The following is a 230,686-nucleotide window of genomic DNA, read 5'->3' as shown; positions in this document are numbered from 1 at the left end:
CAGAAAAATTTGTTTTAAAAGCACAAATTCATGCTGGTGGACGAGGTAAAGCTGGAGGTGTAAAAATTTTAAACACAATTGATGAATTAAGTGTTGCTGCAAAAGAATTGCTTGGAAAAACACTCGTAACACATCAAACTAGCCCAGCAGGAAGAGAAGTAAAAAGATTATATGTAGAAGAGTCCTCTAATATTGATAAAGAATTTTATTTATCTTGTTTAGTAGATAGAGCAAGTTCAAAAATAGTATTTATATCCAGCGATCAAGGTGGAATGGACATTGAAGAAGTTGCAGAAAAAACTCCAGAAAAAATTATAACAACTAAAATAGATATTACTGATGAAATTTCTGATGCTGACTGTGAAAAAATAATTGCAATTTATGCTTTAGCAGATGATGCAAAAAAACAAGCAATAGCACTGATAAAATCAGTATATAAAATGTTTTTAGGTACAGACGCCAACATGGTTGAAGTTAACCCACTAATATTAACTAAAGAAAAAAAAATAATTTGTTTAGATGCAAAAGTTAATTTTGACTCTAATGCTTTATTTAGACATCCTGAAATAATCGAGCTTAGGGATTTAAATGAAGAAGATCCCACAGAAATAGATGCGAGTAAACACGATCTTGCTTACATAAAGCTAGATGGAAGCATTGGCTGCATGGTCAATGGAGCAGGTCTTGCAATGGCAACAATGGATATAATTAAATTATATGGTGAAGAGCCAGCAAATTTTTTAGATGTTGGAGGAGGAGCTTCAAAAGAAAAAGTTTCAGCTGCTCTTAAGATTATTCTTTCGGACAAAAATGTTAAAGGCATATTAATAAACATTTTTGGGGGAATTATGAGATGTGATGTCCTTGCTCAAGGTGTTGTTGATGCTGCCAAAGAAATAAATATAAGTGTTCCATTAGTAGTTAGACTTGCAGGAACAAACTTTAAAGAAGGAAAAGAAATTTTAGATAATTCAGGATTAAAATTAATTTCAGCAGAAAATTTAGATGATGCTGCAAAAAAAATAGTTAAGGCTATAAAATAGAATGTCAGTTTTAATTGATAAAAATACAAAAGTTATATGCCAAGGTTTTACAGGTACACATGGAACTTTTCATTCAGAACAAGCATTAAAATATGGAACTAATCTTGTGGGTGGAGTTACTCCTAAAAAAGGAGGACAAAAACATCTTGACCGTCCAGTATTTAATACTGTAGCTGAAGCAAAACAAGAAGTTGGCGCTGATGCAACTATGATTTATGTGCCAGCAAAATTTGCAGCAGCAGCTATTATAGAAGCAATTGATGCATCCATTGAGCTTATAGTTTGTATTACCGAAGGTGTACCAATTCAAGATATGCTTCGTGTAAAACAAAAGTTAAATAATTCAAAAAGCAGATTGATAGGACCTAATTGTCCAGGAATAATTACGCCTGATGAATGTAAGATTGGAATTATGCCTGGAAACATTCACAAGAAAGGTTCTGTGGGAATTGTTTCAAGATCAGGAACTTTAACTTATGAGGCAGTTGCACAAACAACTGAAAATGGATTAGGACAATCTACTTGTATAGGAATTGGTGGAGATCCGATAAATGGAACAAACTTTATTGATTGTTTAGATTTATTTTTAAATGATGCTGAGACGGAATCTATTCTTATGATTGGTGAAATTGGCGGTTCTGCTGAAGAAGAAGCAGCTGAATTTGTTAAAAATCATAAAATAAAAAAACCTATGGTTGGATTTGTTGCTGGAATAACAGCACCTCCAGGAAGAACAATGGGTCATGCAGGAGCTATTATTTCAGGTGGTAAGGGCGGAGCAGAAGATAAGATAAAAAAAATGGAAGAATGTGGAATTACAATTGCAAAATCACCATCAGAACTTGGCAAAACATTATTTAATAAATTATCTAATTGAAAATTATTTATCTGATATTATATCAATAGAATAGATGTCATCATCAAAAAATCTCGAATTCGAAAAAACTTCATTTCTTAGCAAGTCTAACAGTGCATTTATAGAGCAAATGTATTTAAAGTTTATAAATAAAGACAAAGATCTTCCTGAAAGCTGGAAAAATTATTTTGAGGGTATGAGTGAAGATTTAAGTATGATTGCCAAAGAAATTAATGGTCCATCATGGAATATAAAAAAAAAAATTGATATCGATGAAGTTGAAAAAAGGATTGAAGAAGATGAAAAAAAACTTTCTAATGAAGGCAACATTGCAAAAGTTAATTCAAAAGATTTAGTCAAAAGTAATATTAACTCAATTAGAGCTGTTGCATTAATTAGAGCATATAGACAAAGAGGACATTTATTAGCTAAGCTTGATCCTCTAGGGATGATGGAAACAGAATATCTAGACGAACTTCATCCTGAGCATTATGGATTTAAAAAAGAAAATTATGATGAGAAAATTTACTTAGATGGTGTAATTAATAAAGAACACTCTACTATAAAAGAAATATTAAATTTCCTAAATAAAACTTACTGTGGTCCAATTGGTTATGAATATATGCATATATCAAACCCAACAGAAAGAAAATGGCTTAGAGATAGAATTGAGCAAGATGAGAACTCTCTTCAATTTACGAAAAATGGTAAAGAAGCTATTTTAATGAAACTAATTCAAGCAGAAGGTTTTGAAAAATTTTTACATAAAAAATATGTGGGAACAAAAAGATTTGGTTTAGATGGGGGAGAAGGTTTAATACCTGCACTAGAACAAATAATTAAAATTGGTGGGCAAGCTGAAGTTAAAGAAGTCAAAATTGGTATGTCTCATCGAGGAAGACTCAATGTATTAGCAAATGTATTACAAAAATCTTACAAAAGAATATTTAATGAATTTGCAGGAGATATTCAAACATCAGGGGAAGAAGGTGCAGGAGATGTAAAATACCATCTAGGGGCATCATCAAATAGAGAGTTTGATGGCAATTCTGTGCATGTTAGTCTTACAGATAACCCTTCACATTTAGAGGCAGTCAATCCTGTGGTACTTGGACAAACTCGAGCAAAACAATTTTTTCACAAAGATAAAGAAAGAAATAAAGTTATACCAATTCTGATACATGGAGATGCAGCCTTTGCTGGACAAGGAGTTGTGGCTGAATGTTTTGCTATGTCTGGTTTACCAGGCCATAATACAGGCGGTACAATTCATATTATTGTTAATAATCAAATAGGCTTTACTACAAGCCCAAGATTCGCAAGATCATCACCATATCCATCTGATGTTGCAAAAATGGTAGACGCTCCAATACTTCATGTGAATGGAGATGATCCAGAAGCAGTTGTTTATGCAACAAGGATTGCAACAGAATTTAGATTAAAATTTAATAGAGACGTAGTGGTTGATTTGATCTGTTATAGAAGATTCGGACATAATGAAGGAGACGAACCTTCTTTTACACAGCCATTGATGTATAAAAAGATTAGGTCTCACCCCACACCAGTTGAGCTGTATGGGAAAAAATTAGTAAATGAAAATACACTTTCAGAAAGTGAGTTAAGTAAATTTAAAACAGATTTTAAAAATTTGCTTGATGATCAATATAAAAATGCAAAAGACTATAAACCAAAAATAGAATGGTATGAGGGAACATGGTCAAGATATAAACCAGAAAGAGGAAAAGATAAAAGAGGTGTAAGTGGCTATGATCAACAAAAACTTTTAGAAATTTCTGAAAAAATTAATGCAACTCCAGAAAAATTAAAATTACATAAAACTATTGTTAAAATTTTAGATGCTAGGAAAGCATCGGTATCTAATGGAAAAGGTATTGACTGGTCAACCGCTGAAGCACTAGCATTTGGATCATTGTTAGAAGAAGGTTATCCAGTAAGATTAGTTGGACAAGATTCTGGTAGAGGAACATTTAGTCAAAGACATTCAGTTTTGAGGAATCAAGAAGACAACTCTAGATATATACCTTTAAATAATATTAAAAAAAATCAAATGAGATACGAAATAGTTGATAGTTTTTTATCAGAATTAGCAGTTTTAGGTTTTGAGTATGGATATAGTTTAGTTGAACCTAATACTTTAACTATTTGGGAAGCACAATTTGGAGATTTTGCAAATGGAGCACAAGTAGTTATTGATCAGTTTATTGCATCAGGAGAAAGAAAATGGACTAGAGCATCTGGGCTAGTAATGCTTTTACCTCATGGATATGAAGGCCAAGGACCAGAACACTCTTCAGCAAGACTAGAAAGATTTTTACAACTATGCGCAAATGATAACTTACAAGTATTGAATTGCACAACTCCTGCAAATTATTATCATGCTTTAAGACGCCAAATGCATAGAGAATTTAGAAAGCCATTAATAATAATGACTCCAAAATCTTTGTTAAGAAATAAATATTGTGTTTCCAATATAGAAGACTTTAATAAAGATACTTTTTTTCACAGAATCTTATGGGATCACGCACTAGATGAAGAAAATGGATTTATAAAATTAAAAGAAAGCTCAAAAATAAAAAAAGTAATTTTATGTTCAGGAAAAGTTTATTTTGATCTACTAGAAGCGAGAGAAAAACTTAAGAAAGACGATGTAGTGTTGTACAGAGTTGAACAACTTTATCCTTTTCCAGTTAAAAGTTTAGTTAGAGAAATCAAAAAGTATGCAAAAAATGCTAAATTTTATTGGTGCCAGGAAGAACCAAAAAATATGGGAGCATGGTTTTCTGTAAGAGATTATATACAATGGACATTAGAAACTATTAACGCTAATAATAAGGAAATTTCTTATATAGGAAGAAGTCCAGACGCGTCTCCAGCTACAGGGTTTGCAAAAAGACATATTTCACAACAGCAAGAAATTATTAACAAGGTTTTTGAATAAAAATGAGTGAAAAAATTTTAGTACCAGTTCTTGGAGAAAGCATTACTGAAGCGACAGTTGCTAAGTGGCTTAAGAAAGAAGGCGATACAGTGGTAGCTGATGAGGCAATTGTAGAATTAGAAACTGATAAAGTTAATTTAGAAGTACCATCTCCAATTGATGGGGTTTTGTCCGAAATAAATTCTAAAGATGGAGAAACAGTCGAAGTAGGTGCTCTTCTTGGTATGATAAGTCAAAATGGAGCTCAACCATCTGAAAAAAAGATAATTACAAAAATTGAACCTAAGAAAACAGAAAATAATGTAGTTAATTTAGAAATTAAAAAAGAAGCTCCTAAAGTTTTTAAAGAACCTGAAGAGGAAGAGCCATTGGTATTAACCAATGAGGTTAAAGAGGAGAAAACTAATTCTTCAAATAATAATAATGAAATACTTTCACCAGCAGTAAGAAAAATTGTAGTTGAAAATAAAATTGATTTAAAAAAAGTTAGTGGCTCTGGTAAAGAGGGTAGAGTTCTTAAAGGTGACCTAATTAGTATGATGGGAGAGAACCCTCAACCATCAGAAAGAAAAATTAAATATGGTCAAGAAGAGAGAATTAAAATGTCTAGGCTTAGACAAACAATTGCAAAAAGATTAAAACAAGCACAAGAAAATGCAGCATTATTAACAACTTTCAATGAAGTTGATATGACTGGCATAATGGAAATGAGAAAAGAGAACCAGGAAGACTTCCAAAGCAGGTACGGAATTAAATTAGGGTTCATGTCATTTTTTGTAAAAGCATGTGTTGCTGCACTAAAAATGTATCCATCAGTTAATGCTGAAATTGATGGAGATGAAATTATTTATAAAAATTATTATAATATGAGTTTTGCAGTAGGAACTGAAAAAGGATTAGTAGTACCAGTATTAAGGGATGCAGATCAATTGTCATTTGCTGATATTGAAAAAAATATTAAAACTATTTCTGAAAAAGCGAGAGATGGAAAAATAACCATAGAAGACCTTCAGGGTGGAACTTTTACAATTAGTAATGGTGGAGTGTATGGTTCAATGTTATCTACTCCAATATTAAACTTACCTCAATCTGGTGTATTAGGTATGCATAATATAGTCGAAAGACCAATGGTAGTTGATGGTGAGATTAAAATTAGACCTATTATGTATCTTGCCTTATCTTATGATCACAGAATTATAGATGGAAAAGAGTCAGTATCATTCTTAAAAATGGTTAAAGAAAATTTAGAGGATCCAAGAAGGTTATTTTTAAATATTTAAATGTCAGATAAATTTCAAGCAGTAGTAATAGGTGGTGGTCCAGGAGGTTATGTGTGTGCGATAAGATTAGCACAATTAGGACTTAAAACTGCATGTATAGAATCAAGAGGCTCATTAGGTGGAACCTGTTTAAATGTTGGGTGCATACCTTCAAAAAACTTGTTAAATATTTCTGAAAATTATCATAAGGCGCAAAATTTTTCTAAACTTGGCATAGAGGTGGGTGAGGTAAAGCTTAATCTTCAAAAAATGATGCAAAACAAGGACAAAGCAGTAACAATTTTAACTAAGGGTGTTGAATTTTTATTTAAGAAAAACAAAGTCACTTACTTTAAGGGTACCGGAAGCTTTAAATCTGCAAATAAAATTTCAATATTAGATGATCAAAAAAAAGAAACTATAATTGAAACAGATAAAACAGTTATTAGCACCGGGTCAGTTCCAGTTGCATTACCAGGTATTGAATTTGATGAAAAAATAATTGTATCTTCAACAGGAGCATTAACTTTAGAAACTGTGCCAAAAAAAATGGTTGTAGTTGGTGGTGGTTATATAGGGTTAGAGATGGGATCTGTTTGGTCTAGATTAGGTGCTGAGGTTCATGTGGTTGAATTTTTAGAGCATATTACTCCTGGTATGGATAGAGAAATATCTACAGAGTTTATGAAAATATTAAAGAAACAAGGAATTAATTTTCATATGCAGACAAAAGTAGAAGGAATTAAAAAAAATACTAATGGTGCTATAGTTTCAACATCAGATAAAGATGGAAAAAAAGCAGATTTTGATTGTGATGTAGTTCTTATATCTGTTGGTAGAAAACCTAATACAACTAACTTAAATTTAGAAGCAATTGGTGTTGAATTAGATGAAAAGAAAAGAATTAAAACTGACAAAACATTTCAAACAAATATTGAGAATGTATATGCTATTGGAGATGTAATTGATGGACCGATGCTTGCTCACAAAGCTGAGGACGAAGGTATTGCAGTTGCAGAAAATATTGCAGGACAATCAGGACATGTTAATTATGATATTATTCCTGGAGTTGTTTATACAACACCAGAGGTTGCTTCAATTGGGAAAACAGAAGAACAATTAAAAGAAGCAAATACTAAATATAAAATTGGTAAATTTTCATTTATGGCAAATTCAAGAGCTAAAGCAATTGATGAAGCAGAAGGTTTTGTGAAAATCTTAGCTGATGAAAAAACAGATAGAGTTTTAGGAGCACATATTATTGGACCTCATGCAGGTGAATTAATTGGAGAAATTGGAGTAGCAATGGAGTTTGGTGCTAGCGCTGAAGATATTGCAAGAACGTGTCATGCGCATCCAACATTCTCAGAAGCTGTAAAAGAAGCAGCTTTATCAGTAGATAAAAGAGCAATACACTCTTAAAGTATTTTCATATTATAAAAATATGAAAGTACCGATTCTTATACCAAATATTTTTAATCATCCATTTACCTATAATTCAGATTTAAATTTAAAGGTTGGAGACTACGTGGTAGTGCCTTTTGGAAAGTCAGAGGTGACTGGAGTTGTATGGGATGACTTTGAAAAAAAAACCAACAAAAATTTTGCTATTAAAAAAGTTTTAAGAAAATTAGATGTTCCACCATTAAAGAAAAATACAATTAAATTCTTAAATTGGTTTTCTGAATACAATATGACCCCTAAAGGTATGGCATTAAAATTGTTATTATTAAGTAGTGGCGCCATAGAAAAGTTACCAATTGAAGCTTATGAGCCATTTAAAATTGATATCAAAGAAAATGAAATAAAACTTTCTAAAGAGCAAAAAAATTCATTAAAAAAAATGAATGTATTAAATCAAAAATTTAGAGTTCATGTTTTACAAGGCACTACCGGCTCAGGTAAAACAATGGTCTATTTTGAAGCTTTAAAAGAGATAATTAATAAGGGTTTTCAGGGGTTAATTCTATTACCAGAAATCGGATTAACAGGACAATTTCAAAATAAATTTATAGAATTTTTTGGTTTCAAGCCTGCTGTGTGGCACTCAGGTGTTACAAAAAAAAATAAAGAAATTATTTGGAGTGGAATAGCAAATGATAAAATTAAAGTTGTAATTGGTGCTCGATCTTCATTATTTTTACCTTTTAAAAAACTAGGATTAATCATTGTTGATGAAGAACATGATCAATCTTATAAGCAAGATGAGGGAGTAACTTATAATGCAAGAGATATGGCAATTTCTAGGGCATCCTTTGAAAATATTCCAATTAATTTAATAACAGCCGTACCCTCTATTGAAACTTATGACAATATTAAAAAAGGCAAATATAGTTTATCAAAACTTGATCAAAGATATTTAAATGCATCTTTGCCAAAATATGAAATAATTAATCTAAATAATTCCAAACTTGAATCTCAATCCTGGATATCTAAAGAAACAATTGAGAAAGTAAAAGTTCATCTTGAAAAAAAAGATCAAGTATTATTTTTTTTAAATAGAAGAGGATTTTCACCCCATGTATTATGTAAAAAATGTTTTACTAGTTATTCATGTCCAAATTGTTCAATAAATTTGGTTTATCACAAAAACAAACAAAATTTATTGTGTCACTACTGCGGATACAAAGCTTTACTAAATAGGGACTGCTCGAAAGAAGGAAAATGTGATTTTATTTTTAGTGGGCCTGGAGTTGAAAGGATATCAGAAGAAGTAAAAAAAATTTTTCCCAACAAGGAAACATCAATATTTTCTAGCGATACAATGAATAAAAAAAGTTCAGCAGATATTTTGGAAAAAATTATAGATAATAAAATTCAAATTTTAATTGGAACTCAATTAATTTCTAAAGGATTTCACTTTCCAAGTTTAAATTGTATTGTTGTTGTTGATATCGATTTATCATCACAAGGTCATGACTTAAGAGGTGCAGAAAAGAATTTACAATTATATCATCAACTTTCAGGTAGAGCAGGAAGAACAGGAAAGTCAGCAACTGTTTATTTTCAAACTTACAATCTAAATACCAAAATGATAACAGACATTACCAATAAAGATCCTGATATTTTTTTAGATAAAGAACTTGATATTAGAAGGGAAAATAACCTTCCACCGTTTCAAAGATTCATTGCCTTAATAATTACTGGTAACAATGAAAGAGAACTTGAAAAAGAGGCTTATAAATTTAAAAGTTTTATAGAAAGTGCTGTTGATGGTAGAGTGCTAGGTCCTGTAAATGCACCTATATTTAGATTAAAAAGAAGGTTTAGAGTAAGACTTTTGATCAGGGGTCGAAAATCTCTAAAGGTTCAAAATTCCCTCTCAAAAGTCATTGAAAAATTCAAATTTCCAGCTGGAATGAAACTAACGGTTGATGTTGACCCAATAAACTTCAATTAACAAAGAAAAAACAAGACTTTTAGACAATGTGTGACTTGAAGAGCTAGGAGTCATATGTTAATTAAAACAAAATTTTAATAAATCTTCTAATATTTATAAGGAACAATAAATTGAGCAAAAATAAAGGTTTTTCTGAAACATCGGCAGGTAGATATTCACTGGCACTTTATGAATTAGCTATAGAAGCTAATAATTTAAGTGAGATTGAGGTTCATTCTGCTTCAATTATTAATTTAATTGCTTTAAGTGAGGATTTTAAATCTTTAATCAAGGATCCAACGAATAACAAAGAAGACCAATTAAATGCTCTAAGTAAAATTTCAGAACAATATAAATTAAATGAATTATTAACTAAATTTTTAAGCTTTCTAATATCTAAAAGAAGATTCTTTTATGTGGATAAAATTCTAAAAAGCTTTGTTGAGACATGTTCAGTCAAAAGAGGTGAATTAAAAGCAGAATTAACTTCTGCAAAAGATCTTACTGAAAATGAAATTAACAATATAAAAGAAGAATTGACTAAAAACTTTAGTTCAAAAATAAAATTAAACTACAAACACGATGCAAGTTTAATTGGGGGTTTGATTGTGCAAGTCGGAAGCACAATGGTGGACACTTCCATTAAAAATAAATTACAACAAATCGAAAATAGGATGATAGAGGCATAAATGGATATAAACCCATCAGAAGTAACAAAGATATTAAAAGAGCAAATTAAAAAATTTGGCGATAAAGCAGAAGTGACTGAGGTTGGCCAAGTTTTGTCAGTAGGAGATGGTATTGCCAGAGTGTACGGATTAGATAATGTTCAAGCTGGAGAGATGGTAGAATTTTCTGATGGATCAAAAGGAATGGCTCTAAACTTAGAAAGTGAAAATGTTGGAGTTGTAATTTTCGGAGACGATAGAAAAATTAAAGAAGGTGACGTTGTTAAAAGAACAGGAAGTATTGTTGATACACCTGTTGGAAAAGAATTATTAGGAAGAGTTGTTGATGGATTAGGAAATCCAATTGATGGCAAAAGTGCTTTAGATAAAGCAACTAAAAGAAGTAGAGTTGAAGTAAAAGCTCCTGGAATTATTCCAAGACAATCTGTTAGTGAACCAATGCAAACAGGCTTAAAATCAATTGACAGTCTAGTTCCAGTTGGAAGAGGACAGCGAGAATTAATTATTGGAGATAGACAAACTGGAAAAACTGCAGTTGCTATTGATGCGATCATTAACCAGAAAAAAATAAACGAGTCTGGTGATGAGAAGCAAAAACTTTACTGTATCTATGTTGCTATAGGTCAAAAAAGATCTACCGTTAGACAAATTCAAAAAACTTTAGAAGAAGCTGGTGCAATGGAATATACAACAATTGTTGCTGCTACTGCTTCAGATGCAGCGCCGCTTCAGTTTTTAGCACCATATACAGGCTGTACTATGGGTGAATACTATAGAGATAATGGTATGCATGCATTAATCATTTATGATGATTTATCTAAACAGGCTGTAGCTTATAGACAAATGTCACTTTTATTAAGAAGACCTCCAGGAAGAGAAGCTTATCCGGGAGATGTATTTTATTTACACAGCAGATTACTTGAGAGAGCAGCCAAGCTTAGTGATGAGCATGGTGGAGGTTCGTTAACCGCTCTTCCTATAATTGAAACGCAAGGTGGAGACGTATCTGCTTTTATTCCAACTAACGTTATTTCAATTACGGATGGTCAAATATTTCTTGAAACAGAATTATTTAACCAAGGAATTAGACCAGCGATTAACGTAGGTCTATCAGTTTCTAGAGTTGGATCTGCAGCACAAACAAAAGCAATGAAAAAAGTTTCTGGTTCAATGAAGTTAGAGCTTGCTCAATATAGAGAGATGGCTGCCTTTGCACAATTTGGATCTGATTTAGATGCATCTACACAAAAACTTTTAAATAGAGGTTCAAAACTAACTGAACTTTTAAAACAAAAACAATATTCCCCTATGACAGTTGCTGAACAAGTAATTTCAGTTTTCTGTGGAGTTAAAGGTTATTTGGATGATGTGGAACTTAAAGATATTGCTGAGTTCGAATCTAAGATTATTGAAAAATGTAAATCTGAAAAACCAGAAATTTTAGAATCTGTTTTAAGTTCAGGTAAGCTTGAAGAAGATACTGAAAAATCATTAGTTGATACTATCATGGAACTTAAGAAGAACTTTAATTCTTAAAATATGGCAACACTAGACGACTTAAAAAAAAGAATAGCGAGTGTAAAGTCTACACAAAAAATTACCAAAGCCATGAAAATGGTTGCGGCCGCTAAACTTAGAAGAGCACAAGAAAATGCTGAAAAGGGAAGACCTTATTCTGAAAAAATGAATAACATTATTCTTAATTTATCTAGTGGCATTTCTGATAAGGAAAATGCTCCTAAGCTTCTTTCAGGAACAGGAGAAGATAAAGTGCATTTATGTATTGTGTTAACATCTGATCGTGGTCTATGTGGTGGTTTTAATACAAATATTATTAAAAAAGCCAAAACATATTTTCAAAAAATATCTGATGAGGGAAAAACTTTAAAAATTATAACTGTTGGATCTAAAGGTTATGATCAATTAAAAAGAGTTTATAAAGATGCTATCGTAGAGAGAATATCTTTTAAAGATTCAAAAACTATCAATTATCTAGATGCTGAAAAAGTGGGAAAAATGATAATTGAAAACTTTGAAAAAGAAGAATTTGATGTGTGTACAATTTTTTATAATAAATTTAAAAATGTAATCACTCAGATACCTCAAGAACAACAAATAATTCCTTTAAAAACATCTGAAGCAGAAGAAAATTCTTCTGAGGATAATTATGAATTTGAACCAGACGAAGATGAAATTTTAAGCAATTTATTGCCTAAAAATATATCTACTCAGATTTTTAAAGCAATGTTAGAAAATTCAGCTAGCGAACAGGGCTCAAGAATGAGTGCAATGGACAATGCAACCCGTAACGCAGGTGAAATGGTTGACAAGCTAACTATTGAGTATAATAGAAGTCGTCAAGCAGCTATTACAAAAGAACTAATTGAAATCATATCAGGAGCGGAAAGTTTATAATTATGAGCAAAGGAAAAATCACACAGATTATTGGAGCAGTAGTAGACGTAAAATTTGATGGAGAATTACCAGAAATTTTATCAGCATTAGAATGTAAAAATGGAGACAACAGATTAGTTTTAGAAGTTGCCCAGCACCTTGGTGAGTCAAGTGTTAGAACAATTGCAATGGATGCTACTGAAGGATTAAAAAGAGGAGACGAAGTAACCGCAACAGGTGCTCCTATCCAAGTTCCAGTTGGTCCAGAAACTTTAGGAAGAATTATAAATGTAATAGGTGAACCTATTGATGAAAAAGGTGAAGTTAAAACAAAAGAAAAATGGCCAATTCATAGAGCTGCACCTGAATTTAGTGATCAGTCAACAGAGACAGAAATTCTAGTTACAGGAATTAAAGTAGTTGATCTATTAGCACCATACGCCAAAGGAGGAAAAATTGGTTTATTTGGAGGCGCAGGTGTTGGTAAGACAGTACTTATTATGGAATTAATTAACAACGTAGCAAAAGCTCATGGTGGATTTTCTGTGTTTGCTGGTGTTGGAGAAAGAACTAGAGAAGGAAATGACCTTTATCATGAAATGATAGATTCAGGCGTTATTAAGCCAGAAGGTCCAGGATCAAAAGCTGCACTAGTGTATGGTCAAATGAATGAACCCCCAGGAGCTAGAGCAAGAGTTGCCTTAACAGGTTTAACTGTGGCTGAATATTTTAGAGATCAAGAAGGACAAGACGTATTATTCTTCGTTGATAATATCTTTAGATTTACTCAAGCAGGTTCAGAAGTTTCTGCACTATTAGGAAGAATTCCATCAGCAGTGGGATATCAGCCTACACTTGCAACAGACATGGGTAATCTTCAAGAAAGAATTACGACTACTAACAAGGGTTCTATTACATCTGTACAGGCGATTTATGTACCAGCAGATGACTTAACTGACCCGGCACCTGCTACATCTTTTGCTCACTTAGATGCAACAACTGTATTATCGAGACAGATAGCTGAAATTGGAATTTATCCAGCAGTTGATCCTCTAGATTCCACTTCTAGAATTTTAGATCCTAGAATAGTTGGTGATGAGCATTACAGAGTTGCAAGAGAAGTGCAAAAAATTCTTCAAACTTACAAATCTCTTCAAGATATTATTGCGATTTTAGGAATGGATGAATTATCTGAAGAAGATAAATTAACAGTAGCTAGAGCGCGTAAAATACAAAGATTTTTATCACAACCTTTCTTTGTTGCTGAAGTCTTTACTGGTTCTCCAGGAAAATTAGTAGATTTAGAATCTACAATTAAAGGTTTTGCTGCAATATGTAATGGTGAGTATGATCATTTACCAGAAGCTGCATTTTATATGGTGGGCACAATTGAAGAAGCTGTAGAAAAAGCAGAAAAAATGGCGAAAGATGCTGCTGCATAATGAGTGAAGAGTTCAAAATAGAAATTGTAAACCCAGAAAAATCTTTTCTTTCAAAAGAAGATGTAACAGAAGTTGTTGTACCTGCTTTTGAGGGAGAAATGGGGATTTTAAAGGACCATATCTCAATTATTTCATTTCTAAAGCCGGGGATTATTAAAATCTTTTCTAAATCAGGCGAGGATAATTACTATGTTGAGGATGGAATTGTTGAATTTAAGAATAATAATTTATCAGTTCTAACAAGTTCTATTTTTAATATTAAAGATATTGATAAAGATAAAATTAGTGAACTACTTGCTCAAGCAGAAGAAAATTCAAAAAATAGCGACATTACAGATCAAAATAAATACCTAGTTGATCAAAAAATTGATGTGCTAAAAACTCTTAATTAAGAATTTCTTTTACTTTTTCTTTAACATCTTTGTACACATGTAGCTTAAAGTCTACAACTAGGTCAGTTATATTTTCTAGATCAATCCATTTCCATTCACAAAATTCAGGGTGTTTAGTTTTAATATCAATCTCATTATCTTGTCCTAAAAATCTCATTATAAACCACTTTTGTTCCTGACCTCTATATTTACCTTTCCAAATTATACCTAGTAAGTTTTTTGGTAATTCATAAGAGATTAATCCATCACATTCTTTGATTAGTTCAACATTTTTTATACTAGTTTCTTCTTCTAGCTCTCTGTAAGCAGCAGTTAAATAGTCCTCACCCTTATCAACACCACCTTGGGGCATCTGCCAAAAATTTTTTTGATTATCAATCCTTTTTGCAACAAAAACTTTATTATCTTTGTTCAGGACAACAATTCCAACCCCACTTCTAAGAGGTAAATTCACTTTACTATCTGGCATTTATCCGTTGAATAGTTTTATTGCAAAATTCAATTGATTATCAGTTTCAGAGTTAAATTTAAAATCATCCGAACCTTCTGCAACTTCTATATCAGGTGTTACACCTACTTCAGAAATAGATTTTCCTGAAGGGAGATAATATTTTGCAATTGTTAATCTAATAGCACCTCTATTTTTCAAAGGGATTATTGATTGCACAGAACCTTTTCCATAACTATTTTCTCCAAGTATAATAGCTCTTTTATGATCTTTTAATGCACCAGCTACTATTTCCGATGCTGAAGCTGATCCATAGTTAATAAGTATAATTAGTGTTTTACCATTTGTTAGATCACCTTTTTTAGCAAACCATTTTCTATTCTCTGAAGCTTGTCGACTTCTTGTTGATACAATCTCACCATTTTCTAAAAAAAAGTCTGAAATTTTAATTGCCTGAGAAAGCAAGCCACCTGGGTTGTTTCTTAAATCTAAGATATAACCTTTTAGATCTTTGTTTTTATTTAATTTATTAATTTTATCTTTAATTTGTTCACTGCTATTTTCGTTAAAGGAAGTTAATCTTATATAGCCTATGTTATTATCTATAAGTTCTGATTTTACAGACTGAACCTGAATAACTTCTCTCGTTATATCAAAAATTAATGCTTTTTTTACACCTCTTCTTCTAACTGTTATTTCAATACTTGATCCAACAGGTCCCCTCATTAAGTCTACTGCTTGCATTAATGTTTTGCCTTGGACCTGAGTATTATTAATTTTTACAATATAATCACCAGCTTTTAATCCTGCTTTTGATGCTGGAGTATTATCTATTGGTGATATTACTTTTACAACACCTGCTTCCATGCCAACTTCAATACCAAGCCCACCAAACTCTCCACTAGTTTCAGTTTGCATACCCTCAAAACTTTCAGGTGTCATATATGCAGAATAGGGATCAAGAGATTGCAATAAACCATTTATGGCTGAGTCCATGCTTTTTGATTGATCAACTTCATCAACGTATTCTTTGCTAATTTTCTCAAGAACCTCACCAAACAAATCAATTTTTTTATATAAGTCGGTGTTTTCAGAAAAACTTTTTTGAAAAGTAAATAATAGTATTATAAAAAAAAGAAAAAATCTTTTAGTCAAAATCATATCATCACTTTTTCTTTAGGAATGATTTCTGACCATATTTTTTCTAATTCATAAAATTTTCTTTTATCAGGATGAAATATATGAATAATCAAATCTATACCATCAACTAATTTCCAATCACCACTTTCTTTTCCTTCAATCTTAGAATTTTTTATTCCATTGGTCTTTAATTTTTCTAGCACCATTTCAGATAAAGCTTGAATATGTCTAGAAGAAGTTCCGCTTGCTATAATCATATAGTCAGCCATTGAACTTTTATTTTTAAGATCTATTGAAATAATATCTAGGGCTTTATTAGAATCTAGGGTTTTTAGGATTAAATCTTTAAGGTCTATGTTTTTTTCCATTAATTTATTTAACCTTATCAAATTTTTCTTAATTGAGAAGATGAAATATTAACCTTTTTAAAATTAATAAAAGATAATCTATTTTTATTTACACCGTTATAGGTCACAGACTTTAGCGATTTAGCTTTATATCCCTGTCGATCAAATACAAGTAGATTGCATTTTTTTATAATGGATTTCCATTTATACCATTTATGAAAATTGATTAGATTGTCAGCACCCATAATAAAATAGATCTCAAATTTTTTATCTTTATTTAAGTAATTGATGAGGTCAATTGTTTTATTGGTGAGAACTTTTTCCTCATAAAATTTTACTTTAATAAAATTATTTTTACCAATAATTTTTTTTGCAAATTTTATTCTATTTTTTAGATCTGTTTTACTTGTATTTTTAAATGGGTTTTGTTTAGTAATTGCCCATATAATATTTTTTAATTCTAATATTTTTTTAGCCTGTTTAGAAATTTCTAAATGACCTTTGTGAGCAGGATCAAAAGTTCCTCCCAAGATTCCAATTTTTGTCTTTTTTTGTTTTAAGTTATTTTCTGGTTTTACCATTACTAATAATTTCGTATTTGTATGAAACGAGCTGCCCTAATCCAACAGGTCCTCTTGGAGGCAAAGTATTTGTTGAAATGCCAACCTCACCACCAAAACCGAATTCACCACCATCAGCAAATTGAGTAGATGTGTTATGCATTGCTATTGAACTTTTAACATTTTTTAAGAATTTATTTGCAGTTTTTTTATTTTTAGTAATGATAGAGTCAGTATGCATAGTCCCATATTTGTTAATATGGCTAATAGCATCGTCACAATCTTTAACTGTTTTTACAGACACTGTTGATGATAAATATTCAGTAGACCAATCCTTTTCTTTTGCTGGATAAATCTTTCCCTTGTAATATTTTTTCAAAAAACGATCTCCATAAATTTTGCAGTTATTTTCTTCTAACTTTTTTAAAATTGGGTTACAGAATTTCTTAACAATTTTTTCATGCATCAAAATTGTTTCAGTAGCGCCACAAATACTAGTGTTTCTTAGCTTTGCATTATAGGTAACGTTTGTAGCCATCTTTAGATTGGCATCCTTATCAATAAAAGTATGACAAAGACCTTCCAAGTGACCGATAATAGGGACGTTAGAAAATTGTTGAACTCTTTTTACTAAATTTTTTCCACCACGAGGTATTATTACATCAATATAATCTTTCATTTTTGAAAGCATAAAGTCGACCATTTTTCTGTCTTTAGAGTCTATAAATTGAATAAAGTTTTCATTCACTCTAGTTTCCTTAAGTGACTTTCGAAATAGTTTTGCTAAAATTTTATTAGTATTTATAGCTTCAGAGCCACCCTTTAAAATTACAGCATTTCCAGATTTAAAGCATAAACTTGCAACATCAGCTGTAACGTTGGGTCTGCTTTCATAAACAACACCTATAACACCAATAGGTATAGACACTCTGCTAATTGTTAAACCATTTGGTCTGCTCCATTTTTCTAAAGTAGCATCAACAGGATCTTTCAATTTAGCAATTTTATTTATAGAATTTTTTATGCCTATTAGCTTTTTTTCATCAATAGTTAATCTTTCTATCAGATTGCTTTTTAGGCCCTTGTTTAGAGCAAATTGAATATCTTTTTGATTAGCTTTAAATATAGATTTTTTTTCTTTGCCTAATAAGAAAGCATATTTTTTTAAAACTTTATTTTTAGTTTTTGAATTAACTTTATCAAGTGATGCCTTTCTTGCATTTTGACCTATTAATCTCATATATCTGCTCATTCTATACCTCTACTATATCATCTTTATGAATTACTTCTGATTTTGAAATATATCCTAGTAATTTTTCTATTTCTTTTGAGTGGTGACCCATTATTTTTTCTATTTCATTAGATGAAAAAGAGCTAAGTCCTCTTGCACATTCGTAATTATTTTTATCTAAAACTTTAATATGATCTCCTTTACTAAATCGCCCAGATACTTTTTTTATTCCTGCTGCTAATAAACTTTTACCATTTGAAAGTGCTTGTTTCGCACCATCATCAATAATCAGCGCACCTTTTGGTGAAACAGAGCTGATAATCCATTTTTTTCTAGCATCTAATTTTGAAACCTTAGGTAAAAACCATGTACAATTATTTTCTTCAGTTATTTTTTTAATAGGTCGGTTTATTAAGCCATTTGCTATTACCATTTGGCATCCTGATAATTGACAGATCTTAGCAGCATCTATTTTAGTTTTCATGCCACCCGTTCCATGCTCACTAATACTTTTGGTCGCTATTTTTTCTATATCTTTATCTATATTTCTTATTTCTTTTATTAATTTTGCATTTTTATATATTTTTGGATTATGTGTATAAAGACCATCTACATCAGAAAGCAATATAAGGGAGTCTGCACCTGATATTTGTGCAACACGAGATGCTAATCTGTCATTATCACCATACTTAATCTCTGAAGTAGCGATAGTATCATTTTCATTTACTATTGGTACAAAACCTAGTTTAAATAAATTGTCAAAAGTTCTTTTTGCGTTAAGGGCTCTTCTTCTTTGTTCAGTATCTTCTAGAGTGAGAAGAATTTGGGAAATATTAATTTTTAATTTAATAAATGTTTCTGAAAATAAATTCATTAGTTCAATTTGCCCAATAGAAGCAACAGCCTGACTTTTATCAATCTTAAGGTTTTTTTTGCTAATATTTAGTTTTTTGCAACCCATTGCTATTGCTCCGGAGCTTACAATAATAACTTTTTTATTCTGTTTTATTAATTCCTGAATATCTTTAGCAAATTCAGTGAGCCATTTTCTTCTTACTTTTTTTTTGTCATCTATTAATAAGGATGAACCAATCTTAATTACAATTATTTTAGAATCTTTAAGATACATAGGAGAGCAATTTAGCTTTAATTTTAGATATTGAGTCTTTTTCTAATGTTGAGAGTGTAACTACCTCAGAATCTTTATTTTTAGAAAAATTTTTTAAAATTTCTTTCACTTCTTCTTCTTCTAATAAGTCTGTCTTATTTAATACAATTATTTCTTTTTTTTCTAGTAAATCTTTACTGTAACTCCCTAACTCATTTCGAACTTGTTTATACGTATTTTCAAGGTCCTCATCAGTAATATCTATTAAATGCATTAAAGTTTTGCATCTTTCTATGTGTTTTAAAAATTGAATACCCAGACCTACACCCTCGTGCGCACCTTCAACCAATCCAGGAATATCAGCTAGAGTTATTTCTTTATCATCATAACTTGCAACACCAAGATTTGGATTTAATGTTGTAAATTTATAGTTAGCAATTTTAGGCATCGCATTTGTAATGGAAGCTAGTAAGCTTGATTTACCCGCATTAGGTAGTCCAACAATACCAACATCAGCAATAGTTTTTAGCTGAAGCCAGATTACATACTCTTCACCAGGCGCACCTTTAGTAAATTTTTTGGGAGCTCTATTAGTGGAACTTTTAAATCGAGTATTTCCTAGACCACCTTTACCACCATTAGCTACAATAAATTCTTCACCTTCTTTTTTAAAATCATAAATTAAGGTTTTATTGTCTTCTTCAAAAACTTGCGTACCTATTGGAACTTTTAAAATTAAATCTTCTCCACTGTGACCTGTACGATTTTGTCCAGAACCATTTACTCCTCTTCCTGCTTTATGGTGTTGTTGAAATCTATAATCGATAAGAGTATTTAAATTTCTTTCTGACCTAAGATATATGGTGCCGCCTTTACCTCCATCACCACCATCTGGTCCACCGTATTCAATAAATTTTTCTCTACGGAAGCTAGGAGATCCATGTCCTCCATTGCCTGCTTTTACATAAATTTTAACTTGATCTAGAAACTTCATAATACAACTCTTAGTTTTTTAGTTGTACTACTAATTGGGCTTTACTGAAACGAATGTTCTATCTGATTTACCCTTTTTGAAAACAACTTTTCCTTCAACAACAGAAAAAATTGAATGATCTTTACCCATCCCCACGTTTTCACCAGGAAAAATTTTTGTGCCTCTTTGTCTTACAATTATGTTTCCAGGAATTACTACTTCACCACCATACTTTTTAACGCCAAGTCTACGACCGGCACTATCTCGTCCGTTTCTCGATGATCCACCTGCTTTTTTTGTTGCCATAATTTACCTAATTTATTTGCTTGCTACTTCAGTCTCAACTTTTTTAACTTTTTTAGTTGGTTTTACCATTTTCTCAGCTTCTGATAAAACTTTACCATCTTTTGAAAAAATTTTGCTAATTCTAATTAATGAATACTGTTGTCTATGACCATTTTTTCTTCTTGAATTCTGTCTTCTTCTTTTTTTAAATATTAAAATAGTTCTATTTTTACCATTTTCTACAAGGTTGGCTTCAACTTTTGCACCTTCAACTACTGGAGAACCAACTTCAATAGTTTTATCATCTCCATAAGCTAGGATTTCTTTAAATTCGATTTTAGTCTCAGGTTTAGAGTCCTCTAATCTTTCAATTTTAAGGATTTCACCAGCTTTAACTTTGTACTGTTTTCCACCTGTTTGTATTATTGCGTATGACATTGTATAATCTGTTTTTTATAATCAGCAATATAGTCTTGAGCAAATTATAGTCAAGCTCGAATAAGCTAAAAATTGTCCTTTAAATCTCTCAATTTTGAAAAGTTTTCCTCTGTACCCGATCTAAGAAAAATATTGCACTCTAATTCCTCTTTAATCGTAGATGGAATAGTAGGTAGGTTTTTTTTTAATTTTTCATCTATAAGTTTAATCTTAACTTTAAGGCTTTCATTGTCTTGGTCATGAGCAATACAAAATTTAGAGTTTTGTTTGGTATATTCATGCCCACAATAGATCTTAGTTTTTTCTGGTAGAGCTTTTATTTTCATTAATGAATTATACATCTGTGAGTATGTTCCTTCAAAAATCTTACCACAACCAAGTGAAAAGAGGGTGTCTCCAGTAAAAACAGACTCTTCATTGTAAAAATAAAAACATATATGGCCAAGGGTATGACCAGGTATATGAAATATTTTAGCCTGGAAATTTTCTTCGTGCCAAATGTCCTGATCACCAACAAGTATATCTATTTCTGGAATTCTATCTTTGTCTCCTTTGTATCCAATAACATTAGCTCCATATTTTTCTTTTAATTCTTTATTTCCCCCAACATGATCATAATGATGATGTGTATTTAATATATATTTTAAATGAATATTTTTATCTTCCAAATATTTGATAACAGGTTTTGCTTCACTAGGGTCAATCACACATGCAATATTTTTAGCTTTATCAATAATTAGATAAGAATAATTATCCTGTAGACAGCGTATTATTTGAATTTCCATTTAACTTTCAATTAAAAAAATACCCAATTCTGCAGATAAATTTTTAGTATTTAAATTAAGTTTATTAATAGAGGATATCTTTTCGTTATGTAGAGCTAATGATTTATCTAATTTAATTTTTCTATTTTCACAAAAATTATAAAAATCTTTTATAGTGCACATATGAAGGTTGGGAGTATTGTACCACTCATCAGGTAGATTTTTTGTAATTGGCATTGTTCCTTTAATTAATAGATGAAGTCTAACCTTCCAAAAACCAAAATTAGGTATTGTAACAATAGCTTTTTTGCCAACTCTTAATAGTTCTTTGATAACTATTTCAGGATTTAAAAATGCTTGTAATGTTTGACTTAAAATAACGAAATCAAAGGAACTGTCAGGAAATTGTAATAGATCTTTTTCTGCATCACCTTCGATAACAGTTAGTCCTTTTGATAAACATTTTTGAACATTATCTTTTGAGATTTCTATTCCTCTTATGTCTATTTCTTTATTATATTTAAGATATTCCATTAATATGCCATCTCCACACCCCACATCTAAAACTCTAGTATTTTTTTCAATTAAATCGGAGATTATTTTAAATTCTTGTTTCATGTTTAGTTTTTAGAATAAGCTGTTTTAATATAGTCACCTAGAGTATTTAAAAATTTAGGAACTTTTAAAAGGAATGAATCGTGCCCTTTGTCAGATTCAATTTCAACAAATCCTACCTCAGCACCTATAGCATTTAAGGCTATAACAATTTCTTTATTTTCAGAGGTTGGATAAAGCCAATCAGAAGTAAAAGATATAATAAGAAACTTAGTTTTAGTTTTTTCAAATGCTTTAGATAAATTACCATGATGTTCTTTGACTAGATCAAAATAGTCCATTGCTCTTGTTATGTATAGGTAGCTATTGGCGTCAAATCTATCAACAAATACAGATCCTTGATACCTTAAGTAGCTTTCAATTTGAAAGTCAGCATCAAAACCAAATTTCAAATCATCTCTTTCTTGCAACTTCCTTCCAAATTTTTCCTGAAGACCGTTTTTAGACAAATAAGTTATATGAGCAGCCATTCTTGCAACAGATAATCCTTTATTAGGATTTTTATTTTGATTGGAATAATCACCATTCTCCCAATTAGCATCAGCCATAATTGATTGCCTACCAAGTTCATTAAAAGCAATGTTCTGTGCCGAATGACTAGCTGTACAGGCTATTGGAATAGCAACTTTTGCTTTATCAGGGAAGTTATTAACAAACTGAAGTGTCTGCATACCACCCATTGATCCACCCATAACAGCAAATAATTTTTCAATATTAAAAAAATTTAAGAGATTAAATTGAGCATTAACCATATCATTAATAGTTATGACTGGAAAAGTAGTACCATATTTTTTATTGGTATCAGGGTTAGTATCACTAGGACCAAATGAACCCATGCACCCACCAATAACATTTGCACAAATTACAAAGTATTTATCAGTATCAATAGCTTTACCAGACCCAACAGCATAAGACCACCAACCTTCTTTTTTAGTAATTGGATTTATTCCAGATACAAATTGATCACCAGTCAAGGCATGAAAAATAAGAATAGCATTATCTTTATTCTCATTTAGAGAGCCATAAGTTTCGTAAGCTAGAGAATAATTATTGATAATTTGACCACAATCTAATTTTAATGGCTTATCAATTATAATATTTTTTATGTTCACATTTTTATTCATAAATATTAGCCAAATTTGAATTGTGAGACAAAAAAACTTATTTAGCGGTTTTTTTTAAGCGCTCGCAATTCAGTTAAATCAGCGCATATTTTTTGTACTAGATAGTATTTCTTATGTCAATTTTTTTTAAATATGACTTATTCTATATGAAAGGATAATATTTTATTTATAAGGTAAAATAAATTAATAAAATGACAGTTCCAAAATTTAAAAAATTCAAAATAGAGGCTTATAAACCAGGTAAGTCAAATATAGCAAAAATACGAAATGTTATAAAATTATCAGCAAATGAGTCAGCCCTTGGTGTAAGCCCGAGAGTAAAGGAAATTTTACAGAATAAAGAATTGTTAATATCGAAGTATCCAGACGGTAAAGCAAAAAACTTAAGAAAAGAAATTTCAAAGAAATTTAAGTGTGATTTTGAGAGAATAATTTGTGGTGCAGGGTCAGATGAAATTATTCAAATGATTTGTCAGTTATACTTAAAACCCTCTGATGAAGTGATTGTTCCTCAATATAGCTTTTTAATGTACAGGATATATGCACAAATAGTGGGGGCAAAAGTTGTTTTTTCTAAGGAAAAAAATTTTAAAGTTTCGATAAATGAAATTATTAAGAAAGTAACAAGAAAAACCAAGCTGGTTTTTATTGCTAATCCAAATAACCCAACGGGAACATACTTAACTAGAGCAGAATTAATAGACTTAAGAAAGAAATTAAATAAAAACATTTTACTAGTTTTAGATGATGCGTATTTTGAATATATGAAAAATAAAGATTATAAATCTGGTTTAGATTTATTTAAAAATAAAGATAATGTTGTTGTGATAAGAACTTTTTCAAAAATATATGGACTAGCCTCCTTAAGAGTTGGCTGGGGTCATGGGCCAAAAAAAATTATATCTGCAATGAACTTAATTAGACCACCATTTAATGTAAATCAAGTTGCACAGATGGCAGCAATAGAAGCTTTAAAAGATAGAAAATTTATTAATAATTCTGTGAAACACAATATTAGAGAAGCAAATAAAGTTAGAAATGTTTTACAAAAACTAAAAATTTTCTCAAATGAAGTAACGGCTAATTTTTTACTATTAAATTTTGATAGATGTAAATTTTCAGCTAACTATATTTTTAACAAACTGCAGTCAAAAGGAATTATATTAAGATCTACAGAGGATGGGTATAATATTAAAAACAAATTAAGATTAACAATTGGATCAACAAAAGAGAACATGAGATTCATAACAACAATTAAGGCTATCTTTAATTGATTATGAAAAATATTTTAATTATAGGCTGTGGTTTAATTGGTTCTTCATTATTAAGAGCAATTTCTGAAAAAAAAATAGCTAAAAAAATATTTGTCTATGAAAAATCAAAATCAAATATTTTAAAAATAAAAAAATTAAAATTACCATGTGAAATTACAAATGATTTAAAGCAAATTATCCCAAACTTAGATTTGATAATATTTTGTACTCCACTAGGAGAATATGAAAAAATAATTTTAAAGATAAACAGATATTTATTACCCAAAACTATTATTACAGATGTTGGATCATCTAAAGAAAAGTCTATGGACTTAATTAAAAGAAAATTAAAAAAAGGAATTTTTTGGACATCAAGTCACCCTATTGCAGGCTCAGAAGTTAGTGGCCCAGAAAATGGAGTAAAAAATTTATTCTTTAATAAATGGTGCATATTAATAAAAGAAAAAAATACTAACAAAAAACATCTTCTGATACTTACCAAGTTTTGGAAAAAAATTGGTTCAAAAGTTGCAATTATGGACTCTAAAAAACATGATACAGTTTTTTCTATGACTAGTCATTTGCCTCATTTAATTGCATATAATTTGGTTAAAACAGCTACAGACTTTGAAAAACAACAAAGATATGAATTAATAAAATTTAGTGCTGGTGGTTTGAGAGATTTTTCAAGAATTGCTGCATCTAATGAAATTATGTGGAGAGATATTTTTTTTAATAATCAAAAAAATATTTCAAAAGTTATTGATCTGTTTATTAAAAATTTACGTTCATTTAAAAGAGATATTCAATTTAAAAATAATAAATCTATTATTAAAAAATTAGTTAATACTAAGAAGGTTAGGAAAAAAATAATTAAGTTAAAACAAGATATTAATAAGCCAGATTTTGGAAGAAATTAGTATTTTATAGGGGATATTTTTTTTACTGTTAATTTTGCTGTTCTTTCAATTCTATTTATTGTCTCTTTTATATTCATAATCAAAACTTTCTTTTCAGGACCATATGCATGAATTAACTTTTGAGCGTTAATACAAACAGCAACATGACCTTTCCAAAAAATAATATCACCTTTTTTAAAAACTTTACTTCTATTTTTTTTTGCTGAATATTTTATTTGGTCTTTTGTGTCTCGTGGATAAAATTTATTATTATAGTAAAAAAATAATTGTAAAATAGCAGAGCAGTCTATACCTCTATAAGTTTTACCACCCCATAGATATTTAATTTTTAAAAACATTTTTAATACTTTTAAATAATCTTTTTCAATATGATTAATTTTTTTTATATTATCTTTTTTAATCCATTTATTTTTTTCAAACTCTATGAATTTTTTATTTTCATGAATCATTGAAATTCTTGATGCAAAGGGCAAAAAATTTTTTGTTTTATTTTTTTGTTTATTATAAATATTTGCTTTTAGAGTAAATATTTTATGGGTTGGTTGGTGATCTTTTGTGTAATCTTTATTTTTTATGTATCCAGTATAATTATCGAATAAAGCCTTTATTTTTATCCAACTTTTATTCTTAGATATAATTTTAAATTTTTCTCCGTACAAAATTTGAGAGGTAACCTCAGAAAATGCATTGGGTTTTTTATGGATATTTGATAATGGTTTTTTATAAAAATAACTATCTTTCATGAAGTTTTAATTTATCTTTTATAAACCATAAACAAATCAAAGAAGGTATTACCATGATGGCTGTAATGATAAAAAATACTCCCCAATCTCCATTAAGCCAATCTACTAATGCTCCAGATGATGATGCAAGTGTAGTTCTGCCTGCAGTTCCAATTGATGCAAGTAACGCGTATTGGGTTGCAGTATATGTTCGGTCTACTAGTAATGAAATAAATGCTACAAATGCAACTGTTGCAAATGCTGCTGCTATATCATCAAATATGACAGCTACTGCGAATAACAACTCGGATTTATCACTCCACGCTAAGACTGTGAATAATAAGTTAGTTGCAGCCATTAATATTCCTGCAACAAACATTGCTTTTAAAACACCAGATCTAATTACAAAAAGTCCACCCAGCAATGTAAACATAACTGTAGTAATCCAACCTAAAGTTTTAGAATAAATTGCAATATCACCTTTAGAGAAGCCTATTTCTTTATAAAAAACTATCGACATACGTCCAAGAAAGGCCTCACCAATCTTAAATAAAAAAATAAAACTTAAAATTCCAACAGCAATTGTAAAACCATTTTTCCTAAAAAAGCTTATTATAGGGCCACCTAATGTGCTGCTTATCCATGTTATAAAATTAGTTATAATATTTTTTGATCCAAGTTTACTTTCTATAAGTTTATCAGTTTCTTTTTGTTTTTTTTGTCTGTCAGTATAAAGAGGCTCATGAACAAACATCAAACCTATGTTCATTAAAATTACTAGAATTCCTAAAATTAAAAATGTAATTTGCCAGTAATTTGTAACACCCATATTCTCTAAATATTCTGCTGTAAATAAAGCTATTACACCACCTAATTTGTATCCACTCCACCAGCCAACAACAGCCATAGCAGCACCAGCAGCCATTGATTTACTTTCGTGTTCGCCTATTTGTTCAATTCTTAAAGCATCAACTGTAATATCTTGTGTGGCTGATGCTATAGCAATAATTAAACCAACTGTAATTAGTAGCGCAAGGTTTTCGGTAGGATTAATGAAACTCCAAGTAACAAGACAAGCTAAAATTGCAATTTGCATTAAAACTATCCAACCTCTTCTATGACCAAGTTTTTTTGTTAGGTAGGGTATTTGAAATCTATCAATAAGGGGGGCCCATAAATAATTAAAAGCATAAACAGCAAATATTAGTCCTGCCCAACCAATTGTTGATCTACTTAAGCCCTCTTCTTTGAGCCATAGACTTAAACTGCTCCCAATTAAAACCCAAGGAAAACCAGAAATTGCACCTAATAATAATATTCTAAGCATTCTCTTATCAAAGTAGACAGCAAAAGTTTCTGATAAGGATTTTTTTTTAATTTGAATCATAGTTAATTTCTCCAAAATGATGGGAGAAACAATACAAGTATAGCAAATAATTCTAATCTACCCAATATCATTCCAAGACTTAAAATCCATTTAGATATTTCCGGTAAGCTTGAAAAATTGCCATTAGGGCCAATTGTAGAGCCCAATCCTGGACCAACATTTGAGATAGAAGTTGCGGCACCAGAAATTGAAGTAACAAAATCTAGACCACTTAAGGACAAAAATGCAGTTATTAAAAAAAATATAACCAAATAAAGAAAGATAAAAGAAATGATGGAAGCCATAAATTTATCATCAACATTATTTTTATCATATTTTATTATAAATATGCCTTTTGGATAAATAATCTTTTTTAATTGATTAATAATAAAAAGGTATAAAATTTGAATTCTAAAAATTTTAATTCCACATGTGGTAGAACCAGCACAACCACCAATGAACATTAAAGTTAGAAAGAAAATGAGTGGAAAATTACCCCATCCATCAAATTCTCCAGTAACATATCCCGTTCCACTTAATATAGAGATAACATTAAAACAAATAGTCCTAATATTTATTTGAGAAAAATCTTTGTTGTGAAAAAGTAAATATATAAAAAGTATAATAATTGAAAAAATAATAATTTTTAAAAACGACTTTATTTGAACATCAGAGATAAGAATTTTTCTATCTCCATTTAAAAATTTTATATAAGCAATAAAAGGTAAACTCCCTAATATGATGAAAACCATGGATGATATTTCGATAGGTAGACTATTAAAATATCCAATAGATTCGTTATAATTTGAAAAGCCACCAGTTGCTATCGTGGTCATTGAATGAGTTAAGCTATCAAAAATATTCATACCAAAAATTTTATATGTAGAAGCACAAAGCACGGTTAGACCTAAATAAACGTAAATTAGTCTAAGTGAAATTTCTTTTGATTTTGGTAATAGTTTTTCAGAAGAATCATTACTTGAAATTTTAAACAATTGCATTCCACCAACATTCATTATTGGCATTAAGGTTATTGCCATTACAATAATACCAATTCCACCTAACCATTGAAGCATTGCTCGCCACAAAAGTATCGATCTTGGAGCACTCTCTAAGTTGGAGATAATTGTCGACCCTGTCGTGGTGATTCCAGACATACTTTCAAAGAAAGAGTCAGTAATTGAAAGTTCAAGAGTAGAAAAAATAAAAGGTAAAGAACCAAATATTGCAATACTTAACCAAGAAAGAGCAGTTAATAAGAACGCTTGTTGTAGATTTAATTTTTTATCATGATTTAAATTTGTTAAAAAAAATAAAACTCCAAATATTATAGAAATTATAGAGCCTCCAATAAAAGAGGAGTCAATTTCTGAATATATAAACTGAGCTATAATTGGAATCATCATGGAAATTCCAAGAATAATTTGCAAAACACCCAAGGTAAAAAAAACAGTTTTATAATTAGACATTTTAAAAGAACATTATTTTATGGTAAATAAATTTCAACTCTATAAGAATTAATAAAAACACCAAATATAAGATATTTGTTATTAAACAAAGTGATTGAAAAAGATAATTTAGATAAAACTAACGCATGGCCCTTTGTTGAGGCTAAAAAATTACTGCGTGAAAGAAAGTCCTTTATTGATAAAAAAGGTAAAATAATTTTACAAACTGGTTATGGTCCAAGTGGGCTGCCCCATATAGGTACATTTGGTGAAGTTGCAAGAACATCGATGATGGTTAATGCTTTAAAACAACTCACAGATATACCAACGGAAATCATAACTTTCTCTGATGACATGGATGGCTTTAGAAAAGTTCCAGAAAACGTTCCAAATCAAGAGCTCTTAAATAACAATCTTCATAAGCCTTTAACTCAAGTGCCAGATCCATTTGAAAAATTTTCAAGTTTTGGCGAACACAATAATGAAATGTTAAAAGATTTTTTAAATAAATTTAATTTTGAATATAATTTTCAAAGCTCTTCAGTTCTTTATAAGAGTGGTTTTTTTAATCCCACATTACAGATAATCCTAGAAAATTATCAAGGTATTATGGATATAATTCTTCCAACACTAGGGAAAGAAAGACAAAAAACTTACAGTCCATTTTTACCAATTTGTCCAGACACCGGTAAGGTTTTAGAAATTCCAGTTTTAGAAATACTAAAAGAAAAATCCAAAATTATATTTGATAATAATGGAAAAAAACTTGAGGTAAGTATCTTCGATGGGAATTGCAAATTACAATGGAAAGTAGATTGGGCAATGAGATGGTACGCTCTTGATATAGATTTTGAAATGTATGGAAAAGATCTAATTGAAAGTGCAATATTATCATCAAAAATAATCAAGTTAATTGGAAAAACAAACCCATCTGGGTTTGCTTATGAGCTTTTTTTAGATGAAAAAGGAGAAAAAATATCCAAATCAAAAGGAAATGGAATTACAATTGATCAGTGGCTGGAGTATGCATCACCCGAAAGTCTTTCATTGTATATGTATCAAAATCCCAAAAGAGCAAAAAAACTATATAAAGAAATAGTTCCTAAAACAGTCGATGAGTACTTGGACTTTATAGAAAAAGCTAAAACACAAAATGAGTTACAGCTATTAATGAATCCTGTTTGGCATGTGCATAATGGATTAATTCCTAAAGAAGATACTATTATGAGCTTTTCAATGCTTTTAAATTTAGTAGAAACGAGCAATGCAGACTCTAAGGAGTTACTTTGGAAGTTTGTAAAAAAATATAAACAAAACCTTTTAGAAAAAGAACACCCAATTTTTGATAATCTTATAGGTTATGCGATTAAGTATTTTAATGACGTAATAAAATTACAAAAAAAATACAAAACTCCTGACGCAAATGAAAAAGTCGCATTAGAAGCACTGGTTAAGTCTCTTGATAGTTGCAATGATAAGATGTTGCCTGAGGATATTCAGACATTAATTTATTCAACGGGAAAAGAAAATGGTTATGCAGAAAACTTGCGTGATTGGTTTAAATTAATTTATGAGGTTGTTTTTGGAGATGAAAATGGACCAAGAATGGGTTTTTTTATAAGTTTTTTTGGAGTAAACGAAACTAAAGAGTTAATTAAAGAAAAAATAAAATAATGTTTTCAAAATTCAGATCACTAATTTTCAAAATTGATCCTGAAACTGCTCATAATTTAGCAATTAAGTCTTTAAAACTAAACATATTACCAAACATAGCTGATCAAAATAAAGGAGATCCAATATTTAAGACTAATTTATTTGGTAAGAATATAGATAATCCAATAGGAATGGCTGCCGGGTTTGATAAAAATGCTGAAGTTTATAACCCACTGTTTAAACTTGGGTTTGGTTTTGTTGAAGTAGGAACGGTTACCCCACTTGAGCAATATGGAAATCCAAAGCCAAGAGTTTTTAGGTTGGTTGAAGATCAGGCTCTTATAAATAGGTTAGGTTTTAATAATTTAGGAGCAGAAAATATTAGCCATAGAATTAGATCTAATTCACATAAAGGTTTATTAGGAATCAACATAGGTCCCAATAAAGATAGTGAAGATAGATTAAATGATTATTTGATTGGACTTAGAAACTTTTATGATATAGCTGACTATATTACAGTTAATATTTCTTCGCCTAACACAGAAAATCTAAGAGCTTTTCATGATGAGACTAAATTTGATGAATTGTTGAATGCAATAGAAAAAGAAAAAATTAAACTTAAATCAAAAATTCCAATTGTAGTAAAAATCTCTCCAGATATTTCAGACGAACAAATTGAACTAATAAGTAAAATTTTAATTAAACATAAGATTAGTGCAATAATTGTTTCAAATACAACAGCTAAAAATAGAGAAAAATTGAATAATATTTTAAAGCATCAAAAAGGTGGGCTATCAGGCAAGCCACTAGAGGAAGAGGCCAATAAACTAATAAGTAAGTTTTATAAACTGCTTAAGGGCAAGATTGAAATTATAGGTGTAGGGGGTGTAGACTCAGGAGAAAGTGCTTATAAAAAGTTTCAGGCAGGAGCTAGCTATGTTCAGTTATATACAGGAATGGTTTTTCAAGGACCAAACATTGTAGGAAAGATAAAAAAAGAGCTTAAAGAAATATTAATTGACGAAGGTATTAAGAATTTTAAAGAAATAATAGGAAAGAAGCTGACTAATTGATCCTAATAAACTTGACGAGATCATGAACACATCTTATATAGTCACTAAATATTATGTCTAAAAAATGTGAATTAACTGGTAAAATTCCTATGAAAGGTCACAATGTTAGTCACGCTAACAATAAGACTAAAAGAAGATTTTTACCTAATTTAAAAAAAGCTAAATTTACAAGTGAACTTTTGAAAAGAAGCCTAACTTTAACTGTTAGTAATGCCGGTGTTAGATGTGTTGATAAAAAAGGTACTTTTGATCAGTTTTTAAAGACAGTAAAAAATAAAAATATTTCGCCTAGACTAAAAAAATTAAAAAAAAGTATATTAATTAAATCACCTTTTATTAAAAAGGCACCAAAAGCATCTCCTAGTAAATCAGCTTAATGAAAAAGTTTTTTATACTACTCTCATTTATAATGGGAGTTGTTGTCTTAACTTCAAATTATTTAGTACAATTTCCAATCAATTATTATGGTTTAGAAGAAATATTAACTTATGGAGCTTTTAGCTATCCAGTTGCTTTTTTAATTACGGATCTCGCAAATAGATCTTATGGCAAGGTTGTAGCTAGAAAAATTGTTTATGTTGGTTTTATTATAGGGATTGTATTTACTCTTTTCTTTTCAACAAATTTTGCAGACTTAATTTCAGTTAGAATTGCTATAGGTTCAGGTATAGCATTTATGGTTGCACAGTTGTTAGATGTTCAAATTTTTGACTATTTAAGAAAAAAGAAATGGTTTGTTGCTCCATTAACTTCGTCGTTAATCGGGTCTACTGTTGACACATTTTTATTCTTTTCCATCTCGTTTTATGCAACGGGAATACCATGGGTCACTTTATCTCTAGGTGATTTAGCTGTTAAAATATTTGTTGCTTTAGCAATGTTAATTCCATTTAGATTATTATTAGGAACTTTTAAAGCTTCAAAAGCTTAGTATAAAAATTTGTACGACAAGATTTTATAAGCAAGTTTAGCTACAAGAAAATTGTAAGAATTAAAACCTTTAATAGGTGAAAGCTCATTTATATCTGCACCAACAATATTAGAGTTTTTAGCAGCTATCCGTATGATATTTAAAGTTTCATCCCATAATAATCCACCTGGTTCAGGTGTACCTGTTGCAGGCATTATGCTTGAATCTAAACCATCAACATCAAATGTTAAATAAACTGTTTTATTCTTTATCATTTTTTTAAATTTTTTTAGGTCCCATTTATTTTTGTCTTTTGCCCAAAAGATATCAATCCTAGATGAGTTTTTTTTTAAGAATGGTATTTCACTTTGAGATATATTTCTGATCCCAAATGAAATTATGGAAACATTTTTATGATCAAGACATCTCTTAATAGCTGAAGCATGTGAAAATTTTTCACCATTATAACTCTCTCTTAAATCTGCATGCGCATCAAAATGTAGTAAACATATATCTTTGTATTTTTTTACAAATGGAGCAATACATCCAGGTGTTATTGAGTGCTCCCCACCAAAAGTGATTGGAAATAATTTTTTATCTAATATTTCTTGATTTATATCAGACATCTTTTTAAGAGCTTTTTTAATGTCTTTATCAATTTTAAATGGTTTTAAAGTTTTAATCCCAATTTTTTTATAGGGTTCACAATGTAACTCTTCATCATATAGCTCAACTTGATGAGATGCTTTGATGATTTCTTTAGGGCCATTACGAGTGCCACCACCATAACTTACAGTTTTTTCTAAACCAAATGGAACAACTACTACTTTCTCTTTAAAATTAACATCATTGTCAATTCCTAGAAAACCATTTTTATTAGAAAGATATTTCAATTTTATTTAAATATTTTTGAGAAGTTTTTTCTTGTTCTATTTTTCCAGTCACCTTTATGATAAGCATCGCTTGCAATCAAAGGAAGGACACTAGTTGCTTCTGCAAAAACCATTTGTTCTTTAGCAATATCTACTTTACCCCATGAGCTTGCCTCTTTTAAGGTAGAGCTGCTGCAAGCACCATCCCTAGAATCTGCTACTGTAATTTGAACTGCATACTTATGCATCTCAACCTCTTTTCCTAAAAGTTCAGCACAGATAACAGTATCTTGAGCAAAGTTTTTAGGTACTCCTCCACCAATCATAAATAAGCCAGATCCTTTTGATCGAATCTTTATTTCAGTTAATTCACGAAGCTCTCTAATAGAATCTATCGTAATATGGTTTTTAGGATTATTTTCTTGATGAGTGACCAATCCAAAACCAGCACTTGAGTCTGTAAATGCAGGACAAAAAATGGGAACATTATTGTCATATGCAGTTTCAATTAAAGAATCTTTTTTTTTAGAATTTTTCTTTAAATATTTTCCCATTTCATAAATAAATTCTCTTGATGTGTAACTTCTAGGATCAAGTGTATCTGCTATTTCACATATTTTTTGATCACATTCCTGTAATTCATCTTCATCAATATATGTATCGTAAATTCTATCTATATAGTTTTTTCTTAATTCAGTGTCATCTTGAAATTGTGAACCTTGATAATGTTTAAAGCCTAAAGCTTCAAAAAAATCCATATCAACTATTGAAGCTCCTGTAGCAATAATTGCATCAACCATATTGTATTTAACTAAATCTTTATAAATATTCATACATCCCGCAGCAGAAGTGGAGCCAGCAAGTGTTAAAAAAATTGTACAATCCTTATCTTGAATCATTTCATTAAAAATGTTGGCTGCATTTGCTGTTTCTCTTGAAACAAAAGACATTTTTTCCATTGAGGAAATTATCTTTCTTGCATCAAACGATGTAATATCTATGTGTTCAACTGGATTTTGTAAGAAGCTTTTTTTGCTATTATGAGTTAAATTTTTGTTTTCTGACATTAGGCAACTAGTATAGCCTTATTGCTGTCTTTACCATACATGGTCATTATTGGCTCATCCTCTACTTCATAAATCTCATTAGAATAAAAACCATTAAATTGAGTTCTAAAAGTTAGACCGTAAGCTCCAAGCTGACCTAGTTCAATATAATCATTTTCTTTAATATTATTTGGAAGTAAAAATGGCCCTTTCATGTAATCCATGCTATCGCAGGTGGGGCCATAAAAATCAAAAGCAGTTAATTTTTTTGATATTATCTTGCTAGATTTAATTAAACGAGATGGGTAAACCATATTTGGTGTACCAGCATCAAAAAGAGTTCCGTATGTTCCATCATTTATATAAAGTTTTTGTTTTTTTCTAAGATTTACTCTGACAATTGTAGAGCCACTTTCTGCAACTATTGCTCTTCCAGGCTCACATAATAATTCTGGAAGTTTTTCTAGTTCTAAATTAGTTAAACTTTTTTTTATTTCTTCAAAATAATTTTCTAAAGGTTGAGGTACTAAATCAGGATAGATTGCAGGAAATCCACCACCAATATTAATGTAATCAGGAATAATTTTTGTTTTTTTTATTATGTTTCCAATCTCTCCAATTCCTTTTGCATAAGAAATTGGGTGCATACATTGAGAGCCAACGTGAAAACTTAAGCCAATTTTTTTTGCATATTGTTTTGTTAGTCTTAATAAACCAGTAGCTTCAGAGGTTAATATACCAAATTTTTTAGATAGATCTATTTCAGCATGTTCATTTGAAACAGCAACCCTTACAAATAGTTCAAGATCTTTTGCTTGATTGGTTGCTTCAATAATTTTTATTAATTCATCTTTAGTATCTAAAGAAAAAGCCTTAATATTGTAGTTAAAGTAAGCTTCCTTAATACTTTCTCTACTCTTAACTGTATGCATATATGAGCATTTTGCATCAGGGGAGATAGCTCTTATGTCTTTAATTTCTTGAATAGAAGCTACATCAAAGTTTTCAATTCCACTTTCTACTATTGTTTTTAAAACCTCAGGATGTGAGTTAGTTTTAACAGCATATAGAACTTTACCAGGAAATTTATTCCTAAAATAAGTAGAAGCAGACTGTATAGATTTTTTTCTAATACAATAAATAGGCTTTTCTGGTTTTAGTTGATTTATAAGCTCATCAACTGTTTTAAATTTTTGCATTTCATATGTCTCCAAAAAAAATTTAATAAAAAAAAGTTCTTAAATACTTAAAAACTTTCATATAAATCATGCAATTAAGGCAATACTTAATTAATGTAAAGCAAATAATAGGTGTTGAAATTATCAGATAAGGCACCATATTAATAATATGGTTGAAGCAGCTAATCTAAAAAAATTAAGCGATTTTGATAATAAATCCTTATTAATTGTTGATGATGACAATCCCTTTAGAGATAGGCTTGCAAGAGCAATGGAAAAAAAGGGATTTGAGGTTTTTCAAGCTGAGGGTGTACAAAAAGGAATACTGTCTGTTAAAGAGAAAAAACCGGCTTTTGCAGTTGTCGACCTAAGACTAGCTGATGGAAATGGACTTGAAGTAGTAAAGCAAATTCAAATTTCTAATCCAAGCAGTAGAATTATAATGTTAACAGGATATGGAAATATTCCAACGGCTGTTGCTGCGATTAAAGAAGGTGCAATTGATTACTTAGCAAAGCCAGCAGACGCAGATGATGTTGAAAAAGCATTACTAGCCGATCCAGAGAAAAAAGCTGAACCACCAGAAAACCCTATGTCAGCTGATAGAGTTAAGTGGGAACATATTCATAGAGTTTTTGAATTATGCAATAGAAATGTATCTGAGACTGCTAGAAGACTTAAAATGCACAGAAGAACGTTACAAAGAATTTTATCTAAAAGATCTCCTAGATAAATTTTCTAAATTTGATAATTTTTTTAGCCAATATAGCCAATAAGCAAATTTTAAATAATTCAGCTAATAAAAATGGTGTTACTCCTAATTGAAGAATTGGTTTATCCCATCCAATTAAAGTTCCCAACCAAATAGCTCCAAATACATAGATTACAGAAACAGAAAATATTAATTTTCCAAAAATTATAAAAATATTTTTATTAAGATTTAAATAGCCTGCAAAAAAAGAAGCAAATAAAAATCCAATTAAATATCCCATTGTTGGACCAGTAAAATAAACTATTCCAATACCTTTTTCTGGTGAGTTGGAAAATACAGGCATACCTAAAATACCCTCTAGAAGATAAACAGCTACAGATGCCAGGCCAATTTTATACCCAAAAGCAATTCCTAAAAAAAGAACTACAAAAGTTTGCATTGTCATAGGCACAGGATAAAATGGTATTTTTAATTTAGCTGAAATAGTTAAAGCCATTGTTCCTATAAAAATTAGAATAAATGTTTTTAATACTTTTTGAATTGTATTTGTTTTTAATAGATCCATATCCACAAATTACTATTTATTAATGTGATAATCTAGTTTTTTATTAATCTTAAAAAAATATCCTCTAAATCACCGTCGTCAGTTGAAATATCTATAATTTTGACGTTATTTTTCTTAATCAAATTAATTAATTCTTCCATATTAATTTTACTTTTTTCATAAGAAACACAAACTTCATTATCTAAGTGTGAAACTATTTTTAAAGATTCTAGATCATCATCGTTAATATTTATCTTTATATCAGTTTTAAAGGTTACTTTTTTGGTTTGAATTCTATCTAATAAATTCTTAGTGCTGTCTAGGGCAACAATATTTCCTTTATTTAATATAGATATTCTTCCACACATTTCCTCAGCCTCCTCAAGGTAATGAGTTGTTAAAATGATTGTTACACCAAGTTCATTTAATAATTTTACATTTTTCCATAAATTTTGTCTTAACTCCACATCAACACCAGCAGTAGGTTCATCTAGAATAACTATTGGTGGCTGATGAACTAAAGCTTTAGCCATTAACAATCTTCTTTTCATTCCACCAGATAAACTTCTAGCATAGCTGTTAGCTTGTTTTTCTAAGGACACTAATTTTAGAATTGTATCTGTAATTCTATCTTTTTCTTTAATTCCATAAAGACCAGCCTGTAATTCTAATAATTTTCTTGGGCTAAAAAATGGATCAAGATTTACTTCTTGAGGAACTATTCCAACCGAAGCTCTAACTTGTCTTGGGTTTTTATCTAAGTCAAAACCCCAGACACTTACTTGTCCTGCTGTTTTTACTACTGTTCCAGCTAAAATATTTATAAATGTTGTTTTCCCAGCACCATTAGGACCAAGAAGGCCAAAAATTTCTCCTTCTTTCACGTCTAAGTTTAAATCGTTTAAAGCAAGGTTGTCCCCAGCTTGTTTGTTTGAATAAATTTTTTTTAAATTTTTAACAGAAAGTATATTTTTTTGCTCCATGCGTGGTAATACATTTATAGTATTTAAAATATTTAAGATAATATTATTTAATGGATAAAATAAAAAAAACAGATCATTTTTATTTAATAGATGGTTCAGGTTACATTTTTAGAGCTTATTATGCATTACCACCCCTAACTAGAAAAAGTGACGGTCTTCCAGTAGGTGCAGTTAGTGGATTTTGCAGTATGCTATTTAAATTATTAGAGGATTCAAAATCAAATGAAAATCTTCAAAAACCAACACACTTTGCTGTAATATTTGATGCTGCTAGAAAAACTTTTAGAAATGAAATTTATTCAGACTATAAAGCTAATAGATCAGAAGCCCCAGATGATTTAGCACCACAGTTTGAATACATAAGAAAGTCTGTAGTTGCTTTTAATTTACCATCTGTAGATCTTCCAAATTATGAAGCAGATGATTTAATAGCCACTTATGTAGAGCAAATTTTAGCAAAGGGTGCAAAGGTGACAATAGTCTCTTCAGATAAAGACTTAATGCAATTGTATAGAAAAGACGTTCGTATATTCGATCCTATGAAAAATAAATTTATAACACCTGAAGATATAGTAACTAAATTTGGAGTGGGCCCAGAAAAAGTTATTGATGTTCAATCCTTAGCTGGAGACAGTAGCGATAATGTTCCGGGAGTACCTGGGATAGGTGTAAAAACTGCAGCAGAACTGATTAATAAGTATGGAACACTAGAAAAATTATTAGATAACGCTCAAGAAATAAAACAAAATAAACGAAGAGAAACACTTATAGAGAACAAAGATAAAGCGATAATTAGCAAAAAATTAGTGACACTAATGAAGGATGCTCCAATTGAAAGAAAGTTAGAGGAATTTCATCTAAAGAAGATTGATAAAGATAAACTATATAAATTTTTAAGAGAAATGGAGTTTAATAGACTTCTAAGTTCTGTCATTTCTGCATACGGAGAACCGCTGTTAGAAGAGACAGCAAAAAAGACAAAACCTGAAAAAAAACATCAAAATATAAGTAAAAAAAATTATCATCTAATTACTAATGAAAAAGAAATAGATGAGTGGATTAACGAAGCAGAAGAAGCTGGAGAGCTAGCAATTGATACAGAAACTAGTTCTTTAGATGCACATCAGACTGATTTAGTGGGAATTTCATTAAGCACTAAAATTGGCAAGGCTTGTTATATTCCAATTGGTCATAAGTTTAAAGGATGTTTAAAAAAAGAAACTGTAATTAAAAAACTCAAACCACTTTTAGAAGACAAGAGTATAAAAAAAATTGGTCAAAATATTAAGTTTGATTTTATTGTCTTATATAAACAGGGAATAAATATGAATTCAATGGAAGATACAATGCTGATGTCTTATGTATTAGATGCTGGAAAAAATAGACATAATATGGATACCTTGTCTGAGATTCATCTACAGCATAAAACAATTTCATTTAAAGAAATTGTTGGTACAGGCAAGAAAGAAATAAACTTTAGTGATGTAGAGCTAGATAAGGCAATGGAGTATGCTGCTGAAGATGCTGATATTACTTACAGATTATACAAAATATTTAGTAAAAATTTAAAATTAGAGAAATTAACTAATATTTATGAAATCTTTGAAAAACCTTTAATTAAGATACTAGCATTTATGGAAATTGAAGGAATTAAAATTGATAATAAATTTTTAAAGGTTTTGTCTGAAAAATTTCAAAAAAAAATAAGTAAACTAGAAAAAGAAGTTTTTAAAATTTCAAAAAAAGAATTTAATATTGCATCTCCAAAACAATTAGGTGAAATTATTTATAATGATTTAAAAATTGCTGTACTTAAAAAAACTAGAAAAGGTAGTTTTGCCACAAATGCAAGTGTGTTAGAAGACTTAGCATTCAAAGGACATGAATTTCCAAAATTAATTCTAGATTGGAGACAAGTGTCCAAGCTTAAAAACACATACTCAGATGCTTTACCTGAACACATTAATCCAAATACTAAACGAGTTCACACATCATTTTTATTGGCAGCAACAACAACAGGAAGATTAGCATCCAGTGATCCAAACCTACAAAATATTCCTATTAAATCAGAGGATGGTAAAGATATAAGAAAAGCTTTTATAGCAGAAAAGGGCTTCACATTAATATCAGCAGATTATAATCAGATTGAAATGAGAATTTTAGCTGACTTGGCAGAAGTTAAAGAGCTGAAAAAAGCGTTTAATAACAATGAGGATATTCATTCTCTTACAGCAAGCCAGGTATTTAATGTTGATATTAAAAAAGTAGACCAAGACATGAGAAGGAAGGCTAAGGCTATTAATTTTGGAATAATTTATGGTATTTCACAATATGGACTTGCAAAACAAATCAACGTTTCAAATCATGAAGCAGATGAATTTTTAAACGCTTATTTTTTAAAATTTCCTGAAATAAAAATTTATATGGATAATACAATTAAGTTTTGCAGAAAAAGTGGATATGTATCCAATATTTTTGGTCGAAGATCTCACTTTAATGGAATTAATGATAAAAATTTCAATGTGAGAAATTTTCAAGAGAGAGCAGCAATTAATGCTCCTATTCAAGGATCAGCATCAGAAATCATGCGACTTGCAATGATTAGACTCAATAAAAAATTTGAAAGTATTAAAAATAATAAATCAAAAATATTATTACAAATTCATGATGAGTTAATTTTTGAGGTTCCAGTAAAAGAAGTCAAAAATATAACTGAAATAATCAAGGATGAAATGACGAGCGTTACAGAAAGTGATTTACACACTTTTTCAACACCATTGACGGTAGACGTGAATACAGGGGACAACTGGGGAATACTTCATTAATTTATCTCCATTGCCTAAATTAGAACAATTTAGTATTTTTAAAGTAGAATATGCAAACTCAAACAATAGCTCTTATTGATGACGATAGAAATATACTCACAAGTATAAGTATAGCTCTTGAAAAAGAAGGCTTTAAAGTTCAAACTTATATTGATGGAGAAAGTGCTCTAATTGGGTTAACTAGAAATCCACCAGACCTTGCTGTTATAGATATAAAAATGCCAAAAATGGATGGTGAAGAGCTTTTAAAAAAGTTAAGAAAAAAAACTTCCTTGCCTGTAATTTTTTTAACTTCAAAAGATGATGAGATAGATGAATTATTAGGCTTAAAATTGGGTGCAGATGATTTTATAAAAAAGTCAGGAGGTTTTTCCATTAAAGTTTTAATAGAAAGAATAAGAGTTCAACTTAGAAAAAAAGATATAAACAATAATCTTGAAGACACAAAAAATATTATTTCACATGGGAAGCTAAAACTTGACCCTTCACAACTTGAATGTGAATGGGATAACAAGCAACTACCAGATAAACTAACTACTACAGAATTTTTAATAGTTAAAGAATTAGCAAAGAGACCGGGTATAATAAAAGAAAGAGCTCAGCTTATGGACATTGCCTATCGAGAAGATACTGATATTGAAGATAGAACTATTGATAGTCATGTTAAAAGAATTAGAAAAAAATTTAAAAAAGTTGATCCTGATTTTACAGCTATAGAAACAAGATATGGTAGTGGATACAGATGGAACGTTAGTTAATGTTCAGTAATTTTCTAAAAAATTTATCTATATTAAAGAAATTTTTATTCATTAATTTGGTTATTTTTTTAATTATAGGAATTTTAACAGCACTTTACATTAGCAATGCAAAACCTAATTTAATAAAAAATAAAACCTCCAAACATATTCAAATAATTAACAATACAATTGAGCATATTTTAAGGTTAAATATAAAATTTGAGGAAGAAGATATTAGAAAATTTTTATTTTCAACAAGATTTTTATTTCAAAACTTAGATAGAGTTATCTTATTTGATAATCAATTTAATTTAGTAGGTGATACTGATACGCTAGATTTAGACCCAAGATCCTTTTCTAGTAGACTAGATATAGTCGAGCTAGAAATATTAGACGAAGAAAAAAGCAAAAAAATTGTTGAAACAAAAAATATAAATAAAGAAAAAACCGTTTCATTCAAAGATGTTCTTACTAATTATTCGTGGTCAAAAGATTATGGAAAGCCCTTTACTTTTATACAGGAAGGCTATGATCAATTTTTACTAACAACAGTTAAAAACATAACACTTAATGGAGTTAATATTGGATACCTAGCAATTTCAGAAAATGCTAATGATGTAAAATCTGCTATTGATGAAAGAAAAACATTTATTCTAAGAACAGCAATATTTATAATTATAGTAATATTTATATTCTCTTTTGTTTTAAATAGATATTTTCTAAAACCTATAAAGAACTTAGTAGCATATACAAAAATTATAAAAGAAAAGAGCAAAAAAAAAACAAATATTAATGAACTTAAAAGTAGAAATGACGAACTAGGAACTTTGTCAAATTCGTTAGATGATATGACAAGTGAACTTCAAAAAAGAATTTCACATGCAGAAAATTTTTCAACTGATCTTGTTCATGAGATAAGAAACCCCTTAACATCATTAAAAAGTGCTTCAGAAATATTGAACGAGACTAATGATCAATCTCAAAGAAGCAAATTAATTAGTATTCTCAATCATGATGTTCAAAGAATTGAAAGATTGATCACTGATTATTCTCAAATACTAAAAGATGAGGTTGCATTAAGTAAAGAAAAAATGAAAAAAATTAATCTCAAATTAATTGCAAGATCTGTAGTAGATGATTTTAATAATATTTATGAAGCAAAAAGAGGAATTAAAATAATGTTAAATGATCAAGATGATCAAGAAGAATATTTTATTAATGGAATAGAAAATAGAATTGAACAAATTATTGCAAATTTATTAGATAATTCAATTTCATTTAGTGATGATAACAAAAAAATCTTAGTTGAAATTTACAAAGGAGATAAAGATAAAATTATTTTTAAAGTTATTGATGAAGGTAAAGGATTTAAGGAAACAGATACAAAAAAAATATTTAATAGATTTTATAGTAATAGACCGGACACCTTTGGCGAGCATTCTGGTTTAGGCTTAAATATAGTAAAAAACCTTGTTGAACTCCATAGTGCTACCATTAATGCCTCAAACAATGTAACGCAAGAAGGTGCAAATGTTGAGATTGTCTTCCCTAAAGTTTAATCATAAGTTGATTAATTAAGTTTTTATTATATAAAACTGAGCAATGGATGATTTTAAAGTTAAAGATATATCGTTAGCAGACTTTGGAAGAAAAGAAATTTCGATAGCTGAAAGTGAAATGCCTGGTCTAATGGCATTAAGAGAAGAATACTCAGGAAAAGCACCCTTAAAAGGAGCAAGAATATTGGGATGTCTTCATATGACAATTCAAACAGCAGTTTTAATTGAAACTTTAGTAGAGCTTGGAGCAGAAGTTAGATGGTCTTCTTGTAATATTTTTTCAACACAAGATCATGCTGCTGCAGCAATAGCTAAAGCAGGAATACCAGTTTTTGCTTGGAAAGGTGAAACTGAAGAGGAAGCTGTATGGTGCATCAGACAAACAATAGAAGGTAAAAAAGACTGGAAAGCAAATATGCTATTAGATGATGGTGGTGATTTAACTGCAATGATGCACAGCGATTACAAAGATTTGTTAAAGGAAGTAAAAGGTGTTTCAGAAGAAACAACGACTGGAATTAAAGCATTAAACAAAATGGAAAAAGATGGAACATTAATGATTCCAGCAATTAATGTTAATGACTCAGTTACAAAATCCAAATTTGATAACCTATATGGTTGTAGAGAAAGTTTAGTAGATGGAATTAGAAGAGCCACAGATGTAATGATGTCTGGTAAAGTTGCAATTGTAGCAGGCTTTGGGGATGTTGGAAAAGGTAGTGCTGCATCTTTAAGACAAAGTGGTGCTCGAGTGATGGTTACAGAAGCGGATCCAATTTGTGCACTCCAAGCAGCAATGGAAGGTTATGAAGTAGTTTTAATGGATGAAGCTATAAGCAAGGCAGATATTGTTGTTACTGCTACAGGTAATATAGATATTGTTACTGCAGATCATATGAGAAATATGAAAGATAGAGCAATCCTTTGTAATATTGGACACTTCGATAATGAGATTCAAGTAGAAGCCTTAAAAAATTATAAATGGACAGAAGTAAAACCAGAAGTTGATGAAATAGAATTAGTTGATGGAAAGAGAATTATTCTTTTAGCCAAAGGTAGATTGGTAAATTTAGGTTGTGCAACAGGGCATCCAAGTTTTGTAATGAGTGCATCATTTACAAATCAAGTAATGGCACAAATTGAACTTTGGCATAATCATAAAAATTATGAAAATAAAGTTTATGTATTACCAAAATCATTAGATGAAAAAGTGGCAATGCTTCACTTAAAAAAAGTAGGTGCTAAACTTACGAAACTATCAAAAGACCAAGCTGACTATATAAGTGTTGAAACTGAAGGACCATTCAAACCAGATGCTTATCGCTACTAATAGCGAAAAAATAGATATCTCCCTAGAAGATAAAACATCTGAGCTAGCTAAAAGTTTTTCAAGAGCATTACAAAAAGGAGATGTAGCTTATTTTCATGGAGAAATAGGCGTTGGCAAAACCACATTTATAAGACACCTTATTAATAATCTTCAACAATTAAATAAAATCAATTTAACCGAAGTTACTAGTCCTACCTTTAATTTGGTAAATGAATATGATGTTGGAAATTTTATAATACAGCATTATGATTTGTACAGGTTGACTGACTATAGTGAAATAAAAAACATTGGTTTATTTGAAAATAGAGAAGAAGTTGTGACATTAATTGAATGGCCTGAGAAAATAAAAGAAACTATTGACTCCAAAATTGATTTACATTTTGAATACAATGATGATTTGAATAAAAGATATTTAACAATTAAGGGAGTTAAAAATAAATAATAGATGTTACAAACTAATGATAAATTAAAAAAAATTAAAGGTGACGCATCATTTAGATCTTTTTATAGAAAGTCATCATCAAAAAAAAAATCAATCGTAGTTTTTGCTTCTAAGGAAAAAGAGAAAAATTTGCTAATATATGATGCAATAAATAATCTTCTAATTAAAAATAAAGTTTTAGCACCCAAACTTTATAGCGAAAATTATAAAAAAAATTATATAGAAATTGAAGATTTTGGAGACGACTCAGTTTTTAGTTTATTAAAAAAAAATAAAAACCAAAAAGAAACTCTCTATAAAAAATCTATTGATTTACTTGGAGTGATTCAAAAAATTAAACAAAATCGATCTAAAAACTTTAAAGGTAAAACCTATAAAATTCCTATTTATGATAATGTTAAATTATTCAATGAGGCAAATTTATTTTGTGAATGGTATGCAAAAAAATATGTAAAAAAAAATAAACTAACTAAATTTAAAATCGATATAAAAAAACAAATTAGGTTTTTATTAACAAACCTTCAATCAAAAGAAAAAGTTTTAGTTCATAGAGATTTTCATGTATCGAATTTAATGAAGTATAAAAATAAAATAGGAGTTATCGACTCGCAAGATGCTTTAATTGGAAACAGGGCTTATGATTTAGCTTCCCTAATTGATGATGTTAGATTTAGAACAGATAAAATATTTAAAAATAAAATTTATCGTTATTATTTAAAACTAAATAAAAAAAGAGTTAACAAGGCTACGTTATTAAGTGATTTTGAAATATTATCCATTTTAAGAAATATGAAAATCATTGGAATATTTACAAGATTGGCCATGAGAGATAAGAAAAAGCAATATTTGAAATTAATTCCCTATGCTTGGAAGTTAATTGAATTAAGAATTTCCAACAATAAAAAATTTTCTGAGCTCAAAAGCTTATTAGAGCTTAATTTTTCCAAAAAAATAAGAAATCAGAAATGAAGATTAAAACTGCATTAATTTTATGTGCTGGATATGGCAAACGCTTAAACCCAATAACACTGACAACCCCAAAACCTCTACTAAAGATAAACGAAATAACTTTATTAGAAAATTGTATTAATTTAATACATTCTTTGGGAATTGATAAGATTTTAATTAACACATTTTACCTAAGTGAAAAAATTGAACAATTTCTTAAAAATAAGAAATTTAATTTAGAAATTAAATTAATAAATGATGGCTCAAATATTTTAGATACGGGAGGTGGAATTTTAAATTTAATAAATTCATCTGATGAAACAGATTTTATGATATTTAATCCAGACACCGTATGGAATGAGAATTATAAAAAATATATTAAAGATATGGAGAAATTTTATTTTTTAAATAAAGTTAAAAATATACTTTTATTAGCTAATGAAAACTTGAGTTTTGACAAAAATTTGAAGGGTGATTTTAATCTTAAAAAAAATATTATAAAAAAGGATGAACTTAATCACTTAATTTATACAGGGTGCCAAATTTTAAATAAGAGTTTATTTGATTCTTATGAGGTAGGTAATTTTTCCATTTCAAATATTTGGAATAAATTAATTGATAAAGACGATTTATATGGTTTTGAGAGTTTTGAAGACTTTAGACATTTAACAGATCTCAATATTTACAAAAAATTATTAAAAAACTAACAAGTCCTTAGCTCTATCTTGATCTAGGTAAGAGCATTCTTTAATATTTTGCTTTGAATCTAAATCTATCAAAAGTGGATTGCCTGTTGGTATTTCGAGTAATGTTATCCTTTGATTATCTAATTTAAATAAAAATTTGCATAACGCCCTTATAGAATTTCCATGAGCTGAAATTAAAATATTTTTATCATTTTTTAGTTTCATTTGAATTTCATCAATATAAAATTTTATTACTCTTTCGTAGGTATCTTTAAGGGACTCGGTGTCAGGAATATTTTCTTTTGGAATGCTTTTATAAACCTCTATATTTAACGGGTGATATGGATTGTTTCTACTTAATGGATCTGGTTTAATATCCCAAGATCTTCTAAAAGCATGTATTTTATCTTCACCGAGCTTTTCTTTCATTTCATCTTTATTTAGCCCTGTTAAAGCTCCATAATGTCGTTCATTTAATTGCCAGGCTTTAACTGGTTCTCTTTTATCTCTTAATGTGTCCTGAATAAATTTTAGTGTGCTGATAGCCCTTAACTGAAATGATGAATAAAAATAATCAATATCAATTTTAGTTTCCTTAATATACTCTCCAGCCTTGCAGGCCTCTAATTTACCTTGCCCTGTAAGGTCTACATCAACCCAGCCTGTAAATCTTTTCTCAAGATTCCATTCACTTTGACCATGTCTTACTAAAATTAAATGAGCCATTTGATATATTCTGATAACTGATAAAAGAAATAAAATAAATAAGATTATTATGAATAAGTTAAAAAACTTTTTTAGAATTGGGTTTTATTCCTCAAATATCATATTGATAATATTTTATTTATACCCAGGCAGTATTCTTGGATGGTTTTTGTATAATGATCGTTATACACAACCTCAAATTACCAGAGATTTTATAATTTCATCAAACCATTTCTATGCTTTTATTTTACTTACAAGCTTAGGAGTACTTTCTTTTCATAATACTAAAAAGATTAATTTTTTAAGTGTTTATTTATTTCTATTATCAATTTTTTTAGAACTATTTCATATTATTATTCCAAATCGTGGATTTGAGATGAGTGATTTATTTGGAAATATTGTGGGTGTAATATTAGTAATACTTATCTATAAGATTATAATTAGGAATGTCAAAACTTAGAAATCATTTTTCAATACTATTAATTATTTTTATTGCTGGCTGTTCCTCAATACCTCAAAACACTTCAAATAGTTGTTCAATTTTTAATGAAAGATACCTTTGGTATAAACATGCCAAAAAAACTGAACAAAAATGGGGAACCCCAATTTATATTCAGCTAGCTATAATTAAGATGGAATCAGACTTTGATTGGCTAGCTAAACCCCCAAGGCAAAAATTATTTAAGATTATACCATTTAAGAGACCCTCTAGCTCATTTGGATATTCACAAGCAGTAAAGGGAACTTGGGAGCAGTATAAAAATGAAACTGGAAATAAATTAGCAACAAGAACAAGATTTAAAGACAGTGTAGATTTTATTGGTTGGTATACCGATAAAACAGAATCTCTTTTAAAAATTTCTAAGAAAGATGCTTTTAGACAGTATCTAGCGTATCATGAAGGGTGGGGTGGTTATAAAGATTATAAGAATAATCAGAAAGTTATAGGTTTAGCTAAAAAAGTAGAAAAACAATCTAATAAATACAAATCACAATTACAAGATTGCCAGAAAAGATTAAATAAAAATAAATATATTATATTTTAACGAAGTTGTTTTTTTAGCTCAATATCAACAGCATCAATTCGTTTCGTATTCTTTGCTAATACCAAATACATGGTTGGCGTTACATATAATGTAAAGAATGTTGATATAATCATTCCTCCCAGAATAGTTGCACCCACAGCTAATCTTGAAGCTTCACCTGCGCCTGGTCCAATATTTCCTATGACCAAAGGCATCATTGCTATCATTGTGCTTATTGACGTCATCATTATGGGTCTAAATCTTAATTGACAAGCTTCCTTAACAGATGTTTCTATATTTTTTCCAGCTGTTCTTAACTGATTGGCATAATCAACAATTAGAATACTATTTTTAGTTGATATTCCAATTAGTATGACAAGCGCTATTTGTGAGAAGATATTAATAGAACTGTTCAAGAATAATATAAAGACCAAGCCTCCAAACAAAGCAAGTGGAACAGTTAACATAATAATAAATGGATGAATAAATGAATTAAAGGTTGCAGCCATTACTAGGTACGCAGTTAGAAATGCTAATCCAAAAATAATAAATAGTTCATTACTAGTTTCTTTTATTTCTTCTGATTTACCTTTCCATGCAATTTGATTAGAGGAGCCAATTTCTTCCATTGTTTCTTCTAAATATGCAATTGCTTCTGTAAGTGTATAAGATTCTGATATATTTGCTGATATTGTTACAGCTCTCTGCCTGTTATATCTTGCTAATTTTTTTGCAGATCCAATTTCACTGAACTCTACTAAATTTGATAAAGAAATAAGTTTACCAGAACTTTCAGATCTAACAAATATTTTAGAAAGGCCTTCTTGCGATCGTCTATCTGCCAAGTATTGTTGAAGTATAATTGGGTATTCTTTACCAAGTCTATTAAATTTTGTTACAGTTTTTCCACCATAAAGAGTTTCTAAGGTTTTGCCAATTGAGTCTGTAGACACACTTAAATCTTTAGCCTTATTTTTGTTAATTACTAATTTAACTTCTGGTTTATCTCTAGAATAGTCAGATTCTATTCTAGATAAATTTTTATTTTGTCTTAATTTATTGATAACTTTAGACTGTATTTCCTCTAACTCCTCATAAGTACTGCCCAATATAACCATTTGAACAGGTTTATTGTAACTAGAAACTCTAATAGATTGAGGTGATATTGGAAAAGCTACTGTTTCAGGAACAGTCACAATTTTTCCAATTGCTTCTCTCATTATTGTTTGTGAACTTTTATCTCGTTCAGCCCATTCATCTAATAATGCAATTATTATAAAGCTATTAAAAGAATTTTTATTACTACCAAAGCCTGGCACTCTCATTATAAATCTTTTGTATGAACTATCCTCAGCTTGAAGAAGAGGAATTAACCTTTTTTCAACATCTTCTGCTCTTTTTTCAGTATATTCAAAAGAGCTTCCTTCATCTGTAAATCCTAGAACAAGATAAACCCCTCTATCTTCTAAGGGTAATAATTCTTTTTTTGTAATATTAAACAAAACACCAGAAATAATAATAGTGAAGACTATAAATGAAATTATGATTTTTTTCTTATTAAGCCAATACCCCAATGTTTCTTCATAAAATTTTAAGAATGATTTAAAAAATTTATCAAATTTAGTGACTATAAAATTTTGTTTTGGCTCTTTCTTTAAAAACTTACTTGCTAACATAGGTGATAGTGTAAGAGCAACAAAAGAAGACACCACAACAGAAACAGATAATGCTATGGCTGTTTCTCTAAATAATGTTCCTGCAATTCCATCAATGAAAATTAAAGGAATAAAAACTGCAACTAGAATTAAAGTTGTTGCAATGATTGCAAAGCTGATTTGTTTTGATCCTTTATAAGCTGCAACTAATGGGTTCTCTCCATTTTCAATTCTTCTATAAATTGCATCTGTCATTATGACTGAGTCGTCAGTAATTATTCCAATTGCTAAAATAAAACTTAATAAGACAAATATGTTTATTGATAAACCAAACAAATAAAGACCCAAAAACGATGCTATTAAGCTTACAGGTAGTGCAACTGCTGGTACAATTACAGCTTTTATATTACCTAAGAATAAATAAATAATTATAACCACAAGAATAAAAGCGATGATTAAAGTTTTGTATACTTCATCGATAGCAGTGCCCACATATGTTGCCCTGTTAAAAGCTACTTCTATATTTAAATCATCTGGTAATGTTTTTTTAACCTCATCTATTTTTTTATTTATTTCTTTAGAAAGCTCTACAGTTGAAGCGCCACTTTTTGCGTAAATACCAATTCCAACTGTCTTTAAATTCAAGGCATCTTTACTTTGGGCCTTAAAAAGATTTTTTTCTGAAACTGGGCCAAACTCGATATTGGCAATATCCGAAAGTCTTACGACATTATTTATGTTTTTTTTAATAGGTAATGTTTTTAATTTTTCTATATCGTTATATGACTTATCTAAATTTAGTATCAAATCTATGTTGGTAGCTTCTAATGTTCCTGCTGGCAGACTTACATTTTCTTTTCTTAAAGCTCCCTCAACTTCTTGAATAGTTAAATTGTTTGCAGCAAGTTTAATAGGATCAATCCAAACTCTTACACTTAGATCTCTTAAACCACCGGTTCTAATAGTTCCTACGTTCTTAACACTTGAGAACTGATCTACCAAATATCTCTCGACATAATCTCCAAGCTCTAAATCACTCCAGGTTGCAGAAGATACAGCCAGCCACATAGTGGTTGAAAATCCTGCTGATTGTTTGAGAATTTGAGGTGCTGCTGCTTCACTTGGCAATCTATCGACAACTCTTGCAACTCTTTCTCTTATATCATTAGCAGCATTATCTAGGTCTATATCAGGATTAAATTCAACATTAATTGAACTGCTCCCATTTTCTGATGTTGAGTTAATATTTTTTATTCCTTCTACTCCACCTATTACATCTTCTATTACTTGTGTTACTTCCTGATCAATTATAGGAGCTGATGCAGATTTGTAGTCTACTTTAACTTGAACTACAGGTGGTTGTAAGCCCTCAGGCAGTTCTCTTACTGGCAATTGTGAAAAAACAAATATTCCAAAAACAATTAATATAAGAGACATTACCCAAGCAACAACTGGTCTTCTTATACTTACGTCAGTTATAAACATTATTTTTTAATTGGTTTAATTTTGCCTCTTGGTCTAACTTTTTTTAAACCCTCAGCTACAATATTATCTCCATTAGCTAAACCTGAAACTACTTCAATAAAACCAGAGTCTCTTATTCCAATAACAATTTCAGCTTTATTAGTCACATTATCTTCTGCAACTTTATAAACATAAGTTTTGTTACCTTCCATGATTAAACTTGTATCTGGAATACTCATGGAATTTCTCTCATTATATTTAACAATAATCTCCAAAAGAGAACCTGGTAAAATTTCAAAATTATCATTTTCTAATTTTATTCTTATAGCTAATGATCTTGTATCCACATCAATCCTGCCAGCTGTTGAGTCAACAACACCTGAATAAATTTTTTTACTATTACCTGAAAATTTAACATCAACATTTAAATTTTCTCTAATAAAACTTGCGTAAAGCTCAGGAATATCTACATCTACATAAATTATCGAAGTATCTTCTAGTTGTATTAAAAGTGAACTTTCAGAAACTTTAATATCATTTGAAAAATCCCTTTTAGTCACCACTCCATCAAAAGATGCTATTAAATTTCTAGTTTTTAATTTTGTTATTAAATCACCTTTTTTCAATTTTCTATTGAATTCTATTGGGTTAACTATTTCATATTTTTCAATTTTGTATGATTTAGTTCTAAAAGGAATTGCTGTTCCATAAGTTGAAACTTTTTGAGAGAAATTTTTTGCTACAACTTCAGTTACTATTATTCCTGGAGGAGGTCTTTTGCTAAATTTTTTTTTAAAATGATTTCCTATCATTGTTCTTCCAACAATTACTATTGTAATAATTAAAAAGAAGACAAGGATTGCAGTTCCGATTTTTGTAGATCTTTTCATATTTTAATTTTTTCCATATTCACTCCATGATCCGTCGTAAATAGTAGGCATATATTTATTATCTATTAAGGAATAAGCAAGAGCCAAAACTGAAGCGGTAACACCAGAACCACATGTAAATACAATGTTTTTGCCCATCTCATATCCTGTTGATTTAAACTTTTCATGAATCTTTTTTTTACTAATAAATGTATGATCTTGATTTATAAGTTCAGAGAAGGGTAGACAAAAAGATTTTTTGATAGAGCCACTTCGCAATCCTTTTCTTGGCTCAGGAATTTTACCCTCAAATCTTTCTAAACTTCTTGCATCAATAATATTAAAATTGTTTTCTAAAATATTTTTGTTAATTTGGTTTATATCTTTTACTAACTCTTTTTTTTCATTTGCAATATAGTTAGAGGGAATAATCTTAATTATATCACTAGTGGTTACTTTATCTTCCTTAATCCATTTTTTTAATCCACCATCTAATACATGGACTAATTCTGGATTGTGACCAAAATAGATAAAATTATACCAACATCTACACGAACTAATTATATCTGAATTATCATAGATAACTATTTGATCATCATTTTCAATTCCCATGCTTGACACAATATTTTCCCATGACTTAGCATCTGTTAACATATGAGGTAGATCAGTATCTTTTTTAGAGTTTTTATCTAAATCAAAAAAAATTGCATTTTTAATATGATTGTTTTTATATTCATCAAAACCATTACGTTCTGTCTGAGGCATGTGCCATGAGCAATCAATAATTTTTACTTTATCTAAATTTTCTTCTAACCAATTTGTGTCAACTAAAGACATATTATCTTTTTTCCAAATATCTCTGATGGTATTCTTCTGCTGGGCAATAATTTTTTAATAAAGAAGTTTTTGTAACAACATTTCCTGATAATTTTAAATTTACTTTTTTTATAACACTCTCAGCAATTTCTTTTTGTCTGTCACTTAGGTAAAATATTTCACTTCTATATTGCGTCCCAAAATCAGGTCCTTGTGAATTTAAGGTTGTAGGGTCATGAATTTCAAAGAAGAAATCTAAAATCTTTTCATAAGAGATAATTTTAGGATCAAAATCTAACTTAACAACTTCTGCATGATTTGTATTACCAGTACATATCTCTTTGTAAGTGACTGTTTTGCTGTCACCTCCACAATAGCCAACTTCAGTTTTAATAACTCCCTCAAGTTTACTAAACTTAATTTCTGGTCCCCAAAAACATCCCAATCCTAATACTGCTATTTCCATTGATTATACTTTAATTTGATCTACAAATTATTGCTATGCTAACTAAAAATCAATTAGGTTTTTTGTACATGTTTCTATCTGTATGCACCTTTTCCGTTATGGATTTGCTGGTAAAATGGTCAAGCGACTATCCAACTGGGGAAGTTTTATTTTTTAGAGGCTTTTTTGGTCTATTGCCCACATATTTTTTAATTCCAAAAGGCAAATTAAAAACTTTTTATACAACTGAAAGATCAAAAGAACATTTATTCAGATGTCTTATGGGTTTAATGGCCTTGATTGCAATAGTTGTTGCGTTAAGAGAACTTCCTTTGGCAGTCGTTGTTAGCCTGTCATATGCGGCACCATTATTTATTACCGTATTATCAATTTTTCTATTAAGTGAAAAAGTGGGTATTTTTAGATGGCTAGCTGTCTTAATTGGATTTGTAGGTGTTATTATAATTGCTGAGCCTGGCTTTAAGGGTATGAATTATCTTTATTTCCTTCCTCTAATATTTTGTATTGGAATGGCTTTTGTAACCATTACAATTAGAAAGCTATCAATAACAGAACCTATTTGGCTTATCTCAATTTTTTTTACGATTACTATTTCAATTGCTGGCTTGGCCACAATTCCAATGGGATGGAAAATGCCAAATTTTCAAGACTTTATTCTTTTAGCTTTAATTGGAGTAACAGGAGGTTCTGCAAATTTATTTTTAACTCAATCATATAAACTTTCAGAAGTATCTTTGGTGGCACCTTTAAAATACTTAGCTTTGGTATTTGCTATATTTTTTGGTTATTTTATTTGGAATGAGATACCAACTATAAAAACACTAATTGGTGCATCGCTTGTAGTTCTTGCCTCTCTTATAATTTTTAGAAGAGAAATTTATCATAAACAAAAAATACCATCAACAACTAGACATGAATAAAAAACCAAAATATTGGAATACTGCAAAAAAATATTTATCCAATAAAGATAAAGTAATGTCATCATTGATAAATAAATATAAATCTCCTTCAGAGGCTGTGCTTACTTCTAGAAAAGATATATTTTTTTCATTATGTAAGAGTATCATTGGACAGCAAATCAGTGTTGCAGCAGCTAACTCAGTTTTTTTGAAATTTAAAAAGAAATGTAAAAATAAGATTAATGCAAAAACAGTCTCTAAACTTTCTTCTGTTCAACTTAAAAGCTGTGGATTGAGTGGACAAAAGGTTAGGGGAATAAAAAGTTTAGCTAAACAAATATTAGATAAATCATTTAACCCTAGATTAATTCCTAAGATGTCAGATGAAGAGGCTATTATTTATTTATCTCAGTTAAGACAAATTGGAAGATGGTCAGCTGAAATGATTTTATTGTTTACTTATAATCGGTCAAATATTTGGCCTATACAAGACATTGGTCTTTTAAGAGGAATTTCAAAAAATTATAAAAAAAAATATCTACCACCTGAATCTTATGTAAAATTATTAAACAAAAGATTTAGTCCATACTGTTCAGTTGCAACTTGGTATCTTTGGAGAAGTATAGATCCAGAACCTATTCAGTACTAAAACCTTCTACTATTTGCAGGTTTCGCTCAGTAGTATCTTTAGCTATAGCCCAACCATCCTGATACTCTTTAGAATCGTGGCATTTCATAGCTTGCTCATGATTTGGAAATTCCCAAATTACAGTTCTAGGGTAAGTTTCACCCTCTAAAGTTTCAAATTTTCCACCTCTCACAAGAGGCTTTCCTCCATAACTTTTTATTATTCCAGTAACTTTTGCCCCATAATTTTTTAAATTTTCTTGGCTATCTATTCTTTTGTATAAAGCGATCCAGTAGGCTTTCATTAATCTATCCAATCTAAAAATTTATTTTTATTTGTCACAATATATTCTGGTAGCTTGTTTAAATCAAAATTTTCAAGAATACTTCCATTACCAATTTTATTAACAGTTTTATCAACCTTTAAATCGTAGATTGCTTGTTTATTCCTTATAATTTCATCTATCTGCGTAACTGAAAGAGGGTTTAGATCAAACTCTCTATGATGCAAATAAGATCGTAATTTAAATTCTATTTCTTTTGGTGTTTTGATATTTGAAAAATGCCAACCACCATCATTTATAACTTTTGTACTAGTATATTTGGTTTTTGAAAAAAAAGTATCTATTCTAAAAAAGGAATATTTTCGATCTTTTATATTTCTTAGCCATTGAGGGTTAACTAAATTTTTTTTCTTACATGCTTTTGTTCCTGTCCAAATTAAATTAGGTAACCACAAATTAAATTTGTAGTAAAACATGTCTTGTTTAAACAAAATTATTTTTTCATTTATATTTTTAAAATTTAATTCTGAAAGCTTGGGTATTTCATCAACATCAGAAACCATTATTATATCCTCATCATTTGCTTTCTTAAGCCCTCTAGTTATAAGATTTCTTTGTCCATTTTCTCTATAAGCCGCATTAAAAATTGCTTTTCTAGATTTTTCGTCTTCACTATCTTCAGTATTTATCTCATCTGTTTGTGGATAAGTTTCTTCATCAACTATATAAATTATTTTATCCTTAAATTTTTCAAATTTTTTATGATTAAATTTTAGTTCTCTAGGGTCTCCTTTATGAGTGTAAATACTTTCAACAATTACAAAATAATCAACAAATTCATTTAAAGTGTTAAGCCTTACGTCTAGAACTACTTCTTCGTCAAAGTACATAAAGCAATCATAAATTTTCATAGTTTTTATTCTTTTTTATCTATATTTATATGATAAAAAATTTTATGGCAGATAAATTAATTATCACTTTTGATCAGTATACAAAAATTGTAGAAAAACTAGCAATAGAAATTTACAATAATTATAAGCCAACAGTACTAGTTGGTATTATGAGAGGGGCAGCCCCCATATTGGATATCCTCTCTAGAATTTTAAAATTACCTATAGCTTATATAGTTATCCAAAGTTATTCAGGAAAAGGAATGGAAGATAAACAGGGTCAATTAATGTTTGCAAGAGAAATTAGTTCTTTAGCTGAGAATAAAGATTTTAATAAAGTTTTATTAGTAGATGATTTATCTGATACAGGATTAACTTTAAACAAAAGTATTGAGTGGTTAAAAAATTATGAACCAACCAAAGATTATATAAATGAAGTTAAAACAGCTTGTTTATGGAAAAAAAAATCATCCACATTTGAACCAGATTTTTGTCCAGTTAAACTAGATTCAGATCCATGGATTGTTCAGCCTACTGAACATTATGAAGAGATGTCTATGGAAGAAATAATTAAGAAAAATAAATAGGGCTGGAATAATTCCAGCCCTAAAAATTATATTTTAAGCAACTGCAAAACTAACGACACTCAAGATTGCAATAATCCATATCGCTGGTGAAGTTGAAGAAAACTTACCAGTAAATAATCTGATTAATGCGTATGATACAAATGCTAAAGCAATACCATTACTAATACTATATGTTAACGGCATAGCAATCATAGCAAGAATAGCAGGAGCTGCTTCACCAATATCATCCCATTCAATATCAGTTATGTTTCTAACAAAAAGAACAGAAACAAATACTAAAGCTGCACCATCAATTTGCTTAGGTAAACTTGTTGCTAAAGGAGCAAAGAATATACAAGCCAAAAACAGAAGACCAATTACTAAAGAGGTCATTCCTGTTTTCCCACCAGCTTTTACACCAGCACCAGACTCAACATAACTTGTTACAGTTGTTGTTCCCATCATTGCACCCGCTACAGTTCCAACACTGTCAGCCATCATCGCTTTTTCAATATCTTTAACTTTACCATTTTTATCAACCTTACCAGCAACGTTTGCTACTGAAGTTAATGTTCCTGCAGTATCAAAGAAATCAACAAATAATAAAGTAAACACTACAGTTGTCATACCAGCTGTTAATGCTGCTGATAAATCAAAATCAAATAGATAAGTCATTGGAGGTGGTGAGCTTGCAATTCCATTAAATTTAGCAAGTCCAGTAGCCCATGCAATAATACTGAATAGTAAAATACCAATAATGATATTTCCCTTAATTTTCATTTTTTCAAGAACAACCATCAAAATAAATGCTGCACAACCCAATAGAACAAGGGGATCACTCAAGTCACCTAATTGAACTAATGTTACTGGGTTATCAACAACAACTTCCATGATCTGAAGTCCAATTATTGCTAAGAATAATCCTATACCAGCGCCAATTCCTAATTTTAAACTTCTTGGAATTGAATTAATTAACCAGGCTCTGATAGGTGTTAATGAAATGATTAAGAATAAAACCCCAGCAACTAGTACAGCCCCTAGAGCTTCTTGAGGCGTATAGCCCATTCCAGCACAAACACCAAATGCAACGAATGCATTAATTCCCATGCCTGGTGCCAAACCTATCGGCCATGTTTTTCCATAAAATGCCATTATGAAACAAGCAAGCGCTGTTGCAACAATTGTTGCCGTGTATACTGCTCCAAATTCAAAGAACCCTTTTTCTGGTCCAGCAAATTCACCTGATAGTATAAATGGATTTAAAAACATAATGTAAGCCATTGTCAAAAATGTTGTTACACCAGCTATTACTTCTGTTTTAAAATCAGTCTTGTGTTTTTTATAGTCGAAATATTTTTCTAACATTGATCCTCCTAAGATTAAGATGGACTAATATTAGATTAATTAAGAAAATACTCTTAAAAATCCAAGTTTATCAACATATTTCAACTTATAAGTTTATATTTATGCCATATTATGAGTGTTATCATTGAACCATGCATAAATTAAAATTTATTTTAATAAGCTTATTTCTTTTAACTTTTGTTGCGGGCTGTCAAACAATCAAAAATAAAACAGACGCAATTGTTGAAAAAGAAAATGCTAAGCTAAGTGAATACATTGGAAAAACTTCAAGCAATTTGCAAATGGAATTAGGTAAGCCAGATGAAGATTTTAAAAATGATAAAGGTAACTTAGAGCTTGTTTACAACACCAAAAAATATGGAATACTTTGCGAAAGAAGATTTGAAGTAGATTCTAATTCTATAGTGATTGGTTTTGTTTCAAACGGTTGTTTCTAAAAAACTTAATACTTGTGGGGAATGTACCCCACAAGTAAGGTTTTTACTTATTTTATTTCAATAAGTTTTTTCTTTTTATATTCAGGTACAATTCTTTCACAGGCAATTGTTAAAAGACCATCTTTTAATTCAGCACCATTAACTTTCACATCCTCAGCGATTGTAAATGATCTTGCAAATTGTCTTTGTGAGATACCTTTATGAATAATTTCACCATCATCAGATTTGTCCTCAGATTTATCAACTTGTTTTGTTCTTACAGTTAATAAATTGTCTTCAAACTCCACCTCTACATCATTTTTATTAAAACCAGCTAAAGCAACTTCAATAGCGTAGTTGTCTTTTCCAGTTTTTCTAATGTTGTACGGTGGATAATTGGACTGCATGGTTAACCCTCCATTTCCCAGCATATTTTCAAATTGGTCAAACATATCGTCAAATCCAATTGAAAAAGGTCTTAGAGTGTTAAATATAGATAGATCCCTACTTGTCATAGTTTCCTCCTTTGTTAGCAAGGTTAATTTAGTAAGCCCCATTAGGCGACTTACATATGATATTTAGGAATTAAGCTAAAAATTTCAAGATAGTACGACTAAATTTTTTTAGAAATTTTTAATGCAAATGCATAATCAAGTGCAATTTCTTCTATAGCCCCATCTCTACCTGATTTACCACCATGACCTGCGTTCATTTCAGTTTTTAAAAGTAATAAATTATTATCAGTTTTATATTCTCTTAGTTTGGCGGTAAATTTTGCTGGTTCATCAAACAATACTCTGTTGTCACTTAAACTTGTTGTGATCAACATATGAGGATAATCCATTTTCTTAATATTATTATAGGGAGCATAAGAATAAATATAATCAAAATGATCTTTTTTATCTTTTGCATTTCCAAACTCATCAAATTCTCCGACTGTTAAAGGTAAAGAGTGATCTAGATTAGTTGTCAAAGAGTCTACAAATGGTACTGCCATTATAATTCCTAGAAATAATTCAGGGGCTTGATTAACTACGGCACCCATAAGAAGACCACCTGCAGAACCACCCATACCTATTATTTGATTTTTTGAAGTATATTTATTTTCAATTAAGTATTTTGCAGAAGCAATATAATCTTCAAAAGTATTTTTTTTATTTAGCAGCTTTCCTTCTTTCCACCACTTCATGCCTCTTTCCATACCCCCTCTAATATGGGCCGTAACCCAGATGATATCTCTATTAATCAAACTTAATCTAGTAGCAGAAAAACTAGGGCTCATAGAGCTTCCGTAAGAGCCATAACCATAAAGCAGCAATTGAGCACTTCCATCCATTTTAGTATTTTTATGTCTGGTAATTGTAAGAGGAACTAGTCTTCCATCGTGTGATTTACAATCTACTCTTTCTACAATGTAGTCATCAGGATTATGACCAGATGGGATCTCTTGTTCTTTAACTAATTTTTTTTCTTTTGTGCTTAAGTTATAAGAATAAACTCTAGACTGCGTCTTAGGTGAAGAATAACTTATATATATCTCATCTGTATTCTTATCTCTTTGCATTAAAGAGGCACCAGGAACATATACAGTTTCATCAGAAAAAATTAATTCTTCTTCTATTCCAGTTGTAATATTTTTTACAAATAATTTATCTAAAGCATCTGAAGTTTCAGATCTAATGATCCAATTTTTTAAAAATGTTAAACCTCCAATTAGAACCTCATCTTTTGCAGCAATAAAGGTTTTCCAGTCTGGTTTTTCTAAACTATTACTAATGTCTACTTTAAAATCTTCAGCATTTTCATTAGTATGATTGTAAAATTTACCATCCCAAGAATTAACAGAATAAAGAATTCCTCTTTGTCTTTTTTTTATTAATTTAGGTTTGGGATCTTTTTCATTAACATCAAAGTAATATTGTTCAGATGTATTATGGTCTGAAGAGCTGATAAAGAAATATTTATCATCTGCACTTAAACCAATTCCAACCGTAAAAGCTTCACTTTTTTCCTCAAAAATTAATTGATCCTCACTAACTTTAGTTCCTAATTTGTGTCTATAAATTTTTCTTGGTCTATGATTTTCATCGAGTTTTGAATAAAAAACATACTGATCATCTAAACTGAAAGTTATACTACCTGATGTTTCCTCAATCTTTTCAGTAACTAATTTTTTTGTACTTATATCTCTAATATATATTGTGTAATATTCAGAACCCTTTGTATCTAAAGAATATCCCAAATATTTATCATTAAAACTAACCTCCAAATCACCAACACCAAAGTATTCTACTTTTAGTTTTTCTTTTTCTTCATCTCCATTCCAAATTTCTTCAATATTATTAGTTCCAATTTTTTTCCTTAATTTTATGGAATAATTTCCTTTGGTAGTTGTTTTTGACCAATACTCATAGTCAAAATCTTTAAAAGGTAAAGACTCATCATCTAATTTTATTCTTCCTTTGATTTCATCAAATAATTTTTTTTGAATGGTCTTGGTATCTGATAAGTGAAAATCAGTATAAGAGTTTTCTTCTTCAAGATATTTTCTAACTTCAGGGTTTAATTTTTTGCTATCTTTTAAAACTTCCAGGATGTCATCTTGATGTATCCAACTATAATCATCTTCCCAACTAATATTATGACACGTTTTTATTTCTGATTTTTTTTTAAGATGTGGTATTTTCATGGATAGAAATTAAATATATGAATATTATTATTTATACACTAGTTTTTTTGGGAATTGCTTACTTTTTACTTAAATTAGTAGCCAACACTTCATCAAAAAAAATATCAAAACATTTAAGAAAATTAATTTTCTTAGGTTTGATAATGTTAGCAGTATTATTTGTAGTTGCTGGCAAGTTTTTATTAAGCATTCCTCTAACATTACTGAGCTTAGCTTTAGTTAAGTTAAAAGGGTTTTCAATATTTCAATTAATTGGCTTATTCAGACTTATACAAACACTTAGAAACTCTGGGAGATTTTCATTTAAACAAAATCAAAATGTTAAAAATTCTTCTAAAATATCTATAGAGGAAGCCTACAAAATTTTAAATTTAGATATAAAAAAAAATATTAGTAAAGATGATGTTAAAAATGCATACATAAAAATTCAGAAAAAGATACATCCAGATATTTCACCAGAGACTGCAAGGTTATCGATGATTGTAAATGAAGCTAAAGAGATTGTATTAAAAGATATTTCTTAGTTAAGAATTTTTTTTAATTGATCAAAAATTTTGTCTGGATTAATTTTCTCTTTACCTAAAGTATTATGTGTTACTGTATTTTCTCCATCTGGGATAATTGGATACATTTTTGAACTATAATTCCCATATATTAATGGTGTGTCTGCCATTAAAACAATTGTTTTAATACCAAGTCCTGACGATAGATGACTAAAACTAGAATCATTACAAATAGAAATATCACAATTTTTAATTATTGGTAAAGTTTCTCTTATACTTAAGTCATCTAAAGGAATACATTTGTCTTTAAATTCTGTATTAAGTATTTCTTTTAAAATTTCTTGCTCTTCTTTATTTTTGCCAGTAGTTAAAAAAAACCGACACTTATAAGCATTAGAGATTAAACGAATTAGCTTTATAAATGTTATAGCTGGAATTCTTTTAGTTGGCCCTGATCCACCTATGCCAAGTAAAATATTTTTTTGATCATTATTGATTTTAAATTTTAATTTTGCATCCTGAACAGATTGATCATTGATAATAATTTTTGGATCATCTTTTACAATTAAATTTAATTTTTTATTTATAAATTTTTTTGCAGCATCTATTATATGCTGGTTTTTTTTTGTAAGTAAGGGATATTGATAAATGTTTTTAATACCAGCAAACTTTGCAACTAAATAAAATCTAAGTGATGAATTAAAAATAAAAATTTTATCAAAGTTATGTTCTCTAAGTTCTTTTGCCAAGTTTATAAATCCACTAAAACCTTGGTGTCTAGCACCCTTGAGATTGTTACCTTGTTCAAGAATGATTATTTTTTCAATATTTTTATTATCTCTTAAAAATTGTTCTGCTTTTGAACTTTGTTTAGCTAGAATACTTAGAGGTGTATTAAATTTTTTTGAAATAGCATCTATAAAAGGTAAGTAGATTACCATATCTCCAATTCCCATTTTATTTTGTACTACTAAAATTTTCATTTAATACTTTATCATCTTTACTAAATTTTTTATTTTATATAAGTTTAGCATATGAGTAAAATTAAAGGTATTTATGCAGCTGGAATGTCAATTTTTAATGATGATTTAAGTCTAAATATAGCAAAGACCATAAATCATGCAGAAAGAATAATTGATCAAGGTTGTCATGGTGTTGCTATTTTTGGAAGCACTGGGCAAGCACAACTTATATCTATAAGTGAAAAAATTAGTCTCTTAAATGAATTATCGAAGAGCAAATATAGAGAAAAATATTTAATTGGAACTGGACTAAATTCTTTAAATGAAACTATAAATTTAATGAAAGTGGCTAACTCCTTAAACTTTAGTAATTTTTTAATAATGCCACCAGCTTATTATAAGTATGGTGATAGTGAGGTAATAGAATTTTACTCAAAAGTAGTTAAAGCTGTGCCAGACAGTAAGATTATTTTATATAATTTTGAAAAGTTGTGTGGCTACAAGTTTAGTGTTGAGTGTGTTAAGGAGCTTGTTAAGAAATTTCCAGAACAAATAGTTGGTGTCAAAGATAGCTCCTATAACCTATATGAAAATTTAAAAATTGATAATTTCTCAGTTATGCCGGGATCAGAACTAAAACTTCTAAAGGGTCTTGAGCTTGGATGTGATGGTATTATTACGGCAACTTGCAATGTAACTGCTAATTTATCTAGAAAAGTTTACGAAGATTTTAGTGAAAAAAAACAACAAACGGTAAACGAGATACTATGCAAAATTAGGGGTACTTTTGACCAATACAATCTAATATCAGGATTACATTCTTTTATGTCAGATCAAGATGATTGTTATAAAAATGTTATACCACCAGTTAGTCTTTTAAACGAAAAAGATAAAAAACAACTTGTAGAATATCTTGGTAAGCTTAATTTCACAATAGATTCGTTAAAGATACATTAAATAAGATTTTCAATAATATAGAAACAAGAGACTATATTTATTAGTAATTAATTGATAAATCTAATTTTCTTAAAGTATGAAAAAAATAAAAAAAAATTTAGCTAAAAAAAAACCTTTAGCAAAAAAGAAGGTTAAAAAAACTACAAATAAAAAGCAGAAAAAAAATTTAAAAATAAAAAAAAATATTTATAATAAGAAAAAGATAAGAAAAAATATAAAAACAAATAAGAAAAAACAAAAAACTTACTCTAAAAAAAAAGCAACCTTAATATCAAGAGTAGTTGAGCTTCAAAATTCTTTAAAGCCAGAATTTAACTTCAAAATTAATTTTAGTTTAGAAAAGTATATTCAAGCTTTTTTTGATAGTATTTCCAACAGAATATCCGAATATAAAACCTTAAAAGCTGATGAAAAAAGAAGAAGACAACTTGAGGAAATTGAAAAAAAAGAAAAAGAAAAATTACAAATCCAAAAACAAAAAGTAAAAGAAGAAGAGGAGCAAACCAAACTTAAAGAAAAAGCATTAAAAGAAGAAATTAAACTTGAAAAGGAAAGAGCAAGAGACATAAAATTATTTTTACGCAAGGAGCAAGCATTACTTAGAATTGAACATGCTGAAAGGCAAAAACAATTTCTAAAACAATTACAATTAGAAAAACAGATAGAAAAATTTAGAATAAGAGAGATTAAAGAATTAGAAAAACTTGAAAAGATTTCATTAAAAGAAAAAAGAGATGATTACGCTGGTCTTCAAGCAAGGATAGAGAAACTAAAAGATAAATATAGGATCATAAGAGACCAAAAAATTAGAGAGAGAGTAGAAGCTTTAGGAGTAAAAATCCAAGGTGATGAGGATAGAGATACTTTACTTCAAAAAGAGAAAGATTATAAAGTTGCGAGGCAGAAAATTGAACTTTCTCTTGAAAGCTTTTACAGAAGTGCCAGTAGTTTAGTTTTTCAGCTAAATAAAAGGCACATCACTAGACACATGTCTATTTTTAGATGCATTGATCAAAGATTTGAAACTGGTGAAATCTTTATTAAATGGGATGAAGCACCCGATGAAGAGTGGCTGTTATTAATTTATATAAAAAATAATTCTCCTGACGAAGGAATAGTCATTGAAGATAAATCAGATCCTGAAAAAAATTTATCTCATGAATTCAAATCAAATGAAATATTTAAAGCATCAGATCTAATGGTTGACTCGTTAACTCAGTTAATTTCAAGAAAAAGAGCTAAAAAGGATTAAATTAGATACTATCTTCTTTAATCAATCTTTCAATTTCAGGTATTAGTTCACGACTTTTAAATGATGGATAGAATTCTAATGCGGTTTCAATACTCTTAATTGCTTTTTCATATTCTTGAAGTTTTATGAAAATTCTTGCTTGTCCTGATAAAGCCCCAAAATGTCTAGGCTCTATATCTAAAACTTTATCAATATCATTTAATGAATTTTTAAACTGACTCATTAAAAAATATACAGTTGCTCTTTTATTCCACGCTTCAGACCATTTAGGGTCATTCTCCAAGATATTACTAAAAACTTTTAATGCATAATTATAATCACCATATTGCATTAACTCTGTTCCAAACTCTAACTTTTCAGTTAATTTAAAATCACTAGGATGCTCATTCCAGATAGACCAAATTTTTTGCTCCAATAGAGCAGCACTTTTTGAATTATCAATAATTTGAAGTTGGTGAAAAAGATTATTTAAAATAACTTTCTGAGATGACTGAGCAGAAGAAACAAAACTAAATATAAATACGAATAGTATGAAAACTTTCATAATTAAAATATATTTTATTCAGTGCCTCATCTCAACATTAAAAACTTATTTCAAAAGTTGTTTCTTATTTTTTAAAAATAAAAAGAAAGCAATAATCTCATAAAAAAATGAAAATAAAGTAAAAATTATTGGAGTTTTAAAAAAACTATAAAGAAACTTATATTTAGGAATTTTTTTCCATACTAATAAAAAAGCTTCTGCCCCTCCAATTACTTTCTCCCCATCTTTAATATGAAGTCTACGCAAAAGGTTCTTAGCATTTCTTTGAGTTTCTATTTCTGCTGATTTATTATTTGTAATATCCACCCATTCTATGTCTTTAATATTTTGTTTTTTATACAAATTTATCTCAGCACGGCAAATTTTACATGAATTATTAAAATAAACTTTCACAATCTATTTTTTATCTTTCCAAGCTGTCATTCCACCAGTCATATTTTTCACATTTTTTATTCCCATTTCCTGCATAGTTTTTGTTGCAAGTGTGCTTTGACCTCCAAGACCACAAAAAACTATATATTCTTTGTCAGGATTTTTCTTAAACATTTCATTTTCTAAAGGACTACCATCAGCTAAATAAAACTCTAATAAGCCTCTTTCTAAATTTACAGCATTACCAATAGTCTCTGACTCAAAACTATTTTTATCTCTTACGTCTATAAATTGAACATTTGGGTCATTTAGTTTTTGTTTGGCTTCATCAACCGAAATATTTTTTATCTCGTTAGAAACGTTCATTAATTCATCAAATTTTTTCATTATATTGTCCTTTTCTTTAATTTATTCCTAAAATTATATAGAATCCGATAGATTGTATATGTGCGAAATACGACAATTGAAAAAATAATTATAACTATTACTTGTTAATTATGAATGATTTTTTTACTAAAACAGATTTATCAAGAAAAGATGCTGAGAGCATTATATCAGAAACATTAAATAGTTGTGATGATGGTGAGCTTTACTTAGAAAACTCTAAAAGTGAATCTATTGTGCTTGATGATGATAAAATAAAGAGTTCTAGTTATAGTTCTGATCTAGGATATGGCTTAAGGGCGGTTACTGGTGAAGTAGTAGCTTATTCTCATTCAAATGAAATTTCAAAAAAATCATTAAAACAATCGGCTAGCAATCTAAGCTCAACATTGAAATCTCAAAAAGGTATTTACAATCATGAAATTCCACAAACTAATGAAAAATTTTATAAAGATGTGAATCCGATAGAAGAAAAATCACTACAATCTAAATTGGATCTTTTAAAAGAAGTTAATAACTATACGAGAGCTAAAGGTGGAATGGTAAAACAAGTCACTGCTAGTTTTGCAGGTGAGCATAAATCTATAGAAATTATAAGATCTGGAGGTGAAGTGTTAACAGATGTTAGGCCTTTAATTCGTTTTAATGTTTCAGTCATGCTTGAAAAAGATGGAAAAAAAGAAACAGGAGTTTATGGAATTGGTGGAAGACAATCTTATGATGAATATCTTAAAGATGATAATTGGAAAAAAGTATGTGATGAAGCATTTAGAATTGCTTCAGTAAATCTTGAAAGTAAACCTGCACCAGCAGGAGAAATGAAAGTTGTTTTAGGATCGGGCTGGCCAGCAATACTAATTCATGAAGCTATAGGGCATGGTCTTGAAGGTGACTTTAATAGAAAAAAAACATCTGCCTTCCATAATTTAATGGGTCAAAGAGTTGCTAGTGAGGGTGTTACTATTGTTGATGATGGAACTCTTCATAATAGAAGAGGAAGTTTAACAATAGATGATGAAGGGACGCCTACTGAAAAAACTGTTTTAATAGAAAATGGTATATTAAAAAATTTTATGCAAGATCGACTAAATGCTAGATTGATGAACACAAGATCAACAGGTAGTGGAAGACGAGAAAGCTACAAGCATGTTGTTCTACCAAGAATGAGAAATACCATGATGTTAAATGGAAAGTATTCTCAAGAAGAGATGATTAAATCGGTTGATAAAGGAATATTTGCAGTAAGTTTTGGTGGTGGGCAAGTAGATATTACTTCAGGAAAATTTGTATTTAACTGTACAGAAGCTTATGAAATTATTAATGGTAAAATTGGATCACCTATTAAAGGTGCAACGTTAATTGGTGATGGACCTTCAATTTTAAAAGAGGTTTCATTGGTTGGCAACAACATGATGCTTGACCCAGGTATTGGAACTTGTGGAAAAGCAGGGCAAGGTGTTCCAGTAGGTGTGGCACAGCCATCGATCTTAATTGATAAAATGACTGTTGGTGGAACTCAATTATAAATCATATGGTTAAAGATCAAGATTATTTAAAAAAGACAGCTTCTTTTTGTATAGATTTAGCAAAAAAACTTGGAGCAACAGATTCGACTGCTGCTGTGATGCACTCCATCTCAGAAACAGTAAATTTTAGAAATAAAAAATTAGACGAATCTGATCGGTCAGATAGCCTAGGGGTAAGTCTTACAACTTATATTGGCAAAAAAAAATCAAGTATTTCTTCTTCAAATCTTACTGAAGAAAATATCAAGACATTGGTTGAAAGATGTATTGAGACAACAAAAATTACTCCAGAGGATGAATATAATTCATTACCAGATAAAGACTTACTGGCTAATAAAATTAATGATCTAAATTTATATGATGATGACCATATAGAGAATGATGAAAAAATTGAATATTTAAAAGAAGTAGAAGAGGCTGCATTTCAAAAAAAAGAAATTATTAATACAGAAACTGGTTTCTCTGAGTCAAAATCAAATTTTATATTAGCTAGCAGTGATGGTTTTTTAAATGGTTATAAATCTTCTTCTTTTTCAGCATCATGTGTGGCTGTAGCAAAAGATTCTAATAATAAAATGGAAAGAGATTATGAATTTACCAGCACCTGTCATTTAAATGATATGTTAAAACCTAGTCAAATTGGTGAAATAGCAGCAAAAAAAACACTACAAAAATTAGATCCAAGAAAAATAGAAAGTGAAAAAATTAGTATTGTCTTTGATAGAAGAATTTCAAAAGGAATATTGAGTACTTTTGCAAGTGCAATATCTGCTTCCTCAATTGCAAGAGGCACATCTTTTTTAAAAGATAAAATTAATGAGGAAATATTTACCTCTTCAATAAATATTTTTGATAAACCTAATATAGTTAAAGGGTTAGGGTCAAGGTATTTTGATTCTGAAGGAGTGAAAACTGATGAATTAAAGCTGGTAGATCAAGGTGTTTTAAAACATTATTTAGTAGATACCTATAATGGAAAAAAGTTAAACCTTAAGTCAAATGGTAGAAGTGGTGGAACAAGTAATTTATATTTTGAAAAAGGTTCTATTTCTTACAAGGACTTATTAAAATTAAATCAAAGAACTTTATATATTACAGAAACAATCGGTCATGGAAGTAATTTAGTTACAGGAGATTATTCTGTGGGTGCCACAGGGTTTATGGTTGAAAATGGAGTGTTTAAACATCCAGTAAGTGAAATAACTATTGCTGGAAATTTTAAAGATATATTCAAAAACATTACTTTGGCTGATGATCTTGAGTTTAAATATTCTACCAATGCTCCAACGATGTTAATAGAAGGCATGGTAGTTGCGGGTAAATGAAGGATTTCTGTATTATTGGCTCAGGTATTTCTGGTGCAACAATTGCAAATTCTCTCAGTAAAAAATATTCATTAGATGTTTATGACAAAGCGAGAGGAGTTGGGGGAAGATCGTCTAATAAAAAGCTTAATAAGAATGAAAGCTTTGATCATGGTGTTCAATATATTTCACCAAAAAGTATTCAATTTAAAAAATTTATAAAAAGTTTAATTTCTAAAAAAATTGTTAAAAAATGGCCAGGAAAACATTTATTTTTAAATACTGATAAGAAAGAAGACAAAAAACATATTAAAATAATTGGAAAAAAAGGTAACAACGCAATCAGCAAATATCTATTAAAAGATATCAAGTGCAATTTTAATAGTGAAGTAATTAAAATTTTTAAAAAAAATAAAGTTTGGGAAATATATTTTTCTGATGGATCAAAAAAATTATATAAATCATTGATATTAACCTGTCCATTTCCTCAATTAAAAAAACTTTCAAAAAAATATATTAAACATTCATTTATTAATCAAAAAATAAAAATGGATGCAAATATAACAGTCATGATGGCAACAAAAAAAAGTAAACTTAATGTTAGTAGTTATTTTTTTAATGATAAAATTTTAGGTTGGGCTGGAAATGAAAATAGTAAAATGAGATTTAAAAGTAAAAATGATCTTTGGACTTTGCAGAGCACTTACTCATGGGCAAATAAAAAAATTGATAAAAATCGAGAAAATAAAAAATTAAACACAAAGATTATGATTGAGCAGTTTTTTAAACTTACAGGTATCAAAAAAACCAAAGTTTTATTTTCATTAAATCATGGCTGGAAATATTCATCTAACTCAAAACCTTCGAGAATTAAAAGTTATTGGAATTCTTCCTTAAATCTAGGAGTTTGTGCAGATTGGTTTGTTGGACCTAGACTAGAGTCGGGATGGATAAGTGCTCAAGATCTTTTTAATAAAATAAATAAATAGTTTTATTCAAACTTTTTAACCTTATATTCCCAATTTCCTAATCTAGAATAAGTAACCTTTAAAATTAATGAATTTTTTTTATCAAACCATATATCAAAATTAAGTCTTTTATCTTTTGGTAAAGACATGTCTTTTGAGGTTAATTTAAAATGATCTACGTCATAGGTTTTACCGTAGAGTTCGATTTTTTCTTTAGCAACAAAGGTTACCACTTGTTCTTTGATACTGCCTGATATTGGACTAATTTGACTATCAGTTTGTAAAATTTTATGGCTCCACCAGTTTCCAACTACGTTATTTATTGATGCTATACCAATATAGGAAGAACCTTGAATATCAAATTTATTTGTTTGTTTATTAAATTCTAAATTTACATATTTTTTTTTATCATTTTGAAGTGTTTTAGAATTAAAAGAAATTAATTGATCTTTAATATACTTTTCCTCACCAAACCCTTCAATTTCAAAAATCGTTGCACCAAATAATTTCACTGTAAATTTAATTTGATTTGTAACTGTTGTCTTATCTCCATCCTTTTTAAAAAAATAATAATTATAACCAATAACTTCACCATCTTTTAAAATCTCCATTTCAATTTTATTAAATTTATTATAATGCGCCATATGAGCATTAGAGCTGAGTGAATATGTTAAAAAAAATATTAATATAAAAAATTTTTTCATAAAGTACTAACAATAATAGACTTTAGTTTTAAAAGAAGTAATTTATTGAAAATATGTTCTTGAAAATTAAAGATATTCCTAAAGTATATTGGAGTTCTGAAAAACCATTAAATCTTAAACCAAAAATTTCAACTTTCTTTTTTTTGTGTCTTGGATTAGTTTTATTTGGTCTAGGTGAGGGATTATTAATAGTCTCTTTTGTGGGGGCTTCCCCTTGGTCTATTCTTGCACAAGGTATTGCATTGAATGTTGATCTTTCAATTGGAATAATAACAGTATTAATTAGTATTGGAGTTTTGTTTCTTTGGTTGCCACTTAAACAAAAACCTGGAATTGGAACAATTTTAAATGCAATAATTATTGGTTTAATGATCGATGTCTGCATAAAATTTATACCAACCCCTGAAAATTATTTAAATCAATTAATTTTAGCAACAATTGCTGTACTTACGGTTGGTCTTGGTGGAGGGATTTATCTTGTTGCAAACTTAGGTGCAGGTCCAAGAGATGGATTAATGGTTGGTTTGCAAAAAAAAACTAACTTACCCATTGCAACTGTAAGAGCTTTTCTTGAAATAACAGTCATGTCTATTGGGTGGTATTTAGGTGGAACAGTTGGAATTGGAACTTTATTATTTGCTTTTGGAATAGGACCTTCAGTTGCTTTAGGATTATATCTTGTTGGAAAAACTTTTAATTAAAGAGGTGTTCCAGATTTCTCATTCTTTTTTCTGTCATTAGGATTTAGAATAGCTTTTCTTAATCTAAGAGATTTTGGAGTAATCTCCAAAGCTTCATCAGTATTTAGCATACTTAATTGTTCAGCAATTGACATTTGTCTTACTGGTGTAAGCACAACATTTTCATCAGTTCCTTGAGTTCTCATATTCGTTAACTGCTTACCTTTCATGACATTAATAATCATATCACCTGGTTTTGGGGCTAATCCAACAATCATTCCTTCATAAACAGGATCATTATGAGTTACAAACATTTCACCTCTTGCCTGCAAGTTAAATATTGCAAAAGCAACAGCTTTTCCGTTTGCCATTGAAATTAAAGCACCATTTTTTCTGCCATCCATTTCACCTTCAAATTTTCCATAACCATGGAAGATTCTATTAATTACACCAGTTCCTTTTGTTAAAGTTAAAAATCTACTTGTGTAACCCATCAAGCCTCTTGTTGGTGCATGAAAGATTAATCTTTTTTTATCTTTTCCTGTATCTTTAAGATCAAGTAATTTACCTTTTCTTCTATTCATTGAGTCAATAATCTTTGATGAAAACTCTTCATCTACATCAACAGTAATCTCTTCAATTGGTTCTAGTCTGTTACCATTATCATCTTTTTGGTATAAAACTTTTGGAGGACTTACAGTCATTTCAAAACCTTCACGTCTCATTTGTGTCAGTAGAATTTCAAGCATTAGCTCACCACGACCACTAATTACAAAAGCGTCTACGTTTGCATTTTGAGAAAAAGAAATTCCAACATTATTTTGTGCTTCAGTAACCAGCCTATCTCTGATTTGAGTACTTGTTAATTTTTTACCTTCTGTCCCAGCTAAAGGTGAACTATTCACACTTATAGTAATAGACATTGTTGGAGGATCTATTGGAGTTGCTGGAAGTGGATCGTTTACTTCAAGATCGCAAATTGTATCTGCTACATTAGCTTTTTCTAAACCTGCAATTACAACAATATCTCCTGCTTCACCAACTTCAATGGGTACTTTTTTAGTTCCTTCGTATCTAAAAATTTTAGTTAATCTACCTTCATCAACTTTCTCACCTTTAAGATTTATTGCTTTAATAGGCTGGTTAGCTTTTGCTGTTCCTTGAGATATTTTTCCAACTAAACTTCTACCTAAGAAACTATCTGCGTATAATAAAGTAGATAGCATTGCGAAAGGTTTAGTTTTATCAAGGTCTGCTGGTTTAACATGTTCTATGATTAAATCTAATAATGGGTGTAGATTTTCTCTTGGTCCATCTACTTCTTTATCTGCCCATCCAGATCTTCCACTTGCGTACATAACTGGAAAGTCTAACTGTTCTTCGTTTGCATCTAAACTTACAAATAAGTCAAATGTTTCATCTAAAACTTCATTAGCTCTTTGATCAGCTTTATCTAGTTTGTTGATTACAACAATGGGCTTTAAACCTTGCTTAAGAGCTTTTGCTAACACGAATTTTGTTTGTGGCATTACACCTTCAGCAGAATCAATTAATAATAAAGCACCATCAGCCATACTTAAAACACGCTCTACTTCAGCTGCAAAATCTCTGTGACCTGGTGTATCGATAATATTAATTCTAGTACCTTGCCAATCAATAGAAGCAGGTTTAGCTAGAATAGTAATTCCTCTTTCTTTTTCTAACTCCCCAGAGTCCATCAATCTTTCATCTACAACTTCATTTTCTCTAAATGAACCACTTTGTTTCATTAGATTATCAATCATAGTTGTTTTGCCATGGTCAACGTGAGCGATAATTGTGATGTTTCGAATATTGTTACTCATAATTTGACGCTCTTATACATTAATTGAGTCATTTGAAAACTTAAAAAAAATCAATATTTACTCACTTAAATTAATTATTCTAAAAATTCACTTCTTGTGATTGTTATAAAAACGTATAGATATCCCTATATAAATTAGACGTATTAAAGGATTAAGAGCATATCTCCTTAAATTTTAAAAAATCTAAATACCTAAATGGAAAACTTTAAATTACTAAAAATAGAAGATTCGTTAAAGAATTCATTGGAAAAAATGAAGTTTACGAAACCAACTCCAATTCAGGCGATGGCAATTCCTGTTGCTTTAGAGGGAAAAGATATTTTAGGAACAGCTCAAACAGGAACTGGAAAAACATTGGCATTCAGCATTCCTCTAATAAATAAATTAATATTAGATAAAAATGCATTTGCATTAGTTATGTGTCCAACTAGAGAGCTTGCAACTCAAGTAATGGCTGCAATTAAAAGCATTATTAGTGATAAAATTAACATTAAAACTGCTTTACTTATTGGTGGAGAGGCGATGCAAAAACAACTTAGACAACTAGGCAATAGATCAAGAATAATAGTTGGAACTCCTGGAAGAATTAATGACCACTTAAAAAGGAAAAGCTTAAATTTATCAGCTACCAAATATCTAGTATTAGATGAAACTGATAGAATGTTAGATATGGGTTTTACCCCACAAATAGAATTAATTTTAAAATTTGTTCCTAAGGATCATCAAACGTTATTATTTTCAGCAACATTACCACAAAATATTGTTAGAATTTCTGAAAGATATCTAAATAAGCCTGAAAGAATTTCCACAGGGTCAACATCAGTGCCGATCGCAAAAATTAAGCAAGAAACTCTTCAGGTTTTTAAAGAAAATAAATACGATCAACTAGTAGACCAATTTATAGCAAGAAAAGGATCAATATTAGTTTTTGTTAAAACTAAAAGAGGTGCCGATAAAATGGTTAAGCGTCTTAAAGAAGAGGGTCATTCAGCTGATGCTATTCATGGAGATCTTCGTCAAAGTAAAAGAGACCGTGTAATTAATTCATTTAGAAAAGGTCTTAAAAGAATATTAATAGCAACTGATGTTGCTGCAAGAGGACTGGATATTCCTTTAATCCAGCACGTTATTAATTTTGATCTTCCACAAGTTCCAGAAGATTACGTTCACAGAATTGGAAGAACTGCGAGAGCTGGAACAGAAGGTTCTGCTTTAACTTTTTTAACACCTGATGATAGATCGATGTGGAATGAAATTAGTAAATTAATTGATCCAAATTTTAAACCTGCACCACGTGGTGCAAGAGGAGACTCAAGAGGAAAAAAAAGAGGAAAAGCTCCTTACAATAAAAAAAGAAAATTTAGAGATGAAAAAAAATCTTTTAGCAAAGGAAGACCTGATAGATCATCAAGAGATGGAGAGAAAAAAAGTTTCGGTTACAAAGGAAAATCTAGTTTTGGTGACAAGTCAAAATCATCTGGTTACGCAAGACCTGATAGATCATCAAGAGATGGAGAGAAAAAAAGTTTCGGTTACAAAGGAAAATCTAGTTTTGGTGACAAGTCAAAATCATCTGGTTACGCAAGACCTGATAGATCATCAAGAGATGGAGAGAAAAAAAGTTTCGGTTACAAAGGAAAATCTAGTTTTGGCGATAAATCAAAAGCAACAGGATTCACGAATAATCCAAAATACTTTGGAAAAAAAATATCTGAAAGTTCATCTACTAGTGGAGAGAAAAAAAGCTCTAGTTTTGATGGAAAGAAGAAGTTTAAAAGTAGAAGTGATAGACCTAAAAGCTTTACCTTTAAAAAACATAGTCAAAAAAGAGCTAAAGTCTAAGATTTTTTAGATTTCTCTTTTTTCTTTTTTCTTTTTTCTTTCAGGCTTAATTTAGGTTTTTTAGCAGTACTCGAATCTTTAAATGATTTTCCACTGTACCTTTTTGACATATCTTAATCTTATAACAGCTTAATAAAAAAAAAACTATCTAAAAAGATGGCCTTCGAATTTCTTTTTAAAAAAGAGTGGGATTACATTCGCATTCTAAAGTAAAAAAGTTAAGATTTTATAGGTGATTTAAGTAACAGACATTGAATATGATCAATTTTTGACCTCAAACTTGGAAGCAACAGACATTGAATAATTGATGTTCAATGTCAGGATTTGTTTGAATTATCCTTGTTTTTGATTAATTTAAATTATGATAAAAAAAGTATTGATAAAACATTTTATACCTACAGTTTTAACCCCTGCTAATTTTAGAGAGTTAAAGAATAAAATATTTCATAAAAACAAGATATCCCACAGATATGAGTTTGAAAAAAACTTTTATACTAGACATGCTTTTATTAATAAAGCAATTTCACAATATAAGGATTGTAAATATCTTGAAATTGGTGTTGATGGAAATCAAGTTTTTAATTCTATCCCTTTAAAATCTGACAAAAAGTTTGGAGTAGATCCATTTAGAGGTGGAAATTATAGAATGACTTCAGATGAATTTTTTAAAAAATATAATCACTTAAAATTTAATGTGATTTTTGTTGATGGTTTACATGAATACGAGCAATGTCAAAGGGACTGTTTAAATTCTATAAAATTTCTTGAGAGTGGAGGGATAATTTTATTTCATGATTTTCTACCAAGATCTCCTTATGAAGAAAATGTACCAAGAAAACAAATCTCTTGGACAGGAGATGTTTGGAAAGTAGCAGTTGAACTTTCTAATTCGGTAAATGTTGATTTTAGAATAGTTAATATCGACCATGGAGTAGGCATATTAAAAATTAAAAAAGACTTTAAGTATAATAAAATGAATAATTTAAAGAATGAAAATTTTGATAATTTTTTAGAATACAAAAAAAAATTTCCTATAATTACATCTGAGGAGGGACTAGAATTTATAGGACAATAAAATCAAAAAAATTTGTTAAATATTTAATAAATATTTAATAAATATTCAATTTGGCAATTCTCTGATAATTTGTATTATCAACAAAAAACCCCCAGAAATTTCTTTCTGAGGGTTTCTAATTTGTTTAACTCTTGTACTTAGAGTGTTCTGGTCGGGGAACCGTATTACATACCCATTCCACCCATACCACCCATGCCGCCCATTCCACCAGGCATTCCACCAGGCATTCCACCGGCACCAGAGTCTTTATCATCGGGCTTATCAGCAATCATGGCTTCAGTAGTTACAAGTAATCCAGCAATCGAAGCTGCATCTTGTAAAGCTGTTCTTACAACTTTAACAGGATCGATGATACCTTTTGCAAACATATCAACGTATTCTTCGTTCTGAGCATCGTAACCCATATTTTTTTTATTTTGTTCAAGTAGTTTTCCAACTACAACTGAACCATCAACTCCAGCATTTAAAGTTATTTGTCTAATAGGAGCCTGTAAAGCTTTAGCAACTAATGCAACACCAGCTTTTTGATCGTCTCCTTTAACTTTAAGTGTGTCAAGACTTTGTGAAGCGTATAAAAGAGCACAACCACCACCAACTACTATTCCTTCTTCAGCAGCAGCTCTAGTTGCATTAAGAGCGTCTTCAACTCTATCTTTTCTTTCTTTAACTTCTACTTCAGTTGCACCACCAACTTTGATTACAGCAACTCCACCAGCAAGTTTTGCCAGTCTTTCTTGAAGTTTTTCTCTGTCATAATCAGAAGTTGTTTCACCTACTTGTTGTTTGATTTGAGCACATCTAGCTTCAATTTCAGATTTTTTACCATTGCCGCTAATGATTGTGCTGTTATCTTTATCAACTTTAACTCTCTTACAAGACCCAAGATCAGTAAGTTTAACGTTTTCAAGTTTAACACCAATATCTTCTGAGATAACCTGACCGCCTGTTAAAATTGCAATATCATCAAGCATTGATTTTCTTCTATCACCAAAACCTGGAGCTTTAACTGCAACAACTTTTAAACCACCTCTAAGTTTATTTACAACAAGAGTTGCAAGAGCTTCGCCCTCAACATCTTCAGAAATAATCATTAGTGGTCTACCAGCTTGCACAACAGCTTCTAAAAGTGGAACCATTGGTTGTAAGTTAGTTAATTTCTTTTCATGCAATAAGATGAAAGGGTTTTCTAACTCTGTAGTCATTTTATCAGCGTTAGTAATAAAGTATGGTGATAAATAACCTCTATCAAACTGCATACCTTCAACAACGTCTAACTCAGTTTCTACTCCCTTAGCTTCTTCAACAGTAATAACACCTTCATTACCAACTTTTTGCATAGCTTTTGCAATCATGTTACCAATTTCTTTATCACCATTAGCTGAAATAGTTCCAACCTGAGCAATTTCATCAGTATCTTTTACTTTTTTTGCTGAAGCAATTAAACTTGCCTTAACATGATCTACTGCTGAATCTATTCCTCTTTTAACATCCATAGGGTTCATGCCAGCTGTTACATATTTTACACCTTCTTTAACAATTGCTTGTGCTAAAATAGTTGCTGTAGTTGTTCCATCACCAGCTTCCTCATTTGTTTTGCTAGCAACTTCCTTAACCATTTGAGCACCCATGTTTTCAAATTTATCTTCAAGATCAATTTCTTTTGCAACAGAAACACCATCTTTAGTAATTCTTGGTGCACCATAAGATTTGTCGATAACAACATTTCTACCTTTTGGTCCAAGAGTAACTTTTACTGTGTTAGCAAGGATATCAACACCTCTTATCATTGCCGCTCTTGCTTCAGAGTCGAATTTTACAACTTTTGCCATTTTATTTTCTCCTTTAAATTAAATTATTTGCTAGAAATACCCATAATGTCAGACTCTTTCATTATGCTGTATTCTTTGCCATCTATTTTGATTTCAGTTCCCGACCATTTGCCAAAAAGAACTTTGTCTCCAACTTTCACATCCATTGGAATTAGTTTTCCATCTTCAGTTTTTGCACCACCACCAACAGCAATAACTTTACCTTCTTGAGGCTTTTCTTGAGCTGTGTCGGGGATAATTATTCCTCCAGCAGTTTTTTCACTACTGTCTAAAACTTCTATTAAAACTCTATCGTGTAACGGTTTAAATTTCATAAATTCTCCTTTTATTATGCGACTCATATAGCTATTAGGTTTACTATTTCAAGAGATGTTAAAAAAAATATGTAGGGCAAAAAACCAGAGAAATTGTGTTTTTTATAAGTTATACCTCCCATAATGACTAAGAATTTAGATAAGGATGGATTAAGGTCGATTGTAGAGAATTATGATATTTTTTATATCGATTTATGGGGTGTTGTTCATAATGGGATAACTCTTCATAAAAACGCAATCGAAGCCTTAGAAGAAATCACCAAAGCAAATAAAGACTATGTTCTTTTAACCAATGCGCCAAGACCTAATAAAATAGTAAACAATTTTTTAGAAAAAATGGGGATGAATAAAGAAATTAGAGAAAAAGTTTATTCTTCAGGAGAAGCAGCGCTGAATTATTTAAAAAAAAATTCTCTAGAAGAAAAGTTTTATCATGTGGGACCACCAAGAGATTTTGATTTATTTTTAGATTTTAAAAAAAATAAGACTAATAACATTAAAGAAAGCTCATACTTACTCTGTACAGGATTATTTGAAGAGCAAGGTGAGGATTTAAAATATTACAAAGAGTTATTCAAAAATCATATGGATAAGAAAATGATATGCACTAATCCAGATTTAATTGTTGACAGAGGTGAAAAAAGAGAATTATGTGCAGGGTCTGTAGCTCTTGTTTTTGAAAAAATGGGTGGAGAGGTTATTTATTTTGGAAAACCATTTCCTGAAGTTTATAATCAAGCAATTAATAACGAAGGAAAAAGAGTTTTATCTATCGGTGATAATTTAAATACAGATATTAAGGGAGCCAATCTTTTAAATTTTAATTCATTAATAATATCAAATGGTGTTCATAAAGATGAAATTAAAAAAGAAGGAATCGATGTAATTTCAAAAAAATATGAAGTTGTTGTAAACTTTATTCAAACAGAATTAAAATGGTAAAATATGAAGTTGTATAAAGATTTTAATATTTCAAACAATCATAAAAAATCAATTATCTTGATTGGAAATTTTGATGGCGTTCATTTAGGTCATCAAAAATTATTTAAATTAGCAAATACTTATAAAAAAAAATTTAATCTAAAAATTGGTGTTTTAACATTTGAGCCAATGCCTAAAATGTTTTTTAATAAAAGTTTTAAAAACTTTAGAATTTCAAATATAAATCAAAAAAAAATAATTTTAGATCATTTAGGGGTTGATTTTATAATTACTAAAAAATTTGATAAAAAATTTTCTGCAATTAAGTCTGATTTTTTTATTAAAGAAATTTTATCAAAAAAATTAGAAGCCCAATACATATTTGTTAGCAATAACTTTCGATTTGGTAACAAAAGAGAGGGAGATGTTAGGCAGTTAATAAAAAATGAAGAAAGATACCATTACAAAATAGTAAAACCACAACCACTAATTTTAAATAAAAAAGTTATCTCTTCAACATATATCCGCTCTCTTCTAGAAAAAGGACAGTTAAAGAAAACTAATAAGTTATTAAGTCGAAATTGGTCAATTGAAGGAATTGTTCAAAAGGGAAGACAGCAAGGAAAAAAAATTGGTTTTCCAACCTGCAATATTGATATTAAAGATTATGTGATTGCGATGCCTGGAGTGTATGCCGTTAAAGTAAAACAAAAAAACTCCAATAAATCACTAAAAGCGATTGCTAATCTTGGTTATAGACCAACTTTTAATCAAAAAAAAATTTTATTAGAAGTTCATATTTTTAATTTTTCTGGAAATCTTTATAATAAGTATTTATCAGTAGAGTTCACAAAATTTATAAGAAAAGAGAAAAAATTCAAAAACGTTGATCAATTAAAAAAACAAATTCAAAGTGACTTAAAAGTCGCTAAAAAAAGTTAACATGAGCAAAGAAAATATAAATTTACCTAAAACAGCTTTCTCCATGAAAGCAAATTTACAGAATAAAGAACCTGAAATTTTAGAATATTGGAAAAAAATTGATCTTTATAAGGAGTTGAGAAAATCTAATAAGGGAAAAGAGAAGTTCATACTTCACGATGGTCCACCATATGCGAATGGTAATATTCACATGGGTACTGCTTTAAATAAAATTTTAAAAGATATTATTGTTAAATTCCATCAAATGGATGGTAAAGATTCTGTATATGTCCCAGGATGGGATTGTCATGGTTTACCCATTGAGTGGAAAATCGAAGAACAATATAAAAAAAACAAAAAAAATAAAAATGAAGTTCCAATAACAGAATTTAGAAAAGAGTGTAGAGAGTTTGCTGAAAAATGGATTGAAGTTCATAAAACACAATTTAAAAGACTAGGTGTTGTTGGAGATTGGGATAATCATTACGCGACAATGAGCTTTGAAGCAGAAGCCCAAATTGTAAGAGAATTAGGAAAATTTTTAAAAGAAGGAAGTCTTTATAGGGGTTTTAAACCTGTACTTTGGTCAACTGTAGAAAAAACAGCTTTAGCAGATGCTGAGGTTGAGTATCAAGATCATAAATCAGATACAATTTATACAGCCTTCCCAGTAAAAAAAACAAATATAAAAGAATTAGAAAATACAGAAGTTATTATATGGACAACTACTCCATGGACTATACCTGCAAACAAAGCTCTAGCTTATAATGAAGCCTTAGATTATTTAATAATTGAATTAGGTGATGAAGGAGATTTTAAGAATAAAAAAATAGTTGTTGCGGAAGCTCTACTAGAATCTGTTATTAAAGATTGTGAAATCAAAAGTTATAAAGAAATAAAAAAATTTAAGGGTAAGGATTTTAAAGATACAATTTGTAGTCACCCTTTCTTAGAGCTAGGTTATGATTATGATATACCAATGCTTGAAGCAAGATTTGTTACAACAGAACAGGGAACAGGTATTGTTCATTGTGCACCCAGTCATGGTCCTGATGATTTTAATCTTTGTTTAAAGCATGGGATAAAAGCCATAGAGACAGTAGATGGTGATGGTAAATACACTAAAAACCTTCCTTTATTTGAGGGAACTCATATTTTTAAAGCTAATCCAATTGTTATTGAAAAATTAAAAGAACAAAAAAAGTTATTATCTAATGGGGAACTAGTTCATTCATATCCACATTCATGGAGATCAAAAGCACCTCTTGTTCATAGAGCAACTCCGCAATGGTTTATTTCTATGGAAAGTCATGGCTTGAGAAAAAAAGCATTAAAAGCTCTTGATGATACTAAATTTTATCCAGACAAAGGCAGAGAAAGAATAAAAGCAATGATTGAAACAAGGCCAGATTGGTGTGTTTCAAGACAAAGAGTTTGGGGAGTTCCACTTCCAATATTTGTTCATAAAACTACTAAAGAAATTTTAGTAGATGATAATGTAAATGAGAATATTGCGAGCATTTATGAAAAAGAAGGTTCTGATTGTTGGTTTTCTGATAGTCCTCAAAGATTTTTAGGGGATAAGTATAAAGCAGAAGATTACGAAAAAATAAGTGATATTGTTGAGGTTTGGTTTGATAGCGGTTGCACTCATGCATTTGTTTTAGAAAAAAGAGAAGATCTTCAATGGCCAGCATCAATGTATTTAGAGGGTTCAGATCAGCATAGAGGATGGTTCCATTCGTCACTTTTAGAATCTTGTGGAACAAGAGGAAGAGCGCCTTATGAATCGATATTATCACATGGATTTGTTGTGGATGGCAAAGGTCTGAAAATGTCAAAATCTGTAGGAAACGTAATTGCACCTGAGGATATTTTAAAAAAATATGGTGCAGATATTTTAAGAATATGGGTTGCTTCATCCAATTATGAGGAGGATTTAAGAATAGATTATTCAATTTTAGAACAGCATGCAGATTCTTATAGGAAAATTAGGAATACCTTTAGATATTTATTAGGAAATTTAAATGATGATTTTAAAAAGATAGATTTAGAAAAATTAGATTTAAATCAATTACCTGAATTAGAGCAATATATGCTTCATAGAGTATATGAGCTAAATAAAAATTTTAAAAACTATTTTAGATCATATGATTTTCATAATCTTTATAAAGAACTATTGAATTTTTGTACTGTAGATTTATCTGCATTTTATTTTGATATCAGAAAAGATGCTTTATATTGTGATAGCAAAGACTCGGAAAGAAGAAAAAGTTGTATTATAGTTTTAAATATATTGCTTGAGTCTTTAAGCAAATGGTTTGCACCAATTTTATCATTTACAACTGAAGAAATTTTTACGTTGATTAATAAAGATGAAAAAAGCATTCATCTTGAAAAATTTATGGAGTTTCCAAAATCTTTTGAAAATAATCAATTAAATAACAAATGGATTGAATTAAAAAAAATAAGAGATATTTGCAATATTAGTATAGAAGCAAAACGAGCAACTAAAGAGATAGGCTCAAGCTTAGAGGCAAAAATATTAATTAATTTAAATGATAAAATGATTGATAGTTTTAAAGATATAGATTTTTCAGAGTTATGTATCACTTCAAGTGCTATAGTTGAAAAAAGTTCATCAAGTGAAATAACAGTAATTACTAATAAAGCTGAAGGTGAAAAATGTACTGTATGCTGGAAAATAAATAAAAATGGCTGTGAAAGACATCCAAACTAAAAAAATTAAATACCTAAAGTGAATTTAAAAAAAATATCAATCGACATTTTACTTATCTTTTTTATTTTTTTAGTCGATAGGGTTTCTAAAATTTACATTATTAAAATTAGCGAAATAGAAAGTAAAGTTGATATTTATTTGACTGAGTATCTGAATTTTTACCTTATTTGGAATAAAGGGATCGCCTTTGGATTATTTTCTTTTAATGAAAGTTTTATTTATAACTCGATCACTTTAATAATAGCACTGATAAGTATTATATTAGCGATAATGATCTATAATAGTGATGGCTTTAAAAAAATATCCTTAATATTTGTTCTTGGTGGAGCATTAGGAAATCTTTTTGATCGAATATATTATTCTGCAGTACCAGACTTTATTGATTTTCACTTTAAGGATTTTCATTGGTTTGTCTTTAATATCGCAGATATATTTATAACATTAGGTGTTATATGCCTTATTTTTGATGAAATATTTGCTAATAATAAAAAAAATGAAAAATCTATTTAAAAAAATATTTCTTACATTAACAATTTTGTTTATGGTCAGCGCCTGTCAAAGTGTCAAAGATGGCTTGACTGGAAAAAAACAATCCAATTCAGACGAATTTTTAGTTAAGAAAAAAAATCCATTATCACTTCCACCAGATTTTGAAAATTTACCAGAACCAACAACTTTAAATAAAGATGATAATCAGGAAGAAAGTGAGATTAGTTTGAAAGAAATTTTAACTAAAGGCTCTAATACTGAGAGCACAGTTACTTTATCTGAGTCACCAGATAGTTCATTAGAAAAAAGTATATTAGAAAAAATTAAAAGCAATTAATGCTTACAAAAAATATTAAATTTAAAAATTTTAAGATTAAAAAAAATAGTAAGAAAATAAAAAAAGACTTAAAAAATATTTTACTTAATAGAAATGCAGTATTAGATTCTCTAAGTACAAATTATAAGAGTAGCTATAATAAAAAAATTATTCTTAAATTTAAAAAATTTAGCAATATAAGAATAATTGGTATGGGTGGCTCGATTCTAGGAACAGAATCTATTTATTATTTCTTGAAGAATAGAATAAAAAAAAATTTATTTTTTTTTAATAATCTTCAGTCAAAGATTGATACAGGTTCTAGTAAAAAAAAGTACCTAAATATTATTGTTTCAAAATCAGGAAACACTCTTGAAACAATATCAAATTCAAATATTATTATTAAAAATCAAGATAAAAATATTTTTATTACAGAAAATAAAAATAATTATTTACACTTATTGGCTCAAAAATTAAAAACTGAAATAGTACACCATAATAATTTTATTGGAGGCAGATATTCTGTTCTCTCTGAAGTGGGAATGTTACCTGCTGAACTTATGGGTTTAGATAGTACTAAATTTAAACAATTAAATAACCTGATTAAAAACAAAAAATTTATTGATGCTTTAGTTATAAATGTAAATAATTCTTTATATTTTTTAAAGAAAAAAAAATTTAACTCAATTATTCTTAATTATGACGAAAGTTCAGAAAGTTTATTCAGATGGTATCAGCAATTAATGGCTGAAAGTTTAGGAAAAAAGGGAAATGGAATTTTGCCCACAATATCATTAATGCCGAAAGATAATCACAGTGTGATGCAGCTTTACTTAGATGGCCCAAAAAATAATTTTTTTACTTTTTTTCATGTCAGCAATAAAAAATCAGATAAAATTATTAATAGCAAGATTCTTGATTCACACAGTCATTTAAAAAATAAAAGTCTCAGCGAAATAATTATTTCTCAAAAATTAGCAACGGAAAAAGTTTTTTTAAATAAAAAAATTCCTTTTAGAAGTTTCGAAATAATCAATCGGAATGAAAATGCTTTAGGAGAGTTATTTTGTTTTTTTATCTTAGAAACTATTTTAATTGGAAGAGCGCTAAAAATTAACCCATATGATCAACCTGCTGTAGAGCTCATCAAAAAAGAGACAAAAAAAATATTATTTTAATAAGTATACGAACCAAAAAATACCCTTGATATTCCGTAAGTTTTTTCTTCAATAATCCTAAATACTTTTGGAAATTCATCTTTATCATTTTTGTGTCTATGAATAATTATTATTCCGTTATCTTTTATTATCTTTGCCTCAAATATATCTTTTATTATTTTACTCAGGTTTTTTTCTTTATAAGGAGGATCCATGAAAATAATATCAAACTTAGTATCAAAGTTTTCAAAATTTAATTGGTTTAAGATGTTTTTATCGATCACCGATGAATTATCTTGGTAACCAAGATTAAAAATATTCTTTTTTAAGATTGGCAAAACAATACTGTAGTTTTCTACAAAAGTTACACTTTTGGAACCTCTAGAAAGGCACTCAAGTCCAAAAGACCCTACTCCAGAAAATAAATCTAAAATATTTGATTTTTCAAGTGCAGTATTAAATTTATTTGAATGAGTAATTATATTGAATATAGATTCTTTTGTTAAATCTTTAAGTGGTCTCGTATTAATATCTATAGGATCAAATATTTTTTTACCTTTTGATTTTCCAGATATTATTCTCATTCATTAATAACCTTGTAACCAATATCTTTTCGGTAAAAGCCACCATTCCAATTAAGTGATTTAATCATGTCTATTATCTTTATTCTAGAGGTAGAAAAATTTTCTGATAAAGAGACAAAATTTAAAACTCTCCCACCAATTGCATAGAATTTATCATTAATAAGTTTCGTTCCAGCATGGAAGCAATATTCATTTGTGCGTAATTTTATTTCATCCAAATGTTCAATCAAAATATTTTTTTCAAATTGGTCTGGATATCCATTTGAGCACATTACAATACATAAACTTTTTTTATTATGCCATTCTATCTGAGTGTTATTTAGTTTTTCATTACAACAGGATAAAAAAATTTCTAATAAATCAGATTTTAGTTTTGGTAGAATAGTTTGACACTCAGGATCTCCCATACGTACGTTATATTCTATTAAATAGGGCTCACCTTCTACAATCATAAGGCCTGCATATAAAAAACCTTTATAGGTTGTGCCCATTTCTTTTAAACCTAAAATTGTCGGTTCAATAATTTTTGATAAAATTTTTTTATCTAATTCATCATTAATTAATCTTGAGGGAGAGTAGGCACCCATACCTCCAGTATTTTTACCCACATCTCCTTCTGAAACTCTTTTATGATCTTGAGCAGTGTCAAACTTTTTTATTGTTTTACCATCACTAATTATAAAATAACTCATTTCTTCACCACTTAAAAATTCTTCAACTAGCAAGTTATGAGCAATACCAAATTTACCATTAAAAATTTCATCTATTGCAATTTTAGCTTCATCCAGCTTATTACAAATATAAACACCTTTTCCAGAAGCCAATCCATCAGCCTTTATAACAATAGGATATTTAGTTTTATTTATAAATTGCTTAGCTTCATCAATATTTTGAAAAATTCCAAAGTTAGCAGTTGGAATATTATATTTTTTACATAAGTTTTTTGTAAAAATTTTTGAACCTTCTAATTGAGATGCAATTTTGTTAGGACCAAAAACTTGAATATTGTTTGCTTCTAAAAAATCTACAATTCCCTCTACGAGTGGCTTTTCAGGACCAACAATAATTAAATCAATCTTATTTAATTTTATAAAATCTTTTAATTCATTGAAATTTTCTAAGTTTATTGAAATATTTTTGGCAATTTTTGCTGTTCCAGCATTTCCTGGAAAACAATATAATTGCTCTATTTTTTTAATAGTACTGAGTTTGTGACAAATAGCATGTTCACGACCACCACTTCCTATTATCCCAACTTTCATGTAATAATGTATAAACTAAAAATGAATAAAAAATTAGCAAAAATAAAATATTTACCAAATAATTTTGAAGTTATTGAGGAGGGTGATCATGTAATTTGCGCGGTATCTGGTAAGAAGATTGATCTAAATACTTTGAATTATTGGAATGTGGATTTGCAAGAACCATATTATTCGTACGTCGAGGCAGCAAAAAAAAGAGAAAGTGAATAACTTTAAAGAATTCTTATTTCCAACGATTATGAGACCAAATCCATTGTTCAGGATTTTTTAAAATCATTTTTTCTAACAAACGGTTTAAGTTTAAAGTTATCGACTCAATTGTTTCATCACCTGAAAAATTTATTGGCTCATGTATAGTAATTTGGAAATTTGTGCCCTGTATTCTTTCAATATAAACAGGGATTATTTTGCATTTAAATTTTTTAACAAATTGTGCAGGAATAGTAGTTGTAAAACACTCATCATTAAAAAATTTAGCCTTAATACCTTGAGAAACTCTTTGATCAATCATGAGTGCTATAGAAGTTTTCTGTTTGAAAAATCCAAGTAATTGTTTAGTACCTGAAATTCCTTTTTTGATTTGATTTTTACAAATGTATTTTTTTCTTACCCTCTCCATTATATAGTTAAGAAATTTATTATTAAGCGGTCTATAAATTGCTGCTAGGTTAATCCCTGATTTTTCAATATGTAGAGCCATTAATTCAAAGTTATTGAAATGTCCTGAAACAAATATAACAGGCTCATTATCTTTTTTAATTTTTTCAAGCACATCTTGACCTTTAACTTTTATATTATTATTAAATTTGGTCCCTCTAAAATTTTTTATAAAAACGTATTCAGCAAGTATTCTTCCATAATTTCCCCACATCTTTTTGGAAATTTTATCTAATTCCTCAGGACTTAAATGTGGAAGTGCTCTAAGAATATTTGATTTAATTAAATTTTTAGATCTAAAAAAGGGCCCAAAACTAGATGCAATTTTATTAGAAATAAATGAAGCAATTTTAAGCCCTAAAATTCTAAATAAAAGAAGAAGTGTAATTATAATTAAAAATTGAAAAAAATATTTTATTAATTTCATATATATTTTTTTAAATGATTTATTAGCCTATCTTCATTCTTGATATCCAGCTCAACTTTTAAATATCTAATATCATTATTATCGATTGATTTAATCTTAATATAATCTTTTTCAGTAGTTAATATCTTCAAGTTAAGTTTTTTTGCCTTATATTTTATTTGATCAATATCCTTATGAGTATAGTTGTAATGATCAGGAAAAATTATTTCTTTAGTTATCTTAATATTATTATTGATCAATGTTTGTCTAAAACTTTCAGGATTACCTATGCCTGAAAAAACCATATAATCATCGTTAATATTAAATTCTTTGATATTTATAGCTTTATAGTTAGTCTCAAATATTTCAATATTAGCATTATAACTTTTTAATAGTAATTTTAATTTAGAGTTATCTACCTCATTTCCATTAATAAAAGCCATGTCATACTTTGAGATACTATTTATTTTTTCTCTTAGAGGTCCAGCAGGAATTAAAAAACCATTTCCAATTAATTTTAAATCATTGAAGCAAACAATTTTTAGATCATAATTTATTGATCTATCTTGTAGACCATCATCAAAAATTGCCACATCTTTATTGTCTAGAATTGCCTTATTAAGTCCATCAATTCTATTTTTTTCACAGTAAAGTTTAGTTTTTTCAGATAGCATTTTTTGCTCATCATAATGGCTTTTGTAGTACTTTTTAATAGTGCAAGTATTAATATCAAGTTTATTTAAAATTTGATAAATTTTTATTGTCAATGGAGTTTTTGCTGTGCCACCTACATATATATTTCCTACACAAATTTTTTTAGGCTTATGATCTTTTTTTTTATTTTTTTTTTATTTAAGAAAAAATTATTTAAAATTAGAGGGAAAGTTAGTGGCAATAAAATAAATGACAATAAATTTGGACGTTGATAGTCCCAAAATTTTGGTTTTTTAAATTTCATTTTTTCTTTATATGAAAGTTTATCTCATTTAAGGTTGAGTTTAAAATTTTAGAACTAAGATTTTTTATTTTTAATTGAAGTTTTTTAGAATTGCTTTTATTGTTAAGTATCTTGCTAACTTTAAGAGTTAATTGATTGGGTGTGGTAACTTTATGTGATGCTCCATTAGCTTTTAAAAGGTTATAAATTTCTTTAAAATTCCATATATTTGGACCATGTAATATTTGACACCCATACTTTGCTGCTTCCAAAGGATTTTGCCCTCCATGTTTAATAATTGAGCCTCCTAAAAAAACAGTTTTACTAATCTTAAAAAAGGATTGGGTTTGTCCAAAAGTATTTACTAGGTATATATCTGTTTTTTTATCAATCTTTTTTTTAGAGTCATGCAAGTGAATTTTTAAATTCATTTCCTTTATATCTTGGAGAATTTTTTTAACTCTATGAATATGTCTTGGTATTATAATTGTTAATAAGTTTTTATACTTAACTTTAAGTTTTTTATGTGTATTTGCACATATTTTTTCTTCAATTCCATGTGTGCTGGATGCACACCATATTTTTTTTGTTAAAAAAAATTTATTTAAATTATTACTTAATTCATTTGTAGTTTGTTTGCTTTGAGTAAATTTTAAATTACCAAAATATGAAATTTTTTTTGCCCCAAGTAATCTTAAATAATTCTTCGACGCCAAGCTTGATGATATGCATATGTCAAAATTTTGAAATATTATTTTAGCTGAGGAAGAAAAAAACTTCCATTTCTTAAAAGATTTCTCAGTTATTCTTGCGTTAATTAACATTAATGATATTGATTTTTTTTTTATATTTGTGAGCATATTTGGCCATATCTCGGAATCTATAAAGATTGCAATGGACGGATCCCAATATCTTAAAAATTTATTTGTATTGTAATTTGTATCTATTGGAAAAAATTGATGGACAGTTTTTTTTAATTTTAATTTTGATAAAATTTTAGAGGAACTTAGTGTATTTGAAGTTATTAAAATTTGTTTGATTTCTTTATTTTTTTCTAGCTTTTCTATTAATGGAATTACACTTAGTATTTCTCCAACACTTGCACCATGAAACCATATTAATTTTCCCTTTAGCTTCTTTTTAGAAAAAAAACCAAGTTTTTCTTTAAATCTTAGTGGATCCTCTTTTTTCTGCAATAATCTTATTAAAACAATTATAGGTGATAAAAGTAAAATTAAATTTATTAGTATTCTATAAAAAAGAAACATTAAACTTTCTTAATTTGTTTTTCATAGAAGTTCTTGTAAACTTTTGAATTAGCTAATAATTGGTCATGCGTTCCTTCACCAACAACTGTGCCAGCATCTATTACATAAATTTTATCAGAGTTTAAAATTGTTGATAATCTATGCGCTATCACAATTGTCGTTCTATCTTTGGTTAAAAAATTTATAGCATCTTGAATTTTATTTTCAGTTTCTGCATCTAGTGACGATGTTGCCTCATCTAACAGAATAATTTGACTTTTCTTTAGCATTGCTCTCGCTATAGATAGTCTTTGTTTTTCTCCACCAGACAATCTTGTTCCATTTTCACCAATAATAGTTTCATACTTATTTGGAAGTTTTTCTATAAATTCACTGGCATAAGAATATTTTGCTGCTTCTTCAATTTCTTTTTGACTTGCACCTAGGTTTGCATATGCAATATTATTTCTAATCGTATCATCAAATAAAGTAGTGTCTTGACTAACAAGTGAGATATTTTTTCTAAGAGAGCTTATTGTGCAATTATAGATTGACTGATTATCTATTTCTATATCTCCTGAAATTGCATCATAAAATCTTGGGATTAAATTCAAAATTGTTGATTTCCCAGCGCCGCTATGACCTACAATTGAAGTCATTTTTCCACCTAACATTTTTATATTAACTGAATTTAAAGTGTTATTTTTTATTTCTTTTTCATACTTAAAAGAAATATTTTTAAACTCAACATCACCAGCATTAACTTTTATTTCAGTACTATTTTTGTTTTCTTGAAGTTCTGACTTTTCATCGATAATTGGTAAAATTCTTGTTGCTGCGGATAAGCCCTGACTAATAGTTATGTTTAAAGTCGCAAGTGACCTCACTGGTTGATACGCTAGCATCATAGCCGCAAGAAAAGAGAAAAAATTATTTATATCAATTTCATTTTTTAAAACCAATTTTCCAGAATAAAAAATTAAAACTGCTATCATAATACCTGTTAAAGTTTCCATTATCGGTGAAGATCTAACGTAGACAGTTGCTATTTTTACAGTTTTTTCCTTTACATCGTTTATAAATTTCTCTGCTCTTTTATTCTCATATTTTTCTTGTTGAAAAATTTTAATAAGTTTATGATTTTTAAATAGCTCAATTAAATATGTATTAAGAATTCCAGCCTTAAGCATTTGTTCTGTAGCTACTTTGCTTATTCTTTTGCCCAAAGTTCTTGCTGCAAAAGTAGCCAAAGGTATCATTATGATTGCTATCAAAGCAAGTTTCCAATTTTGAAAAAACATTACAGTAAGTAAACCAATTAAAGTTAAACTATCTTTAAATATATTTAAAACTGCAGTACTAATTAGGTTGGTAATATGATTTACGTCATTAGTTATATTGGATATAAATTTTCCAGTATGTTTTGCATCAATTAATTTTGTATCTGCTGTAATTAAGTTATTTAACATGTCACATTGAAGGTCTTTTCTTACTTCTTCTGAAACACCTATCATAAGAACTTTTGCCACATATAGTGAAAAGCCTTTTACTGCAAAAGCAATAATAATAAAAATTGGAATAATAATTATTAGTGCTTGGTCTTTTTCAATAAATATTTTTTCAATTGCTGGATCTAAGAGATAAGCTATCCCTGAAGTACTTCCAGCAACTAGTAGTGCAAAAAAAACTGATAATAGTATTTTTTTTATATGTTTTTTTGTGTAATCGAAAAAAAGTCTTTTTATAATGTCTATTTTATTCATTTAAAATTTTCCAATTAAAATATTACACAAAACAATTGCACCAAAAAAATTATTACTTTTAAAAATTCTTAGACAATTTTTAGGATCTTTGAAATTAAAATTATAGATTTGATAAAAAAATAAATGAGTAGTTGGGATGAGAATAAAAAAATAAAACATTGTATTAAGCTTCATATAAATACCTACTAGTATTAAAGAAATTATAAAGATTAAATAGCATGTTGTTAAAAATAATTTTGGTTTTTTTTTAAATTTTATTGAAGTAGATTTTACTCCTATAATTTCATCATCTTTAATATCTTGAAACCCGTATATTGTGTCGTATCCCAGTGTCCAAAATATGGCTCCTAAGTAAAAGATAATAGCTACAGCATTTATTTCACCTTGAATTGCAGTCCATCCTAAAATTAGACCATAATTAAATGTTATTCCTAAAAATAATTGAGGCCAATAAGTAAATCTTTTCATTAATGGATAAGTAAATGCTAAAGGCATAGAGCCAAGGGCTAAGATAATTGTTAAATTATTAAAATTAATTAAAACTAAAAAAGCAATCGAACATAAAATAATAGCATAGAGCAATCCCAATTTAACAGAGACATTACCTGAAGCGATCGGTCTATTTTTTGTTCTTGAAACTTTTTTATCAAACTCTTTGTCAGAAATATCATTTACAATACATCCTGCAGAACGCATTAGAACTGATCCTAAAAAAAATAATAATAAGTAAAAAAAATAACCATTTAAGTTTTTTGAGAAATCATAAGCAAGAGTTAGTCCCCATGCACAAGGCCAAAATAATAGCATATAGCCAATAGGTCTTTTAAATCTTGTTAGTTCAATAAAGAGATTTAATTGTTTCATAATAATTTACTTGTAAATAACAAAGGCTAGTTTCATAATCAAATTGATTCGTATGAATATAGATTACACAGTTACAGCATTGATGTTTCCAGCCATTCCTTTATTGATGAGTGTATATAGCAACAGATTTCATTCTTTGAGTAAGCTTATTAGACAGCTTCATGATGAACATGTGTATGAAAATCATATTCCTCCTGAGTGGAAAAAACAGTTTATAAATTTAAGTGGAAGAATTGTTCTTTTAAAATGGACTATTATGTTTGCTGCATTTGGTTTCTTATTTAATATGTTGACTGTGTTTGCCCTTTATTTAAATGAAATTTTTGCTGCAAGATTAATCTTTGGATCTTGTTGTTTATCGATGATGATTTCAATTGTTGTTTTTATGAGGGAAATTCAAGTATCAACAAATGCATTAAAATTGCATATGTCTGATATGGATGTTGACTTAGATTAATTAGGAATAATAACCGCAGGACCAGTTAGCAGTCTTGCTTCTAATTCTTCATGAGCTTTTTTAACATCATCAAGTGAGTATTTTTTTGAAATTTCAACTTTAAATTTTCCAGATAAAATTGCATCAAAAACTTTTTTAGCAGACTCAACCAACTCTTCTCTTATCATGGTGTAATGTGCAATTGAAGGACGAGTAAAAAACAATCCTTTTGCATTAATATGTTTTTTAACATCTATAGTGTCAACGTAACCTGATGCGTTACCAAATGCCACCATCATGCCTCTAACCTTTAAGGTTTCAATTGATCCATCAAATGTTTTAATACCAACACCATCATAGACAACATCAACTCCATTTTTACCTGCAATTTTTTCCACCTCTTCAACAAAGTTTGTATCTGTATAATTTATTACATGATGACAACCATTTTTTTTAGCAATAGCCTCTTTTTCTTTAGAGCCAACAGTTCCAATAACTTCAGCTCCTAATGCATTAGCCCACTGGCATAATATTTGTCCAACACCACCAGCTGCTGCGTGGTATAATACTTTGTCACCTTTTTTAATTGGATAAGCTCTGTGTAATAAATATTCAGCAGTAATCCCTTTAAGCATAATGCAAGATGCAATTTCATCTGAGATACCCTCTGGAACTAAAACTAATTTTTCTTGAGGAAACAATTGTTTTTCGGAATAACTTCCAATTGGCATTGAAGAGTGAGCTACTCTATCGCCAACCTTAAATAGATCAACTTCTGAACCAACTTCTTCAATTATTCCACATGCCTCTAGGCCAATTCCACTTGGAAGAGGAATAGGATACAAACCTGTTCGGTGATAAACGTCAATATAGTTAAGTCCAATTGATAAATTTTTTATCAAAACTTCTTTTGGACCTGGTTTATCAATCTCAATATCTTTAATTTCTAATACTTCAGGACCACCAAATTTTTCTATTTTAATAGTTTTCATTATTTTACAAATGTATCATTATGATAATCTTGAACTGCTTGCAAGATCTCTGCTTTAGTATTCATTACAAATGGACCCCCTCTAGCAATAGGCTCACCAATTGGCTTTCCAGATATCAATAAAAACTTGGCTTTAGTTAAGCTAGAGACTTTTAATTTTTCTCCCCTAGTTAGAATAATTAAAGTAGAATCTTTGACGGCATCATGATCTTGATTGCCAACTTTAATTTCACCTTCAACTAAATATATTAATGAATTGTGAGTTGAGGGAAGATCAAAATTAAAATCTTTTCCTTTTTCAAGCTCTACATCAAAATAAACAGGCTCAACATTATGACCTTTAACAGGTCCTTCTGCATCTTGAAATTTTCCAGCAATCACTTTGACAGTTTTATCATCATCTTTATGAGTGCTCATTTTATCTGCATCAATATAAATATATTCAGGTTTAGTCATTTTCAATTTAGCAGGCATGTTTACCCATAATTGAAATCCATGAAGCTTACCTTCTTTCATTGCAGGCATTTCTGAATGAATGATACCACTTCCAGTTTTCATCCACTGAACATCTCCAGCAGTCATTATTCCTTCGCCACCTGTACTGTCTTTATGTTCAAAGTCACCAGCAAGCATATACGTTACTGTTTCAATTCCTCTGTGAGGATGAGGAGGAAAGCCCCCAATGTAATCATCTTTATTTTCGGAACCAAATTCATCTAACATTAAAAAGGGATCGTGGTAATCAATAAGGTGAGTGCCAATGCTTCTCTTTAATTTAACACCAGCACCATCTGATGCCGCAACTGGCTCTATTATTTTTTCTACTTCAATATTATTCATTTCTATCCTCTATTTATTGTTTTGCTTATTATTTATAACTCCACCAAATGACACACCAGATAGCTCGCTCATTTCCTTCTTCCAAGTTGTTAAGTCATTTATAGAAAGTTTATTAAGATGATCATGTCCGCATGCTCTTGCCAATATCTTCATTAGATCTACAGATGCATTAAAAAATCTAGTTAATCTTCCAGAAGATTCGGCAATATTTAATTTTTTTCTAAGTTCTGGTTTTTGAGTGGCAATACCAGCGGGGCAATTATTTGTATTACACATTCTAGCACCCACACATCCTATTGCTTGCATGGCTGAGTTAGAGATTGCAATACCATCTGCTCCAAGAGCAAGTGCCTTTACAAAATCTGCTGAAGTTCTTAATCCACCTGTTACAATTAATGACACATGGTCATAACCTTTTTTATCTAAATAATTTCTAGCTCTTGCTAAGGCTGGAATTGTAGGAACAGAAATATTATCTCTAAATATTAAAGGAGCTGCTCCTGTTCCACCGCCACGCCCATCAAGAATAATATAATCAGCACTAGCACTTACGGCAAATTCAATATCATTTTCTATGTGTTGGGCAGATAACTTAAATCCTATTGGAATACCACCAGTTAACTCTCTAACTCTGTTTGAGAATTTTAAAAAATCATCAACTGTTGTTAGGTCTTTGAAGGTAGAAGGAGAGATAGCATTTTCACCTTCTGGAATTTGTCTTACCTCAGATATTTTACCTTTAACTTTATTACCTGGTAAATGTCCACCAGTTCCAGTTTTTGCAGCTTGACCACCCTTAAAATGAAAAGCTTGAACATTTTTTAATTTATCTTCTGAATAGCCAAATTTAGCAGATGCAAGTTCATAAAAATACTTTGAATTATTTTTTTGTTCTTCTAAAAGCATTCCACCTTCTCCCGAACAAATTCCTGTACCAGCTCCCTCAGCACCTTTTGCTAAAGCAATTTTAGCCTCCTCTGACAGTGCACCAAAACTCATGTCAGATACAAAAATTGGAATCTTTAAAGTCAGGGGTTTTTTTGAGTTTTTACCTATAATTATATCTGTTCCAACTTTATCGTTATCTAGAAGAGGTTTTTTTGCTAGTTGGGCTGTAAGTATTTGAATATCTTCCCACTTTGGTAAGTCTTTCGAGGGAACACCCATTGCCCCCATTTCTCCATGATGACCAAGTTTTGTTAAGCCATTTTTTGCAAGCTCATGGATGTATGCAAGATGTGGCTCTTCTTCTGTACTCGTTATTTCATTAGTGCTTGAAACTTCTTCTGATTTATTAATTTGATCAGAGGTAAAATTTTTATGTGTACCGTCACAATAAGGTTTGGTGCTACTATGTTTACACATACAAAGATAAGCATCACCAGTTTCTTCAGCTTTAAAATTTATAGGCTCAAATGAAGTACCAGCATGAGACCAATCACAAAATGGTTGGTTTTTAGATTTTCCACAAGTACAAAACATGTATTCTTCATTTTGTACTAGTTCTACTTTTTTAGGTTTGTTATCTGCTATAGTTGGCTTATCCATTAATACCCTTACTCTAATAAATTAAATCTTAAAATAATATGTAATTTTTTATAAGTGTCTTAATTTAAAGCATCAAGACACTTATATATTTAGTTAATTAACGATTATTTAATTTTTTATCTAGGCTAAAATCTTTTGTTTCATTAACAACTAAGAATAAAAAACCACCAGCAAGAGCAATATTTTTCATAAAAGATATAAACTGCATTTGATCAGAAAGATTATTATGAAAAATAACTGCTGTAGCGATGCAAAATATACTTAATAAAGCTGCTGAAACTTTTACTTTATATCCAATCATAATTAATATCGGTGCACCTATCTCAAGTATGATAGCTGGTATTAAAAAAATGCCAGGCACACCTAAAGACTCCATCCAACCAACTGTTCCTTCATAGTTTCCAATTTTATTAATTCCACTTAACAAAAAAATTAGAGAGATAAGTATTCTACCAGTCAGATCTAAGATATTGTTCATATTTTTAGTTCTTTTACTTGCTTTAATCATTACTTGCTGTGTGAACCATCGCAAAGAGGCTGGTTGTTAGTTTGTTTACAAGCACAAAAAAATACTTTTTTTGTTTCTTCTGCTTTGTAAGCTAGAGGAGTGAATTCTGAACCTTGATGAGATCCATCACAAAATGGTTGCTTTGAACTCTTTCCACATGAACACCAGTAGTAAGATTTATCTTTCTCTACATCTACTGCAATTGGTCCGTTACCTGCGTTTTGTCCTTTAGTCATATTGATCCTTTCAATTTATTTGACTTCTATTTAGTGCTTTGGTATTAATAAAGCAATAACGCAAAGTAAACATACTAGTATACAAAAACATACCATGAAAAATTTAATAGATTGTCCAGCTGAAAGAGCCGTTTACTTTCTTGGAGGTAAATGGAAAATTAGAATTTTGTTTAGTTTGCTGCAAAGTAAAAAAATTAGATTTGGTGAGCTCAAAAAAGGATTAAAAACCATTACACAACAAATGTTATCCAAGCAGCTTAAGGAACTAGAAGGAGATGGAATAATTAATAGAAAAGTAATTCGAATAATGCCCCCAAAAGTTGAGTATTCACTTACAGAATTTGGGCTTTCGGTTATGCCTATCTTAAGATCCTTTTCAGAGTGGAATAAAAGAAATACTCGAACTATTTCAGTAAAACTAAATAAGAATTTTGAAGAAAATAGAATTAGATAATATCAAGCAATTGTTTTAAGTTTTTAACCTCATCTTTAGGTTTATAATCAAGATTATCAAAAATATTATTATTTCTGTTTACCCAAATAGAACTGTAACCATAATTTCCACCACCAGAAACATCCCAAGTATTAGCACTTAAAAATGCGACTTCTTCTTTTTGTATTTTGTATTTTTTAATTGGCATGTCATAAACTTTTGAGTCTGGTTTATAAATTCCAACTTCTTCAATTGAAAAAATATCATCAAATATATTATCTAAATTATTACTCTTAACTAATTCGTTAAGAAGAGAGGGTGTTCCATTTGAAAGAATACCTAATTTATAATTTTTTTCTTTTAATCTTTTTAAAATTTCAGGTACTTCAGGAAAAGGTGAGAGCACCTTATAAAGATTTAATAATTCATTTTTCATTGATAAATCTATTTCGTAAGCCTTCATAGATTTATCCAAACTATCTTCTGTCACCTGCCAAAAGTCTTTATGTCTATTCATTAGACTTCTAAGCCAAGTGTATTCTAATTGAGTAGTTCGCCAATAATTAGCAAAGCCTTCCCATTTATCACCAATTTTATCTTTACATTTTTCTGCTGCTGAATTGACATCAAATAAAGTGCCATATGCATCAAAAATTATTGCTTTAATATTTTTCATAAATTAACTTAACATTAATGAGTAATATTAGATTATTTTTTAAAGAAAGTTTATCACTTAATTTAACTGCTAAGCTTGATAAATCTCAATCTCACTATGTGAATAAAGTAATGAGAATCAAAGTGGGTGAGGTTTTTTCTTTATTTAATAACAGTGGAGAGTGGGAAGCAAAAATTTTAACTATTTCAAAAAGTATAGTTGAATTTAATATTACAAAACAATTAAGACAAAAAGAAAATGTAAAAGATTTGTGGTTAGCTTTTTCACCCATTAAATCAAATTATTTTAATTTTATGATTCAAAAAGCAACAGAGCTTGGTGTTACAAAATTTTTACCAATAATATTTGATAGAACAATTGTTAGAAAAATAAATAAAGAAAGATTAGAAAAAGTAATCATAGAAGCTGCCGAGCAATCTAATCGTATTAATGTTCCGCTTATTGAAGATCCCCAATCATTAAAAAGTTTTTTAAATCATGAAAAGATGGACTTAATATTCACAGATTTAAATTCTGAAAATAAAAAATTAGATTTTAATAAATTAGCTCATAATCCAACTTGTGTAATTATTGGTCCAGAGGGAGATTTTTCTGAAGAAGAAAGGGGGGAGATTCTTGCCTTTAAAGGGGTTCAGCCAATTAAAATAAACGAAAATATACTTAGATCAGAAACTGCTGTAATTTCAGCCTTATCAATTGTTAATTACCTAATTAATTGATATTTTGTCGCGAAAACTAAAGTGTAATTTTTTAAAAGACACTTTATATAGTGTGTAACAAATGAAAAAATTTTTAATAACAATTATAACTACAATGTTAATAACTAGCGCCTGGGCGGATCAGCCTAAAAACTGGCAGCTAGGCTTTCAAGATTCTGCCTCTCAAAGTATGACTGAGATTGTTAGTTTTCATAACAACATTCTCCTTCCTGTAATTATTGCTATTAGTGTTTTTGTTTTATTTCTTATGATTTATGTTTGTATAAGATTTAGAGCGTCAAAAAATCCTAACCCATCAAAAACTACTCACAATGTTGCTGTAGAGGTTTTGTGGACACTGATTCCATGTTTAATTTTGATAGTGATGGCAGTTCCATCTTTTAAAATTTTGTATAAACAAGATACTATTCCAAAAGCTGACCTAACAATTAAAGCTGTTGGTTACCAGTGGTACTGGGGCTACGAGTATCCTGATGAAAATATTATTTTTGAATCGTATATGATTAAAGAAGCTGAATTAAAAGAAAACCAACCTAGATTATTAACTGTTGATAATGAAGTTATTGTTCCAGTTAATAAAGTGGTTAAAGTTTTAATTACAGCCAACGATGTTTTGCATGCTTGGGCATTACCATCATTTGGAGTTAAGAGAGACGCAGTTCCTGGAAGAATAAACGAAACTTGGTTTAAAGCTGAAAAAGTTGGAACGTACTATGGTCAATGTTCTGAACTTTGTGGAATTGAGCATGCTTTTATGCCTATCACAGTAAAAGTTGTGACAGATGAAGAATATGCAATATGGTTAGCAGAGGCTAAAATGAAATTTGCAAAAGAGCCAATTGCAGTAAATGAATATAAAAAACTAGCGAGTAAATAAAAATGTACACAAAAACAGCATCACACGACGATCATCACACACCAACAGGTTGGAAACGTTGGGCTTACTCAACTAACCACAAAGACATTGGTACAATGTATTTAATTTTTGCAATTGTTGCAGGAATTATTGGTACAGCTTTTTCAGTATTAATGAGAATTGAATTGATGCATCCTGGTGATGGAATTTTAGGTGGCAACTATCACTTATATAATGTGTTGGTTACAGGCCATGGATTAATAATGATTTTCTTTATGGTAATGCCTGCAATGATTGGTGGATTTGGTAATTGGTTTGTCCCAATTATGATCGGTGCACCTGATATGGCTTTTCCAAGAATGAATAATATTTCATTTTGGTTATTACCAGCTTCATTTATTTTACTATTACTTTCAATATTTGTAGATGGCCCTCCAGGTCAGCAAGGTGTTGGTGGAGGATGGACTTTATATCCACCTTTATCGTCAAAAGCTGGACAACCAGGACCTGCTATGGATTTTGCTATTTTAAGCTTACACTTAGCTGGAGCTTCTTCAATTTTAGGAGCAGTTAACTTTATTACAACAATTTTAAATATGAGAACGCCAGGCATGACTTTGCATAAAATGCCTTTATTTGCTTGGTCTGTTTTAGTTACAGCATTTTTATTATTACTATCACTACCTGTTTTAGCTGGTGCTATCACAATGCTTTTAACAGATAGAAATTTTGGAACAGCATTTTTTGATGCTCAAACTGGAGGAGATCCAGTTTTATACCAACACTTATTTTGGTTCTTTGGTCACCCTGAAGTTTATATTTTAATTTTACCTGGCTTTGGAATGATCAGTCATATCGTTTCAACATTTTCTAAGAAACCTGTATTTGGATATTTAGGAATGGCTTATGCGATGGTTTCAATTGGGGTTGTTGGGTTTGTTGTTTGGGCTCACCACATGTATACGGTAGGTTTAAGTACAGATACTAAAGCATATTTTTTAGCTGCAACAATGATTATTGCGGTCCCAACAGGGATTAAAATATTTTCATGGATTGCAACAATGTGGGGTGGATCAATTTCATTTAAAACTCCCATGATGTGGGCATTAGGTTTTATATTTTTATTTACAGTAGGTGGTGTAACAGGTGTTGTTCTTGCAAATGCAGGTGTTGATACTGCAATGCATGATACTTATTATGTAGTTGCTCACTTTCATTATGTATTATCTTTAGGTGCAGTGTTTGCAATCTTTGCAGGATTTTATTATTGGTTTGGTAAAATGTCTGGGTATGAGTATTCAGAATGGATGGGACAATTACATTTTTGGTTAACATTCATTGGAGTGAACTTAGTATTTTTCCCTCAACATTTTTTAGGTTTAGCTGGAATGCCAAGAAGATATGCTGATTACCCTGATGCATTTGCTGGATGGAATTATGTTTCGTCAATCGGCTCATACATAGCGGTTGCTGGCTTACTAGTATTTTTTGCTAACTTAATTTATTCTTTTTCTAAGAAAAAAGCTGCAGCTCAGAACCCTTGGGGAGAAGGAGCTACAACTCTAGAATGGACTGTACCATCACCACCAAATTTTCATACTTTTGAGGAATTACCAAAATTTGAAGATCCAGATGGTGCTGAAAAAGTATCTAGTTAATAAAGTTACAGCTTTTTCTATATTAAATATTGATGATTAACTCTAAATTAAAAAATAGAAATTTAAACCAAGTGAATGTGTTTAATTTTTCTGAATTATTCAAGCTAATGAAACCAAGGGTAATGTCTTTGGTAATCTTCACGTGTGCTGTGGGTTTATTAATGGCGCCTTCTACAGTTTCTACAAAAGATGCAATGATTGCAATTCTTTTAGTATCAATTGGTGCAGGAGCCGCTGGTGCTCTAAATATGTGGTACGAATCTGATCTTGATGCATTAATGACAAGAACTTGCTTGAGACCAATTCCAATGGGAAAGGTTAATAAAAACCAAGCCTTAATTTTTGGAACATCACTTTCATTTTTTTCAGTAATCGCATTAGATTATTTTGCTAATACAATTTCAGCAGTATTACTGCTGTTTACAATTTTATTTTATGTTTTTGTTTATACAATCTGGTTAAAGAGAAAAACTCCACAAAACATTGTCATTGGAGGTGCTGCAGGAGCATTACCGCCAGTAATTGGATGGACTATAGCAACTAACTCATTATCTCTTGAGCCAATAACCTTTTTTCTGATTATATTTTTTTGGACACCATCGCATTTTTGGGCGTTAAGTCTTTATAAATCAGATGATTATAAAAAGGCAAAAATTCCAATGCTTCCATTAACTAATGGGATAGAGAGCACTAAAATAAATATTTTAGTTTATTCATTATTAATGTTGCCAATGGTTATTTTACCCTACGCAATAGATTTTGTTGGATTAGTATTTCTAGTACCAGCCCTAATGCTTACATTGTATTATAACATTTTATGTTTTGAGCTTTATAAGTTTAAAAAAAATAAATTTAACCCCAAGAAAGCAAAAACAATATTTGGATATTCAATTTTATATTTATTTTTGATATTCGTAATTTTTTTGATAGATAAGATATTATGATGATACCAGACAAAAAAACTAAACGAAAAAATATTTTAACAGCAGTAGCAATAATAGGATTTATGATATTTCTGTTTTTTTTTACACTTTATAATACGGGTGTTTTTGATAGATCAATATAGTGAAAAATAAAACCTTAACTCCAATTCTTTTAGCTGGAATATTTTTTTTAATGTTAGGACTCTCATTTGCTGCAGTACCCTTGTATGATTTATTTTGTAGAGTAACTGGGTTTGGTGGAACAACACAAATATCAAGAGAAGCGCCAGATATAATTTTAAACCAAAAAGTTAGCGTTCGTTTTGATACAAATGTAAATAAACTTCCTTGGAATTTTAAATCAAAAAAAAATGTTATGGATGTTAAAATTGGTCAAGTGAACCGAATCGAATTTGAAGTTGAAAATTATGGCAATGAAACAACTTATGGAGTTGCATCTTTCAATGTTTCACCATCATCATTTGGTAAATATTATAGCAAATTGGGATGTTTTTGTTTTGAAAAACAGGCCTTAAAAGCAGGCGAAAAGGCCACTTATATTATGACTTTTTATTTGGATCCAGAAATGGTAAATGATCCCAATACTAAAAATATTAAAGATGTAACTATGTCCTATACTTTTTTTTCATCAGATTACTATAACCAATCAAAATTATAAAAATGTCCGCAGAAAAAAAACATGACTATCATTTAGTAGACCCAAGTCCATGGCCTATCTACGTTTCATTTTCATGCTTAATTTTAGCAATAGGTTCAGTTTATTATCTACATAGCGAAGTTTCTTGGGGAATGTATTTGGGATTAGCACTACTATTATATGGAACATACATGTGGTTTAGAGATGTTGTTATCGAAGCAGAGCACCAAGGTCATCACACACCAGTAGTACAAATTCACCACAGATATGGAATGACATTGTTCATTGCTTCAGAAGTTATGTTCTTTGTTGCATGGTTTTGGGCTTATTTTGATGCAAGTTTATTTCCATCTTTAGCAATAGGAGGAATATGGCCACCTAAAGATATTGTAACTTTTGATCCATGGGATATCCCACTAATCAATACATTAATTTTATTATTGTCAGGAACGACAGTAACATGGTCACACCACGCATTGCTAGAAGGTGATAGAAAAAGCTTTATTCAAGGACTAGTTCTAACAGTGATACTTGGTTTTTCTTTTTCACTACTGCAAGTTTATGAATATCAGCATGCAACTTTTGATTTTGCAGGAAATATATATGGCTCAGTATTTTATATGGCAACAGGCTTTCATGGTTTTCACGTTATCATTGGTACTATATTTTTAGCGGTATGTTTAATGAGAGCAAGAAAAGGTCACTTTACTGAAGAGCATCACTTTGGATTTGAAGCAGCTGCTTGGTATTGGCACTTTGTAGATGTTGTGTGGCTATTTTTATTTGCTGCCATTTATATTTGGGGAAGTTAATTTTTAGCTCTTGAGATATAAATTTTTATTTTCTATTTTTGTATTTTTTTTCATTTCTGTCTTTCTAGCATTAGGGAGTTGGCAAATTATTAGACTTAATTGGAAATTAGAATTAATTAATCAAATAGAGACATCTCTGAAAGACATACCTGTCAATTTATCAAACAGTAAACATAAAAATTATCTTAGAATTAAAACTAGAGGATCAATTGATTTTGAAAAACAAATTTATCTTTATAACTTAAATGAAAAAGGGAAACCGGGCTTTGAAGTTATTAACCCATTAAAAGTTGGCAATAATAACTATTTATTAAATAGAGGCTGGATACCATTTAATAAAAAAGAAGATGAAACTATAAACGTAATAGATGAAAACTATATTAATGGAGTTTTGAGAAAACAAATCAAACCCAATATGTTTAAGCCTGAAAACGATCTATCTGAAAATTACTGGTTTACATTAGATAGAGATGATATTTTTAAATTCACAGGTAAAAATTTTTCTCCTTATGTAATTTATCTTTCTGGAAATAATGAATTTCCTAAACCAAAAACAATTACAGCAAATATTTCAAATAATCATAAAAAATATGCATTAACTTGGTTTTCGTTAGCGATTTCAATTCTTTTAATATATTTATATTTGAGAAAAAAAAATTATTAGATGAAATATATAAGCACTAGAGATAACTCAAAAGAGTACAGTTTTGAGGAGGTATTTATCAAAGGACTAGCAGATGATGGTGGTCTATTTATCCCAAAAAAAATAAAAAAATACACTACTGAAGAATTAAATTCTTTAAGTAATTTAAGCTATCAAGACTTAGCAAAAAAAATAATTTTCCCATTTATTGGTGATTTCATGACAGAAGCAGAGCTTTCATTAATTGTAGACAAGTCATATTCTTCATTTCGAAAAGATAACGTCGTAGATTTGATAAAAATTGGTGATGCTAAGATTTTAGAATTATTTCATGGTCCAACACTTGCTTTTAAGGATATAGCAATGCAGTTACTTGGTAATTTTTATGAATATTATCTAAGTAAAAATAGTAAACAAATTAATATTATAGTTGCAACATCAGGAGATACTGGTGCTGCTGCTATAGATGCAATTAAGGGTAAAGAGAATATAAATATATTTGTTCTACACCCACACAATAAAGTTTCACAGGTTCAGAGAAAAATAATGTCTACAGTTAAAGAAAAAAATGTATTTAATATTGCTATAAATGGTAATTTTGATGATTGTCAAAATTTAGTTAAGGCAATGTTTGCAGATAAAGAATTCTCTAATTCAATAAACATGTCTGGTGTAAATTCAATAAATTGGGCAAGAATTATTGCACAAGCTGTTTATTATTTTTATACATATTTTCAAATACGGGATGACAGGCTTGTTAATTTTTCAGTTCCAACTGGTAATTTTGGCGATGTTTATGCTGGTTATCTTTCTAAAAAAATGGGTCTACCAATAAATAAACTTATAGTAGCGACAAATCAAAATGATATTTTGCATAGAGCAATCACAAATGGAAAATATGAAGCTGAAACAGTGATTGAAACAAATTCGCCAAGTATGGATATTCAAATTGCAAGTAATTTTGAAAGATTAATTTATGATTTAAATGATTTTAATGATGTTGAAACTGGCAATGTTATGAAAAAAATTAAAGAAGAGGGAAAATATATTATGCCAAAAGATAAATTACAAAAAATTAGTAAAGATTTTCTTTCAGAAAATATGAGTGAAACTGAAGTTTTAAATATTATTAAAGATGTTCATAATAGATATAATGTTATATTAGACCCCCACAGTGCAATAGGCTTTGGTGCATTAAAAAAAATTAACCTAGAAGGTAACAATATTGTTTTAGCAACAGCACACCCCTGTAAGTTTCCAGACGCAATTGATAAATCAATTGGTATCAAGCCAAGTCTTCCAAATGAATTACAATATATAATGAATGAAAAAGAAAATTATGATATAATTTCAAATAATATAAATGAAACTCAAAAATATATTAAGGAAAAATTACAATGAAATTAAAAGAGAACGATAACATACCAAATTCAGAATTTTTTATTATGGAAGATGGTAATCCTACTAAAAAAAATACGCATGAATTTTATAAGGATAAAAAAATTGTTCTTTTTGGTTTACCAGGAGCATATACATCCGTTTGTTCAGCTAAACACTTGCCTGGATACGTAAATAACTATGAAAAATATAAAGAAAAAGGCATAGATCACATCGTCTGTATTTCTGTAAATGATCCGTTTGTAATGGACTCTTGGGGGAAAAGCCAAAATGTAGAAAATAAAATTATAATGATGGCAGATCCTTTCTTAGAATTTACAAAAGCAATAGGTGCAGATGTAGATAAAAGTGCCAGAGGATTGGGAATTAGATCTAATAGATACACAATGTTAATTGATAATCTTAAAGTTATTAAATTACAAGAAGAGGAAGACGCTGGTGCTTGTGAAATTTCAGCAGCACAAAATTTTCTATCATTAGTTTAATTCAGCAGCTTTTTTTGCGAGTAAATCTACTTCTTCATTTAGGGCATTACCTGCATGTGCTTTAACCCAAATCCATTTTATTTCAAATTGATTTGTTAGCTCGTATAGTTGTATCCAAAGTTCTTTATTCTTAACAGGTTCTTTCTTTGAAGTTTGCCAATTATTTTTTATCCATTTATGCACCCATTCAGTAATTCCTAATCTTACATATTGTGAGTCTGTATAGATTTCAATTTGATCATTTTGTTTAATTTGTTTTAAAGCCATAATAGGAGCCATCAATTCCATTTTATTATTAGTAGTGTCTTTTACGCTCCCACTAATTTCTTTGACTTCACCATTTTGGTTTATAATTGCAGCCCAACCGCCATTACCGGGGTTATTTAAACATGATCCATCTGTATAAATTTTAATCATTACTTATAATAATCTTTATAGTGACTAAGATTATTGTGAATAATTAATTTTTGTAGATATTCCATAGGGTCTTTTATTTTAATCAAAGCAGCTTTTGGAGTGTTAAAATAATCATATATCCTTGTTAAAAGATATCGTAATGCAGCACCTCTACACATTACATTTAGTGCATCTTTTTCTTTTTTAGATAAAGTTCTTATACTTTCATATCCATTAATTAAGTTTTTAATTTTACTACTATTCATTACAAACTTATTTTTTTTTTATCAAAGCATAAAGCATTAATGCAGATTGCAATTTCATATATCAAATAGTCATTAGATGAAAAATAAAAATCAATAAAACCTGAAAATTTATTTTTATTAAAAAAAATATTATCTATAAAAAGATCACCATGAATAATTCCTTGAGGTAGATTTTTGGGCCATTTATTTTTGATATCTTTTAGACACAGGTTGAGCGTGTTTTTAAGATTAGGTGTAATTTGATTAGATTTAAATTTTATAGTTTTCAACAAACCATTAAGTCTATGTATTGACATAGAATTTTGCCTATATAATTTTAATTTTGTAGTAACTTTATGAAATTTTGCAATATTTTTTCCCACATCAAAACAGTTTTTATTGTTAAGGATTGTTTTATCTTTGCCTTCTAAAAAAGTTACAATACAGGCTGATTTTGTTTTAATATTGGTTATATGTGTTCCTTTTTTAGTTCTTAAAGGTTTAGGACAGATAATTTTTTTATGATTTAACTTCTCCATTAAATTCATAAAAAAAGGTAGATCCTTTTTTTTAACCCGCTTTTCAAAAATTGTTAGAATAAATTTATTCTGTTTTGTTTTTAATAAATAATTTGTATTTTCAATTCCTTTTTTTATACCTTTGAATTTTTCTATTTTATTAATTTGATAATTGTTAATTAATGATGAAATATCTTTTTTAATTAACTTCGTGTATACAGCCATTTAATTCAATTTTCCTGGAACTTTAAATACGATGTTTTCTTTTATGATCTCAACTATTTCAATTTTTACTTTAAATTTACTTTTAATTTCGTTAATAAAGTTTTCAACTAAAATTTCTGGTGCAGAGGCTCCAGAGGAAATACCAATAACTTTGCAATTTTCTAATTTTTCAAATGGAATTTCACTATCGGAGTGTATCAATTCAGAATGAGGACACCCTGATTGTTCAGCTACCTCAACTAGGCGCACAGAATTTGAAGAATTTCTGCTTCCTAAAACAAAAAACATGTCACATTTTTTAGCTATATTTTTTACAGCAGATTGACGATTAGTAGTTGCGTAACAAATATCCTCTTTAAATGGTTCTTTAATTTTAGGAAACTTTTTTTTTAAAGCTTTAATTATATTTTTTGTGTCATCAACTGAGAGTGTTGTTTGGGTAACATAAGCAATTTTTTTATTATCATCTAGTTCATAAGTCTCAACATCATGTTCATCCTGAATTAAATCAATTGAGCCTTCAGGCAATTGCCCCATAGTTCCTATAACTTCGGGATGATTAATATGTCCTATAAGGACAATATGGTATCCAGCTTTATAAAGATTTTCTGCTTCTCTATGTACTTTGGATACAAGTGGACAAGTAGCATCTATATATTCCATTTTATAGCCATTTGCTTGTTGTGGTACTGACTTTGGAACACCATGAGCAGAAAATATTACAGGCCTACTTTTATCTTTAATCTCATCAAGTTCTTCTACAAATATTGCACCAATTGCCTTAAGACTATCCACAACATATTTGTTATGAACTATTTCATGACGCACATAAACTGGAGCTCCATATTTTGTAATACTTTTTTTGACAATTTCTATAGCTCGCTCAACACCAGCACAAAAACCACGTGGTGCTGATAATAATATTTTAATTTCTTTATATTTCATTTTTTTCTAGAAAGTATTCAAGCAATATATGTGGAAAGGTTAAGGACGCCAAACCAATAAATATAACTTTATATATTGCCTCGTTTACTAGATAGTGATTTGAAAGATAATATAAGCTTAACAAATAGAAAATAGCAGTCAAAATTGTCAAGGGCGCAGCTTTTTTGATAAAAATTAATAGCCCATTTTTAAAATTATATTTATCTAATTCAGTAATTAATGAGAGAGAGTGCCTAAAAGAATGCAAAAAGCAAAAATATAATGTGAAGGCTACCAAAGGTGCAAAGAAGTAATTTAAAATTAAAATTGAAGTGAAGTCAAAAAATATTAATAAGTTAACTAGTTTGAAACCTTTTAAAAAAAAATAAATATTTGTGAGTAAGGAGATTAAAAAAATAAAAGAAATTATATAATTATTTTCTATAAAATTTAAAAATAAATAAAAACTTTCATTTTGTATTAATAATAATTTAAAAATATTGATTGTCTCAACAAAATGAAACATTAAGGGTGCAATAATAATTAATATCCCTTTTAGAAAATAAAGAATTATATTTATGTTAGATTTTTTAGTTATTAGAAATTCTGTATCTTCTTTACCAAAATGATAGGCAGCAACAATTAAAAAAATGATCAGTGATAAAGTTGGCGCAAGCAGCCATATAGCAATTATAGTAACAGCAATTATTAAATAAATTAAGTAAAAATAATAAATATTATTAATATTATATAATTTTATCAGTCTTTTACCTTTTTGATTGTCCAATGCACCATGTGAGATTCCAATTGATAGGATTAGTAATAGACAAATAATTGGAGATATAGACAGATTTTTAAATTGATCAAAAATAAGAGCAAGTGAAGTAGAAAAAAACAAAAAAATAATAGAATGAAAGAAATTAATTTTTTTAATTTGATTATTTATCATTTTTAAAAAATATTTTGATAAAAAGCCATTTGGGCATTTTGAGTATTATATATAAATCTTGTAATAAACTACTTTTATTAGACAAAAATTTAATAATTGTCTCAGGTGAATTGCCAAACATATCAAAAAATATATTTGCCATTTTTTCAGGATGGTAATTAAGAACTTTTAAAAATATTTTGTCCAAAAATTTATATTTTTTATTAATTTCATATCTTTTACTCTCTTTGATAGTGTGAATATTTTTTCTTATGTATTTGCTGTGTTCTTGTATATTTAAAAAGGTATAACCAGTACTCAATCGAGTCATTCCCCCAGCGGTACCTATATTCATTTTATTTCTTTCATTAGCAACTGTGGGATGAAATAATGGGATTGCACCTACTTCGCTATAGTTAACCTTATAATCTCTGATATTAAGATGATTTCTTATATAATTTTTTAATTGTTCATCATAATCTTTTAAAGAATCATTTTTTATCTTAGATAACCAAGTAGTTTCAATTAAAGCTTTATTTTTTGTGTAAGGTAATGTGTAAAAAAAATGAACACTATCACGTTGATCACAATCAAAATCCATCAAATTGAAAATTTCATCATCAAATACGTTTTTTTTAGTTTCAATCTCAATACCTTTAAAATGTTGCCAGAGCTTATCCTCTTTAGAGTCCAGTAGGGGAACGCTATTAAAGATAAAAGCACTATTTAGGTCTATTTCATTAGTATTTTTGTAAAAGCTAATATTTTTATTTTTTTTTAATCGTGTATTTATTTTTTCATAAAATAAACCACTATCTATAGCTTCATAAGGTAATCCGTTGCACTCTAAAAATTTTGTTTTTCCAGGTATATTTATTGAAAAATTATTCCAACTTTTCTGAACACAATCTTGAAAGTTATGATCTATAGTCTTCCAATAAGACCAAGTCTTATCTCTTTTGTATTCTAATCGTGGCTCTATGATTGCTAAAGTTGCATCTTTTAGTTTGTTATGAAGGTCTAGCTCATACGCAAGTGACAATCCTGCACATCCACCTCCAATTATGATATAATCAAATTCTTTCATTTAAATCTACTTCTTCATTGATTAAAAGATGCTCTTTATTTCTAAGGTGGTATTTTTCATTTATAAATATAAGTTTTATCAAGTCTAATATAGATAGAAATGTTTGGTACAACTTACCCAAATTAGCTACATAGATTTTTCCACTCCTATTATAATTGTATATATTTTTTTTATGTAAAATCTTAGTGCCAATTTTTCTATAAATTCTTCTAGCAACAAGTATTGCAAACCTAAACCTAAAAGGAATTTCTTTTATAGAGGCAAAGGAGCTTTCGTAGAACAAATCAGCCATACTTAATGTATTCTTTATAGTCTCGAAGTCATGATTAATATAAAATCTATTATTATTCATATCCTCAATTACATCTCTTGAAATATTTGTTAATTGCATTGCAATACCAAGATCTATTGCTGATTTCATGGAGTTTTTATTTTGTACACCTAAAATTTTTGCCATCATTAAGCCTACAGTACCAGCAACCCTATAAGAGTATATTAACAATTCCTTTTTTTTGTTAAATTTAACTACCTCATTTAAATCAGACTCAATACCATCAAATAAATCTTCAACAATCTTGATTGAAATTTTATTTTCCTCCATAAGGATCCACATATTTTTTATTATCAAATTATCAAAATTTTTATTTATAAAATCATTCTTAAAAATTAGTAAATTTTTCTTTTTAATATTTAGTTCATTTTTATCATCAGCAATATTATCTATTGTTCGACAAAAATCATAAAGAGATGAGCATTTTTCATAAATATTTTTTGGTAAAAAAAAACCTGCCCAGTTAAAAGACTTGGCATAAATAGATAAATAATTGTTTTTTGACATTATAATATTTTATCTAAAACTTTTGCTGAAGAGAGCACACCTGGAACCCCTGCACCTGGGTGCGTTCCTGCTCCAACAAAGTATAATCCATCATAAATTTCTGATTTATTATGAAATCTAAAATATGCAGATTGAGTAAATTTTGGCTGAATCGAAAAACCTGATCCAAATTTGGTATTCAATTCATTTTCAAAATAATCTGGCGTTAAGTAGAAATCTTCAATAATGTTTTCTCTAAGATTCGGTAGCAATGCTTTTTCCATCTTATCTATTACTAAATTTTTCATTTTTTCACCTTCAATTTTCCAATCTATTTTGGATTGATTGTTTGGAACGGGCACTAGAACATAAAAACAATCATTTCCCTCCGGTGCCATTGATTTATCTGTAGCTGATGGTCTATGCAGGTAATAACTTATGTCATCGTTTAATTTTTTATTATCAAAAATATCGCTTAGATGTTCTTTATATTTTTCACCAAATTTTATTGTATGGTGCTCTACATCTGGGTATGTTTTTTTTGTTCCAAAGTAGTAAACAAATAGACCCATAGAATACTGCATTCGATTTTGCTTCCATTTAAATAAAGAACTTGTTCTGTTTAGACTTAGAAGCTTTTCATATACGGCAGGAGGATCAGCATTACATATCACATTATTCGAGAGCATTTCTTTCTGATTATCTAATTTTACTCCACTAATTTTGCCATTATCAGAAATTATCTCAGTAACCTCATGTCCTTTGATCACTTCAATTTCTTGTTCAATCATTAATTTTTCTAAGCCATTAATTATGTTACCAGTTCCACCCATTGAGTAATGGATGCCCCATTTTTTTTCCAGATATAGAATTAATCCATATATAGAAGTTGTTGTAAAAGGGTTTCCACCAACTAAAAGAGGATGCATACTTAGCATACGTCTTAATTTTTCATTTTTTATATATGAAGAAACTAATGAATAAACTGATTTATAGCTTTTAAGCTTTAGTAAAGAAGGTAATTGCTTCATCATCACAAGAGGTTTATCAAATGGCACATCAGCCAGTTCTGTGAAGCCTTTATCAAATATTTTTTTTGTAAATTTTACAAGTTGTTCATAGCCTTTAACATCTTCTTTATTTATTTTTTCAATTTGTTTTTTCATTTGATCTTCATTTCCAGAATAATCAAATACACCTCCATCCTCATAAATAAATCTATACCAAGTTTTTAAGGGAGTGAGTTTTATATAATCCTGAGACTTCTTATTAAATAAAGTAAAAAGCTCTTCAATTAGATAGGGTGCGGTAATAACTGTTGGACCAGCGTCAAAAGTAAAACCATTTTTTTTAAACACTCTAGCTCTTCCACCCAAGTCAGGATGTTTTTCAATTAAAGTTACTTTATGATTTTTAGCTCTTAATCTTAATGCTGCAGCTATACCACCAAATCCAGAACCAATGACAATAGATTTCATTGGGTTAATTTATAGTTTTTTTAAAAAATTGTAAGGTAATTATGAGCTTATTTTTTTTAAAGCTATTTTTGTTTCTTCAAGGTTTTTTTCAAAAAGACCATCAAGTTTTGATTTATCAACAGATGTGTTAATAATTTTTTTAACAGAATCAACAGCAATTTTAATTGAAACATCTTTTATTTCTTTAAGTGCAGCTTCTTTCATTTGAGAAATTTTATTTTCTGCTAAACTTTTTTTAATTTCTGAAGATTTATGAAATTTATCATTCATTTCGATTATAAGATGATCGCTATCTTTTTTGGCTTGTTGTAAAATATCATTGCTCACTGTTTGTGCGGTATCAAGTTTATTTTGAGCATTATCTAATAAAACCTTTGCCTCTTGCCTTAGTTTTTCACTTTCATCTATTTCATTTTTAATATCAAGGATAAGCTTATTTAAAAGTTCATTAATCTTTTGAGGTATTTTTAAATAAACTAAAGCTCCAATAAATATTAAAAAGGATATAGCTACCCAAAAAGTTGCATCAATTACCATAATATTCATCCATTTTTTTTCTTGAAAGATCTTCTACTATTGCAGAAATACTACTACTGTTAACTTCAGCTCCTATTAGTTCCTGCAGTAAGTCCGAAGAGGTCTCTACAGCAATTTTTTTGATTTTTTCTGGTGCATTATCTCTAAAAGTTTTTATCTCAATCTCAGCTTTATTAACTTCTTCATCAAGCTCTTTTTCTAGTATTTCCTTCTTTACACCAATATCTTTCAGTACTTTTTCTCTAGCTTGTTTAAAGTAGTTTTTTGCTTCATTTTTGCTCGATTGTACTATCTTTTCGTATTCTTCAATTTTTTGTTCACTTTCTTCTCTTTGCTTTTCCGCAGCCTCAATATTTTCTAAAATTTGAGATTTTCTAGTTTCTAGATTGGCACTTATTTTTGGAAGTATAAGTTTAGATAAAACAACATATAAAATTCCAAAAGTAATAATTAACCAAAAAATTTGAGAAACCCAAAACTCTGGATTTAATTGAGGCATTCCACCGCTTTCAGCTGCAAAAGCTTCCATAAAAAACAGGAAGCTTAAAAATATCGACTGAAAAAATATTTTTTTAATCATTAAATTTAAAATGCAAATAAAATAATTAACGCTACAACTAATCCAAATAGGCCAGTTGCTTCAGCTAAAGCAAACCCTAATAAAAGATTAGGAAATTGTTTTTGAGCTGCAGATGGGTTCCTCATCGCGCCAGAAAGGTAATTACCAAAGATAATTCCGATCCCAACACCGGCACCTGCTAGAGCTATTGCTGCTAGTCCTGCTCCGATCATTTTTGCTGCTTCTAATTCCATTATATCCTCCTTATGTTAGTTAATGGTGTAAATTTAATGCATCATTCAAGTAGATGCAGGTTAAGATTGCGAAAACATATGCTTGAAGAAAAGCAACTAGTATTTCCAAGCCAGTTAATGCAACCGAAAAACTCAGTGGAAGCCATCCACCAACTATTCCAAGGCTTATTACAAAGCCTCCGAAAACTTTCATCATTGTATGACCAGCCATCATGTTTGCAAATAAACGAACTGAAAGACTAACCGGTCTACTTAAGTAAGAAATTATTTCTATAACAACTATTAGTGGTAATAGTACTGCAGGTACTCCACTAGGTACAAATAGTTTTAAATATCCTAATCCATGTTTCATAAATCCAATAATTGTTACACCCACAAAAATAAATAAAGCCAAGATAAAAGTAACAATGATATGGCTAGTTACTGTAAAGGCATAAGGGATCATCCCAAACATATTACAAAATAGCACAAACATAAATATTGAGAAGATAAACGCAAAGTAGGGTTTTGCTTTTGATCCTGCGGTATCACTTATCATTTTGGAAACAAAAGTATAACTTAATTCAGAAAGAAGTTGCATCTTGCTTGGTAGTAAAGAATTTTTTTTTGACCCTAAATTAAAAATTAATAAGATTGCAAGAGAACTAATCACCATAAACAAGCTTGCATTTGTGAAAGAAATATCTATTGCGCCTAATTTAATTTCTGGTCCAATTCTATAAACTTCGAATTGGTTCATCGGGTTTGTAGCCATAATTTTTTAAATCTATTTTTGCATATTTTTTGCAGATCTGAATACGTTTATAATTCCAGCAACAACACCTACAAAAAAAAATATTAATATTAACCAGGGCTTAGTACCAAAGGTCTTGTCTAAAATAAACCCTATAATTGTCCCAACTGCCACCGCGGACACTAATTCTGTACTTAATTTAAAGGCAGTCCCAATAGAAGAGGGCGCCTCTTCATTTTTATACAGATTTTTCTTAGAAAGCTTATTTTTTGCAATCTCCAAGCGAGTTTTAAGGCTATCTTTTGGCATTCAAATTGTTAAGCAACCATGCTCTCTGCTTTTTGTAAATCAACAGCAACAAGTTGGCTAATACCTTTTTCAGGCATTGTAACTCCATAAAGTCTATTCATTTTTGACATAGTTAGAGCATGGTGAGTTACGATAATAAATTTAGTGTCAGTTATTTTAGTTAAATCATCAAGAAGTCCACAAAATCTTGTTACGTTAGCATCATCTAGTGGAGCATCAACCTCATCTAAAACGCAGATTGGAGATGGGTTAGTAAGGAACACTGCAAAAATAAGAGACAAGGCTGTTAAAGCTTGTTCACCACCAGATAATAAAGTTATAGACTGAAGTCTTTTACCAGGAGGACTTACCAGCATTTCTAAACCAGCTTCAAGAGGGTCATCAGAGTCTACTAACTCTAGTTTTGCATTTCCACCGTTAAATAGTTTTGTATAAACTTCATTAAATTTTCTATTAACTTTTTCAAAAGCTTCTAACAGTCTTTCTCTTCCTTTTTGATTTAATTCATTAATACTTTCTTTTAATTTTATAATAGCAGATACAAGATCTTCTCTATCTTGTTCCATTTTTTTAATTTCTATTTCATATTTACTAGTTTCTTCATCAGCTCTAAGGTTAACCGATCCCAATTTTTCTCTTTCATTTTTTTTTTTATCTAAAGCATCTTCTTGCGCAACAGAGTCAGGTAGCTCTTCAACACCATTTAAATTAGAATTTTCTAGAATATCATTTTCTTCAAGATTAAGTTCAGAACTAACTCTTTCTAACAGATCTTCTTTACGTTTTTTTAAACCTTCGACAGTTGCTCCTGAGCTTGCTTTTCTTTCTCTGATTTGAATAGATCTTTCTTGAACGTCATTTAACTCAAGTCTTAAAGAGTTTATCTTTTTATCTGTTTCTTCAATTATTTTTTCATTTTCAATTTTTTCATTTTGTGAAATTCTTAGACCCTCAGTAATTTGCCCTTTTCTTTCTGCTTGGGCTTTAGGTTGTTGATCACGCTCATTTAACTGTGATAGTAATTTATTTTTTCTTTCAGTTAATTCTGTTACCATTTTTTCAGAATTAGAGAGTAAGTTTTTCCAACTTTCAACTTCTGATTCTATGGCTTTAATTCTTTCATTTCTTTTTACAGACTCTTTTTTTATTGATTGATTTTTACTAAAACTATCAGCATATTTTTCTTGCAATAATTTTATATTTTCATTTTTTTCATTAATATTAGAAAGCTTTTTCTTACTCTCTTCATCTTCAAGGTTATCTAAAAAACCATCTATTTCAATTTGACATCTATCAAGTAAAGTAAGCGCTTGATTAATTTCATTGTTATTAATCAATTCTTTAGCTCTGGTGATTGTATTTTTAACATTTTTAATTGGCCCAATAGCAATATTTATATTTCCATCAGCAAAAATATTAATAATTTCATCAACAGATTTTTGTTCATCTTTTAATAGGTTTTTTGCCTTCTCAAGATCTTCGTTTGATAATTTTTCTGTTTCAAAATATTTAGAATCTATTTCTATTAATTCATTTTTCTCTTCTTTTAAGCGTCTTTCATTTGAGTTAGCATCAATTACAATCCCCTTTTCTCTGTCTATATCTTCCTCGATAGTTTTTAGGGATTTTTTAATATTTTCAATTTCATCTTGAGTTCTAACATTTTCTTCATCTAAATTTTGTAGCTCTAAATTTAATCTTTGAATTTTGGATAGATTTTCTATATTTTTTTCTCTTAAGGGAGAAACTTTATCTGTTTCAGTTTTAATTAAATTTTCAAATTGAGCAATCTGTTGATTGAAGTTACTTACCTCTCCTTCAGCTTCATTGTTAATTTCATTTTCTATTCTAATCTCATTATCAATGTCTAATAATTTTAAATAATATAGCCCTGCTTCAATTTTTTTTATTTCTTCAGATATAAGTTTATATTTCGTTGCCTCTTCAGCTTGTTTCTGAAGGTTTGCTAATTGTTTTTCTTGTTGTCTTCTTAATTCATCAGCTCTTTTTAAGTTTGTCTCTGCAGCATTTAATCTAAGTTCAGCCTCATGCCTTCTCACATGTAACCCTGAAATATTAGCTGCTTCCTCCAAGATTGCACGCCTGTCAGTAGGCTTAGCAGTTACTAAAGCTCCAATTCGTCCCTGACTAATCATTGATGGTGAATGAGCACCCGTAGATAAATCTGCAAAAAACATTTGAGCGTCTCTAGCTCTAACTTCTTTGTCATTTATATAAAATTTTGAACCCTTATCTTTTTCAATCTTTCTTCTAACTTCAATATGATCTAAATCTTTATATTGCATTGGACCATCATGACTTGCATTATCTACACTAATAGAAACCTCTGCTATATTTTTAGAAGATTTATTAGATGTACCATTAAAGATAACATCTTCCATACCTGAACCACGCATACTCTTAGCTGAGGTTTCACCCATAACCCATCTTAAGGATTCCACAATATTAGATTTCCCACAACCGTTTGGACCAACGATGCCGGTTAAGCCGTGCTCTATAAGAAAATTTGTTTTTTCAGCAAATGATTTAAATCCGTTTAATTGGATTTTTTTAAACTCCATGGACTAACTTATATCAGTTTTTCCAGATATTTTTTTAAATTCTTATAATTTAGGGCTTTATCAAACTTTTTATCATTAATTATTATCGTAGGAGTAGCATTAACTTCAAATTTTTTTACCCCATCGATTCGATCATTTAAAACGTAATCTTCTATAGCTTTATCACTTAAGCATTTTTCAAAATCTAAGTTTACACTTTCACTTTCTAAGAATTTTTTTAAATAACCCGTTGCTTCTTCTGGAGTTTTTCCTCTAGCCCATTTTTTTTGCCCAGAGTATAAAATATTCAAAATATTTGAATTACCATCGTTATTACACTGAGCAATTTTTGATGCATTAAAAGCTGCTAAATCTAATGGAAAATGTCTAAATTCTATTTTTACTAATCCTTTATCAATGAAGTCTTTTTTAAGTTCAGGATATACATCTTTATGAAAATTTGCACAGTGACCACAAGTCAATGACTCGTATGCAATTATTGTTATTTTAGCACTTTCTTCTCCTTCAGAAATTCTTTTGACCATTTCATTATCTGCAGCAAGCGCTTTAGCGGAGAAGATTAAAAATATTATAAATAATGTTGAGGTGAATTTTTTCATCGTTGTTTAAATAGTTTTGTTAATTCAAGTAATGATTTTTTAATTTTATCATTCTTAATACTATTTATCCTATCTGCATATTTAATATTTGTCACATGATTTTCATTAGCGTCTAATTTTTTGAACTTTGTTTGGGCGTCATCAAAGCTTATGAATTTCAATTTCTCAACAACGGCATAGCCAAAAAAACTATTCATTTTATCCATTATTACTTTTTTAGAATACTCTAAATCAATCTCATGCCCTCTCTTTACCATTATTTGAAGAGTGCTTACTCCAAATTTATTCGAATTTTTAAAGGATTTGGGATAGCATATTTGAAAAAGATCATCCCCAACTATGTACTTCCAGTTATTAAGTGTTTCAGAAAATATATGACCCTTTTTTTTGATTATTTTTTTAATGTTTTTTGGCAAAGTGTCTTTAAAAGACCTTAAGCCTTGAATAGTTTTAAACCTCTGCTTAGTATTATTTTTAAATTGCATATGACCAAATCCATACTAACAAATAAAATTCTTTATTGGTACGATAATAATAAAAGATCACTCCCATGGAGAAAAGAGTTATCACAAGTTAAGCGAGAATATTACACGTTAGTAAGTGAATTTATGTTACAGCAAACGCAGGTTGCAACTGTAATTCCATACTTTAATAATTTTATAAAAGATATTCCAGATATTAAATCTCTATCAAAAATTAAGGAACATAAGCTTTTAAAATATTGGGAGGGCCTTGGTTATTATTCAAGAGTAAAAAACTTAAAAAAGACTGCACAAATATTAGAAAAAAATTTTAACAGAAGGTTACCAAACACGATTGATGAATTAAAATTATTACCTGGAATAGGTGACTACACTTCTAATGCAATAATGGCAATTGCCTTTAACAAGCCATTTATTCCCTTAGATGGAAATATTGAAAGAGTAATTAAAAGATTATTAAATTTAAAATTACCCAAAGAAATTACAAAAGATAATCTTGTTAAGAATAAAAAAATATTAGGTAATTCAACTAGAGCAAGCGATTATGCTCAAGCGCTAATGGAGCTAGGTGCATTGATTTGTCGACCTAAAAATCCCTTATGTCACCAATGTCCTTTAATTAAAAATTGTAAGTCTTTTAAAAAAAAAGATTTTGAAATAATAAAAGAAAGAAAAAAGAAGATTGATAAATTTTATTTATTAGAAGTTTATAAAAAGAATAATAAATTTTTGTTAATCAAAAATACTAAATTTAATTTTTTAAAGAATTTGCAAATATTTCCCATGAAGCAAATATCCAAACCTGATAATTTAGCAAAAGCTTTAAACTTCAAGATATCCAATATGAATATGAATGTAATAATCAAGTTTTCCAAGTTAAAAGGTGAAATTTCTAACTCTTCTTGGATTGATAGCTCTAAGCTTGAAGATTATACTTTGCCCACATTTACTAAAAAAATTTTTAATTATTTAAAAAAGATTTAATGAAAAATATAGCAATAATAGGAGCTGGTATTTCAGGCCTGTATATTGCAAATCTTTTAAGTCAAAACTCTAATTACCAAGTGACAATTTATGAGAAAAATGCTTCTGTTAATTTGGAAAAAGGATATGGAATTCAACTTTCAGTTAATAGCATCAAACTGTTAAATCAAATAAATTTTCAAAAAATCAGGATAGAAGATAAATTTCACCCCAATAAACTAGATTTTTATTCTTTAAAAAATAATAAAAAAATATGTGATTTAGATATATCCATGTTTAACAGCACTGATACAAAATATACTACCTTACAACGCTCTACTTTAATTAATTTCTTAAAAGATGGGCTTCATGAAAATATTATTCATTATAATAAAAAAGTTATAAAAATTAATGAAGAAGCAGAAAGTAAAGAAGTTTCTTTTGAGGATGGTTTATCTGTTAAATGTGATTACTTAATTATCTCCGATGGAACTTTTTCAAAGACAAAATCATTAATTGCCAATAAAGAAACTAAGCCAAAGTATTTTAACTCTATTGCCTTAAGAGCAACAATTGACCAGGATGCCCTTAAGGGCATTAACCCAGAGAATATATCTTTGTTTTTAGGGTCTAATTTACACTCAGTTCTTTATCCAGTTAATAGCAAAGGACAGTTTAACTTTATTACCATTTTTAGAAAAAAGCTTAGCACTAAAGAGTTATCTGATTATTCTTTATTTGAGAACAAAGATTTTGCTGCATCTATTATATCTGAAATATCAAAGCAAGTACCCCCCGAAACAATGAACAATCTAAAAAGTATTAAATGTTTTCCAATATTTGTGAGTTCTGATGTCAATGAACCAAAAAATAAAGATACTTTTATCATTGGAGATGCCTTTTTTGCTTTACCCCCAACCTTTGCTCAAGGCGCCTCTCAATCAATAGAGGTTGCCAATGAACTTTATAAAAATTTAGAAAATGAAAACACTCAATTTAACTCTGAAAGAGTTAAAAGAGTAAGGATGATTGATATGAAATCAAAACTTAATTATTTTGCTTTTCATTTATCTAATCCATTAATAATTTGGATTAGAAACTTAGTAATAAAAAAATTAGTTAAAAATGAAAAATTTATTAACAGTTATCTTGGTAAAATTTATAAAGACTAATTTTTAGAAATTAATCTTTGTCTTAAATTATCAATTGGCACAGAAACGCCATTCACTGTACAATGCCAGAAAGTCCATCCATTACAGCTTTCAGAACCAAGTATTGTTGCTGCAACTTTATGAATTGATCCTTCAGCTTGATTATGCTTGATACTTCCATCTGCCATAATCTTAGCAACTATTTTTTTCTTTTGATCAAAAATACTTGTTCCAGGCTTTATTATTCCAAGCTCTACTAGTGATCCAAAAGGTATTCTAGGCTTAGATCGATTATTTTTTAAAGTGTCTAAGAAATTATCCTCTAAAGGTTTTGTATTTTTTAACCTTTCTTCTGCTGCTTTAAAATAAGTCTTCTCTTTCTCTATACCATAATATTTTCTACCTAATTTTTTTGCAACCGTTGCAGTTGTTCCAGATCCTAAGAATGGGTCTAGAATTAAATCGTCCTTGTTTGATGATGCCAATAAAACTCTATGTAATAAAGATTCTGGTTTTTGAGTAGAGTGAACTTTTTTACCATTTTTTTTAAGTCTTTCTGCACCATTACAAATAGGTAAATTCCAATTAGATCTCATTTGAAGATCGTCATTTAAACATTTCAAAGATTGATAGTTAAAAGTATATTTTGACTTCTCACTTTTAGAAGCCCAAATTAAAGTTTCATGAGCATTTGTAAACCTTGTTCCTCTGAAATTAGGCATTGGGTTATTCTTATTCCAGATAACATCATTTAAAATCCAAAAACCCAAATTTTGTATTGCAGTGCCTACTCTAAAAATATTATGATAGCTTCCGATAACCCAGATGGCTCCATCTTTTTTTAATATTCTTTTACATTCAGAAAGCCAAGCAACTGTAAAGTCATCATATTTTTTAAAGCTTTCAAACTGATCCCATTTATCATTGACAGCACTGACTTTGCTTCTGTCTGGTCTTGTAAGGGAATTTTTTAATTGTAAATTGTATGGTGGATCAGCGAAAACAAGATCAAAGGTTTCGCTTGGAATTTTTTTTAATTCCTCGAGACTGTCACCATTAATAATCTTATTTTTAAAATTGTTTTCCATTTTGTATAAAACAATTAGACTCCAAACAGATTCCACGGTCAACCTGTGATTGAATTAAATGGATTCAATTTGTGTTTATTATTTCTTAAACAACCAGATCTTGTGTTGCTATTATTAGGATTTATAGAAGATCACTAACAGGAGAAAATGTTTTACGGTGATATTTGGTAATACCAAATTGTTTAATTGCCTTTAAATGTTCTTTGGTTCCATAACCAGAGTTTGTATCCCATCCATAATTATTAAATTCTTTTGAAAGTTTTGTAATAAATTTATCTCTACTGACTTTTGCAATAATTGATGCAGCAGAAATGCTTGGAATTTTTTGATCTCCTTTAATTACATATTCTAATTTATAGTTTTTTAAATCAGGTAGTTTGTTACCATCAATTAAAACAAGTGAAGGTTTTATCTTCAATTTAAGAATGGCTCTTTTCATTGCAAGTAAACTTGCATGCAATATATTAATTTTTTCAATTTCTTTAGTCGACGCCTGGCCTATAGCCCATATAGAATTTTTTTTAATATATTTTTCAAGCTCTTCTCTTTTGTCTTTTGTTAGAGTTTTTGAATCTTTTAATAATTTTTTATCAATAGAATTATTTAATATGACAGCTGCTGCATAAACGGGTCCGATTAAGCTTCCTCTACCAACTTCATCAACACCTGCTAAGATTTTCATTAAACGGATAGGTTTAGTTCTAAGATTTTTTGTTTAATCTTTTTTAAGTCATCCCATGAATGTTTTTTATTTTCAGGAGCTCTTAAAAGATAAGAGGGGTTAAAAGTTATGATAACGTTGTAACTTGTATTCTTTACAATTACTTCTTTCCATTTTCCTCTTTCAATAGAAATTTTACTATTTAAACCAGTTAAAGATTCCATAGCAGTACTACCCATAAGAATTATTATTTTAGGATTTATTATTGAAATATGTTTTTGTAAAAATTGAGAATATCTTTTAATTTCTGTAGAGTTTGGCTTTCGATCTTCAGGGGGCCTAAAGTTTACAGCATATGTTGTATAAATATTTTGTTTTTCAATATTTATTGCAATTAGCATTTTTTTTAAAAGATCTCCTACCTCACCCATAAAAGTTAATCCGGCATTATCTTCTTCAACGCCTGGAGCTTCACCAATTAACATTATAGGGCTATTAATATTTCCATCTCCTAAAATTATTTTTTTTGAATTATTCTTTAAGTTACAATCACTAATTGAGTTTATTTGTTCTTTAAGATTCTCAAGCTCTTTAACTTTATCTATTTTTTGAATACTCAGATCTTTTTTTAAGTCATTACTAGTATTTTTTAGTCTATTGATTGGTTTTTCATCAAAAATAAAGTCAGATCCAGTAGAGTTTAAGAACTCAGAGTCAAAATTCGTTTTTTGATTTATTACTTTTTTAGACATAGAATGGCCAAATGTTGGTAAAGTTTTTTAAATTCTTTTTAATATTAATACTTTATCAGAGTCCATTATACTCAAAAAATACCAGTTTAAATGATTTTAATGCAAGGTATTTGTCTAATTATTTTTCAGGAATTGTAGCTTATGAAAATCTAGATAATACAGAAGCTTTAAAATTTTTTAATTCATCAAAAATATTAATAAAACAGCATGATGCCTATCTTGAGAGGTATGTATTTTCCTTAGTACTTGATGGCAAAGTTGAGAAAGCAATTAATCAAGTTAAACAGAACTCAACAAAAAACAACTCTGACTTTTTTCAGGCTAATTTGTTGCTGGCGGTTGATAGTTTAAAGAAAAAAAACTTTAAAAAAAGTAAAGTTTATATTGATAGATCATATGAATTTATTAACAATGATAGACTTTCATTAATCATTGCAGAAACCTTCAAGCAATATTTATCAGTTTTTGAAGAAAAAAAATTAGTGAAACAAACAAATACGTTTGGAAATTTTTCATTTATTAACGAAGTTTTTCAAAGATGTTATTTAAATGATAAAGATACAGAGAGATATTTTAATACATTAATTAATTCACAAAACGATGCTGATTATTCAAGGTATGTATTTTTTTTGATCAGTTATTTAATCAAGAAAGATAATTACGATAAGGCAAAAAAAGTTACTAATAATTTTGATTATTTAAATTCATCAGTATTAATTTCTCAAGGTAAAAAATGGATAGAAGATAAAAACTTAGATAATTTCCAAGAAATTTTTTCATGTACAAATTCGAATGACATTGTTAGTGAACTATTTTTTCTAATAGCAAATCTCTATTCCTCTCAGAATGATTATGAGAAATCAAATTTTTATTTAAATATAGCAAACTATTTAAATCCTAAATTTATTTTCAATTTGTCTTTATTAGCTGAAAATTATTATTTGAGTGATGATTATTCCAATACATTAAAAACTCTTGAAGCATTTGATAAAAAGCATGAATTTTATTATTGGTTTAAGTTAAAAAAAGAGTCTCAAATTATTTTAAAAAAAAATAATAAAGAAGCATCTCTAAAATTTATCAATGAAAAATTTAAAGAAATTAAAAACCCAAATAAAAAAATTATATTTGATATTGCAAATATGCATAAAAATGCAAAAAAATATATTGAAGCAATAAATTTTTATGATCAAATACTTTTAAAAATGAACGCTAATTCTGACTTATACGCTGAAATATTATATAGGCGTGGAGGAAGTTACGAGAGATCTGGAGATTATGTAAAAGCAGATAAAGATTTATTAAAGTCTCTAGAAGCCAACCCAGATGATGCTTATGTATTAAATTATTTAGCTTACTCATGGTTGGAAAGAGAGCATAAAATTGATACTGCTCTTAAAATGCTTGAAAAAGCTTATGAAGCCAGAAGTAACGATCCATACATTATTGATTCAATCGGTTGGGCATATTACTTAGTTGACGAATATGAAAAAGCAGAAAATTTTCTTAAAAGAGCAGTTGAATTAATGCCTCAGGATCCAGTAGTTAATGATCATTACGGTGATATTCTTTGGCAGCTTGATAGAAAAATTCAAGCAAGATATTTTTGGCAAGCTGTTTTAAATTTAGATGAGACTGAAGATGCCACGAAAAAAACTATTAAAAATAAATTATTAGAGGGATTAAAAAATTCCTAAATTATGAATAGTTTTAAGATAAAGTCTTATGCAAAGATAAATTTAGCTCTAAACGTTACAGGAAAAAAATCAAAGCTTCATAATATCGAAAGTTTAATTTCTTTTATCGATTTACATGATTCAATTACAATAACAGAAAGCAATACAAAACAGCATAAAATCAATTTTATTGGAAGATTTTCTAAAAACATCAGTAAAATTAATACTATTTCAAAATTGTTAAAAATTTTAGATAACAAAAAACTTTTGAATAATAAAAAATTTGAAATTAAAGTTATAAAACATATACCTCAAAAAGCCGGAATGGGAGGTGGGTCTATGAATGCTGCCAGTCTATTAAATTTTTTTATTGAAAAAAAATTAATTAAAATAAAAAAAAATGACTCAAAAAAAATAAGTAATGAAATAGGATCAGATGTGATTTTAGGTATAAAGCCATCACTTGCTATTCTTTTATCTAATGGAGATATTAAAAAATTCAAAAATAAAATTAAATTTCATATATTGGTTGCGAAACCTAACTTTGGATGTTCTACAAAATATATTTATTCTAAAGTTGATTCATTCTCTAAACCTCAATTTAACCCTCCTAAACAGAAACTATTTGAAGCAAAATATTTAAAAAATTTGGACAATGATCTTGAAAAGGTTGCCTTAAATAAATATCCAGAACTTAAAAGAATTAAATCCTACCTCAATGGTTTACCCAACACCCTATTTGTTAGAATGTCCGGATCAGGATCCTCAATAGTGGCTTATTTTCATTCCAAAAAGGCCTGCAAAAAAGCATGCAGCCAATATAAACGAAAATTTAATAACCACTGGTGTATTGAATCAAAAACTATATAATTTTTTTTTTTTGTGATATATGCAACTAATATTGGCCCATGGTGAAGTGGTATCACATCTGTTTTTGGTACAGAGATCCGAGGTTCGAATCCTTGTGGGCCAGCCATATATGAATAGCTTATTAGATAAAATTTTTTTTAGATCTCAAAACCTTAATCACATAAATTTAGGCTTCAAAAATATTAAAAAGGAAACAGAGGTTTCAAAAATATTTGAAGCAATTCATTCATACTCTAGCAATAGTGAAATCCGGTATGTAGGTGGATGTGTAAGAAAGATTATTAATAAAGAAGCATATGATGACATAGATTTAGCAGTTAATTTAAATCCAAAAGAGGTTTGTGAGGCTCTTACTAAAAAGGACATAAAATATTACGAGAGTGGAATAGAACATGGAACAATTACAGCGTTAATTAATGATATAAAGTTTGAAATTACATCATTGAGAAAAGACATTGATACAGATGGACGACATGCAAAAGTAGAGTTCTCTGATAGCTGGAAAGAAGATGCTTCTAGAAGAGATTTTACTATCAATTCTATTTACGCGGATATTGAAGGAAGTTTATTTGACCCATTTGATGGAAAAAAAGATTTAGAAAGAGGAAAAATTAATTTTATTGGAAATGTAGAAACCAGAATTAAAGAGGATTATTTAAGGGTATTAAGATATGTCAGATTTTTTCTTAGTTATTCTAAGCATAGTCATGACCCACAAGTTATTAAAGCAATTAAAAAAAACCTAAGTGGTGTTTCAAGTATTTCCTCAGAAAGATTAATAGATGAATTTCAAAAATTATTAAAATCAAATGGTTTTCTAAAGTTAACTAAGGATAAGGATTGTTTAGAGATTATAAATCTTATTTTTCCACAAATAAAAAATATTTCTCTATTCAATAAAATGAATAGTTTTGCAAAAAAAAACTTTCTTGAAATGGACTTTATTTTCTTATTATCTTTAATGATTATTGATGGAACTGATAATGTAGATTACTTTATTTATAAATTTAATTTATCCAAAAAAGATCAAAAAAGACTTATATTTTTAAATAAGTTTAATTTAGAAAAAAATACGAACCAAACCTTTTCAGAAAAAAATCTAAATAAAATTTTTTATTTTAATGGCAGGGAGGCATTATTAGATGTTCTTTATTTTAAAATTTTTAAATCCAAAAAAGTAGACAATAAGTTAATTAAAATGATTGAAATTTTTAAAAAAAAAGAAATGCCTGTTATGCCATTTAAAGCTAGTACTTTGATGGAAAAATATAAAATTCCTGAGGGAAAGGAGCTGGGACAGAAGTTAAAAGCAATAGAAGAAGTCTGGACTAGTAATGATTTTAAAATTTCAGATAAAGAACTTCAAAAAATAGTAAGTAATTAAACGTACTTTACATCTTTAATTTCAAAGTTTTTTACACCTGCGGGAGTTTTAATTTCAACTAAATCATTTTTGTTTTTTCCAATTAAACCTCTACCTATAGGTGATTGAAAAAATATCAGTTTTTTTTGAAGGTCAGCCTCGTCTTTTCCAACTATTTTATAGGTAATTTTTTCTCCAGTATCCAAATTTTCTAAATCTACAGTTGAGCCAAAGATGACTTTGCCATCATTACTCATTTTGGTTACATCAATAACATTTGCTCTTGCAATAATATCATTTATTTCTGTAATCCTTCCTTCGTTATGAGATTGTTCTTCTTTTGCAGCATGATATTCAGCATTCTCTTTCAGATCTCCATGAGATCTTGCTTCAGATATCGCAGCAACTATTTGAGGTCTTTTTTTTTCTTTTAAAAAAATTAACTCTTCCTTTAAACTTTCAAGACCATCTGCTGTTATTGGTTCTTTATCCATTTTAATTCCATTTTGCTATTGGAGGTAAAGACATTAATATTGCCTCAACATTACCACCTGTTTGTAGGCCAAATTTTGTTCCTCTATCATATAGTAAGTTAAACTCAGCATATCTACCTCTTTTAATATATTGTATCTCCTTTTGTTTTACAGTCCATTTCTTTTTGTGTTTCAATTGTATTATCGAGTTAAATAACATTTGAAAGGTAACTCCAAGATCTGTTACAAATTTAAAGTCTTTCTCCCAATCTTTTTTTTTGTAATCAAAAAAAATACCACCAATTCCCCTTGTTTCTTTTCTATGGGGTAAATAAAAATATTCATCACACCACTTTTTATATTTTTTATAAAATTTTTTATCATGTCGATCACACATTTTTTTTAATTCAGTATGAAGGAAGCTTTTTTCTTTAAGATCTTGGATGCAAGGGGTTACGTCCATACCACCACCAAACCATCCATGTGTTGTGTAGATAAATCTAGTGTTAAAATGAATTGCTGGAACATGAGGATTTTTCATATGCATTACAATAGAAATTCCTGATGCCCAAAAATTTGGATTTTTAGAGGCACCTGGGATTTTTTTACTCATTTTTTTTGAAAACTTTCCATGCACTTCTGAAAAATTTACACCAACTTTTTCAAAAATCTTACCATTTTTTAAAATTCTAAACTCTCCACCACCTTCATCCTTAATTTCACTTCTATTCCAAGTTTTAGATTTAAACTTAGATTTCTTACCTTCTAGTTTTTCAATGTCATTACAAATTGTGTTTTGCAGCAACTTAAACCAATTAGAAGCAAGTTTTTTTTTAATTTCTTTGTCCATTATTTATTAAAGTTAGTTTGCCTTAAATTTTCTGAAAGAATTATAGCAACTGAAGAGGCTATATTTAAAGATCTTTTATTGTCCATCATGGGTATTTTTAACCTATACTTAATTAAATTATGAACATGGTCTGGTACGCCAGCACTTTCTCTTCCAAATAAAAGTGTATCATTACTCTCAAATTTGAAGTCAGTATAAGAATCTGCTGATTTAGTTGTTAATAATATTACTCTCTCATTCTTTTTTGATTTAAAAAATTCATCTGAACTTTGATAAAATCTTATCATTTTTTCATCCATATAATCCATCACAACTCTTTTAAATCTTTTATCGCTGAATAAAAAACCACATGGTTCAATTATTTCTAAATCAGCCCCTAGACATGCACATGTTCTGATAATAGCAGCTGTATTTTGAGGAATATCAGGTTCATATAAGGCTATTTTAGGTCTCAAATTCATGTTTTATGTGTCATTGTTTCAGTGGAAAAAAAACTTTTTTCTTATATGAAATCATATATTAGATAACAATATACAAAAAATTAAAGATGTCTGAAAAAAAACCTGAAAGAAGAGAATTTTTATTTACAGCCTCATATGCGGTAGGTGCTGTTGGGGTAGGAGCTGTTGTTTGGCCACTTGTTGATCAAATGAACCCAGATGCATCTGTTAAAGCATTAGCTAGCACAGAAGTTGATGTAAGTTCAGTTCAACCTGGAAAAACAATCACTGTACTCTGGAGAGGAAAACCAGTTTTTATTAAAAGAAGAACACCCGAGGAAGTAGCTGAAGCAAGAGCTGTTAAAATGGAAGATTTAAAAGACCCTCAAAAAGATGAGGATAGAGCAAAAGATCCAGAATGGTTAGTTATGTTAGGTGTCTGTACGCATTTAGGATGTGTCCCTTTAAATGATAAAGGAGACTACAATGGTTGGTTTTGTCCTTGTCATGGTTCACATTATGATATCTCTGGAAGAATTAGAAAAGGTCCTGCTCCAACAAACATGGAAGTTCCAAAATATGAATTTGTTAACAGCAACACTATTAAAATTGGATAATAAATAATTATGAGTGATCACGAGTACGTTCCTAGTTCAAAATTTGGAAAATGGTTTAATGACAGGCTTCCACTTTTATCACTCGCTAGTCATTTAACTGATTATCCAACACCTAAGAATTTAAATTATTGGTGGACATTTGGTGGGATTTTAACTTTTTGTTTAATTACACAAATCGTTACCGGTTTAACTTTGGCTATGCACTACATTGCTCATGCTGACATGGCTTTTGAAAGTGTTGAACATATCATGCGGGACGTTAACTATGGTTGGTTAATAAGATATATTCATGCAAACGGTGCTTCAATGTTTTTCTTAGCAGTTTATATTCACATATTTAGATCTTTGTTTTATGGATCATATAAATCTCCAAGAGAAATTATTTGGATTATTGGAATAATAATTTACCTTTTAATGATGGCAGCAGCATTTATGGGATATGTTTTACCATGGGGTCAGATGAGTTTTTGGGGAGCAACAGTTATTACAAATCTTTTTAGCGCCATACCTTTAGTGGGTGAGGGAATAGTTAATTGGTTGTGGGGAGGTTATTCTGTAGATAACCCAACTTTAACAAGGTTTTTCACATTACATTACTTAATACCATTTTTAATCTTGGGCTTAGTCGTTCTTCATATTTGGGCGCTTCATGTTCCTGGAAACAATAACCCAGTGGGGATTGATGTTAAAAAACCTTCTAAGGATACAGTACCATTCCATCCATATATTGTGATCAAGGATGGCTTTGCACTATTAATGTTTATGATTGTATTTGCATTTTTTGTTTTTTATTCACCAAATATTTTAGGGCATGCAGATAATTATATAGAAGCAAACCCAATGGTAACACCAGCCCATATCGTTCCAGAGTGGTATCTATTACCATTTTATGCAATCCTAAGATCAGTTCCTGATAAATTAATGGGAGTAGTTGCAATGCTATCGGCAATTTTAATTTTAGCTGCACTGCCTTGGTTGGATACTTCAAAAATTAGATCAGCAGTATTTAGACCTCTTTACAAACAATTTTATTGGATACTAGTAGTGGATGTATTAGTTCTAGGTTACGTAGGTGCGATGCCAGCTGAAGGGCTTTACTTATTGATTGCCAGGGTTGCCACAGCTTACTACTTTATTCACTTTTTAATAATCTTACCGGTATTAGGATTTAAAGAAAAAACCATACCATTACCCTTAAGTATTACAGAACCAGTGCTTGGAGGGATGCCAATGGCATCAGCTGTTAAAAAAAAAGAAAGTTTAAATTAATTAAGTGAAAAATATTTTAAAAATTAGTTATTCAATTATTTTTTTATTAGTAGGAACTCTTACAGTTAATGCTGCAGAAAAAGTCGATCTTTTAAAAACAGATTGGAGTTTTAAGGGATTATTTGGAAAATTTGACAGAGGTTCACTTCAAAGAGGATATCAAGTTTATACTGAGGTTTGTGCATCGTGCCATTCAATGAAATATGTAAGTTATAGAAACTTATTTGAGCCAGGTGGACCAGAGTTTACAGAAGAGCAGGCTAAAGCAATAGCTGCAAGTTTTGAAGTTACAGATGGACCCAATAATGATGGAGAAATGTTTGTAAGACCCGCTAAGTTATCTGATAAATTTGTCATGCCTTATGAAAATGTTAAAGCAGCTCAAGCAGCAAATGGAGGAGCTTATCCTCCTGATATGTCTGTGCTAGCAAAAGCTAGAACTGGTGGGGTTGATTATATTTACTCATTGCTACTTGGTTACGAAGATCCACCGAGTGGTGTAACGCTTGATGATGGTGTTTACTATAACAAGTTTATGTATGGAAATAATATTAAGATGGCAGAACCATTATCAGATGGTTTGGTAGAATATAGTGATGGAACTACAGCATCTAAAGAGCAAATGGCAAAAGATGTTACAACATTTTTAATGTGGGCAGCTGAACCTCATTTAGAAAGCAGACACAAGATGGGCTTTAAGGCTATCTTGTATTTAATTATTTTAACTATTCTAGTTTACTTTAGTATGAAGAAAATTTGGTCACGTATTGAATCTGAAGTTTAATATATCACCATCTTTGACAATATAATCTTTTCCTTCAAGTCTCATTTTTCCATTTGTCTTTGAATTGACCCAACCTTGATTTGCTATGAAGTCTTCATAAGCAATTGTTTCGGCTCTTATAAAACCTTTTTCAAAATCAGTGTGTATTTCACCAGCTGCTTTTGGTGCAGTACAATTTTTTTGGATAGTCCAAGCTCTAGTTTCTTCAGGCCCAGATGTAAAATAAGTATCCAACTCTAAAATATTGTAACCTTTTTGAATTAACATATTTAAACCAGTTCTTTTTAGTCCAATCATCTCCATATAATTTTCTTTTTCTTCATTTTCTAATTGATTTATTTGGTTCTCAATATCAGCTGAAACTATTAAGGTATTTTTTTCACCATATTTATCAATAAATGCTTGAGTGTATTTATTTCCATTTTGAACACTTGCCTCATCAACATTACATACAAAGATTTTAGGCTTTAAAGACAATAAACCACTTTGGCTTATTAATTTTTTATCAAATTGTTCATAAAGTATTTGAATATCTTTAGAATTATTTATGCAGTCAGAAGCAATTTCTAATATTTTTAATTGTTCCTCATCTACATTTTTTTTATTATTTTTTTCCAATCTTTTTTGTATTGATTCAAGGTCAGCCAACATCATTTCTGTTTCAATAATTTCCAAATCTCTAATTGGATCAACTGTTGGGTTCACATTTTGAATATCATCAGAGTCAAAACATCTGATCATATGAATGACTGCATCGACTTCTCTTATATGAGATAAGAATTTATTTCCTAAGCCTTCACCTTTAGAGGCACCCGCTACTAGTCCAGCTATATCTACAAACTCAATAGTAGTGTTAATTTTTTTTTTTGATTTTGATATTTCTACCAATTTGTCTAGTCTTTCATCTGGCACAGGAACCACACCAACATTTGGCTCTATCGTACAAAAAGGGAAGTTAGCTGCTTGTGCCTTACTAGAATTTGTAAGTGCATTAAATAGTGTAGATTTACCAACATTAGGTAAGCCAACAATTCCACACTTAAAACTCATTATTTATTATTTACAGTGCTTGAGAATAAATCTAATTTTTTATCAATTAATATAGCCATTGAATCAATAATATTTTTAGTAATTTTTTCTAGTTGTATCATTTCATCTTCATCAAAATCTTTTAATACATGATCTGCAACATCAGCCTTAGTTTTGGGTTTTCCAATTCCTATTCTAACTCTTGAATAATCTTTACCAATAAATTTATCTATAGATTCAATTCCATTATGTCCTGCACTTGATCCTGCAAATTTTGCTTTCACTTTTCCAAATTCAAGGTCAAGGTCATCATGGAAGACAATCACATCTTCAGCATCAATTTTGAAGTATTCAATTAATTCCCTTATACAAATTCCAGAATTATTCATAAAGGTTAATGGTTTTATTGCATAAACCTTTTTATCTTCAATATTACCTGTAGTTAATAATCCTTTAAATTTTGGTTTTTGTTTAGACAAACCAAACTTTTGATTAAGAGCATCAATTAATTTGAAACCAATATTGTGTCTGTTGTTTTCGCTATCGGGTGTTGGATTTCCTAAGCCTACAAATAAAAGCATATTTTTTTTAAATCGTATCTAGGAGTCTTCACTATGATAAGTTGATTATTTTTTTTCTTCAGTGGCTTTTTTTTCGCCGTCATCTTTTTTATCACTCTCAGCTGCTGGTGCTGCTTCTTTACCATCTTCTGCTACTTCTGCTTCAGCTTCAGCTGGTTTTTCTGGCTCTTTCATCACTGTAGGTGCTGCTAAAGTTGCAATTACAAAATCTCTTCCAATAATAGTTGGTGTAACACCTTCTTCTAATTTTACTGAAGATATTTTGAAACTTTCCCCAATATCCACCCCATCTAAATCAATAGTTATTGCAGATGGAATTTTTTCACTTGGACATTTTAATTCTATTTTTCTTCTCACAATGTTTAGTACTCCACCTCTTTTTAGGCCTGGTGAAGTTTCATGATTAATAAATACCACAGGCACTTCTATTCTAATTTTTACACCTGGTACAACTCTTAGAAAATCAATATGAGTTGGCTCGTCAGATATTACGTTATAAGTAATTTCTCTTGGTAAAACATTTTGAGGTTTGCCATCTAAATTAAGATTTATTATGTTTGATAAGAAACTTCCTTTATCTATTAAAGATTTTAATGTTTTTTTTAATACAGTAACTTTTTGATTTTGATCTGGTCCCCCATAGATTATGCCAGGGATATTTCCAGCCGATCTAAGAGAACGGACATCTCCTTTTGACTTAGTATTTCTAGTATTTGCATCAAGTGAATTCATAAAAAGATGGCTTTTAGCCCAAGTTTCTTAATAACTCAAGATAATTATTTAAATAAATCGGATACAGATGTTGAGTTAGAGATCCTTTTAATTGCCTCACCCATAAGTGCTGAAATAGGCAAAACTTCTATATTTTTAACATTTTTAATTTTATCGTGATTATCAATTGTATCCGTTATTACTAATTTTCTAATAACTGATTTTTTAATTTTATCTACTGCTTCTCCACTTAAAACTCCGTGAGTAATATAAACATAAACCTCTTTAGCACCTCTATCCTTTAAAGCTTTCGCAGCGTTTACTATAGTTCCACCTGAATCAATTATATCATCAACTATAATACAGGTTTTCCCTTTAACATTTCCTATAACATTCATAACTTTGGATTGTCCTGGTTTAGGTCTTCTTTTATCCACAATAGCAAGTTCCACATTTAAAATTTTACCAAGTGCTCTCGCTCTTTCAGTTCCACCAACGTCTGGTGCAACACAAATAATATTTTTACTTTTAATATTTTTTTTAGCATGTCTTGCAAAAATTGGTGTAGCAAATAAATTATCTACAGGAATGTCAAAAAAGCCCTGAATTTGTCCTGCATGAAGGTCTACAGTAACAACTCTGTCAGCACCTGCTTTAGTAATTAAATTAGAAACCAATTTTGCAGAAATAGAAGTTCTAGGCACTACTTTTCGATCTTGTCGTGCATATCCAAAATAAGGAATAACAGCAGTAATATTTTTTGCTGAAGATCTTTTTAAAGCATCAATGCAAAGTAGTAATTCCATTAGGTTGTCGTTTGCAGGTGATGAAATAGACTGAATTATAAAGATACTATTACCTCTAATATTTTCATTAATTTCTATATAAATTTCTCCATCAGAAAACTTTTTTATACTTGAGTTTACAAGCTTAGTTTTTAAATATTTTGCAATATTTTTACTTAGAGGTTTATTGCTGTTTCCAGTTAATAATTTCATGAGATATTATGAATTAATCATAATTACAGAAATATTTCTACCATAATCATTCTCATTGCGGCTAATAGATCTTCGTGCACTAAAAAAATTATTTTTTGGATTAAATGTATTCTTATTAATTATATCAATTTTCTTTATATTTAAGGCTTTTAATTGAGAAAGGACATATTTCTTTAAATCAAAGAAATCTTTATTTTGAATCTTTTTAAAAAATTTTTTATTTTTTCCATCTTTTTTGATGAGTTTTTTAATAAAATCTTTTTTTACCTCATAATTTTTTACCGAAATACATGGCCCAATAACAGCAGTAATGTTTTTAGGGGTGCAGCCTTTTTTTATCATAAAATTTAAGGTTCTTTTAATTATCCCTTTGAAAGCACCCTTCCAGCCAGCATGGATTGCAGCAATCATCTTTTCTTTCTCATCATAAACAAGTATTGGAGCACAATCTGCTGTTAATATAGCTATAGGAAATTCCTTTTTATTTGTGACTAGCGCATCTCCTTCAAAATTATAATTTTTAAGTTTTAGATTTTTATCTATAAAATGAAATTTATTGCTGTGAATTTGCTTTAGTAAAATAATTTTTTTAAGTTTAGTTTTAATTTTCCTTTGAACGATTTGAAGATTTTTTAAAACATTTTTTTTATTGTCTGAGGACCCAGGGCCACAATTTAAGCTCTTAAAAATACCTAGAGATTTTCCACCCTTTCTATTAAAGAAAGCATGCTGTAAGTTTTTAAATTTACTGAGTTTCTTTGACTTAATCAGTTTAAAACCCCAATTTAAATTTATTTTTATTTGTTGTTATTAGCATCACCTTAAACAATTCACCCATATGATTTTTATCTATAAGTCTTTTTATTCTAAAATAAATATCAGCTTTTTCACTAAATATCATTTTCTTGGATAATATTTCTGCTCTTTCAAGAATACCAAGTTTTGTTAAAAATTCACCTTGAGTAGTATTCATTGAGGTAAGTGAGCTTAATTCTTTAACTATTCTATTTAATAAACTGAAACTTAAATTGTAGGTAATGTCAGAATTACCAAACCCTTTTAGCACATCACAATATTTATGTTTCGATACAGCTTGCAGGGTATTTTTCATTTTTTTATCAATATACGCATAATCTATTATTAAAATTCCACCATTATTACGTTTAATCTTATTGGTGATAATTTTTAGGTATTCAGTTGATTGCGGTGAATACTCAATAAAGTTCTGTTGTTTTGTAATTTTAAATTTAATTTTATTTTCAAATTTTTCCATATCAAAAGGAACATCAAAATACTCAAATTTATTGGTAAAAAATCTAACATGTCTTTCAAACCATTTTCTCTTCTTCTTTATGAATTGCTTAATAGGTAACGCGTCAAAAAATTCGTTTGCTAAAAAAATACATGGCGAATTATCCAATTCGCTTAAATCATTTAACCACTGAATATTTTTTTTATTGATATTAATTTTTTGTTTTTTTCGAAGCAATTTACTTCTTTCTAAAATCTTAATGTGACAAGAATTTTTAAATATTTGAAATTTTTCAAAGGTATTGACTAAAACTTTCATCATTTCACCATTACCGGCCCCTAACTCGATTAAATTAAATTTTTTAGGGCAACCTAGATTTTGCCAAAACGACACCACCCAAATTGCAATCATTTCTGAAAATAATACAGATATGTTGGGTGAAGTTATGAAATCACCCTTTTTGCCAAAGGGATTTTTTTTCATGTAGTAGCCTGATGTTTTATTATAAAGAGATTCCTCTATAAACTTATCTAAAGTAAACGACTGATTATTCTTAATTTTCATTTTTTAAGGATAAAAGGTAAACCCCGGTCAGGAAAAAAAGAACACTTATCAATTGACCTAACGTTAGGTTTAAAACTAAGTAACCGATTTGTGGGTCTGGAGATCTGAAAAACTCTATAAAAAATCTAAATAGAGAATAAAAAATCAGGAATAAAGCAGAGATTTTTCCAGGTACTTTTAAATAATCTTTTTTAAAAAAATACCCAAGTACAAAGAAAAGAATTATTCCCTCAAAAAAAGCCTCATATAATTGTGAAGGGTGCCTTTTGATATTATCTATTAGAACAAATTGAACTGACCAAGGAAGGTCTGTAGCTCTTCCATAAAGCTCTGAGTTTATAAAATTGGCAATTCTACCAAAAAAGATTCCAATTGGAGCAGATAGGGCAACCAAGTCTAAAAATATAAACGAATTTGTATTGTATTTTTTTGAGAACAATATTGATGCAATTATAATTCCAATTAAAGCACCATGAAATGACATTCCTCCATTCCAAACCATCAATATTTCTATAGGGTTATCTAAATAATATTTTAGATTATAAAATAAAGTATAACCAAGCCGACCCCCCAAAATCATACCTAAAATGAGATAGGTTATAAAGTCATCAAATAGCTGAAGAATATGAGAGTCTTTTATTAATTTTTTTTTACAATACAGCCAACCAAGTGCAATACCCACAATATAAGCCAAAGAATACCATCTGATTTCTAATGAAAATATTTGAAACGCAACTGGGTCAAAATTATTAATAAACATTTTTAAAAAACTACGTATAAAGTATATTAATTTTATAAGCGAATATATGACAAAATCAAAATTTGTAATTGATAAATTAACAAAGCTATTTGAACAAGGGCTAATTTCTTATAAAGATTTAAGTTCTGAAATAATAAATGTTTTAAGATCTAAAAGAGAAGAGATCATTTTTAAAATGAAATTAACTAGCAAAGAAGAAATGGATATATTAATTAAAAGAGTTGAAAATTTAGAAAAAAAAATCAATAAATTTGAAAAAAAAAGTCCAAATAAAAAACCTATAAAGGTAAAAAAATCTTAACTCTAAGGCCGTTTAAAGGAGATTTATCTAATAAAATATTTCCTCCATGGGATTTGATTATGTCAGATGTAATTGACAATCCAAGACCAACACTAGATTTAGAATCCCCTCTACTTTTATCTACTTTATAAAATGGTTTGAAAACATTCTCGAACTCTTCTTTAGGAATACCGACTCCGTCATCATCAATAGTAATTATTATGTTACTGTCTTTTTTTGATAGATGAAAATTTATATTTTCAGCATATTTAATTGAATTATCAATTAAATTATTTAAAGATCTTTGTATTAAATTCTTTCTTCCATTCATGTAAACTCTTGGAATTATTTCTTTAGTTATTTTATCATTATTATATTTATTTATTATAGTTTCGATTAATTTTGAAATATCAAAAATTTCATCTTTTTCTAAATAAGATGAACTTGTAAACTGTAGATATTCATTAAGCATTTTTTCCATTTCATCTATATCTAAAGATATTTTTTTTGATAAGTCTTTATCTTTCATAAAAGATAGCTGAAGTTTTATTCTTGTTAAGGGTGTTCTTAAATCATGGCTTATGCCAGATAACATTTCAGATCTTTGATTTAGGTGTCTCATTATTCTTTTTCTCATTTTATCAAATTCTAAACCTGCCTTTCTGATCTCTAGGGCACCTGACGGCCTGTACTCATCAATATTTTCTCCTTTACCAAATCTTTCTGCAGCTTTAGCCAGGTTTATAATTGGTCTGGTTTGATTTTTTAGAAATAGTATAGCTATGGTTATCATTAGTAGAGCTGGTATAGTGATCCATAAAGCAAATATTCTAGCAGATGAGCTTGCAACCCTATCTTTTGGAATAAAAAATTCAAAGTAACCCTCGTTATGTTTAATATTTATATGAATAAGCTCTTTATAACTTGTTGTATCGAACCAGAAATTTTGAGCACCCATATTAGATTTCAGTTCTCTTCTAAGTGTTCTATCTATTGGACTAAACCATCTTTCTTTTTGAGCTTTCTCAAATAAACCATCTTTTTTAAACACAACATTAAGATCTAAATAAACTGAGAATAAGCCTGACAGATCGTTATTATTATATTTTCCATTATCATAAGCTGTTATGAATGTTTTCATCTCACCGATTAATGCTCTTGTCATACCTTTATTTGTTTTAATCCAAAGACTATCAAAAAAAACAATCGATATGACTACTTGAAGAACAACTATTGGAACTGCTACGATTAATAAAGCTCTATAAAATAATCTTTTCGGTAGTAAATTTTTTACAAAATTATTCAATCCATAAAACATAGCCAGCACCTCTTAAAGTTTGTAAGTATTTTGGATTTTTTGGGTCCATTTCAATTTTTTTTCTAAGTCTTGTAATTATAACATCTATTGACCTTTCTTTATCAAGATCAGTTAGTTTACCAATATCCTCTCTTGAAAAGGTTTTACCAGGATTGTTAATCATTTTTTCTAATATAATTTTTTCAGTACTATTTATTTTATATTCAATATCATTTTTAATGATTAAAAGTTTGTTAAGATCAATTTTAATATTATCAAAGGTTATAATTCTTTTTTCATCATTTCTTTTTGTTTTATTTAAAATATTTTTTATTCTTAAAATAAGTTCTTTTGGCTCAAAGGGTTTTGGTAAATAATCATCAGCACCTATCTCTAAACCTTCAACTCTATTTTCAGCCTCTCCTTTAGCTGTTAATAAAATTATAGGGGTATCAATTTTAGATTTATTTTGTTTGATAAAATCCAACCCACTTTTGCCTGTCATCATTATATCCAAAACGATTAAATCAAATTTAATTATTGAAATTTTTTCTTCTGCATTTTCTGCACTATTTGATGTAGTAACCAGAAAATTATTTTCATTTAAATATTGTTTAATTAGGGATCTAATTCCCTCATCATCATCTACAACTAAAATATGGGCTATAAAATCATTCATTAATTATCTTCTTTAAAACATTGTCAAAGTTTAAAACTTGATCTGAGCTTGAATTTAAAAGGGCATTATAAATTCTTTTTTTTTGTATCGAAAATATTTCGTCAAAAATTTTTTCTCCTTTTTCATTTAAAAAGATGTGTTTTACTCTTGTGTCTTGTTGATCTTTTTCAAAAAAAACCACATCAAGTTTAATTAAATCTTTTAAAACTCTATTTAAACTCTGCTTAGTAACCTTTAACTTCTTTAATAGATCAGAAATTGTAATCCCTTTATACATTGATAACAGGTGTAAAACTTTGTGGTGAGCTATACCTATAGAGTATTTATCCAATGTTTTCTTGGCATCCGAAAAAGACTCACGGTAACTTGTAAATAACTTTTCAATCAGCTGCTTTAATTGAGTATCCTTTAAATATAAAAGTTCTTTCATTATGGGTAAGTTATATTGACATATTATAGATACAAAGATAATTTTAGAGAAAATTTAAATTATTTCATTCATGATACCATACGATAAAAGATCAGGTAAAATTTGGTTTAATGGCGAGCTCGTTGATTGGGCTGATGCTAAAATTCATGTTTTAAATCATGGCCTTCACTATGCTAGTTGTGTTTTTGAAGGTGAAAGAGTCTATGATAATTCAATTTTCAAATTAGAGGAACACACATCCAGACTTTTTTATTCTGCAAAAAGAATGGGTATTAAAATTCCTTATACTGAAGAAGAAATAAATTTAGCATCAAAAAAAATAATTTCAGTTCAGGGTGTCAAAGATGGATATGTTAGACCAACAATATGGAGAGGTAGCGAGATGATGGCTATATCTGCTCAACAAACAAAAATTCATGTTGCTATAGCAACTTGGGAGTGGGGTTCATATTTTGATCCAAAACTAAAAATAGAAGGTATTAAATTGAATATATCAAATTGGAGAAGACCTGCGCCTAATACAATACCTTGGGATACAAAAGCTTCTGGATTATATATGATTTGTACTTTATCAAAACATGAAGCTGAACAACAAGGCTATACAGATTCTCTAATGCTTGATCATGAAGGAAATGTTGCAGAAGCAACAGGTGCTAACATTTTTTTTAAAGATAAAAATGGAGAAATTCACACACCAATTCCAGATTCTTTTTTAGACGGCATTACAAGAAGAACGGTAATTGAAATTGCAAAATCTAAAGGAATAAAAGTCAATGAACGAAAAATTGCACCAGCTGAATTATCAAATTTTGTAGGCTGTTTTTTAACAGGTACGGCAGCAGAGGTTACGCCAGTATCATGTATTGCTGAAAATAAGTTTAAAGTTTGTGAAACTATAATTGACTTAAATGAAAGTTACCAAGCATTAGTTAGAAAAAGAAAAGCAGCTTAGTTTTTGTTATCTTCAGATATTGCATGGTCAATGCCTTTTCTTAAATATTCATAACCAGTATACAAAGTTAAAAATGCAGAAAGCCAAAGCAGGATTATGCCAATAGTTTGAGCATTATAATCTTTAAAATTTAAAATTTTATTACCAGTTTCACCAGTTAGTAAAAGAGCTATAGCAACCATTTGTAAAAAAGTTTTTAATTTTGCTAAGTTAGTTACTGGTAATTTAATTTGTCCTCTAGCTAAAAACTCTCTTAAGCCTGAAATTAGTATTTCTCGTGTAAGTATTATAATTGCTGCAATAACCTCGTAATGTTTAATTGTTCCACTCATGACAAGCAATATAAGTGCAGTAGCAACAATAATTTTATCTGCTATAGGATCAAGTAATTCACCCAACTTAGACTCTTCACCCATCATTCTCGCCAACATTCCATCCAAAAAATCAGTAAATGAAGCAATTACAAACAATACGCATGCAGTTAAATCACCATAAAAACCAGGTAAATAAAATGCTAGAACAAAAAAAGGTACAATTATTATCCTACCTATTGTTAAAATATTTGGAATTTTTTTAAGCATAATTATTCGTGAAAAAAGTTATATATCTTTTTTGCAACTTTTTCTTCAACACCTTCAACTGATTTAATTTCATCAAAACTTGCAGATTCTACTGCTCTAGCAGAGCCAAAATGGTTCAATAGTGCTCTTTTTCTAATCGATCCAATACCATCAATTTGATCCAGTAAGGATTTTGTAATTCCTTTTGCTCTTTTTGCTCTATGAGAGGTGATAGCAAATCTATGTGCTTCATCACGTAGTCTCTGCATAAAAAATAGAGTGGGGTCATTCTTATCAAATTTAAATGATTTTCCTTTGTAAAAAAAAGTTTCATCTCCACTATTTCTTAGTTTACCTTTAGCAATGGCTATCATAGGAAGATCATGTAAACCAAATTCATCTAACACTTCTTTGGCAGATGAATATTGACCTTTACCACCATCAATTAAAATTAAATCAGGAAGAGTTAAATAATTTCCTTTTTCTAACATTGCTCTTTTAAATCTTCTCGTAAGAACTTCTTTTAACATCGCAAAATCGTCTTGTTCATTACCTTTTGTCTTAATATCAAATTTTCTATATCTTTTTTTAACAAATCCTTCATTTCCAAAAGTAATCATAGCACCCACACTATTTGTTCCTGAGATGTGACTATTATCATAAACCTCAACTAAGTTTAAACCATTTTTAAGATCAAATTTTTTAGCAACACCCTCAAATAAATTTTTATTATTATTTGTTTCATAAATTTTTCTATTAAGTGACTCTTTGGCATTTTTTTCTGCCATAGCAATTACTTTAGCTTTAGTGCCTTTTTTTGCTACATTAATAGAAATCGCACTATTTTCTTTTTTGCTTAAAGTTTCTTCAATTAATTTTTTGTCTTCTATTTCTGTATTAATGATTATTAATTTTGGAACATTTTTATTTTCATAAAACTGCATCAAGAACGAAGACATTATTTCAGATAAGCTTTGATCAGGATCATGTTTTGGAAAATAAGCTTGGTTGCCCCAATTTTGTTTAGACCTATAAAAAAATACTTGAATACACGTTTTACCAGATTCTTTGTATGCAGCAATTACATCTGCATCAATTAAATTTGCTTCATTAATTCTTTGTGAAGATTGAATTATATTTAAAGATTTAATTCTATCTCTAAAAATAGAAGCTCTTTCAAAATCTAGCTTTTCACTAGCTTCCTCCATTTGTTTAGATAGGTTTTTTTGTATATCCCTTGATTTTCCCGATACAAACTGAATTGCTTGATCTACTGATTTTTTATAATCTTCTTTATCTATATAATCGACACAAGGACCAGAGCATCTTTTTATCTGATAAAGAATGCAGGGTCTTTTTCTATTCTTGAAGGTACTATCATCACAAACTCGAATTTGAAATATTTTTTGAAGCATCTTAATAGTCCAATTAGCAGTTCCAGCTGAAGCAAACGGCCCAAAGTAAAATCCTTCTTTATCCTTTTTCCCTCTATGTTTTGTAACTTGTGCCCATTGGTCTTTATTACTGATAAAAACAAAGGGAAAAGATTTGTCATCCTTGAGCAATATATTGAATTTAGGTTTATGTTTTTTTATTAAATTAGCCTCTAAAAGTAGAGCTTCACTTTCATTGGCAGTAGTTGTTATCTCTAGCTTAAAAGTTTGAGAGAGCATTCTTGCTGTTCTAATAATATGGTTTTTTTCAGCAACATAGCTTTTCAATCTATTGGGTAAGTTTTTTGCTTTACCTACGTACAAAATCACATCTTTATGATCAAGCATTCGATAAACTCCAGGGCTTTTAGGAATTAATGGGAGCTCTTTTCTAATTACGTCTTTGCCTAATTCAGCACTTTTCATAACTTCTTTTTTTGGTAATTTGGATACCAACAGAGGCACATTCTTTAATAATTTCTAATTTTTCAATTTGAAGCATAATTTTTCCAATTCGTTTATCTTTAAATAATACATCAAAAACATCTTCAGCAAGTGTTTCTAAAAAATTATAATGTTTCTTTTTTGCGAGTTTTGTAATTAATTTTACAACCTGCCCATAATTAACAATTGATTTAATATCCTTATCATTTGTTGGTTTTCTATCTTCATAATCAATCTCTAAACTGAATTTTACTTTTTGAGTTTTTTCTTTTTCAAATTCATAATAACCAAGCTTTAAATCTAGAATTAACTCTTTAATAAGAATTTTTTTTTCGTAATTAAATAAACTTTTATTTTTATCTATTTTGACAATATTTAAATTATTTTTTTTCATTCTTTTCCAATTACATCTGGTGTTTGCCAGTTTAAACTTTGTCCACTATCTATTGCTATTACTTGACCTGTAATTGAACTGTTTTTGATAAAAAAGTCAACAGCAGAACATATATCTTGTACATTTACCTGCTGTTTTAAAGGGGTTGCCAAGTACTGCTTTTTAAAATGTTTATCACTCTGTCTTTTATTTTTAATAGTAGGACCAGGGGCTATTCCATTAACTCTTATATTTGGAGCTAATTCCATAGCGCTAGTTTTTGTTAGAGTATAAAGCCCTGTTTTACTTAAAGTATAAGAAAAGAAAAAGGGAGTTAACTTAAAAACTCTTTGATCAATTATATTTATAATATTGTTATTTTTACCTTTAACATTTTTTGAAAATTCTTTTGTAAGATATGCGGGTGCTTTTAAATTTACATCAATATGTTGGTTCCAGCTTTTAGAAGAAAAATTTTTAAGATTATCATTTTCAAATAATGAAGCATTATTAATTAAACAATCAAAATATTTTAATTTTAACTTTGAGAATTTTATAATTTTTTTTAAATCTTGTTCTTTTGCAAGATTACCTTTTACCAAGTAAACTTTTGTTTTATTTTTTGACAATTCTTTTTGTAATTTTTCAGCTTCAGATTTAGAGTTATTGTAATGAATAACCATTTCAACTCCTGGACCTGAGAGTTTCTTTGCAATAGCAGCGCCCATTCTTGTTGCGGCTCCTGTGATAATTATTTTGTTTGCTTCCATTTTTTCTTACCTTTTTGTGCTCTTGTACCAGGTAAGCCCATCTTTGATCTACCTTTTGGATACACTCTATTTTCTTGATTATAGTGTTTTACTTTTGGATTTAATACAATTTCTAACTCTGACGCTTCAAGGTTTCTTATTTCGTCTCTAATTTTTGCAGCTTCTTCAAATTCAAGGTTTGTTGCAGCATCTTTCATTCTTTTATTTAATTGTTTTAAATGTTTCTTTAAATTGCCACCAATATTGTCACCTGTTCCAACTTTTAGGTAATCTTTTTCATAAACACTTTCTAAAACATCGCTAATTTCTTTTTTAATTGAGGTTGCATCAATGTTGTGCTTTTTATTATAGGCAACCTGAATTGCTCTTCTTCTGTCTGTTTCTTGAATTGCTTTTTTTATACTTTTTGTTTCTTTGTCAGCATAAAGAATAACCCTTCCTTCAAGATTTCTTGCAGCTCTTCCAATAGTTTGAACTAAAGAAGTTTCAGATCTTAAAAAGCCCTCTTTATCTGCATCTAAAATTCCAACTAATGCACACTCAGGAATATCAAGTCCTTCCCTTAAAAGGTTTATTCCAACTAATACATCAAATACTCCAAGTCTTAGATCTCTCATGATTTCTATTCTTTCAAGTGTATCGATATCCGAGTGTAGATATCTGACCCTAATACCATTTTCATGAAAGTATTCAGTTAAGTCTTCAGCCATTTTCTTAGTTAAAGTTGTAACCAATACTCTAAAATTTTTATCAATTGTTTTTTTACATTCATGCATCAAGTCATCAACTTGATTTTTTGCAGGTTTTATCTCAACTGGCGGATCAATTAAGCCAGTAGGTCTTATTATTTGTTCAACGAACTTACCTTTAGTCTGTTCTAACTCCCATGGACCAGGTGTTGCTGATACGAAAACAGTTTGTGTTCTCATTGCATCCCACTCTTCAAATTTAAGAGGCCTGTTATCCATACAAGAGGGCAGTCTAAAACCATATTCTGCAAGATTGCTTTTTCTAGATCTGTCCCCTTTATACATTCCATTTAATTGTGGAACAGTTACGTGGCATTCATCTACAAATATAAGAGTGTTGTCTGGAAAATATTCAAATAGAGTAGGAGGTGGCTCTCCAGGTTTTCGTCCTGATAAAAATCTAGAATAATTTTCAATACCAGCACAAGAACCAGTAGCCTCAATCATTTCAAGATCAAATTTTGTTCTCTCTTCTAAACGTTGAGCCTCAAGAAGTTTATTTTGTTCTTTAAATTTCTTAAGAGTAACCTCAAGCTCTCTTTTAATTTTTATTACAGCTTGTTCAATTGTTGGTTTTGGAGTGATGTAGTGACTGTTTGCATAAACTTTTATAACATCTAAATCTTTTAATAGATCTCCTGTTAAAGGATCAAATTCTTCGATCTTTTCTAATTTATCTCCAAATAAACTTAACCTCCACGCTCTGTCTTCAAGGTGTGAGGGAAATATTTCAATATATTCACCTCGTGCTCTAAAGGTACCTCTGTAAAAACTTTGATCATTTCTTTTATATTGTAGGTGTACTAAGGTTTTTATTAACTGTTCTCTATTGTAGTCATAATCCTTCTTTAAACTTAAAGTCATTTTACTGTAAGCTTCAACTGAACCTAATCCATAAATACAAGAAACACTGGATACAATAATTACGTCATCTCTCTCTAGTAGCGACCTTGTTGCTGAGTGACGCATTCGATCTATTTGTTCATTAATAGATGCTTCTTTTTCTATGTAAGTGTCTGATCGTGGGACATAAGCTTCTGGTGTGTAGTAATCATAGTAAGAGACAAAATATTCAACTGCATTTTCTGGAAAAAATGATTTCATCTCTCCATAAAGTTGAGCTGCTAATGTTTTATTGGGAGCAAGTATAAGAGCGGGTCGATTAGTTCTTTCAATAACTTGAGCCATTGTAAAAGTTTTTCCAGAACCAGTTACACCAAGTAAAACTTGGCTTAACTCATCTTTATTTGCACCCTTAACTAATTGTTTAATTGCCTCAGGTTGATCACCTGCGGGTTTAAAATCTGTTACAAGTTTAAACTTTTGTCCACCTTCTAGTTTCTGGTGAATTTCTGGGTTTTTACTTTGGATTTCAGTAATTAAATCTTGATAAGTATTTTGCATTATCTATAAAACTATTAGAATAAAAATATATTTCAATGAGCATTATATCAGACAGTCTAAAAAAGATTAAACCATCGCCAACTATTGCTGTAACTCAAAAGGCAAGGGAGTTAAAGGCTGCTGGAAAAGATGTAATAGGACTTGGAGCAGGAGAGCCTGACTTTGATACACCAGATAATATCAAACAAGCGGCTATAAAAGCCATTAATGATGGTGATACTAAATATACAGCAGTTGATGGAACTGCTGCTTTAAAAGATGCCATTGTTAAAAAATTTAAAAGAGAAAACAATCTAGATTATACAACTGATCAAATTACAGTTGGTGCTGGCGGAAAACATGTAATTTATAATGCCATGATGGCAACTCTAAATGAAGGAGACGAAGTTATAGTTCCTGCGCCTTATTGGGTTTCGTATCCTGACATGGTTTTATTAGCCGGTGGAACTCCAATTATTTTAGAGTGTAATGAAAAACAAGGATTTAAAATTAATCCAGCTAAATTAGAAAAATCTATAACACCAAAAACAAAGTGGATCATATTAAATTCACCATCAAATCCAACGGGTGCTTGTTATACTGAAGGAGATATTAAAGAAATTGCAAATATTTTAGCCAAACATCCTCATGTGTATATTTTAAGTGACGATATTTATGAGCACGTAACATACGAAGGTTTTAAATTTTTTACTATTGCACAGATTGATAGCTTGAAAGAAAGAGTTCTTACAATGAATGGGGTTAGTAAAGCTTACTCAATGACTGGCTGGAGAATAGGGTATGCGGCTGGTCCTAAAGATATTATTAAAGCAATTGCTAAAATACAATCTCAATCAACAACTAATCCATCTTCAATTAGCCAAGCTGCAGCTGTAGAAGCATTAAATGGAACTCAAGATTTTATAAAAGAGAGAGCAATTTCATTTCAAGAAAGAAGAAATTTTGTTGTTAAAGCATTAAATGAAATTGATGGGATTGAATGTTTAAATCCAGATGGAGCATTTTATGTTTTTCCAAGTTGCAAAGGGTTAATGGGGAAAAAAGATACAAGTGGTAAAGAGCTTAAGACAGATACAGATTTTGTTCAGTCTTTATTAGAAAATAGTGGTGTTGCAGTTGTTCAAGGTTCTGCATTTGGTCTAGAGGGTTTTTTTAGAATATCTTATGCAACTTCAATGGACAATCTTAAAAAAGCTTTAGAAAAAATATCTACTTTTTGTAAAAGCTTAAACTAATGTTAAACGTATATTTAGCAGGTGAAATTCATAGTAATTGGCGAGAAGAAATTATTCAACTTTGTGAAAAAGAGAAATTAGATATTAAATTTACATCTCCTATCACCGATCATGAGGCATCTGATAATTGTGGTGTAGAAATTCTAGGAGCTGAAGAAAAAAATTTTTGGAAAGATAGAAAGGGTGCTAATATTAATTCTATTAGAACCAAAAAATCTATTCAAGATTGTGATGTAATTATTGTTAAGTTTGGTGAAAAATTTAAGCAATGGAATGCAGCCTTTGATGCGGGTTATGCTACAGCACTTAATAAATCCATGATTGTTATTCATAACGATGATCATCAACATGCTCTTAAAGAAGTGGATGGTTCTGCTGCTGCTGTTGCATCAGATCAAAAACAAGCTTTTCGTATATTAAAATATATTTTAGAAGGATCTTTAAAATAGATCCAACTATCTAGTGGGATAAAAATTTTTCAGCTTCAAGTGCAGCCATACAACCCATTCCTGCAGCTGTTACAGCTTGTCTAAACGTTTTGTCTTTAACATCACCCGCAGCATAAACTCCAGGGATATTCGTCTCTGTTGAATCTGGTTTGGTCAATAAATAACCTTCTTTATCCATTTCTAACTGTTCTTTAAATAAAGCTGTTGCTGGGTCGTGACCAATTGCAATAAATAAGCCATCTATTTTCATTTCTTCAATTTTATTAGTTTTTAAATTTTTAATCTTAATAGCTTTAACATTTTTAGGTTCGCTATCCCCAATAACCTCTTCAACAGCACTATCCCAAATTATTTCAATTTTTTTATTTTCCATTAATTTTTTCTGAAGTAATTTTTCTGCTCTTAAAGTATCTCTTCTATGAATTAATTTTACTTTTGATGCAAATTTTGTAAGAAACATTGCCTCTTCAACTGCAGCGTTTCCACCACCAACAACTGCTACAACTTTTTCTTTAAAGAAAAAACCATCACATGTTGCGCATGCTGAAACTCCAAAGCCTCTATAAGCTTGTTCTGATTCTAAGTTTAACCATCTTGCTTGAGCACCAGTTGAAATAATTATGCTGTCAGCTGTATATTTTTGTCCACTATCTCCAATAGCTTCAAAGGGTGTAGATTTTAAATTAACTGAAGAAATATGATCTTCAATTAGATCTGTTCCAACTGCTTTTGCTTGATCTCTCATTTGATCCATTAACCATGGACCCTGAATTACATCTGAAAACCCAGGATAATTTTCTACATCGGTTGTTGTCGTTAATTGCCCACCAGGCTGAACTCCATAAACTAGAATAGGATTTAGCATTGCTCGGGCAGCATATACAGCGGCTGTATAGCCAGCTGGACCTGACCCTATTATTAACACTTTTGTGTGTTTAATTGGATTTTCACTCATGCAGAAGTTATATAAGGATAAATGACAAAATTAAAAGGGATATTATTGACTGAGGGTATGCACGGCATGATCAGCCAAGTAGAAGGTTTAGCAAAGGCCCTAGATTTAGATTTTATACACGAGAAGATTGAACTTAATAATTTTTGGAAATTATTTCCCCCAAAGCTAACACCAGTTTCAAGTAATGTTTATAAAAAAGTAGAATCTTCTGATTTTGATGTAATCATTTCATGTGGAAGAAAAAGTGTAATTCCATCTATTCATTTAAAAAAGAATTCTAATAAAAGAGTTATTAATATTCATATTCAAAATCCAAAAGTTAATTTTAAAAATTTTGATTTCATTGTGGCACCAGAACATGATGGAATTGAAGGCCAAAATGTTATCAGTACAAAAGGTGCAATTCATTACCTTACTGAAAGTGAAATAAATGAAAATAAAGATTATTTAAATTCATTTATTAAAAAAGATGAAAGAAAAATTTGGACTTTAATAATGGGTGGTCCTACAAAGTATTATGAATATTCAAGAGAAAATATTAAAGCTATTTTTGAAAATTTAAACAACTTAAATAAACAGAACAACTTTCAATTAGTTGTGATCCCTTCAATGAGAACACCAAAAAATATAATTCAATATGCAAAAGATTATTTTGGTGAAAATCATATAGTTATTGAAACTATTGATAAGAAAGCTTATCTATCAGCTTTAGCAATTTCAGAAAAAATTGTAGTAACATGTGACTCTAGCTCCATGATATCAGAAGCTGCTTTAACTGGAAAACCAATCTACGTAGCTAATATTTCACCTAAAAAAAATGACAAAAGATTTCAAAGATTTAGAAATTTATTTAGAGAACTAAATATCATTAGAAATTTAGGTGAAGAAGTAGAAATATGGAGCTATGAAAAATTAGACGAAACTAATAGAGTGGCAAATATTATTAAACAAAAAATAAATTTATAATGTTATTTTTAAACTCTATTCAAAATCAATCTAAAAAACACGAAACTCCCTTTATACACTGGGAATATAATGATGCATTAACCGATGAAGCAATTCAAGAAATTATAACTGCAGATATACCCGATGTTAGCAAACATGATTTAAATTATGATGGTACCCGAGCAATAGATGGAGGTGCTGCTGAATTTAGGGAAGGAATAGCATCAGGTGGAGAAGCTATAAAATTTAGATGTTTTGTTACCAAAGAAAATGAAAAACAATTTCCAAATTTAGTTAAATTTATTAACGAACTTCAATCAAAAGAAACCCATGAAGCTATTTCAAAAATGATCAATAGAGATTTATCAAACTCATATGTTAGAGTTGAAGTTATTTGCGATAGGGAAGGGTTCTGGTTAAAGCCTCACTGCGATATCAAAGAAAAACTATTATCAGGCTTAATTTTTATAAACAATGCCAATGAATCAGAAGACCTTGGAACTGATTTTTATAATGAAAAATTAGAAAAGGTTAAAACAGTTCCTTACAAAAATAATTACGGATATATGTTTGCTAGTGGTCCGAATACTTGGCATGGTATGGAAAAAAAGAAAATAGTTAAAGAAAGACGATGTCTTCAGGTTAACTATGTTACTTTTGAAACAGATTGGAAAGTTCTGTAATTAAATTAAAACTCTTTCATTATTAACAATAACATCTATTAGTCCCCATTCTGATTGCTTCATTATCTCCAAATAAAAGAAAAAACTTATTTTGAACACAGATAACTAAGTAAACATTGTTTTTGTTAATATTTGTATGTAGAAATTCATCATGTTTGAAAAATTAGAAGAATTAGCAAAAAATAATAAAAAAATTTCAGATTTTCATATTAGAACTGGTTGGCCATTAGCGTTTAGGCAAACTGGAGAAATACACAAAATTCAAGAAATTGTTGTTAAAGAACAAGATCTTCAAGATCTAATATCTACTAATTGTAACGAAACTGAAATGAAAAAGTTTAGTGAAACTCATGAACTAGATTCGTCAGTTACATTAAGTGGATTAAGATTTAGAGCTAATTTTTATAAAACTATTCAAGGACCAGCTGCTGTATTAAGAAGAGTAGAGAGCGTTATTCCTGAAATGGATCAATTTGATTTACCACAAGTTCTTTATGATATTGTCGATATGCATAAAGGATTAGTTTTAGTAACTGGACCAACAGGGTCTGGTAAGTCCACAACACTTGCAGCAATTGTAAATGAGATTAATAAAACTAGAACTTCAAATATTATTACAGTTGAAGATCCGGTTGAATTTATTCATAAAGATTTAAAAAGTATTGTGTCTCATCGAGAAGTAGGAAAACAAACCAAAACATTTTCTAGTGCATTAAAAGCTGCACTCAGAGAAGACCCAGATGTAATTCTAGTTGGGGAGATGAGAGATTTAGAAACAGTTTCACTTGCATTAACTGCTGCTGAAACAGGACACCTAGTTTTTGGAACACTTCACACTAGTGGTGCTCCTAATACCATCAATAGAATTATTGACGTTTTTCCACCTGAGCAACAAGCTCAAATAAGAGCACAGATATCTTCTTCTTTAAAGATGGTGGTTACTCAAAGACTTCTTAAAACAAAAGATGGTCAAGGCCGTTGTGCAGCGTTTGAAGTGATGAAGTGTACGCCTCCAATTCAAAACTTAATTAGAGAAGCTAAAATTCATCAAATACCTAGCATCATGCAAACTTCTGTGAGAGATGGTATGATTACTATGACTAAATCATTAGAAGAATTAGTTAAGGCAGGTAAGATAGATGCGAGTGCAGGACGAGAAGATTAAAGGATTTAACGTCCTTGAATTAATTGTTGTCGTTGTACTTATTGGCGTCATCTCAGCCATAGGTTATCCCAATTTTTCTGAATGGCGAAAAGATAGAGAGACTAGAAGCGCAGTACTTAGTATAAAATCTTTAATCGAAGGAATAAATTCACAAGTTCAAAGAGGTCAATATGCATTTGTTCAAGTACATATATTAGAAGAAGTGAATGGCGCAGAAAGAAATTTAATTGTTACATCAAAAGGAATGAAACCAGAAAAACTAGCAAGTTTGTTAAATGATGGAACTAGTGACTGGTGGGCAAAAATTGGTGATCGATGTAATATAACAGACGATGCATATTGGGATGATGATCCAGATCAAGGTGCTGATAATGTTGAAGTAAGACAAATTACTTATGATAATATGGCAACTTCTTGGGAAGGGGATGACGGAGCTATTTGTTTTAGTAAAAATGAGAAATGGTACAGTGGCGCAGGTAAATTACAATCATCCTTGCCTGAAGAGGGGGATGTAGCAAGATCTGTAGATAATACTTTATTTATTTGCAGAAGAACAAATGATCGATCAAGTTGCGATGTTGATAGCGATGGAACACCTGCTTCAGAGCATGATCATTTATATGTTATTGAATGGTCAAGATTTGGCAATGTGATACTTGAAAAATGGGATACAAGAAATTCTGATTGGGTTAAACAATAACAAGATGAAAAAACAAAAACATAATATTTCTGGACTTTCTTTAATAGAAGCACTTGTCTCAGTTGTGATTATTGGAATTGGATTTGTTTCAATTTTACAAATGACAAATTTTTCCGTTCAATCAATAGATAATTCAGGAGATAGAACTAAGGCAAATTTTTTAACTGAGATGATAGTAGAAGACGTCATTGGAAGTAAAAATTCTTTCTATGGAGTAAATTCTGATAATGAAAATATAATCTATAGTACTGATGGGACCGCATCACTAGATGGAGACACATTAAATACATTTTCAAAGCATCTAAGTGACAATAGTTGGAGTGCAGATCTGAGCTGTGGTGGAAGTAGTTCTGATACCACTACACCAGTTGAGAATAAACAAAACATCTATGAAACTCAACAAGTGGATGCTCCTCGAAATAAACAAGCTAAGTGGAATACTATATTTGAAGAAAATAGATTTTTAAAATGTAAAAGCACAACTGAAGAAAAAAAATTGCAAGTATTTGAAATATGTAAGTGGGATGCTTGTGATTATAAATTAGATTCTATAACAGATGAGCCTTTGTACATTGGTAGAGTGGAGATGAAATTAAATGAAGGTAAAAAAAGAAAATTTATATATTTTCAGTCAGACTATAAACTTAAACAATGAATAAAAAAAATTTAAAATCTATTGCTGGTCTTACATTAATTGAGATTTTAATTAGTGTGGTGGTGTCATCGATAATGATGGCTGCAATTTATACAACTTATTCAATTGTAAATTCAACTTATACTCAAGTGTTAGAAAAAGCTAAAGTAAGCAGATCTTCTAGAGATTTAATCGAGTTATTAATTCGTGATACACGAATGGCAGGATTTAAATATTATTTAGGTGATAATGATTTGGGTTTTCCAGAAGAAAGTTATTTAGAATTTGTTGGTGGTGCTACTACGGTAAAAGATAGCCATGATCCAATTGTGATAATTCCAAATGAACTTGGACATTCACTTAGTGATGCTATTGCTACTCCAACTCCAAAACATAACTTAGATGATACTTGCTGTGATAAAATTCATATTGTTTATGATGATTTTAATCAAAATGATGCTACTCAACCTTACAAAAGATATAAGCTAACTTATTTTGCAAATCCATTATCAGATGGTTCTAATGCTGATGGCCCTATAAATCCAAGATACGGCATATACAAATCCAAAATTAGTTGGCAACAAAATATTGGTCAAGAAACTGGAAGTTGGGTATCAGATTGTTCCGAGTGTTATCACAATGAATTAGTAAGAGATTATGTTGAAGATATGGAATTTATTGCATTAGATCAAAATGGAAAAGTTTTAAGTCCTTACCCAAATACAAATTCTGAAGCTTCGAGGGGAAATTTATATAAAATTAGAGCAGTAGATATTAGGATCGCATTTATTTCTGAAAAGCCTTTCTTTAGATTTGAAAGTAGGACAGGAAATGAAAGACAATTAAGTGGATTTTCTAGAGCGATAAGATCTTTTTCAGATAGAAACTTAAGGGATAATGTAGTGGTGACCGTATACACAAGAAATATTGTTGGACAGGATATATTTTAATGAAAAAAAATAATCAAAATGGATTTACACTAATTTTATCACTTGTGATGTTATTAGTAATGTCGTTGATGGGAGGAGCTTTAATTGTAATTTCTTCAGGGGATCATCAAAGCAATAATACTAGTGATCAATATCAACAGACTTTTTATGTTGCTGAACATGCCTTAATTGAAGCAGAGAAAAGAATAATTAACAGAATGATTGGACCTTGGACAGAAGTGACTACGATTACCACACCACCAGTTGGATCTACACCTACAGAGATTACTGCTCACAATAATTATATTGAGCAACTTACAGCCACAGCAATTGATGGCTTTGCAAGAAACACAGATGGAAGAGATACTCCTAGAAATACTCTTACTCCTGTAGAAACTCCTTGTTTTAAAAGTTTTAGAAATTTAATCAGAAATGATGCTGGGGGAAATTTATCTTTAGTTACAGATCATTTTACTAATCAAAATTTTGGAAGTTTAATTGAGCCAATTTTAAATACCCCAAGTGATGTAGGATTAGAGGCAGATGATGCGGAAAAAGAAAAAGAATATTTAAAAAGGTATAGATATGAGTTTTTTTCAATTAATGTTGGTTCCTCTACCTTTAAAGGAGCAGGGGCTAGTCTTAAAAAAACCTCTACTAACGCTCAAAGACAAGGAACAGCTTATAGAATATATGGTTGTGGATATTTAATGCCTAAGGGCGCAGAATTAGGTGAATTTGAGGATCCTGAAATATTAATTCCTTTAGAAACTTTAATTATTTTATCTAGTTAAACACAAAATGAGCACCATAATCATTACTTTAATTACAATCTTTTAAAATATTGGCTATTATTAATGATAATGAAAAATATCTTTATTGGATTGTTATCACTTTTTTTATATTTCAGTTCATTAACCATGAGTGGGGCGTGTGAATTTTTAAAAGAACAAATTGGTACCCCAGTTTCAAGCATCATTGAAAAATATGATAATTTAGATGAGCCCTCAGATGATGGCGTTAATATTTTTACATTTTATAAAATGTACGAAAGCAATGCCTTATGTGAAAATTCTCAATTAGAAAATACTTTTATAACAGTTTTTATTAGAGAAGGTAAAATTATTGGAATAGAAATTTCAGGTATGCCGGGTAAAGCTAAAGATGATAGAATTTTAAATTTTGCAAAAACAAATTTAGGTTATACCACTGATCAAGTTATTAATGATGAATGGATTGGAGCTATCAGCATGTCATCTATGACCAACATGGTGCTTTATGGACGAGTACAAGAATCTGATGAAGTTTTTGAACAGCTAATTATTACTAAAACAGATTATTTTGAGTCACTATCAGATCCAGATATAGTAGAAATGTTTTAATTTATGAAAAGATTATTTCAAATTTTTATTCTTTTAATCCTAGTTTTAAATTTTAATCAATTAACTTATGCAAAACCATTACCGCCAGGATCTGGTGAAGGTGATGTTCCTGCTAATATTTTAATTCTATTAGATAATTCAAAGAGTATGAAAAATAGAATAGGATTTGCAATACCTAAACAACATTCATTTACTATTGATGGAAATGGAAATAGAGTTTTAGCATCTGCTGACAGTAATAAAGGCGGACTAATACTTTTTGATAGCGGAGGTCAAAAACTTAATATCACAGGCACAAATCAATCGGATGGAAGTTATACAGTCGATAGATGGTGGGCTAGCAATACAACTGATCAACGTTGTGATTATCGTATTAGAGATGGCTCACAAACTAGGCAACACCCTATTAGCAGTACAATGCAATACACCGATGTAAGATATCATGCAGGTGTTAGTGTTGCAGGGACGAATATTTCTAATGAAAATTTAATATTTGTTGCTCAATATAATAAAAGTGGGGCAGCAGCTATAATTGCTCTTGACGATCAATATAGATGTAGACTTGCTATAACTCCTACTAGCTCTAATCAAATATTAGGCTTAGACACAGGTACAAATTCAGATGGAGATCTTATTTTGGCAGCTTTTGGTAAAGGAGGGATGAAAAAAGGTGCCTACCAATTAACTTGTAATATTACTGATGGTGATTGTGCACAAGTTCAGGGGAAAGGTAAAAAGTCATCCGATGCATATGGAAAATTATACAATGGATATAGGATTAGATTAAGTAGTGATACAACTAAAATTTATGTATCTGCTAATGGACACTTATGGGGTTATAATACTAAAATAAGTAATGGACAAAGAGTAATAGATAGTAGCAATACTTCAAATAGTCGTAGTTATAGATATTGTAAAGGTAACGGAAGTAGTATTGGTTATTTTGCTACTTGGGATTTTTCAAGCAGCTCTGATAATGTGTTTTATACGGGAGGTTATTTGAACTCTAGAAAAGTTCATAGAGTAGAATGGACTTCAAATACTAGTTGCAGAGTTACTGCATCAGCTGGTACGAGTAGTGCATTATCAAATACAGCAACTGCAGGTAATTTAGATGCTGATGATATTAGGGTTACAGATAATATAAGTGGCTTACAAGTTTCAAGTGGAAGACTGATTTTTAGTCATAATGGCTATGTTGATGAGCTAACTGAAAGTAGTTTTACTGCTGTAGGAAAAGATAGTGCATGGCAAATCCAATATGGAGGCCCACAAAAAACAAGGTTACAAGGTGCACAAGAAGCAATTACTGCAATTTTTACCGACACCACTTTGACAAGCGGTGCAAATTTTGGTTTTGGTTATTGGAATGGATATAGTGGTGGTGGTCAATATTATGGTGGATGGCAAGGTAATCATCCAGCTGGTAGAAGCAGAATTTGTGATAAAGATGCTTGTTTACAGGTTGGAATTGGCCCTGAAGGTGCAGCAAATGCCATCCAATATCTTGGGAACTTAAATGTTGATGGAAGAACAGACGCTAATGCTTGGTCCCAATTGGCTCACGATTATTTTTATGATGATAATGTTTCTCCACATGATCCAGATTCTGATTGTCAATTAAATTATGTAATTATAATTGGGGATGGAATGTTTACAGGTGGTTCGGGAGTACTTGGACAAAGAGGAGAAGCTGCCAATAGAATCACAAGATTAAGAAATGATTTAGGTATTAAAAGTTTGATGGTTGCTTATGGAGATGGAATTTATTCACAGGGTATGGCATATTTTGATGCATTAGCTTTGAAGGGCTCTTGCGACACTGCTGGTAGTGAAGATTGTGAACCAACTATTGTTGCTAAAACTCCTCAAGCACTTAAGACAGAACTTCAACAGAAGATTAGACAAATTTTAGCTGAGCGTTTAGCATTTACTGCGCCTTCAATTACAGCAACTATTCAGCAAGGAGGTTCATTATATCAAGCACAATTCGCTTATGAGCAATTTGGTGAATGGAAAGGGACTATTTTAAGAAAAACATTAAATGCTGACGGAACAGTTGAGCATGATTCAAATGCGCCAGGAAATTGGGATGCGGCAGTTCAAGTAAGATCTCAATCTTCAGGAGGACCACTTGATCCAAGTACAAATGATAGCAGAAATATTTGGACACCACTTTCAGATCCATCTTATGATTATATCGGTAATTGGGACAATGTTAGTGATACTACCGCATCTTTATTAGAAGGGGAGATGACAAGATTAGGATTTGAACTTTCGAATTACCATTCTTCGTCCTCTAATTGTGGAGGAGATGATACTACAGATGATGAACGTGATGGACTTCTGCGTTTTTTAGCTGGTCAAGATTTTTTTGATTATGATGGAGATTGTAACATTACAGAGTTAAGAGAACATGTGTTAGGAGATATATACCATTCTCAATTAATTGAAATTGGAGCACCAGATGGAAATACTCAATTTACAGATAATAATCAGGAAGCATACTTTAGAACCATTAATAATTACCAAGCCTTTAAATCTGAACAAAAAAATAGAAGAGATGTTTTGTATGCGGGCTCTAACAGTGGATTGCTTCATGCATTTAGTGCAGAAACCGGTAATGAAGAATGGGCTTTCCTTCCGCCATTCTTAGTTGGAAAATTATCCACATTAATAAATGCGAATCTTGATGGCAAAGTTGATGGGTTTCAAGGAGGTAGTAATGCGATATTCGGAGTAGATGGTTCGCCAATTGTTCACGACGTGTTTATGAAGGGCCTAACCCCTGAAGGCGATGTTGAAGCATCACCAAGTTGGCATACAATATTGTTTCAACCCTTTGGTCGTGGTGGATCAGGTTTCTCAGTATTAGATGTAACCACTCCACTAGTAAGAGATGGTGCAGGACCATTACACATGTTCACTGTATACAATGATTATATAAATAATGTTGTATATATTATGGATTATGAAGGAGAGGTTAGATCAGAAGAATATTACTCAAGTTCAGCCTCCTTAAGCCTTTCAGAAGAAGCAGAAAAGGCACAAAGTAATTTAAATTCTGCTGTTGATACTGATGGTGGACTTGACTCTGGAGTAACTACTCAACAAGATGCAATAGCTGCTTGTCAGTCAAATGCTGATGCAACTAATAATTTTAGGACTGATGGAACTGCATCTTGTTATATAGGAAAAACATTTACTTTTAATGATATTTTCTTTGATACGCCAAATAATCAATCAATAGATCCAAATAGATTAAATGTTACAGAATTGGTTGACGGTGAATTTGCACCTGTCGCGTTTACTGATGCAAAAATGGTTAATGGTCAATTTGTAATTACTTTCCCAGAAGATAAAATTCAAAATGCAGGAGGTATCAGTGATAATGAAACAAGATTAACAAATAATATTTTTATTCAAACTTCTTGTACATCATCTTCTGGAATTGATCCTTTCTTTGACTATAGTAAATTAGGTGAGACTTGGTCAACACCAAGAATTGTAAGATTACCATCTGACATTGAAGGAGAGAGAGAAGACCCAGCAAATGATAAATATGTTGCAATTATGGGTGCAGGAATGGCTAATAATAATTTATGTGCGGGCTCTGCTTTGTTTATGGTTGAATTAGACAACATGGATGAGCCAGGAAAACTTTACGGTGGAGATCAAAACGGTGGACCAATCACAATTGTTGATACTTCACCAGAAGGTGTAGTTATTGGAAATGATGTGATTGCAACACCTAACGGTAGTGATATTAATAATGCGGTTCCAACTTCTCCACTTGTGATCACTCCTGATACTGCATTTGGAATTCCTTGGCGTGGAGCAATGGTTTATATTAATGATAGAGAAGGAAAAATTACTAAAATAAATTTAACAGACTCTACAAAAAATGATGCTAAATTATTTGATCAAACAACATTATTTAGATTAAAAGCAAGTACTTCAAATAAACGATACACTTTTTTCTCAATGGATGCAGGCATAGGAGTTACTACAAAAGATTTTTGGTTGTTTGGTGGTACTGGAGACTTTAATAAACTTGGAGATATAGATAGTGATATGGATAACATTTTATATGGAATTAGAGATTCTGATTATCCTTATTTTAAACATTTAAATGGAGTGACTATTCCTTCATTTAATGATCAAGCTTTCACATCCACAGCTCATCAAGGAGCGGATAACGCTAAATCGATTGATGATGCAACTGTTTGTTCAGATGTTACAGGAGATACCGATGGTGCTCTTTGTCCAGACTCTGCAGAAAGTGCCTGGGTAATCCATTTAGATACACAAGGTAATAATAATTCACACAGAAAAGCATCTGCCCCACCAACTTTATTTAAAGGACAAGTGTATTTTCCAGTTTATGAACCACCTCCAGGTTCAAATCGATGTAATATTGGAAATGCATATATTTGTGTAGCAGATGATGAATGTGGAACTAATAATTCACATAAACTTGTTAAAGGTGCGGAAGCAAACGGAAGCAACTGTACATTCATTAGAAAAGGGGTTTTATCTGAATTAGTAATATTTGGTGATAAACTATACGCAAACGTTGCAGGGCCTAGTGAAGACAGTGATACTTTATATTCTGTTATAGCTGTTCCTGGTGAGGTTTTATCAAATACAGGTGGTTGGAGAGATACGGGATATTAATTCAAGTTATAACACACTCTCACAAGTGGCTTTAAGAAGCTGAAAACAACCTAAAATAGGAATATAGAACCCAAACAAACATATCAAGCATAGTTATAAATATAATTGCTAAACCAACAATTGAGTCCTGTTTTATTTTTCTTCTCCATTTGATTGGAAAAAAATTTAAAGAATACGCATAAATTAAAATGAATATATTTAATGATGCAATAATAATGTTGATAAATAAAAAAGTATTCATTTAGTTAATCAAACCTTTCAGTTTGTTCTTTAATTTGTCTTTTACTTTATCCTCTATTTGCTTGATATCTAAATTTTTAACAGTGTCTAATAAATTATTACTCATTATTTTTTCTCGCACATCAACCACCATGTCTTTAAATACTTTTTTTAAAATATCTTTGTAGTTTTTACTATCCTTAGTATTACCAATATCTTTAAAATTCATATCATTAATTGAAAAGGTTTTTTCAAAATCAAAATCAGAAGATAATACGGCTAAATTAATATTTTTAGCATCTAGGTTTTTAATATTAAAGTATTTGCTTGATTGAGATTCGGTATTTTTAAATTCAAGATCTTGTTGAAGATTTCTTAGATTGTCTGAAGTAATTCTGTCAGAAAATTTAAAATAATAATTTAAATTTATATTGTTTAATTGAACATCGTTAATCAATATATCATTAGAAAAAATTGAGAATGTATCTAAATTTACTTTTACAAAATCTACTTCTGCTAAATTACCATCAAACTTTTTGTTAAGTATCTTAATGTTATTTGCACGAGCTTCACCACTTAAATAATCAATACTTAATTTTTTAATTGATACTTCTCTATTTAATGAACTTGAAATATTATCTTCTAATATATTTTTAATTAATCTGTCTCCTATAAATTCAACCAATATATAAAAAGATAAAGTGAATATGGTTATTATGGAAAGAAATTTTTTCATACACACTGATCTATATTAATTTAAAAAATAATTCTAATGGTTAATCGACCACTCTGGGTTATATTTTTAATTCAAAAATAATCTTATCTGTTCATTAAAAATAAGAAAAACTAAGTTTCCTATAATTAAATAAGGACCAAAAGGTATTTGAGACGAAAGATCTTTTTTATTTTTAATTATATCTGGAACAACACTTAAAAGTGCAATGACAGATGAAAAAAATATTACAAAAGGAATTGAAGCCCATCCAAACCAAAAACCAATTACAGAAAGTAATTTAGCATCACCCAAACCCATTCCTTCTTTGTTTCTTAATTTTTTATAAGTAAAAATTATTAACCAAATGATTATGTAACCAAACAAACCACCTATTAAAGAGTTAACTAAATTTGGAAACAGAGTGGTATTTAAATTTGGATCAAATGATTTTAATAAACCAATTATCATAAGAGGGTACGTTAACTCATTTGGAATTATGAAATGTTTTAAATCAATAAAAAAAATAATCACAAAACAGATGCTTAAAATAAAAAAAAGAAGAGTAGTTAATGAAACTCCAAAGAAATGAAAAATTACTATAAAATTTATTGATGATATTAATTCTACTAAAAAATATTTAATATTAATTTTAGCCGAACAACCTCTACATTTTGCTCTTAAAAACAAATATGAAAATAATGGAATGTTATCGTACCATTTAATTAGGGTTTTACAGGATGGACAGTGGGATCTTCCTGTTACAACGCTTATATCGTCAGGAATTCTATGGATACAAACGTTACTAAAGCTGCCCCATATACTTCCAAAGATAAATGCTATAAGATATAACACAACTTATAATTTAATTTTGGAGGACAGTTCTATGAAACCATCAATGCAATATTGTACAAGCATCATTGCGTCTGTAAGGTGTAAGTAGAAGTTAGGACTATGAATAATGAGTTCCATCAGTCTCAAAACTATCAAAAATTTAATGAATATCAATTTATAAATAACATGTTCTTTGGTGCTAAAAAAACAGAAACAATAAAAGTCGACAATACAAGCGTTAAAGACTTAGAATTGGTTACAAAAATGGGCCAGGAGTTTGCTAAAACTCTTGATTTAAAAGAAACACTACAAACTTCATTAGAGCTAATTATTAAAAGAATTAATGCTCAAGCTGCTAACATTTTTTTAATAGATAATGATAAGCAAAACTTTCAATGTATTGCATCAAAACACCAAGCATATCTAGAAGATTTTGAAATTCCAATTACTCAAGGTGTCATGGGAAAAGCAGCACTCATGAAACAATGTATAAGAGTTGGAGATGTTAGAAAGGATGTAAGAGAAATTGCAGAATTTTATTTTGATTTAGATAATAAAACAAATTTTACAACTTATTCTGTTTTATGTTCACCATTAATTGTTTCAGATGAATGTATTGGTGTTATTCATTGTTTAAATAAAAAAACAGACAACAAACTTTTTGAAGAAAGCGATAGAAAACTTTTAGAAACTTTATCTGGTCCTGCTGCATTAGCAATTAGAAATGCTAAGATGGCAAAAGATTTGATTGTTAAAAATAGAATAGAAAAAGAAATAGAAATTGTTGGAGAGATTCAAAAAACATTACTATCTCAAAACATTAAAGAAAATTTTCCTATTGCTGGAATAAATATTCCTGCCAAAGTTGTTTCTGGAGACTTTTATAATTTTTCAGAATTATCTAATGGAGTTTACGGATTTGGAGTTGCAGATGTTTCAGGTAAAGGAATTAAATCTTCATTACTAATGTCTAAAGCATCTAGTCTTTATAGATGTTTAAGTAAAACAAATTTTTCTGCAGCAGGTCTTTTAGATATTTTAAATACAGAAATTTGTGAAACTACTTCAAGAGGAATGTTTGTAACAATGCTGGTTGGAATTTACGATAGTAACAAAAAAGAATTAACTTTATCAAACGCTGGTCATGAACCTCCGTTAATTTATTCTAAAGATGGAAACTTTTCTAATTTTGAAGAAGCAGGACCTCCTTTAGGCATTGCTCCTAAGTTTAAATTTAAAGAAACTAAAATTAATTTTTCAAACAGCTCAATGTATATTTTTACTGATGGTATTACGGAAATAAGAGATGCTAAAGGAAATATGTTAGAGGCAGAAGGATTTAAAGATTATATAAAAAAGTATCAACAAATTCCAAACCATGAAAGATTAAACAAGATTATCGAGGATATAATTAAATCTGGTCGAATACAAAAGGATGATTTAACAATTGTAACGGTTGATGGTTAATAATTATGGATAGATGTTTTTATTTACACTCTTTAAGATAGAGTAAAAATGTTTATGGGATAGTTTCCAGTTAATTAGAGTAATTACCCCCAGTTTCATGTAATAATTCTAATTTTGGGTCAAATATCTGATAATTAGAAATAAATCCTGCAATCCTAGTCAAATCTCTAATTTAGAGTGAAATCTCTCATAATTTGCTATAAATCCTATACTGGTAGTCAAATCTCTAATTTAGAGTGAAATCTCTCATAATTTGCCACAAATCAGATTTAATTAGTTAATTTGAGTTTAGTCCCCAGATTTAGGCTTTAACCATAATATAAATTGTATCAAAATCTAATATTGCCATCCGCAATAATCAACAATTGATGGATCAATGTTAAAATTTATATATATTATCCCAAAGGGATGAGTGATGTAAGGCTGTTTGAGCTTTTGTTAATATTCATATTTATCTCTAACACACAGCATAAAAAATATAAATTATCTCTAACACATAGGATAAAAATTAAAATTATCTCTAACACAAATCAATAAATTTATTGAAAATATAAAAAATGTTGATTTTATTGACTTTTTTAAAAATATGATAATATTAATAATTATAACACAAAATAAATATAGCTCTAACACATTTTATGTTTTATATTCATAATATTAAAAACGTTGATTTTGCTTACTTTTTTAAAAAAGAATATTATGTTAATTTTCTAACACAAAATGAAATAATTTTTTTTTTTTTAAATGTGTTAGAATAAAATTTTTGTGTTAGAGAAAAAAAATAATTTTTTTTTTTATAAATTAGAATAATTCTAAAATTTGCAAAAAATATATTAGAATCTTTCTAAAGTAAAATAAAAATATATTAGAATCTTTCTAAAGAGAAAAAAAATAGTTTGGAATATTTCTAATGTAGGAAAAAAAAATATATTAGAATAATTCTAAACAAAAAAAATTAAAAAAATTATAACACAAATAAATTTTTCTCTCACACAAAAAAAATTTTCTCTCACACAAAAAACAATTAAAAGTTGTTTTAATAAAAAATAGCTATTTTACTTATTTTTTAAAAATAGAAAAAAATATTAAATTTCTAACACAATATAAAAAGATAAAATTATGATAAATGTGTTAGAGAAAATATTATTTAGAAAAAAATATCTTAAATTTAATTTTTTTCAATGATTTTAATAAACTGTTGATTTAATTGAATATTTTGTATTTCATTATTAAATTCAACCCATTTTGAACATAATGATTATAATCTTGTGTTAGAATTTTATTAATTTTGTGTTAGAGAATCAATTAACAATTTAAATATTAATTTTTATTTATAAGTTTTATGGACGAAGATAATAAAGATAAATTTGATTATAAAGAGGAAGATACTCTCAAGAGTGATCAGGAAAACCAATCTGAAAACGATTCAACTGATACTTTAAATCCTCAAGAAACTGATAATAATGAATCAGAAAAATCCAATGAAAATGATAATTTAACTGAAAATTCAGAAACTTTACAATCTCAAGATGAATCTGTTGAGCAAAATGTAAGTGCATCAAATACTAATAATGATGAAGAGACTTTAAAGAGTGATCAGGAAAACCAATCTGAAAACGATTCAACTGATACTTTAAATCCTCAAGAAACTGATAATAATGAATCAGAAAAATCCAATGAAAATGATAATTTAACTGAAAATTCAGAAACTTTACAATCTCAAGATGAATCTGTTGAGCAAAATGTAAGTGCATCAAATACTAATAATGATGAAGAGACTTTAAAGAGTGATCAGGAAAACCAATCTGAAAACGATTCAACTGATACTTTAAATCCTCAAGAAACTGATAATAATGAATCAGAAAAATCCAATGAAAATGATAATTTAACTGAAAATTCAGAAACTTTACAATCTCAAGATGAATCTGTTGAGCAAAATGTAAGTGCATCAAATACTAATAATGAGGAACAAAAAAAAGAGCATGAGGTAATTCATAAAAAAGATGGAAGACTACATATATATGTAAGGCAAGATAAATATAAAGGTGAACTTAAATCAAGAAACTGGGTAGGTAGACTTTATATTGATGGTAAACAAAAAATTTCATCTTCTGGAACAACAAATTTAGATGATGCAATACCAATTTTGGAAAAATGGTTTGATGATCTTCATGAAGAAAGTAAAAAATTAAAAATTGAAGAAAATATTAAGCCAGAAGAGGGTGAATCTTCACAAATTGATATTTCAACAACCAATCAAAGTAATAATGAAGCACAACCACAAACTTCAAGTGTTCCATTAAATGAAAACTCAGAAATATCTACCCAAGATCAGGTAAAAAGTAAATTATCAAATATTTTTGGAAAAATTAAGGAAATTAAAATTAAAAAACCAGATTTTGCTAAAAATATAAAAAAATCATCTTTTAATAATTCTAAAGTTGGAAATTATAAATCAAAAATACAAAATTTTTTCAAATCCAAATTAGGTAAATCTAGTGTTCAAGGCGAAGAAATAATTGGTATTGAGTTAGCAAATAAAGAAATAAGAATAGTCCAAGTTTCTAGTAACAAAGCTAATCAATGGGTGTTAGAAAAATTACATATTCACCCCGTCGACATTACAGATGATAGTACTCCAATTGATAATGCGGATAAATTTTCAGAAGAATTAGTATTAGCAATTCAAAAATACAAAATAACTTCACCAAATGCAGCAATTGCTATTCCGGTAACTAGTGCAATCATAAGAGTAGTCACCGCACCTTTAATGAAAGAAGATGAATTAAATAAAGCAATCGAAACTAATTCATTGTGGGAAAACCTAGTTCAACTAACAGATAGTTTGGAAGATTATTCTATTTTTCATCAAGTCATAAATAGAAATGATAAAGAAAATACAATGGATATTTTATTCGTTGCATCAAAATTAACTGATATAAATAGTTATACTTCAATAATTAAAAATGCAGGTTTAAATCCTGTAATCATAGATGTTAAATGTTTTGCTTTAAAGTCATCAGTTGATCAAGTTAATCAAATAACAAATAAAACTGAGGATGCCAATTTAACTGCTGTTTTAGAATTTGGATTAGATGAAAATTATTTAATGATCCTCTATAATAATAACCCAATAATAACTGATATTTTTATTAGAGGGCAAGATAGAAAAATTTTACAAGATTCCCAAGATACTGAAGAAAAAGAAGGATTAGTTAGAAGATATGTTACTCAAGTTAAGCAAGCAATTCAAGATTTTGAGACTAAATATGAAAAGAGAATTCGAAACATAAAAGTTGTTTCAGATATTAAAAATGTCGATGAATATTTAGGAAGTTTTAGAAAAATTTTAATGAATGTTGGATTTAACACTTTTGATCCCACAGAAGGATTAAAAATTCCAAGTCAGTATCAACAAATTTTAGATAATAAGTTAAATAGATCTTATCTATCTACTTCTGTTGGCTTAGCCTTTAGAAAACTTGATGTCTTTGGTTATTATAAATTTGTTACTGCAGTTAAAAATATAAATCTTCTTCCAGATAGATCAAATGTAATGAAGCAAAAGAAGATGAAAGCAATTTCAGGTTTTGCATTCAAGGGTATTACTGCTGCTGTAGTTGCAATTTATGTGGTATTATTTGGTTTATCTTTTTGGAATATTGTTTCCTATAATAATAAATTAAAACAATATGAAACTGTAAAAATAGATCATGCTAAAATTATTAAACAGAAAAAAATAGTTTCAAAAGAACTTAGTGTAATTAATACGTCTTTAAAATTAAGTAGAACACTTAAATCAAATAAAGAATTAACTTATAGAATTTTAGCTCAAGTAGCCTCAAGTGTTCCAAACCGTGTAAAATTTGATCAAGTTGAATTTAATGGATCTAGAAGATTAACTATTCAAGGAATAGCTGCAAGTGATCAAGATATTTTGAAATTTATAGAAAATTTAGGAAATCAAAAATTGGTTGAGCAAGCATCATTATCATCAATGCGATTACCAAAATCTACAGTAGGTGGTGCTACAATGAAAGGTTTTAGAGTGTTTGTAAAAATTAAAACAGGTAAAATATAGCAATGGATATAGATTTAAAAAATATTAACATGTCTGATATCAAGGATCAGATTACAAAATTAGCTGATAAAAAAACTCTTATAAAAATAGGAATAATCTTTGGTGCAATTGTTTTTTTCTTAATAATTTATTACGCAATTTTAAATCCAATGGTTGAGTCTAGAAAAGCTAAATTGGACGACATGAATTTGAAAATACAAGAAACTGCAAAATTTACTTCTGAAATTTATTCAATGAGAGCAAGAATTAAAAAACTTAAGCCTGATTATGAAAAATACTCTAGCTTGTTTCATTCTAAAGCTGAAGTAGAGGGTCTTTATCAAACATTAAGTGAATACGCCGGACAAAATGATCTAGTAATCACTAGAATTGAAAAAAAGGTAATTCAAGAAGTATTAAAAGCACAAGCCTTAGCCCAAGCAGACGGTAAAAAAACGAAAAAAAAGAAAAACAACCAAGTTAAAAATGTTGCAAATATTGCCTATTATTTGATCCCTGTTGATTTTGAAATTGATGGTAATTTTATTGGTTACATAAAATTTAAAAGAGCTCTATCGCTTTCTAACAAAATGTTAAACTTTGACAAAGAGTCTATTCAGGTGGTAAAAGGGAATACAACTGGAGCGATAAAAGTAAAAGGTACGTTAACAATAGTGGGGTTACCAAATGAATTTTTTTAAAATAATCATTATTTCAGTGTTTTTTATGTTGCTATCAAAAGTTTCCATGGCTGATAGTCATGATAAAGAGCAAAACATTATTGATAAAGCTAAAGAGATAAATAAAAAGATCAAAGAAAAACAGGCAAATTCACAATCGAATATTTCATCAGAAATTAAAGATAAAGATGAAGAGCCTCTTCCATTAAACGATCCTTTTGCTGGAGATAGTTCATTAACTGGTGGTAATACAATTTTATCAAGTAATCCAGAAGAGGCACAAAATGAAATGAGCTTATATAAGTTTAAATTAGTTGGGATAATGACCTCTGCAAATGATGATGGGTTCGTATCTTTAATTAATTCAAGTGGAAATATAATTACTTTAGCTAGGTTTGAAGAATTAAGCCCTGGAGTAAAATTAGTTGGATTAAATAATAGAGAAGCAGTTTTTGAAAAAAATGAAAACTCTCTCTTAGTGATAAATTTTAATAATAAAATTACAGAAAGAACAAAATAATTATGAAATTTAAAAACAAAATATTATTTTTAATTTTACCTTTTTTATTTATTTTTTTAACAGGTTGTGCTGAAAAATTTGCTAAAAACACTGGTTCTTTTAAACACGACACCCCACTAATAAAAACTGATATCAAGAAAACTGGAAAACTAGAGGTTGAAAAAAGTGTAGAAATGGGACCAACTCCTGCTGAAGGTGATGTCATAAAGCTTAAAAAAAGAAAACAAATATCATCTGTTAAAGAGAGAAATTATTTATTAATTTCGGAAGATTTCAAATCTTTAAAACAAAATGTTTCTTTTAAATTTCAAGCTTTAGATTTTAAAGAAGCAATGAAATTAATGTCTGAAGTTGGTCAAATTAATATTTTAGTAGGTGACGATGTGGCAGGATCAATAAGTGCAGAGTTAGATAATGTTCCATGGGATAAAGCATTTAATGCATTATTAGATTTAAAAAATTATGCAGCAGACATAGATGTAGCAAGTAATATTATTAGAGTTTCAACTCCTGCTAATCTAACGTCACAAGAAGGTTATAAATCAGCGAGAGCTTCAGCAGTTAAGAAAAAAGTTGAATTAGAAGATTCAGTAGAACCAATTATTTCAGAAATTTTTAGACTTTATTATATAACCCCATCAGAAGCTAAAGCCACAATCACAGAATTATTTACATCTGTTGGAACGAATGGGAATTTTATACCAATACAAGTAACGGAAGAAGCAACCACAAGATCAATTATTGTTAGAGGTAAAGAAAAAGATTTAGATATCGTTGATAAAGTTATTCGAGAAATTGATAAAAGAACAAAACAAGTTTTAATAGAAGCTTTTATAGTTGAAGCTACTTCAACATTTGAGCAAAGTTTAGGAAAAAGACTTGGAGCCGCTTATACAAGAAAAAGTTTAAGAATGGGTGGTACACAAGGAGGTAGCAGTGTAGGAGCTGCATCAGGATCAGGGGCTGCATTATCTGAATCAACAGGTGCTTTTACAAGCGGTGCTGGAACAGATAATTTAGTAAATTTTGGGTCAGCTGCTGCAACAAGTGGAATTGGAATATTGAAAAAAACAGGTTCTGCTGTTTTAAAACTTGAACTTGATTTTTTAGAAGCTCAAGGCTTATCAAAAACAGTATCTAATCCAAAATTATTTACATTAGATAATCAACAAGCAAGTATTAATCAGGGTGAAACAATTTATATTGATGGTGGAGAAGGGGAAGATAAACCAGTTGATGCATCATTAAAATTGATAGTAACTCCTAATATCATAGGTGATGGAAACGTCATGCTTTCAATTCAAGTAAACAATGATACTCCAAATAGAGCAAATGCAGCATCAGTAGGTGTAAATAAAATGGAGATAAATACAAAATTATTAGTAGCTGATGGAGATATAGTTGTAATTGGTGGTATTAAAAAAAATAACGTAGCAAATAATAGACAAGGTGTTCCAGGAACGTCAAAAGTACCAATTCTAGGAAAAGTACTCAGTGGAAAATCAAATTCTGATACAATGAACGAGTTATTGGTATTTATCGCTCCAAGAATTTTATAATGTTTAAAATAAGTAGAGAGAGTGAAATTAATTTAGTTAATGTCTTAATTGATAATGACATTATTTCTGGAAAAGATTTAATAGATATTAAAAAAGTAAGCACTGAAAACAATAAATCTCAAATTGATGCAATATTTGAATTAAAGCTTACTGATGAAAAAAAAATAATTGATTTATTAATTAAAGAACAAAATCTAGAAATAATTGATCTAAAGTCAGTTGAAATTACTGAAGAAGTAAAAACAGTTTTACCATCAAACTATATTAAGATGAATTTTGTAGCACCATTTAAAATTGATGGAAAAACTTTACACATGGCAATTCCAGATAGTTCAAAATTGGGATTGATGCGAAATTTGAAAGCTATTACAAAAAAAAACATAGAACTTCATGCTGCAAAAATAAGTGATATTTCTGAATATATTGAGAGATTGTCATCTGAAACAGATGAAGTAACTATTGCGTCAATTCGAAATGAGAATAGGAGAAAAACAAAAACTTTTGAAACAGATTTAGGAGATGCAGGGGAAGTTTTAGACAATAAACCAGAAGAAGATATTGAAGCAATTGAAAATGAGTCAGAGGTAATCAAATTTAGTACAGCGGTGGTAGCAGATGCAATTAAAATGGGTGTTAGTGATATTCATATAGAGCCTTACCGATTTAGTTCAAGAGTAAGATATCGATTAGACGGTATGCTTCAAGAACAAGAAACCTATAGACAGTTTCTGCATGACAATTACGGGGCAGTAGTTACTCGATTTAAAATTATGGGTAAATTAGATATTGCAGAAAGAAGATTACCACAAGATGGAGCTATTAATTTTAAAATTGGTAATAAAGTAGTTGACTTACGTTTATCAATTTTACCTACTGCAAATAATGAGAGAATTGTTATGCGTATTCTTAACAAAGACGCGGGAGATATTACCCTTGAACAATTAAATTTTGAAAAGCAAGATTTAGAAAGTCTAAGAAAAGGAATTCACGGTAGTCAGGGATTAATTTTGGTAACTGGACCAACAGGATCTGGGAAATCAACAACGTTATATAGTATTTTAAAAGAAGTAAGTAAGCCCCATTTAAATATTTTAACAGCTGAAGATCCTGTGGAATATGAATTAGATGGTGTAGGACAAGTACAAATTAAAGATGATATCGGTTTTACTTTTGCTAAAGCTTTAAGATCTTTTTTAAGACAAGACCCTGAAATTATTCTAGTTGGTGAGATGAGGGATAAAGAAACAGTTGATATCGGATTAAAGGCTGCCCTTACAGGTCACTTAGTATTTAGTACTCTACACACTAATGACGCTCCAAGTACTATTACTAGATTACAAAACATGGGAACGCCAGATTATTTAATAAGTGCTGCCTGCCAACTTGTTGTAGCCCAAAGACTAGCTAGAAAAAATTGTAAAGATTGTAGAGTGCCTGATGATGATGTTAATCCTAAGGTTCTTAAAGATATGGGGTTTAGTGATGAAGACGCTTCAAAAGTAAAAGCCATCAAAGGTAAAGGTTGTGCAAAATGTAGTGACTCAGGATACAAAGGTCGACAAGGTGTTTATGAAATCTTAGTGGTATCAAAACCAATTAAAGAAGCTATTTTAAAACAAGCAACCACTCCTGAATTAAGAGAAATAGCTATTAAGGAAGGATTTAGAACGATGCAAGATATGGGTAGAAGAATGATTGCATCTGGTGAGCTTAATTTTAGAGAGTATGAGAGAATTCTTTCAAGCGAATAAAAATGGAAGCTTTTACTTATAAAGGAATATCCGAAGGTAAATATGTAGAAGGAGATATTGAGGCAATCAACCTTGATGAAGCTTCTCATTTATTAAAAGAAAAAAAAGTAATAATCACCAACATAATTAAGTCTAAGAAAAAAAAAGGTGAAGCAAAAAAAAAATCAGGTGGCTCATCTCTTTTTGGGAAAAAAAAAGTTAAAGTAGAAGAAATTCTTATATTCTCAAAGCAATTTGCAACCATGGTTAAGGCGGGCTTACCTATTTTACAGGTTTTAATAATGTTAAGAGATCAATTAGAAAGTCCTGCTCTTAAAGACATTATAGAAGATATAAGAAAAAGTTTAGAAGGGGGTGTGAACTTATCAAAATGTTTTGAAAAGTATCCGCAATACTTTGATAATATTTATGTCAACTTGATTAAGGCTGGTGAAGCAAGTGGTAAGCTAGATGTATTTTTACTTAAAATAGTAGATTCTTTAGAGAAAAAAGAAAAGATTAAGAAAAAAATTAAGGGAGCTTTAATGTATCCAGCAATCATGTTTACAGTAGCGATTACTGTAAGTGCTTTTATGTTGATTAAAGTAGTTCCAGTATTTGCAAAAATGTACGATGGAATGGGCTTAGAATTACCCGCTGCAACAGCAACCATCATGGCAATGAGTGATTTTTTAAGTGGTACAGGTGGAAAAGTAATTCTGTTTGGTGGAATAGGTGGATATTTCGGGTTTAATTTTATTGTAAAAAGAAATGCTGCAATTCGTTTTAGATGGCATAAACAAATTTTAAAATTACCTATTTTTGGAGATATGATCTTAAAATCTCTACTGGCAAGAATTGCATTGATTTTAGGTAATTTAAGTGCTGCTGGTGTAAATTTATTAGAGAGTTTAGAAATTGCAAAATCAGTTAGTAATAATGATGTGATAACGGATGCACTAGAGAGTGTAAAAAAAGGTGTGTTCTCTGGTGACACCTTAACAAAACTTTTTTTAAAAGAACCACTCTTCCCACCGACTTTTAGTCAATTAATTTCTGTCGGAGAACAAACAGGTCAATTAGATGAAATGTTTAATTCAGTATCTGCTTATTATGAAGAAGAATTTGATACTACAGTCGATAACATGTCTGCTTTAATTGAACCTATCATGATTGTTTTCATGGGAGTAATGATTGGTGGTTTAATGATAGCTATGTACTCACCAATATTTAACGTGGGTGCTTTAATTAACTAATTTTTTAATTTTTTGGTTAAAACTAAATTATTAATCCAGGGTTCTTTTCCTGGTTCAAAATTAATTGAATCCATAATTTGTTGAATGAAAAATGTTCCTAGTCCACCTGGTTTAATATCATCGATCGCTCTATGTTTAACTTTGCTTTTTTCTACTGGTTTGCCTTTATCAAAGAAAGAAATCTCTAGAACATCATCATTACAAGATATTCTTACAACCATTTTATCTTGAGTGTCAGGCATATCTTTATATGCATGTTTAACTATATTTTGCGCAGCTTCAGCAATCGCTAAAACTAACTCTTCTCTTAAATCTTCATCAATTTTAAATTTTTCAAAAACATCTCTAGAAAAAGCTCTGACATCTTTCAAACTTGCTGAGCTAACTAAAAAATCTTTTTTTTCTGAATGACTAAAGTTTTCTAAACTCATAATTTATTTACTCCAAATTTAAAATTTGTTCTAACTTTGCCATCATGATTACTTTTAAAACAGATTTACTCACATCTTTAATGACAAGCTTGGTTCCCTTCTCAAGGGCTTTTTGATGACTTTCTATTAAAACTGAAATACCAGAAGAATCCATGTATTGAACATTACTTAGATTTAAAGCAACATTTTTACCAGAGTCGATAACAGGAAAGATAACTCCCTTAACTTCATCCGTTTTATCCATGTCTATTTCACCATCTAAAAATATGGTGCTTATATTGTCTTCTTCTGTAATTTTGTATGTCATAAAAACTTTCTTGCCATTGCTAGAACTTTTTCAACAGGTTGACTAACCTCTTTAAGTTCAACTTTAGTATTTTTCTCTCGAGCTCTTTGATTGCTTTCTATAATTATCGATATACCAGAAGAGTCCATGTAGGGTACATCTTTTAAATTTAAATGAACTTCTTTTCCAGCATCAATTAAAGGAAAAACAATTTCTCTTACCTCATCTGCAACATCCATATCTATTTCTCCAGTAAGAAAAACAGTGCTTACATTTTCATTATCTGTAACTTTATATTTCATATTTTATTTACTATTTATAGCTATTAACAAAAATAAGAAACAAGTAAACCCAATATGGTCAATTATCTTTGATTATTATTTAATATAATAAGATTTTTAGTTTACACCATCAATAATTATAATAAATTTAATAATAATAACTAATAACAGAGGAAATTATGAAAAATAATAAAGGTTTTACACTTATTGAATTGCTAGTTGTTGTAGCAATTATAGGTATTTTAGCTGCGGTAGGTGTTGTTGCTTACAATGGTTACACTAAGAGTGCAAAAATTAATGCTTCTAAATCAAACCAAGGGGCAGTAACAAAATATTTAGCTGCTGAAATTCAAAAATGTAACATGGGTACAGAGGCTAAAGCTATGAGTGGATTATTAACATGTTCGACTAGAGATGAAGCTTCAATCATAGTAGCTGCTGTAGCTGCGCTAGCAGATTTTAAAAACACTTACACGCCACTTTGTAAAGGAGTAACAGACGGTGAAACTGTGGCAAAGGCTTCAGATGGTACAGATTGTCTAGCATTAGGAAAAGGTGTTACAACAATAATAGGGGATGAAGCTGGAACTATTACCGTTTCAACACAGTATGGTGACAGCGCAACTGCTGACGTATTAACTAATGCTGTTGCAATAGAATAATCATCTCGATTGCAAGAAACAAAAAATATAAAAATTAAAAGCTCACTAGGGTTTTCCCTAGTTGAGCTTGTAGTTGTGGTAGCAATAATTGGTATTTTAGCTTCTGTAGGAGTTATTACTTACAGCGGTTATATTTCAGGCACTAAAGAAAAATCTGCAAAAAATGTGATGCTACAAATATCACTAGCTCAAACAGAAGAATATTCAAATAGTGGAAGTTATTACACGCAGGACGATGATAGCTGTACACCTTCTTCATCAACATCTAATGATATTGAAACAATTTTATTTGGTGGAGGAGATCAAATTGGTAAAGACATGGGTTATGAAATTTGTGTTGCAAGCATAGGTTCTTCAAATTTTAATATAATTGCAGAAGAAATTAAAAATGAAAATCCTTGCCAATTAATCCTTAGTCGTAACGGCAATTTTACTAGAGGCGAATATTGCTAAAAAAATTAGCTAACCACCCATAATGGATAGTTTTACAGTTTCAAATTAAATATTCTTGTATAAATTGATGATGTGAAAAAAATTATTTTAATATTCTTGCTTATACCGTTATTAAATAATTGCGGTCCATATTCTGCAGCACTTGGGCCAAGCTTAACTCTAGTTAACTCTGGAAGTATTTTACAAGCTTCAGCATCTTATGCTGGCTCTTCAGCAATGAAAAAATTTAATAAAGATTATATCAATGAATTAAATGTAGAAAAAATTTGTCCAACGGTCCATTCTAGTGAGTTAAATGAAATTTTTTTTGAAACTATAGATCATATGGATTGTTATTTTGATCCAATGAGTATTCATAGATAATATATAAATTATTCAAGAAATATAGGAATTTGAGCTCATCTTAATCAAAAGGCCTCATTTTGGGCGATTGACGAATTTTAAAATGAATTGATACGTGATAGCTTTGACTTATAATTAACAATAGGAAAAACTATGTTCAAAAAATATATACTATTTTTAGGTTTTGTTTTATTTTCAACCAATTTATTTGCAGCTCAAACTCAAATTGCCCAAGTAAATGGAATGATGTGTATTAAATGCCAAAAAATGGTAACTAAAGCACTTCAAGCAGCTAGCCCATCTGCTACTGTTAAAGTTTCATGGCCAGAAGGTGTTGCGGTATCATCTTACCCTGATAAATCTGATTTATCTAATGAAGATTATAAAAAAGCAATCCTTGGAACCGGCTTTGAAGTTATTAAAGTGGTGAGTGTTGATAAGATTATTACTGATGCTGGTGAAGCTAGAAAATTAGTAGATTAATTAAAATAAAATTATGACTGCAGCTGATACTCAGATATTGCTCAATAAGCTGCAGTCCAACATAAATCAATTAGAGCTTACTAATAAGGGAGCTTTAAATGCATTAGAATTTCGCTTAGATGCAATCTTACAAGCAAATTTAGATACCTTTTGGCTTTTAATTTGTGCAATCCTTGTTTTTTTAATGCAGGCAGGCTTTATGTGTTTAGAGACTGGTTTGTCTCGGAACAAGAACAGTATTAACGTTGCCCTTAAAAATGTTTCAGACTTTGGAATATCTGTTGTAGTTTTTTGGGCGTTTGGTTTCGCATTAATGTATGGAACCAGTGTATCAGGACTGTTTGGTACCAAATTTTTTTTCTTTACCACTAAGGTTGCTGGCTATCAAACATATTTTGTCTTCCAAGCAATGTTTGTTGCAACAGCTGCAACTATTATCTCAGGTGCAGTTGCAGAAAGATTAAAGTTTTTCTCATATATAATTATTACATTATTAGTTTCTGGCCTCTTTTATCCAATTGTAGGTCACTGGTCTTGGGCATTTAATTTTGAAAATCCTGATCAAAAATTTGGTTGGTTAGGTCAATTAGGATATTTAGATTTTGCAGGTGCATCCGTTGTACACTCTGTAGGAGGATGGATTGCTTTATCAGTATTACTGGTAGTTGGTAACCGTACTGGAAGATTTAGAGAAGATGATAAAAAAAAATCTTTTCAAGGAAGTAATACACCAATGGCAGCTTTAGGTGCTTTAATTTTGTGGTTTGGGTGGTTTGGATTTAATGGTGGTGCTAATGGTGCAATGGATTTAAAAATTCCATTAATTTTAATTAATACTTTTTTATCAGCATCCTTTGGACTTATTTTTTCAAGTATTATGGGTATCATTGTCTTAAAAAAACCAGAGCCATTATTTATGATCACGGGTCCCCTTGCAGGACTAGTTTCAATAACTGCTTCTTGTGCTTATGTTGATCCCACTCATGCAATTATAATAGGAAGTATTGGTGGAATTATTTCAGGCTCAACAATTGTATTACTTGAAAAAATTAAAATTGATGATGTGGTTAGTGCAATACCAGTTCACTTAGCATGTGGAATTTGGGGAACTATTGCAGTTGCTTTGTTTGCAAATTTTGAATTGATGGGTGTTGAAAAAACAAGATTAGAACAAATATATATTCAACTAATTGGCATAAGTTCAATTGGTGCTTTTTGTTTCATTGGTTCTTATTTAATATTAAAAACTATTAATTCATTTTTCCCTCTAAGAGTAAGTAAAATTCATGAAGAACTTGGTTTAAATATTTCAGAACACAATGCATCAACGGACACGCACGAATTACTTGAGGTATTAACTAATCAAGCAAAATCAGACAATTATTCAAGCCGCGCACCACAAGATCCTTTTACTGAAAGTGGAATTATTGGCACGCAATATAATGTCATAATGAACAAATTGGAACAAAGTGAAAAGCAAAAAAACAAATGGAAGAATAGAGTTTCTAAAGAAATTAAACTTGCAATGAATGTTCAGCAACGATTAATGCCAAAAAGAGATATAGAAAACTATCCAATATTTGGATTAAATATTCCTGCAAGAGAAATCTCGGGAGATTTTTATGATTTTTACCTTCATGATGATGAGGTGTATTTCACCCTATCTGATGTTTCAGGAAAAGGGGTGAATGCAGGAATGGTTATGGCAAAAGCTATTACTTTATTTAAGATCTTCGCTAAGCAAAAATTTAAGCCTAACGAAATTTTATTAGAGATGAATAATGATTTGAAAGAAACTAATCCTGTTGGTACCTTTATTACTTCAATTGTTGGAAGATATAATTTGAAAACAGATTTAGTTGAAATTGCAAATGCAGGACATCAGCCAACTTTATTAAAAGTGGGTAAAGATTTTAAAGAATATCCTTCAAGCTCAATGCCTTTGGCAGTCATTAAGCATAAAGATGAAAGTGTTTATCAATTAGAAAGCTTTAAATTAAATGGTGGACGAATTTACTGTTTTACTGATGGATTTTCAGAATGTATGGATGAAAATAAACAAGAAATAGGAATTGATGGTGTAAAAGAATTAATCCTAAAACACACAAACTCTTCATTACAAAAAGAATTAACAAGTGCGACAGAAGAAATTCGTTTAAAAAGTTTAAAAAAAGAAATTGTGGAAGATGGCGTTAAAAAAGATAATGATATTCTTGATGATGATTTAACAATTATTGCAATTGGTAAATAAGAAATTATACCAATCGGTATTCATAAATAACACATAAGTTATTAAAGAAATTTTAAGATTTATTATTAATTTATCTAATTAATCACATTTATAAAGATTACTATAACTTTATTTTTGAGGGTTTATCTTATCATATTTACAACTGACCAAAATGGGTTGACAAATGATCAAAATGGGTGGAACTATGCATGAAATTTTAAATTAAATTAATGGAAATAGTAACCAACATCGCTCCAATCGCTCTAGCTATTATTATGCTTGGACTAGGAGCTTCTTTAACAGTAGATGACTTTTTAAGAGTTGCAAAAAACCCTAAAGATTTTTTTATTGGTTTTATTTGTCAGTTAATTGTTTTACCAATCGTTGCCTATCTACTTATCATTACCTTAGGTGTGCCGATTGAAATGGCTTTAGGAGTAATGTTGATTGCGGCTGCTCCAGGGGGTGTAACCTCCAATGTTCTTACAAAATTTGCGAATGGTGATGTAGCGCTATCAATATCACTGACAGCAGTTATGAGCTTATTAAGTATAGTAACAGTGCCATTCATTGTGATCAATTCAATTAATCTGTTTGATATCACCTATGTTGAAAAAGAAATAACAATGACAGCTATAGCTTTAAAAATGTTTTTTGTAGTCACAGTTCCAGTAATAATTGGAATGACTATCAGACATTTTACAGGTGACCTTGTCATAAAAAATTTGAAGTTAATTCAAAGATTTTCTATTGCATTATTTTTACTTGTTTTTGCAGCAATATATATTGAAGAATGGGATAAAATTGTAAGCTTTTTAACTCGAGCAGGTTTAATAGCCCTAATATTAAATGTAACTATGATGGTGATAGGATTTTATGTTGCCAAGTTTTTTGCCTCAGGTGTACCTCAACAAAGAGCTATCTCTTTAGAGTGTGGTTTACAAAATGGAACTTTAGCAGTTTTTGTTGCAACTCAATTATTTGATAATATTATTTATATGGTGCCAACCGCTGCTTATGCTTTAGTAATGATGGCAACCTCTGTAATCTTTGTTTTTATTTTAAGAAAATCTAATTAGAATTTATTACTTTAATTTGGTTAAAAACCCTATACAAAAATTTACTTAAAGCATTCATATTTCTATCTTGTAATTTAGAAATCACTTTAAATTGTTTACTTTGCACACCTATACCAAAAGTATAAAGTTTTTTTTCATCAATATTTAGAAATTTATTTTTAATTAAAAATACTAGTTTTCTAACAACCGTTGCCCTTGGAATTCCTGTTATCTCAGCTATAGAAAATGCATTAATACCAATATGATCAGGTTTTTGAATTTCTTTAAGATATTTTTTTCTATCTAAATTTTTATTTTTAAAATTTTTATTTTGGACAGTATTAATCAATACAATAAACCCTACACATATTGTTTCTAAATCTTGAGTTTTAGTACCTGTTTTCCAGCTGTTAGCGAAAATGAATATAAACTTGTAAAATTGATACCAACAAAAAGAAAAGTTTTCTTTAATTAATTTTGAAATTTCTTCTGCATCAAAAGATTTATCAACTATATTTTTATCTTTTAATACTTCACTAAATTTAGAAACAAAAACACTTAAATCATTTAAAGTTATATTGGGCTTTGCTTGTGAAAAACCAGATATTTCAATAAAGATTTTTTTTCCTTTTCTTTTAATAATACCTCTTTCTTCTAATTCAGATATTTTTCTTCTTACATTTTCTTTAGGTATTAGAAGGTCTCTTGCGATATCAGAAATATTAATCTTTGGAATTTCTAATGATTTATCCTTATAAAACGTATCATAATCAACTATTAGTCCATTTTTTCTATAAAATATAAAGTCTTTATTAATCAGATAAATTAAAATTATAAACTTATCGATACCCTTATGAACTTTGTAAGCATTTATAAGCCAACTACTAACTAATGTATAATATGCAGGTGCCAGTTGACTAAAATTTTCATTAATAACTTTGAAGATTTTTTCTTCATTAACTTCACTAGATATGCTTGGAATATTTTTTATCATTTTTTGTTTAAGAATTATAAGTTGGTTTTTCCACCCATTTTGATCAGTTGTCAATGATTCAAAATAAATCTCCAAAAACGAAGTTATAGTTAACAAATTTAATTCGATTTGAGCACCAACACAGTTGTTTTTATCTCTTATTCATTAGTCTGCAGAAGTGAAAAAAATTCTCAAGACATCATTTTTTGTATTTAGCTTTTTAGCTTTATTTTATTCTAATGCTTTTGCTTTTATAGAATTTAAGCAATCAAAAGATATTTCATCAGACACTGTAGCTGTTAGAGGAATAAACTTTAATCCAGACGGAACCATAATGTATATAACTAACCGTAAAACTGATACTGATGGTGGTGATGGTGAAAAAGGAGAAGTAACGCAATATTCTCTTAGTGTACCGTTTGATATTAGCACTGCAACAAAATCTTTTACAACTCAATTAGTAGGTGATGGAGGTTCTGTTCCACAAATGAAATTACCACATGCAATTGAATTTAAATCTGATGGAACAAAAATTTTTGTAACAACCAACAAAGATCCAACTTCAGTCTATCAATACAAATTAACTACTCCTTGGGATACCTCTACATTAGAGTATGAAATAAGATATTCAGTAGATATAGCTGGAGGCACAGATTATACGCAACAAGTAAGAGCTTTAGCATTTAAACCTGATGGAACACGTATGTTTATTGGTGAAAAAAATAGTGATCGAATAAGAGAATATATACTAACAATTCCTTTTGATCTTACATCTGGAGTGTCATTAGGCTCTAGATCGGCTGCACTAACAAGTGCTGATAACAACATGAGAAATATTCAATTTAATTCAGATGGAACCATTATGTATATTGCTGGCAATCAAAATAATAATATGAACAAATATACTTTAAGCACAGCTTGGGATATTACAACTATTTCTTCTACTCCTACTTCTTATGATTTAGGCAGTAGATTTTCCAACATGAGAGGTTTTATATTTGCAGCAAATTTTACAAAGCTATTTGTAACTGATGATACCAGTTCAACAAATACAATTTTTGAATATAGTCCAGCTTGTGCTGGTACCATTACTTGTGCTGATGCATCAGCTAATGATGATGTTAAAGCAATCATTGAAGCAAATGTCGAATTATCAAAACGTATAATTAAGAATAATACGCTTCCAATCTTTCACCGAATTGAATGGTTAAGAAGACATAAAAACAAAGACAATCTTTCAAATCTTAATGCAGAAATTGATTTTACAAATGAAAAAATATCAAAATTAGTTAGTGCTCTTAAAAGCTCAAAAAAAGAGGTTGATAGAAGTTATGAGAGTGAGGATTGGTTTCAGTGGAGTGAAGGTAGAGTTAGTTTGGGTAAAAATAAATCTATAAATTCATCATCAAGAGATTTTCACAGCTATGGTATCTCAGTTGGTGCAGATAAAATTAAAGATGATGATAGAGATGCTATGCATGGATACGTCTTTCAGTATGCAAACGATAATGTTGATATTGGATATAAAGGAAGCAAATTAGAGACAGATGCATATAGTTTTGCCCTATATGATACCAAACTTAGAGATGATCACGTTTTTACAGATGCATTAATTGGAGTTAGTTTACTAGATATAGATCAAAAAAGGGTTATTTATGGTAACATTTTAGAGGGAAACCGAGAAGGTCAACAGATATATGGATCATTTAATTTTGGAAAAAGAATAGTTGATGAAGATTTAAATCTCAATCCAGGTATTAAATTAGATTTAGGGTACACAAAACTAAAAGCATTTAGAGAAAGAACTGTTGTTGGAGATAGTTTAGCTGATGCACTACTTTATAAAGAGCAAAATATTAAATCAGCATTAATAACACTTGGTGTCCTTTTAGATAAAACAGATACAGATAAAGAAGAAGATGAAATTATTAATCACCATGGTCGATTAGAATATATTGCTGATCTAAGTCCATCATCAGATGCAGAATTTTATTATCTAAATAGTCAAAGTACTGTTTACAATTATAATGTAGAAAATAAGTCCAAACATAATCTTAGAATTGGGTACGGTTTTGATGTCACTTCCATAACAGGATGGTCATTCGTTGGAAATTTTGAGAGACTTCAATCTAATGGAAAAGGTTATAGTAATGACATTTATTTATCTGTAGGGTATGTTCCAATAGACGCAATGAAATTTGTATTTGATTTGAATAATTTTGAAAATACTAGTTTCTCATATACAAATAACATAAATGGATTTGATTTAAAGATGAGCTCTAATTATAATTTTATAAGTGATGTACCTGACTATGGCACAAATATAGAAATTTCAAATAAATTTTGATTTAATAATTATTCTATAACTTCAATTTCATTAATAATGCTTACAATTTTTCCACCTATAAGGACGGCGTTCACTCTTGCGCATTCATAGTATGCAGAGGAGCTCTCTTCTGCTGTTTGTTTCATTTCTAAACATCTAGATTTATTCTTAGTTAATAAATGTTCATATAACTCTGGTGGGTCACCTAAATACATCATGAGACCAATTACTTCACCTTCTTTTTCAAAATCTGCTTTTTCTTCTATAGCTGCAACCCTATCATCAACACCAATTTCAAAGTTTTGAAATGCAACAAAGCCTTTATAAAAAATAAAAGCTAAAGCTAAGTAGAAAACTATTTTTATTTTACTCATTAAAATTTACTTAATATAGATAAGTTAGCATTATGATTTTCTTGATTTGAAAAATTATTTTCTAAATCAAATTCTAAATCAAATACACCTAGTGCTTTAGAAATTTTAAAGCTCGAAGTCATTTCTTCATCAAGACCAAGTGCAAACTCTGTTTCTTTTCTATATAAAAAGCCTGCTGATAATGTAAATTTATTAATATAACCATGACCCTTGATTTGCTGTCTTTCGTAATCAGTACTAATTATTAACCCTTGGTCATGCTTAAAATCTAAACCAAGTCCTGCTGTGTATATATCTCTATTTTTGTTATCAGCTTGATATTCAAAACTTTCACTGTTTGATACGTAGCTTGTTACCACCTTAGAGCTTGAGGCAAACTCTTTACTGTATTCAAGATTAATTCTAGATCTTACAGTTGAATTTTCTAGATCAACATCTTGGTCTATTAATACTCCTAAAGAAGCCATTAAAGATTTAATGTCTTGATCATTATAACTAAGTGCTGCAGCGCTGCCACTTTCTGTATAACCATTAAGTGCTGTATAACTTCCATCGATACGACCTGTTGGAGTAATAATTAAATCACCATTTTCATACTCTCTTCCAAAATTAAGTGAACCAAAAACCTGCTTACCTTCACGGTCACCCGTATTTATGTCGGTATTTCCTTCATATTTTCTTACAATATCACTATCTAAATAACTAACTCCAAAAACGTGTTTTAAAAAATTACTGTTTTCTAAACTGTTAATTCCATAAAGAGATAAACTTAATGCATTTGTATCAACTTTAGAACCAAAGGTTCCAACATCAACATCAGTGTTACCTACTCTTAAAGCAACTCCTAATATTTGGTCATCATCCATTTTTGTATCAACACCCACAGTTATACCAAGGCTATCAATATCTTGAGCAGAACTTAAGGAGCTCTCACCAATTTTTCCAAAACTAATGCTACCTTCGGACCATACCTCCCAATCATTAGGTAAAATTTGATCTAATTTTTGAAGTGGGTTTAATTTAGCTTGTGCGGAACTTAAAACATTATTGGATACTTTCTTTAATAATTCATTTTGAAAGTTTAACTCTATATTTTGTGCACTTGCGTTGTAGTATTTATTCGCTCTTAAAATAGATAATCTTTTTAAAGCAGACTGACTTGAATCTTTTGCAAAATTTTTAGCAGTATTAATTTGTGCATCAACTACACCCCTTACATCTTTATTTTTTTGTGGTGCGTCACACGTTGATGAACTAGTGACTTTAAAAGGACAGCTTAAGCTATACTCTCGAACTTCATCACCACTCCAATTTATGTGATACATTTTTGTTCCAGAACCATTGAAAGCCATGCCACTTAAGTATTCATCACTGGAATGAGTTGGTGAGAATGTACCAGTTAATGTTGCGCTTGAGCTTGATATATCGAAAGCAGTAGATAAAGCGTATTCATCAATTTTATTATCAGTGTTAGAGCCACCTCTTGATTTTACTACAAACATTTTTGATCCATCAGCATTGAAGCCTAGTCCTTGATGAAAATTACTACTTGTTGCATTAGTAAGTGTGTTGGTTAAAGTTTTAGTATCAGGGTTATATGGTGTTGAAAGATTATATTCTTCTACCCGCGTATTTGTCTGATTCAAAACAAACATTTTTGTTCCATTATTATTAAAAGCTAATCCTCTTGGATCACCACCAATAGAAGTAAAAGTGGTATCTGCTGCAGTGATCGATCCAATATCATATGGTGTACTTAAAGACCATCTATCAATCCCATTACCTTCAGTTCCTAAAATAAAAATTACAGTTCCATCTGAATTAAATTTTACATCTTCTGGTGCACCCTCTACTGTTCTTATAAGCACTGACTTTTCTAAAGCTGCTGAAGTAATATCAAAAGCTGTCGTTAGATTATATTGTAATATTTTATCAGCACCAATTCCTGTAATATACATTTTGGTACCATCAGGTTTAAATGTTATCCCAGTAGCGCTTCCTTCATCGTCGCTGATATCAAGATTAGCAATAAATGTAGGTTCAGCTAAAGCTAGTGATGAAAAAAATAAACTAAATAAAACTAAAAATACCTTTAGTTTAAGAGCACCTTTTATAATTAATTTTTTACTTTTTTTTATTAAATTAAGCATCTTGATTTATTAAAATTTATATATTTGAATTTTTGATGAAGATTATTTTATCCTCGATAAAACGCACTCAATATCAGAATTTCTGCCCGTTTTGAGCACTTAAAAGAACTGAAAAACCACTAAGTTAAATTTTATATAGTATTTTTTGTTATGGTATTTTTTTTAACAAAATTCGCTGTAGGTTTACTTGTGTCATCATTTTTTATTTTGATGCAAGCACAAGCTGGAATAGTTGAACTGATAAATAAACAATTTAAAGACCTGAGTATTAAATTGTCAGCAACACTTTAATCTTATGAAATTTATAAAAAACTTTATTTTAATTTTATTATTTATATTTCCCATCTCTAATTCATTTGGAGCTATGGTTACCAAAATACAGTCAGCAGCAGTCAATGATAGGAGTGACTTTATAAACGGCATCCATTTTAATTCTGATGGAACAAAAATGTTTACAGTGACCCAAAGAAAAGTTTCAGCAATTTCTAGTGTTTATGCACATATAAATGAATATGATTTAAGCACACCATTCAATGTCTCTACAAAAACTTATGCGAGTGATGATGAGGTATGTATATTAAATAGTGGTGACACGACTTCGGGTCCTATTAGTGCTATTACTGATCTAGAATTCTCTAATGATGGATTGATGCTGTTTGTGTCTAGGGGAAATGCTAAAGGTACTGCAAATGATGATAGAGTATTTAGATTTGATTTAACTTCCCCCTATGATGTTTCAACATGTGCATTCGCAAATCAAACTTCAGACCTTGATACTGGTACTCTACAAGATGGTAGTAATGCTGGAGATATTACTGAGGGAACTAATAACAGACTTCAAGGTATTGAGATTAATAATGATGGAACAAAATTATTTGCAATTTTTCATGGAGCGACGGGTCAAGACACAAGATTATTAGAGTACCAACTTTCAACTGCATACGATCTAAGTACCATATCAATTATTACAGATGCAGGAATAGAACTAAATGATGAAGTATCAAACCCTCAAGGAATAAGATTTAGTCCAGATGGAAAAAGATTTTGGGCTGTTGATCACAATGGTAGTACACAAGATGTAACTCAAATTTCCCTTGATGTGGCTTTTTCCACTTCTTCATTTACAATAGACGGTACAGTTTCAATATCTAGTGATATTACTCAACCAAGAGGAATTGCATTTAGTGCGGTTGGTCTTAAAATGTACATTGGTAGTGACAGAGATGAAAACGGAAAGGATGAAGTTTTTGAATTTGATTTAGTGTGTCCTTTTAATATTATTGAAGGAAAATGTCCTAGTATCACAACAGGTGACAGAACTGGAATAGCTATTGCACAAATAGAAGTTGCAACAAGAACTATAGAGCACTCAACGGACACTGCTTTAAATAGATTAAAATGGATTAGAAGAAATAAAGATAATCAAAACTTAACTAATCTTAATTTAGATCTTAATTTTACCAATCAAATGCTTGCCTCTCTTACTAAAGTTGTAAAAACCTCAGCTACTACAAAGAAAAAAGATAAAGAACAAGACGTATTTTATTGGAGCGAAGGAAGTATTGCTGTTGGTAGAGTAGGAGAGACAAATGTTTCTTCATTTAAAAAAATTAAAACTGATGCAATTACAGTTGGAGCAGATAAATTTACTAAAAATAATGGCATAAGTGGACTTGCTTTTAGGTTTGGTAAAAATGATGTTGATGTTGGCTCAGCTGGAAGCAATTTAGATACGAATACTTATAATTTAACCCATTATTCCTCATCCCCAATTGAAGATGATACAAAATTTATAGACACAATTATTGGAGTAGGTGTCCTTAATTCAGATATTTTATCAGTGCTTGATGGTAAACGTGTAACCGCTGATAGAAAAGGTAGACAAATATATGGAACAATTAAATTAAAAGATGAGATTAAGAAAAATAATTTAATTCTAATTCCTTCTGGACAAATAGACCTTGGTTATACCCGGTTAGATAGCTATCAAGAAAGTGGTAACACTGCTATGAAATTTAAAAAGCAAGGTATTCAATCAAGAAATGCCAGACTTTCAATTGCAGCAGTTGAAGAATTAGAAAATGAAAAATATAAAATTAGAAAGCATGGAAAATTAGAATACAAAGCAAATTTAAATCGTTCTTCTAATATAAAATATTCTTACGTGTCTGATGCATCAAGTGGTGAATTTGATACCAAACTAAACTCAGGTGCTTTACATAATTTAAATGGTGAATTAGGAATAGATATAATTTTACCAGATAGTTTTAGTATCTTTTTAATCTATGAGAGAAATCAAGCATTAGGTACGGGTCATACTGATAAAATACATTTAGCGATAGGATATTTACCTAACAGAAAAACTAATTATGCTTTTAAATTAGTAGGCTCAGAAAATTTAGGATCTGAATTTAAGATAAGCAAAAATATTAATGACTTTGAATTTGATTTTAAATTAAACAATCAAGATGTATTGAGGCCAAATACTTTTGATGAAGCAACGGTTAATTTAAAGAAAATTTTTTAATTTATATTTTTTAATAAACTCTAAAAGCTCATTAAATTCATCATAAATACTGCTTAACCACCGCCCGATTTGAGCACCAACACGAGTAGGCTAAGTAATAAAATAAATTTTATAGGCTATTTTCAACTATGAAATTTATTTTAAGAAAACTGGCTAGATGTATTCATATCACTTTTTTTTTAATAATTTTTTTTAGTTCAAAAATAGTTTATTCAGCAAGCTTTACTTTTCCTTCAACTTTAACAACCAATACTTCAGATTTTGTTTTACTTTCTGAAACTGGCACCAATCCTTCTGTAAGTGGTTTCTCTACAGATGTACTTATAACAATTACTGCAACAGCCGGTTTTGTAAAAGTAACAACGGTTACAGGCCTTGAACAAATTAATGGATTCTGTGGTTATACAGCTGACTCTAGTTCTGAACCTACTGATTGCACAGACAATGATAGATCAGAGATTGGTTTTGAGGGAACTCAAGCAGAAGTTAATAATGCATTAGCTACACTTTCGTTTAAAGGTGATGGTAGTACTTCTAGTGCTACTATTTCAGTTTCTGCAACACCAACAGGCGCCTCTTACAACCCTGTTAATGGTCATTATTATAGAGCTATTGCAGCTACAGATATAGATTGGGATGATGCAAGAGCAGCTGCTAAAAGTGATGCACAAAAGTTTAATGGGCTTAGTGGTTATTTAGTAAACATTACATCTGCACAAGAAAATGCATGGATAAAAGATAAAATTTCAACAAATGCATGGACTGGAGGATCTGATAGTGGAACTGAAAGAATATGGAAGTGGATGGATGGACCTGAAGCTGGCCAAACCTATACTTGCGCAAACCAACCTCTTTTAAATTCTGGTGGACCAGGTGCTACAATCAGCGGATGTTCAGAACAAAGTTATTTAAATTGGCTTGTAGCTGGCAATGGTGACCGTGAACCAAATGATTACAACAGACAAAATGAAGATTATATGCACGTTTATGGAGCCATAGATGACGATAGAAGAGGAAAGTGGAATGATTTTGTAATTGATAACGTTAATGTTGATGCTTATATTATTGAGTATGGTGGTCAGGGAGGTACTGCTACAGTTTTTGGAGCAGCATCAATTACAATAACATCTACTGAAGCTACCGATAACCCATTTGATGTTTTTGACGATAAAGAATTAGTTGGAATAGTTGAAGGACAATCTGAAAGTGCAAAAAGATTTATTTATAGTTCAACTTATCCTGTTTTAGAGAGAATGGAGTGGTATCGAACTACAAAAAAAAATGACAATATTAAATTTCAAGATATAGGCATAGATATAGATATAACAAATAAAGATACCTATCCGTATGCAAAATTATTAGATGCTTATCTTTTAAAAGGTAATGTTAACAAAGAACAAAAGCTGTCAAATAAGAATATTGAAAAATTTATAAACGAATTACCTCTTTCAAAATATTTAAAAAATGAATTTGGAATGGTGCCTCGAAAATGGAAAATTTGGAGTTCTGGATATTTAAAAAAGGGTAAAATTAAACTTAAATCTGGCAAGGTTAATCAAGAGTTCGATTCAGATGCTTTAACACTTGGAATGGATAAAATAATAAGGAAAAACACGCTTTTTGGTATAGCCATTAGACTAGAAGATCAGGATACTGATGTTGGGCAATTAGGGACTAAAATTAAATCTGATGCAAAAAGTGCAACAATATATTCTAGTTGGCATAAGAATAGTTCAACATTTATTGATGGTTTAGTTGGTTATGGATATATTGATAATGATCTTACAAGAATTGAGCAAGCCAACACTTCTAATACTTTAACTGGAAATAGAGGTGTTAAGCAATATTTTACTTCAATTAAATTTAATAAAATAATGGATAAAGATAATTTTACATCATTATTATTTGGAAGATTTGATTACGGTTTATCTAAATTAGAAAGCTTTTCAGAGATAGGCAATATTCAAGCATTAAAATTTGAAGAACAAGATTTAAAAAATAAATCTATTTCAATTGGTGCCTTAACAAAATATAAAAAAAAAATTAAGAAAGGTTATTTTCTACCATATGGTAGAATTGAATTTTTTGAAAACTTAACTCCTGATTCAGAAGCTAAAGCATCATACATTTCTGACCCTAACACCACATATTATTATACTGTAAAAGAGGATTATTCAAATTCTCTAAAATTAGAGTTAGGTTTTGATTTAAATCTAATTGATAGTTGGTATTTTTCTACTTCAATAAGAAGATTAATTAAAAACAATAAAGACTACGAAAATGAGTTTGCAATTAAAGTAAGCAAACCATTTTAATTATACCCACATTTAAAGTTAAATATCTTGAAGTGCAGTTACGGTAATCTCTTTTGTCTTTAAAGATCTAATCCCCATCAAGCAAGCTTGAGCAGTAGACATGTTTGTACAATAAGGAACTTTATTACCTAGGGTTGCTCTTCTTAAAGCCATTGCATCCTGAAGACGATGTTCACTATTTCCACCACCTGTATTAATAACTAAAGCAATTTTTTTAGAATTTAGAATGTCAACTATGTGAGGAGAGCCTCCACTTACCTTGTTTATTGTTTTGCATTTTATGCCATGTTCACGAATGTATTCAGCTGTTCCACCAGTGCCGCATAAAGTAAAATTTAATTTTATTAATTGTTTTGCAAGATCTACACCTTCATCTTTATGACCATCTTTAAGAGATATAAATGCTAGACCTTTTGTTGGTAATGAGTTTGATGCAGCAATTTGGCTTTTTGCATAAGCCATACCGAAGTCTTTATCAAATCCCATAACTTCACCTGTTGATTTCATCTCAGGCCCCAATAATAAGTCACTATTTGGGAATTTATTGAAAGGAAATACAGCTTCTTTAACTGCAAACAGGTTCTTGTTTTTACCCTTTAAATTAAATTTAGATAATTTTTCACCAGCCATTACACGTGATGCAATTTTTGCAAGTGGCAGTCCTTTAGCTTTTGATACAAAAGGAACCGTTCTACTTGCTCTTGGATTTACTTCGATTACATAAATTTCATCATTTTTAATGGCAAATTGAATGTTCATAAAACCTTTAACATTTAATGCTAAAGCTAACTTTTTTGTTTGAACTTCTATTTCAGTTATCAGCTTTGGTTTAATTGATATGGGAGGCAAACTACATGCAGAATCTCCAGAGTGAATTCCAGCTTCTTCAATATGTTGCATAATACCTGCAACAAATACTTGTTTACCATCAGATATTGCATCAACATCTACTTCCATAGCGTGACTAATAAATCTATCTATTAATATGGGATTATCTTCTGCAGCTTTAAATGCTTCTTCTACAAAGTTTTTTAATTGGCTTTTCTCGTGAACAATTTCCATTGCTCTTCCACCTAATACATAAGAAGGTCTAACCATTAAGGGCAGACCAATTTTTTCAGCAATTTGAATGGCTTGCTTGTAAGTTTTTGCAATACCACTTTCAGCTTGTTTTAATTTTAATCTATCAAGTAACTTTCTAAATCTATCTCTATCTTCAGCTAAATCTATTGAGGAGTACTGTGTCCCTAAAATTGGAAGTTTGTTGTCATGTAAAAACTTTGCAAGTCTTATAGGAGTTTGTCCACCAAACTGAGCGATGATACCCACAAGGTTTCCTTTCTGCTGTTCTTTTTTAATAATATTATAAACATACTCTTCTTTAAGAGGTTCAAAATAAAGTCGGTCACTTGTGTCGTAGTCTGTTGAAACCGTCTCTGGATTACAGTTAATCATTATAGTTTCAAAACCACTATCTTTAAGAGCATAACTCGCTTGGCAACAACAATAATCAAACTCAATACCTTGGCCTATACGGTTTGGTCCACCACCCAAGATTATAATTTTTTTTCTTGAAGAAGGTTCTGCCTCACATTCTGAGTTTAAAGCATAATTTCTTTGGTAGGTTGAGTACATATAAGGAGTGAATGATTTAAATTCAGCAGCACAGGTATCTACTTTTTTGTAAACGGGTAATACTTTTAAAGCAGTTCTTTTTTTTCTAACAAGGTCTTCAGGAATTTTAGTGATTTCAGATAATTTTTTATCAGAAAAACCTATTGATTTAATTCTGTTAAACTCATTATAGTCTTTAGGAAGCCCTTTTTTTTGTATCTTATTTTCTTCATCAACAATTTCCTTTATTTGCTGTAAAAACCAAGGGTCTATTTTGCAAAGTTGGTGAATTCTTTTAAGATTTATTTTTTTTCTAAACGCTTCAGCAGCTAATAATATTCTATTTGGAATATTTTTTTTAAGTTCTTTTTCTATTTCTTTTTTATTTAATGGAAAAATTCGATCTAAACCTGAAAAGCCAATTTCAAGCGAAACCAATGCTTTTTGAAGAGATTCTTTAAAGTTTCTCCCAATCGCCATTGCTTCACCCACTGACTTCATTGATGTTCCAAGAACCGCTTCAGATGTTGAGAATTTTTCAAAGGTAAATCTTGGTATTTTAGTTACGACGTAATCAATACTAGGTTCAAAAGAAGCAGGCGTTGTTTTAGTAATTTCATTTTTTAATTCATCAAGTGTGTAGCCAACTGCTAGTTTTGCTGCAACTTTTGCAATTGGAAACCCTGTTGCTTTAGAGGCAAGGGCAGATGAACGTGACACTCTTGGGTTCATTTCAATAATAACCATTCTGCCATCTTTAGGATTGATTGCAAATTGAACATTAGACCCACCTGTTTCTACTCCAATTTTTCTAAGACAAGCAATAGATGCATTTCTCATAACTTGATATTCTTTATCTGTGAGTGTTAGAGCGGGTGCAACGGTAATCGAATCTCCTGTGTGAATTCCCATTGGATCGATGTTTTCAATAGAACAAATAATAATACAGTTGTCTTTTTTATCTCTGACAACCTCCATTTCAAATTCTTTCCAACCCTCAAGGCATTCTTCAATTAAAATTTGGTTAACAGGGGATTCGTGCAATCCATCTTTAACTATTTTAAGATATTCTTTTTCAGTTTTAGCAATTCCTCCACCCAAACCACCCAAAGTAAAAGCAGGTCTAATGATTGCAGGCAACCCAATTTGTTTTAAAGCTTTTGCAGCATCTCTAATATGATTTACCACTTTAGATTTTGGTAAGTCCAAACCAATATCTAACATATTTTTTCTGAATTTTTTTCTGTCCTCTGCATTAGAGATCGCTTTAGAATTAGCTCCAATTAACTCAATCTTATATTTTTTGAGAATTCCCTTTTTCTCTGCTTCCATTGCTAAATTCAAAGCAGTTTGACCACCCATTGTTGGTAAAATTGCATCTGGTTTTTCTTTTTTTAGAATTTTTTCTAATACCTCTAACGTTATTGGCTCAATATAAGTTTTATCTGCAACACCAGGATCTGTCATGATCGTTGCTGGGTTAGAGTTAATTAAAATAACCTTATAACCTTCATCTTTAAGGGCTTTACAGGCTTGTGTCCCTGAGTAGTCAAACTCACAAGCTTGACCTATGATAATGGGTCCAGCACCAACGACTAATATAGTTTTAAGATCTTTTCTTTTTGGCATTTTTTTTTATGTTGTTAATAAATTCTTCAAATAAGTAAACACTATCTTGTGGTCCTGGATTTGATTCAGGATGATATTGAACAGAAAAAACAGGTTTATTTTTTAATCTAATTCCTTCAATACAATTATCAAATAAAGATTTGTGAGTGACTTCAATATTTTTTGGCAATGATGCTCTTACAATTTCAAAGCCATGGTTTTGACTAGTGATTTCAACATTGTCTTTAATTAAATTTTTAACTGGATGGTTAGCGCCTCTATGACCTAGTTTCATTTTTTTAGTCTTTGCACCTAGTGTTAGAGCTAGAATTTGATGACCAAGACAAATACCAAAAATAGGTAAATTATTTTTGATTAATTCTTTAATGATTTTAATTGCATATTTACCAGTTGCTGCAGGGTCACCAGGGCCATTAGATAAAAAGATCCCATTTGGCTTTAATTTAAGGATGTCTTTTGCACTCGTTTTGCACGAAACCACTGTTACTTTACAATTAAGATCTGAGAAATATCTTAGAATATTTTTCTTTATCCCATAGTCAATTGCAACAACATGTAATGAATTTTTTTTATTTTTTAAATAACCAGTTTCTTTTTTCCAAGTTTTAAAACCTGACCAAATATAATTTTTTTTAGTAGTTACTTTTTCTGCTAAATCTAAATTATTTAATCCACTCCATTTTGCTGTGATATTTGCTAATTTACTAATATTGAAATTTCCTTTACTAGAAAAAGAAATAGTACCTTTAGGGGCTCCTTTATCTCTAATATAATTAGTCAAGCCTCTTGTATCTAAACCAGTGATCCCAACAATTTTATTTTTTTTTAACCACAGGTCTAAATTAGCTAAAGATCTATAGTTAGAAGGACTTGTTATTTCAGAGTTAAAAATTACACCTTTGGTCCAAACTTTATCAGACTCTAAATCTTGCTTGTTAGTTCCAACGTTACCAACGTGAGGAAAGGTAAAATTGATAATTTGCCCAGCGTAAGAGGGATCTGAAATAATTTCTTGATAACCAGTTAGAGAAGTATTGAAACATACTTCACCTGTCGCTGTTCCTTGATAGCCAATACCAACTCCTTTAAAGATAGTTTTATTTTCAAGAACTAAAACGCCTGTGTGAAACTGTGAGATTTTATTAGAGCTAATCTTTTTTGCTTTTTTGATCAATTACAACTCATGAGTTAAAGGTTAATACAATAAAACCCTAATTATCGCAACAGAGATGTATTATAAAATTATAAAAAAACAATTTTTCTTTTGAAGAATTTTCACTTTGCAGTAGATTAAAAAATATTATGACATTGAAAGAAAAAATTGAAACTAACTATAAAAATTCTCTAAAATCAAAAAATAAGGTTGAAATCTCAACCTACAGGTTAATTTTATCTGGAATAAAAGACCTTGATATTATCAATCGTTCTGGTGCCAACATAAAAGAAACAGACGATGAAGATATTAAAAAACTTTTAAAGAAAATGATCAAGCAAAGAACCGAATCAATAGAGATCTATCAAAAAAATGAGAGAATGGATTTGTTAGAAGTTGAGCAAAATGAATTTGATCTTTTATCTAGTTTTTTACCACAGCAGTTAAACGATGAAGAAACTAAAAAAATATGCGTTGATACAATAAGTAAATTGGGTGCCGCATCAATTAAAGACATGGGTAAAGTAATGGGTGAATTGAAAAAGTCATACCCTGACAATCTAGATTTTGCTAAAGCTGGACCTTTGCTAAAAGAACTATTAAATAAATAATGAAATACCCAAAAGAGTATTTGGACGAAATTAAAACTCGTTTAAAGGTTTCGACAGTTGTATCAAAGTCTGTCAGTCTAAAAAAAAGAGGCAAAGAATTTGTAGGTTTATCACCCTTTAAAACTGAAAAAACACCTTCATTTACAGTTAATGATGAGAAGGAATTTTATCATTGTTTTGCAACATCGGAACATGGAAATATTTTTGATTTTGTAATGAAAACTCAAAATTTGAAATTTGGAGAAGCAGTAAAATCATTAGCAAATCTTGCAGGTATGAGACCTTATACGTTTTCAAAGCAAGATGAAGAACGTGAAAAAAATTGGCAAGAATATTGCTCAATCTACAATCAATATGTTCAATTTTATCATGATGAAATTTTAAAAAATGAAAGCTTAACTATTGCAAGAGACTATTTAAAAAAAAGAAACCTCAGTAAAAATGAAGTCAAAAATTTTAAAATTGGATTTGTTGAAAGAAACTCAAATTTTTATGAAAAATTAAAAGATGAATTCAGTGAAAAAGTTTTGGTTGAAAGTGGTCTTTTTTATTTAGATGAAAAAAAGAATACATACATTGAAAGATTTCGAGATAGAATAATATTTCCAATTAATAATATTTCAGGCCAACCTATTGGATTAGGAGGAAGAACTATCCAGGAAAATAGTTATTCAGCAAAATATATTAATTCTCCTGAAACACCTTTTTTTAAAAAGGGTTCTAACTTATATAATTTAGATTTAGCTAGAAGATTATCCAATAAAATAGATCATGTATATTTGGTTGAAGGATATATGGATGTAGTTGGTTTAAGTAAAAATGGAATTGAAAACGTTGTAGCAAATCTTGGAACTTCTTTAACAGATAGACAAATTTTAATGCTTAACCAATTCTTTGAAGACATAATTATTTGTTTTGATGGTGATGAAAGTGGATACAAAGCAGCAGTTAGAGCGGCAGAAAATTCAATTAAAGAACTACAACCAGAAAAACAAATTTCATTTCTTTTTTTACCAGATGGCGAAGATCCTGATAGCTATGCAAATAAAAATGGCAAAGCAAACTTTATTGATTTTACTAAACAAGCAAAAATTTCAATTCATCAGTTTATATTTAACCATTATAAACAACAAACTGATAACAATCCTTCATCAATGGCTATTTTTGAAAAAAAATTAAGAGCTATTGCTGCAACTATAAAAGATGATTTTATAAAAAAATATGTATTAGAGTTTTTTTTAGAAAAAATTTCATCTTTAACTCCACATAGTAATGTGGGAAAAAAACAATTTTATACTAAAAAGATAAAATCATTACAGTCTACTCAAAAACACTTTAACGAAAGCAAATTATTGAGTGGTGTGGAGCTTAAAGAGTTTTCATTGCTTTATTTAATAATGAATAATTTAGATTTATTTCAAGAAAATATTCACATGATTGAAAATATAAATCTATTTAGTGAAGAAAATAAATTAATCCTTGAAACTTTGATAACCAAACTAAAGAGTGGAGAAAAACTTACCTTAGATCAAGTTCCAATTGACCCTCAATTAACGGAAAAAATCTTTAAATTTGCCTCAATAAAACATATTCTAAATAATCACCAAAATGATCAGAATAAAATGTTTGAATTATTAGAGGAGGTTTCTAGAGATCTTAAAAACTACGATTTAGAGTTTAGGATTGAAGAGCTCGAGTCGAAGTTTTCTAAAGATTTAAGCGAAAGCACTTTTAATGAAATAAGAGAGCTAAAAAAACAAAAAAATATCAATTAAATCCTTTAAAAAATACGTGGATTTTTCTCAAATTGGGCTTATATAAGTCATCTCAGATATACTATTGTGGAAAGAATAATTACAAAATCATTTGCTAGACTTATGGGTCGTGGAACTCATAGAGGATTTATAACTTTTGATGAGCTAAATAAATCATTAGGTAAAAGAAATCTTTCAGACGAAAATTTAGAGCAAGCCTTCATGCACATTCTTGATGAGAATGTAGCATTGGTTGAAAAAAAATCTGATTTTAAAGTTTTACGAAAAAAAGAAAACTCATCTAAAGAAGATGGTAAGACAATTGAGAAAAGTGATGACCCTATAAGAATGTATTTAAGAGAGATGGGTGGAGTAGAGCTATTATCTCGTGAAGGTGAAATTGCAATTGCAAAAAGAATAGAAGCTGGGAAAGATGTAATGCTTATAGCATTAGCACAAAGCCCAATTACTGCACAACAATTTGTAGAATGGGATGAAAAACTTCAAAGTGATGAAATATTAGTTAGAGAAATTATCGATATTGATACTAACTACATGGAAGACGAAAATACAGGTCCAAGTGCTAAACAAAGAAATTCTGGGGAAACTGATAAAAATGATGAGAATAATGGAGACGATGATGAGTTTAATCCAACGCTTGCAGCAATGGAAACTGAAATCAAACCAAAAGTTTTAAAAACTGTTAATACTTTAACAAAAGAATATGCAAAATTAATAAAATATCAAAAAGAAAAACTTGATTGTATTTTAAACGCAGTAAGTTTCTCCGCTGCTAAAGAAAAAGGACATGATAAAATTGTAAGTGATATTTTAGAAAATATTAAATCATTACAATTGTCACCATCTGTATTAGAGGAATTGGTTCAAAAACACTATGTGGAAAATAAAAAAATTGTTTCACTAGAAGGAAATCTTTTAAGATTGGCTATGGATCAAAAAATTCCAAGAAATGAATTTATTAAGTTTTATATTGGTAATGAAATTAACCCAAATCTTAAAAAGTTCTTGGATACTAACCCCATGTGGAAACAGTTTTTTTCAAAAAATAAAGATGAATTTAAAAACATAAGAGAGAGATTAATTGAGATTAGTCATAAACTTGGAATTTCAGTAACTGATTATAAAAAAATAGTTAGCAGAGTTCAAAAAGGTGAAAAAGAATCTAGAATTGCAAAAAAAGAAATGGTTGAAGCAAACTTAAGATTGGTAATTTCAATTGCAAAAAAATATACAAATAGAGGACTTCAGTTTCTAGATCTTATTCAAGAAGGAAATATCGGTCTTATGAAAGCTGTAGATAAATTTGAATACAGAAGGGGTTATAAATTTTCAACATATGCCACTTGGTGGATTAGACAAGCAATCACTAGATCTATTGCTGACCAAGCGCGAACTATTAGAATTCCAGTTCATATGATTGAGACTATTAATAAAATTGTAAGAACCCAAAGATTAATTTTAAGTGAGTTTGGTAGAGAGGCTACACCTGAAGAGCTAGCACAAAAATTAAGAATGCCTTTAGATAAAGTTAGAAAAGTTTTAAAAATATCAAAAGAACCCGTGTCTCTTGAAAAACCAGTGGGTGACGAAGAGGATAGTAGTTTGGGTGATTTTATTGAAGATACAAAAGCATTAGCACCTTTAGAACAAGCTATTAAATCTAATCTAAGTGAAGCTACGACTAAAATTTTATCAACTTTAACACCAAGAGAAGAAAGAGTTCTTAGAATGAGGTTTGGTGTTGGAATGAATACAGATCATACTCTTGAAGAGGTAGGTCTACAGTTTTCTGTAACAAGAGAGCGTATTAGACAGATAGAGGCTAAAGCTCTTAGAAAACTAAAACACCCAAGCAGATCCAAGCAACTAAAAAGCTTTTTAGAAAGTTAAATAAACCAATTTTTTCAAGTAAGATAGATTTTATTTATTTTTAATAAGTAATAGAGTATTAAATTTATTAAATGAACAGTAAAATTTTTAATTCTTATTTTCTTTTTTTATTTTCCTTTATACCTGCGTCTATAATTATTGGCCCAGCTATTTCATTGGTAAATATTCTATTAATTGATATTTCGTTCATTTTTTTAATTCTGTTCAAAAAAGATTTTAAATTTCCATTTAATAAGACTATTAAACTTATAATATTGCTTTGCTTATATTTAATTTTTAATTCCATTATTGCAAAAGATTTTTCAATGAGTGTTCATAGAAATTTTGGCTTTATTAGATTTGGAATACTTTTTTTAGCGTTTAATTATTTTTTTTATAATAAAGATTTTGTAAATAGAGTTTTGGTAGTATGGGCCATTACCCTATCTTTGTTGTCTTTAGATACCTATTTAGAAAGTATATCAGGAACAAATATACTTGGTTATGGAGAAGCATATGGCTCAAGAATAGTTAGTTTCTTCAAAGATGAGCCAATTGTAGGAGGATATATTAATTCATTTTATCTGATTATTATTGGTCATTTGTTTTATTTAAGTAACGATATTTCAAATAGATATAAATATATTATTCTAATTTTTTCTATATTTTTTATTATTGCAATAGTCTTGACAGGTGAAAGATCTAATGCAATTAAAGCGATCTTAGGTTTTTTTTTATTCTATTTTTTTAATAATTTCTTTAAATTTAAGGAAAAAATTATATCAATACTTCTCCTAGTGACTTTATTAGGTATTTTAATTTCAAAATCAGATTATTTAAATCTTAGATATCAAGGACAATTTTTAGATAAAATAAAAAATACTATAATGGTTAAAAAAGAAATAAAAAAAAATGAAAGTACTGTAGAAAATACTATTTATTATGAACTTTATAAATCTGGATTTGAAGTTTTTAAGAGATATCCAATTTTTGGGGTAGGGAATAAAAATTATCGAGTAGAGACATGTTCAAAAGAGAAAAAACTTAACTATGTGTGTAACACTCATCCACACCAGATTTATTTTGAATTTTTAACTGAGCATGGTTTAATTGGTAGTTTTATTTTATTTTTTATTTTATTCTATTTAATCTTTAGCAAAATAAAGATAATATTATCTTCTAAAAATTATATTCAATATAGTTGTATAATATTTTTAACCACATCATTTATTCCTTTTTTGCCTAGCGGTGCTTTTTTTGGTGATTATAATCTAACTATATTTTGGATTAATCTATCAATAATGTATTCAGTTAATAGAAAAACAAATATATTTACCATAGATAATAACTACACTTAGGGACTGTAGCTCAATAGTAGAGTACTGCATTGACATTGCAGGGGTAGTTGGAGCGTAACCAACCAGTCCCACCATTTTCATTATCTTTTACCTATGCTAGACATCGGTTACATTATAATATAATTAAAGCTTAATTTTTAGGGCCTGTAGCTCAGTTGGTTAGAGCAGTACACTCATAATGTATTGGTCCCAGGTTCGAGTCCTGGCGGGCCCACCAAAAATTATTTTTATAGATGATTATTTAATAAACTCTTTTAAAATAGAAAAAAGACCGTTGATATCCCCATCATTACTCTGAATGATAGAAGAAAACTCTTCCTTTTGAGTTCTTGCTAGACTTAAGCCTTCAATAATTAAATCTCTGATTAAAGGATTTTCTGGATTTTTTGTATAAATTCTCCAATCAATTTTAACCTCAGGCCTTTGTTCTGTTCCAACTAAAATACTAGATACCATTGTATAATTTTCATTTAATTTTTCTTTAGATACAACTTCAATTTCTGGATTTGAGTATTCAGCCAGTCGACTAGAAAAACTTTTTAGAAAATATTGTTCAAAAAGCATCTCATATTGATTTATTTCATTGTCAGTTATATTTTTTCTATAAGCTCCTAAAGTGTAATAACCAATACCATTGATATCAACTGTTTCACTTGCAATTTGTTTTAGCTTTTCTATTTTTTCTTCTTTTGAATATTCGTTATTTAAGGCCTCAGAAGCTCTATTCACTGTTGATTGAACAAATACATCTGGTTCAATTGAATATGATTGATTAATACCAACAAAGTTAATTATGACGAAGGTAAATATTAAAAACTTTTTTAATCTCATTAAGTTTTATAATTTATTGAGCTTCTATTTCTTCCCAATCACTATCGTTTTGGGTTTCAGTTATTGCATTAGAGTTAGCTATTTTTTTTTGTCTATCTTGCAAATATAAACTTCTAACTGAAGCATAAAAGTCTATTGAATTTTTTTCTAAGTTTTCAAACGAGTCTATATTTTTTGCTCTAAAATCTATCCCAGAACTTGCTCTTGATGCGTAATAATCAAAGTCAGAAAAATGCTGAGTATCATTAGCTACAGTAACGTTATACCAAGCATCTCCACCTAATATATTTGCAAATGATCCAGCTGTATCTCTAACAGTGGATGGTCCTAAAACAGGTAGAACAAGATAACATCCTGGACCAACACCCATTACACCAAGTGTTTGGCCATAATCTTCTTTTTCATACTCTGGAAAACCAATTTTTTCAGCCACATCAAATATTCCAACAACTCCAACTGTTGTATTAACAATAAATCTACCTGTGTTAACTCCAGCTTTTTTAAATTCTCCTTGGAGAATATTATTAGGTATTGTTACAAGTGTAGAGAGATTGTCTAGAGCATTACCTGTCCCAGCTCTAACTGGAGAGGGTAAAATTCTATAAGCTTTTGCAACAGGTTCAAAAATAACACCATCTAACACTTGGTTAAATTTAAATGTTGCTCTATTTACACTTTCAAAACAGTCTTTAACTTCACCAGAATTTTTTTTAGATAAGTTGTTTTCACCGTCTGTATCAGCACTCACATTTGTTGCTAACATTAAACTTATTAGTGAAGTTATTAAAATTTTTTTCATTATTCTATGATTATATAATGTATATAATATCAATGTAAATCTAGATTTAGCTCTAAATATGACGCAAAAATGGCTTTAAAAACAATATTAAACTATTCCCCAAATTTTAATCCTAAAAAAAGAACTTCTAAGCAAATCAAATTTATTATCTTTCATTATACGGGTATGAAAAGCGAATCTGATGCTTTGAAAAGATTAACAGAAATACAATCTGAGGTTAGCTGTCATTATTTAATCAAAAATAATGGAGAGATTGTAAAAATAGTACCTGATTTATACATCGCATGGCATGCAGGAAAATCTTCTTGGAAAAATTATAAGTCTTTAAATCAAAATTCTATTGGTATTGAAATTACAAACCCAGGACATGAGTGTGGTTATAAAAATTTTACACAAAAACAAATTACTACTCTTGTAAAGTTAAGTAAGTTTTTAATAAAAAAATATAAAATTAATCCTAAGAATATTTTGGGACACTCAGACATAGCAGTACTTAGAAAAAAAGATCCAGGTGAAAAGTTTCCATGGGAATATTTGGCTAAAAATAAAATAGGGATATGGCACACATTAAATAAGCAAGATTTACTAAAGAATAGAAAGCTAAAAATAAGCAAGATAGAAGAGAATATTTTTTTTAGAAACCTGTTTAAGATTGGATATTCAAAAACATTTCCAAAAAATATTGGTAGGAATAAATATTTAAGAGAATTAATAAAATCTTTTCAAAGAAGATTTAGACAAGAGTTGGTTGATGGAAAAATTGATCAAGAATCCTTATTAATCAATAAAAGCCTCATCAAAGCATACAGTTAAATTTTTCTTGAAGTTCTATAATTAAGTAATAAATTACATTTGCTAGATGAACGACTTATCGCTTTAATTTATTAAAGAGGAAAGTCCGGGCTCCGCAAAGACACAGTGCCAGATAATACCTGGCGGGGGAAACCCTAGGGATAGTGCCACAGAAAATATACCGCCATAACATGGCAAGGGTGAAAAGGTGTGGTAAGAGCGCACCGGTTCTATTGGTAACAATGAACGCTGGAAAACCCCACTGGGAGCAAGACTAAGTAGAGATGACATTGTTGCAAAACTAAAAGCCGTCTTTGGCTAGTCATCAGGGTTAGTTGCATGAGCTTAAGAGTGATCTTAAGCCTAGAGAAATGATAGGTTTAAATGACAGAACCCGGCTTATAGTTTGTCTAGCAAACTTATCCACAGTTCAATTTTAATTAATTTTAGATGTTCACCTTTTGATTCATAATTGAATCATTTCTGTTCTTATTTTTAGTCTTAGAATTGTATTGAGTTGAAACTAAAAATTGATTTTTGACTTTATGTAGATACATAAAAGTTATCTACAATCATTGCCAAATAAGCCTAAAATGAACATATTGACTCTATCTTAAAAAACCCATATTGTCCCATATATTCCCAAATATGGAATTTATGCAATATAAAAAATATGTTTTTATCTACTTACGAGAACAAAATAGACAAAAAGGGAAGGGTATCTGTGCCTGCTAGTTTTAGATCTCACCTTTCTAACTTAGGATACAATGGTGTTATCTGTTATCCCTCATTTAATAATCAGTCTATAGAAGCTTGCTCACAAGATAGAATTGAAAAACTTTCTGCAAGTATAGATTCATTAAGTCCATTTGAAGAAAAAAGAGATTATTTTGCAACATCAATTTTATCTGAGAGTATGAATTTACAATTTGATAGTGAAGGTAGAATTTCATTATCAACAAAATTATTAAAACATGCAAAAATAAAAAATAGCATGTTGTTTGTTGGTCAAGGTCAAACATTCCAAATATGGGAACCAACAGCATTTGAAAAATTTAAGATCAACGCAAGAAAAAAAGCAAATCTAAATCGTGCAAGTCTTAAATGGGAAAAACATTTTAATAACAATGAGGGGAAATAAAAATGACAATTAACTTTAAATCACCAGAAATAAAAGAATTACAACCAAGATTATTAGTAGTGGGAGTTGGCGGAGCAGGTGGAAATGCACTTAATGAAATGATTGATAATGGACTTCAAGGAGTAGAGTTCATAGCAGTAAATACAGATGCTCAAGATTTAAAGTTAAGTAAAGCTAAAGCAAGAATTCAAATTGGCCTAAGTTTAACAAAAGGTTTAGGTGCTGGAGCAAAACATGACATTGGTCAAGCAGCTGCAGATGAATCTTTAAATGAAATTGTAAATACTCTTCAGGGTGCAAACATGGTTTTTATAACTGCTGGTATGGGTGGTGGAACTGGCACAGGTGCTGCACACGTTATTGCAAGAGCTGCTAAAGAATTAAATATTTTAACAGTAGGTGTTGTAACACTTCCTTTTTTATATGAAGGGCCATCAAGAATGAGAAGAGCTCAGGTAGGCCTAGAAGAATTAAGAAAACATGTAGATACAATTATTGTAATTCCAAATCAAAACTTATTTAAGGTTGCAAATGAACAAACTACATTTGAAGAATCTTTTAATCTTTCAAATAATGTTTTAATGCAAGGTGTACAGAGTGTAACTGATCTAATGGTTAGACCAGGTATAGTTAATCTAGATTTTGCTGATGTTGAAACTGTAATGGCTTCAATGGGCAAAGCAATGATGGGAACTGGTGAGGCTGAAGGAGAAGGTAGAGCAGCTAAAGCAGCAGACATGGCAATTAGCAACCCATTGATTGATGATTATACGTTAAAGGGTGCAAAAGGATTACTAGTAAATATTACTGGTGGTAAGGATCTTAAACTTTTTGAGGTTGATGAAGTTGTTAATAAAATAAGAGCTGAAGTAGATCCTGAAGCAGAGGTGATTATTGGCGCTATTACATCTGGCGACCTTGATGGAAAAATTAGAGTATCAATAGTTGCAACGGCACTAGATGGACAACAACCAGAAAGTAAATCTGTAATTAATATGGTTCACAGAATACAAAATAGAAATCCTGGTTATTCAGATTTTAACAGTGCTAGTTCTGCTCAATCGTTTAATTTTTCACCTACAATGACTAGCCCTATTTCTCATGGAGCAAATGCATTAAAGTTAGAAAATGAAATAATTGCAGAACCAGTTATAAATACTACATCATCAGAAATGATGAATGAGCAAACTGTTAGCAATCAAGAAGCTGACAGTATTGTTGAAAAAAATCAATCAAATGATTATGAACAATCTTTTTCAGAGGAGGCACTTACAACTGCAAAGCTTGAAGAAAATGGCCCAATGGAGGAGGAGCATGTTTCTAATGGACTTGAAAACTTTGGTGTAGAAGGTGAAGACGCGCCAGATCTATTTAGTTCGGATAGTGCAACTTCAGAGACAGAAGGATTTTTATCAACTGAAACTTCAGAAAATACCTCAGAAGATGATGATTTAGAAATTCCAGCATTTTTAAGAAGACAAAAGAATTAATGGTCTTCAAAAAAATAAATGATAGCCACCATAATACCAGATGTGAGAAATCATTATCCGGTATTGCTAAGTGAAATAATTAGCATTATTACCCCTCAATATGGTGGCACATTTATTGACTGCACGTTTGGTCAAGGCGGATACACAAAAAGAATATTAAACTTTCCTGAAACAAAAGTAATTGCACTAGATAGAGATTCTGAAAGTTCTGTAAAGGCTCAAGAACTTCAAAATAGTTTTGAGGATAGGCTGTTATTTAAAAATATAAAATTCAGTCAATTAAATAATCTAAAGTTAAAACATGAAAATATAAAAGCTGTAATTTTTGATTTAGGGTATTCCTTGAACCAGATTAAAGACCCAAAAAAAGGTCTTTCATTTGATAGTATTGGTGAACTTAATATGAAAATGGGTATAAATGAATTTTCAGCAAAAGAAGTAATCAATCAATTAGATGAAAAAGAACTTACAAAAATATTTAAATATTTTGGGGATGAAGCAGACAGTAAAAGAATAGCACACAATATTGTTGAAGACAGATCTAAAAGAGAGATCACAACAGAAGAGCTAGTTAGGATTATAGAGTCTTCGAAAAGAAAAAGAAATTATAAGACACATAGTGCAACTAAAATTTTCCAAGCATTAAGAATATTTGTAAATAAAGAAATTAGTGAACTAATTTATGGATTAATTAATGCTGCTAAAGTTGTTAAAAAAGATGGAGTTATTGCAGTTGTAACATTTCATTCTTTAGAAGATAAAATTGTTAAATACTTTTTTAAAAGTTTATCTGAAAATAAAAGCATCTCAAGACATATGCCAAAAACAGAAGAAAAATTAAATTTATTTAAATCTGTTATAAAAAAACCAATAGTACCAAGTGATAAAGAGATTAGAGAAAATCCACCTTCTAGATCAGCTAAGTTACGCTATGTAATTAAAAAAGAAGATTTTTTCGATTTTGAAACAGATATTTTGGATAAATTTAAACATTTAATTGACATTGAAAATTTGTCAAAAAAACTATGAAACAATTAGTGGTAGCTGTTATTTTCGTATTAATATTAATTACATCACTTATTAAAACCTCTACAAAAGAAATAGAAGATCAAATTTTTATAGTTAAAGAAAATATAAGACCTTTAAAATCGGAACTTGAAGATGTATTGCTTGAGTTTAACTATTTGAGCTCTCCTGAAAAATTAGTTCAGTATCAAACGCAATATTTTGAAAAAGATTTAATCAAAATTGAAATTATGAATATTAAGGAAATCATTAAAAATAATGAAACTTTAGAAATAAAAGACTTAATCAGCAAAAGTGGAAATGAACAATAAAAAGAATATTATTCTAGAAGAATATGAAAATGAATTTTCATATAAAAAAAGTAAAACTAATTTAGATATACAATTTAATAGAATAGCGTTTATTTTTTTTGTTTTCTTGGTGATTTCAGTAATTTATTCAATACAATTGCTTCATTTAGGCTCGTTAAAAGAAGAAAATACCAAGGAATTCTCAACTATAAATAAAAACTATAGAGCAGACATACTTGATAGAAATGGAAATTATTTAGTTAAAACAGTTAAGTCGATAGATATTGGCATTAATCCTATTGAAGTAATTGATAAAAAAAAACTATTAATTAATTTACAGTTAATATTCCCAGATAAAAACTATGAAGAGATTACTAAGAAGCTTGAAAAAAATAAATTCTTTTATTTAGAAAAAAAAATATCTTCTGACAATTATGAAAAAATTATGTTACTTGGAGATAAATCAATTAAGTCAGAAGAAAAATTAACTAGAATTTATCCTCAAAAAAATCTCTTTAGTCATATTATTGGTCAAATAGATGATGACAATAAAGGTATATCAGGACTTGAAAAATCCTTTAATGAAAAATTAAAACAAACAAACGAACCACTTAAATTAACAGTAGATACTGACATACAATTTTTAATTAGAGAAGAGTTAGTAAAGTTTCAATCTATATTTAGAAGTAAAGGTAGTACAGTAATTTTGATGAATGTTAATAATGGAGAAATTATATCTATGGTTTCATATCCAGATTTTGATCTAAATAAAAGAGAGAAGATAGTTGATCTCAATTTTATTAATAGAGCAACAAAAGGAGTGTATGAGCTGGGCTCAGTATTTAAAACTTTTACAGTAGCAGCTGGATTAGAGGAAGGCTTAATTGATACTGACACAGAATTTTTAAATTTAGAAAAAAAACTACAATGTGGAAAAAGTAGTATTTCTGAATATGACAATAAAATACCATCAGATCTTACTGTAGAACAAATTTTAATTAGGTCTGGAAATATAGGATCTGTAAGAATTGGACAAAAATTAGAAATTATTAAATTAAAAGCTTTTTTAGAAAAAATTGGAATCTTAAGTAAAATAAATTTTGACATAGAGGAGGTTGGAGAGCCTATTCCATTTAAGTGGGGAAAATGTAAACTTGCGACAGTGTCTTTTGGACATGGAATAACTACCACTCCATTACAATTAGCAAAAGCTTATGCAATAATTTCAAATGGTGGTTTTGCTATTGAGCCCAGCTTAATAAAAAAAGAATTAAAAGATCCTGAAAAAGAAAGAAGAATAATCAAAGCTGGTATTTCAGAGAAGATAAATCCAATACTTAGAAAAATTGTAAATACTAAAGAAGGTACAGCAGGACTTGTAAACATTGAAGGTTATGAAGTTGGTGGAAAAACAGGAACTGCTCAAAAAACAATAGTAGGAGGTTATTCTAAAGCAAAGGTAAATACATTTGCAGGTATTTTCCCCACTTCTAAACCTAAATATGTGCTGATAGTTCTACTTGATGAGCCGAAAACTTCATCAGACTACGTATATGAATATAAAAATAAAAAAGGATCATATAAAGGAACCCCATTTAATACAGCAGGGTGGACATCTGTTGAAGTAGCTGGAAAAATCATAGAAAAAATTGGGCCTATTTTGGCCACAAAACATATAGAAAATTAATACTTATATGTTGATTGGCAACTTCCTTAAAAATATTAAAAAAGAATTTAAAAATCATCAGTTTGCTGGTCTTAGTTTTAACAGTGAAGATTGTAAAAAGAATTATATTTTTTTTGCAATCCAAGGAACAAAATCAGATGGAACTAAATTCATAGAGCATGCAATTAAAAAGGGTGCAACAGTTATTATTTCAGAGCAAAAATTTGAAGGTATTAAAAATAAAGTGTTATTTTTAAGATCAAAAAATGTAAGAAAAGTATTATCAGAATTATCATATAAGACAAAAAAAAATATACCTAAAAATTTAATTGCTGTAACAGGAACAAATGGAAAGTCATCAATTGCAGATTTTTATTTTCAGCTACTCAACTTAGGTAATAAAAAAGTAGCTTCTATTGGAACATTAGGAGTTAAGACAAAAAATAGTTTAAAGAAAGTTTCTAATACAACATTAGATCCAATTAAATTAAGCAAAATATTAAATGATTTAAAAAAACAAAAAATTGACAATGTCATAATGGAAGCTTCTAGTCATGGTCTTAAGCAAAATAGACTTGATGGTTTAAAATTTAATACTACAATTTTTACAAATTTGTCTCATGATCATTTAGATTATCACAAAACATTTAATGATTATCTCAAATCAAAGTTATATCTTTTTGAGAAGCTATTAAAACCTAGAGGAACTATCATCACCGATAGTAAAATTCCCGAATATAAAAATTTAAAAAGAATATCGCTAAATAATAAATTGGATCTTCAGGCTTTATCAAAAAGTAATAATGGAATAGATATTTATTCTCATCAATTTAGGGATGATAAACAAATAGTTGAAATTAAATATAATCAGAAACATTATAAATTACAAATAAACTTAATTGGTAAAATTCAATTAAAAAACTTATTTATGGCAATGCTTGCTGCTAAAAAAAGTAATTTAAAATTTGATCAAATAGTTAAATTAGCTTCAAGAGTAAAATCAGTAATTGGTAGGTTTGAAAAAATTGGAACTTTAAAAAATAATTCAAAGGTTATTTTAGATTATGCTCATACACCCGATGCATTAAAAACTTGTTTGACTAATTTGAAAGAACAATTTGAAAATAAAAGAATTTTCATTGTATTTGGATGTGGTGGTAATAGAGATAAAGACAAGAGACCCATAATGGGAAAAATAGCCAATCAATATTGTGACAGAGTTTATTTAACTGACGACAATCCAAGAGACGAAAATCCAAAAAAAATAAGACTAGCTATTAAAAAAACTATTGATAAATCAAAAGTTTTTGAGATTTCAAGCAGGTCTAAAGCTATTCATAAGGCTATATTAGACTTAAAAACTGGTGATATCTTAGTTATTGCAGGCAAAGGTCATGAACAGACACAAGATTATGGAAATTTTGTAAACAAATTTTCTGACAGATTAGAAATACTTAAGAATATTAAATTAAAAAATAAAATTCTTTCAACTAATATTAAAATAAATATTTTAAAAGAAATCAGCAACTCTCCCCAAATTAATTCAAATATAAAAATAAAAAATGCATCAATTAATTCAAAAACAATAAAAAAAAATGATATATTTTTTGCAATAAAAGGAAATAATAAAGATGGAAATCTATATGTTAATGAAGCTTTCCAAAATGGTGCATCATTAGTAATAGCTAACAATCAAAAAAAATCTAAAAAAAAAATTGTAGTAGATGATACGTTGCAACTTTTAACAGAGGCTTCATCAAAATTAAGAGAAAATTTATCTAGTAAAATTATATCTATAACAGGCAGTTGTGGAAAAACTTCCCTTAAAGAATTGTTAGGAAAAACTTTAAGTAAGATTAGTAATGTAACTTATTCACCAAAATCTTTTAATAATAAATTTGGTGTACCATTAAGTTTATTTAATCTAAAAAAAAATGATGAATTTGGTATTTTTGAGATTGGAATGGATAAAAAAGGTGAGATTGATTATCTATCAAAAATTATCAAGCCTGATGTGGGTGTTATTACAAATATTTCCTACGCACATATTAAAAATTTTAAAAACATTCATCAAGTAGCTTTAGCAAAGTCAGAAATTATTAATAATATAAAAACAAATGGAATTCTTGTTTTAAACCAAGATGACAGATTTTATAATTTACATAAAAAAATTGCTAAGAAAAAAAACATAAATATTTTTACATTTAGTTTAAAAAATAAATCAGCAAATATTTATCTAGAAAAAATAGTTAAAGAAAAATCTAAATACAAAATATTTATAAATGTTAATAAAAAACAAACTTATTTTTATGTAAGATTAATTTTTGAAAATAATTTAAAAAACTTATTAGCCACAATTGCAATTATATCAATTTTTAAAGATACACAAAAATTAGAAAAAAATATATTTCTTGATTATGAGATGACAAAAGGCCGTGGTGATATTATAAAAGTTAAATTAAACAAAAAGAGTATTTATATTGTAGATGAAAGTTATAACTCTAATCCATTGTCATTAAAGTCTGCTATAAAAAATTTTGATGAATTAAAAATTGATAATTCTAAAAAAAAATTAATACTGAGTGACATGTTGGAGTTAGGAAATTATTCAAAGAAACTACACTTAAAGGTTGGCAAAGAAATTAATAAAACTTCTCTTAAAAATATTAATGTAGTGGGCAAACATATTTTACATACTTATAAAAACCTTGATAAGCACCGAAGAGGGGTCATTTTGAAAGATAAGTCTAAAATAATTGATTTGATTAAAAATGATTTAAATAATAATGATTATTTAATGATTAAGGGTTCAAACTCTACCGGACTTAACAATCTAGTTAACAAATTAAAAACTGGAAAGTTTAATGCTTTATAGTCTTATTACTCAATTAATTGACCAATATAGTTTTCTAAATGTATTTAAGTATTTAACTTTTAGAACGGGCCTTTCGATGTTTACATCAATGTTTGTAGTTTTATTAATTGGTACTCCTTTTATTAAATTTTTTTCAGCAAGAAAAATATTAAATCCAATAAGAGATGATGGTCCTACTGAACATATCGTTAAGAAAATTGGAACACCAACAATGGGAGGTGTTTTAATTTTACTTGGACTTTTTTCAGGAATATTACTTTGGGGTGATTTATCAAATTACCATATATGGTTTTTGTTATTTATTGTTTCAGGGTTTGGGATATTAGGTGCATATGATGACTATAAAAAAATTAAGTTTAAAAATTCATCTGGTGTTTCATTTAAATTTAAGATTATTTCTCAAATTTTAATAGCCATTGTTGGAATTTATGGTTTAACTCAATTATCTCAAAACACTGAACTTACAAATTTATATTTTCCTTTTTTTAAAAATTTAATTATTAATCTTGGATGGTTTTTTATTCCATTTTCAATTTTTATAATTGTTGGATCCTCCAATGCAGTTAATTTAACAGATGGTTTAGACGGCTTAGCAACAGTGCCAGTGATATTAGTTGCAGCATGTTTTGCATTTATTAGTTACGTAACGGGCAATATTGTATTTTCTGAATATTTAAATATTCCCTATCTTGAAGGTATGGGGGAAGTTTCAGTTTTTTGTGGATCAATTATAGGAGCTTGTTTAGGATTTTTATGGTTCAATGCTCCACCTGCTAAAATATTTATGGGTGACACTGGTTCATTAGCATTAGGTGGATCTTTAGGAGCAATTGGCATTATTACTAAACATGAGATTGTTTTAGCAATAACAGGTGGGTTATTTGTACTAGAAGCTGTATCAGTTATAATCCAAGTATTTTCATTCAAACTTACAGGTAAGAGAATTTTTAGAATGGCACCTATACATCATCATTTTGAAAAAAAAGGTTGGGCAGAATCAACAGTTGTAATTAGGTTTTGGATTATATCAATAATCTTAGCAATGATTGGATTAGCAACATTAAAACTTAGATAATGTTAAATCTAGAAAAAAACTTTTTAAAAAAAAGAATACTGATTTATGGTCTGGGTAAAAGTGGTCTATCCACTTATAGTTATTTAAAAAAAAATAATATTATTAGTTTATATGATGATCGAATAATTACTAAAAAAAATATAAAAGATACTCACACAACATACAAAGAAATAATTAAAAAAGAATTTGACTGTATTATAATTAGTCCAGGAATAGATATTAATAATTGTAAATTAAGTAGATTTTTAAAAAAAAATCATAAAAAAATTTATACAGATTTAGACATTTTTTATAGTCGTTATGCTTTTAATCAAAAAATAACTATTACAGGAACAAACGGAAAATCAACTACTGCTAAGCTTTTGTACGATATATTAAAGGATCAAAAAAAAGATGTTCGTTTAGTTGGCAATATAGGAAATCCAGTTTTACTTGAAAAAAAGATCAAAAAAGACACTTTATTTGTAATAGAAGCTTCATCCTATCAACTAGAATACAGCAAATTATTTAAAACAAATATATCTTTAATCTTAAACATTTCATCAGATCACCTCGAAAGACACAAGACTATAAATAAATATGTAAGTGCTAAATTTAGATTAATAAAAAATCAATCTAAAAATGATATTGCAATTTTAAATACCAAAAATTTTTATATTAAAAGAAAATTAAAGCAAAAAAAATTTGCACCATCAATTTTGAAAATAGAAAAATATATAAGTGATAGGTTTATTAAAAAAATTGATAATCATTATTTTGATACAGATGGTAATAAAGAAAATTTGACATTTGTGCTGAAGGTTTCAAAGATATTAAAGTTAAAGAATGACTTGCTATTAAAATCATTAAAAAATTTTAAAGGGCTAAGTTTTAGACAAGAAATAATTCATAATTCTAAATTTTTAAAAATTATTAATGATTCTAAAGCAACAAGCTTTTCTTCATCAGAAAAATTATTGAAATCATTAAAAAATATTTATTGGATAATAGGTGGTTTACCTAAAAAAGGAGATAAATTTCTACTTAAAAAAAACGATTATAAAAAAATCAAATTATATATTTTTGGTAAAAATCAAAAATTTTTTATTAATGAATTAAAAAATAAGATGGCGTTTAAATCATTTTTAAATTTAAAGAGTCTAATTGCTAAGGTTTTTTTTGATATTAAAAATGAAAATAATTTTATTAAAAAGACAATTCTTTTTAGTCCAGCCTCTGCATCATTTGATAGTTTTAAAAACTTTGAAGAAAGAGGTAAATATTTTAATAAACTTATTAAAAATTATATAAGATGATAAATAATAGTTCGCTCAACTCAATATATTATAACTGGTGGAAAAATATAGATAAAACAATTTTTTTATTAATAATAATTTTGTTTAGTTTGGGTTTATTTTTTTCTTTAGTTTCAACTTCATTAATTGCTTCTGATAAATTAGATACAAATAATTATTTTTTCTTTTTTAAACATTTGGTATATATTTTCATTGGCTTGTTGACCTTAGTGTTTTTCTCTTCTCTAAGTGAAAAGAATCTTTTTAGATTCTCTATTTGTCTTTTTTTTATTACTTTATTTTTTTTATTTTTGGTGCCAATTTTTGGAACTGAAGTTAAAGGATCAAAAAGATGGTTAAATCTTTTTTTTCTTCCTCAATTTCAACCAATTGAATTACTAAAACCATTTATAATTATTTTTGTAGCAACAATTTTATGTAGTGAAAAAAATTATAATATTCATATCAAATACTTATTGACTATTATTTCTATTATTCCAACTGGGTTACTATTAATAATGCAGCCCGACATCGGACAAACACTTTTAGTGTTTTTATCGTGGGCAATATTAGTTTTTGTATCTGGCATAAACTTATTATTCATTTTATTATTTATAAGTCTTTCTATTATAAGCCTGCTATATGTAGTTTTTTTTATCCCAAAATTTATTTATATTAAAAGTCGTATATTCTCTTTCTTTAACCCTAATGGTGGAACCCATAATTTTCAATCTGATAAAGCTATAGAAGCAATTAGTAGTGGTGGTTTTTTTGGTAAAGGAATAGGAGAAGGTACCTTAAAAACAAGAGTTCCAGAGGCTCATACCGACTATATAGTTTCAGTTATCTCAGAGGAGTTTGGTGTTATTGCAATAATATTTTTATTAATTTTATTTTTATTTTTTATTTACTCTGTTTTTAAAAAAATTTATTTAGAAAAAAGTGAAAAAAATAAACTAGTGCTAACTGGAGCAATAAGTCTAATAATTTTTCAAGCATTAATACATCTTGGGGTGAATATAAGACTATTTCCTACAACAGGAATGACATTGCCATTTTTAAGTTATGGGGGTTCTTCAATTATAGGAGTTTCTATATTATCTGGAATAATTTTAAATTTAACAAAAAGAAAAATTAATTAGATGAATAGAAAAATACTAATTAGCACAGGCGGATCAGGAGGTCACGTTATACCCGCAACCATAATATATAAACATCTAGAGGATAATTTTGATGTTTCAATAACATCTGACTTTAGGGGTGTCAAATTTTTAAACAAAGATGAGTACAATTTAAAAATCTTTAATGTGAGGCCAATTTCAAAAAACATATTAATAATACCACTTGATTTTATTTTTATGATATTTTTAATTTTTAAATCAATTTCTTTCTTAAGAAAAAATAAAATTGATATATTAATTTCGACAGGCGGATACATGTCACTACCCTTATGCTTAGGTGCTAAAATTTTAAATATTAAGCTGTTGTTATTTGAACCAAATATGGTTTTAGGTAGATCAAATAAATTCTTTTTAAGTTACTGTCAAAAAATATTTTGTTATTCTAATAATATCAAAAAATTTCCTATTAAATTTAAAAATAAAATTAAAGTAATTCCAGCATTATTAAGAAAAAACTTTTATAATAAGAGAGATTACAATAAATCCTTAGATACAATTAATTTGCTTATAATAGGCGGTAGTCAAGGAGCTAAAATATTTGATGATTTAGTTAAAAATGCAATTATTGAATTAGCTAAAAAATATAAACTAAAAATTTACCAACAAACTAGTTCTATTAACTTTGAAAGTTTTAAAAAAACTTACGAAGATAAGAATATTCAATGTGAATTATTCAATTTTAACGATGATGTCATAAATTTTATGCAAAAAACAGACCTTTGCATTACTAGAGCAGGAGCATCAACATTAGCTGAGTTAAATTTTACTGAGACTCCATATTTAGCAATACCCTTGCCAACTGCGAAAGATAACCATCAATTTGAAAATGCATATTTTTATAATAAACTTGGCCTTAATTGGTTGTTAAATCAAAAAGAAATAGATGAGAAAACATTACTCAATAAACTAATTAATATTATTGATAATAAAGAAGAATATCTTGTTAAAAAAAAGAACATGAAAGATTTTAACTATGAAAACACATGGAATAATATAAATCTGAAAATTATATCTGTTATTAATGAAAATTGAATTAGCTAAAACTGAAATTATACATTTTGTTGGTATAGGGGGTATTGGAATGAGTGGCCTTGCACTCATTATGAAAAGAATGGGATTTAATGTTCAAGGAAGTGACGTCCTTGCAAATAAAAATATTGAAAGATTAAAAAAAGATAAGATCAAAATTACAATTAGTCATACTAAAAAAAATATAGCAAAAGCAACAATTGTTGTCATTTCGTCAGCTATTAAAAATAATAACCCAGAATTAATTGAAGCCAAACTAAAACAATTACCTATTTATAAAAGAGGAGAGATGTTGGCAAATATAGTTTCTTTAACAAAAAATATAGTTGTTACAGGTTCACATGGAAAAACAACAACTACATCTCTATTAGCCTCAATATTTTCAAAGACAAAATTGGACCCAACAATTATTAATGGAGGTGTCCTTAATGCAATAAAAAATTCTGCAAAATTAGGTAAAAGTGATTGGTGTATATTAGAAGCCGATGAGTCAGATGGTAGCTTTATACATGTGCCACCAACTTATTCTATAGTAACAAATATTGATCGTGAGCATATGGATTTTTATAATTCAATGAAAGATCTTAAAGAATTATTTATAAAATTTATCTATAAAGTGCCCTCGTTTGGGAAGTCTTTTATTTGTATAGATGACAAGAATAATAAAGATTTATTAAGTAAATTAAAAATGAAAAATTATTATACATATGGAACTGACAATAAATCAAATTTCTATATTAAGAATATAAAACAAGAAAAAGAATATTCTCAATATGATTTAGCTGTAAATTTGCCAGGAAAAAAGAATTTAACTATAAGAAAAATTAAATTACCATTATTAGGAATTCACAATATTAGAAACTCTACAGCAGCAATTGCTGTGGCAGTAACAATAGGAATATCACAAAGTATAATCAAAAAAGGATTAAAAGAATTTAAGGGTGTTCAAAGAAGATTTAATAAAATTTTTACACATAGAGGAACTAATTTTTATGATGATTATGCCCATCACCCAACTGAAATTAGAGAAGTATTAAATGGTGTGAGAGCTGCTTATAAAAAGGAAGAAGTGATTTGCATATTTCAACCACACAGAATTTCCAGATTAAAAGATCTTAAAAAAGAATTCAGCTTATCATTTAAAAAAGCTGATGTTGTAATATTATGCCCTATATATACTGCAGGAGAAAAAATAAAATTAGGTTTTAAATATAATAATTTTGCAAAAGATATTATTAAAAATTCAAAAGTAAGATTGTTTATGGTTGAAGATCAGTACCAGTTAGCAAAATTTATTAAGAATACTATTTTTGGCAAAAAGATAGTTGTTGGTATGGGTGCTGGTACAATTTCAGCATGGATGAGACAATTACCAGAATTGATCTAATGAGCACTGAAGAAATAAGAAAATTTTCTAATGAAATTAGTAGTAAAATTAACTTTGATTATGATTTAAAAAAGAGCAATTGGTTTAATATTGGTGGACAAACTAAAGTTTACTTTAGACCAGATAATTTACCTGACTTAATTTTGTTTTTAAAAAAATTTGGAGAAAAAGAAAAAATACATATTTTAGGTGCAGGCTCGAATACTCTTATAAGCGATGAAAAATTTGATGGTGTTGTTATCAAACTAGGAAAAAATTTTTCCAATATCTCTATATTACCAAATGATGTCATTATAGCTGGCAGTGCCTGTCTTGATAAAAAGCTTTCTGATTTTGCACTGAATAATGGAATAGGTGGATTTGAATTTTTAGCATGCATACCTGGTACTATAGGTGGTGGATTAAAGATGAATGCTGGATGCTTTAATAAAGAGTTTAAAGATGTGCTAGTATCAATCCAAGCAATTGATATAAATGGACAGGTTTTAACAATACCAGCGAGTAAAGTTATATTTAAATACCGAAGCAATGATTTAAAAGAGGACTTAATTTTTTTAAGTGCATCGTTTAAAGGAACAAAAAAAAATAAAGAAGAAATAGAAAACGAAGTTTTAGAATTAAAGAAAAAGAAAGATAAAGCACAACCAACAAAATTAAAAACAAGTGGTAGCACATTCAAGAATCCAATTGATCAAACTGATAAAAAGGTCTGGGAATTGATAAAAGATTCTGTACCACTAGATATAAGCTTTGGGGATGCTCACATTTCAAATAAGCACTGTAATTTTTTTGTAAATAAAAATAATGCTAGCTTTGAGGATATGAATAAATTGATTGAATTTGTTAAGACAAGTGTGGAAAAAAAAACTGGAATAGTGCTAGAAAAAGAAATTAAAATTTTAAAATAAAATGACAAAAAAAATCTTAATATTATCTGGTGGTATATCTAAGGAACGGTTAATTAGCTTAGATACTGGAAAGCAAGTTGCCAAAGAGTTAATTAAATATGGATATAAGGTTTTAATTAGTGAGCCAGATAAAAATCTATCAAAGAATATCACTTCATTTAAACCAGATGTTATTTTTAATGCACTACATGGACAATTTGGTGAAGATGGATACATTCAAGCAATTTTAGAGACTAAAAAAATTCCATACACACACTCAGGTGTAATTGCATCATCAATAGCAATGGATAAAGAAATTTCAAAAAAAATTTTTATAAAAAATAAAATATTAACTCCAAAATATATTAAATTTAATCATAAAAAAAATAAACTTAACATTATAAAATTAATTGAAAAAAATTTAAAATTCCCTGTAGTAGTAAAACCTATAAATGAAGGGTCTAGCGTTCATGTATATATTTGTGACAAAACCAATATAATAAAAAACTTAAAAGCATTAAAAAGTTATAATGAAATATTAATTGAGGAATTTATATCAGGTAGAGAAATCCAAGTTGCAATAATGAATAATAAATCGCTTGGTGCAATTGAACTTGAGCCAAAAAGAAAGTTTTATGATTATGAAGCAAAATATAATTCTAGTGCTAAGACTAAGCACATAATTCCTGTAGATTTGAGTAAGAATAATCTAGCTAAAATTACTGGCATAGCAAGAGCAGCTCATAAAATTATAGGCTGTAAAGGTGTTACAAGATCTGATTTTAAATTTTTTAAAGGGAAGTTTTATTTATTAGAGATTAATACTCAGCCTGGAATGACTAAACTTTCATTAGTCCCTGAAATTGCAAAACATAAGGGTATAAGTTTTATAAAATTAATTGAATGGATTTTAAAAGATGCATCAATCAATAGGTAAAAAAAATAAAATAATAATTTATTTATTATTTTTATTCATTCTAAGCACTACTAGTGCAAAATTTATAAACGATCAAAAAAAATTATCTTCATCAATAACTAAAATAAACATTACAGGTCTTTCTGAGAAAAAAAATTTGGAGATCTTAAATAACCTTAATAACCTTTTATACAAAAGTATATTTGTCATTAATGAGGAAGAAATAATAAAAATTTTAGAAAAACATAATATTATACAAGAGTTTAATATAAAAAAAATTTACCCATCAACACTTAACATTAAAATTAAACCAACTAAATTAATTGCTCGAGTTTCTAATAATAGTCAATATCTAGTAGGTGCCAATGGTAAGTTAATTGAAGATAAAAGTAACAACGAACTACTCCCATACATTTTTGGTGAATTTAATTCTCAAGATTTTTTATCATTTAAAAAAAATATTGAAAAATCTATGTGGTCTTTTTCAAATTTAAAAGAATTATCTTTTTTCCCATCAGGTAGATGGGATATTTTAACTGATAAGGATATTTTGATTAAGCTGCCACAAGAACATATTGTAGCGTCATTAAACTTATCTAAGGAGCTTATCAATAATGATGATTTTAAAGATTTTAAATTTATTGATTTGAGAATTAAAAATCATTTAGTTGCTAAGTAATGAGTGATAAAAAATTTCAAATAATAATTGACTGCGGTTCTTCAAAAATAAGAGCAGGTGCATTTAATGAAGAAAGTAAGAATAATCCTTTTTTTATTGAGAGTAATTTTTATACAGAGCAATTTAATCTTAAACCAGATATTCAAAAAATTATTGCATCGCTAGAAAAATCCACAAATGAATATATTGATAATATAGATTTGATGATAGATAGTTCAAAAACGATTTCTGTTGCAATTTCTGTATTTAAAAAAATTGAAGAACTGAAATTAAGACAAGATGATATCATATTTTTAATTCAAGAAGCAAAGCAGCAAATAAAAAAATATTATTCAGATTATAATATTGCACACATAATTATAAATAATTATAAAATTGATAATGTTGATTATCCTGAGTTACCAGATGAAATCGATTGCCAATTTATATCGCTAGACATTATTTTTATCTGTCTTCCAAGTGAATTAGTCTTTAGTTTTAAAAATATTTTTTCAGAATTAAATATATCAATTAATCAAATAATTTGTTCTAGTTATGCAAAATCAATCAATTATAAAAATAATTTAGATTTAATAGGAGAGGTATCTTTCATTGATATTGCTTTTAAAAAAACATCAATTATTTCCTTTAATAATGATAAATTGATCTTTTTAGACGTTCTGCCGATAGGTGGAAACCATATTACTAAAGATATTTCTCTACTTTTAAAAATTGATATTAATGAAGCAGAAAAACTTAAATTAAATTTTGAAAAAAATAACGATCATACTGATAATCCAAATTTTTCTTTGGAAATGTTACAAAAAATAGCTTTTGCTAGAACAGAAGAGATTCTTGAATTATGCGATAAATCTCTTGTCTCAAATGCAAAGGTAAAGACCCAATCTAAGATGATACTGATGGGAGAAGGATCAAAAATTTTAGATAATAAATTTAAAGATAAAATTTCATTTTATAAAGATATTGATTTTTTAGAGGAAACCCTAGGTGATGTTTGTCAATCTGGGTACAAACTAAGAAAAATGTATGACAAACAAGAGGTTGTAGTTGTGTCAAAAAAACAAATAAAACAAGGTTTTTTTGAAAAACTTTTTCATTTTTTCAAATAGACTAGTATTTTCTCGTAACATTTGTTGTTTTTCTAAATTTAAACCAATTATTTATAAGAATAATAATGTCTGTTCTTAATCAAAAAACTGTCAATAGAGATATTATCTTTAAAGGCGTTGGGCTTCATAGTGGAGCAAATGTAACTATGACGGTTAAGCCAGCAAAACCAAATTCGGGAATTCTTTTTAAAAGAGTTGACCTAAAAGAAAATAATATAGTAGTTCCAAACATTTTTAATGTTAGTAGTGCAGTATTTTGCACAACCATAGCAAATGAAAGTGGGGTTAGTATATCAACAATAGAGCATTTGATGGGAGCATTATATGGTTTAGGAATTGATAATGCACTAGTAGAGATTGATAATCAGGAAGTACCAATTCTTGATGGGTCAGCAAAAATTTTTATTGAAGAAATATCAAAAGTTGGAATAAAAAATAGTAAAGCACCAATAAAGATTATTAAAATTGAAAAAAGAATTGAATTTAATGATGGTAAAAAAACAATTTCTATAGAGCCAAGTAAAGTTAGTTTAGATATAGATTTTGAACTAAAATATGAAAATAGCTTAATTGGAACGCAAAGAAATTTGGTAAGTGTATTCGAGTCAGATTTGACTGATATTTATAACTCCAGAACGTTTTGTTTATTTGAAGATATAGAAAAATTAAAAGAGATGGGCTTAGCTAAAGGAGGAAGTCTTGAAAATGCAATAGTTGTTAGGGACAATGAAATTTTAAATGAAAAAGGTCTTAGAAATAAAAAAGAATTTGTAAACCATAAGATTTTAGATTGTATGGGAGATTTATATCTAGCGGGTTATAAAATAATTGGAAAAATTGTTTGTTCTCAAGGAGGACATAAATTAACTAACCAATTATTGAGAAAAGTTTTCCAAAACGATGAAAATTTTTCATTAATAGAGATTACTGAAAAACATTTGCCAAATACCTTCATAAATAAGAGTCATTTAAGGTCTATCGCTTAGTTTTTTTTATTATATAAATTATAGTAAAATTAAATGAATTTCTTTTCTAAATTAATAATAATATTAGCAATCCTGATCCTAAACGCTTGTTCAAAAAATGATAAGGAAATTTCTTTAATTAAAGAAATTAACCAAGAAGACGAAATGATACAAGCATACAAAGAAGGTGTAAAAGCCTTAGAGGAAAATGATACATTTTTTGCTGCAAAAAAATTTTTAGAAGCAGAATTATTGTTCCCCCAATCTGACTGGGCACCGAAATCTTCTTTAATGGCATCTTACGCCTATTACATTGAGGGCAATTATTTCAATGCTATATACAATCTTGAAAGATTTTTAAAAACATATCCAAAAGACCTTAGATTAGATTATGTGTATTATTTAATGGGTTTATCATATTACGAAAATATCGAAGGAGAAAAAAAAGATCTCAAACCACTACTGGAAGCTAAAAAAAAATTTGAATTTATAATTGAGAATTACCCAAATACTGATTTTGCCCTGGACTCAAAATTTAAAATCGGCTTAATAAATGATATTTTGGCATCAAAAGAAATGTATTTAGGTAGACATTATATAAAAAAAGAAAAATGGGTAGCAGCAATTAATAGATTTAAAACTATATTGAACGATTACGACACCACAATTTATACAGAAGAAGCAATACATAGATTGGTGGAAATTCATTATAAAATAGGTCTAGAGGGTGAAGCTAAAAAATATGCAAGTTTATTGGGATATAATTATCTATCTAGTGAATGGTATGAAAAAACTTACAATATATTTAATAAAGAATATGAAGTAGATAAAATTAAAAGTGAGAAAAAAAGTTTAAAAGAAAAATTTAAAAAACTTTTTTAATAAATGGATAAGAAAAAAATAAGTAAAGATTATTTACATAAAATTAATTTATTAGAAGAATATAATAAAAACTATTATGACAAAGATAATCCAATTGTTTCAGATCAAGAATATGATTTACTTAAAAAAGAAATAATTGATTTAGAAAATTCGTATAAATTTCTAAATAATGATCGATCACCTACAAAAATAGTTGGTTTTAAACCATCAAAAAATTTTCAAAAAATAAAACATAAAGTTCCAATGTTGTCACTTGGAAATGCTTTTAATGAAGAAGACCTAAAAAATTTTGAAAAAAAAATAATCAATTTCTTAAGTTTAAAAGATGTGAATTCTATCGAATATAGTGCCGAACCAAAAATTGATGGAATATCTGCATCCCTAATTTATATTAATGGAAAATTAACCAAAGGACTTTCTAGAGGAGATGGTAATGAAGGAGAGGATATTACACAAAATTTAAAAACCATTAAGGATATACCTTTGGAGATTACTAAGAGTAACTTCCCTAAAGAAATAGATATTAGAGGTGAAGTTTTTATAGAAAATAATGATTTTAAAAAAATTAAAGACAAGTTTGCAAACCCTAGAAATGCTGCTTCTGGATCATTAAGACAAAAAAATTCATTAATAACTGCAAAAATTCCATTAAAATTTATTGCCTACACCTATGGTTTTGAAAAAAAAATGAATATCAAAAATCAAACAAGTTTCTTAGAAAATTTAAAATTATGGGGGTTTAAAACAAACCCATTTAATAAAAAAATTATTGGGGTTAAAAATTTAATGTTAAATCATAAAGAATTAGAGGAAAAAAGAAAAGAGCTGGCATTTGATATAGATGGAATTGTTTATAAAGTTAATGATTTTGATTTACAAAAAAGACTAGGTTTTGCTGCTAATGCACCCAGATGGGCGATAGCACATAAGTTTTCAGCTAATAGCTCAATTTCAGAAATAATGAATATTGAAATACAAATTGGTAGAACGGGGGCACTTACCCCGGTTGCAAAAATTAAACCAGTTAATATAGGGGGCGTCATAGTTTCAAATGCAACGCTTCACAATGAAGATGAAATTATTAGAAAAGATATAAGAGTAGGGGATACGGTCACTGTTGAAAGAGCTGGAGATGTAATTCCACATGTAGTTTCAGTAGATTTAAAAAAAAGAAAACAAAATTCAAAGAAATTTATTTTTCCATTAAAGTGCCCATCGTGTGGAAGCAAAACAATTAAAGATTATAATGAGACAACTAAAAGACAAGATGCTGTAAGAAGGTGTGCTAGTGAGGGGTTTGAATGTGAAAAAATTGCCATAGAAAGAATTAAACATTTTGTTTCTAAGGACGCATTTAACATAGACGGATTTGGCAAGAAAATTGTTGAAAATTTTTGGAACCTAAAATTAGTAAGACTTCCACAGGATATATTTAAGCTTAATTATAATAAAATAGAAGAACTTGAAGGATGGGGAAAATTATCAGTTGCTAATTTAAGATTCTCAATTGAAGAAAAAAAAGATATTACTCTAGAGCGATTTATTTATTCATTAGGAATAAGACATATTGGACAAGAAAATGCTAAGCTTATTGCAAGACACCTTAAAACAGCATCTAATTTTTTTAGACTATCAGGGGAAAACAATATTGAAAGTTTATCTAATATTGATGGAATTGGAATAACTCAAATTCAATCCATTAAAAAATTTTTTCTAAATAAAACTAATCTTAAAGTGCTGTCTGAGTTAGAAAAAAATTTATTAATCAAAGATGTAATTTTAATAAATAATAATGGATTGTTAAAAAATAAAACTTTTATGTTAACTGGGAAGTTAAATGGAATAAGTAGGGCGGAAGCAAAATCATTGATAGAACAAAATTCAGGAAAAATAATTAGTAACGTTAATAAAAAACTTGATTATTTAATTGCTGGAGACAAACCAACTCTAAAAAAAATAAACACAGCCAAAGAGTGGAATATAAAAATTATTAATCAGACAGAATGGTTAAAAATGTTAAATAAGAGTGGCTAACCACTTTCTTTCTTTTTTATTAAGCAAACTAGAAAATTCTGAATAAATATTTAAATGATATTTAAATAAATAATCTTTTTCTATTTTATTTAATAGCTCATAGTTAATTAAATCATTTTCTAAAGGAGCAAGAGTAAGGTTTTCAAAATTAAAGCTTTTTTTAGTTTTTTTGGCATAGATTAAGTTTTCAATCCTAATACCAAAGTGGTTTTTTTTATAAAAACCAGGTTCATTACTCAGGATCATTCCATTTTTTATTTTTATCGAATTATATTTTGAGATAGATTGTGGCCCTTCGTGGACGTGTAAAAAAAAACCAACTCCATGCCCTGTTCCGTGAGCATAATCTTGACCTTCTTTTTTTAAAAATTTTCTAGCTTTTATGTCGATTTTTTTTCCAGTGTCATCTTTATTCAAATTTGTTAAGGCAACTGCAATATGCCCTTTTAATACGTTCGTATAAGCATCTTTGATAAATTTTTTTTGTTTTGAGAATGAAATAGTCCTCGTAACATCTGTAGTACCGTAATGATATTGTCCACCAGAATCTACCAATAAAATATCATTCTGTTCAATTTTTTTAGTGGTTTTTTTATTAGCCCTATAATGAACAATTGCTCCATTTGAGCCAGCGCCAGCAATAGTATCAAAACTTGGAAATAAATAATCTTTATTTTGTTTTCTGAATTTATTTAATTTGTTTTGCGCATACACTTCTGTAATTTTTTTTTTATTAATATTTTTAATCCAATAAATAAATTTTGTTAACGCTAAGCCATCTTTTTTATGGGCTTCGATCATATGTTTTATTTCATTAGAATTTTTGATTGATTTTAATTCATAAACAGGATCATCAAATTTAAGTATATTAAAATTTGATTTAATTATTTTTTCATAAAAAATTGAGCAGGTTTTATTATCAATAATAAAATTTTTACCTTTTAAATTATCTAAAAATTGTGGAAGTGATTTGATTGGTAAAATTTGTTTCTTTTTAATCTTTTTATCTAATAGGAGATTTTTTAATTTTTTTTCATTTGTTATTAAAAAAAATTCTTTTTTTTTATTTAGTATCAATCTTGCATTCGCAATTGGGCTATTTGGATTATCATATCCACGAATATTTAAAAGCCATGCCACATTTTCAGGTGCAGAAATGAAACAATAATCTACTTTGTTGTTTTTAAGAAATCGCACTACTTTAGAAATTTTAGAACTATATGGCTCACCTACAATTTTTGTGTCTAAAGAGTAGAATGGCTTAGTAGGTTTATCTTTGAATCTAAATATTTGGTCAATTAAGTTTTGGTCAATTGAAATTAAGTTATTATTCTTAAAATATTTATTAAGTAATTTTGATGTAAATAGTGTTGGGTCATATCCTAAATTCAAATTTTTAATAATTGTATGAGGTAGTTTTTTATGAATTTCAATAATCTTAAAATTTTTAGATGATTGTTGATGGGCTTGAATAGTATACCTTCCATCGACAAATAAATAATTTTGTTTTTTTAAAACTATAGCAAAACCTGCAGAACCTGAAAATCCTGTAATATTCTTTAACCTGTCATTTTTTGCATATTCAGAAAAATATTCATCATTTTTTGGAATAATATAACCATCAATTTTATATTGTTTAAATTTTTTTCTTAGAACTTTTATTTTTTTTAAAATCATTTAATTCTTTTTTGATATCTTATCCATCCAGGACTTCTAGTTCCTTCTTCAATTTCAAAATCTTGATTAAATTCAAAATCTTCTTCATTATCTTTAGAGTCGTCAAAAAAAGAATTTTTTTCTAAAAATTTTTCTGGTAGTTCCTCAATAAATCTTGAAGCCATACTGTCTATCCAATTTCCTTGATAAAACCTATTCATAGCAAAAGATATTAGTGCTTTTTTTTTAGCTCTTGTTATTCCCACATATGCCAATCGCCTTTCTTCTTCAAGCCCATTTTGGCCTTTCTCTTCAATAGATTTTTGGTGTGGGAAAAGACCTTCTTCCCAACCGGGTAAGAAAACCACATCAAATTCAAGTCCTTTAGATCCATGCATTGTCATCATGTTAACTTTTTCTCCATCCCAATCCTGATCAACTGAGGTGGCAAGAGCCACATGTTCTAGAAAATTTTCTAAATTATCAAAATCTTTCATCGCACTTAAAAGCTCTTTAATATTTTCAAGTCTGTTTTCATTTTCCAAATCTTTTTTGTTTTTTAACATACTTGAATAACCAGATTCATCTAAAACTAGTTGTAATAATTTAACATGGTTAATTTTTTTAATATTAATGTCATTCCTCCACTTATCCATTAAGAATAAAAAAGAGCTTAGACCAATTTTAGTTTTGGGTTTAATTAAATTTTCTTCAATTAATTTTTTAGAAGCAATTTCCAAACTAACAGCATTTGTTTTTGAAAACTCATGAATTAATTTTATAGTACTTTCTCCAATTGCTCTTTTGGGATTATTGACTATTCTATCAAAAGCTAAATCATCTTTTGGCTGGTGAATCAATCTTAAATAAGCAACACAATCTTTAATTTCTGCTCTTTCATAAAATTTTGTCCCACCAAGAATTCTGTAGGGTAAGCCAATTTTTAAAAATCTTTCTTCAAATTCTCTTGTCTGAAAAATAGCTCTAACAAGAATAGCAATATTATTAAAAGAATATTTTTTTTTAAGTTTTTTTTCTATTTCATCAGAAACCCCTATTGCTTCATCTTTTCCATTCTTAAAACAATTAAGCTTAACAAGATCTCCTTCCTCCATAGTTGTCTTTAAAGTTTTTCCAACTCTGTTTTGATTGTTAGCTATAAGATTTGAAGCAACAGATAATATATTTTGTGAGGAACGATAATTTTCTTCTAATCTTATTACTTTTGAATTTTTATACACTTGATCAAACTCTAAGAAATTTTTTATCTCTGCTCCACGCCAACTATAAATGGATTGATCATCATCTCCAACACAGCATAAATTTTTATGCTTTTCTGAGAGCAAGTTTAGCCATCTACTTTGTATATAATTAGTATCTTGGTATTCATCCACAAGTATATATTTAAAATTATTTGAATAAATATTTCTAATGTCCTGATTTTTTTCTAAAATTTTAACCACGTGTAAAATTAAATCTCCAAAGTCACATGCATTTAAATCTAATAACTTTTGTTGATAAATTTTATATAGAGGACGTATAGTTCTTTCAAAAATATCATTTTTATTGATAACGACTTCATCTGGATAGAAGCCTTTATTTTTCCACCTATCAATTATTGAAAGAATAAACTTTGGGGCTAATTGTTTTATGTCTATATTTTCAGCTTTACATATATTTTTGATTAATCTCACCTGGTCATCTGTATCAATAATTGTAAAATTAGAAGTTAATCCAGCTGCAGGTGCATGTTTTCTTAGAAGTTTTGCACATATAGAATGAAAAGTCCCGAGCCATGAAAGCCCGATTGCCTCAGAATTTAATATAGAGCTTACTCTGTTTTGCATTTCTTTTGCAGCCTTATTAGTAAAAGTCACTGATAAGATTTGATTTGGAAAAGCCTTTTTTTCATTGATTATATGAGCAATTCTTGAGGTTAGAACTTTTGTTTTTCCAGATCCAGCTCCCGCAACAATCAATAATGGTCCATCAAGATATAAAACAGCCTCTTTTTGAGCATTATTCAGGTTGTTTAAATATTCAGAGTTTATCATTTTTTAAATTTGATTATAAGCTATTAAAACCTTCAATGTGATTTATGAAACAAATTGTTAAAAATTTTAATAACTTAATTAAAAAGACAATATTCAAACTTAAAAAAAAAACAAATAATAAGTTTCATGTTAGTACTTTTAATAAATATATAATAACCGCAATTAGTATATTATTTGCCTATATTTTTTATTTATTAATACCTCTATTGTATGACAAAAATTGGGTACAAAATAAGATTGTTAGTAAATTAAGCTCTGAATTTAATATAAATTTAACTAACTCTTTTGATATCTCATATCGCATTTTACCAAAACCTCATTATTTAATTAGAGACAGCAAAACTTCTTTAGCAGAGATTAAAACATTAAATGTTTTAATTAGTCAAAATAATTTTTTCAATAAGGATAGTATTAGAATAAACGAAGTATTTATTGAAGAGGCAAATTTTTCTTTATTAAGTAATGATTTAAAACCACTTTATAAAGACAGTGAAAATAAATTTTCTAAAAAAAAAATTAAAATTAATGATAGTAATGTTTTTTTTAAGAACAATTTAAACGAAGTAATTTCAATTATAAAAATCTCCAATGCATTTTTATTTTTTGATGAAAAAAATTTATTTAATCTTTTTGATTTAAAAGGAGAAATTTTTAATATACCTTTTGAATTAAATTATCAAAATACAATAAATTCACAAAAAAATATTAAGATAAAGGCTTCCGATATTAAACTTAAAATTATAGACAAATTTTTTAAAAAAGATGAAGATTTAAACAGTGGAATGAATAATATTTCTATACTAAATTCATCTATCAATACGAAATACAGTATTAAGGATCAAATAGTAATATTTCAATCAGATGGCTCTAAAACTCTTAACTCTAAAATAAACTATAATGGACAACTTGCAATAAATCCATTTGATCTAAATCTAAAAATTAATTTATACGATTATAAAATTTCAAATTTATTTACACCAAACTCTATAATCAACGAATTTATTAAATCAGGTTTATTATTTAATGAAAATATTAGTGTACACACTTTAGTAAATATTAAGTCTACAAAAAAAGATAAAATCTTTAATGAAGCTAAACTGAAGTTAAAAATTTTAAATGGCAAAATAAGTTTTGATAAATCAATATTTATCAACAATAATATTGGTTTAATAGAAGTTTCTAATAGTGATTTATTTTTAGAAAACGATAAATTAATTTTATCAGCTAATTTATCAATAGATATTAAAGATCCTGATAGATTGTATTCTTTTTTAAGCACCAATAAAAGATTAAGAAAAGATATTAAAAACATCAAGCTAAATATAATTTATGATTTTCTGGGTAATGAAATTACTTTTAAAAATATTAAGATAGATGACAACAAGGTGAGTGATCAATTCTATAATATAGCTGAGGGTTTTAATGATAATAGTTCTAATAATTTGACTAAAAGTAGAAGATTATTAAACGAACTAATAGGTCTTTATGAGGGGTAGATCATTTTTTTAGGATCTACTATTTTCTCATA

Annotated in this window: 224 protein-coding genes, 3 tRNA genes, 1 other RNA gene and 1 pseudogene (2 of these 229 cut by a window edge); 124 read left to right on the top strand and 105 right to left on the bottom strand. The window is 29.1% G+C overall.

Annotation, left to right across the window (positions count from 1 at the left end; all coding sequences use genetic code 11):
* From sucC to atpC, 11 genes are all read left to right on the top strand, one after another.
* Positions 1 to 1,043 carry the 3' portion of an ADP-forming succinate--CoA ligase subunit beta gene (gene sucC, locus AC5SLN_RS06075; protein WP_494593247.1) on the top strand. 118 nt of this gene lie to the left of the window's left edge, so only the last 1,043 of its 1,161 coding nucleotides appear in the window; its start codon lies off the left edge, out of view; its stop codon occupies positions 1,041 to 1,043.
* A gap of 1 nt (position 1,044) precedes the next feature.
* On the top strand, positions 1,045 to 1,920 hold the full coding sequence (sucD, locus tag AC5SLN_RS06070; protein WP_011281561.1) for a succinate--CoA ligase subunit alpha: 876 nt from the start codon (positions 1,045 to 1,047) through the stop codon (positions 1,918 to 1,920).
* Between the two features lie 34 nt (positions 1,921 to 1,954).
* Positions 1,955 to 4,858, top strand: coding sequence for a 2-oxoglutarate dehydrogenase E1 component (locus tag AC5SLN_RS06065; protein WP_494593245.1), 2,904 nt, complete (start codon positions 1,955 to 1,957; stop codon positions 4,856 to 4,858).
* 2 nt (positions 4,859 to 4,860) lie between these two features.
* On the top strand, positions 4,861 to 6,138 hold the full coding sequence (gene odhB / locus AC5SLN_RS06060; RefSeq protein ID WP_278386707.1) for a 2-oxoglutarate dehydrogenase complex dihydrolipoyllysine-residue succinyltransferase: 1,278 nt from the start codon (positions 4,861 to 4,863) through the stop codon (positions 6,136 to 6,138).
* Positions 6,139 to 7,539 carry a dihydrolipoyl dehydrogenase gene (gene lpdA, locus AC5SLN_RS06055; RefSeq protein ID WP_494593243.1) on the top strand — a complete coding sequence of 467 codons (1,401 nt, stop codon included), beginning with the start codon at positions 6,139 to 6,141 and terminating at the stop codon, positions 7,537 to 7,539. It begins immediately after the preceding gene.
* Between the two features lie 22 nt (positions 7,540 to 7,561).
* Positions 7,562 to 9,517: a replication restart helicase PriA gene (priA, locus tag AC5SLN_RS06050; RefSeq protein ID WP_494593241.1), complete on the top strand. Its 1,956-nt coding sequence runs from the start codon at positions 7,562 to 7,564 to the stop codon at positions 9,515 to 9,517.
* Between the two features lie 110 nt (positions 9,518 to 9,627).
* Positions 9,628 to 10,185 (top strand): ATP synthase F1 subunit delta, encoded by a 558-nt coding sequence (gene atpH / locus AC5SLN_RS06045; RefSeq protein WP_271625658.1) that lies wholly within the window; start codon positions 9,628 to 9,630, stop codon positions 10,183 to 10,185.
* Positions 10,186 to 11,721: a F0F1 ATP synthase subunit alpha gene (gene atpA, locus AC5SLN_RS06040; RefSeq protein WP_494593239.1), complete on the top strand. Its 1,536-nt coding sequence runs from the start codon at positions 10,186 to 10,188 to the stop codon at positions 11,719 to 11,721.
* Between the two features lie 3 nt (positions 11,722 to 11,724).
* Entirely contained in the window at positions 11,725 to 12,600 is an 876-nt protein-coding gene (locus tag AC5SLN_RS06035) for a F0F1 ATP synthase subunit gamma (RefSeq protein ID WP_011281555.1), read from the top strand.
* Positions 12,601 to 12,602: 2 nt separating this feature from the next.
* Entirely contained in the window at positions 12,603 to 14,021 is a 1,419-nt protein-coding gene (gene atpD, locus AC5SLN_RS06030; protein WP_006997680.1) for a F0F1 ATP synthase subunit beta, read from the top strand.
* Positions 14,021 to 14,413 carry an ATP synthase F1 subunit epsilon gene (atpC, locus tag AC5SLN_RS06025; protein WP_018413613.1) on the top strand — a complete coding sequence of 131 codons (393 nt, stop codon included), beginning with the start codon at positions 14,021 to 14,023 and terminating at the stop codon, positions 14,411 to 14,413. Before atpD ends, atpC begins: the two co-directional genes overlap by 1 nt.
* Here atpC and AC5SLN_RS06020 read toward each other — a convergent pair.
* The 12 genes from AC5SLN_RS06020 to metX all read right to left on the bottom strand — a co-directional run bounded on the left by AC5SLN_RS06020 (position 14,406) and on the right by metX (position 23,446).
* Entirely contained in the window at positions 14,406 to 14,882 is a 477-nt protein-coding gene (locus AC5SLN_RS06020; protein ID WP_020168880.1) for an RNA pyrophosphohydrolase, read from the bottom strand. The two genes, atpC and AC5SLN_RS06020, sit on opposite strands and share 8 nt — an antisense overlap.
* A complete protein-coding gene (locus AC5SLN_RS06015) occupies positions 14,883 to 16,022 on the bottom strand; it encodes a S41 family peptidase (RefSeq protein WP_494593237.1) in 1,140 nt (379 codons plus the stop codon). It lies immediately after the preceding gene.
* Complete coding sequence (gene rsfS, locus AC5SLN_RS06010; protein ID WP_494593235.1) at positions 16,019 to 16,369, bottom strand: ribosome silencing factor; 351 nt, start codon at positions 16,367 to 16,369, stop codon at positions 16,019 to 16,021. Before rsfS ends, AC5SLN_RS06015 begins: the two co-directional genes overlap by 4 nt.
* Before the next feature lie 17 nt (positions 16,370 to 16,386).
* Complete coding sequence (gene nadD / locus AC5SLN_RS06005) at positions 16,387 to 16,929, bottom strand: nicotinate (nicotinamide) nucleotide adenylyltransferase (RefSeq protein ID WP_494593233.1); 543 nt, start codon at positions 16,927 to 16,929, stop codon at positions 16,387 to 16,389.
* Positions 16,910 to 18,160, bottom strand: coding sequence for a glutamate-5-semialdehyde dehydrogenase (locus AC5SLN_RS06000; protein WP_020168879.1), 1,251 nt, complete (start codon positions 18,158 to 18,160; stop codon positions 16,910 to 16,912). The genes nadD and AC5SLN_RS06000 overlap by 20 nt, the downstream gene beginning before the upstream one ends.
* 1 nt (position 18,161) lies before the next feature.
* On the bottom strand, positions 18,162 to 19,268 hold the full coding sequence (gene proB, locus AC5SLN_RS05995) for a glutamate 5-kinase (protein ID WP_494593231.1): 1,107 nt from the start codon (positions 19,266 to 19,268) through the stop codon (positions 18,162 to 18,164).
* Positions 19,258 to 20,241, bottom strand: coding sequence for an Obg family GTPase CgtA (gene cgtA, locus AC5SLN_RS05990; protein ID WP_027306898.1), 984 nt, complete (start codon positions 20,239 to 20,241; stop codon positions 19,258 to 19,260). The genes proB and cgtA overlap by 11 nt, the downstream gene beginning before the upstream one ends.
* Positions 20,242 to 20,271: 30 nt before the next feature.
* Entirely contained in the window at positions 20,272 to 20,526 is a 255-nt protein-coding gene (gene rpmA, locus AC5SLN_RS05985) for a 50S ribosomal protein L27 (RefSeq protein WP_006997689.1), read from the bottom strand.
* A 12-nt stretch (positions 20,527 to 20,538) separates the two neighbouring features.
* A complete protein-coding gene (gene rplU / locus AC5SLN_RS05980; protein ID WP_494593229.1) occupies positions 20,539 to 20,943 on the bottom strand; it encodes a 50S ribosomal protein L21 in 405 nt (134 codons plus the stop codon).
* Between the two features lie 65 nt (positions 20,944 to 21,008).
* Positions 21,009 to 21,728, bottom strand: coding sequence for a hydroxyacylglutathione hydrolase (gloB, locus tag AC5SLN_RS05975; protein WP_494593227.1), 720 nt, complete (start codon positions 21,726 to 21,728; stop codon positions 21,009 to 21,011).
* Entirely contained in the window at positions 21,729 to 22,325 is a 597-nt protein-coding gene (gene metW, locus AC5SLN_RS05970) for a methionine biosynthesis protein MetW (protein ID WP_027306900.1), read from the bottom strand. It abuts the gene before it with no gap.
* Positions 22,326 to 22,327: 2 nt separating this feature from the next.
* On the bottom strand, positions 22,328 to 23,446 hold the full coding sequence (gene metX, locus AC5SLN_RS05965; RefSeq protein WP_494593225.1) for a homoserine O-acetyltransferase MetX: 1,119 nt from the start codon (positions 23,444 to 23,446) through the stop codon (positions 22,328 to 22,330).
* A gap of 191 nt (positions 23,447 to 23,637) precedes the next feature.
* Between metX and hisC the strand changes: the two genes are divergently transcribed.
* Both hisC and AC5SLN_RS05955 read left to right on the top strand, forming a co-directional pair.
* Positions 23,638 to 24,720 carry a histidinol-phosphate transaminase gene (gene hisC / locus AC5SLN_RS05960; RefSeq protein WP_494593223.1) on the top strand — a complete coding sequence of 361 codons (1,083 nt, stop codon included), beginning with the start codon at positions 23,638 to 23,640 and terminating at the stop codon, positions 24,718 to 24,720.
* 2 nt (positions 24,721 to 24,722) lie between these two features.
* A complete protein-coding gene (locus tag AC5SLN_RS05955) occupies positions 24,723 to 25,619 on the top strand; it encodes a prephenate dehydrogenase (protein ID WP_494576679.1) in 897 nt (298 codons plus the stop codon).
* Here AC5SLN_RS05955 and AC5SLN_RS05950 read toward each other — a convergent pair.
* From AC5SLN_RS05950 to AC5SLN_RS05940, 3 genes are read right to left on the bottom strand one after another with little or no spacing between them, the layout of a single operon-like run.
* A complete protein-coding gene (locus AC5SLN_RS05950) occupies positions 25,616 to 26,362 on the bottom strand; it encodes a C40 family peptidase (protein WP_494576678.1) in 747 nt (248 codons plus the stop codon). The genes AC5SLN_RS05955 and AC5SLN_RS05950 overlap by 4 nt on opposite strands.
* Positions 26,352 to 27,728, bottom strand: a complete 1,377-nt coding sequence (locus tag AC5SLN_RS05945) for an AmpG family muropeptide MFS transporter (protein ID WP_494593222.1) — start codon at positions 27,726 to 27,728, stop codon at positions 26,352 to 26,354. Before AC5SLN_RS05945 ends, AC5SLN_RS05950 begins: the two co-directional genes overlap by 11 nt.
* Positions 27,729 to 27,730: 2 nt before the next feature.
* Positions 27,731 to 29,176, bottom strand: a complete 1,446-nt coding sequence (locus tag AC5SLN_RS05940) for a TrkH family potassium uptake protein (protein WP_271564182.1) — start codon at positions 29,174 to 29,176, stop codon at positions 27,731 to 27,733.
* A gap of 90 nt (positions 29,177 to 29,266) precedes the next feature.
* On the opposite strand from AC5SLN_RS05940, the gene AC5SLN_RS05935 reads away from it, so the two are divergent.
* The 4 genes from AC5SLN_RS05935 to AC5SLN_RS05920 are packed head-to-tail and all read left to right on the top strand — an operon-like array spanning position 29,267 to position 32,812.
* The gene (locus AC5SLN_RS05935; protein WP_271616152.1) at positions 29,267 to 30,829 is read left to right on the top strand and encodes a lysine--tRNA ligase; all 1,563 of its coding nucleotides are present in this window, start codon (positions 29,267 to 29,269) and stop codon (positions 30,827 to 30,829) included.
* Positions 30,829 to 31,881 carry a quinone-dependent dihydroorotate dehydrogenase gene (locus AC5SLN_RS05930; protein WP_494593220.1) on the top strand — a complete coding sequence of 351 codons (1,053 nt, stop codon included), beginning with the start codon at positions 30,829 to 30,831 and terminating at the stop codon, positions 31,879 to 31,881. Before AC5SLN_RS05935 ends, AC5SLN_RS05930 begins: the two co-directional genes overlap by 1 nt.
* A gap of 53 nt (positions 31,882 to 31,934) precedes the next feature.
* Positions 31,935 to 32,258 (top strand): 50S ribosomal protein L28, encoded by a 324-nt coding sequence (rpmB, locus tag AC5SLN_RS05925; RefSeq protein WP_018413598.1) that lies wholly within the window; start codon positions 31,935 to 31,937, stop codon positions 32,256 to 32,258.
* Positions 32,258 to 32,812, top strand: a complete 555-nt coding sequence (locus AC5SLN_RS05920) for a queuosine precursor transporter (protein WP_018413597.1) — start codon at positions 32,258 to 32,260, stop codon at positions 32,810 to 32,812. The genes rpmB and AC5SLN_RS05920 overlap by 1 nt, the downstream gene beginning before the upstream one ends.
* Here AC5SLN_RS05920 and speB read toward each other — a convergent pair.
* Genes speB through AC5SLN_RS05905 form a run of 3 tightly spaced genes read right to left on the bottom strand, consistent with a single transcriptional unit; the run spans position 32,809 to position 35,908 of the window.
* On the bottom strand, positions 32,809 to 33,684 hold the full coding sequence (speB, locus tag AC5SLN_RS05915; protein ID WP_271616154.1) for an agmatinase: 876 nt from the start codon (positions 33,682 to 33,684) through the stop codon (positions 32,809 to 32,811). The genes AC5SLN_RS05920 and speB overlap by 4 nt on opposite strands.
* Positions 33,685 to 33,686: 2 nt before the next feature.
* On the bottom strand, positions 33,687 to 34,730 hold the full coding sequence (locus AC5SLN_RS05910) for a 1,9-bis(guanidino)-5-aza-nonane synthase (protein ID WP_494593218.1): 1,044 nt from the start codon (positions 34,728 to 34,730) through the stop codon (positions 33,687 to 33,689).
* A complete protein-coding gene (locus AC5SLN_RS05905; RefSeq protein WP_494593216.1) occupies positions 34,730 to 35,908 on the bottom strand; it encodes a type III PLP-dependent enzyme in 1,179 nt (392 codons plus the stop codon). The genes AC5SLN_RS05910 and AC5SLN_RS05905 overlap by 1 nt, the downstream gene beginning before the upstream one ends.
* A 148-nt stretch (positions 35,909 to 36,056) precedes the next feature.
* Here AC5SLN_RS05905 and AC5SLN_RS05900 point away from each other — a divergent pair, with 148 nt between their 5' ends.
* Positions 36,057 to 36,620, top strand: coding sequence for an ActR/PrrA/RegA family redox response regulator transcription factor (locus tag AC5SLN_RS05900; protein WP_006997707.1), 564 nt, complete (start codon positions 36,057 to 36,059; stop codon positions 36,618 to 36,620).
* Here the strand turns inward: AC5SLN_RS05900 and AC5SLN_RS05895 are convergent.
* The gene (locus AC5SLN_RS05895; protein ID WP_018413593.1) at positions 36,613 to 37,164 is read right to left on the bottom strand and encodes a biotin transporter BioY; all 552 of its coding nucleotides are present in this window, start codon (positions 37,162 to 37,164) and stop codon (positions 36,613 to 36,615) included. The genes AC5SLN_RS05900 and AC5SLN_RS05895 overlap by 8 nt on opposite strands.
* Before the next feature lie 32 nt (positions 37,165 to 37,196).
* Positions 37,197 to 38,126, bottom strand: coding sequence for an ABC transporter ATP-binding protein (locus AC5SLN_RS05890; RefSeq protein ID WP_494593214.1), 930 nt, complete (start codon positions 38,124 to 38,126; stop codon positions 37,197 to 37,199).
* A 50-nt stretch (positions 38,127 to 38,176) separates the two neighbouring features.
* Between AC5SLN_RS05890 and polA the strand changes: the two genes are divergently transcribed.
* The 7 genes from polA to AC5SLN_RS05855 are packed head-to-tail and all read left to right on the top strand — an operon-like array spanning position 38,177 to position 46,674.
* Positions 38,177 to 40,951 (top strand): DNA polymerase I, encoded by a 2,775-nt coding sequence (gene polA, locus AC5SLN_RS05885; protein WP_494593213.1) that lies wholly within the window; start codon positions 38,177 to 38,179, stop codon positions 40,949 to 40,951.
* Between the two features lie 50 nt (positions 40,952 to 41,001).
* Positions 41,002 to 41,709 carry a response regulator transcription factor gene (locus tag AC5SLN_RS05880; protein WP_006997711.1) on the top strand — a complete coding sequence of 236 codons (708 nt, stop codon included), beginning with the start codon at positions 41,002 to 41,004 and terminating at the stop codon, positions 41,707 to 41,709.
* Complete coding sequence (locus AC5SLN_RS05875) at positions 41,709 to 43,247, top strand: sensor histidine kinase (protein ID WP_494593211.1); 1,539 nt, start codon at positions 41,709 to 41,711, stop codon at positions 43,245 to 43,247. Before AC5SLN_RS05880 ends, AC5SLN_RS05875 begins: the two co-directional genes overlap by 1 nt.
* 43 nt (positions 43,248 to 43,290) lie before the next feature.
* Positions 43,291 to 44,577, top strand: a complete 1,287-nt coding sequence (gene ahcY / locus AC5SLN_RS05870) for an adenosylhomocysteinase (protein ID WP_006997713.1) — start codon at positions 43,291 to 43,293, stop codon at positions 44,575 to 44,577.
* Positions 44,561 to 45,019 carry a tRNA (adenosine(37)-N6)-threonylcarbamoyltransferase complex ATPase subunit type 1 TsaE gene (tsaE, locus tag AC5SLN_RS05865; RefSeq protein WP_494591698.1) on the top strand — a complete coding sequence of 153 codons (459 nt, stop codon included), beginning with the start codon at positions 44,561 to 44,563 and terminating at the stop codon, positions 45,017 to 45,019. The genes ahcY and tsaE overlap by 17 nt, the downstream gene beginning before the upstream one ends.
* Before the next feature lie 3 nt (positions 45,020 to 45,022).
* Entirely contained in the window at positions 45,023 to 45,988 is a 966-nt protein-coding gene (locus tag AC5SLN_RS05860) for an aminoglycoside phosphotransferase family protein (RefSeq protein WP_494593209.1), read from the top strand.
* Entirely contained in the window at positions 45,985 to 46,674 is a 690-nt protein-coding gene (locus tag AC5SLN_RS05855) for a sugar phosphate nucleotidyltransferase (protein ID WP_494593207.1), read from the top strand. The genes AC5SLN_RS05860 and AC5SLN_RS05855 overlap by 4 nt, the downstream gene beginning before the upstream one ends.
* Here the strand turns inward: AC5SLN_RS05855 and AC5SLN_RS05850 are convergent.
* Complete coding sequence (locus AC5SLN_RS05850; protein WP_494593205.1) at positions 46,663 to 47,379, bottom strand: 2,3-bisphosphoglycerate-dependent phosphoglycerate mutase; 717 nt, start codon at positions 47,377 to 47,379, stop codon at positions 46,663 to 46,665. The two genes, AC5SLN_RS05855 and AC5SLN_RS05850, sit on opposite strands and share 12 nt — an antisense overlap.
* Before the next feature lie 49 nt (positions 47,380 to 47,428).
* On the opposite strand from AC5SLN_RS05850, the gene AC5SLN_RS05845 reads away from it, so the two are divergent.
* Positions 47,429 to 47,818, top strand: a complete 390-nt coding sequence (locus tag AC5SLN_RS05845) for a VanZ family protein (protein ID WP_020168861.1) — start codon at positions 47,429 to 47,431, stop codon at positions 47,816 to 47,818.
* Positions 47,805 to 48,404 (top strand): transglycosylase SLT domain-containing protein, encoded by a 600-nt coding sequence (locus AC5SLN_RS05840; RefSeq protein WP_494576661.1) that lies wholly within the window; start codon positions 47,805 to 47,807, stop codon positions 48,402 to 48,404. The genes AC5SLN_RS05845 and AC5SLN_RS05840 overlap by 14 nt, the downstream gene beginning before the upstream one ends.
* Here AC5SLN_RS05840 and AC5SLN_RS05835 read toward each other — a convergent pair.
* The 4 genes from AC5SLN_RS05835 to msrA are packed head-to-tail and all read right to left on the bottom strand — an operon-like array spanning position 48,401 to position 53,653.
* Positions 48,401 to 51,523 (bottom strand): efflux RND transporter permease subunit, encoded by a 3,123-nt coding sequence (locus AC5SLN_RS05835; protein ID WP_494593203.1) that lies wholly within the window; start codon positions 51,521 to 51,523, stop codon positions 48,401 to 48,403. The two genes, AC5SLN_RS05840 and AC5SLN_RS05835, sit on opposite strands and share 4 nt — an antisense overlap.
* On the bottom strand, positions 51,523 to 52,392 hold the full coding sequence (locus AC5SLN_RS05830) for an efflux RND transporter periplasmic adaptor subunit (protein ID WP_494593201.1): 870 nt from the start codon (positions 52,390 to 52,392) through the stop codon (positions 51,523 to 51,525). Before AC5SLN_RS05830 ends, AC5SLN_RS05835 begins: the two co-directional genes overlap by 1 nt.
* 3 nt (positions 52,393 to 52,395) lie before the next feature.
* Positions 52,396 to 53,208: a rhodanese-like domain-containing protein gene (locus AC5SLN_RS05825; protein WP_494593200.1), complete on the bottom strand. Its 813-nt coding sequence runs from the start codon at positions 53,206 to 53,208 to the stop codon at positions 52,396 to 52,398.
* 1 nt (position 53,209) lies between these two features.
* Positions 53,210 to 53,653: a peptide-methionine (S)-S-oxide reductase MsrA gene (msrA, locus tag AC5SLN_RS05820; RefSeq protein ID WP_494593198.1), complete on the bottom strand. Its 444-nt coding sequence runs from the start codon at positions 53,651 to 53,653 to the stop codon at positions 53,210 to 53,212.
* 35 nt (positions 53,654 to 53,688) lie between these two features.
* Between msrA and AC5SLN_RS05815 the strand changes: the two genes are divergently transcribed.
* Together AC5SLN_RS05815 and AC5SLN_RS05810 are read left to right on the top strand one after the other, a co-directional pair.
* Positions 53,689 to 54,573, top strand: a complete 885-nt coding sequence (locus AC5SLN_RS05815; RefSeq protein ID WP_494593197.1) for a DMT family transporter — start codon at positions 53,689 to 53,691, stop codon at positions 54,571 to 54,573.
* The gene (locus AC5SLN_RS05810; RefSeq protein ID WP_041185768.1) at positions 54,566 to 55,201 is read left to right on the top strand and encodes a DNA-3-methyladenine glycosylase family protein; all 636 of its coding nucleotides are present in this window, start codon (positions 54,566 to 54,568) and stop codon (positions 55,199 to 55,201) included. Before AC5SLN_RS05815 ends, AC5SLN_RS05810 begins: the two co-directional genes overlap by 8 nt.
* Here AC5SLN_RS05810 and AC5SLN_RS05805 read toward each other — a convergent pair.
* Both AC5SLN_RS05805 and AC5SLN_RS05800 read right to left on the bottom strand, forming a co-directional pair.
* Complete coding sequence (locus AC5SLN_RS05805; protein WP_494593196.1) at positions 55,188 to 55,484, bottom strand: DUF1330 domain-containing protein; 297 nt, start codon at positions 55,482 to 55,484, stop codon at positions 55,188 to 55,190. The two genes, AC5SLN_RS05810 and AC5SLN_RS05805, sit on opposite strands and share 14 nt — an antisense overlap.
* Entirely contained in the window at positions 55,484 to 56,374 is an 891-nt protein-coding gene (locus tag AC5SLN_RS05800; RefSeq protein WP_494593195.1) for a glycosyltransferase family 17 protein, read from the bottom strand. Before AC5SLN_RS05800 ends, AC5SLN_RS05805 begins: the two co-directional genes overlap by 1 nt.
* A gap of 29 nt (positions 56,375 to 56,403) precedes the next feature.
* Between AC5SLN_RS05800 and AC5SLN_RS05795 the strand changes: the two genes are divergently transcribed.
* Positions 56,404 to 56,940: a phosphoribosyltransferase gene (locus tag AC5SLN_RS05795; protein ID WP_271487501.1), complete on the top strand. Its 537-nt coding sequence runs from the start codon at positions 56,404 to 56,406 to the stop codon at positions 56,938 to 56,940.
* A gap of 33 nt (positions 56,941 to 56,973) precedes the next feature.
* Here AC5SLN_RS05795 and AC5SLN_RS05790 read toward each other — a convergent pair whose 3' ends face one another.
* Positions 56,974 to 58,284 carry an NCS2 family permease gene (locus AC5SLN_RS05790; RefSeq protein WP_006997728.1) on the bottom strand — a complete coding sequence of 437 codons (1,311 nt, stop codon included), beginning with the start codon at positions 58,282 to 58,284 and terminating at the stop codon, positions 56,974 to 56,976.
* 131 nt (positions 58,285 to 58,415) lie between these two features.
* On the opposite strand from AC5SLN_RS05790, the gene AC5SLN_RS05785 reads away from it, so the two are divergent.
* Positions 58,416 to 58,721 (top strand): hypothetical protein, encoded by a 306-nt coding sequence (locus tag AC5SLN_RS05785; protein ID WP_494577879.1) that lies wholly within the window; start codon positions 58,416 to 58,418, stop codon positions 58,719 to 58,721.
* A gap of 47 nt (positions 58,722 to 58,768) precedes the next feature.
* Here the strand turns inward: AC5SLN_RS05785 and AC5SLN_RS05780 are convergent, their stop codons facing one another.
* On the bottom strand, positions 58,769 to 59,215 hold the full coding sequence (locus AC5SLN_RS05780) for an Hsp20 family protein (protein WP_006997730.1): 447 nt from the start codon (positions 59,213 to 59,215) through the stop codon (positions 58,769 to 58,771).
* Between the two features lie 98 nt (positions 59,216 to 59,313).
* A complete protein-coding gene (locus AC5SLN_RS05775) occupies positions 59,314 to 61,389 on the bottom strand; it encodes a S9 family peptidase (protein WP_494593193.1) in 2,076 nt (691 codons plus the stop codon).
* 17 nt (positions 61,390 to 61,406) lie between these two features.
* Between AC5SLN_RS05775 and AC5SLN_RS05770 the strand changes: the two genes are divergently transcribed.
* On the top strand, positions 61,407 to 61,913 hold the full coding sequence (locus AC5SLN_RS05770; RefSeq protein ID WP_494593192.1) for a J domain-containing protein: 507 nt from the start codon (positions 61,407 to 61,409) through the stop codon (positions 61,911 to 61,913).
* On the opposite strand, the gene AC5SLN_RS05765 is transcribed toward AC5SLN_RS05770, so the two are convergent.
* Entirely contained in the window at positions 61,910 to 62,875 is a 966-nt protein-coding gene (locus tag AC5SLN_RS05765; RefSeq protein WP_494593191.1) for a glycosyltransferase family 9 protein, read from the bottom strand. The two genes, AC5SLN_RS05770 and AC5SLN_RS05765, sit on opposite strands and share 4 nt — an antisense overlap.
* Before the next feature lie 51 nt (positions 62,876 to 62,926).
* Here AC5SLN_RS05765 and AC5SLN_RS05760 point away from each other — a divergent pair, with 51 nt between their 5' ends.
* On the top strand, positions 62,927 to 63,811 hold the full coding sequence (locus AC5SLN_RS05760; RefSeq protein WP_494593189.1) for a dihydrodipicolinate synthase family protein: 885 nt from the start codon (positions 62,927 to 62,929) through the stop codon (positions 63,809 to 63,811).
* Between the two features lie 76 nt (positions 63,812 to 63,887).
* Positions 63,888 to 65,063, top strand: coding sequence for a hypothetical protein (locus AC5SLN_RS05755; protein ID WP_494593187.1), 1,176 nt, complete (start codon positions 63,888 to 63,890; stop codon positions 65,061 to 65,063).
* A gap of 1 nt (position 65,064) precedes the next feature.
* Here the strand turns inward: AC5SLN_RS05755 and AC5SLN_RS05750 are convergent, their stop codons facing one another.
* From AC5SLN_RS05750 to AC5SLN_RS05740, 3 genes are read right to left on the bottom strand one after another with little or no spacing between them, the layout of a single operon-like run.
* The gene (locus AC5SLN_RS05750; RefSeq protein WP_494593186.1) at positions 65,065 to 65,607 is read right to left on the bottom strand and encodes a tetratricopeptide repeat protein; all 543 of its coding nucleotides are present in this window, start codon (positions 65,605 to 65,607) and stop codon (positions 65,065 to 65,067) included.
* A gap of 45 nt (positions 65,608 to 65,652) precedes the next feature.
* Positions 65,653 to 66,000, bottom strand: a complete 348-nt coding sequence (locus AC5SLN_RS05745; RefSeq protein ID WP_006997738.1) for a thiol-disulfide oxidoreductase DCC family protein — start codon at positions 65,998 to 66,000, stop codon at positions 65,653 to 65,655.
* 3 nt (positions 66,001 to 66,003) lie between these two features.
* Positions 66,004 to 66,366: a rhodanese-like domain-containing protein gene (locus tag AC5SLN_RS05740; RefSeq protein ID WP_494593185.1), complete on the bottom strand. Its 363-nt coding sequence runs from the start codon at positions 66,364 to 66,366 to the stop codon at positions 66,004 to 66,006.
* A 110-nt stretch (positions 66,367 to 66,476) separates the two neighbouring features.
* Here AC5SLN_RS05740 and tldD point away from each other — a divergent pair, with 110 nt between their 5' ends.
* The 3 genes from tldD to AC5SLN_RS05725 are packed head-to-tail and all read left to right on the top strand — an operon-like array spanning position 66,477 to position 70,182.
* Entirely contained in the window at positions 66,477 to 67,889 is a 1,413-nt protein-coding gene (gene tldD / locus AC5SLN_RS05735; RefSeq protein WP_011281517.1) for a metalloprotease TldD, read from the top strand.
* Positions 67,890 to 67,894: 5 nt separating this feature from the next.
* Positions 67,895 to 69,214, top strand: coding sequence for a TldD/PmbA family protein (locus tag AC5SLN_RS05730; RefSeq protein ID WP_494593183.1), 1,320 nt, complete (start codon positions 67,895 to 67,897; stop codon positions 69,212 to 69,214).
* Positions 69,211 to 70,182 carry an NAD(P)-binding protein gene (locus AC5SLN_RS05725; RefSeq protein ID WP_494593182.1) on the top strand — a complete coding sequence of 324 codons (972 nt, stop codon included), beginning with the start codon at positions 69,211 to 69,213 and terminating at the stop codon, positions 70,180 to 70,182. The genes AC5SLN_RS05730 and AC5SLN_RS05725 overlap by 4 nt, the downstream gene beginning before the upstream one ends.
* A 2-nt stretch (positions 70,183 to 70,184) precedes the next feature.
* On the opposite strand, the gene AC5SLN_RS05720 is transcribed toward AC5SLN_RS05725, so the two are convergent.
* Complete coding sequence (locus AC5SLN_RS05720; protein WP_494593180.1) at positions 70,185 to 70,865, bottom strand: DUF6134 family protein; 681 nt, start codon at positions 70,863 to 70,865, stop codon at positions 70,185 to 70,187.
* A gap of 53 nt (positions 70,866 to 70,918) precedes the next feature.
* Here AC5SLN_RS05720 and yczE point away from each other — a divergent pair, with 53 nt between their 5' ends.
* Positions 70,919 to 71,566 (top strand): membrane protein YczE, encoded by a 648-nt coding sequence (yczE, locus tag AC5SLN_RS05715; RefSeq protein WP_494593179.1) that lies wholly within the window; start codon positions 70,919 to 70,921, stop codon positions 71,564 to 71,566.
* Here yczE and typA read toward each other — a convergent pair.
* Positions 71,563 to 73,389, bottom strand: a complete 1,827-nt coding sequence (typA, locus tag AC5SLN_RS05710) for a translational GTPase TypA (protein ID WP_494593177.1) — start codon at positions 73,387 to 73,389, stop codon at positions 71,563 to 71,565. The two genes, yczE and typA, sit on opposite strands and share 4 nt — an antisense overlap.
* Positions 73,390 to 73,584: 195 nt before the next feature.
* On the opposite strand from typA, the gene AC5SLN_RS05705 reads away from it, so the two are divergent.
* Together AC5SLN_RS05705 and AC5SLN_RS05700 are read left to right on the top strand one after the other, a co-directional pair.
* On the top strand, positions 73,585 to 75,231 hold the full coding sequence (locus tag AC5SLN_RS05705; protein ID WP_494593176.1) for a DEAD/DEAH box helicase: 1,647 nt from the start codon (positions 73,585 to 73,587) through the stop codon (positions 75,229 to 75,231).
* Positions 75,232 to 75,592: 361 nt separating this feature from the next.
* Complete coding sequence (locus tag AC5SLN_RS05700) at positions 75,593 to 76,306, top strand: class I SAM-dependent methyltransferase (protein ID WP_494593175.1); 714 nt, start codon at positions 75,593 to 75,595, stop codon at positions 76,304 to 76,306.
* A gap of 164 nt (positions 76,307 to 76,470) precedes the next feature.
* Here the strand turns inward: AC5SLN_RS05700 and groL are convergent, their stop codons facing one another.
* Both groL and groES read right to left on the bottom strand, forming a co-directional pair.
* Complete coding sequence (gene groL / locus AC5SLN_RS05695) at positions 76,471 to 78,135, bottom strand: chaperonin GroEL (RefSeq protein WP_006997748.1); 1,665 nt, start codon at positions 78,133 to 78,135, stop codon at positions 76,471 to 76,473.
* Between the two features lie 23 nt (positions 78,136 to 78,158).
* Entirely contained in the window at positions 78,159 to 78,449 is a 291-nt protein-coding gene (groES, locus tag AC5SLN_RS05690) for a co-chaperone GroES (protein ID WP_494593174.1), read from the bottom strand.
* A gap of 123 nt (positions 78,450 to 78,572) precedes the next feature.
* Between groES and AC5SLN_RS05685 the strand changes: the two genes are divergently transcribed.
* Genes AC5SLN_RS05685 through AC5SLN_RS05660 form a run of 6 tightly spaced genes read left to right on the top strand, consistent with a single transcriptional unit; the run spans position 78,573 to position 85,014 of the window.
* Positions 78,573 to 79,391: a TIGR01459 family HAD-type hydrolase gene (locus AC5SLN_RS05685; protein ID WP_494593172.1), complete on the top strand. Its 819-nt coding sequence runs from the start codon at positions 78,573 to 78,575 to the stop codon at positions 79,389 to 79,391.
* Between the two features lie 3 nt (positions 79,392 to 79,394).
* The gene (gene ribF / locus AC5SLN_RS05680; RefSeq protein WP_271480779.1) at positions 79,395 to 80,312 is read left to right on the top strand and encodes a riboflavin biosynthesis protein RibF; all 918 of its coding nucleotides are present in this window, start codon (positions 79,395 to 79,397) and stop codon (positions 80,310 to 80,312) included.
* A gap of 1 nt (position 80,313) precedes the next feature.
* On the top strand, positions 80,314 to 83,031 hold the full coding sequence (gene ileS / locus AC5SLN_RS05675) for an isoleucine--tRNA ligase (RefSeq protein ID WP_494593169.1): 2,718 nt from the start codon (positions 80,314 to 80,316) through the stop codon (positions 83,029 to 83,031).
* A gap of 9 nt (positions 83,032 to 83,040) precedes the next feature.
* Positions 83,041 to 83,541 carry a signal peptidase II gene (gene lspA / locus AC5SLN_RS05670; protein WP_494594201.1) on the top strand — a complete coding sequence of 167 codons (501 nt, stop codon included), beginning with the start codon at positions 83,041 to 83,043 and terminating at the stop codon, positions 83,539 to 83,541.
* Complete coding sequence (locus AC5SLN_RS05665) at positions 83,525 to 83,857, top strand: DUF3035 domain-containing protein (protein WP_271766931.1); 333 nt, start codon at positions 83,525 to 83,527, stop codon at positions 83,855 to 83,857. The genes lspA and AC5SLN_RS05665 overlap by 17 nt, the downstream gene beginning before the upstream one ends.
* Positions 83,857 to 85,014 (top strand): phosphoglucose isomerase-related protein, encoded by a 1,158-nt coding sequence (locus tag AC5SLN_RS05660; protein ID WP_494593167.1) that lies wholly within the window; start codon positions 83,857 to 83,859, stop codon positions 85,012 to 85,014. The genes AC5SLN_RS05665 and AC5SLN_RS05660 overlap by 1 nt, the downstream gene beginning before the upstream one ends.
* On the opposite strand, the gene rsmD is transcribed toward AC5SLN_RS05660, so the two are convergent.
* Together rsmD and purD are read right to left on the bottom strand one after the other, a co-directional pair.
* Entirely contained in the window at positions 85,011 to 85,577 is a 567-nt protein-coding gene (gene rsmD, locus AC5SLN_RS05655) for a 16S rRNA (guanine(966)-N(2))-methyltransferase RsmD (RefSeq protein WP_494593165.1), read from the bottom strand. The genes AC5SLN_RS05660 and rsmD overlap by 4 nt on opposite strands.
* Positions 85,574 to 86,839, bottom strand: a complete 1,266-nt coding sequence (gene purD, locus AC5SLN_RS05650; RefSeq protein WP_494593164.1) for a phosphoribosylamine--glycine ligase — start codon at positions 86,837 to 86,839, stop codon at positions 85,574 to 85,576. Before purD ends, rsmD begins: the two co-directional genes overlap by 4 nt.
* 21 nt (positions 86,840 to 86,860) lie before the next feature.
* Between purD and AC5SLN_RS05645 the strand changes: the two genes are divergently transcribed.
* Complete coding sequence (locus AC5SLN_RS05645; RefSeq protein ID WP_271486152.1) at positions 86,861 to 87,049, top strand: DUF2093 domain-containing protein; 189 nt, start codon at positions 86,861 to 86,863, stop codon at positions 87,047 to 87,049.
* Positions 87,050 to 87,062: 13 nt separating this feature from the next.
* Here the strand turns inward: AC5SLN_RS05645 and AC5SLN_RS05640 are convergent, their stop codons facing one another.
* The 5 genes from AC5SLN_RS05640 to ubiA all read right to left on the bottom strand — a co-directional run bounded on the left by AC5SLN_RS05640 (position 87,063) and on the right by ubiA (position 92,713).
* A complete protein-coding gene (locus tag AC5SLN_RS05640) occupies positions 87,063 to 87,923 on the bottom strand; it encodes a lysophospholipid acyltransferase family protein (protein ID WP_494593162.1) in 861 nt (286 codons plus the stop codon).
* Positions 87,920 to 88,669, bottom strand: coding sequence for a tetraacyldisaccharide 4'-kinase (gene lpxK, locus AC5SLN_RS05635; RefSeq protein WP_494593160.1), 750 nt, complete (start codon positions 88,667 to 88,669; stop codon positions 87,920 to 87,922). Before lpxK ends, AC5SLN_RS05640 begins: the two co-directional genes overlap by 4 nt.
* Positions 88,670 to 88,856: 187 nt before the next feature.
* Positions 88,857 to 90,107, bottom strand: coding sequence for a 3-deoxy-D-manno-octulosonic acid transferase (locus AC5SLN_RS05630; protein ID WP_494593158.1), 1,251 nt, complete (start codon positions 90,105 to 90,107; stop codon positions 88,857 to 88,859).
* Positions 90,107 to 91,849 (bottom strand): ABC transporter ATP-binding protein, encoded by a 1,743-nt coding sequence (locus AC5SLN_RS05625; protein WP_494593157.1) that lies wholly within the window; start codon positions 91,847 to 91,849, stop codon positions 90,107 to 90,109. The genes AC5SLN_RS05630 and AC5SLN_RS05625 overlap by 1 nt, the downstream gene beginning before the upstream one ends.
* Entirely contained in the window at positions 91,850 to 92,713 is an 864-nt protein-coding gene (gene ubiA, locus AC5SLN_RS05620; RefSeq protein ID WP_494593155.1) for a 4-hydroxybenzoate octaprenyltransferase, read from the bottom strand. It lies immediately after the preceding gene.
* A gap of 52 nt (positions 92,714 to 92,765) precedes the next feature.
* On the opposite strand from ubiA, the gene AC5SLN_RS05615 reads away from it, so the two are divergent.
* On the top strand, positions 92,766 to 93,170 hold the full coding sequence (locus AC5SLN_RS05615; protein ID WP_271486171.1) for a DUF2721 domain-containing protein: 405 nt from the start codon (positions 92,766 to 92,768) through the stop codon (positions 93,168 to 93,170).
* On the opposite strand, the gene AC5SLN_RS05610 is transcribed toward AC5SLN_RS05615, so the two are convergent.
* The 5 genes from AC5SLN_RS05610 to AC5SLN_RS05590 form a co-directional block, all read right to left on the bottom strand.
* Positions 93,167 to 94,141: a quinone oxidoreductase family protein gene (locus AC5SLN_RS05610; RefSeq protein ID WP_494593153.1), complete on the bottom strand. Its 975-nt coding sequence runs from the start codon at positions 94,139 to 94,141 to the stop codon at positions 93,167 to 93,169. The genes AC5SLN_RS05615 and AC5SLN_RS05610 overlap by 4 nt on opposite strands.
* Positions 94,141 to 94,980 carry a pirin family protein gene (locus AC5SLN_RS05605; protein ID WP_494593151.1) on the bottom strand — a complete coding sequence of 280 codons (840 nt, stop codon included), beginning with the start codon at positions 94,978 to 94,980 and terminating at the stop codon, positions 94,141 to 94,143. Before AC5SLN_RS05605 ends, AC5SLN_RS05610 begins: the two co-directional genes overlap by 1 nt.
* A 9-nt stretch (positions 94,981 to 94,989) precedes the next feature.
* The gene (locus AC5SLN_RS05600) at positions 94,990 to 96,528 is read right to left on the bottom strand and encodes a glutamate synthase-related protein (protein ID WP_494593148.1); all 1,539 of its coding nucleotides are present in this window, start codon (positions 96,526 to 96,528) and stop codon (positions 94,990 to 94,992) included.
* Between the two features lie 97 nt (positions 96,529 to 96,625).
* Complete coding sequence (locus AC5SLN_RS05595) at positions 96,626 to 97,036, bottom strand: DoxX family protein (protein WP_018413556.1); 411 nt, start codon at positions 97,034 to 97,036, stop codon at positions 96,626 to 96,628.
* The gene (locus tag AC5SLN_RS05590) at positions 97,036 to 97,272 is read right to left on the bottom strand and encodes a CDGSH iron-sulfur domain-containing protein (RefSeq protein WP_006997769.1); all 237 of its coding nucleotides are present in this window, start codon (positions 97,270 to 97,272) and stop codon (positions 97,036 to 97,038) included. Before AC5SLN_RS05590 ends, AC5SLN_RS05595 begins: the two co-directional genes overlap by 1 nt.
* Positions 97,273 to 97,366: 94 nt before the next feature.
* Here AC5SLN_RS05590 and AC5SLN_RS05585 point away from each other — a divergent pair, with 94 nt between their 5' ends.
* Positions 97,367 to 97,726, top strand: a complete 360-nt coding sequence (locus tag AC5SLN_RS05585; protein WP_006997770.1) for a winged helix-turn-helix transcriptional regulator — start codon at positions 97,367 to 97,369, stop codon at positions 97,724 to 97,726.
* Here AC5SLN_RS05585 and AC5SLN_RS05580 read toward each other — a convergent pair.
* Positions 97,719 to 98,381 (bottom strand): haloacid dehalogenase type II, encoded by a 663-nt coding sequence (locus AC5SLN_RS05580; RefSeq protein ID WP_006997771.1) that lies wholly within the window; start codon positions 98,379 to 98,381, stop codon positions 97,719 to 97,721. The genes AC5SLN_RS05585 and AC5SLN_RS05580 overlap by 8 nt on opposite strands.
* 17 nt (positions 98,382 to 98,398) lie before the next feature.
* Between AC5SLN_RS05580 and AC5SLN_RS05575 the strand changes: the two genes are divergently transcribed.
* From AC5SLN_RS05575 to AC5SLN_RS05535, 9 genes are all read left to right on the top strand, one after another.
* The gene (locus AC5SLN_RS05575; RefSeq protein ID WP_011281498.1) at positions 98,399 to 99,100 is read left to right on the top strand and encodes an RsmE family RNA methyltransferase; all 702 of its coding nucleotides are present in this window, start codon (positions 98,399 to 98,401) and stop codon (positions 99,098 to 99,100) included.
* A 61-nt stretch (positions 99,101 to 99,161) separates the two neighbouring features.
* Complete coding sequence (coxB, locus tag AC5SLN_RS05570) at positions 99,162 to 99,977, top strand: cytochrome c oxidase subunit II (RefSeq protein ID WP_271623272.1); 816 nt, start codon at positions 99,162 to 99,164, stop codon at positions 99,975 to 99,977.
* Between the two features lie 2 nt (positions 99,978 to 99,979).
* Positions 99,980 to 101,614, top strand: a complete 1,635-nt coding sequence (gene ctaD, locus AC5SLN_RS05565; RefSeq protein ID WP_011281496.1) for a cytochrome c oxidase subunit I — start codon at positions 99,980 to 99,982, stop codon at positions 101,612 to 101,614.
* Between the two features lie 32 nt (positions 101,615 to 101,646).
* On the top strand, positions 101,647 to 102,558 hold the full coding sequence (gene cyoE, locus AC5SLN_RS05560) for a heme o synthase (RefSeq protein WP_006997775.1): 912 nt from the start codon (positions 101,647 to 101,649) through the stop codon (positions 102,556 to 102,558).
* Between the two features lie 121 nt (positions 102,559 to 102,679).
* The gene (locus tag AC5SLN_RS05555) at positions 102,680 to 103,216 is read left to right on the top strand and encodes a cytochrome c oxidase assembly protein (RefSeq protein ID WP_271623270.1); all 537 of its coding nucleotides are present in this window, start codon (positions 102,680 to 102,682) and stop codon (positions 103,214 to 103,216) included.
* A 2-nt stretch (positions 103,217 to 103,218) separates the two neighbouring features.
* Positions 103,219 to 104,007, top strand: a complete 789-nt coding sequence (locus tag AC5SLN_RS05550; protein ID WP_006997778.1) for a cytochrome c oxidase subunit 3 — start codon at positions 103,219 to 103,221, stop codon at positions 104,005 to 104,007.
* Between the two features lie 10 nt (positions 104,008 to 104,017).
* Complete coding sequence (locus tag AC5SLN_RS05545) at positions 104,018 to 104,671, top strand: SURF1 family protein (RefSeq protein WP_494593145.1); 654 nt, start codon at positions 104,018 to 104,020, stop codon at positions 104,669 to 104,671.
* The gene (gene thrC, locus AC5SLN_RS05540) at positions 104,672 to 106,051 is read left to right on the top strand and encodes a threonine synthase (RefSeq protein ID WP_494593144.1); all 1,380 of its coding nucleotides are present in this window, start codon (positions 104,672 to 104,674) and stop codon (positions 106,049 to 106,051) included.
* A complete protein-coding gene (locus tag AC5SLN_RS05535; protein ID WP_006997781.1) occupies positions 106,048 to 106,533 on the top strand; it encodes a peroxiredoxin in 486 nt (161 codons plus the stop codon). Before thrC ends, AC5SLN_RS05535 begins: the two co-directional genes overlap by 4 nt.
* On the opposite strand, the gene rnhA is transcribed toward AC5SLN_RS05535, so the two are convergent.
* The 15 genes and pseudogenes from rnhA to AC5SLN_RS05460 all read right to left on the bottom strand — a co-directional run bounded on the left by rnhA (position 106,525) and on the right by AC5SLN_RS05460 (position 119,209).
* Positions 106,525 to 106,950 (bottom strand): ribonuclease HI, encoded by a 426-nt coding sequence (rnhA, locus tag AC5SLN_RS05530; protein WP_011281491.1) that lies wholly within the window; start codon positions 106,948 to 106,950, stop codon positions 106,525 to 106,527. The genes AC5SLN_RS05535 and rnhA overlap by 9 nt on opposite strands.
* Positions 106,950 to 107,917 (bottom strand): annotated as a pseudogene (locus tag AC5SLN_RS05525) (homoserine kinase). The gene rnhA and the pseudogene AC5SLN_RS05525 overlap by 1 nt, the downstream one beginning before the upstream one ends.
* On the bottom strand, positions 107,918 to 108,862 hold the full coding sequence (ispH, locus tag AC5SLN_RS05520) for a 4-hydroxy-3-methylbut-2-enyl diphosphate reductase (RefSeq protein ID WP_494593142.1): 945 nt from the start codon (positions 108,860 to 108,862) through the stop codon (positions 107,918 to 107,920).
* The gene (locus AC5SLN_RS05515) at positions 108,852 to 109,790 is read right to left on the bottom strand and encodes a Brp/Blh family beta-carotene 15,15'-dioxygenase (RefSeq protein WP_494593140.1); all 939 of its coding nucleotides are present in this window, start codon (positions 109,788 to 109,790) and stop codon (positions 108,852 to 108,854) included. Before AC5SLN_RS05515 ends, ispH begins: the two co-directional genes overlap by 11 nt.
* Positions 109,780 to 110,856, bottom strand: coding sequence for a lycopene cyclase family protein (locus AC5SLN_RS05510; RefSeq protein WP_494593139.1), 1,077 nt, complete (start codon positions 110,854 to 110,856; stop codon positions 109,780 to 109,782). The genes AC5SLN_RS05515 and AC5SLN_RS05510 overlap by 11 nt, the downstream gene beginning before the upstream one ends.
* Positions 110,843 to 111,694, bottom strand: a complete 852-nt coding sequence (locus AC5SLN_RS05505) for a phytoene/squalene synthase family protein (protein WP_494593137.1) — start codon at positions 111,692 to 111,694, stop codon at positions 110,843 to 110,845. The genes AC5SLN_RS05510 and AC5SLN_RS05505 overlap by 14 nt, the downstream gene beginning before the upstream one ends.
* Complete coding sequence (crtI, locus tag AC5SLN_RS05500) at positions 111,694 to 113,151, bottom strand: phytoene desaturase family protein (RefSeq protein WP_494593135.1); 1,458 nt, start codon at positions 113,149 to 113,151, stop codon at positions 111,694 to 111,696. Before crtI ends, AC5SLN_RS05505 begins: the two co-directional genes overlap by 1 nt.
* A gap of 39 nt (positions 113,152 to 113,190) precedes the next feature.
* Positions 113,191 to 113,697 (bottom strand): F0F1 ATP synthase subunit B family protein, encoded by a 507-nt coding sequence (locus tag AC5SLN_RS05495; protein ID WP_006997789.1) that lies wholly within the window; start codon positions 113,695 to 113,697, stop codon positions 113,191 to 113,193.
* Positions 113,678 to 114,268, bottom strand: coding sequence for a F0F1 ATP synthase subunit B family protein (locus AC5SLN_RS05490; RefSeq protein ID WP_230454319.1), 591 nt, complete (start codon positions 114,266 to 114,268; stop codon positions 113,678 to 113,680). The genes AC5SLN_RS05495 and AC5SLN_RS05490 overlap by 20 nt, the downstream gene beginning before the upstream one ends.
* A gap of 5 nt (positions 114,269 to 114,273) precedes the next feature.
* On the bottom strand, positions 114,274 to 114,501 hold the full coding sequence (locus tag AC5SLN_RS05485) for a F0F1 ATP synthase subunit C (RefSeq protein WP_006997791.1): 228 nt from the start codon (positions 114,499 to 114,501) through the stop codon (positions 114,274 to 114,276).
* 19 nt (positions 114,502 to 114,520) lie between these two features.
* Entirely contained in the window at positions 114,521 to 115,255 is a 735-nt protein-coding gene (locus AC5SLN_RS05480; RefSeq protein WP_494593133.1) for a F0F1 ATP synthase subunit A, read from the bottom strand.
* Positions 115,256 to 115,267: 12 nt separating this feature from the next.
* Positions 115,268 to 115,543: an AtpZ/AtpI family protein gene (locus AC5SLN_RS05475; protein ID WP_006997793.1), complete on the bottom strand. Its 276-nt coding sequence runs from the start codon at positions 115,541 to 115,543 to the stop codon at positions 115,268 to 115,270.
* Between the two features lie 8 nt (positions 115,544 to 115,551).
* Positions 115,552 to 118,125, bottom strand: a complete 2,574-nt coding sequence (locus tag AC5SLN_RS05470; RefSeq protein ID WP_494593132.1) for a chromosome segregation SMC family protein — start codon at positions 118,123 to 118,125, stop codon at positions 115,552 to 115,554.
* An 8-nt stretch (positions 118,126 to 118,133) separates the two neighbouring features.
* On the bottom strand, positions 118,134 to 118,724 hold the full coding sequence (locus AC5SLN_RS05465) for a thioredoxin domain-containing protein (RefSeq protein ID WP_006997795.1): 591 nt from the start codon (positions 118,722 to 118,724) through the stop codon (positions 118,134 to 118,136).
* Positions 118,721 to 119,209 (bottom strand): DciA family protein, encoded by a 489-nt coding sequence (locus tag AC5SLN_RS05460; RefSeq protein ID WP_494593130.1) that lies wholly within the window; start codon positions 119,207 to 119,209, stop codon positions 118,721 to 118,723. The genes AC5SLN_RS05465 and AC5SLN_RS05460 overlap by 4 nt, the downstream gene beginning before the upstream one ends.
* Between AC5SLN_RS05460 and AC5SLN_RS05455 the strand changes: the two genes are divergently transcribed.
* Entirely contained in the window at positions 119,210 to 120,190 is a 981-nt protein-coding gene (locus AC5SLN_RS05455; protein WP_494593128.1) for an A/G-specific adenine glycosylase, read from the top strand. It begins immediately after the preceding gene.
* Complete coding sequence (locus tag AC5SLN_RS05450; RefSeq protein WP_006997798.1) at positions 120,190 to 121,341, top strand: FAD-dependent monooxygenase; 1,152 nt, start codon at positions 120,190 to 120,192, stop codon at positions 121,339 to 121,341. Before AC5SLN_RS05455 ends, AC5SLN_RS05450 begins: the two co-directional genes overlap by 1 nt.
* Here the strand turns inward: AC5SLN_RS05450 and AC5SLN_RS05445 are convergent.
* The 3 genes from AC5SLN_RS05445 to AC5SLN_RS05435 form a co-directional block, all read right to left on the bottom strand.
* Positions 121,338 to 122,408 (bottom strand): site-specific DNA-methyltransferase, encoded by a 1,071-nt coding sequence (locus AC5SLN_RS05445; protein ID WP_494593126.1) that lies wholly within the window; start codon positions 122,406 to 122,408, stop codon positions 121,338 to 121,340. The two genes, AC5SLN_RS05450 and AC5SLN_RS05445, sit on opposite strands and share 4 nt — an antisense overlap.
* A 121-nt stretch (positions 122,409 to 122,529) precedes the next feature.
* A complete protein-coding gene (rnhB, locus tag AC5SLN_RS05440; RefSeq protein WP_494574848.1) occupies positions 122,530 to 123,090 on the bottom strand; it encodes a ribonuclease HII in 561 nt (186 codons plus the stop codon).
* Complete coding sequence (locus tag AC5SLN_RS05435; protein ID WP_494574846.1) at positions 123,090 to 123,821, bottom strand: uracil-DNA glycosylase; 732 nt, start codon at positions 123,819 to 123,821, stop codon at positions 123,090 to 123,092. The genes rnhB and AC5SLN_RS05435 overlap by 1 nt, the downstream gene beginning before the upstream one ends.
* An 11-nt stretch (positions 123,822 to 123,832) precedes the next feature.
* Here AC5SLN_RS05435 and AC5SLN_RS05430 point away from each other — a divergent pair, with 11 nt between their 5' ends.
* The 4 genes from AC5SLN_RS05430 to AC5SLN_RS05415 all read left to right on the top strand — a co-directional run bounded on the left by AC5SLN_RS05430 (position 123,833) and on the right by AC5SLN_RS05415 (position 127,751).
* Positions 123,833 to 125,518, top strand: a complete 1,686-nt coding sequence (locus AC5SLN_RS05430) for a tetratricopeptide repeat protein (protein ID WP_494593124.1) — start codon at positions 123,833 to 123,835, stop codon at positions 125,516 to 125,518.
* Between the two features lie 3 nt (positions 125,519 to 125,521).
* Positions 125,522 to 126,367: a 4-(cytidine 5'-diphospho)-2-C-methyl-D-erythritol kinase gene (locus tag AC5SLN_RS05425; RefSeq protein ID WP_011281473.1), complete on the top strand. Its 846-nt coding sequence runs from the start codon at positions 125,522 to 125,524 to the stop codon at positions 126,365 to 126,367.
* Positions 126,368 to 126,399: 32 nt separating this feature from the next.
* Positions 126,400 to 126,473, top strand: a tRNA-Gln gene (locus tag AC5SLN_RS05420).
* 3 nt (positions 126,474 to 126,476) lie between these two features.
* Entirely contained in the window at positions 126,477 to 127,751 is a 1,275-nt protein-coding gene (locus AC5SLN_RS05415) for a CCA tRNA nucleotidyltransferase (protein WP_011281472.1), read from the top strand.
* On the opposite strand, the gene greA is transcribed toward AC5SLN_RS05415, so the two are convergent.
* The 3 genes from greA to AC5SLN_RS05400 are packed head-to-tail and all read right to left on the bottom strand — an operon-like array spanning position 127,748 to position 129,514.
* Positions 127,748 to 128,224, bottom strand: a complete 477-nt coding sequence (gene greA / locus AC5SLN_RS05410) for a transcription elongation factor GreA (RefSeq protein ID WP_006997805.1) — start codon at positions 128,222 to 128,224, stop codon at positions 127,748 to 127,750. The two genes, AC5SLN_RS05415 and greA, sit on opposite strands and share 4 nt — an antisense overlap.
* A 1-nt stretch (position 128,225) precedes the next feature.
* Entirely contained in the window at positions 128,226 to 129,053 is an 828-nt protein-coding gene (gene hemF / locus AC5SLN_RS05405; protein ID WP_006997806.1) for an oxygen-dependent coproporphyrinogen oxidase, read from the bottom strand.
* The gene (locus tag AC5SLN_RS05400) at positions 129,053 to 129,514 is read right to left on the bottom strand and encodes a tRNA (cytidine(34)-2'-O)-methyltransferase (protein WP_006997807.1); all 462 of its coding nucleotides are present in this window, start codon (positions 129,512 to 129,514) and stop codon (positions 129,053 to 129,055) included. The genes hemF and AC5SLN_RS05400 overlap by 1 nt, the downstream gene beginning before the upstream one ends.
* 86 nt (positions 129,515 to 129,600) lie before the next feature.
* On the opposite strand from AC5SLN_RS05400, the gene petA reads away from it, so the two are divergent.
* The 3 genes from petA to AC5SLN_RS05385 are packed head-to-tail and all read left to right on the top strand — an operon-like array spanning position 129,601 to position 132,163.
* Complete coding sequence (gene petA / locus AC5SLN_RS05395; protein WP_011281471.1) at positions 129,601 to 130,110, top strand: ubiquinol-cytochrome c reductase iron-sulfur subunit; 510 nt, start codon at positions 129,601 to 129,603, stop codon at positions 130,108 to 130,110.
* 9 nt (positions 130,111 to 130,119) lie between these two features.
* On the top strand, positions 130,120 to 131,379 hold the full coding sequence (locus AC5SLN_RS05390; protein WP_011281470.1) for a cytochrome b: 1,260 nt from the start codon (positions 130,120 to 130,122) through the stop codon (positions 131,377 to 131,379).
* Between the two features lie 4 nt (positions 131,380 to 131,383).
* On the top strand, positions 131,384 to 132,163 hold the full coding sequence (locus tag AC5SLN_RS05385; RefSeq protein WP_011281469.1) for a cytochrome c1: 780 nt from the start codon (positions 131,384 to 131,386) through the stop codon (positions 132,161 to 132,163).
* On the opposite strand, the gene ychF is transcribed toward AC5SLN_RS05385, so the two are convergent.
* From ychF to lgt, 7 genes are read right to left on the bottom strand one after another with little or no spacing between them, the layout of a single operon-like run.
* Positions 132,140 to 133,213, bottom strand: coding sequence for a redox-regulated ATPase YchF (ychF, locus tag AC5SLN_RS05380; protein WP_494593121.1), 1,074 nt, complete (start codon positions 133,211 to 133,213; stop codon positions 132,140 to 132,142). The genes AC5SLN_RS05385 and ychF overlap by 24 nt on opposite strands.
* On the bottom strand, positions 133,213 to 133,773 hold the full coding sequence (pth, locus tag AC5SLN_RS05375) for an aminoacyl-tRNA hydrolase (RefSeq protein WP_006997812.1): 561 nt from the start codon (positions 133,771 to 133,773) through the stop codon (positions 133,213 to 133,215). Before pth ends, ychF begins: the two co-directional genes overlap by 1 nt.
* 45 nt (positions 133,774 to 133,818) lie before the next feature.
* Positions 133,819 to 134,505: a 50S ribosomal protein L25/general stress protein Ctc gene (locus AC5SLN_RS05370; RefSeq protein WP_494593120.1), complete on the bottom strand. Its 687-nt coding sequence runs from the start codon at positions 134,503 to 134,505 to the stop codon at positions 133,819 to 133,821.
* A 44-nt stretch (positions 134,506 to 134,549) separates the two neighbouring features.
* A complete protein-coding gene (locus AC5SLN_RS05365) occupies positions 134,550 to 135,482 on the bottom strand; it encodes a ribose-phosphate pyrophosphokinase (protein WP_006997814.1) in 933 nt (310 codons plus the stop codon).
* Positions 135,483 to 135,488: 6 nt separating this feature from the next.
* On the bottom strand, positions 135,489 to 136,250 hold the full coding sequence (gene pgeF / locus AC5SLN_RS05360) for a peptidoglycan editing factor PgeF (RefSeq protein ID WP_494592580.1): 762 nt from the start codon (positions 136,248 to 136,250) through the stop codon (positions 135,489 to 135,491).
* Between the two features lie 4 nt (positions 136,251 to 136,254).
* Positions 136,255 to 137,298, bottom strand: a complete 1,044-nt coding sequence (locus AC5SLN_RS05355; RefSeq protein WP_494593118.1) for an SAM-dependent methyltransferase — start codon at positions 137,296 to 137,298, stop codon at positions 136,255 to 136,257.
* Positions 137,288 to 138,058 carry a prolipoprotein diacylglyceryl transferase gene (gene lgt / locus AC5SLN_RS05350; RefSeq protein ID WP_494593116.1) on the bottom strand — a complete coding sequence of 257 codons (771 nt, stop codon included), beginning with the start codon at positions 138,056 to 138,058 and terminating at the stop codon, positions 137,288 to 137,290. Before lgt ends, AC5SLN_RS05355 begins: the two co-directional genes overlap by 11 nt.
* A 46-nt stretch (positions 138,059 to 138,104) precedes the next feature.
* Here lgt and AC5SLN_RS05345 point away from each other — a divergent pair, with 46 nt between their 5' ends.
* A complete protein-coding gene (locus tag AC5SLN_RS05345) occupies positions 138,105 to 138,359 on the top strand; it encodes a hypothetical protein (protein ID WP_020169703.1) in 255 nt (84 codons plus the stop codon).
* Here AC5SLN_RS05345 and AC5SLN_RS05340 read toward each other — a convergent pair.
* From AC5SLN_RS05340 to AC5SLN_RS05330, 3 genes are read right to left on the bottom strand one after another with little or no spacing between them, the layout of a single operon-like run.
* Entirely contained in the window at positions 138,337 to 139,656 is a 1,320-nt protein-coding gene (locus AC5SLN_RS05340; RefSeq protein ID WP_494593113.1) for an ATP-binding protein, read from the bottom strand. The two genes, AC5SLN_RS05345 and AC5SLN_RS05340, sit on opposite strands and share 23 nt — an antisense overlap.
* Positions 139,637 to 140,314: a response regulator gene (locus tag AC5SLN_RS05335; RefSeq protein WP_271616063.1), complete on the bottom strand. Its 678-nt coding sequence runs from the start codon at positions 140,312 to 140,314 to the stop codon at positions 139,637 to 139,639. Before AC5SLN_RS05335 ends, AC5SLN_RS05340 begins: the two co-directional genes overlap by 20 nt.
* Positions 140,307 to 140,744 carry a MarR family winged helix-turn-helix transcriptional regulator gene (locus tag AC5SLN_RS05330; RefSeq protein ID WP_006997821.1) on the bottom strand — a complete coding sequence of 146 codons (438 nt, stop codon included), beginning with the start codon at positions 140,742 to 140,744 and terminating at the stop codon, positions 140,307 to 140,309. Before AC5SLN_RS05330 ends, AC5SLN_RS05335 begins: the two co-directional genes overlap by 8 nt.
* Before the next feature lie 70 nt (positions 140,745 to 140,814).
* On the opposite strand from AC5SLN_RS05330, the gene AC5SLN_RS05325 reads away from it, so the two are divergent.
* A complete protein-coding gene (locus AC5SLN_RS05325) occupies positions 140,815 to 141,696 on the top strand; it encodes a branched-chain amino acid aminotransferase (protein ID WP_006997822.1) in 882 nt (293 codons plus the stop codon).
* On the opposite strand, the gene pgsA is transcribed toward AC5SLN_RS05325, so the two are convergent.
* Genes pgsA through uvrB form a run of 5 tightly spaced genes read right to left on the bottom strand, consistent with a single transcriptional unit; the run spans position 141,693 to position 147,429 of the window.
* Positions 141,693 to 142,277: a CDP-diacylglycerol--glycerol-3-phosphate 3-phosphatidyltransferase gene (gene pgsA / locus AC5SLN_RS05320; RefSeq protein ID WP_271616598.1), complete on the bottom strand. Its 585-nt coding sequence runs from the start codon at positions 142,275 to 142,277 to the stop codon at positions 141,693 to 141,695. The genes AC5SLN_RS05325 and pgsA overlap by 4 nt on opposite strands.
* Positions 142,278 to 142,279: 2 nt before the next feature.
* Positions 142,280 to 144,115, bottom strand: a complete 1,836-nt coding sequence (gene uvrC, locus AC5SLN_RS05315) for an excinuclease ABC subunit UvrC (RefSeq protein WP_494593110.1) — start codon at positions 144,113 to 144,115, stop codon at positions 142,280 to 142,282.
* Complete coding sequence (locus tag AC5SLN_RS05310; RefSeq protein ID WP_494593108.1) at positions 144,102 to 144,527, bottom strand: dihydroneopterin aldolase; 426 nt, start codon at positions 144,525 to 144,527, stop codon at positions 144,102 to 144,104. Before AC5SLN_RS05310 ends, uvrC begins: the two co-directional genes overlap by 14 nt.
* A complete protein-coding gene (locus AC5SLN_RS05305; protein ID WP_494591599.1) occupies positions 144,524 to 145,276 on the bottom strand; it encodes an SDR family oxidoreductase in 753 nt (250 codons plus the stop codon). Before AC5SLN_RS05305 ends, AC5SLN_RS05310 begins: the two co-directional genes overlap by 4 nt.
* Positions 145,258 to 147,429, bottom strand: coding sequence for an excinuclease ABC subunit UvrB (gene uvrB / locus AC5SLN_RS05300; protein WP_494593106.1), 2,172 nt, complete (start codon positions 147,427 to 147,429; stop codon positions 145,258 to 145,260). Before uvrB ends, AC5SLN_RS05305 begins: the two co-directional genes overlap by 19 nt.
* Before the next feature lie 35 nt (positions 147,430 to 147,464).
* Here uvrB and AC5SLN_RS05295 point away from each other — a divergent pair, with 35 nt between their 5' ends.
* Together AC5SLN_RS05295 and AC5SLN_RS05290 are read left to right on the top strand one after the other, a co-directional pair.
* Positions 147,465 to 148,664, top strand: a complete 1,200-nt coding sequence (locus tag AC5SLN_RS05295; protein ID WP_494593104.1) for a pyridoxal phosphate-dependent aminotransferase — start codon at positions 147,465 to 147,467, stop codon at positions 148,662 to 148,664.
* Positions 148,664 to 149,113 carry a YtoQ family protein gene (locus tag AC5SLN_RS05290; protein ID WP_494593102.1) on the top strand — a complete coding sequence of 150 codons (450 nt, stop codon included), beginning with the start codon at positions 148,664 to 148,666 and terminating at the stop codon, positions 149,111 to 149,113. The genes AC5SLN_RS05295 and AC5SLN_RS05290 overlap by 1 nt, the downstream gene beginning before the upstream one ends.
* A 10-nt stretch (positions 149,114 to 149,123) precedes the next feature.
* Here AC5SLN_RS05290 and trxB read toward each other — a convergent pair whose 3' ends face one another.
* On the bottom strand, positions 149,124 to 150,068 hold the full coding sequence (gene trxB / locus AC5SLN_RS05285) for a thioredoxin-disulfide reductase (protein ID WP_011281457.1): 945 nt from the start codon (positions 150,066 to 150,068) through the stop codon (positions 149,124 to 149,126).
* Between the two features lie 21 nt (positions 150,069 to 150,089).
* On the opposite strand from trxB, the gene AC5SLN_RS05280 reads away from it, so the two are divergent.
* The 9 genes from AC5SLN_RS05280 (at position 150,090) to AC5SLN_RS05240 (ending at position 161,183) form a co-directional block, all read left to right on the top strand.
* Positions 150,090 to 151,034, top strand: a complete 945-nt coding sequence (locus AC5SLN_RS05280; protein WP_494593100.1) for a mitochondrial fission ELM1 family protein — start codon at positions 150,090 to 150,092, stop codon at positions 151,032 to 151,034.
* The gene (locus AC5SLN_RS05275; protein WP_494591592.1) at positions 151,034 to 151,696 is read left to right on the top strand and encodes a hypothetical protein; all 663 of its coding nucleotides are present in this window, start codon (positions 151,034 to 151,036) and stop codon (positions 151,694 to 151,696) included. The genes AC5SLN_RS05280 and AC5SLN_RS05275 overlap by 1 nt, the downstream gene beginning before the upstream one ends.
* A 151-nt stretch (positions 151,697 to 151,847) precedes the next feature.
* On the top strand, positions 151,848 to 152,861 hold the full coding sequence (locus AC5SLN_RS05270) for a type IV pilus twitching motility protein PilT (protein WP_006997834.1): 1,014 nt from the start codon (positions 151,848 to 151,850) through the stop codon (positions 152,859 to 152,861).
* A complete protein-coding gene (locus tag AC5SLN_RS05265) occupies positions 152,836 to 153,561 on the top strand; it encodes a prepilin-type N-terminal cleavage/methylation domain-containing protein (protein WP_018413520.1) in 726 nt (241 codons plus the stop codon). The genes AC5SLN_RS05270 and AC5SLN_RS05265 overlap by 26 nt, the downstream gene beginning before the upstream one ends.
* A gap of 4 nt (positions 153,562 to 153,565) precedes the next feature.
* Positions 153,566 to 154,216 (top strand): prepilin-type N-terminal cleavage/methylation domain-containing protein, encoded by a 651-nt coding sequence (locus AC5SLN_RS05260; protein ID WP_006997836.1) that lies wholly within the window; start codon positions 153,566 to 153,568, stop codon positions 154,214 to 154,216.
* On the top strand, positions 154,213 to 155,145 hold the full coding sequence (locus tag AC5SLN_RS05255; RefSeq protein WP_494593098.1) for a PilW family protein: 933 nt from the start codon (positions 154,213 to 154,215) through the stop codon (positions 155,143 to 155,145). Before AC5SLN_RS05260 ends, AC5SLN_RS05255 begins: the two co-directional genes overlap by 4 nt.
* Entirely contained in the window at positions 155,145 to 155,918 is a 774-nt protein-coding gene (locus AC5SLN_RS05250; protein WP_494593097.1) for a pilus assembly PilX family protein, read from the top strand. The genes AC5SLN_RS05255 and AC5SLN_RS05250 overlap by 1 nt, the downstream gene beginning before the upstream one ends.
* 69 nt (positions 155,919 to 155,987) lie before the next feature.
* Positions 155,988 to 156,506 (top strand): pilus assembly protein, encoded by a 519-nt coding sequence (locus AC5SLN_RS05245; RefSeq protein ID WP_494593096.1) that lies wholly within the window; start codon positions 155,988 to 155,990, stop codon positions 156,504 to 156,506.
* Between the two features lie 3 nt (positions 156,507 to 156,509).
* The gene (locus tag AC5SLN_RS05240; protein WP_494593095.1) at positions 156,510 to 161,183 is read left to right on the top strand and encodes a PilC/PilY family type IV pilus protein; all 4,674 of its coding nucleotides are present in this window, start codon (positions 156,510 to 156,512) and stop codon (positions 161,181 to 161,183) included.
* Between the two features lie 31 nt (positions 161,184 to 161,214).
* Here the strand turns inward: AC5SLN_RS05240 and AC5SLN_RS05235 are convergent, their stop codons facing one another.
* The 3 genes from AC5SLN_RS05235 to AC5SLN_RS05225 form a co-directional block, all read right to left on the bottom strand.
* Positions 161,215 to 161,424 carry a hypothetical protein gene (locus AC5SLN_RS05235; protein WP_018413515.1) on the bottom strand — a complete coding sequence of 70 codons (210 nt, stop codon included), beginning with the start codon at positions 161,422 to 161,424 and terminating at the stop codon, positions 161,215 to 161,217.
* Complete coding sequence (locus tag AC5SLN_RS05230) at positions 161,425 to 162,138, bottom strand: hypothetical protein (RefSeq protein ID WP_018413514.1); 714 nt, start codon at positions 162,136 to 162,138, stop codon at positions 161,425 to 161,427.
* Between the two features lie 66 nt (positions 162,139 to 162,204).
* A complete protein-coding gene (locus AC5SLN_RS05225; protein ID WP_018413513.1) occupies positions 162,205 to 162,969 on the bottom strand; it encodes an A24 family peptidase in 765 nt (254 codons plus the stop codon).
* A 99-nt stretch (positions 162,970 to 163,068) separates the two neighbouring features.
* Between AC5SLN_RS05225 and AC5SLN_RS05220 the strand changes: the two genes are divergently transcribed.
* The 7 genes from AC5SLN_RS05220 to AC5SLN_RS05190 all read left to right on the top strand — a co-directional run bounded on the left by AC5SLN_RS05220 (position 163,069) and on the right by AC5SLN_RS05190 (position 174,220).
* Positions 163,069 to 164,415 carry a GAF domain-containing SpoIIE family protein phosphatase gene (locus tag AC5SLN_RS05220; RefSeq protein ID WP_018413512.1) on the top strand — a complete coding sequence of 449 codons (1,347 nt, stop codon included), beginning with the start codon at positions 163,069 to 163,071 and terminating at the stop codon, positions 164,413 to 164,415.
* 1,342 nt (positions 164,416 to 165,757) lie between these two features.
* On the top strand, positions 165,758 to 168,496 hold the full coding sequence (pilM, locus tag AC5SLN_RS05215) for a pilus assembly protein PilM (RefSeq protein ID WP_494593092.1): 2,739 nt from the start codon (positions 165,758 to 165,760) through the stop codon (positions 168,494 to 168,496).
* 2 nt (positions 168,497 to 168,498) lie between these two features.
* Complete coding sequence (locus tag AC5SLN_RS05210) at positions 168,499 to 169,176, top strand: hypothetical protein (RefSeq protein WP_006997846.1); 678 nt, start codon at positions 168,499 to 168,501, stop codon at positions 169,174 to 169,176.
* On the top strand, positions 169,163 to 169,675 hold the full coding sequence (locus AC5SLN_RS05205; protein WP_494593090.1) for a pilus assembly protein PilP: 513 nt from the start codon (positions 169,163 to 169,165) through the stop codon (positions 169,673 to 169,675). The genes AC5SLN_RS05210 and AC5SLN_RS05205 overlap by 14 nt, the downstream gene beginning before the upstream one ends.
* A gap of 2 nt (positions 169,676 to 169,677) precedes the next feature.
* Positions 169,678 to 171,234 carry a secretin GspD/PilQ domain-containing protein gene (locus AC5SLN_RS05200; RefSeq protein ID WP_018414359.1) on the top strand — a complete coding sequence of 519 codons (1,557 nt, stop codon included), beginning with the start codon at positions 169,678 to 169,680 and terminating at the stop codon, positions 171,232 to 171,234.
* Positions 171,234 to 172,985, top strand: a complete 1,752-nt coding sequence (locus AC5SLN_RS05195) for a GspE/PulE family protein (protein ID WP_018414358.1) — start codon at positions 171,234 to 171,236, stop codon at positions 172,983 to 172,985. The genes AC5SLN_RS05200 and AC5SLN_RS05195 overlap by 1 nt, the downstream gene beginning before the upstream one ends.
* A gap of 2 nt (positions 172,986 to 172,987) precedes the next feature.
* On the top strand, positions 172,988 to 174,220 hold the full coding sequence (locus AC5SLN_RS05190) for a type II secretion system F family protein (protein WP_006997850.1): 1,233 nt from the start codon (positions 172,988 to 172,990) through the stop codon (positions 174,218 to 174,220).
* On the opposite strand, the gene AC5SLN_RS05185 is transcribed toward AC5SLN_RS05190, so the two are convergent.
* From AC5SLN_RS05185 to AC5SLN_RS05175, 3 genes are read right to left on the bottom strand one after another with little or no spacing between them, the layout of a single operon-like run.
* On the bottom strand, positions 174,217 to 174,651 hold the full coding sequence (locus tag AC5SLN_RS05185; RefSeq protein ID WP_006997851.1) for an ATP-binding protein: 435 nt from the start codon (positions 174,649 to 174,651) through the stop codon (positions 174,217 to 174,219). The two genes, AC5SLN_RS05190 and AC5SLN_RS05185, sit on opposite strands and share 4 nt — an antisense overlap.
* A gap of 7 nt (positions 174,652 to 174,658) precedes the next feature.
* Positions 174,659 to 174,958 carry an STAS domain-containing protein gene (locus AC5SLN_RS05180; RefSeq protein ID WP_006997852.1) on the bottom strand — a complete coding sequence of 100 codons (300 nt, stop codon included), beginning with the start codon at positions 174,956 to 174,958 and terminating at the stop codon, positions 174,659 to 174,661.
* Positions 174,955 to 175,239 carry an STAS domain-containing protein gene (locus AC5SLN_RS05175; RefSeq protein ID WP_006997853.1) on the bottom strand — a complete coding sequence of 95 codons (285 nt, stop codon included), beginning with the start codon at positions 175,237 to 175,239 and terminating at the stop codon, positions 174,955 to 174,957. Before AC5SLN_RS05175 ends, AC5SLN_RS05180 begins: the two co-directional genes overlap by 4 nt.
* Before the next feature lie 158 nt (positions 175,240 to 175,397).
* Between AC5SLN_RS05175 and AC5SLN_RS05170 the strand changes: the two genes are divergently transcribed.
* From AC5SLN_RS05170 to AC5SLN_RS05145, 6 genes are all read left to right on the top strand, one after another.
* Entirely contained in the window at positions 175,398 to 175,880 is a 483-nt protein-coding gene (locus AC5SLN_RS05170) for a prepilin-type N-terminal cleavage/methylation domain-containing protein (protein ID WP_494593089.1), read from the top strand.
* A gap of 9 nt (positions 175,881 to 175,889) precedes the next feature.
* Entirely contained in the window at positions 175,890 to 176,333 is a 444-nt protein-coding gene (locus AC5SLN_RS05165) for a type IV pilin protein (protein ID WP_494593087.1), read from the top strand.
* A gap of 72 nt (positions 176,334 to 176,405) precedes the next feature.
* Positions 176,406 to 176,696 carry a hypothetical protein gene (locus tag AC5SLN_RS05160; protein WP_018414356.1) on the top strand — a complete coding sequence of 97 codons (291 nt, stop codon included), beginning with the start codon at positions 176,406 to 176,408 and terminating at the stop codon, positions 176,694 to 176,696.
* 132 nt (positions 176,697 to 176,828) lie between these two features.
* Positions 176,829 to 177,158 (top strand): heavy-metal-associated domain-containing protein, encoded by a 330-nt coding sequence (locus AC5SLN_RS05155; RefSeq protein ID WP_011281442.1) that lies wholly within the window; start codon positions 176,829 to 176,831, stop codon positions 177,156 to 177,158.
* Positions 177,159 to 177,171: 13 nt separating this feature from the next.
* Positions 177,172 to 179,409: an ammonium transporter gene (gene amt / locus AC5SLN_RS05150; protein WP_494593085.1), complete on the top strand. Its 2,238-nt coding sequence runs from the start codon at positions 177,172 to 177,174 to the stop codon at positions 179,407 to 179,409.
* Positions 179,410 to 179,618: 209 nt separating this feature from the next.
* Positions 179,619 to 180,467: a bile acid:sodium symporter family protein gene (locus tag AC5SLN_RS05145; RefSeq protein WP_494593083.1), complete on the top strand. Its 849-nt coding sequence runs from the start codon at positions 179,619 to 179,621 to the stop codon at positions 180,465 to 180,467.
* On the opposite strand, the gene AC5SLN_RS05140 is transcribed toward AC5SLN_RS05145, so the two are convergent.
* Entirely contained in the window at positions 180,460 to 181,440 is a 981-nt protein-coding gene (locus AC5SLN_RS05140; protein WP_494593082.1) for a helix-turn-helix transcriptional regulator, read from the bottom strand. The two genes, AC5SLN_RS05145 and AC5SLN_RS05140, sit on opposite strands and share 8 nt — an antisense overlap.
* A gap of 157 nt (positions 181,441 to 181,597) precedes the next feature.
* Between AC5SLN_RS05140 and AC5SLN_RS05135 the strand changes: the two genes are divergently transcribed.
* Positions 181,598 to 183,766, top strand: coding sequence for an autotransporter outer membrane beta-barrel domain-containing protein (locus AC5SLN_RS05135; protein ID WP_006997861.1), 2,169 nt, complete (start codon positions 181,598 to 181,600; stop codon positions 183,764 to 183,766).
* An 8-nt stretch (positions 183,767 to 183,774) separates the two neighbouring features.
* Here the strand turns inward: AC5SLN_RS05135 and AC5SLN_RS05130 are convergent, their stop codons facing one another.
* Both AC5SLN_RS05130 and AC5SLN_RS05125 read right to left on the bottom strand, forming a co-directional pair.
* Positions 183,775 to 184,119: a hypothetical protein gene (locus AC5SLN_RS05130; RefSeq protein ID WP_006997862.1), complete on the bottom strand. Its 345-nt coding sequence runs from the start codon at positions 184,117 to 184,119 to the stop codon at positions 183,775 to 183,777.
* Positions 184,119 to 186,269: an autotransporter outer membrane beta-barrel domain-containing protein gene (locus AC5SLN_RS05125; RefSeq protein WP_006997863.1), complete on the bottom strand. Its 2,151-nt coding sequence runs from the start codon at positions 186,267 to 186,269 to the stop codon at positions 184,119 to 184,121. Before AC5SLN_RS05125 ends, AC5SLN_RS05130 begins: the two co-directional genes overlap by 1 nt.
* 150 nt (positions 186,270 to 186,419) lie before the next feature.
* On the opposite strand from AC5SLN_RS05125, the gene AC5SLN_RS05120 reads away from it, so the two are divergent.
* The 3 genes from AC5SLN_RS05120 (at position 186,420) to AC5SLN_RS05110 (ending at position 191,111) form a co-directional block, all read left to right on the top strand.
* Positions 186,420 to 186,560 (top strand): hypothetical protein, encoded by a 141-nt coding sequence (locus AC5SLN_RS05120; RefSeq protein WP_494593079.1) that lies wholly within the window; start codon positions 186,420 to 186,422, stop codon positions 186,558 to 186,560.
* A gap of 4 nt (positions 186,561 to 186,564) precedes the next feature.
* Entirely contained in the window at positions 186,565 to 188,796 is a 2,232-nt protein-coding gene (locus tag AC5SLN_RS05115) for an autotransporter domain-containing protein (protein ID WP_494593077.1), read from the top strand.
* 128 nt (positions 188,797 to 188,924) lie between these two features.
* Complete coding sequence (locus AC5SLN_RS05110; RefSeq protein ID WP_494593076.1) at positions 188,925 to 191,111, top strand: autotransporter domain-containing protein; 2,187 nt, start codon at positions 188,925 to 188,927, stop codon at positions 191,109 to 191,111.
* Between the two features lie 18 nt (positions 191,112 to 191,129).
* Here AC5SLN_RS05110 and carB read toward each other — a convergent pair whose 3' ends face one another.
* Positions 191,130 to 194,354, bottom strand: a complete 3,225-nt coding sequence (gene carB / locus AC5SLN_RS05105) for a carbamoyl-phosphate synthase large subunit (protein ID WP_494593074.1) — start codon at positions 194,352 to 194,354, stop codon at positions 191,130 to 191,132.
* Positions 194,332 to 195,528, bottom strand: a complete 1,197-nt coding sequence (gene carA, locus AC5SLN_RS05100) for a glutamine-hydrolyzing carbamoyl-phosphate synthase small subunit (protein ID WP_494593073.1) — start codon at positions 195,526 to 195,528, stop codon at positions 194,332 to 194,334. The genes carB and carA overlap by 23 nt, the downstream gene beginning before the upstream one ends.
* 128 nt (positions 195,529 to 195,656) lie before the next feature.
* Between carA and AC5SLN_RS05095 the strand changes: the two genes are divergently transcribed.
* The 3 genes from AC5SLN_RS05095 (at position 195,657) to rpoD (ending at position 199,783) form a co-directional block, all read left to right on the top strand.
* The gene (locus AC5SLN_RS05095) at positions 195,657 to 196,118 is read left to right on the top strand and encodes a GatB/YqeY domain-containing protein (protein ID WP_494593072.1); all 462 of its coding nucleotides are present in this window, start codon (positions 195,657 to 195,659) and stop codon (positions 196,116 to 196,118) included.
* Positions 196,118 to 197,893 (top strand): DNA primase, encoded by a 1,776-nt coding sequence (gene dnaG / locus AC5SLN_RS05090; RefSeq protein WP_494593071.1) that lies wholly within the window; start codon positions 196,118 to 196,120, stop codon positions 197,891 to 197,893. Before AC5SLN_RS05095 ends, dnaG begins: the two co-directional genes overlap by 1 nt.
* A gap of 66 nt (positions 197,894 to 197,959) precedes the next feature.
* A complete protein-coding gene (rpoD, locus tag AC5SLN_RS05085; RefSeq protein WP_494593070.1) occupies positions 197,960 to 199,783 on the top strand; it encodes an RNA polymerase sigma factor RpoD in 1,824 nt (607 codons plus the stop codon).
* Between the two features lie 94 nt (positions 199,784 to 199,877).
* On the opposite strand, the gene AC5SLN_RS05080 is transcribed toward rpoD, so the two are convergent.
* Positions 199,878 to 200,069: a hypothetical protein gene (locus tag AC5SLN_RS05080; RefSeq protein ID WP_494593069.1), complete on the bottom strand. Its 192-nt coding sequence runs from the start codon at positions 200,067 to 200,069 to the stop codon at positions 199,878 to 199,880.
* A gap of 19 nt (positions 200,070 to 200,088) precedes the next feature.
* On the opposite strand from AC5SLN_RS05080, the gene AC5SLN_RS05075 reads away from it, so the two are divergent.
* From AC5SLN_RS05075 to AC5SLN_RS05065, 3 genes are all read left to right on the top strand, one after another.
* Positions 200,089 to 201,120 (top strand): O-antigen ligase family protein, encoded by a 1,032-nt coding sequence (locus AC5SLN_RS05075; protein WP_494593068.1) that lies wholly within the window; start codon positions 200,089 to 200,091, stop codon positions 201,118 to 201,120.
* Positions 201,120 to 201,194: transfer RNA gene (locus tag AC5SLN_RS05070), tRNA-Val, on the top strand. Before AC5SLN_RS05075 ends, AC5SLN_RS05070 begins: the two co-directional genes overlap by 1 nt.
* Positions 201,195 to 201,260: 66 nt before the next feature.
* A tRNA-Ile gene (locus AC5SLN_RS05065) sits at positions 201,261 to 201,337 on the top strand.
* Between the two features lie 20 nt (positions 201,338 to 201,357).
* On the opposite strand, the gene AC5SLN_RS05060 is transcribed toward AC5SLN_RS05065, so the two are convergent.
* Together AC5SLN_RS05060 and AC5SLN_RS05055 are read right to left on the bottom strand one after the other, a co-directional pair.
* Complete coding sequence (locus AC5SLN_RS05060) at positions 201,358 to 201,951, bottom strand: Tgt2/MlaC family protein (protein ID WP_494593066.1); 594 nt, start codon at positions 201,949 to 201,951, stop codon at positions 201,358 to 201,360.
* Between the two features lie 13 nt (positions 201,952 to 201,964).
* Positions 201,965 to 202,750: an MlaA family lipoprotein gene (locus AC5SLN_RS05055; RefSeq protein ID WP_494593064.1), complete on the bottom strand. Its 786-nt coding sequence runs from the start codon at positions 202,748 to 202,750 to the stop codon at positions 201,965 to 201,967.
* Positions 202,751 to 202,819: 69 nt separating this feature from the next.
* Between AC5SLN_RS05055 and AC5SLN_RS05050 the strand changes: the two genes are divergently transcribed.
* The 20 genes from AC5SLN_RS05050 to ligA all read left to right on the top strand — a co-directional run bounded on the left by AC5SLN_RS05050 (position 202,820) and on the right by ligA (position 225,448).
* Positions 202,820 to 203,563, top strand: coding sequence for an N-acetylmuramoyl-L-alanine amidase (locus tag AC5SLN_RS05050; protein ID WP_494593063.1), 744 nt, complete (start codon positions 202,820 to 202,822; stop codon positions 203,561 to 203,563).
* A 42-nt stretch (positions 203,564 to 203,605) separates the two neighbouring features.
* Positions 203,606 to 203,960: RNase P RNA component class A (rnpB, locus tag AC5SLN_RS05045), an RNA gene on the top strand.
* Between the two features lie 255 nt (positions 203,961 to 204,215).
* Entirely contained in the window at positions 204,216 to 204,683 is a 468-nt protein-coding gene (mraZ, locus tag AC5SLN_RS05040) for a division/cell wall cluster transcriptional repressor MraZ (protein WP_494593061.1), read from the top strand.
* Between the two features lie 2 nt (positions 204,684 to 204,685).
* Complete coding sequence (gene ftsZ, locus AC5SLN_RS05035; protein ID WP_494593060.1) at positions 204,686 to 206,173, top strand: cell division protein FtsZ; 1,488 nt, start codon at positions 204,686 to 204,688, stop codon at positions 206,171 to 206,173.
* An 18-nt stretch (positions 206,174 to 206,191) separates the two neighbouring features.
* Positions 206,192 to 207,202, top strand: coding sequence for a 16S rRNA (cytosine(1402)-N(4))-methyltransferase RsmH (gene rsmH, locus AC5SLN_RS05030; RefSeq protein WP_494593058.1), 1,011 nt, complete (start codon positions 206,192 to 206,194; stop codon positions 207,200 to 207,202).
* On the top strand, positions 207,199 to 207,510 hold the full coding sequence (locus tag AC5SLN_RS05025) for a cell division protein FtsL (protein WP_494593057.1): 312 nt from the start codon (positions 207,199 to 207,201) through the stop codon (positions 207,508 to 207,510). The genes rsmH and AC5SLN_RS05025 overlap by 4 nt, the downstream gene beginning before the upstream one ends.
* Entirely contained in the window at positions 207,494 to 209,176 is a 1,683-nt protein-coding gene (locus tag AC5SLN_RS05020; protein ID WP_494593056.1) for a peptidoglycan D,D-transpeptidase FtsI family protein, read from the top strand. The genes AC5SLN_RS05025 and AC5SLN_RS05020 overlap by 17 nt, the downstream gene beginning before the upstream one ends.
* 7 nt (positions 209,177 to 209,183) lie before the next feature.
* The gene (gene murF / locus AC5SLN_RS05015) at positions 209,184 to 212,030 is read left to right on the top strand and encodes a bifunctional UDP-N-acetylmuramoyl-L-alanyl-D-glutamate--2,6-diaminopimelate ligase MurE/UDP-N-acetylmuramoyl-tripeptide--D-alanyl-D-alanine ligase MurF (protein WP_494593055.1); all 2,847 of its coding nucleotides are present in this window, start codon (positions 209,184 to 209,186) and stop codon (positions 212,028 to 212,030) included.
* Positions 212,020 to 213,105, top strand: coding sequence for a phospho-N-acetylmuramoyl-pentapeptide-transferase (mraY, locus tag AC5SLN_RS05010; RefSeq protein ID WP_494593054.1), 1,086 nt, complete (start codon positions 212,020 to 212,022; stop codon positions 213,103 to 213,105). The genes murF and mraY overlap by 11 nt, the downstream gene beginning before the upstream one ends.
* Entirely contained in the window at positions 213,105 to 214,400 is a 1,296-nt protein-coding gene (murD, locus tag AC5SLN_RS05005) for a UDP-N-acetylmuramoyl-L-alanine--D-glutamate ligase (RefSeq protein ID WP_494593052.1), read from the top strand. The genes mraY and murD overlap by 1 nt, the downstream gene beginning before the upstream one ends.
* The gene (locus tag AC5SLN_RS05000; RefSeq protein WP_494593050.1) at positions 214,397 to 215,521 is read left to right on the top strand and encodes an FtsW/RodA/SpoVE family cell cycle protein; all 1,125 of its coding nucleotides are present in this window, start codon (positions 214,397 to 214,399) and stop codon (positions 215,519 to 215,521) included. The genes murD and AC5SLN_RS05000 overlap by 4 nt, the downstream gene beginning before the upstream one ends.
* Positions 215,522 to 216,592 (top strand): UDP-N-acetylglucosamine--N-acetylmuramyl-(pentapeptide) pyrophosphoryl-undecaprenol N-acetylglucosamine transferase, encoded by a 1,071-nt coding sequence (locus AC5SLN_RS04995; RefSeq protein WP_494593049.1) that lies wholly within the window; start codon positions 215,522 to 215,524, stop codon positions 216,590 to 216,592.
* Complete coding sequence (gene murC / locus AC5SLN_RS04990; protein ID WP_494593047.1) at positions 216,582 to 217,976, top strand: UDP-N-acetylmuramate--L-alanine ligase; 1,395 nt, start codon at positions 216,582 to 216,584, stop codon at positions 217,974 to 217,976. Before AC5SLN_RS04995 ends, murC begins: the two co-directional genes overlap by 11 nt.
* Complete coding sequence (murB, locus tag AC5SLN_RS04985) at positions 217,946 to 218,884, top strand: UDP-N-acetylmuramate dehydrogenase (protein WP_494593045.1); 939 nt, start codon at positions 217,946 to 217,948, stop codon at positions 218,882 to 218,884. Before murC ends, murB begins: the two co-directional genes overlap by 31 nt.
* Position 218,885: 1 nt before the next feature.
* Positions 218,886 to 219,800, top strand: coding sequence for a D-alanine--D-alanine ligase (locus AC5SLN_RS04980; protein ID WP_494593043.1), 915 nt, complete (start codon positions 218,886 to 218,888; stop codon positions 219,798 to 219,800).
* Positions 219,781 to 220,458, top strand: a complete 678-nt coding sequence (locus AC5SLN_RS04975; protein WP_494593041.1) for a cell division protein FtsQ/DivIB — start codon at positions 219,781 to 219,783, stop codon at positions 220,456 to 220,458. The genes AC5SLN_RS04980 and AC5SLN_RS04975 overlap by 20 nt, the downstream gene beginning before the upstream one ends.
* Entirely contained in the window at positions 220,458 to 221,567 is a 1,110-nt protein-coding gene (locus tag AC5SLN_RS04970; RefSeq protein WP_494593039.1) for a cell division FtsA domain-containing protein, read from the top strand. Before AC5SLN_RS04975 ends, AC5SLN_RS04970 begins: the two co-directional genes overlap by 1 nt.
* A 65-nt stretch (positions 221,568 to 221,632) precedes the next feature.
* Complete coding sequence (lpxC, locus tag AC5SLN_RS04965; protein WP_494593037.1) at positions 221,633 to 222,553, top strand: UDP-3-O-acyl-N-acetylglucosamine deacetylase; 921 nt, start codon at positions 221,633 to 221,635, stop codon at positions 222,551 to 222,553.
* Between the two features lie 33 nt (positions 222,554 to 222,586).
* A complete protein-coding gene (locus AC5SLN_RS04960; RefSeq protein ID WP_494593035.1) occupies positions 222,587 to 223,414 on the top strand; it encodes an outer membrane protein assembly factor BamD in 828 nt (275 codons plus the stop codon).
* A gap of 3 nt (positions 223,415 to 223,417) precedes the next feature.
* Positions 223,418 to 225,448, top strand: a complete 2,031-nt coding sequence (gene ligA, locus AC5SLN_RS04955; protein ID WP_494593033.1) for an NAD-dependent DNA ligase LigA — start codon at positions 223,418 to 223,420, stop codon at positions 225,446 to 225,448.
* Here the strand turns inward: ligA and AC5SLN_RS04950 are convergent.
* A complete protein-coding gene (locus AC5SLN_RS04950; RefSeq protein ID WP_494593031.1) occupies positions 225,431 to 227,125 on the bottom strand; it encodes an aminopeptidase P family protein in 1,695 nt (564 codons plus the stop codon). The genes ligA and AC5SLN_RS04950 overlap by 18 nt on opposite strands.
* Positions 227,122 to 229,158: an ATP-dependent helicase gene (locus AC5SLN_RS04945; RefSeq protein ID WP_494591474.1), complete on the bottom strand. Its 2,037-nt coding sequence runs from the start codon at positions 229,156 to 229,158 to the stop codon at positions 227,122 to 227,124. Before AC5SLN_RS04945 ends, AC5SLN_RS04950 begins: the two co-directional genes overlap by 4 nt.
* Positions 229,159 to 229,202: 44 nt before the next feature.
* Between AC5SLN_RS04945 and AC5SLN_RS04940 the strand changes: the two genes are divergently transcribed.
* Complete coding sequence (locus AC5SLN_RS04940) at positions 229,203 to 230,654, top strand: hypothetical protein (protein ID WP_494591472.1); 1,452 nt, start codon at positions 229,203 to 229,205, stop codon at positions 230,652 to 230,654.
* Here AC5SLN_RS04940 and fumC read toward each other — a convergent pair.
* On the bottom strand, positions 230,642 to 230,686 hold the end of the coding sequence (fumC, locus tag AC5SLN_RS04935; protein WP_494593030.1) for a class II fumarate hydratase. The gene runs 1,344 nt beyond the window's last position; only the last 45 of its 1,389 coding nucleotides appear in the window; its start codon lies beyond the right edge, outside the window — the gene reads right to left on this strand; the stop codon is at positions 230,642 to 230,644. The two genes, AC5SLN_RS04940 and fumC, sit on opposite strands and share 13 nt — an antisense overlap.

The organism is Candidatus Pelagibacter sp. PS_31 (assembly GCF_059417865.1).
The sequence above is the reverse complement of the archived record's forward strand: the minus strand, read 5'-3'. Positions and strand labels throughout refer to the sequence as shown.

Excerpts from the sequence above, each read along its gene's own strand:
- pilM (WP_494593092.1), top strand. The coding sequence starts at position 165,758 with ATGGACGAAGATAATAAAGATAAATTTGATTATAAAGAGGAAGATACT.
- AC5SLN_RS05460 (WP_494593130.1), bottom strand. The coding sequence starts at position 119,209 with ATGCAATTTAAAAATAATACTAAGCAGAGGTTTAAAACTATTCAAGGC.
- AC5SLN_RS05115 (WP_494593077.1), top strand. The coding sequence starts at position 186,565 with ATGAAATTTATAAAAAACTTTATTTTAATTTTATTATTTATATTTCCC.
- AC5SLN_RS06065 (WP_494593245.1), top strand. The coding sequence starts at position 1,955 with ATGTCATCATCAAAAAATCTCGAATTCGAAAAAACTTCATTTCTTAGC.
- AC5SLN_RS05245 (WP_494593096.1), top strand. The coding sequence starts at position 155,988 with ATGAAAAATATCTTTATTGGATTGTTATCACTTTTTTTATATTTCAGT.
- AC5SLN_RS05875 (WP_494593211.1), top strand. The coding sequence starts at position 41,709 with ATGTTCAGTAATTTTCTAAAAAATTTATCTATATTAAAGAAATTTTTA.
- AC5SLN_RS05270 (WP_006997834.1), top strand. The coding sequence starts at position 151,848 with ATGTTTGAAAAATTAGAAGAATTAGCAAAAAATAATAAAAAAATTTCA.
- AC5SLN_RS05470 (WP_494593132.1), bottom strand. The coding sequence starts at position 118,125 with ATGGAGTTTAAAAAAATCCAATTAAACGGATTTAAATCATTTGCTGAA.
- AC5SLN_RS06015 (WP_494593237.1), bottom strand. The coding sequence starts at position 16,022 with ATGATTTTGACTAAAAGATTTTTTCTTTTTTTTATAATACTATTATTT.
- AC5SLN_RS05685 (WP_494593172.1), top strand. The coding sequence starts at position 78,573 with ATGACTAAGAATTTAGATAAGGATGGATTAAGGTCGATTGTAGAGAAT.
- AC5SLN_RS05390 (WP_011281470.1), top strand. The coding sequence starts at position 130,120 with ATGAGTGATCACGAGTACGTTCCTAGTTCAAAATTTGGAAAATGGTTT.
- AC5SLN_RS05000 (WP_494593050.1), top strand. The coding sequence starts at position 214,397 with ATGATAAATAATAGTTCGCTCAACTCAATATATTATAACTGGTGGAAA.
- mraZ (WP_494593061.1), top strand. The coding sequence starts at position 204,216 with ATGTTTTTATCTACTTACGAGAACAAAATAGACAAAAAGGGAAGGGTA.
- AC5SLN_RS05645 (WP_271486152.1), top strand. The coding sequence starts at position 86,861 with ATGAATAAAAAATTAGCAAAAATAAAATATTTACCAAATAATTTTGAA.
- ubiA (WP_494593155.1), bottom strand. The coding sequence starts at position 92,713 with ATGAAACAATTAAATCTCTTTATTGAACTAACAAGATTTAAAAGACCT.
- rnhB (WP_494574848.1), bottom strand. The coding sequence starts at position 123,090 with ATGAAAATCTTAGCAGGTGTTGATGAAGTTGGTAGAGGAAGCTTAATC.
- AC5SLN_RS05060 (WP_494593066.1), bottom strand. The coding sequence starts at position 201,951 with ATGAGATTAAAAAAGTTTTTAATATTTACCTTCGTCATAATTAACTTT.
- AC5SLN_RS05145 (WP_494593083.1), top strand. The coding sequence starts at position 179,619 with ATGGAAATAGTAACCAACATCGCTCCAATCGCTCTAGCTATTATTATG.
- AC5SLN_RS05490 (WP_230454319.1), bottom strand. The coding sequence starts at position 114,268 with ATGATTAAAAAAATATTTTTTCAGTCGATATTTTTAAGCTTCCTGTTT.
- uvrB (WP_494593106.1), bottom strand. The coding sequence starts at position 147,429 with ATGCAAAATACTTATCAAGATTTAATTACTGAAATCCAAAGTAAAAAC.
- rpmB (WP_018413598.1), top strand. The coding sequence starts at position 31,935 with ATGTCTAAAAAATGTGAATTAACTGGTAAAATTCCTATGAAAGGTCAC.
- AC5SLN_RS05080 (WP_494593069.1), bottom strand. The coding sequence starts at position 200,069 with ATGGAATTAAAAATTAAATATAAGCAAAGCAATATTATAAGTTTAATA.
- AC5SLN_RS05185 (WP_006997851.1), bottom strand. The coding sequence starts at position 174,651 with ATGAGTTTAGAAAACTTTAGTCATTCAGAAAAAAAAGATTTTTTAGTT.
- AC5SLN_RS05455 (WP_494593128.1), top strand. The coding sequence starts at position 119,210 with ATGACCAAATCCATACTAACAAATAAAATTCTTTATTGGTACGATAAT.
- sucD (WP_011281561.1), top strand. The coding sequence starts at position 1,045 with ATGTCAGTTTTAATTGATAAAAATACAAAAGTTATATGCCAAGGTTTT.
- petA (WP_011281471.1), top strand. The coding sequence starts at position 129,601 with ATGTCTGAAAAAAAACCTGAAAGAAGAGAATTTTTATTTACAGCCTCA.
- AC5SLN_RS05200 (WP_018414359.1), top strand. The coding sequence starts at position 169,678 with ATGAAATTTAAAAACAAAATATTATTTTTAATTTTACCTTTTTTATTT.
- AC5SLN_RS05920 (WP_018413597.1), top strand. The coding sequence starts at position 32,258 with ATGAAAAAGTTTTTTATACTACTCTCATTTATAATGGGAGTTGTTGTC.
- AC5SLN_RS05535 (WP_006997781.1), top strand. The coding sequence starts at position 106,048 with ATGAAATTAAAAGAGAACGATAACATACCAAATTCAGAATTTTTTATT.
- AC5SLN_RS05845 (WP_020168861.1), top strand. The coding sequence starts at position 47,429 with ATGAATAAGTTAAAAAACTTTTTTAGAATTGGGTTTTATTCCTCAAAT.
- nadD (WP_494593233.1), bottom strand. The coding sequence starts at position 16,929 with ATGGTAAAACCAGAAAATAACTTAAAACAAAAAAAGACAAAAATTGGA.
- mraY (WP_494593054.1), top strand. The coding sequence starts at position 212,020 with ATGCTTTATAGTCTTATTACTCAATTAATTGACCAATATAGTTTTCTA.
- AC5SLN_RS05600 (WP_494593148.1), bottom strand. The coding sequence starts at position 96,528 with ATGGATAAGCCAACTATAGCAGATAACAAACCTAAAAAAGTAGAACTA.
- AC5SLN_RS05550 (WP_006997778.1), top strand. The coding sequence starts at position 103,219 with ATGTCCGCAGAAAAAAAACATGACTATCATTTAGTAGACCCAAGTCCA.
- rplU (WP_494593229.1), bottom strand. The coding sequence starts at position 20,943 with ATGTCATACGCAATAATACAAACAGGTGGAAAACAGTACAAAGTTAAA.
- atpC (WP_018413613.1), top strand. The coding sequence starts at position 14,021 with ATGAGTGAAGAGTTCAAAATAGAAATTGTAAACCCAGAAAAATCTTTT.
- AC5SLN_RS05805 (WP_494593196.1), bottom strand. The coding sequence starts at position 55,484 with ATGAAAGCCTACTGGATCGCTTTATACAAAAGAATAGATAGCCAAGAA.
- AC5SLN_RS04950 (WP_494593031.1), bottom strand. The coding sequence starts at position 227,125 with ATGATTTTAAAAAAAATAAAAGTTCTAAGAAAAAAATTTAAACAATAT.
- AC5SLN_RS05625 (WP_494593157.1), bottom strand. The coding sequence starts at position 91,849 with ATGAATAAAATAGACATTATAAAAAGACTTTTTTTCGATTACACAAAA.
- AC5SLN_RS06020 (WP_020168880.1), bottom strand. The coding sequence starts at position 14,882 with ATGCCAGATAGTAAAGTGAATTTACCTCTTAGAAGTGGGGTTGGAATT.
- AC5SLN_RS05055 (WP_494593064.1), bottom strand. The coding sequence starts at position 202,750 with ATGAAAAAAATTTTAATAACTTCACTAATAAGTTTAATGTTAGCAACA.
- crtI (WP_494593135.1), bottom strand. The coding sequence starts at position 113,151 with ATGAAATCTATTGTCATTGGTTCTGGATTTGGTGGTATAGCTGCAGCA.
- AC5SLN_RS05590 (WP_006997769.1), bottom strand. The coding sequence starts at position 97,272 with ATGACTAAAGGACAAAACGCAGGTAACGGACCAATTGCAGTAGATGTA.
- AC5SLN_RS05195 (WP_018414358.1), top strand. The coding sequence starts at position 171,234 with ATGTTTAAAATAAGTAGAGAGAGTGAAATTAATTTAGTTAATGTCTTA.
- AC5SLN_RS05365 (WP_006997814.1), bottom strand. The coding sequence starts at position 135,482 with ATGAAATTATTAACTGGAAACAGCAATAAACCTCTAAGTAAAAATATT.
- AC5SLN_RS05155 (WP_011281442.1), top strand. The coding sequence starts at position 176,829 with ATGTTCAAAAAATATATACTATTTTTAGGTTTTGTTTTATTTTCAACC.
- AC5SLN_RS05515 (WP_494593140.1), bottom strand. The coding sequence starts at position 109,790 with ATGATAAATAATCAAATTAAAAAAATTAATTTCTTTCATTCTATTATT.
- AC5SLN_RS05815 (WP_494593197.1), top strand. The coding sequence starts at position 53,689 with ATGCTAACTAAAAATCAATTAGGTTTTTTGTACATGTTTCTATCTGTA.
- AC5SLN_RS05860 (WP_494593209.1), top strand. The coding sequence starts at position 45,023 with ATGTTACAAACTAATGATAAATTAAAAAAAATTAAAGGTGACGCATCA.
- lpdA (WP_494593243.1), top strand. The coding sequence starts at position 6,139 with ATGTCAGATAAATTTCAAGCAGTAGTAATAGGTGGTGGTCCAGGAGGT.
- AC5SLN_RS05480 (WP_494593133.1), bottom strand. The coding sequence starts at position 115,255 with ATGGCTACAAACCCGATGAACCAATTCGAAGTTTATAGAATTGGACCA.
- AC5SLN_RS05630 (WP_494593158.1), bottom strand. The coding sequence starts at position 90,107 with ATGTTTCTTTTTTATAGAATACTAATAAATTTAATTTTACTTTTATCA.
- AC5SLN_RS05770 (WP_494593192.1), top strand. The coding sequence starts at position 61,407 with ATGAATATTATTATTTATACACTAGTTTTTTTGGGAATTGCTTACTTT.
- AC5SLN_RS05240 (WP_494593095.1), top strand. The coding sequence starts at position 156,510 with ATGAAAAGATTATTTCAAATTTTTATTCTTTTAATCCTAGTTTTAAAT.
- AC5SLN_RS05665 (WP_271766931.1), top strand. The coding sequence starts at position 83,525 with ATGAAAAATCTATTTAAAAAAATATTTCTTACATTAACAATTTTGTTT.
- ahcY (WP_006997713.1), top strand. The coding sequence starts at position 43,291 with ATGGATGATTTTAAAGTTAAAGATATATCGTTAGCAGACTTTGGAAGA.
- AC5SLN_RS05955 (WP_494576679.1), top strand. The coding sequence starts at position 24,723 with ATGAAAAATATTTTAATTATAGGCTGTGGTTTAATTGGTTCTTCATTA.
- ychF (WP_494593121.1), bottom strand. The coding sequence starts at position 133,213 with ATGAGTTTTAAGTGTGGAATTGTTGGCTTACCTAATGTTGGTAAATCT.
- AC5SLN_RS05775 (WP_494593193.1), bottom strand. The coding sequence starts at position 61,389 with ATGAAAATACCACATCTTAAAAAAAAATCAGAAATAAAAACGTGTCAT.
- thrC (WP_494593144.1), top strand. The coding sequence starts at position 104,672 with ATGAAATATATAAGCACTAGAGATAACTCAAAAGAGTACAGTTTTGAG.
- AC5SLN_RS05640 (WP_494593162.1), bottom strand. The coding sequence starts at position 87,923 with ATGAAATTAATAAAATATTTTTTTCAATTTTTAATTATAATTACACTT.
- AC5SLN_RS05940 (WP_271564182.1), bottom strand. The coding sequence starts at position 29,176 with ATGTCTAATTATAAAACTGTTTTTTTTACCTTGGGTGTTTTGCAAATT.
- AC5SLN_RS05840 (WP_494576661.1), top strand. The coding sequence starts at position 47,805 with ATGTCAAAACTTAGAAATCATTTTTCAATACTATTAATTATTTTTATT.
- AC5SLN_RS05025 (WP_494593057.1), top strand. The coding sequence starts at position 207,199 with ATGAAACAATTAGTGGTAGCTGTTATTTTCGTATTAATATTAATTACA.
- ribF (WP_271480779.1), top strand. The coding sequence starts at position 79,395 with ATGAAGTTGTATAAAGATTTTAATATTTCAAACAATCATAAAAAATCA.
- lpxC (WP_494593037.1), top strand. The coding sequence starts at position 221,633 with ATGTCTGTTCTTAATCAAAAAACTGTCAATAGAGATATTATCTTTAAA.
- carB (WP_494593074.1), bottom strand. The coding sequence starts at position 194,354 with ATGCCAAAAAGAAAAGATCTTAAAACTATATTAGTCGTTGGTGCTGGA.
- AC5SLN_RS05945 (WP_494593222.1), bottom strand. The coding sequence starts at position 27,728 with ATGATTCAAATTAAAAAAAAATCCTTATCAGAAACTTTTGCTGTCTAC.
- AC5SLN_RS05170 (WP_494593089.1), top strand. The coding sequence starts at position 175,398 with ATGAAAAATAATAAAGGTTTTACACTTATTGAATTGCTAGTTGTTGTA.
- AC5SLN_RS05615 (WP_271486171.1), top strand. The coding sequence starts at position 92,766 with ATGAATATAGATTACACAGTTACAGCATTGATGTTTCCAGCCATTCCT.
- ligA (WP_494593033.1), top strand. The coding sequence starts at position 223,418 with ATGGATAAGAAAAAAATAAGTAAAGATTATTTACATAAAATTAATTTA.
- AC5SLN_RS05800 (WP_494593195.1), bottom strand. The coding sequence starts at position 56,374 with ATGAAAATTTATGATTGCTTTATGTACTTTGACGAAGAAGTAGTTCTA.
- AC5SLN_RS05110 (WP_494593076.1), top strand. The coding sequence starts at position 188,925 with ATGAAATTTATTTTAAGAAAACTGGCTAGATGTATTCATATCACTTTT.
- AC5SLN_RS05465 (WP_006997795.1), bottom strand. The coding sequence starts at position 118,724 with ATGAAAAAATTCACCTCAACATTATTTATAATATTTTTAATCTTCTCC.
- rsfS (WP_494593235.1), bottom strand. The coding sequence starts at position 16,369 with ATGGAAAAAAACATAGACCTTAAAGATTTAATCCTAAAAACCCTAGAT.
- AC5SLN_RS05850 (WP_494593205.1), bottom strand. The coding sequence starts at position 47,379 with ATGGCTCATTTAATTTTAGTAAGACATGGTCAAAGTGAATGGAATCTT.
- AC5SLN_RS05905 (WP_494593216.1), bottom strand. The coding sequence starts at position 35,908 with ATGCAAAAATTTAAAACAGTTGATGAGCTTATAAATCAACTAAAACCA.
- AC5SLN_RS05720 (WP_494593180.1), bottom strand. The coding sequence starts at position 70,865 with ATGAAAAAATTTTTTATATTAATATTTTTTTTAACATATTCACTCAGC.
- AC5SLN_RS05795 (WP_271487501.1), top strand. The coding sequence starts at position 56,404 with ATGATAAAAAATTTTATGGCAGATAAATTAATTATCACTTTTGATCAG.
- murB (WP_494593045.1), top strand. The coding sequence starts at position 217,946 with ATGGATGAGACAATTACCAGAATTGATCTAATGAGCACTGAAGAAATA.
- pgsA (WP_271616598.1), bottom strand. The coding sequence starts at position 142,277 with ATGCTTAAAAAAATTCCAAATATTTTAACAATAGGTAGGATAATAATT.
- AC5SLN_RS05760 (WP_494593189.1), top strand. The coding sequence starts at position 62,927 with ATGAGTAAAATTAAAGGTATTTATGCAGCTGGAATGTCAATTTTTAAT.
- AC5SLN_RS05730 (WP_494593183.1), top strand. The coding sequence starts at position 67,895 with ATGGTTAAAGATCAAGATTATTTAAAAAAGACAGCTTCTTTTTGTATA.
- amt (WP_494593085.1), top strand. The coding sequence starts at position 177,172 with ATGACTGCAGCTGATACTCAGATATTGCTCAATAAGCTGCAGTCCAAC.
- AC5SLN_RS05095 (WP_494593072.1), top strand. The coding sequence starts at position 195,657 with ATGACATTGAAAGAAAAAATTGAAACTAACTATAAAAATTCTCTAAAA.
- pth (WP_006997812.1), bottom strand. The coding sequence starts at position 133,773 with ATGCTTTTATTTGTAGGCTTAGGAAATCCAACACCCGATAGCGAAAAC.
- AC5SLN_RS05205 (WP_494593090.1), top strand. The coding sequence starts at position 169,163 with ATGAATTTTTTTAAAATAATCATTATTTCAGTGTTTTTTATGTTGCTA.
- AC5SLN_RS05190 (WP_006997850.1), top strand. The coding sequence starts at position 172,988 with ATGGAAGCTTTTACTTATAAAGGAATATCCGAAGGTAAATATGTAGAA.
- rpmA (WP_006997689.1), bottom strand. The coding sequence starts at position 20,526 with ATGGCAACAAAAAAAGCAGGTGGATCATCGAGAAACGGACGAGATAGT.
- AC5SLN_RS05210 (WP_006997846.1), top strand. The coding sequence starts at position 168,499 with ATGGATATAGATTTAAAAAATATTAACATGTCTGATATCAAGGATCAG.
- gloB (WP_494593227.1), bottom strand. The coding sequence starts at position 21,728 with ATGGAAATTCAAATAATACGCTGTCTACAGGATAATTATTCTTATCTA.
- AC5SLN_RS04960 (WP_494593035.1), top strand. The coding sequence starts at position 222,587 with ATGAATTTCTTTTCTAAATTAATAATAATATTAGCAATCCTGATCCTA.
- hemF (WP_006997806.1), bottom strand. The coding sequence starts at position 129,053 with ATGGACAAAGAAATTAAAAAAAAACTTGCTTCTAATTGGTTTAAGTTG.
- ftsZ (WP_494593060.1), top strand. The coding sequence starts at position 204,686 with ATGACAATTAACTTTAAATCACCAGAAATAAAAGAATTACAACCAAGA.
- AC5SLN_RS05830 (WP_494593201.1), bottom strand. The coding sequence starts at position 52,392 with ATGAAAAGATCTACAAAAATCGGAACTGCAATCCTTGTCTTCTTTTTA.
- AC5SLN_RS04995 (WP_494593049.1), top strand. The coding sequence starts at position 215,522 with ATGAATAGAAAAATACTAATTAGCACAGGCGGATCAGGAGGTCACGTT.
- AC5SLN_RS05340 (WP_494593113.1), bottom strand. The coding sequence starts at position 139,656 with ATGTTTTATGGATTGAATAATTTTGTAAAAAATTTACTACCGAAAAGA.
- AC5SLN_RS04945 (WP_494591474.1), bottom strand. The coding sequence starts at position 229,158 with ATGATAAACTCTGAATATTTAAACAACCTGAATAATGCTCAAAAAGAG.
- rnhA (WP_011281491.1), bottom strand. The coding sequence starts at position 106,950 with ATGATTAAAATTTATACAGATGGATCATGTTTAAATAACCCCGGTAAT.
- AC5SLN_RS05575 (WP_011281498.1), top strand. The coding sequence starts at position 98,399 with ATGAGTAATATTAGATTATTTTTTAAAGAAAGTTTATCACTTAATTTA.
- coxB (WP_271623272.1), top strand. The coding sequence starts at position 99,162 with ATGAAAAAATTTTTAATAACAATTATAACTACAATGTTAATAACTAGC.
- AC5SLN_RS05610 (WP_494593153.1), bottom strand. The coding sequence starts at position 94,141 with ATGAAAACTATTAAAATAGAAAAATTTGGTGGTCCTGAAGTATTAGAA.
- AC5SLN_RS05855 (WP_494593207.1), top strand. The coding sequence starts at position 45,985 with ATGAAGATTAAAACTGCATTAATTTTATGTGCTGGATATGGCAAACGC.
- AC5SLN_RS05415 (WP_011281472.1), top strand. The coding sequence starts at position 126,477 with ATGAATAGCTTATTAGATAAAATTTTTTTTAGATCTCAAAACCTTAAT.
- tsaE (WP_494591698.1), top strand. The coding sequence starts at position 44,561 with ATGCTTATCGCTACTAATAGCGAAAAAATAGATATCTCCCTAGAAGAT.
- rsmD (WP_494593165.1), bottom strand. The coding sequence starts at position 85,577 with ATGAGAATAATATCTGGAAAATCAAAAGGTAAAAAAATATTTGATCCT.
- AC5SLN_RS05305 (WP_494591599.1), bottom strand. The coding sequence starts at position 145,276 with ATGGAAGCAAACAAAATAATTATCACAGGAGCCGCAACAAGAATGGGC.
- AC5SLN_RS05445 (WP_494593126.1), bottom strand. The coding sequence starts at position 122,408 with ATGGAAAACAATTTTAAAAATAAGATTATTAATGGTGACAGTCTCGAG.
- AC5SLN_RS05880 (WP_006997711.1), top strand. The coding sequence starts at position 41,002 with ATGCAAACTCAAACAATAGCTCTTATTGATGACGATAGAAATATACTC.
- AC5SLN_RS05780 (WP_006997730.1), bottom strand. The coding sequence starts at position 59,215 with ATGACAAGTAGGGATCTATCTATATTTAACACTCTAAGACCTTTTTCA.
- AC5SLN_RS05345 (WP_020169703.1), top strand. The coding sequence starts at position 138,105 with ATGACAAAATCAAAATTTGTAATTGATAAATTAACAAAGCTATTTGAA.
- metW (WP_027306900.1), bottom strand. The coding sequence starts at position 22,325 with ATGAAACAAGAATTTAAAATAATCTCCGATTTAATTGAAAAAAATACT.
- AC5SLN_RS05325 (WP_006997822.1), top strand. The coding sequence starts at position 140,815 with ATGATACCATACGATAAAAGATCAGGTAAAATTTGGTTTAATGGCGAG.
- AC5SLN_RS05950 (WP_494576678.1), bottom strand. The coding sequence starts at position 26,362 with ATGAAAGATAGTTATTTTTATAAAAAACCATTATCAAATATCCATAAA.
- odhB (WP_278386707.1), top strand. The coding sequence starts at position 4,861 with ATGAGTGAAAAAATTTTAGTACCAGTTCTTGGAGAAAGCATTACTGAA.
- AC5SLN_RS05260 (WP_006997836.1), top strand. The coding sequence starts at position 153,566 with ATGAAAAAACAAAAACATAATATTTCTGGACTTTCTTTAATAGAAGCA.
- AC5SLN_RS05290 (WP_494593102.1), top strand. The coding sequence starts at position 148,664 with ATGTTAAACGTATATTTAGCAGGTGAAATTCATAGTAATTGGCGAGAA.
- AC5SLN_RS05585 (WP_006997770.1), top strand. The coding sequence starts at position 97,367 with ATGAAAAATTTAATAGATTGTCCAGCTGAAAGAGCCGTTTACTTTCTT.
- murD (WP_494593052.1), top strand. The coding sequence starts at position 213,105 with ATGTTAAATCTAGAAAAAAACTTTTTAAAAAAAAGAATACTGATTTAT.
- groL (WP_006997748.1), bottom strand. The coding sequence starts at position 78,135 with ATGGCAAAAGTTGTAAAATTCGACTCTGAAGCAAGAGCGGCAATGATA.
- AC5SLN_RS05475 (WP_006997793.1), bottom strand. The coding sequence starts at position 115,543 with ATGCCAAAAGATAGCCTTAAAACTCGCTTGGAGATTGCAAAAAATAAG.
- AC5SLN_RS05785 (WP_494577879.1), top strand. The coding sequence starts at position 58,416 with ATGCATAAATTAAAATTTATTTTAATAAGCTTATTTCTTTTAACTTTT.
- ispH (WP_494593142.1), bottom strand. The coding sequence starts at position 108,862 with ATGAAATATAAAGAAATTAAAATATTATTATCAGCACCACGTGGTTTT.
- AC5SLN_RS05310 (WP_494593108.1), bottom strand. The coding sequence starts at position 144,527 with ATGAAAAAAAATAATTTAAATATTGTCAAAATAGATAAAAATAAAAGT.
- msrA (WP_494593198.1), bottom strand. The coding sequence starts at position 53,653 with ATGGAAATAGCAGTATTAGGATTGGGATGTTTTTGGGGACCAGAAATT.
- AC5SLN_RS05825 (WP_494593200.1), bottom strand. The coding sequence starts at position 53,208 with ATGTCTTTAGTTGACACAAATTGGTTAGAAGAAAATTTAGATAAAGTA.
- cyoE (WP_006997775.1), top strand. The coding sequence starts at position 101,647 with ATGATTAACTCTAAATTAAAAAATAGAAATTTAAACCAAGTGAATGTG.
- yczE (WP_494593179.1), top strand. The coding sequence starts at position 70,919 with ATGTTCTTGAAAATTAAAGATATTCCTAAAGTATATTGGAGTTCTGAA.
- AC5SLN_RS05605 (WP_494593151.1), bottom strand. The coding sequence starts at position 94,980 with ATGAATAATATTGAAGTAGAAAAAATAATAGAGCCAGTTGCGGCATCA.
- greA (WP_006997805.1), bottom strand. The coding sequence starts at position 128,224 with ATGGATAAAGAACCAATAACAGCAGATGGTCTTGAAAGTTTAAAGGAA.
- AC5SLN_RS05175 (WP_006997853.1), bottom strand. The coding sequence starts at position 175,239 with ATGAAATATAAAGTTACAGATAATGAAAATGTAAGCACTGTTTTTCTT.
- AC5SLN_RS04980 (WP_494593043.1), top strand. The coding sequence starts at position 218,886 with ATGACAAAAAAAATCTTAATATTATCTGGTGGTATATCTAAGGAACGG.
- AC5SLN_RS05510 (WP_494593139.1), bottom strand. The coding sequence starts at position 110,856 with ATGAAAGAATTTGATTATATCATAATTGGAGGTGGATGTGCAGGATTG.
- cgtA (WP_027306898.1), bottom strand. The coding sequence starts at position 20,241 with ATGAAGTTTCTAGATCAAGTTAAAATTTATGTAAAAGCAGGCAATGGA.
- AC5SLN_RS05930 (WP_494593220.1), top strand. The coding sequence starts at position 30,829 with ATGTTTTCAAAATTCAGATCACTAATTTTCAAAATTGATCCTGAAACT.
- tldD (WP_011281517.1), top strand. The coding sequence starts at position 66,477 with ATGAATGATTTTTTTACTAAAACAGATTTATCAAGAAAAGATGCTGAG.
- AC5SLN_RS05450 (WP_006997798.1), top strand. The coding sequence starts at position 120,190 with ATGAAAAATATAGCAATAATAGGAGCTGGTATTTCAGGCCTGTATATT.
- AC5SLN_RS05810 (WP_041185768.1), top strand. The coding sequence starts at position 54,566 with ATGAATAAAAAACCAAAATATTGGAATACTGCAAAAAAATATTTATCC.
- AC5SLN_RS06000 (WP_020168879.1), bottom strand. The coding sequence starts at position 18,160 with ATGAGCAGATATATGAGATTAATAGGTCAAAATGCAAGAAAGGCATCA.
- rsmH (WP_494593058.1), top strand. The coding sequence starts at position 206,192 with ATGATAGCCACCATAATACCAGATGTGAGAAATCATTATCCGGTATTG.
- ctaD (WP_011281496.1), top strand. The coding sequence starts at position 99,980 with ATGTACACAAAAACAGCATCACACGACGATCATCACACACCAACAGGT.
- AC5SLN_RS05705 (WP_494593176.1), top strand. The coding sequence starts at position 73,585 with ATGGAAAACTTTAAATTACTAAAAATAGAAGATTCGTTAAAGAATTCA.
- AC5SLN_RS05580 (WP_006997771.1), bottom strand. The coding sequence starts at position 98,381 with ATGAAAAATATTAAAGCAATAATTTTTGATGCATATGGCACTTTATTT.
- AC5SLN_RS05890 (WP_494593214.1), bottom strand. The coding sequence starts at position 38,126 with ATGGAGCAAAAAAATATACTTTCTGTTAAAAATTTAAAAAAAATTTAT.
- metX (WP_494593225.1), bottom strand. The coding sequence starts at position 23,446 with ATGAATAAAAATGTGAACATAAAAAATATTATAATTGATAAGCCATTA.
- ileS (WP_494593169.1), top strand. The coding sequence starts at position 80,314 with ATGAGCAAAGAAAATATAAATTTACCTAAAACAGCTTTCTCCATGAAA.
- purD (WP_494593164.1), bottom strand. The coding sequence starts at position 86,839 with ATGAAAGTTGGGATAATAGGAAGTGGTGGTCGTGAACATGCTATTTGT.
- AC5SLN_RS05140 (WP_494593082.1), bottom strand. The coding sequence starts at position 181,440 with ATGATAAAAAATATTCCAAGCATATCTAGTGAAGTTAATGAAGAAAAA.
- AC5SLN_RS05280 (WP_494593100.1), top strand. The coding sequence starts at position 150,090 with ATGACAAAATTAAAAGGGATATTATTGACTGAGGGTATGCACGGCATG.
- proB (WP_494593231.1), bottom strand. The coding sequence starts at position 19,268 with ATGTATCTTAAAGATTCTAAAATAATTGTAATTAAGATTGGTTCATCC.
- AC5SLN_RS05435 (WP_494574846.1), bottom strand. The coding sequence starts at position 123,821 with ATGTCTAAAAAAGTAATAAATCAAAAAACGAATTTTGACTCTGAGTTC.
- AC5SLN_RS05130 (WP_006997862.1), bottom strand. The coding sequence starts at position 184,119 with ATGAGTAAAATAAAAATAGTTTTCTACTTAGCTTTAGCTTTTATTTTT.
- AC5SLN_RS05275 (WP_494591592.1), top strand. The coding sequence starts at position 151,034 with ATGTTATTTTTAAACTCTATTCAAAATCAATCTAAAAAACACGAAACT.
- AC5SLN_RS05235 (WP_018413515.1), bottom strand. The coding sequence starts at position 161,424 with ATGAATACTTTTTTATTTATCAACATTATTATTGCATCATTAAATATA.
- AC5SLN_RS05895 (WP_018413593.1), bottom strand. The coding sequence starts at position 37,164 with ATGGATCTATTAAAAACAAATACAATTCAAAAAGTATTAAAAACATTT.
- AC5SLN_RS05330 (WP_006997821.1), bottom strand. The coding sequence starts at position 140,744 with ATGAAAGAACTTTTATATTTAAAGGATACTCAATTAAAGCAGCTGATT.
- AC5SLN_RS05120 (WP_494593079.1), top strand. The coding sequence starts at position 186,420 with ATGGTATTTTTTTTAACAAAATTCGCTGTAGGTTTACTTGTGTCATCA.
- AC5SLN_RS05250 (WP_494593097.1), top strand. The coding sequence starts at position 155,145 with ATGAAAAAAAATAATCAAAATGGATTTACACTAATTTTATCACTTGTG.
- AC5SLN_RS04970 (WP_494593039.1), top strand. The coding sequence starts at position 220,458 with ATGAGTGATAAAAAATTTCAAATAATAATTGACTGCGGTTCTTCAAAA.
- AC5SLN_RS05220 (WP_018413512.1), top strand. The coding sequence starts at position 163,069 with ATGAATAATGAGTTCCATCAGTCTCAAAACTATCAAAAATTTAATGAA.
- AC5SLN_RS05355 (WP_494593118.1), bottom strand. The coding sequence starts at position 137,298 with ATGAAAATTAAGAATAATCAGTCGTTTACTTTAGATAAGTTTATAGAG.
- hisC (WP_494593223.1), top strand. The coding sequence starts at position 23,638 with ATGACAGTTCCAAAATTTAAAAAATTCAAAATAGAGGCTTATAAACCA.
- uvrC (WP_494593110.1), bottom strand. The coding sequence starts at position 144,115 with ATGAAAAGTGCTGAATTAGGCAAAGACGTAATTAGAAAAGAGCTCCCA.
- dnaG (WP_494593071.1), top strand. The coding sequence starts at position 196,118 with ATGAAATACCCAAAAGAGTATTTGGACGAAATTAAAACTCGTTTAAAG.
- AC5SLN_RS05495 (WP_006997789.1), bottom strand. The coding sequence starts at position 113,697 with ATGAATATTATGGTAATTGATGCAACTTTTTGGGTAGCTATATCCTTT.
- AC5SLN_RS05425 (WP_011281473.1), top strand. The coding sequence starts at position 125,522 with ATGAATAGTTTTAAGATAAAGTCTTATGCAAAGATAAATTTAGCTCTA.
- AC5SLN_RS05755 (WP_494593187.1), top strand. The coding sequence starts at position 63,888 with ATGAAAAAAATAAAAAAAAATTTAGCTAAAAAAAAACCTTTAGCAAAA.
- groES (WP_494593174.1), bottom strand. The coding sequence starts at position 78,449 with ATGAAATTTAAACCGTTACACGATAGAGTTTTAATAGAAGTTTTAGAC.
- AC5SLN_RS05255 (WP_494593098.1), top strand. The coding sequence starts at position 154,213 with ATGAATAAAAAAAATTTAAAATCTATTGCTGGTCTTACATTAATTGAG.
- AC5SLN_RS05485 (WP_006997791.1), bottom strand. The coding sequence starts at position 114,501 with ATGGAATTAGAAGCAGCAAAAATGATCGGAGCAGGACTAGCAGCAATA.
- AC5SLN_RS05335 (WP_271616063.1), bottom strand. The coding sequence starts at position 140,314 with ATGAATGATTTTATAGCCCATATTTTAGTTGTAGATGATGATGAGGGA.
- AC5SLN_RS05430 (WP_494593124.1), top strand. The coding sequence starts at position 123,833 with ATGTTGGTAAAGTTTTTTAAATTCTTTTTAATATTAATACTTTATCAG.
- atpD (WP_006997680.1), top strand. The coding sequence starts at position 12,603 with ATGAGCAAAGGAAAAATCACACAGATTATTGGAGCAGTAGTAGACGTA.
- AC5SLN_RS05370 (WP_494593120.1), bottom strand. The coding sequence starts at position 134,505 with ATGAATTCACTTGATGCAAATACTAGAAATACTAAGTCAAAAGGAGAT.
- AC5SLN_RS05700 (WP_494593175.1), top strand. The coding sequence starts at position 75,593 with ATGATAAAAAAAGTATTGATAAAACATTTTATACCTACAGTTTTAACC.
- AC5SLN_RS05265 (WP_018413520.1), top strand. The coding sequence starts at position 152,836 with ATGCGAGTGCAGGACGAGAAGATTAAAGGATTTAACGTCCTTGAATTA.
- AC5SLN_RS05660 (WP_494593167.1), top strand. The coding sequence starts at position 83,857 with ATGCTTACAAAAAATATTAAATTTAAAAATTTTAAGATTAAAAAAAAT.
- AC5SLN_RS05790 (WP_006997728.1), bottom strand. The coding sequence starts at position 58,284 with ATGTTAGAAAAATATTTCGACTATAAAAAACACAAGACTGATTTTAAA.
- AC5SLN_RS05125 (WP_006997863.1), bottom strand. The coding sequence starts at position 186,269 with ATGCTTAATTTAATAAAAAAAAGTAAAAAATTAATTATAAAAGGTGCT.
- AC5SLN_RS05505 (WP_494593137.1), bottom strand. The coding sequence starts at position 111,694 with ATGTCAAAAAACAATTATTTATCTATTTATGCCAAGTCTTTTAACTGG.
- AC5SLN_RS05835 (WP_494593203.1), bottom strand. The coding sequence starts at position 51,523 with ATGTTTATAACTGACGTAAGTATAAGAAGACCAGTTGTTGCTTGGGTA.
- polA (WP_494593213.1), top strand. The coding sequence starts at position 38,177 with ATGGATAAAATAAAAAAAACAGATCATTTTTATTTAATAGATGGTTCA.
- AC5SLN_RS06035 (WP_011281555.1), top strand. The coding sequence starts at position 11,725 with ATGGCAACACTAGACGACTTAAAAAAAAGAATAGCGAGTGTAAAGTCT.
- AC5SLN_RS05050 (WP_494593063.1), top strand. The coding sequence starts at position 202,820 with ATGGCTTTAAAAACAATATTAAACTATTCCCCAAATTTTAATCCTAAA.
- murF (WP_494593055.1), top strand. The coding sequence starts at position 209,184 with ATGTTGATTGGCAACTTCCTTAAAAATATTAAAAAAGAATTTAAAAAT.
- AC5SLN_RS05725 (WP_494593182.1), top strand. The coding sequence starts at position 69,211 with ATGAAGGATTTCTGTATTATTGGCTCAGGTATTTCTGGTGCAACAATT.
- AC5SLN_RS05400 (WP_006997807.1), bottom strand. The coding sequence starts at position 129,514 with ATGAATTTGAGACCTAAAATAGCCTTATATGAACCTGATATTCCTCAA.
- trxB (WP_011281457.1), bottom strand. The coding sequence starts at position 150,068 with ATGAGTGAAAATCCAATTAAACACACAAAAGTGTTAATAATAGGGTCA.
- AC5SLN_RS05180 (WP_006997852.1), bottom strand. The coding sequence starts at position 174,958 with ATGACATACAAAATTACAGAAGAAGACAATATAAGCACCATATTTTTA.
- atpA (WP_494593239.1), top strand. The coding sequence starts at position 10,186 with ATGGATATAAACCCATCAGAAGTAACAAAGATATTAAAAGAGCAAATT.
- AC5SLN_RS05295 (WP_494593104.1), top strand. The coding sequence starts at position 147,465 with ATGAGCATTATATCAGACAGTCTAAAAAAGATTAAACCATCGCCAACT.
- typA (WP_494593177.1), bottom strand. The coding sequence starts at position 73,389 with ATGAGTAACAATATTCGAAACATCACAATTATCGCTCACGTTGACCAT.
- AC5SLN_RS04975 (WP_494593041.1), top strand. The coding sequence starts at position 219,781 with ATGCATCAATCAATAGGTAAAAAAAATAAAATAATAATTTATTTATTA.
- AC5SLN_RS05230 (WP_018413514.1), bottom strand. The coding sequence starts at position 162,138 with ATGAAAAAATTTCTTTCCATAATAACCATATTCACTTTATCTTTTTAT.
- AC5SLN_RS04940 (WP_494591472.1), top strand. The coding sequence starts at position 229,203 with ATGAAACAAATTGTTAAAAATTTTAATAACTTAATTAAAAAGACAATA.
- AC5SLN_RS05750 (WP_494593186.1), bottom strand. The coding sequence starts at position 65,607 with ATGAAAGTTTTCATACTATTCGTATTTATATTTAGTTTTGTTTCTTCT.
- AC5SLN_RS05900 (WP_006997707.1), top strand. The coding sequence starts at position 36,057 with ATGGTTGAAGCAGCTAATCTAAAAAAATTAAGCGATTTTGATAATAAA.
- AC5SLN_RS05765 (WP_494593191.1), bottom strand. The coding sequence starts at position 62,875 with ATGAAAATTTTAGTAGTACAAAATAAAATGGGAATTGGAGATATGGTA.
- lgt (WP_494593116.1), bottom strand. The coding sequence starts at position 138,058 with ATGTTTATTAATAATTTTGACCCAGTTGCGTTTCAAATATTTTCATTA.
- murC (WP_494593047.1), top strand. The coding sequence starts at position 216,582 with ATGAAAATTGAATTAGCTAAAACTGAAATTATACATTTTGTTGGTATA.
- AC5SLN_RS05595 (WP_018413556.1), bottom strand. The coding sequence starts at position 97,036 with ATGATTAAAGCAAGTAAAAGAACTAAAAATATGAACAATATCTTAGAT.
- priA (WP_494593241.1), top strand. The coding sequence starts at position 7,562 with ATGAAAGTACCGATTCTTATACCAAATATTTTTAATCATCCATTTACC.
- AC5SLN_RS05910 (WP_494593218.1), bottom strand. The coding sequence starts at position 34,730 with ATGTCAGAAAACAAAAATTTAACTCATAATAGCAAAAAAAGCTTCTTA.
- AC5SLN_RS05075 (WP_494593068.1), top strand. The coding sequence starts at position 200,089 with ATGAGTGTTCATAGAAATTTTGGCTTTATTAGATTTGGAATACTTTTT.
- AC5SLN_RS05740 (WP_494593185.1), bottom strand. The coding sequence starts at position 66,366 with ATGAAAAAATTTGATGAATTAATGAACGTTTCTAACGAGATAAAAAAT.